This is a genomic window from Pantoea sp. UBA4549, assembly GCF_002387285.1.
Lineage (GTDB): Bacteria > Pseudomonadota > Gammaproteobacteria > Enterobacterales > Enterobacteriaceae > Pantoea > Pantoea borealis.
The window spans coordinates 88,280-266,301 of sequence record NZ_DGLH01000013.1; the positions used below are offsets into that span (position 1 = coordinate 88,280).

The 178,022-nt window shown below is 56.9% G+C and carries 151 protein-coding genes, 1 riboswitch and 1 other annotated feature; of the genes, 93 read left to right on the forward strand and 58 right to left on the reverse strand.

Annotation, left to right across the window (positions count from 1 at the left end):
* Positions 1-201: 201 nt before the first annotated feature.
* A complete protein-coding gene (gene robA / locus B3041_RS12895) occupies positions 202-1,083 on the reverse strand; it encodes an MDR efflux pump AcrAB transcriptional activator RobA (RefSeq protein WP_065650187.1) in 882 nt (293 codons plus the stop codon).
* A 194-nt stretch (positions 1,084-1,277) separates the two neighbouring features.
* On the opposite strand from robA, the gene creA reads away from it, so the two are divergent.
* Complete coding sequence (creA, locus tag B3041_RS12900) at positions 1,278-1,751, forward strand: protein CreA (RefSeq protein ID WP_065650186.1); 474 nt, start codon at positions 1,278-1,280, stop codon at positions 1,749-1,751.
* A 46-nt stretch (positions 1,752-1,797) separates the two neighbouring features.
* Here the strand turns inward: creA and arcA are convergent, their stop codons facing one another.
* Positions 1,798-2,514: a two-component system response regulator ArcA gene (gene arcA, locus B3041_RS12905; protein WP_039382461.1), complete on the reverse strand. Its 717-nt coding sequence runs from the start codon at positions 2,512-2,514 to the stop codon at positions 1,798-1,800.
* 610 nt (positions 2,515-3,124) lie between these two features.
* Between arcA and B3041_RS12910 the strand changes: the two genes are divergently transcribed.
* From B3041_RS12910 to thrC, 5 genes are all read left to right on the forward strand, one after another.
* Entirely contained in the window at positions 3,125-3,829 is a 705-nt protein-coding gene (locus B3041_RS12910) for a tRNA/rRNA methyltransferase (protein ID WP_292975388.1), read from the forward strand.
* A gap of 185 nt (positions 3,830-4,014) precedes the next feature.
* Positions 4,015-4,086, forward strand: coding sequence for a thr operon leader peptide (gene thrL, locus B3041_RS16920; protein ID WP_071669149.1), 72 nt, complete (start codon positions 4,015-4,017; stop codon positions 4,084-4,086).
* Positions 4,022-4,144: a sequence feature (Thr leader region), on the forward strand. (Overlaps the previous gene by 65 nt.)
* Positions 4,145-4,170: 26 nt before the next feature.
* Positions 4,171-6,633: a bifunctional aspartate kinase/homoserine dehydrogenase I gene (gene thrA / locus B3041_RS12915; RefSeq protein ID WP_292975391.1), complete on the forward strand. Its 2,463-nt coding sequence runs from the start codon at positions 4,171-4,173 to the stop codon at positions 6,631-6,633.
* A 2-nt stretch (positions 6,634-6,635) separates the two neighbouring features.
* Complete coding sequence (gene thrB, locus B3041_RS12920) at positions 6,636-7,565, forward strand: homoserine kinase (RefSeq protein WP_292975394.1); 930 nt, start codon at positions 6,636-6,638, stop codon at positions 7,563-7,565.
* A 3-nt stretch (positions 7,566-7,568) separates the two neighbouring features.
* Positions 7,569-8,852 (forward strand): threonine synthase, encoded by a 1,284-nt coding sequence (thrC, locus tag B3041_RS12925; protein ID WP_065650182.1) that lies wholly within the window; start codon positions 7,569-7,571, stop codon positions 8,850-8,852.
* A 319-nt stretch (positions 8,853-9,171) separates the two neighbouring features.
* On the opposite strand, the gene yaaA is transcribed toward thrC, so the two are convergent.
* Positions 9,172-9,948 carry a peroxide stress protein YaaA gene (gene yaaA / locus B3041_RS12930; RefSeq protein WP_292975397.1) on the reverse strand — a complete coding sequence of 259 codons (777 nt, stop codon included), beginning with the start codon at positions 9,946-9,948 and terminating at the stop codon, positions 9,172-9,174.
* Positions 9,949-10,162: 214 nt separating this feature from the next.
* On the opposite strand from yaaA, the gene tal reads away from it, so the two are divergent.
* The 6 genes from tal (at position 10,163) to nhaA (ending at position 17,971) form a co-directional block, all read left to right on the forward strand.
* Positions 10,163-11,116: a transaldolase gene (gene tal, locus B3041_RS12935; protein WP_065650179.1), complete on the forward strand. Its 954-nt coding sequence runs from the start codon at positions 10,163-10,165 to the stop codon at positions 11,114-11,116.
* Between the two features lie 123 nt (positions 11,117-11,239).
* A complete protein-coding gene (gene mog / locus B3041_RS12940; protein ID WP_065650178.1) occupies positions 11,240-11,827 on the forward strand; it encodes a molybdopterin adenylyltransferase in 588 nt (195 codons plus the stop codon).
* Positions 11,828-11,932: 105 nt separating this feature from the next.
* The gene (locus B3041_RS12945) at positions 11,933-13,234 is read left to right on the forward strand and encodes an MFS transporter (protein WP_292975401.1); all 1,302 of its coding nucleotides are present in this window, start codon (positions 11,933-11,935) and stop codon (positions 13,232-13,234) included.
* Between the two features lie 252 nt (positions 13,235-13,486).
* Positions 13,487-15,397, forward strand: a complete 1,911-nt coding sequence (gene dnaK, locus B3041_RS12950) for a molecular chaperone DnaK (protein WP_065650176.1) — start codon at positions 13,487-13,489, stop codon at positions 15,395-15,397.
* 102 nt (positions 15,398-15,499) lie between these two features.
* Positions 15,500-16,642 (forward strand): molecular chaperone DnaJ, encoded by a 1,143-nt coding sequence (gene dnaJ / locus B3041_RS12955; RefSeq protein ID WP_065650175.1) that lies wholly within the window; start codon positions 15,500-15,502, stop codon positions 16,640-16,642.
* 150 nt (positions 16,643-16,792) lie between these two features.
* Positions 16,793-17,971, forward strand: coding sequence for a Na+/H+ antiporter NhaA (gene nhaA / locus B3041_RS12960; RefSeq protein WP_065650174.1), 1,179 nt, complete (start codon positions 16,793-16,795; stop codon positions 17,969-17,971).
* A gap of 106 nt (positions 17,972-18,077) precedes the next feature.
* Here nhaA and rpsT read toward each other — a convergent pair whose 3' ends face one another.
* On the reverse strand, positions 18,078-18,341 hold the full coding sequence (gene rpsT, locus B3041_RS12965; RefSeq protein WP_039382484.1) for a 30S ribosomal protein S20: 264 nt from the start codon (positions 18,339-18,341) through the stop codon (positions 18,078-18,080).
* A gap of 320 nt (positions 18,342-18,661) precedes the next feature.
* Between rpsT and ribF the strand changes: the two genes are divergently transcribed.
* From ribF to folA, 10 genes are all read left to right on the forward strand, one after another.
* Entirely contained in the window at positions 18,662-19,600 is a 939-nt protein-coding gene (gene ribF / locus B3041_RS12970; RefSeq protein ID WP_292975407.1) for a bifunctional riboflavin kinase/FAD synthetase, read from the forward strand.
* Positions 19,601-19,627: 27 nt separating this feature from the next.
* Complete coding sequence (gene ileS / locus B3041_RS12975) at positions 19,628-22,447, forward strand: isoleucine--tRNA ligase (RefSeq protein ID WP_292975410.1); 2,820 nt, start codon at positions 19,628-19,630, stop codon at positions 22,445-22,447.
* Positions 22,447-22,944: a signal peptidase II gene (lspA, locus tag B3041_RS12980; protein WP_065650171.1), complete on the forward strand. Its 498-nt coding sequence runs from the start codon at positions 22,447-22,449 to the stop codon at positions 22,942-22,944. Before ileS ends, lspA begins: the two co-directional genes overlap by 1 nt.
* Positions 22,945-23,013: 69 nt before the next feature.
* Positions 23,014-23,484: an FKBP-type peptidyl-prolyl cis-trans isomerase gene (fkpB, locus tag B3041_RS12985; protein WP_065650170.1), complete on the forward strand. Its 471-nt coding sequence runs from the start codon at positions 23,014-23,016 to the stop codon at positions 23,482-23,484.
* Complete coding sequence (ispH, locus tag B3041_RS12990; RefSeq protein WP_292975415.1) at positions 23,465-24,418, forward strand: 4-hydroxy-3-methylbut-2-enyl diphosphate reductase; 954 nt, start codon at positions 23,465-23,467, stop codon at positions 24,416-24,418. The genes fkpB and ispH overlap by 20 nt, the downstream gene beginning before the upstream one ends.
* Positions 24,419-24,640: 222 nt before the next feature.
* Entirely contained in the window at positions 24,641-25,450 is an 810-nt protein-coding gene (gene dapB / locus B3041_RS12995) for a 4-hydroxy-tetrahydrodipicolinate reductase (protein WP_065650168.1), read from the forward strand.
* A 472-nt stretch (positions 25,451-25,922) separates the two neighbouring features.
* A complete protein-coding gene (carA, locus tag B3041_RS13000; RefSeq protein WP_292975418.1) occupies positions 25,923-27,071 on the forward strand; it encodes a glutamine-hydrolyzing carbamoyl-phosphate synthase small subunit in 1,149 nt (382 codons plus the stop codon).
* A 13-nt stretch (positions 27,072-27,084) separates the two neighbouring features.
* Entirely contained in the window at positions 27,085-30,312 is a 3,228-nt protein-coding gene (carB, locus tag B3041_RS13005) for a carbamoyl-phosphate synthase large subunit (protein ID WP_065650166.1), read from the forward strand.
* Between the two features lie 226 nt (positions 30,313-30,538).
* Positions 30,539-31,681, forward strand: coding sequence for a porin (locus tag B3041_RS13010; protein WP_292975422.1), 1,143 nt, complete (start codon positions 30,539-30,541; stop codon positions 31,679-31,681).
* Positions 31,682-31,950: 269 nt separating this feature from the next.
* Positions 31,951-32,433, forward strand: a complete 483-nt coding sequence (gene folA / locus B3041_RS13015; protein ID WP_065650164.1) for a type 3 dihydrofolate reductase — start codon at positions 31,951-31,953, stop codon at positions 32,431-32,433.
* Positions 32,434-32,521: 88 nt separating this feature from the next.
* Here the strand turns inward: folA and apaH are convergent, their stop codons facing one another.
* From apaH to lptD, 6 genes are read right to left on the reverse strand one after another with little or no spacing between them, the layout of a single operon-like run.
* Positions 32,522-33,391: a bis(5'-nucleosyl)-tetraphosphatase (symmetrical) ApaH gene (apaH, locus tag B3041_RS13020; protein ID WP_065650163.1), complete on the reverse strand. Its 870-nt coding sequence runs from the start codon at positions 33,389-33,391 to the stop codon at positions 32,522-32,524.
* A gap of 48 nt (positions 33,392-33,439) precedes the next feature.
* The gene (gene apaG, locus B3041_RS13025; RefSeq protein WP_065650162.1) at positions 33,440-33,817 is read right to left on the reverse strand and encodes a Co2+/Mg2+ efflux protein ApaG; all 378 of its coding nucleotides are present in this window, start codon (positions 33,815-33,817) and stop codon (positions 33,440-33,442) included.
* A 4-nt stretch (positions 33,818-33,821) separates the two neighbouring features.
* Entirely contained in the window at positions 33,822-34,646 is an 825-nt protein-coding gene (gene rsmA, locus B3041_RS13030; RefSeq protein WP_039382519.1) for a 16S rRNA (adenine(1518)-N(6)/adenine(1519)-N(6))-dimethyltransferase RsmA, read from the reverse strand.
* A complete protein-coding gene (gene pdxA, locus B3041_RS13035; protein ID WP_292975430.1) occupies positions 34,639-35,634 on the reverse strand; it encodes a 4-hydroxythreonine-4-phosphate dehydrogenase PdxA in 996 nt (331 codons plus the stop codon). Before pdxA ends, rsmA begins: the two co-directional genes overlap by 8 nt.
* A complete protein-coding gene (gene surA / locus B3041_RS13040) occupies positions 35,624-36,913 on the reverse strand; it encodes a peptidylprolyl isomerase SurA (protein ID WP_292975433.1) in 1,290 nt (429 codons plus the stop codon). Before surA ends, pdxA begins: the two co-directional genes overlap by 11 nt.
* Before the next feature lie 54 nt (positions 36,914-36,967).
* Positions 36,968-39,352 carry an LPS assembly protein LptD gene (lptD, locus tag B3041_RS13045; RefSeq protein ID WP_292975436.1) on the reverse strand — a complete coding sequence of 795 codons (2,385 nt, stop codon included), beginning with the start codon at positions 39,350-39,352 and terminating at the stop codon, positions 36,968-36,970.
* A gap of 182 nt (positions 39,353-39,534) precedes the next feature.
* Here lptD and djlA point away from each other — a divergent pair, with 182 nt between their 5' ends.
* Positions 39,535-40,344 carry a co-chaperone DjlA gene (djlA, locus tag B3041_RS13050; RefSeq protein WP_065650159.1) on the forward strand — a complete coding sequence of 270 codons (810 nt, stop codon included), beginning with the start codon at positions 39,535-39,537 and terminating at the stop codon, positions 40,342-40,344.
* Positions 40,345-40,392: 48 nt separating this feature from the next.
* Here djlA and rluA read toward each other — a convergent pair whose 3' ends face one another.
* From rluA to polB, 3 genes are all read right to left on the reverse strand, one after another.
* On the reverse strand, positions 40,393-41,052 hold the full coding sequence (gene rluA, locus B3041_RS13055; protein ID WP_065650158.1) for a bifunctional tRNA pseudouridine(32) synthase/23S rRNA pseudouridine(746) synthase RluA: 660 nt from the start codon (positions 41,050-41,052) through the stop codon (positions 40,393-40,395).
* Between the two features lie 15 nt (positions 41,053-41,067).
* Complete coding sequence (gene rapA / locus B3041_RS13060; protein ID WP_292975441.1) at positions 41,068-43,974, reverse strand: RNA polymerase-associated protein RapA; 2,907 nt, start codon at positions 43,972-43,974, stop codon at positions 41,068-41,070.
* A gap of 149 nt (positions 43,975-44,123) precedes the next feature.
* The gene (polB, locus tag B3041_RS13065; RefSeq protein ID WP_292975444.1) at positions 44,124-46,484 is read right to left on the reverse strand and encodes a DNA polymerase II; all 2,361 of its coding nucleotides are present in this window, start codon (positions 46,482-46,484) and stop codon (positions 44,124-44,126) included.
* A gap of 143 nt (positions 46,485-46,627) precedes the next feature.
* Here polB and B3041_RS13070 point away from each other — a divergent pair, with 143 nt between their 5' ends.
* The gene (locus B3041_RS13070; RefSeq protein ID WP_065650155.1) at positions 46,628-47,389 is read left to right on the forward strand and encodes a DedA family protein; all 762 of its coding nucleotides are present in this window, start codon (positions 46,628-46,630) and stop codon (positions 47,387-47,389) included.
* Here the strand turns inward: B3041_RS13070 and thiQ are convergent.
* The 4 genes from thiQ to sgrR form a co-directional block, all read right to left on the reverse strand.
* Positions 47,386-48,087 carry a thiamine ABC transporter ATP-binding protein ThiQ gene (thiQ, locus tag B3041_RS13075; RefSeq protein WP_065650154.1) on the reverse strand — a complete coding sequence of 234 codons (702 nt, stop codon included), beginning with the start codon at positions 48,085-48,087 and terminating at the stop codon, positions 47,386-47,388. The two genes, B3041_RS13070 and thiQ, sit on opposite strands and share 4 nt — an antisense overlap.
* Positions 48,071-49,681, reverse strand: a complete 1,611-nt coding sequence (gene thiP, locus B3041_RS13080; protein ID WP_075050764.1) for a thiamine/thiamine pyrophosphate ABC transporter permease ThiP — start codon at positions 49,679-49,681, stop codon at positions 48,071-48,073. The genes thiQ and thiP overlap by 17 nt, the downstream gene beginning before the upstream one ends.
* On the reverse strand, positions 49,657-50,643 hold the full coding sequence (thiB, locus tag B3041_RS13085) for a thiamine ABC transporter substrate binding subunit (protein ID WP_065650153.1): 987 nt from the start codon (positions 50,641-50,643) through the stop codon (positions 49,657-49,659). The genes thiP and thiB overlap by 25 nt, the downstream gene beginning before the upstream one ends.
* Before the next feature lie 46 nt (positions 50,644-50,689).
* Positions 50,690-50,785, reverse strand: a riboswitch (TPP riboswitch).
* A 35-nt stretch (positions 50,786-50,820) separates the two neighbouring features.
* Positions 50,821-52,482, reverse strand: coding sequence for an HTH-type transcriptional regulator SgrR (sgrR, locus tag B3041_RS13090; RefSeq protein ID WP_065650152.1), 1,662 nt, complete (start codon positions 52,480-52,482; stop codon positions 50,821-50,823).
* Positions 52,483-52,736: 254 nt separating this feature from the next.
* Between sgrR and B3041_RS13095 the strand changes: the two genes are divergently transcribed.
* Positions 52,737-53,939 (forward strand): MFS transporter, encoded by a 1,203-nt coding sequence (locus B3041_RS13095; RefSeq protein ID WP_065650151.1) that lies wholly within the window; start codon positions 52,737-52,739, stop codon positions 53,937-53,939.
* Between the two features lie 39 nt (positions 53,940-53,978).
* On the opposite strand, the gene leuD is transcribed toward B3041_RS13095, so the two are convergent.
* The 5 genes from leuD to leuL form a co-directional block, all read right to left on the reverse strand.
* The gene (gene leuD, locus B3041_RS13100) at positions 53,979-54,584 is read right to left on the reverse strand and encodes a 3-isopropylmalate dehydratase small subunit (RefSeq protein WP_065650150.1); all 606 of its coding nucleotides are present in this window, start codon (positions 54,582-54,584) and stop codon (positions 53,979-53,981) included.
* A 3-nt stretch (positions 54,585-54,587) separates the two neighbouring features.
* Positions 54,588-55,994, reverse strand: coding sequence for a 3-isopropylmalate dehydratase large subunit (gene leuC, locus B3041_RS13105; protein WP_065650149.1), 1,407 nt, complete (start codon positions 55,992-55,994; stop codon positions 54,588-54,590).
* A gap of 2 nt (positions 55,995-55,996) precedes the next feature.
* Entirely contained in the window at positions 55,997-57,088 is a 1,092-nt protein-coding gene (leuB, locus tag B3041_RS13110; protein ID WP_065650148.1) for a 3-isopropylmalate dehydrogenase, read from the reverse strand.
* Between the two features lie 2 nt (positions 57,089-57,090).
* Positions 57,091-58,653, reverse strand: coding sequence for a 2-isopropylmalate synthase (leuA, locus tag B3041_RS13115; protein ID WP_292975451.1), 1,563 nt, complete (start codon positions 58,651-58,653; stop codon positions 57,091-57,093).
* Between the two features lie 92 nt (positions 58,654-58,745).
* Positions 58,746-58,829 carry a leu operon leader peptide gene (gene leuL, locus B3041_RS16925; protein ID WP_108569992.1) on the reverse strand — a complete coding sequence of 28 codons (84 nt, stop codon included), beginning with the start codon at positions 58,827-58,829 and terminating at the stop codon, positions 58,746-58,748.
* Between the two features lie 732 nt (positions 58,830-59,561).
* Here leuL and ilvI point away from each other — a divergent pair.
* The 22 genes from ilvI (at position 59,562) to mutT (ending at position 85,337) form a co-directional block, all read left to right on the forward strand.
* Positions 59,562-61,286, forward strand: coding sequence for an acetolactate synthase 3 large subunit (gene ilvI, locus B3041_RS13120; protein WP_065650146.1), 1,725 nt, complete (start codon positions 59,562-59,564; stop codon positions 61,284-61,286).
* Between the two features lie 2 nt (positions 61,287-61,288).
* The gene (ilvN, locus tag B3041_RS13125) at positions 61,289-61,780 is read left to right on the forward strand and encodes an acetolactate synthase small subunit (protein WP_065650145.1); all 492 of its coding nucleotides are present in this window, start codon (positions 61,289-61,291) and stop codon (positions 61,778-61,780) included.
* 197 nt (positions 61,781-61,977) lie between these two features.
* Positions 61,978-62,988, forward strand: coding sequence for a catabolite repressor/activator (gene cra / locus B3041_RS13130; protein ID WP_065650144.1), 1,011 nt, complete (start codon positions 61,978-61,980; stop codon positions 62,986-62,988).
* A 487-nt stretch (positions 62,989-63,475) separates the two neighbouring features.
* Positions 63,476-63,934 carry a division/cell wall cluster transcriptional repressor MraZ gene (gene mraZ, locus B3041_RS13135; RefSeq protein ID WP_065650143.1) on the forward strand — a complete coding sequence of 153 codons (459 nt, stop codon included), beginning with the start codon at positions 63,476-63,478 and terminating at the stop codon, positions 63,932-63,934.
* 2 nt (positions 63,935-63,936) lie between these two features.
* Positions 63,937-64,878: a 16S rRNA (cytosine(1402)-N(4))-methyltransferase RsmH gene (gene rsmH, locus B3041_RS13140; protein ID WP_065650142.1), complete on the forward strand. Its 942-nt coding sequence runs from the start codon at positions 63,937-63,939 to the stop codon at positions 64,876-64,878.
* A complete protein-coding gene (ftsL, locus tag B3041_RS13145; RefSeq protein ID WP_039382567.1) occupies positions 64,875-65,195 on the forward strand; it encodes a cell division protein FtsL in 321 nt (106 codons plus the stop codon). Before rsmH ends, ftsL begins: the two co-directional genes overlap by 4 nt.
* 16 nt (positions 65,196-65,211) lie before the next feature.
* Positions 65,212-66,978 (forward strand): peptidoglycan glycosyltransferase FtsI, encoded by a 1,767-nt coding sequence (locus B3041_RS13150; RefSeq protein WP_065650141.1) that lies wholly within the window; start codon positions 65,212-65,214, stop codon positions 66,976-66,978.
* Positions 66,965-68,452 carry a UDP-N-acetylmuramoyl-L-alanyl-D-glutamate--2,6-diaminopimelate ligase gene (gene murE, locus B3041_RS13155; RefSeq protein ID WP_292975462.1) on the forward strand — a complete coding sequence of 496 codons (1,488 nt, stop codon included), beginning with the start codon at positions 66,965-66,967 and terminating at the stop codon, positions 68,450-68,452. The genes B3041_RS13150 and murE overlap by 14 nt, the downstream gene beginning before the upstream one ends.
* Positions 68,449-69,810 carry a UDP-N-acetylmuramoyl-tripeptide--D-alanyl-D-alanine ligase gene (gene murF / locus B3041_RS13160; protein ID WP_292975465.1) on the forward strand — a complete coding sequence of 454 codons (1,362 nt, stop codon included), beginning with the start codon at positions 68,449-68,451 and terminating at the stop codon, positions 69,808-69,810. Before murE ends, murF begins: the two co-directional genes overlap by 4 nt.
* Entirely contained in the window at positions 69,804-70,886 is a 1,083-nt protein-coding gene (gene mraY, locus B3041_RS13165; RefSeq protein WP_039382574.1) for a phospho-N-acetylmuramoyl-pentapeptide-transferase, read from the forward strand. The genes murF and mraY overlap by 7 nt, the downstream gene beginning before the upstream one ends.
* Before the next feature lie 2 nt (positions 70,887-70,888).
* The gene (gene murD, locus B3041_RS13170; protein ID WP_065650138.1) at positions 70,889-72,205 is read left to right on the forward strand and encodes a UDP-N-acetylmuramoyl-L-alanine--D-glutamate ligase; all 1,317 of its coding nucleotides are present in this window, start codon (positions 70,889-70,891) and stop codon (positions 72,203-72,205) included.
* Entirely contained in the window at positions 72,205-73,419 is a 1,215-nt protein-coding gene (ftsW, locus tag B3041_RS13175) for a cell division protein FtsW (RefSeq protein WP_065650137.1), read from the forward strand. Before murD ends, ftsW begins: the two co-directional genes overlap by 1 nt.
* Positions 73,416-74,474, forward strand: coding sequence for an undecaprenyldiphospho-muramoylpentapeptide beta-N-acetylglucosaminyltransferase (murG, locus tag B3041_RS13180; protein WP_065650136.1), 1,059 nt, complete (start codon positions 73,416-73,418; stop codon positions 74,472-74,474). Before ftsW ends, murG begins: the two co-directional genes overlap by 4 nt.
* A gap of 70 nt (positions 74,475-74,544) precedes the next feature.
* Positions 74,545-76,020 (forward strand): UDP-N-acetylmuramate--L-alanine ligase, encoded by a 1,476-nt coding sequence (gene murC / locus B3041_RS13185; protein ID WP_065650135.1) that lies wholly within the window; start codon positions 74,545-74,547, stop codon positions 76,018-76,020.
* Positions 76,013-76,933: a D-alanine--D-alanine ligase gene (locus B3041_RS13190; RefSeq protein WP_065650134.1), complete on the forward strand. Its 921-nt coding sequence runs from the start codon at positions 76,013-76,015 to the stop codon at positions 76,931-76,933. Before murC ends, B3041_RS13190 begins: the two co-directional genes overlap by 8 nt.
* 1 nt (position 76,934) lies before the next feature.
* Positions 76,935-77,771, forward strand: a complete 837-nt coding sequence (ftsQ, locus tag B3041_RS13195) for a cell division protein FtsQ (protein ID WP_065650133.1) — start codon at positions 76,935-76,937, stop codon at positions 77,769-77,771.
* The gene (gene ftsA / locus B3041_RS13200) at positions 77,771-79,027 is read left to right on the forward strand and encodes a cell division protein FtsA (RefSeq protein WP_039382588.1); all 1,257 of its coding nucleotides are present in this window, start codon (positions 77,771-77,773) and stop codon (positions 79,025-79,027) included. Before ftsQ ends, ftsA begins: the two co-directional genes overlap by 1 nt.
* Positions 79,028-79,099: 72 nt before the next feature.
* On the forward strand, positions 79,100-80,254 hold the full coding sequence (gene ftsZ, locus B3041_RS13205) for a cell division protein FtsZ (RefSeq protein ID WP_039382590.1): 1,155 nt from the start codon (positions 79,100-79,102) through the stop codon (positions 80,252-80,254).
* Positions 80,255-80,354: 100 nt separating this feature from the next.
* Positions 80,355-81,272, forward strand: coding sequence for a UDP-3-O-acyl-N-acetylglucosamine deacetylase (gene lpxC / locus B3041_RS13210; protein WP_039382593.1), 918 nt, complete (start codon positions 80,355-80,357; stop codon positions 81,270-81,272).
* A 267-nt stretch (positions 81,273-81,539) separates the two neighbouring features.
* Positions 81,540-82,040, forward strand: coding sequence for a secA translation cis-regulator SecM (secM, locus tag B3041_RS13215; protein ID WP_292975481.1), 501 nt, complete (start codon positions 81,540-81,542; stop codon positions 82,038-82,040).
* Between the two features lie 71 nt (positions 82,041-82,111).
* On the forward strand, positions 82,112-84,817 hold the full coding sequence (gene secA / locus B3041_RS13220) for a preprotein translocase subunit SecA (protein ID WP_065650130.1): 2,706 nt from the start codon (positions 82,112-82,114) through the stop codon (positions 84,815-84,817).
* A 124-nt stretch (positions 84,818-84,941) separates the two neighbouring features.
* The gene (gene mutT, locus B3041_RS13225; RefSeq protein ID WP_065650129.1) at positions 84,942-85,337 is read left to right on the forward strand and encodes an 8-oxo-dGTP diphosphatase MutT; all 396 of its coding nucleotides are present in this window, start codon (positions 84,942-84,944) and stop codon (positions 85,335-85,337) included.
* 26 nt (positions 85,338-85,363) lie between these two features.
* On the opposite strand, the gene yacG is transcribed toward mutT, so the two are convergent.
* Genes yacG through coaE form a run of 3 tightly spaced genes read right to left on the reverse strand, consistent with a single transcriptional unit; the run spans position 85,364 to position 86,926 of the window.
* A complete protein-coding gene (yacG, locus tag B3041_RS13230) occupies positions 85,364-85,561 on the reverse strand; it encodes a DNA gyrase inhibitor YacG (protein ID WP_039382601.1) in 198 nt (65 codons plus the stop codon).
* 8 nt (positions 85,562-85,569) lie between these two features.
* On the reverse strand, positions 85,570-86,313 hold the full coding sequence (gene zapD, locus B3041_RS13235) for a cell division protein ZapD (RefSeq protein WP_292975488.1): 744 nt from the start codon (positions 86,311-86,313) through the stop codon (positions 85,570-85,572).
* Between the two features lie 4 nt (positions 86,314-86,317).
* Entirely contained in the window at positions 86,318-86,926 is a 609-nt protein-coding gene (gene coaE / locus B3041_RS13240; RefSeq protein ID WP_039382604.1) for a dephospho-CoA kinase, read from the reverse strand.
* Between the two features lie 218 nt (positions 86,927-87,144).
* Between coaE and B3041_RS13245 the strand changes: the two genes are divergently transcribed.
* Positions 87,145-88,185, forward strand: coding sequence for a GMP reductase (locus B3041_RS13245; RefSeq protein WP_065650127.1), 1,041 nt, complete (start codon positions 87,145-87,147; stop codon positions 88,183-88,185).
* Positions 88,186-88,214: 29 nt separating this feature from the next.
* Here the strand turns inward: B3041_RS13245 and hofC are convergent, their stop codons facing one another.
* Genes hofC through ppdD form a run of 3 tightly spaced genes read right to left on the reverse strand, consistent with a single transcriptional unit; the run spans position 88,215 to position 91,237 of the window.
* A complete protein-coding gene (hofC, locus tag B3041_RS13250; protein WP_292975491.1) occupies positions 88,215-89,414 on the reverse strand; it encodes a protein transport protein HofC in 1,200 nt (399 codons plus the stop codon).
* Positions 89,407-90,795, reverse strand: a complete 1,389-nt coding sequence (gene gspE, locus B3041_RS13255; protein WP_065650125.1) for a type II secretion system protein GspE — start codon at positions 90,793-90,795, stop codon at positions 89,407-89,409. Before gspE ends, hofC begins: the two co-directional genes overlap by 8 nt.
* Positions 90,788-91,237: a prepilin peptidase-dependent pilin gene (gene ppdD, locus B3041_RS13260; RefSeq protein WP_292975494.1), complete on the reverse strand. Its 450-nt coding sequence runs from the start codon at positions 91,235-91,237 to the stop codon at positions 90,788-90,790. Before ppdD ends, gspE begins: the two co-directional genes overlap by 8 nt.
* Before the next feature lie 305 nt (positions 91,238-91,542).
* Between ppdD and ampD the strand changes: the two genes are divergently transcribed.
* Both ampD and ampE read left to right on the forward strand, forming a co-directional pair.
* Positions 91,543-92,094 (forward strand): 1,6-anhydro-N-acetylmuramyl-L-alanine amidase AmpD, encoded by a 552-nt coding sequence (gene ampD, locus B3041_RS13265; protein WP_065650123.1) that lies wholly within the window; start codon positions 91,543-91,545, stop codon positions 92,092-92,094.
* 16 nt (positions 92,095-92,110) lie between these two features.
* Positions 92,111-92,956: a beta-lactamase regulator AmpE gene (ampE, locus tag B3041_RS13270; RefSeq protein WP_065650122.1), complete on the forward strand. Its 846-nt coding sequence runs from the start codon at positions 92,111-92,113 to the stop codon at positions 92,954-92,956.
* On the opposite strand, the gene B3041_RS13275 is transcribed toward ampE, so the two are convergent.
* The 3 genes from B3041_RS13275 to aroP all read right to left on the reverse strand — a co-directional run bounded on the left by B3041_RS13275 (position 92,938) and on the right by aroP (position 96,810).
* Complete coding sequence (locus B3041_RS13275; RefSeq protein WP_292975499.1) at positions 92,938-93,891, reverse strand: family 43 glycosylhydrolase; 954 nt, start codon at positions 93,889-93,891, stop codon at positions 92,938-92,940. The two genes, ampE and B3041_RS13275, sit on opposite strands and share 19 nt — an antisense overlap.
* Complete coding sequence (locus tag B3041_RS13280) at positions 93,888-95,294, reverse strand: glycoside-pentoside-hexuronide (GPH):cation symporter (protein ID WP_065650120.1); 1,407 nt, start codon at positions 95,292-95,294, stop codon at positions 93,888-93,890. The genes B3041_RS13275 and B3041_RS13280 overlap by 4 nt, the downstream gene beginning before the upstream one ends.
* Before the next feature lie 160 nt (positions 95,295-95,454).
* Positions 95,455-96,810: an aromatic amino acid transporter AroP gene (gene aroP / locus B3041_RS13285; protein ID WP_292975503.1), complete on the reverse strand. Its 1,356-nt coding sequence runs from the start codon at positions 96,808-96,810 to the stop codon at positions 95,455-95,457.
* A 523-nt stretch (positions 96,811-97,333) separates the two neighbouring features.
* Between aroP and pdhR the strand changes: the two genes are divergently transcribed.
* The 6 genes from pdhR to yacL all read left to right on the forward strand — a co-directional run bounded on the left by pdhR (position 97,334) and on the right by yacL (position 107,873).
* Positions 97,334-98,098, forward strand: a complete 765-nt coding sequence (pdhR, locus tag B3041_RS13290; RefSeq protein WP_039382625.1) for a pyruvate dehydrogenase complex transcriptional repressor PdhR — start codon at positions 97,334-97,336, stop codon at positions 98,096-98,098.
* A 126-nt stretch (positions 98,099-98,224) separates the two neighbouring features.
* Positions 98,225-100,900 (forward strand): pyruvate dehydrogenase (acetyl-transferring), homodimeric type, encoded by a 2,676-nt coding sequence (gene aceE / locus B3041_RS13295; RefSeq protein ID WP_065650118.1) that lies wholly within the window; start codon positions 98,225-98,227, stop codon positions 100,898-100,900.
* A gap of 13 nt (positions 100,901-100,913) precedes the next feature.
* Positions 100,914-102,812, forward strand: a complete 1,899-nt coding sequence (aceF, locus tag B3041_RS13300; protein WP_292975506.1) for a pyruvate dehydrogenase complex dihydrolipoyllysine-residue acetyltransferase — start codon at positions 100,914-100,916, stop codon at positions 102,810-102,812.
* A gap of 174 nt (positions 102,813-102,986) precedes the next feature.
* Positions 102,987-104,411: a dihydrolipoyl dehydrogenase gene (gene lpdA / locus B3041_RS13305; RefSeq protein WP_039385712.1), complete on the forward strand. Its 1,425-nt coding sequence runs from the start codon at positions 102,987-102,989 to the stop codon at positions 104,409-104,411.
* 335 nt (positions 104,412-104,746) lie between these two features.
* Positions 104,747-107,344: a bifunctional aconitate hydratase 2/2-methylisocitrate dehydratase gene (gene acnB / locus B3041_RS13310; RefSeq protein ID WP_075050755.1), complete on the forward strand. Its 2,598-nt coding sequence runs from the start codon at positions 104,747-104,749 to the stop codon at positions 107,342-107,344.
* A gap of 166 nt (positions 107,345-107,510) precedes the next feature.
* The gene (yacL, locus tag B3041_RS13315) at positions 107,511-107,873 is read left to right on the forward strand and encodes a protein YacL (RefSeq protein WP_065650115.1); all 363 of its coding nucleotides are present in this window, start codon (positions 107,511-107,513) and stop codon (positions 107,871-107,873) included.
* A gap of 25 nt (positions 107,874-107,898) precedes the next feature.
* On the opposite strand, the gene B3041_RS13320 is transcribed toward yacL, so the two are convergent.
* Positions 107,899-108,246, reverse strand: coding sequence for a YacC family pilotin-like protein (locus tag B3041_RS13320; protein WP_039382635.1), 348 nt, complete (start codon positions 108,244-108,246; stop codon positions 107,899-107,901).
* 166 nt (positions 108,247-108,412) lie between these two features.
* Here B3041_RS13320 and cueO point away from each other — a divergent pair, with 166 nt between their 5' ends.
* Positions 108,413-110,011 (forward strand): multicopper oxidase CueO, encoded by a 1,599-nt coding sequence (cueO, locus tag B3041_RS13325; protein WP_292975518.1) that lies wholly within the window; start codon positions 108,413-108,415, stop codon positions 110,009-110,011.
* Between the two features lie 43 nt (positions 110,012-110,054).
* On the opposite strand, the gene B3041_RS13330 is transcribed toward cueO, so the two are convergent.
* Entirely contained in the window at positions 110,055-111,344 is a 1,290-nt protein-coding gene (locus B3041_RS13330; protein ID WP_292975521.1) for a cystathionine gamma-synthase family protein, read from the reverse strand.
* Between the two features lie 167 nt (positions 111,345-111,511).
* Here B3041_RS13330 and hpt point away from each other — a divergent pair, with 167 nt between their 5' ends.
* The 3 genes from hpt (at position 111,512) to B3041_RS13345 (ending at position 113,977) form a co-directional block, all read left to right on the forward strand.
* A complete protein-coding gene (gene hpt / locus B3041_RS13335) occupies positions 111,512-112,048 on the forward strand; it encodes a hypoxanthine phosphoribosyltransferase (RefSeq protein ID WP_039382640.1) in 537 nt (178 codons plus the stop codon).
* Between the two features lie 235 nt (positions 112,049-112,283).
* Positions 112,284-113,210 carry an ABC transporter ATP-binding protein gene (locus B3041_RS13340; RefSeq protein WP_065650112.1) on the forward strand — a complete coding sequence of 309 codons (927 nt, stop codon included), beginning with the start codon at positions 112,284-112,286 and terminating at the stop codon, positions 113,208-113,210.
* Positions 113,207-113,977, forward strand: coding sequence for an ABC transporter permease (locus B3041_RS13345; RefSeq protein WP_065650111.1), 771 nt, complete (start codon positions 113,207-113,209; stop codon positions 113,975-113,977). Before B3041_RS13340 ends, B3041_RS13345 begins: the two co-directional genes overlap by 4 nt.
* An 86-nt stretch (positions 113,978-114,063) precedes the next feature.
* Here the strand turns inward: B3041_RS13345 and panD are convergent, their stop codons facing one another.
* The 9 genes from panD to thpR all read right to left on the reverse strand — a co-directional run bounded on the left by panD (position 114,064) and on the right by thpR (position 121,135).
* Positions 114,064-114,444 carry an aspartate 1-decarboxylase gene (panD, locus tag B3041_RS13350; RefSeq protein WP_039382649.1) on the reverse strand — a complete coding sequence of 127 codons (381 nt, stop codon included), beginning with the start codon at positions 114,442-114,444 and terminating at the stop codon, positions 114,064-114,066.
* A 36-nt stretch (positions 114,445-114,480) separates the two neighbouring features.
* Positions 114,481-115,335 (reverse strand): pantoate--beta-alanine ligase, encoded by an 855-nt coding sequence (gene panC / locus B3041_RS13355; protein ID WP_065650110.1) that lies wholly within the window; start codon positions 115,333-115,335, stop codon positions 114,481-114,483.
* Positions 115,336-115,350: 15 nt separating this feature from the next.
* On the reverse strand, positions 115,351-116,145 hold the full coding sequence (gene panB, locus B3041_RS13360) for a 3-methyl-2-oxobutanoate hydroxymethyltransferase (RefSeq protein WP_292975529.1): 795 nt from the start codon (positions 116,143-116,145) through the stop codon (positions 115,351-115,353).
* An 81-nt stretch (positions 116,146-116,226) separates the two neighbouring features.
* Complete coding sequence (gene folK / locus B3041_RS13365) at positions 116,227-116,712, reverse strand: 2-amino-4-hydroxy-6-hydroxymethyldihydropteridine diphosphokinase (protein ID WP_292975532.1); 486 nt, start codon at positions 116,710-116,712, stop codon at positions 116,227-116,229.
* Positions 116,709-118,130, reverse strand: coding sequence for a polynucleotide adenylyltransferase PcnB (gene pcnB, locus B3041_RS13370; protein WP_206099918.1), 1,422 nt, complete (start codon positions 118,128-118,130; stop codon positions 116,709-116,711). The genes folK and pcnB overlap by 4 nt, the downstream gene beginning before the upstream one ends.
* A 40-nt stretch (positions 118,131-118,170) precedes the next feature.
* A complete protein-coding gene (gluQRS, locus tag B3041_RS13375) occupies positions 118,171-119,109 on the reverse strand; it encodes a tRNA glutamyl-Q(34) synthetase GluQRS (RefSeq protein WP_292975535.1) in 939 nt (312 codons plus the stop codon).
* 70 nt (positions 119,110-119,179) lie between these two features.
* Positions 119,180-119,635, reverse strand: coding sequence for an RNA polymerase-binding protein DksA (gene dksA / locus B3041_RS13380; RefSeq protein ID WP_039382663.1), 456 nt, complete (start codon positions 119,633-119,635; stop codon positions 119,180-119,182).
* 240 nt (positions 119,636-119,875) lie between these two features.
* On the reverse strand, positions 119,876-120,595 hold the full coding sequence (gene sfsA, locus B3041_RS13385; RefSeq protein WP_065650107.1) for a DNA/RNA nuclease SfsA: 720 nt from the start codon (positions 120,593-120,595) through the stop codon (positions 119,876-119,878).
* 9 nt (positions 120,596-120,604) lie between these two features.
* Positions 120,605-121,135, reverse strand: a complete 531-nt coding sequence (gene thpR / locus B3041_RS13390) for an RNA 2',3'-cyclic phosphodiesterase (protein WP_292975541.1) — start codon at positions 121,133-121,135, stop codon at positions 120,605-120,607.
* Positions 121,136-121,171: 36 nt separating this feature from the next.
* On the opposite strand from thpR, the gene hrpB reads away from it, so the two are divergent.
* The 6 genes from hrpB (at position 121,172) to fhuB (ending at position 132,402) form a co-directional block, all read left to right on the forward strand.
* Positions 121,172-123,649: an ATP-dependent helicase HrpB gene (hrpB, locus tag B3041_RS13395; protein WP_292975544.1), complete on the forward strand. Its 2,478-nt coding sequence runs from the start codon at positions 121,172-121,174 to the stop codon at positions 123,647-123,649.
* Between the two features lie 97 nt (positions 123,650-123,746).
* Entirely contained in the window at positions 123,747-126,296 is a 2,550-nt protein-coding gene (gene mrcB / locus B3041_RS13400; RefSeq protein ID WP_292975547.1) for a bifunctional glycosyl transferase/transpeptidase, read from the forward strand.
* Positions 126,297-126,504: 208 nt separating this feature from the next.
* Positions 126,505-128,700, forward strand: a complete 2,196-nt coding sequence (fhuA, locus tag B3041_RS13405) for a ferrichrome porin FhuA (protein WP_065650103.1) — start codon at positions 126,505-126,507, stop codon at positions 128,698-128,700.
* A gap of 43 nt (positions 128,701-128,743) precedes the next feature.
* Positions 128,744-129,538 (forward strand): Fe3+-hydroxamate ABC transporter ATP-binding protein FhuC, encoded by a 795-nt coding sequence (gene fhuC, locus B3041_RS13410; protein WP_065650102.1) that lies wholly within the window; start codon positions 128,744-128,746, stop codon positions 129,536-129,538.
* 9 nt (positions 129,539-129,547) lie between these two features.
* Positions 129,548-130,426: a Fe(3+)-hydroxamate ABC transporter substrate-binding protein FhuD gene (fhuD, locus tag B3041_RS13415; RefSeq protein WP_292975552.1), complete on the forward strand. Its 879-nt coding sequence runs from the start codon at positions 129,548-129,550 to the stop codon at positions 130,424-130,426.
* A complete protein-coding gene (gene fhuB / locus B3041_RS13420; protein WP_292975555.1) occupies positions 130,426-132,402 on the forward strand; it encodes a Fe(3+)-hydroxamate ABC transporter permease FhuB in 1,977 nt (658 codons plus the stop codon). Before fhuD ends, fhuB begins: the two co-directional genes overlap by 1 nt.
* A gap of 77 nt (positions 132,403-132,479) precedes the next feature.
* Here the strand turns inward: fhuB and hemL are convergent, their stop codons facing one another.
* Positions 132,480-133,760 (reverse strand): glutamate-1-semialdehyde 2,1-aminomutase, encoded by a 1,281-nt coding sequence (gene hemL, locus B3041_RS13425; RefSeq protein ID WP_065650099.1) that lies wholly within the window; start codon positions 133,758-133,760, stop codon positions 132,480-132,482.
* A 231-nt stretch (positions 133,761-133,991) separates the two neighbouring features.
* Here hemL and erpA point away from each other — a divergent pair, with 231 nt between their 5' ends.
* A complete protein-coding gene (gene erpA, locus B3041_RS13430; RefSeq protein ID WP_039382693.1) occupies positions 133,992-134,339 on the forward strand; it encodes an iron-sulfur cluster insertion protein ErpA in 348 nt (115 codons plus the stop codon).
* 32 nt (positions 134,340-134,371) lie between these two features.
* Here the strand turns inward: erpA and B3041_RS13435 are convergent, their stop codons facing one another.
* The 3 genes from B3041_RS13435 to mtnN form a co-directional block, all read right to left on the reverse strand.
* A complete protein-coding gene (locus B3041_RS13435; RefSeq protein ID WP_065650098.1) occupies positions 134,372-134,623 on the reverse strand; it encodes a hypothetical protein in 252 nt (83 codons plus the stop codon).
* Between the two features lie 118 nt (positions 134,624-134,741).
* Positions 134,742-135,536 (reverse strand): vitamin B12 ABC transporter substrate-binding protein BtuF, encoded by a 795-nt coding sequence (btuF, locus tag B3041_RS13440; RefSeq protein WP_292975560.1) that lies wholly within the window; start codon positions 135,534-135,536, stop codon positions 134,742-134,744.
* Entirely contained in the window at positions 135,529-136,227 is a 699-nt protein-coding gene (gene mtnN / locus B3041_RS13445) for a 5'-methylthioadenosine/S-adenosylhomocysteine nucleosidase (protein WP_065650096.1), read from the reverse strand. Before mtnN ends, btuF begins: the two co-directional genes overlap by 8 nt.
* A gap of 96 nt (positions 136,228-136,323) precedes the next feature.
* Here mtnN and dgt point away from each other — a divergent pair, with 96 nt between their 5' ends.
* The 3 genes from dgt to B3041_RS13460 all read left to right on the forward strand — a co-directional run bounded on the left by dgt (position 136,324) and on the right by B3041_RS13460 (position 140,707).
* Entirely contained in the window at positions 136,324-137,817 is a 1,494-nt protein-coding gene (dgt, locus tag B3041_RS13450) for a dGTPase (protein ID WP_292975565.1), read from the forward strand.
* A 135-nt stretch (positions 137,818-137,952) separates the two neighbouring features.
* On the forward strand, positions 137,953-139,389 hold the full coding sequence (gene degP / locus B3041_RS13455) for a serine endoprotease DegP (RefSeq protein ID WP_065650094.1): 1,437 nt from the start codon (positions 137,953-137,955) through the stop codon (positions 139,387-139,389).
* Between the two features lie 160 nt (positions 139,390-139,549).
* A complete protein-coding gene (locus B3041_RS13460) occupies positions 139,550-140,707 on the forward strand; it encodes a CdaR family transcriptional regulator (RefSeq protein ID WP_065650093.1) in 1,158 nt (385 codons plus the stop codon).
* Between the two features lie 42 nt (positions 140,708-140,749).
* Here the strand turns inward: B3041_RS13460 and B3041_RS13465 are convergent, their stop codons facing one another.
* From B3041_RS13465 to map, 4 genes are all read right to left on the reverse strand, one after another.
* On the reverse strand, positions 140,750-141,142 hold the full coding sequence (locus B3041_RS13465) for a DUF3461 family protein (protein ID WP_065650092.1): 393 nt from the start codon (positions 141,140-141,142) through the stop codon (positions 140,750-140,752).
* Between the two features lie 279 nt (positions 141,143-141,421).
* Positions 141,422-142,246 (reverse strand): 2,3,4,5-tetrahydropyridine-2,6-dicarboxylate N-succinyltransferase, encoded by an 825-nt coding sequence (dapD, locus tag B3041_RS13470; protein WP_065650091.1) that lies wholly within the window; start codon positions 142,244-142,246, stop codon positions 141,422-141,424.
* Between the two features lie 74 nt (positions 142,247-142,320).
* Positions 142,321-144,978 (reverse strand): bifunctional uridylyltransferase/uridylyl-removing protein GlnD, encoded by a 2,658-nt coding sequence (glnD, locus tag B3041_RS13475; RefSeq protein WP_292975578.1) that lies wholly within the window; start codon positions 144,976-144,978, stop codon positions 142,321-142,323.
* 65 nt (positions 144,979-145,043) lie between these two features.
* Positions 145,044-145,835: a type I methionyl aminopeptidase gene (gene map / locus B3041_RS13480; protein ID WP_292975581.1), complete on the reverse strand. Its 792-nt coding sequence runs from the start codon at positions 145,833-145,835 to the stop codon at positions 145,044-145,046.
* 320 nt (positions 145,836-146,155) lie between these two features.
* Here map and rpsB point away from each other — a divergent pair, with 320 nt between their 5' ends.
* The 21 genes from rpsB to B3041_RS13585 all read left to right on the forward strand — a co-directional run bounded on the left by rpsB (position 146,156) and on the right by B3041_RS13585 (position 170,320).
* Positions 146,156-146,881 (forward strand): 30S ribosomal protein S2, encoded by a 726-nt coding sequence (rpsB, locus tag B3041_RS13485; RefSeq protein ID WP_039382724.1) that lies wholly within the window; start codon positions 146,156-146,158, stop codon positions 146,879-146,881.
* Positions 146,882-147,065: 184 nt separating this feature from the next.
* Entirely contained in the window at positions 147,066-147,917 is an 852-nt protein-coding gene (tsf, locus tag B3041_RS13490) for a translation elongation factor Ts (RefSeq protein WP_065650088.1), read from the forward strand.
* A gap of 153 nt (positions 147,918-148,070) precedes the next feature.
* Entirely contained in the window at positions 148,071-148,796 is a 726-nt protein-coding gene (gene pyrH / locus B3041_RS13495) for a UMP kinase (RefSeq protein WP_039382729.1), read from the forward strand.
* Between the two features lie 189 nt (positions 148,797-148,985).
* Positions 148,986-149,543: a ribosome recycling factor gene (gene frr, locus B3041_RS13500; protein ID WP_065650507.1), complete on the forward strand. Its 558-nt coding sequence runs from the start codon at positions 148,986-148,988 to the stop codon at positions 149,541-149,543.
* Between the two features lie 165 nt (positions 149,544-149,708).
* Entirely contained in the window at positions 149,709-150,911 is a 1,203-nt protein-coding gene (ispC, locus tag B3041_RS13505) for a 1-deoxy-D-xylulose-5-phosphate reductoisomerase (protein ID WP_206099917.1), read from the forward strand.
* Positions 150,912-151,072: 161 nt separating this feature from the next.
* On the forward strand, positions 151,073-151,825 hold the full coding sequence (gene ispU, locus B3041_RS13510) for a (2E,6E)-farnesyl-diphosphate-specific ditrans,polycis-undecaprenyl-diphosphate synthase (protein ID WP_065650086.1): 753 nt from the start codon (positions 151,073-151,075) through the stop codon (positions 151,823-151,825).
* Between the two features lie 18 nt (positions 151,826-151,843).
* Positions 151,844-152,701, forward strand: a complete 858-nt coding sequence (gene cdsA / locus B3041_RS13515; RefSeq protein WP_292975590.1) for a phosphatidate cytidylyltransferase — start codon at positions 151,844-151,846, stop codon at positions 152,699-152,701.
* An 11-nt stretch (positions 152,702-152,712) separates the two neighbouring features.
* A complete protein-coding gene (gene rseP, locus B3041_RS13520; protein WP_292975593.1) occupies positions 152,713-154,062 on the forward strand; it encodes a sigma E protease regulator RseP in 1,350 nt (449 codons plus the stop codon).
* Between the two features lie 51 nt (positions 154,063-154,113).
* On the forward strand, positions 154,114-156,525 hold the full coding sequence (bamA, locus tag B3041_RS13525) for an outer membrane protein assembly factor BamA (protein ID WP_065650083.1): 2,412 nt from the start codon (positions 154,114-154,116) through the stop codon (positions 156,523-156,525).
* Positions 156,526-156,635: 110 nt separating this feature from the next.
* The gene (skp, locus tag B3041_RS13530) at positions 156,636-157,133 is read left to right on the forward strand and encodes a molecular chaperone Skp (protein WP_065650082.1); all 498 of its coding nucleotides are present in this window, start codon (positions 156,636-156,638) and stop codon (positions 157,131-157,133) included.
* Positions 157,134-157,136: 3 nt separating this feature from the next.
* A complete protein-coding gene (gene lpxD / locus B3041_RS13535) occupies positions 157,137-158,162 on the forward strand; it encodes a UDP-3-O-(3-hydroxymyristoyl)glucosamine N-acyltransferase (RefSeq protein WP_039382740.1) in 1,026 nt (341 codons plus the stop codon).
* Positions 158,163-158,351: 189 nt separating this feature from the next.
* Positions 158,352-158,807: a 3-hydroxyacyl-ACP dehydratase FabZ gene (gene fabZ, locus B3041_RS13540; protein ID WP_007893924.1), complete on the forward strand. Its 456-nt coding sequence runs from the start codon at positions 158,352-158,354 to the stop codon at positions 158,805-158,807.
* Between the two features lie 3 nt (positions 158,808-158,810).
* Entirely contained in the window at positions 158,811-159,599 is a 789-nt protein-coding gene (gene lpxA / locus B3041_RS13545) for an acyl-ACP--UDP-N-acetylglucosamine O-acyltransferase (RefSeq protein WP_039382744.1), read from the forward strand.
* A gap of 3 nt (positions 159,600-159,602) precedes the next feature.
* Positions 159,603-160,751 carry a lipid-A-disaccharide synthase gene (gene lpxB, locus B3041_RS13550; protein WP_292975622.1) on the forward strand — a complete coding sequence of 383 codons (1,149 nt, stop codon included), beginning with the start codon at positions 159,603-159,605 and terminating at the stop codon, positions 160,749-160,751.
* Positions 160,744-161,373, forward strand: a complete 630-nt coding sequence (rnhB, locus tag B3041_RS13555) for a ribonuclease HII (protein ID WP_065650080.1) — start codon at positions 160,744-160,746, stop codon at positions 161,371-161,373. The genes lpxB and rnhB overlap by 8 nt, the downstream gene beginning before the upstream one ends.
* Before the next feature lie 29 nt (positions 161,374-161,402).
* On the forward strand, positions 161,403-164,885 hold the full coding sequence (gene dnaE / locus B3041_RS13560) for a DNA polymerase III subunit alpha (RefSeq protein ID WP_065650079.1): 3,483 nt from the start codon (positions 161,403-161,405) through the stop codon (positions 164,883-164,885).
* A gap of 12 nt (positions 164,886-164,897) precedes the next feature.
* Complete coding sequence (accA, locus tag B3041_RS13565) at positions 164,898-165,857, forward strand: acetyl-CoA carboxylase carboxyl transferase subunit alpha (protein WP_065650078.1); 960 nt, start codon at positions 164,898-164,900, stop codon at positions 165,855-165,857.
* Positions 165,858-166,027: 170 nt separating this feature from the next.
* Entirely contained in the window at positions 166,028-168,178 is a 2,151-nt protein-coding gene (locus B3041_RS13570) for a lysine decarboxylase LdcC (protein ID WP_292975627.1), read from the forward strand.
* Positions 168,179-168,254: 76 nt separating this feature from the next.
* Positions 168,255-168,644, forward strand: coding sequence for a VOC family protein (locus B3041_RS13575; protein WP_065650076.1), 390 nt, complete (start codon positions 168,255-168,257; stop codon positions 168,642-168,644).
* 54 nt (positions 168,645-168,698) lie between these two features.
* Entirely contained in the window at positions 168,699-170,015 is a 1,317-nt protein-coding gene (gene tilS / locus B3041_RS13580) for a tRNA lysidine(34) synthetase TilS (RefSeq protein WP_292975630.1), read from the forward strand.
* Entirely contained in the window at positions 170,012-170,320 is a 309-nt protein-coding gene (locus B3041_RS13585; protein WP_292975633.1) for a c-type cytochrome, read from the forward strand. The genes tilS and B3041_RS13585 overlap by 4 nt, the downstream gene beginning before the upstream one ends.
* 35 nt (positions 170,321-170,355) lie before the next feature.
* Here B3041_RS13585 and rof read toward each other — a convergent pair whose 3' ends face one another.
* Both rof and B3041_RS13595 read right to left on the reverse strand, forming a co-directional pair.
* Positions 170,356-170,619, reverse strand: a complete 264-nt coding sequence (rof, locus tag B3041_RS13590; RefSeq protein WP_039382769.1) for a Rho-binding antiterminator — start codon at positions 170,617-170,619, stop codon at positions 170,356-170,358.
* Complete coding sequence (locus tag B3041_RS13595) at positions 170,606-170,806, reverse strand: YaeP family protein (RefSeq protein WP_065650073.1); 201 nt, start codon at positions 170,804-170,806, stop codon at positions 170,606-170,608. The genes rof and B3041_RS13595 overlap by 14 nt, the downstream gene beginning before the upstream one ends.
* A gap of 216 nt (positions 170,807-171,022) precedes the next feature.
* Between B3041_RS13595 and arfB the strand changes: the two genes are divergently transcribed.
* The gene (arfB, locus tag B3041_RS13600) at positions 171,023-171,433 is read left to right on the forward strand and encodes an alternative ribosome rescue aminoacyl-tRNA hydrolase ArfB (RefSeq protein ID WP_039382771.1); all 411 of its coding nucleotides are present in this window, start codon (positions 171,023-171,025) and stop codon (positions 171,431-171,433) included.
* Between the two features lie 29 nt (positions 171,434-171,462).
* On the opposite strand, the gene proS is transcribed toward arfB, so the two are convergent.
* The 6 genes from proS to metN form a co-directional block, all read right to left on the reverse strand.
* Positions 171,463-173,181, reverse strand: coding sequence for a proline--tRNA ligase (gene proS / locus B3041_RS13605; protein ID WP_292975639.1), 1,719 nt, complete (start codon positions 173,179-173,181; stop codon positions 171,463-171,465).
* 89 nt (positions 173,182-173,270) lie between these two features.
* Positions 173,271-173,975: a tRNA (N6-threonylcarbamoyladenosine(37)-N6)-methyltransferase TrmO gene (gene tsaA / locus B3041_RS13610; protein WP_292975642.1), complete on the reverse strand. Its 705-nt coding sequence runs from the start codon at positions 173,973-173,975 to the stop codon at positions 173,271-173,273.
* Positions 173,972-174,373, reverse strand: a complete 402-nt coding sequence (gene rcsF / locus B3041_RS13615) for an Rcs stress response system protein RcsF (protein WP_065650070.1) — start codon at positions 174,371-174,373, stop codon at positions 173,972-173,974. The genes tsaA and rcsF overlap by 4 nt, the downstream gene beginning before the upstream one ends.
* Positions 174,374-174,500: 127 nt before the next feature.
* The gene (locus tag B3041_RS13620) at positions 174,501-175,316 is read right to left on the reverse strand and encodes a MetQ/NlpA family lipoprotein (protein ID WP_292975645.1); all 816 of its coding nucleotides are present in this window, start codon (positions 175,314-175,316) and stop codon (positions 174,501-174,503) included.
* A gap of 37 nt (positions 175,317-175,353) precedes the next feature.
* Positions 175,354-176,007, reverse strand: a complete 654-nt coding sequence (locus tag B3041_RS13625) for a methionine ABC transporter permease MetI (protein WP_292975647.1) — start codon at positions 176,005-176,007, stop codon at positions 175,354-175,356.
* Positions 176,000-177,031 (reverse strand): methionine ABC transporter ATP-binding protein MetN, encoded by a 1,032-nt coding sequence (gene metN / locus B3041_RS13630; protein ID WP_292975649.1) that lies wholly within the window; start codon positions 177,029-177,031, stop codon positions 176,000-176,002. Before metN ends, B3041_RS13625 begins: the two co-directional genes overlap by 8 nt.
* Before the next feature lie 187 nt (positions 177,032-177,218).
* On the opposite strand from metN, the gene gmhB reads away from it, so the two are divergent.
* Positions 177,219-177,779, forward strand: coding sequence for a D-glycero-beta-D-manno-heptose 1,7-bisphosphate 7-phosphatase (gmhB, locus tag B3041_RS13635; protein ID WP_292975652.1), 561 nt, complete (start codon positions 177,219-177,221; stop codon positions 177,777-177,779).
* Positions 177,780-178,022: the final 243 nt, after the last annotated feature.

Here is a 178,022-nt window from a genome sequence, read left to right on the forward strand (position 1 = left end):
CCCCCACATTCCCCGTAGGGGTGCCATTAATGGCGCCCGGGTTGATGCGCATGCGGAACGTGATGATGTTTTTACCGCGGCCAGGGCGCATTAATGCGCCCCCCACATTCCCCGTAGGGGCGCCATTAATGGCGCCCGGGTTGATGCGCGTACGGAACGTGATGACGCCATTAATGCGCCCCCTGCAGGCTTCTTGGGCGATTAATTAACGGGCTGCGGGCGGATCGGGATCAGGTATTCGCAGCGGATATCGGCCGGCGGTTCGCTGCGCTTTTTGCCGCCGTGGGTATAGAAGCGCTCAATATCCTGGCCCTGACGGCGGATTAATCCCAGCATCGGCATGCAGGTGCCGTAGAGCATCAGGATAAACTCCTGCAGTGCGACGCGCGGCCCTTCATAGCTGAACTGCACGTAGTCTCCTGCTTCCAGCGTCACGCGCTGGTTAGACTGCATGTCCAGCGCCTGCTGATCGACCGGAACCGCAGTGGTATAAAGGATCTCCTGCTCATCATCTTTCTCATGGCTGGCGCGTACCTGATGCAGGCCGTAAAGCACCGGCGGCACGGTATCGGTTTCCAGCAGGAACTGCTTCCAGAAGTGCACGCGCATCTCATCGCGATAGCGGGAGATCTGCTCCAGCGCGCAGGTGTAACTCTGCGTCTGCCCCACCAGAATCGTCTCCGGCAGCGTGACAAACTGTGCTTCTGGCACGGGCTGGTTATCCAGACGAATGGGCGGGCGGATACCGTAAGAGTTCCACTCAGATGAGCGACGATACCAGGCAGGCGTCTGATTAAACTGTTTCTTAAACGCGCGCGTAAAGGTCTGCTGTGAATCGAAGCGATACTGCAGAGCGATATCAAGGATAGGGCGGCTGGTCAGGCGCAGCGCCACCGCGGCTTTGGAGAGACGGCGCGCACGGATGTATGCCCCGATGGCATGTCCGGTAACCTCTTTAAACATCCGTTGCAGGTGCCATTTGGAGTAACCCGCTTTCAGCGCAACGTTATCAAGTGAAAGCGGCTGATCCAGATGGCTCTCCAGCCAGACAAGCAAATCGCGAATGATACCGGCTTGGTCCATAAAACATCCTCATAACTCTCTGGTGGCGCAACGATGAAGTCGTCGAATAATAGCACTAAATGCACAAACGCGCGGCGCTTGTGTGTTGATCAAGTGTGCTATATCAATGCGGGTGATAACCCGTTCAGGTTTGGTTCTTTTATCTGGTGACGGTACATTATCGCCACATCTCTTTCCTTTGCAATGGTAACCCAATGACAATAAATCGCGCTCTTATAGTCACGCTGGCAACTTTTATGTTCACCCCCGTCGCGCTGGCGGAGGAGATCGGCTCTGTTGACACCGTATTCAAAATTTTCGGCCCCGATCATAAAATCGTGGTCGAAGCGTTCGACGATCCGGACGTGAAAAATGTCACCTGCTATATCAGCCGGGCAAAAACCGGCGGCATCAAAGGGGGACTGGGGCTGGCTGAAGATACATCGGATGCGGCTATCTCCTGCCAGCAGGTAGGGCCTGTAGAGCTTAGCGAGAAAATCGCACAAGGCAAGGCGCAGGGAGAAGTGGTGTTTCGCAAGCGGACATCGCTGGTGTTCAAAAAGCTGCAGGTGGTGCGCTTTTTTGATCAGAAACGCAACGCGCTGGTCTATCTGAGCTATTCCGATAAGGTCGTGGATGGATCACCGAAAAACGCGCTGAGCGCGGTGCCCATTATGCCGTGGCATTAAAGCCGTTAAAAAAAACGCCCGGACGGGCGTTTTTTTACTGTTTAACTTAATCCTGCAGTTCACCGCAGAAGCGATAGCCTTCGCCATGGATGGTGGCGATGATTTCCGGCGTATCGGGTGTTGACTCGAAATGTTTACGAATACGGCGAATCGTGACATCCACGGTACGGTCATGCGGCTTAAGCTCGCGACCGGTCATCTTCTTAAGCAGGTCGGCACGCGTCTGGATTTTGCCCGGATTTTCGCAAAAATGCAGCATTGCGCGGAATTCACTGCGCGGTAGCTTGTATTGCTCGCCGTTTGGGCTGATCAGCGAGCGGCTGTTAATATCCAGTTCCCAGCCGTTGAAGCGATAGCTCTCAACCTGACGACGCTCTTCACCCGGCATGGCCAGGTTCATGGTGCGCGACAGCAGATTGCGCGCGCGAATGGTCAGCTCACGCGGATTAAAAGGTTTAGTGATGTAGTCATCAGCGCCAATTTCCAGGCCGAGGATCTTATCCACTTCATTATCGCGACCGGTCAGAAACATCAGCGCGACGTTTGCCTGTTCACGCAGCTCGCGCGCCAGCAGCAATCCATTTTTCCCTGGGAGGTTGATATCCATAATCACCAGGTTTACGTCATTGTCTGTTAAAACCTGATGCATTTCAGCACCATCAGTGGCTTCATAGACCACGTAACCTTCCGCCTCAAAAATGCTTTTTAGCGTGTTACGCGTGACCAGTTCGTCTTCAACGATAAGAATGTGCGGGGTCTGCATGTTTTGCTACCTAAAATTTGCCAACAAATCGAAAACAGGGCGTACAACCGTTGCCGCGACAAAATAAAAATGTGTCATAGGCGTCTGCGCAACCGGAGTACGAAATAATCTTCGGAATATACCATCCATCAGGTCAACGTCAGTGTCAGCTCAGCCGGTCAGAATGAATATCTGTGCGCCCCGTTGGGATCGGAATAGCGTTTATCCTAACCGCATTAACAGCAACCTAACAGCACCAGCAACAACCGATAAGCATAAAAACAACGCTTCGTTGACTTATATCAAAAGCAAGTGTAGCACGTTAACACTTTTATGAAAAACTTCTCCTGTATTGCCAGCTTAGCTCACAAAAAGCAGCATTTTCGCTACATTTAACCCGCGGTTTTAAACGCGTGCAAATTGCATAAATAGCTGGCGTAGTGCAATGAATTAACAGGGTTTATGTTTTATAACGCCATAATATTTGCCTGAGAGTGACAAATGTCTTCAGCACAATTTATTCCGGCAGTTTAACATTATTAACATTCCGCTTTATCACTGCATAACAATTGGTATTTTTATCACTGCATGCCACCATAGCGCACAGTGTTAATTTGCTACCGGAAAAATTATGTCTTTTCCCCTGATTTTGGTTTCACCCGCCCGCCCGGAAAATATTGGTGCCGCTGCCCGCGCAATGAAAACCATGGGCTTTACTGAGCTGCGCATTGTCGCCAGCGACGCATGGCAGGATCCGGCGGCGCGACGTGTTGCGCACGGCGCCGGTGAAATCCTCGACAGTATCCGGACTTACGCCACGCTGAGTGAAGCGCTGGCCGATGTCGATTTTTCTGTTGCCACCACTGCACGCAGCCGGGCGAAGTTTCGCTACTACGCTACGCCTGCACAGGTTGAGACTATATTGCAGGAAAAGCGGCAGTGGCTGCCGCGCATTGCGCTGGTATTTGGACGTGAAGATAGCGGACTGACAAACGAGGAGCTGGATCAGGTCGACCTGCTGACCGGTATCCCGATGGCGGCGGATTATCCCTCCCTGAATCTGGGGCAGGCGGTCATGGTCTACTGCTATCAGCTCGCTTCACTTAATCAGGTCACCGTCACCCCGGCAGAAACGGCGAATGCGCTGCAGCTGCAGGCGCTGCGTCAGCGGTTTCAGCAGCTGCTTACCACGCTGGAGGTGAGCGATGACACTAAAATGGTGGACTGGATCGAGCAGCGCATCGGTCTGCTGGAGCAGCGCGACAGCGCAATGCTGCACCGGCTGCTGCACGATGTGGAAAAAAAGCTGGCAGAGAATTACTCGGAAAAACCCTGAGTTGGTAGCTGCTGATCGGGCATCTCGCGTTTGTCGTAAACGATCTTAACAGCATTTGCCCGATTCAGCGCAGCACTGCCCGGCTGCAGGTTCACCCGCAAAAGACAAATTCGTTGACTTAACGTGTGCTTTGCTTTACTTCTGGAAGGCAGACGGACAAGACAAAGACAGACAGAAAAATCTTAATGCGTAACGACAGCCTGAACACCACAACAATTATTACCACCACCATTACCACAGGTAACGGTGCGGGCTGACGCATACAGGAAAAAATAAAAAAGAAGCCCGCACCTCAACAGTGCGGGCTTTTTTTTCGGCAAAAATTCAGGAGAGCTTTAACCATGCGAGTGCTGAAATTCGGCGGAACCTCAGTAGCCAACGCAGAGCGTTTTCTGCGCGTGGCGGACATTCTGGAAAGCAATGCGCAGCAGGGACAGGTTGCCACCGTGCTCTCTGCACCCGCAAAAATTACTAATCACCTGGTAGCGATGATTGAAAAAACCATCAGCGGCCAGGATCCCCTGCCGAATATCAGTGACGCTGAGCGCATTTTTGCCGATCTCCTGCAGGGACTCGCGGCGGCCCAGCCGGGGTTTGACGTTGATCGCATGAGCACTTTTGTTGCGCTGGAGTTTGCTCAGCTGAAGCAGGTGCTGCACGGTATCAGCCTGCTGGGGCAGTGCCCGGATGCGGTCAATGCGGCTATTATCTGTCGCGGCGAAAAGCTGTCGATTGCCATTATGGAAGCGCTGCTGCAGGCGCGTGGTTATCCGGTAACCGTTATCGATCCGGTTGAGAAGCTGCTGGCCGTGGGGCACTACCTGGAATCCACCGTGGATATTCCTGAATCCACCCGCCGTATCACCGCCAGCCAGATCCCGGCCGATCATATGATCCTGATGGCGGGCTTCACCGCCGGTAATGAAAAGGGTGAGCTGGTGGTGCTGGGGCGTAACGGTTCCGACTATTCGGCTGCCGTGCTGGCCGCCTGTCTGCGCGCTGACTGCTGCGAAATCTGGACCGACGTTGACGGGGTCTACACCTGCGATCCGCGCCAGGTACCCGATGCGCGCCTGCTGAAGTCGATGTCTTATCAGGAAGCGATGGAGCTCTCCTACTTTGGTGCCAAAGTACTGCATCCGCGCACCATTGCACCGATCGCACAGTTTCAGATCCCCTGCTTAATTAAAAATACCGCCAATCCGCAGGCGCCCGGCACGCTGATTGGCGGCGAAGGCGGTGATGATGAGAATCCGGTTAAAGGCATTACTCATCTTAACAATATGGCGATGTTTAACGTCTCCGGTCCCGGAATGAAAGGCATGGTGGGCATGGCCGCGCGCGTATTTGCCGCGATGTCACGTACCGGCATCTCCGTGGTGCTGATCACACAATCCTCCTCTGAATACAGCATCAGCTTCTGCGTGCCGCAGAGTGAACAGGCGCGCGCGCGGCGCGTACTGGAAGAAGAATTCCATCTTGAGCTGAAAGAGGGTCTGCTCGATCCGCTGGATGTGCTGGAGCAGCTGGCGGTGATTTCAGTAGTAGGCGACGGCATGCGTACGCTGCGCGGCATTTCCGCCAAATTCTTTTCAGCGCTGGCGCGCGCCAATATCAATATCGTGGCGATCGCCCAGGGCTCTTCCGAACGCTCAATTTCTGTTGTGGTAAGTAATGACGATGTGACTACCGGCGTACGCGTTGTGCATCAGATGCTGTTTGCCACCGATCAGGTGATTGAAGTGTTTGTGATCGGCGTGGGCGGCGTGGGCGGTGCGCTGCTCGATCAGCTGCATCGCCAGCAGGCGTGGCTGAAAGGCAAACATATCGATCTGCGTGTCTGCGGGATCGCGAATTCACGCGCGCTGCTGACCGATGTCCACGGTATCGATCTGAGTGACTGGAAAGGCGCGCTGAGTGAAGCGCGTGAGCCGTTTAACCTCGGACGTCTGATCCGGCTGGTAAAAGAGTATCACCTGCTCAATCCGGTGATCGTCGACTGTACCTCCAGCCAGGCGGTGGCCGACCAGTATGCAGACTTCCTTGCAGAAGGTTTCCATGTGGTGACGCCTAACAAAAAGGCGAACACCTCCTCGTGGAATTACTACCAGCAGATGCGGGCTGCCGCCGCCAAATCGCGCCGCAAGTTTCTTTATGACACTAACGTCGGCGCCGGTCTGCCGGTGATTGAAAACCTGCAGAACCTGCTGAACGCGGGTGATGAGCTGATTAAATTTTCCGGCATTCTCTCCGGCTCGCTCTCTTTTATCTTCGGCAAGCTGGATGAGGGAATGTCGCTGTCGCAGGCGACTACGCTGGCGCGCGAGATGGGCTTTACCGAACCCGATCCGCGTGACGATCTGTCGGGAATGGATGTGGCGCGCAAGCTGCTGATCCTGGCGCGTGAGGCGGGCCATCAGCTGGAGCTGAGCGATATCAATATCGAACCGCTTCTGCCTGCGAGCCTGACTGAACTGGCAGATGCGGATCAGTTTATGGCGCGTCTGCCGGAGCTGGATAACGCCTTTGCAGCACGCGTCGCTCAGGCGCGTGACGAAGGCAAAGTGCTGCGTTTTGTCGGAGCGATTGCAGAAGATGGGCGCTGCAGCGTTAAGATTGAGGCGGTAGACGGTAACGATCCGCTGTGCAAAGTGAAAAACGGTGAAAATGCGCTGGCGTTCTATAGCCGCTACTATCAGCCAATTCCGCTGGTGCTGCGCGGGTATGGTGCAGGGAATGATGTTACCGCAGCGGGCGTATTTGCCGATCTGCTGCGTACGCTGTCGTGGAAGTTAGGAGTTTAATAATGGTAAAAATTTATGCACCGGCCTCCATTGGCAACGTCAGCGTTGGCTTTGACGTGCTGGGGGCTGCGGTGTCGCCGGTGGATGGATCGCTGCTGGGCGATTGTGTGGCCGTCGAAGCGGCCGATCGTTTCAGCCTTGTGAATCGTGGTCGTTTTGTCAGCAAACTGCCTGACGATCCTGAAGAAAATATTGTTTATCAGTGCTGGGAGCGTTTCTGTCAGGCAATCGGCAAAGAGGTGCCGGTGGCGATGACGCTGGAAAAAAATATGCCGATCGGCTCCGGTCTCGGCTCCAGCGCCTGCTCGGTGGTAGCGGGCTTGATGGCGATGAACGAATTCTGCGGCAAGCCGCTCAGCGATACCGCGCTGCTGGCGCTGATGGGCGAGCTGGAAGGGCGTATTTCCGGCAGCGTTCACTATGACAATGTGGCTCCCTGCTTCCTGGGCGGCGTACAATTGATGATTGAAGAGCAGGGGATTATCAGCCAGCAGGTGCCCTGTTTTGATGAGTGGCTGTGGGTTATGGCGTATCCCGGCATCAAGGTTTCGACCGCGGAAGCGCGGGCGATTCTGCCGGCGCAATATCGTAAGCAGGATGTGATTAAGCATGGCCGCCTGCTGGCGGGCTTTATCCATGCCTGTCATACCCGGCAGCCGCAGCTGGCGGCTAAGCTGATGCAGGATGTGGTGGCTGAACCGTACCGCACTAAACTGCTGCCAGGGTTCGCCGCAGCACGGCAGGCGGCAGCCGACATCGGCGCGCTGGCCTGCGGTATCTCGGGCTCCGGCCCGACGCTTTTCGCTGTTTGCAATGAGAGGGCAACGGCGCAGCGGATGGCAGACTGGCTGAACCAGCACTATCTGCAGAATGAAGAAGGCTTCGTCCATATCTGCCGTCTTGATACGGCTGGCGCACGTAAACTGGGATAACGTATGAAACTCTATAATCTTAAGGATCACAACGAGCAGGTCAGCTTCTCACAGGCAGTGAAACAGGGGCTGGGCTCGCAGCAGGGGCTGTTCTTTCCACTGGAGCTGCCGGAATTTGAACTGACTGACATCGATGCGATGCTGGAGATGGACTTTGTCAGCCGCAGCAGCAAAATCCTGTCTGCTTATATCGGAGATGAAGTCACCCCGCATCAGCTGGCTGAGCGGGTCAAAACGGCCTTTACGTTTCCGGCTCCGGTGGCGAAGGTCAGCGAAGATATCGCCTGTCTGGAGCTGTTCCACGGCCCGACGCTGGCGTTTAAAGATTTCGGCGGCCGCTTTATGGCGCAGATGCTCTCCTACGTTTCTGGCGCAGATGAGCAGATCACCATCCTGACCGCCACCTCGGGTGATACCGGGGCCGCCGTGGCACACGCCTTCTACGGTATGGAAAACGTGCGCGTGGTGATCCTCTATCCGCAGGGCAAAATCAGCGCCCTGCAGGAAAAACTGTTCTGCACGCTGGGTGGCAATATTGAAACTATCGCGATTGATGGCGATTTCGATACCTGTCAGTCGCTGGTTAAGCAGGCGTTTGATGATGAGGAGCTGAAAAAAGCGATTGGCCTTAACTCCGCTAACTCCATTAACATCAGTCGTCTGCTGGCGCAGATCTGCTACTACTTTGAGGCGGTCGCACAGCTGCCGCAGGAGCAGCGCAATCAGCTGGTGGTCTCGGTACCCAGCGGTAACTTTGGCGATCTTACCGCCGGCCTGCTGGCAAAATCGCTTGGTCTGCCCATCAAACGGTTTATCGCCGCAACCAACGCCAATGACACCGTACCGCGCTTTCTCGGCAACGGGGCCTGGCAGCCGAATGCCACCGTGGCTACCCTGTCAAACGCCATGGATGTCAGCCAGCCCAATAACTGGCCGCGCGTGGAAGAGCTGTTCCGCCGTAAAACCTGGCGTCTGACCGATCTCGCTTACGGTGCGGTTTCTGATGAGACGACGCAGGCCACGATGCGCGAGCTGGCCGATCTGGGTTATCTCTCCGAACCGCACGCGGCCATCGCTTATCGTCTGCTGCGCGATCAGCTGCAGGAAGGTGAGTATGGATTGTTCCTCGGCACGGCGCATCCGGCAAAATTCCGCGAGAGCGTAGAGGAGATTCTGGGACAGACGCTTACGCTGCCGCAGGCGCTGGCCGATCGTGCCGATTTGCCGCTGCTGTCTCACCAGATGCCGGCAGAGTTTGCCGCACTGCGCAAATTCCTGCTGCGGTAACGGATCGGAGCGTATTCATGGCAGCCAGGGGCGCATAAATGCGCCCCCTACGGATATCCCATCCCCCTGTAGGGGCGCCATTCATGGCGCCCGGGTTGATACGCGTATAAAACGTGATGACGCCATTCATGACGCCCGGGTTGATACGCGTATAAAACGTGATGACGCCATTCATGACGCCCGGGTTGATGCGCGTGCGAAACGTGATGACGTCATTAATGACGCCCGGATTGATGCGCGTACGAAACGTGATGACGCCATTCATGACGCCCGAACTGATGTGCACACGAAACGTGATGACGTCCCGGCATAAAACGATTTATGCCTGCTGCTGGCGCTTAAACACCAGCTCATTCCCCTGGCTGGCTGGCGCATCAAAACGGTATCCCTCCACGTCAAACTGCTTCAGCTGTTCTGCCTCTGTCAGACGATGCTCAATCACAAAACGGCTCATCAGCCCGCGCGCTTTTTTGGCGTAAAAACTGATGACTTTATAGTGACCATCTTTTTCATCCAGAAACACCGGCTTCACCACATCGGCATCAAGTTTCGCCGGCTTTACTGCCCGGAAATATTCGTCTGAAGCAAGATTGATCAACACCCGATCGCCCTGCGCCTGTAGCGCACGATTCAGCGTTTCCGTAAGCGTATCGCCCCAGAAGCTGTAGAGATCGCGGCCAGCCGGATTGGCCAGGCGGGTACCCATCTCCAGCCGGTAGGGTTGCATCAGATCCAGCGGCCGCAGCAGGCCATACAGGCCGGAGAGCATACGCAGATGCTGCTGGGCAAAATCAAAATCCGCTTCACTAAAACGTTCCGCCTGCAGGCCGGTATACACGTCACCTTTAAATGCCAGAATAGCCGGACGCGCATTTTCCGGCGTAAAGTGCGGCTGCCACTGGTTAAAGCGATCGGCGTTCAGGTGCGCCAGCTTGTCGCTGATACGCATCAGCGAAGCGATATCAGCCGGCGAAAGGGCGCGCGCAACGTCAATCAGCTGCTGCGATTTTTCCAGCAGCTCAGGCCGGGTAAAGCGGGGGGTGGCAAGCGGGCTCTCATAATCCAGCGTTTTCGCGGGTGAAATCACCATCAGCATACCGGGTCTCCTTGTGCGCCTGCTTAAATATCAGGACATTAACGGAAAATTTATTGCGCGGAGTGTATCAAAAAAGCGGCATCAATCGGCAAATCGCTCCTATTTGTTAGCGCTATCGTAAAGGGCACGCCACGATGTTGCGCCGCTGATTGCGCGTGATATTATCGATTCAGCCTTTTATACCCTGACAGTCAACTAAAGAGAAAAGAGAACCATGACGGATAAACTTACTTCCCTGCGTCAGCTGACTACCGTGGTCGCCGACACCGGTGATATTGCAGCGATGAAGCTCTATCAGCCGCAGGATGCCACCACGAACCCTTCCCTGATCCTCAACGCTGCCCAGATCCCTGAATACCGCAAGCTGATTGATGAAGCGATCGGCTGGGCGCGTGAGCAGAGCAGCAACAAGGAAGAGCAGCTGGCGCTGGTCTCTGACAAACTGGCTGTCAATATCGGGCTGGAGATCCTCAAACTGATCCCGGGCCGTATTTCAACAGAAGTGGATGCACGTCTCTCCTACGATACAGAAGCGAGCATCGCGAAGGCGCGCAGCCTGATTAAACTCTACAACGACGCGGGCATCAGCAACGATCGCATTCTGATCAAGCTCGCTTCAACCTGGCAGGGCATCCGCGCGGCGGAGCAGCTGGAAAAAGAAGGGATCAACTGTAACCTTACGCTGCTGTTCTCCTTCGCGCAGGCACGCGCCTGTGCGGAAGCAGGCGTCTTCCTGATCTCTCCTTTCGTGGGCCGTATTCTCGACTGGTACAAGCAGAACACCGATAAAAAAGAGTATGCGCCGCATGAAGATCCAGGCGTGGTCTCCGTGTCTGAAATCTACAGCTATTACAAACAGCATGGCTATGAAACCGTGGTGATGGGAGCCAGCTTCCGTAACGTGGGCGAAATCATCGAACTGGCGGGCTGCGACCGTCTGACTATCTCTCCGGGCCTGCTGAAAGAGCTGGCTGAGAGCGAAGGCAGCGTTGAGCGCAAGCTGAGCTACAGCGGTGAGATCAGCGAACGTCCGGCGAAAATGACCGAAGCGGAGTTCCTGTGGCAGCATAATCAGGATCCTATGGCGGTCACTAAGCTGGCGGAAGGTATCCGCAACTTTGCCGTTGATCAGGGCAAACTTGAAAAGATGCTTACTGAACTGCTGTAAGCCTGACGCCGTGGCGGTACCTTGCCGCCACGGTATTACGCATTTCTCTGCTCTGCGCTTTGTATTATCCTTTCTGCATCTCTCTTTTTTTGCCGCCACGCGGCTAACCACAGCGATACTCTTATGGACACTTTACGCATTGGATTAATTTCCGTTTCCGATCGCGCAGCAAACGGCATTTATCAGGATCAGGGCATTCCGGCCCTGGAGAGCTGGCTCAGCGGTGCACTGGCAACGCCCTTCGAGCTGGAGACACGCCTGGTACCGGATGAACAACCGATGATTGAGCAGGCGATCTGCGAGCTGGTGGATGAACGCTTCTGCCATCTGGTGCTGACCACCGGCGGTACCGGGCCGGCACGACGTGACGTAACGCCGGATGCGACGCTGGCGGTAGCGGATCGCGAAATGCCCGGCTTTGGTGAGCAGATGCGTCAAATCAGCCTGCAGTTTGTTCCCACCGCCATTTTGTCACGGCAGGTGGGGGTGATCCGCAAACAGTCGCTGATCCTGAATCTGCCCGGTCAGCCGAAATCGATCAAAGAGACGCTGGAAGGGGTAAAAGCGGAGGATGGCAGCGTCAGGGTGCCCGGAATTTTTGCTGCGGTGCCTTACTGCTTACAGCTGCTGGAAGGACCGTATATCGAGACGCATGCGGCAGTGGTAGCAGCATTTCGCCCGAAAAGCGCACGGCGTGAGACAAACCTCTGAAAATAAGGCTTTTCAGGCATAAAATTCAGCCTTGCTGGCGTGGTGCGGGTTTGCCGGTATAGTAACGTCTGCCCTACCTTTTCCGGCTCTGGATACCGCACCGTTATGGACTCGCTCACCTCGCATCGACTTAACCGGCAGGACTATAAAACCCTGTCGCTGGCTGCCCTTGGCGGGGCGCTGGAATTCTACGACTTCATTATTTTTATCTTCTTTGCTGCCGTTATTGGCGAACTCTTTTTTCCGCCGGATATGCCTGACTGGCTGCGTCAGGTGCAGACGTTCGGCATTTTTGCTGCCGGCTATCTGGCGCGCCCTTTGGGCGGCATTGTCATGGCGCACTTTGGTGACAAAGTTGGCCGGAAAAAGATGTTCAGCCTGAGCATTCTGCTGATGGCGCTGCCGACGCTGGCGATGGGCGCACTGCCCACCTATGCGAGCATCGGTATTGCTGCGCCGCTGCTGATGCTGCTATTGCGGATGCTGCAGGGCGCGGCTATCGGCGGTGAAGTCCCGGGTGCCTGGGTATTTGTTGCCGAGCACGTGCCGGAAAAGCGTACCGGCTTTGCCTGCGGCACGCTGACCGCAGGGCTCACCGCCGGTATTCTGCTGGGTTCGCTGGTGGCAACGCTGCTTAACACGACTTTTTCTCCGGCGGAAATGCGTGATTATGGCTGGCGACTGCCGTTCTTTCTCGGCGGTATGTTTGGCCTGCTGGCGATGTACCTGCGTCGCTGGCTGCATGAAACGCCGGTGTTTCAGCAGATGCAGCAGCGTAAAACCTTGTCTGAACGGCTGCCGCTGCAGGCTATTTTGCTGCACCATAAGCGCAGTATCGCGATCTCAATGTTGCTGACCTGGCTGCTCTCCGCCTGCATTGTTGTAGTGATTTTAATGGCGCCTGCACTGATGCAGAAGCAGGGCGTACCGGCTGCGCTGAGCCTGCAGGCTAACAGCCTCGCCACGGTGATGCTGCTGATCGGGTGCGTGCTGGCAGGCTGGATCGTGGATCGCGCGGGTGCGGCGCGTACACTAATAGCGGGATCGCTGCTGCTGGCTTTCTGCAGCTGGCACTTTTTCCAAAACACCGGCAGCGCGCCGCAGATGCTGTTCTTCTGGTATGGCGTAGCGGGGCTGAGCGTCGGCGTAGTAGGCGTGGTGCCGTTTGTGATGGTGCGGGCTTTCCCGGCAGCGGTGCGTTTTACCGGGATCTCGTTCTCATACAACGTTGCTTACGCGATTTTTGGCGGCCTGACGCCCATCAGCGTGACGCTGATGATGCAGCTGACCCCCATGGCACCGGCCTGGTACGTGCTGGCGCTGGCCGCTATCGGTACAGGCGTTGGCTGCTGGCTCTGGCGTGATGCGCGTCAGACCACGGTGCACTCCTCCCGCTCATTATCCTGATCGTGCCACGGCGGGGCAGTGCTGCTCCGCCGCTGGTGTTGTACATTTTCCCGCCATTTGCCCCGTTGGGGTAAAAGAATCGAAATATTTTTTGCTTTTAACCCTTGATGCGCATCGAAGCGGCCCCATTTACTTGTCATCGGGCGTTGTGAAGCAGCAAAAAGCCTGCAGACGCAGTTGAAAGTGGCGGTAACGACCACATCTCTGCATCACAACCCAATTTGACAAAGAATTTACGTGGGAGACGTTTAGATGGGTAAGATTATTGGTATTGACCTGGGTACAACCAACTCTTGTGTGGCGATCATGGACGGCGGCAAAGCACGCGTCCTGGAAAACGCTGAAGGCGATCGCACCACGCCGTCAATTATTGCGTATACCGCAGATGGCGAAACGCTGGTAGGTCAGCCGGCTAAACGTCAGGCAGTGACCAACCCGCAGAATACCCTGTTTGCTATTAAGCGCTTAATTGGCCGCCGCTTCCAGGACGAAGAAGTACAGCGTGATATCAAAATCATGCCGTACAAGATCACAGGTTCTGACAACGGTGATGCCTGGCTGGACGTGAAAGGCCAGAAAATGGCACCGCCGCAGATCTCTGCTGAAGTGCTGAAAAAAATGAAGAAAACCGCGGAAGATTTCCTCGGTGAAGCGGTGACTGAAGCGGTCATTACCGTACCGGCTTACTTCAACGATGCACAGCGTCAGGCGACCAAAGATGCAGGCCGTATTGCAGGTCTGGATGTTAAGCGCATCATCAACGAACCAACCGCAGCAGCGCTGGCGTACGGTCTGGACAAAGGCCAGGGCAACCGCACTATCGCGGTTTATGACCTGGGCGGCGGTACCTTCGATATCTCTATCATCGAGATCGACGACGTTGATGGCGAAAAAACCTTTGAAGTTCTGGCAACCAACGGTGATACCCACCTGGGTGGTGAAGACTTCGACAGTCGCCTGATTAACTATCTGGTAGCCGAATTCAAAAAAGACCAGGGTATCGATCTGCACAACGATCCGCTGGCTATGCAGCGTCTGAAAGAAGCGGCTGAGAAAGCAAAAATCGAGCTCTCTTCTGCGCAGCAGACCGATGTTAACCTGCCATACATCACGGCAGATGCAACCGGTCCTAAGCACCTGAACATCAAAGTGACGCGTGCGAAACTGGAATCTCTGGTAGAAGACCTGGTCACCCGCTCCATTGAGCCGCTGAAAGTGGCACTGCAGGATGCTGGCCTGTCAGTTTCTGACATCAACGATGTCATCCTGGTGGGTGGTCAGACGCGTATGCCAATGGTGCAGGCGAAAGTAACCGAGTTCTTCGGCAAAGAGCCACGTAAAGACGTGAACCCGGATGAAGCCGTAGCGGTCGGTGCTGCCGTGCAGGGTGGCGTACTGGCAGGTGATGTAAAAGACGTTCTGCTGCTGGACGTAACGCCGCTGTCGCTGGGTATTGAAACCATGGGCGGCGTCATGACCGCGCTGATCAGCAAGAACACCACTATTCCGACCAAGCACAGCCAGGTGTTCTCTACTGCTGAAGACAACCAGTCTGCCGTGACCATTCACGTGCTGCAGGGTGAGCGTAAACGTTCCGGTGATAACAAATCGCTGGGTCAGTTTAATCTCGACGGGATCCAGCCTGCGCCACGCGGTATGCCGCAGATCGAAGTTACCTTTGACATCGATGCCGACGGTATTCTGCATGTGTCAGCGAAAGATAAAAACAGCGGTAAAGAGCAGAAGATCACCATTAAAGCCTCTTCTGGTCTGAACGAAGACGAAATCGAAAAAATGGTGCGTGACGCGGAAGCGAACGCTGAATCTGACCGCAAGTTTGAAGAGCTGGTACAGACGCGCAACCAGGGCGACCAGATTGCGCACAGCACCCGTAAGCAGCTGGATGAAGCAGGCGACAAACTCTCTGCAGAAGACAAAGCACCTATTGAAGCTGCACTGACTGAGCTGAATACCGCGCTGAAAGGCGAAGACAAAGCGGCTATTGAAGCGAAAATGCAGGCGCTGATGGAAGTCTCCGGCAAGCTGATGGAGATGGCACAGCAGCAGGGCCAGGCAGACGCAGCGGACGCTGGTGACGCGTCAGCACAGAAACAAGATGACGTGGTCGACGCTGAGTTCGAAGAAGTTAAAGATAAAAAATAATTGCCCCTGACCGGGCGCGACGGCTGGCCTGACAGCCGTTGAAACCAGCACGGGCGTAGGAGTTTCTCCACGCCCGTGCAACTATGTTAAGGGCAGAACAAAATGGCTAAGAGTGATTTTTACGAGATCTTAGGCGTCTCAAAATCGGCTGATGAGCGTGAAATCAAAAAGGCTTATAAGCGCCTGGCGATGAAATATCACCCGGACCGCAATCCGGGCGACAAAGAAGCCGAAGCAAAATTTAAAGAAGTGAAGGAAGCGTACGAAATTCTGACGGATGCACAGAAGCGTGCGGCCTACGACCAGTATGGTCACGCAGCCTTTGAACAGGGCGGCGGTGGCGGCGGCTTTGGTGGTGGCGGCTTCGGCGGCGGTGGCGCAGACTTCAGCGATATCTTTGGCGACGTATTTGGCGATATCTTTGGCGGCGGTCGCCGTCAGCGTGCATCACGCGGTGCCGATTTACGCTACAACATGGAGCTGACGCTGGAAGAAGCGGTACGCGGCGTGACCAAAGAGATCCGCATCCCGGTACTGGAAGAGTGCGATGTCTGTCATGGCAGCGGTGCCAAAGCAGGCACGCAGCCGCAAACCTGTCCGACCTGCCACGGCGCGGGTCAGGTGCAGATGCGTCAGGGCTTCTTTACTGTGCAGCAGGCGTGTCCGACCTGTCACGGCCGCGGCTCGGTCATCAAAGATCCGTGCAACGCCTGTCATGGTCATGGACGCGTTGAGCGTCAGAAAACGCTGTCGGTGAAAATCCCGGCGGGCGTGGACACCGGCGACCGCATTCGTCTGAGTGGCGAAGGGGAAGCGGGCGAGCATGGCGCACCAGCGGGCGATCTCTACGTTCAGGTCTCGGTGAAGAAGCACCCTATCTTTGAGCGTGAAGAGAATAACCTCTATTGCGAAGTGCCGATCAACTTTGCGATGGCGGCACTGGGCGGGGAGATTGAAGTGCCCACGCTGGATGGCCGTGTGAAGCTGAAGGTGCCTGCTGAGACCCAGACCGGCAAGCTGTTCCGCATGCGCGGCAAAGGCGTAAAATCAGTGCGCGGCGGCGCCGTTGGTGACCTGCTGTGCCGGGTGGTGGTGGAAACGCCGGTCAGCCTGAATGATAAACAGAAAGCGCTGCTGCGCGAGCTGGAAGAGAGCTTTGGTGGCCCGAGCGGTGAAAAGAACAGCCCGCGTTCAAAAAGCTTCTTTGACGGCGTGAAGAAGTTCTTTGATGACCTGACGCGCTGATTCAGCGTCAGGGCAACACACGAAAAGCGGAGAGGTGACTCTCCGCTTTTTTATTAATTTTAAACTGGCGTAAAGACGCGGCAAGCGGCTTTTATCACAGGGTTAACGCGGTTACACTCCTTAACAAATTGTTTTTGCTCAGGAGGAGTTGTGAATAAGCCCCGTTCGATTAAAACGTTGCTGAAAAGCTTTATAGAAAGTGATGCCAGCAACGGCATGGTATTAATTCTCGCTGCGGTCGCGGCCATGATTCTGGCAAACAGTGCAGAGACGGCCGCTGGCTATCAGAGCTTTCTCGCTGAGCCGGTGCAGATCCGCTTTGGCGCACTCGATATCAGCAAGAACCTGCTGCTGTGGATCAACGATGCGCTGATGGCGCTGTTCTTTCTGCTGATCGGTCTGGAAGTGAAACGCGAATTAATCAGCGGCGAGCTGGCCAGTCGCGATCGCGCGATTTTTCCGGTCATTGCTGCCCTCGGCGGTATGGTTGCGCCGGCGCTGATTTTCCTGTTTTTCAATCATGACAATGAGATTGCGCGCAACGGCTGGGCGATTCCTACCGCGACCGATATCGCATTTGCTCTGGGCGTGCTGGCACTGCTTGGCAGTCGTGTTCCTCTGGCGCTGAAGGTGTTCCTGATGGCGCTGGCCATCATCGACGATCTCGGCGCGATTGTGATTATCGCACTCTTCTACACCAGCGATCTCTCTGTGCTGTCACTGAGCGTGGCGGCAGCGGCGATTGTGGTGCTGGCCATACTTAACCGCTGTGGCGTGCGGAATATCGCCGTCTATATGCTGGTCGGGATGGTGCTGTGGACGGCTGTACTGAAATCAGGCGTGCACGCCACGCTGGCAGGCGTGGTAGTCGGCTTCTTTGTACCGCTGGAAGAGAAAGAGGGGCATTCACCGGCAGAGCATCTGGCGCACGGTCTGATGCCGTGGGTGAACTGGCTGATTCTGCCGCTGTTCGCGTTTGCTAACGCCGGGATTTCACTGAGTGGTATCACCTTTGGTGATGTGTTCTCACCAGAGCCGCTGGGGATTATCCTCGGGTTACTGATTGGTAAACCGCTGGGTATTACGCTGTTCTGCTGGCTGGCCGTAAAACTGCGTCTGGCGGCGCTGCCGGGCGGGACAACGATACGCGATATCATGGCCATAGGCGTGCTGTGCGGTATCGGCTTTACCATGTCTATCTTTATCAGTTCGCTGGCCTTTGACGCCGCGCATGAAGAGCTGGTGACCTTCTCGAAACTGGGTATTCTCAGCGGCTCGCTGCTGTCAGCGGTGATTGGCTATACGCTATTGCGCGTTAAGCTGCGTTAACCGGAGAGGAGGCGTCAGCCTCCTTTTTACGCTGCCGGCAAACGACAGGCATAAAAAAACCGGCTATAAGCCGGTTCTTTCTACAAAGCGATAAACAGACAGGCGATTAAGCCAGTTTGTTGATCTGAGCCACCAGGTTTGCTTTATGGCGTGCAGCTTTGTTTTTGTGGATCAGACCTTTAGCAGCCTGACGGTCCACGATTGGTTGCATTTCGTTGAATGCGTTCTGCGCAGCAGCTTTGTCGCCGGTTGCGATAGCCGCGTATACTTTCTTGATGAAAGTACGCATCATAGAACGGTTGCTCGCGTTATGCTTGCGACGTTTCTCAGATGTTACGGCGCGTTTCTTAGCTGATTTGATATTAGCCAAGGTCCAACTCCCAAATGTGTTCTATATGGACAAATCAAAGGCCGAGGACTATGCCTTTTGCGCCTTCTTTTGTCAATGGATTTGTGCAAATAAGCGTCGTTTTAACCACGACACCCGCTTACGTAATTGATGGCGCAAGATTCTACCAGCAACCCCGCGCTGAATACAGTATTTCGCAACAAATTTCTTCAGTACGTGCGGTGATTTGTCGCTAAACAGCGGGCCAGAGGGCGCTTCAGCGCAGGAAAGGCGTGTATACGGGTTAACCTTAGCGCTATTCAAGGGTATAATCCGCCGATTTCCACCGGTTTGAGTCAGCCATGAAGTTAATCCGCGGTATTTATAATCTGAAACAGCAGCATCGCGGCTGCGTTCTGACCATTGGTAATTTCGATGGCGTGCATCGCGGTCATCAGGCACTGATGGCGCAGCTGATTGCCGAAGGACGTAAGCGCAATCTGCCGGTGGTGGTGATGCTGTTTGAACCGCAGCCGCTGGAGCTGTTTGCCGGCGAAAAAGCCCCTGCTCGTCTGACGCGGCTGCGTGAAAAACTGAGCTGGCTGCAGCAGGCCGGCGTTGATGCCGTGCTCTGTATCCGGTTTGATCGTCAGTTTGCAGCCTATCCGGCCCAGCGCTTTATCAGCGAGCTGCTGGTGGAAAAACTCGACGTGCGTTTTCTGGCGGTGGGCGATGATTTCCGCTTCGGCGCTGGTCGCGAAGGGGATTTCCTGTTATTACAGAAAGCGGGTGCGGAGTATGGCTTTGAGGTCATCAGCACTCAGACCTTCTGCGACAGCGGCAAGCGCATCAGCAGTACCGCTGTCCGTCAGGCGCTGGCGCAGGATGACTTTGCGCAGGCGCAGCAGCTGCTTGGCCATCCCTTCAGCATTTCAGGTCGCGTGGTGCACGGTGATGCACTGGGCCGTACCATAGGTTTCCCGACCGCTAATTTGCCGTTGCGCCGCGCGGTGACGCCGGTTAAAGGCGTGTTTGCCGTGGAAGTGCTGGGGCTGGGCGCACAGCCGGTGCCGGGCGTCGCCAACATCGGTACCCGCCCGACGGTAAAAGGTTTACGTCAGCAGCTTGAAGTTCATCTGCTTGACACACATATGGATCTCTATGGCCGCCATATTGAGGTGGTGCTGAAACAGAAGATCCGCGACGAACAGCGCTTTGCCTCGCTGGATGCGCTGAAAGAACAAATTGCAAAAGATGTGGTGACAGCCCGCCAATTCTTTGGGCTACAAACACCGGTTTAATGACCGACAGACGGAATCGAGAATCTGATGAGTGACTATAAATCTACCCTGAATTTGCCGGAAACGGGGTTCCCGATGCGTGGCGATCTGGCCAAACGCGAACCGGGCATGCTGCAGCGCTGGTATGATGACAATCTCTACGGCATCATCCGCGCCGCCAAAAAAGGGAAAAAAACCTTTATCCTGCATGATGGCCCTCCGTATGCAAACGGCAATATTCATATTGGTCACTCTGTTAACAAGATTCTGAAAGACATTATTGTTAAGTCGAAAGGCATGGCGGGATACGATTCGCCCTATGTCCCGGGCTGGGACTGCCACGGCTTACCCATTGAGCATAAAGTTGAGCAGATGATTGGCAAGCCGGGCGAGAAAGTCAGCGCGGCAGAGTTTCGGGCCGCCTGCCGCAGCTATGCTGCCGAGCAGGTAGAAGGGCAGAAAAAAGATTTTATTCGCCTTGGCGTGCTGGGTGACTGGGATCGTCCCTATCTGACCATGAACTTCCAGACCGAAGCCAATATCATCCGTGCGCTGGGTAAAATCATCGGTAACGGCCATCTGCATAAAGGCGCGAAGCCGGTGCACTGGTGCATGGATTGCCGTTCAGCGCTGGCGGAGGCGGAAGTTGAGTATTACGACAAAACCTCTCCCTCTATCGACGTGATGTTTAACGCGCTGGATGCCGATGCGGTACGATCCGCCTTTGGCGTCAGCACCTCTGAGGGGCCAGTTTCATTGGTGATCTGGACCACCACGCCGTGGACCATGCCTGCTAACCGCGCAATTTCACTGCACCCGGAATTTGAATACCAGCTGGTGCAGATTGACGGTCGCAGCCTGATCCTCGCTAAAGACCTGGTGGAGAGCGTGATGAAGCGCGCCGGCATCAGCGAGTGGCAGGTGCTGGGCGAATGCCAGGGCGCAGCGCTGGAGCTGCAGCTGTTTCAGCATCCGTTCCTGACCCAGGTTCAGTCAAAAGTGGTGCTGGGCGAGCACGTTACGCTGGAAGCGGGTACCGGTGCGGTGCATACCGCGCCAGGGCACGGTCCGGACGACTACGTCATTGGTCAGAAATATGGTATTGAGACCGCTAACCCGGTAGCACCCGATGGCACCTATCTGCCGGGCACATACCCGTCGCTGGATGGCGTCAATGTCTTTAAAGCTAACGACATGATCGTTGAACTGCTGAAAGAGAAGGGTGCGCTGCTGCACGTGGAGAAACTGCTGCACAGCTATCCGCACTGCTGGCGCCACAAAACGCCGATTATCTTCCGGGCAACACCGCAGTGGTTTATCAGCATGGATCAGCAGGGGCTGCGCGCGCAGTCGCTGAAAGAGATCAAAGGCGTGCAGTGGATCCCGGACTGGGGCCAGGCGCGTATCGAAGCCATGGTCGCTAACCGTCCTGACTGGTGCATCTCGCGCCAGCGCACCTGGGGCGTTCCTATGGCGCTGTTCGTGCACAAAGAGAGCGAGCAGCTGCACCCGGACACGCTGGAGCTGATGGAGAAAGTGGCACAGCGCGTGGAGCAGGATGGCATTCAGGCGTGGTGGGATCTCGATCCGCGCGAGCTGATGGGCGATGATGCCGATCTTTACGTGAAAGTGCCGGATACGCTGGATGTGTGGTTTGACTCCGGATCAACCAGCTTCTCGGTGGTCGATGCACGCCCGGAGTTTGAGGGACACGCGCCGGATATGTATCTGGAAGGCTCCGATCAGCATCGCGGCTGGTTTATGTCCTCCCTGATGATCTCCACAGCGATGAAAGGCAAAGCGCCTTATCGCCAGGTGCTGACTCACGGGTTTACCGTGGATGGTCAGGGCCGCAAGATGTCAAAATCGATCGGCAACACCGTGGCGCCGCAGGATGTAATGGATAAGCTCGGCGCAGACATTCTGCGTCTGTGGGTCGCCTCTACCGACTACTCCGGCGAAATGGCGGTATCGGATGAGATCCTGAAGCGCGCAGCCGACAGCTATCGCCGTATCCGCAACACCGCACGCTTCCTGCTGGCCAATCTGGCAGGCTTCAATCCGGCCACTGATTGCGTCACGCCGGAAGAGATGGTCGTGGTCGATCGCTGGGCGGTAGGACGCGCGCTGGCGGCGCAGCAGGATATCGTTGCTTCCTATGAGAACTACGATTTTCATGAAGTGGTGCAGCGCCTGATGCACTTCTGCTCTATTGAGATGGGCTCGTTCTATCTTGATGTGATTAAAGATCGTCAGTACACGGCGAAAGGCGACAGCCTGGCGCGTCGCAGCTGTCAGACCGCGCTGTGGCACATCGTGGAAGCGCTGGTGCGCTGGATGGCGCCTGTCATGTCCTTCACCGCCGATGAGATCTGGGGTCACCTGCCGGGCAAACGCGCGCAGTATGTCTTCACCGAAGAGTGGTATGACAATCTGTTCGGCCTTGCGGCAGATGAGCCGATGAACGATGCATTCTGGGCCGATCTGCTGAAAGTACGTGGTGAAGTCAATAAAGCGATTGAGCAGGCGCGCAGCGACAAGCGCATCGGTGGTGCGCTGGAGGCGACGGTTACGCTCTATGCGGAACCTGAGCTGGGTGCGAAGCTGCAGGCTCTGGGCGACGAGCTGCGTTTTGTGCTGCTGACGTCGGGTGCCACGGTAGCTGGCTATGCAGCGGCGAGTGACGACGCGCAGCAGAGCGATCTGCTGAAAGGGCTGAAAATTGCCCTGCATAAAGCAGCAGGCGAGAAGTGCCCGCGCTGCTGGCACTATACTACCGACATAGGCCAGAATCCGGAGCACGCCGACGTGTGCGGCCGCTGTTATTCCAACGTAGCCGGCGACGGTGAAGTACGGAAATTTGCCTGATGACTAAACTCAGTTCAACCGGACTGCGCTGGATCTGGCTGGTGCTGGTGGTGATCGGCATCGATATGGCCAGCAAGCTGTGGGTCATGAACAACATGATGCTGCATGAAACGCAGCCGCTGATGCCGTTTCTGAATCTGTTCTACGCGCATAACTATGGCGCCGCGTTCAGCTTCCTGGCGGATAAAGGTGGCTGGCAGCGCTGGTTCTTTGCCGGCATTGCCGTGGCGATTGTTGTGGCGCTGCTGGTGATGATGTACCGCAACCGCGCCAGTAACAGGCTCAGCAATATCGCGTATGCGCTGATTGTTGGCGGTGCGCTCGGTAATCTGTTCGATCGCGCCTGGCACGGTTTTGTCGTCGACTTTATCGACTTTTATGTCGGTAACTGGCACTTCGCCACCTTCAATATCGCTGACTGCGGCATCTGCATCGGCGCGGCGCTGGTCGTGCTGGAAGGGTTTTTCAGCCCCAATGGCAAAAAAGCAACATCCTGACGTCTGCTGCCTGCACGCCGGTAACGGGTGCAGGCGCGGGCATGGTGAAAGAGAGAGTAAGGGTAACCGATGACAGAGACAGTTCAGCCCGATAGCGCGCTGCTGGTGCATTTCACGCTAAAGCTGGAGGATGGCTCCACCGCCGAATCCACCCGTGCTAACGGCAAGCCTGCGCTGTTCCGTCTGGGTGACGGCAGCCTGTCGGCGGCGCTGGAGCGCGAGCTGCTGGGGTGCAAAGCGGGCGATCAGCTCGCCTTCACGCTGGCACCGGAAGATGCGTTTGGCGCCAGCAGCCCGGATCTGATCCAGTATTTCTCGCGCCGCGATTTTATCGACGCGGGCGAGCCGGAAATCGGCGCAATCATGCTGTTCAGCGGCATGGGCGGCAGCGAGATGCCTGGCGTGATCCGCGAGATTTCCGGTGACTCAATTACCGTAGATTTCAATCATCCGCTGGCGGGGCAGCCTGTCCGGTTTGATATTGAAGTCCTTGAGATCGACCCGGCGCTGGAGGATAACAATGCAAATCCTGTTAGCTAACCCGCGCGGCTTCTGCGCCGGTGTGGATCGCGCTATCAGCATCGTTGAGCGGGCGCTGGAGATGTATGGCGCGCCAATCTATGTGCGTCATGAAGTTGTGCATAACCGGTATGTGGTGAGCAGCCTGCGCGAGCGTGGCGCGATCTTTATCGAAGAGATTGGTGAAGTGCCGGATGGTGCCATTCTGATCTTCTCAGCACACGGGGTTTCGCAGGCGGTGCGCGCCGAAGCAAAAGCGCGCGATCTGACGATGCTGTTTGATGCCACCTGTCCGCTGGTGACGAAAGTCCATATGGAAGTGGCGCGTGCCAGCCGCAAAGGGGTTGAAGCGATCCTGATCGGTCACGCCGGTCATCCGGAAGTCGAAGGCACCATGGGGCAATACAGCAATCCCAATGGCGGCATGTATCTGGTGGAGTCTCCGGAAGATGTGTTTAAGCTGACCGTCAAAGATGAGAGCAACCTCTGCTTCATGACGCAGACGACGCTGTCAGTTGATGACACGTCAGATGTCATTGACGCCTTACGTCAGCGCTTCCCGGCCATTATCGGACCGCGTAAAGATGACATCTGCTATGCCACCACCAACCGGCAGGAAGCGGTACGCGTGCTGGCACAGGACGCTGAAGTGGTGCTGGTGGTCGGTTCAAAAAACTCCTCTAACTCTAACCGGCTGGCTGAACTGGCACAGCGTGCGGGTAAGCTGGCAAAGCTTATCGACTCAGCGGACGATATTCAGGAGGAGTGGGTAACCGGCGTAGAGTGTATTGGCGTCACGGCAGGTGCTTCTGCGCCCGATATTCTGGTACAGCAGGTGATCCAGCGCCTGCGCGAACTCGGTGGTGAAGCAGCCATTGAGCTGATCGGCCGCGAAGAAAATATCGTATTCGAAGTGCCGAAAGAGCTGCGCGTTGACGTGCGTAACGTGCAATAAGCGCTTCGCATTTTATACCGTCTCAGGCCGACATTGTTCGGCCTTTTCTTTATGTACGGCGGCATGCCTCGTCACAACCAGCCGCCGGGATTGCTTTTACTGATAATGTTTTATCGCTGTCCTGAAATTCTTATATCCCTTTTTTATTGTGGCGTGACGGTTAGCTGATGGTTAACCTGTTTACGCTTTGCATGCATAGTTTTGTATCAGGAATGAATAAATATGAGTGATATCCGCTTAGCTATTGTTGGTGCGCCGGGCCGCATGGGACGAAATCTGATTCAGGCCGCGCATCAGGCGGAAGGCGTGGCGGTGGGGGCCGCGCTGGCGCGTAGCGGCTCTTCACTACTGGGGACAGATGCGGGTGAACTGGCGGGCATAGGTAAAACCGGCGTCATCATTACCGATGATTTACTGAGCGTGGTAAACGAGTTCGATGTGCTGATCGACTTTACCCGTCCGGAAGGCACGCTGGAGTATCTGGCCTTTTGCCGCGAGCATCATAAAGCGATGGTGATTGGCACAACCGGTTTTGACGATGCCGGAAAAGCCGCAATCCGTGCAGCGGCAGAGGAGATCGGTATTGTGTTCGCTGCAAACTTCAGCGTTGGCGTCAACCTGATGCTCAATCTGCTGCAGCAGGCGGCCAGAGTGATGGGGGAATATGCGGATATTGAAATCGTTGAAGCCCATCACCGCCACAAGGTTGATGCGCCTTCAGGAACGGCACTGGCAATGGGAGAAGCCATTGCGGACGCGATGGACTGGACGCTGGCGGAGCATGCGGTCTACGCGCGTGAGGGTCACACCGGCGAACGTAAAGCGCAGACTATTGGCTTTGCCACGGTGCGCGCCGGCGACATCATAGGTGAGCATACTGCTCTGTTTGCTGATGCTGGCGAACGCATAGAGATTAGCCATAAAGCATCCAGCCGGATGACCTTTGCAAAAGGCGCGATAAAAGCTGCTTTATGGGTCAGAAGCGGTAAAAATGGGCTTTATGACATGCGTGATGTGCTGAATTTAGTGTGAATTAAGTGTTGTGAGCCATCGTGATGTGGTTTTTCAGTCGCTAGTGCATTGATTGACAGGGCAATATAATTATTGCCCTTTATTTTATGTAAAAAACAGCTCTTCATAGGTTTTCTTCTGCAATGCTTCTTTTTTTAGATGTTATCCGGGGTTTTTCTGCGCTGCTAAAGTTAAATTTGACCATTTGGTCAAAAATATTATGTGCATCAGGCCGGCTGGCTTTTATTTATGTCAGGCAACCGATTAATCAACCTGTTAAGGTGCTGTTTTTACCCTCTTTGCGCTTTGTTTCTGTTATAGCCTCCGAAAAACATAAAAAAACCGCCTTTCCGGCTAGACATCAGCAGGGGGGATCATTAGAATGCGCGCAATTTGCCAAAAATCGAGCAGTCAGGCGGTTTTTACATTGATTCAGGCCAGTATTATGAATTAATATGCATATATTATGACTGTTTATTCCCTGGAGGATGTTTTGATTAAGTCAGCGCTCTTGGTTCTGGAAGACGGAACCCAATTCCACGGTCGGGCCATCGGGGCTACGGGTTCGGCAGTGGGTGAGGTCGTTTTCAACACGTCAATGACCGGTTATCAAGAAATCCTTACTGATCCCTCCTATTCCCGCCAGATTGTTACTCTTACTTATCCCCATATCGGCAACGTTGGCGTCAATATCGCAGATGATGAATCGAATCAGATCCATGCTCAGGGCCTGGTCATTCGCGACCTGCCACTGATTACCAGCAACTTCCGCAGTGAAGAGAGCCTCTCTGCCTGGCTGCAGCGTAATAACATTGTTGGCATTGCCGATATCGATACGCGCAAGCTAACGCGTCTGCTGCGTGAAAAAGGTGCGCTGAACGGCTGCATCATTGCGGGTGACGCGCCGGATGCAGCGCTGGCGCTGCAAAAAGCGCAGGCGTTCCCGGGGCTGAAGGGCATGGATCTGGCGAAAGAAGTGGCCACCACTGAAACATACACCTGGCAGCAGGGGAGCTGGACGCTGAAGGACGGCCTGCCTGAGCAGCAGTCCGCTGACGCACTGCCATATCACGTGGTCGCCTATGACTACGGCGCCAAGCGCAATATCCTGCGCATGCTGGTAGATCGCGGCTGCCGCCTGACGGTGGTACCGGCGCAGACGCCAGCAGAAGAGGTGCTGGCACTCAATCCGGACGGCATCTTCCTCTCCAATGGCCCGGGCGATCCGGAGCCGTGTGACTACGCTATCCGCGCGATTCAGGCATTTCTGGAGACAGAGATCCCGGTATTTGGTATCTGCCTGGGTCACCAGCTGCTGGCGCTGGCCAGCGGCGCAAAAACCGTCAAAATGAAGCTGGGCCATCACGGCGGCAACCATCCGGTGAAAGATCTCGATAACAATACCGTGATGATTACCGCGCAGAACCACGGCTTTGCCGTCGATGAGAGCCAGATACCGGCAAATCTGCGCGTGACGCATGTGTCGCTGTTTGACCAGACCGTGCAGGGGATCCATCGTACCGATAAACCCGCTTTCAGCTTCCAGGGACATCCGGAAGCGAGTCCTGGCCCGCACGATGCGGCGCCGCTGTTCGATCACTTTATCGAACTGATTGAAGCCTACCGTTCAAACGCGAAGTAATCAGGAGCCTCCGATGCCAAAACGTACTGACATAAAATCTATCCTGATCCTTGGCGCTGGCCCGATCGTTATCGGTCAGGCGTGTGAATTTGACTACTCGGGCGCGCAGGCGTGTAAAGCACTGCGTGAAGAGGGTTATCGCGTCATTCTGGTTAACTCCAATCCGGCGACCATCATGACCGATCCGGAAATGGCCGACGCGACCTATATTGAGCCAATCCACTGGGAAGTGGTGCGCAAAATCATTGAAAAAGAGCGTCCGGATGCAGTACTGCCAACCATGGGCGGGCAGACCGCACTGAACTGTGCGCTGGAGCTGGAGCGCCAGGGCGTGCTGGAAGAGTTTGGCGTGACCATGATCGGTGCCACGGCTGACGCTATCGATAAAGCAGAAGATCGCCGTCGCTTTGATGTGGCAATGAAAAGCATCGGTCTTGATACCGCCCGTTCGGGTATTGCTCACACCATGGAAGAGGCGCTGAAGGTTGCGGAAGAGGTTGGCTTTCCGTGCATTATTCGTCCCTCCTTTACCATGGGCGGCACCGGCGGCGGTATTGCTTACAATCGCGAAGAGTTTGAAGAGATCTGTGAGCGTGGCCTCGACCTCTCTCCGACCAACGAGCTGCTGATTGATGAATCGCTGATTGGCTGGAAAGAGTATGAGATGGAGGTGGTGCGCGATAAAAACGATAACTGCATCATCGTCTGCTCAATTGAAAACTTCGATGCCATGGGCATTCACACCGGCGACTCTATCACCGTGGCGCCGGCGCAGACGCTGACGGATAAAGAGTACCAGATCATGCGTAACGCCTCGCTGGCGGTACTGCGTGAGATTGGCGTTGAAACCGGGGGATCTAACGTACAGTTCTCGGTGAACCCGAAAGATGGCCGCCTGATCGTTATCGAAATGAACCCGCGCGTATCGCGCTCCTCCGCGCTGGCGTCCAAAGCCACCGGCTTCCCGATTGCTAAAGTCGCGGCTAAGCTGGCGGTTGGCTTTACGCTTGATGAGCTGATGAACGACATCACCGGCGGTCGCACGCCGGCGTCGTTTGAACCCTCTATCGACTATGTCGTGACCAAGATCCCGCGCTTTAACTTTGAGAAGTTTGCCGGCGCTAACGATCGCCTTACCACGCAGATGAAATCAGTGGGTGAAGTGATGGCGATTGGCCGCACTTTCCAGGAGTCGATGCAGAAAGCGCTGCGCGGCCTTGAAGTTGGTGCTAACGGCTTCGATCCGAAAGTGGATCTGGATGACGCCGACGCGCTGACCCGGATCCGCCGCGAGCTGAAAGATGCCGGCTCAGATCGCATCTGGTATGTCGCTGACGCGTTTCGTGCCGGTATGTCGGTGGATGGCGTCTTTAATCTTACCAATATCGATCGCTGGTTCCTGGTGCAGATTGAAGAGCTGGTGCGGCTGGAAGAGCAGGTTGCACGTGAAGGGGTTAACGCACTCGATGCCGGTTTCCTGCGTGCTCTGAAGCGTAAAGGCTTTGCTGATGCGCGCCTGGCAGCGCTGGCAGGCGTGGCGGAAAGCGAAATCCGCAAGCTGCGTCAGCAGTACAATCTGCACCCGGTTTATAAGCGCGTAGATACCTGTGCCGCTGAGTTCTCGACCGATACCGCCTACATGTACTCCACCTATGAGGAGGAGTGTGAAGCGAACCCGAATCAGGATCGTGACAAAATCATGGTGCTGGGCGGCGGGCCAAACCGTATTGGTCAGGGTATTGAGTTTGACTACTGCTGCGTCCATGCGTCGCTGGCGCTGCGTGAAGATGGTTATGAAACCATCATGGTTAACTGCAACCCGGAAACGGTCTCAACCGATTATGACACTTCCGACCGACTCTACTTTGAGCCGGTCACGCTGGAAGATGTGCTGGAGATTGTACGTATCGAGCAGCCAAAAGGCGTTATCGTGCAGTACGGTGGCCAGACGCCACTGAAACTGGCTCGTGCGCTGGAAGCGGCGGGGGTACCGGTTATTGGTACCAGCCCGGACGCCATTGACCGTGCTGAAGACCGTGAACGTTTCCAGCAGGCGGTCGATCGTCTGAAACTGAAACAGCCGGCTAACGCCACGGTTGCCACGCTGGAGCAGGCGGTAGAGAAAGCCGCCGGTATCGGTTATCCGCTGGTGGTGCGTCCTTCCTATGTACTGGGCGGCCGCGCAATGGAAATTGTCTATGACGAAGTGGATCTTAAGCGCTATTTCCAGACTGCAGTCTCCGTCTCTAACGATGCGCCGGTGCTGCTGGATCGCTTCCTGGATGATGCGGTGGAAGTGGATGTGGATGCTATCTGCGACGGCGAGCGGGTGCTGATTGGCGGCATCATGGAACATATTGAGCAGGCGGGCGTGCACTCCGGTGACTCTGCCTGTTCTCTGCCCGCCTATACGCTGAGCAGTGAAATCCAGAACGTGATGCGTCAGCAGGTTGAGAAGCTGGCGTTTGAACTTAACGTACGCGGTCTGATGAACGTGCAGTTTGCGGTCAAAGATAACGAGGTTTACCTGATTGAGGTGAATCCGCGTGCGGCACGTACCGTTCCATTTGTCTCCAAGGCTACCGGCGTACCGCTGGCCAAAGTGGCGGCGCGCGTCATGGCGGGCAAAACCCTGCTGGAGCAGGGCGTGACGGAAGAGGTCATTCCGCCTTACTACTCGGTGAAAGAGGTGGTGCTGCCGTTCAATAAATTCCCGGGCGTCGATCCGATTCTGGGACCGGAAATGCGCTCCACCGGTGAGGTGATGGGCGTCGGCCGTACCTTTGCTGAAGCCTTCGGTAAAGCGATGCTGGGCGCGCAGAGCAACATGAAGAAAAGCGGTCGTGCGCTGCTCTCGGTGCGTGAAGGCGATAAAAAGCGCATCGTCGATCTGGCGGCGAAGCTGCAGAAGTTTGGCTTTGAGCTGGACGCTACCCACGGTACGGCGGTGGTGCTGGGTGAAGCCGGTATCAATCCACGCCTGGTCAATAAGGTGCATGAGGGACGCCCGCACATTCAGGATCGCCTGAAGAACGGCGAATACACCTACATCGTTAACACCACGGCGGGACGTCAGGCGATTGAGGACTCCAAGCTGATTCGCCGCAGCGCGCTGCAGTATAAAGTGCACTATGACACCACGCTGAACGGTGGCTTTGCGACCGCGATGGCTCTGAATGCCGATCCCACAGAGAAAGTCATTTCAGTGCAGGAGATGCATGCGCAGCTGAAGGGCAAATAAGCGCAGCACCCGTAAGAAACAGCGGCCCCGGACGGGGCCGTTTTTTTTTGCCTGAAACAGAGCGGTCGTAGCAAACCTGCTGATTTGGCTTAACTTTTAGCTATTGGTGCTGCTGACTGCCTTTTTAAGATTTTTCGCACAAATTTATAACCCGCCATCCGGTAAGGGCACCGTACTATCTGGCGCGCTCAACCATAGAGCCTTTACCTTCACCGGAAAATATAAAATGAAAATGCGTGCTTTAACTCTTAGCGCAGTGGCTGCGTTGCTGATGGCTGCGCCTCTCGCCAGCCAGGCAGAAATTACTCTGCTGAAGCAGGATCCTCAGGCAGACAGCGCACTCGGGCGCCTTGGCTTTAAAGTGGGCGGCAGCATTCGCCCGCAGTTTATGCATCAGAATGGCGTAAATGACACATCCTACAAGCGTAACGGCTACGACGGCGGCTCGCGCTTCCGCTTTGGCGCAGACTACGCGATCGCAGAGGATCTGAGCTGGGTAGGCTACTATGAGCTGGGCGTTAATTTCCCGGCCTGGTGGGGCTGGGATCACCACTATGCCAGCGGCGCACGCGATACCTCACGCCGTCAGCTCTATACCGGTTTTAAAAGTGCCAGCCTCGGCGAACTCTATTTTGGTCAGCAGAACAGCGTCTATTACGATGTGGTTGGCGCAAAAACCGATATCTGGGATTACGATATGCTGGCCCAGGGCTCCGGCGTCGGTATCAACGGCGATTACGACGGCAGCTATCGCTCACGCAAAATGCTGAAGTACAAAACCCGTGCCGGCGCCGCCGATCTGTACGCCTCTTATCTGTTTGAGGATACCGAATATCTGCCGGGCAACGGCCTGCGCTACAAGCGCAACGGCGGTGGGTCGCTGGGCGTGAACTATCACATCAGCGATGAGCTGGCGTGGGGCACCGCGTGGAATTATACCCGTGCCACCGTGCGTAATCCGGGCACCGGCGACAGCGAGCGCTACGATCAGCATATCTGGGGCACCTCGGTCAGCTGGACGCCAGACAGCTGGACGCTGGCGGCAGGCGCCGGCTGGTATCAGAACTTTGCACCAACCCGCCTGAAAAGCGCAACACGCTACTTTGCGGATGACGCCTGGGGCATCGAGTATTTTGCCGGTTATAAATTTGCTGTAGGCGAGTATGCGGTGAAAACCCTTCAGCCTTATGTGATGGGCGATCGTCTGGAGTTCGTCAACGGACGTCACTATAAGCGTATCGATAATGGCGTGGGCGTCAGTGCGCAGCTCGACTACGGCTTCCGCGTTGATTATGAGTATGTCATTACCTCCGATACCAGCAAGTCGCTGGGCAACGTGAACCTGGTACGTCTGCGTTACGACTTCTGATGACTGCAGCGGCTCCCTGCGGAGCCGCTCAGTGCGTTTTTCTTTACACTCTCTCTGAAAACCTGCCGGTAACACCCCTGAGTTGTGCCAGTGGCGCAGGCGATCGTGGCGGCTCTCTCCGTTAATCGCAGTAAAGTCGGTGTAAAGCTCTGCCTGACAGCCTGAATCTGGCGGCAAAAGAGCTTTACGCAAATAGCACGGCTGGCCTATCGACGAAACTTTCGCCTTTACGTATCATTGCGCCAATTTTTTCCAGCAGGTTTTTAATCATGATTAGTCTGATCGCAGCACTGGCTGCGGATCGCATTATTGGTATGGAAAACGCCATGCCGTGGCATTTACCCGCCGATCTCGCCTGGTTCAAACGCAACACGCTGAACAAACCCGTGATTATGGGACGTCTGACCTTTGAGTCGATTGGCCGTCCGCTGCCGGGCCGGCTCAATATTGTGGTCAGCAGCAAGCCCGGTACCCACGAAGGCGTGACCTGGGTGACTTCACCGGAAGCGGCGATTCAGGCTGCCGGTGACGCAGAAGAGATCATGGTGATTGGCGGCGGCCGTATTTATGAGCAGATGCTGCCCCGCGCCGATCGTCTTTATCTGACGCATATTGATGCCGAAGTGGAAGGGGATACACAGTTCCCTGATTATGAGCCGGATGAGTGGCAGTCGGCTTTCAGCGAGTTTCATGATGCAGATGCGCAGAATTCGCACAGTTACTGCTTTGAGATTCTGGACCGCCGCCGCTGATCGTTGTCAGGTGCGCATCAATGTGCACCCGCCCTGATTTATCCTTTATGAAGATCAGAAAAAGCCCCGCTGACATCGCGGGGCTTTTTTATGGCGTGTTGCTCAGCGGAGGAGTCGCGGCGGCACCTTCAGCGGCCAGTGCGGCTTCACGCCGGGAGCGCTGCACATAGTATTGCTGTGTTTCCCAGTGCAGCAGCGTCAGCGTGCCTCCCCAGCAGCAGCCGGTATCCAGCCCAATAACGTGTTCAGGTGTGCCTTTGCCCTCAAGCGAGGCCCAGTGGCCGAAAATCTGCGTGTAGTCGCTGCCCATTTTACCCGCCACGTTGAACCAGGGCCGCAGCGGCGGTGGAGCAGAGTCGGGGGCCTCTTTGCAGATCATATCCAGCTGGCCATTAGGAAAGCAGAAACGCATGCGCGTCAGTGCATTCGTACTGAATCGCAGACGCGCCAGGCCGCTCAGTTCCGGTGTCCAGTTGTTGGGCATATCGCCATACATCGCATCCAGAAACAGCGGATAGCTGTCGCTGGAGAGCACCGCTTCTACTTCGCGCGCGCACGCTTTTGCCGTCTCAAGATCCCACTGCGGGGTGATGCCGGCATGCGCCATGACGAGCTTTTTCTCTTCATCAACCTGGAGCAGCGGCTGGCGCCGCAGCCAGTTGATCAGCGCATCAGCATCGTCCGCCTCCAGCAGCGGCGTCAGGCGGTCTTTCGGTTTATTACGGCTGATGCCGGCAAAAACCGCCAGCAGGTGCAGGTCATGATTGCCCAGCACTATGCGTACGCTGTCACCCAGTGATTTTACGTAGCGCAGCACCTCCAGTGAACCGGGGCCGCGCGCCACGAGATCGCCGGTCAGCCAGAGTTCATCCTGCTGTGGATCAAAGTTTACCTGCGTCAGCAGCGCGCGCAGCTCATCATAACAGCCGTGGATATCGCCAATCAGATATGTACTCATGATATCAGTCCGGTAAAACACGCCGCCCGGACGAGCCGGGCGGGGGGATCAGTGAATGTGGGTTTGTACGGCGAGGCGAAACACCGGAATATCGACATTAAAGGCGGTGCCCTCTTCATCGATCATGACATAGTGACCCTGCATGGTGCCCATCGGCGTTTCCAGAATCGCGCCGCTGGTATACTGGTATTCGCCACCCGGCTCGATAAAAGGCTGCTCACCTACCACACCGTCGCCCTGAACTTCCGTTTCACGGCCGTTGCCGTTGGTGATCAGCCAGTAGCGGCTGCGCAGCTGAACGCGCGTGCGCCCGGGATTGCGAATAGTGATGGTATAGGCAAACACGTAGCGATCCTCTTCCGGTGAGGATTGCGATTCCACATACTGACTCAGTACCTGAACACAGACGCGCGCCATATCACTCATGCACTTAGTTCTCCGCTGTTTTTGCCTGATGGTTGCCCAGCCAGTTTGCCAGCTGACAATACTGCGCAACGCTGACGTTTTCTGCACGCAGCGAAGTATCAATATTTAACTCTTCCAGCGCACCTGCAGCAACCAGATGACCCAGACTGTTACGCAATGTTTTGCGACGCTGACCAAAAGCCTCAGTGGTAATGCGGCTCAGGATCTTTACATCGCTGACCGGGTAAGGCGGCTGTGCATAAGGCACCAGCCGTACCACGGCAGAGTCTACTTTAGGTGGCGGCGTAAACGACTGCGGCGGCACTTCAAGAACCGGGATCACCTGACAGTAGTACTGCGCCATCACGCTGAGACGACCATATGCTTTACTGCCCGGGCCGGCAACCAGACGGTTAACCACCTCTTTCTGCAGCATGAAGTGCATATCTTTGATCGAACCAGTATAGCTGAAAAGATGAAACATCAGCGGCGTGGAGATGTTGTAGGGCAGGTTGCCAAACACGCGCAGCGGCTGCCCCTTTTCCTGCGCCAGCGCAGCAAAATCAAAGGTCATCGCATCCTGCTGATAAATGGTCAGCTTGGGACCGAGGAACGGATGGGTCTGCAGCCGTGCCGCCAGATCGCGATCCAGCTCAACCACGGTCAGCGCGTCCAGGCGTTCGCCTACCGGCTCGGTCAGGGCACCGAGACCGGGACCGATCTCGACCAGCGCCTCCTGCTTTTGCGGATGAATAGCAGAGACGATGCTATCGATAATGTACTGATCGTTCAGGAAGTTCTGCCCGAAACGTTTACGGGCGTAATGCCCCTGATGGACGCGATTATTCATTACTGCTCTTGATCATAGTGATGGCGAGATTAAGCGCCGTGATAAAGCTGCCCGGCTCTGCCTGCCCAAGCCCGGCCAGTTCCAGCGCGGTGCCGTGATCGACAGAGGTTCGGATAAAAGGCAGGCCCAGGGTGATATTCACCGCGCGGCCAAAGCCCTGATATTTGAGGACCGGCAGTCCCTGGTCATGATACATCGCCAGTACCGCATCGGCATGTTGCAGATATTTAGGCTGAAACAGCGTATCGGCCGGCAGGGGCCCCGTCAGACGGATGCCCTGCTGGCGCAGCGAGTCCAGCGCTGGCGTAATAGTATCAATCTCTTCACGCCCCATATGTCCGCTTTCGCCAGCGTGCGGATTGAGTCCGCAGACAAATATATGAGGCTGCTGCAGGCCAAATTTCTGCTGTAAATCCTGATGCAGAATGGTGATGACTTCATGCAGGCTCTCACGCGTGATGGCGGCAGAGACATCTTTCAGCGGCAGGTGGGTGGTTGCCAGCGCCACCCGCAGCGACTCGGTTGCCAGCATCATAACCACGCGGTCGCCACCGGCACGATCGGCAAAAAATTCGGTATGGCCGGTAAACGGAATGCCGGCATCGTTGATCACGCCCTTATGTACGGGGCCGGTGATCAGCGCTGCAAACTCGCCCTGCAGCGCACCGTCACAGGCGCGTGCCAGCGTCTCAAGGACGTAGGCACTATTAGCTACGCAGAGCTGGCCCGGCACCACAGGCTGTGCGGTGTCGATCTGCAGCAGCGTCAGGGTTCCTGCCTGCTGCGGCTGCGGTGCGCGGTCAGGGTGCCACGGCAGCAGGGTAAGCGGCAGACCGAGCTGCGCAGCGCGCTGCCGCAGCACCTCGCCGTCAGCACAGACGACCAGTTCGACCGGCCAGTTACGCTGCGCCAGCAGCACCGTGAGATCGGGACCAATCCCGGCGGGTTCGCCGGGCGTGATCGCAACGCGATAGCTATCAGTTGCCATCAAGGATCTTCACGTAGGCGCTGGCGCGCTGCTCCTGCATCCAGGTCTGCGCTTCTTCCGCAAATTTGCGGTTGAACAGCAGACGATAGGCGCGCTCTTTCTGCGCCGCATCGGTTTTATCCACCTGGCGCGTATCCAGCAGCTGGATCAGATGCCAGCCGAATGAAGAGTGAACCGGCGCGCTGACCTGACCTTTCTGCAGCTTCAGCAGTGCGTCGCGGAAAGCGGGATCGTAAATGTCGGGGGAAGCCCAGCCAAGATCGCCGCCCTGGTTAGCCGAGCCCGGATCGTCAGAGAACTGTTTAGCGGCAGCGGCAAAGGTGGTTTTTCCGCTTTTAATGTCAGCGGCAAGCTGCGTAATTTTTTCACGCGCCTGATCGTCGCTCAGGATGGGCGAAGGCTTCAGCAGAATATGACGGGCATGTACCTCAGTGACCGAGATATTTTTGCTCTCGCCGCGCAGATCGTTAACTTTAAGGATATGGAAACCCACACCTGAACGAATCGGACCGACCACATCGCCTTTTTTCGCGCTGCTCAGCGCCTGCGAGAACAGCGTAGGCAGCTCTTCGATTTTACCCCAGCCCATGTTGCCGCCTTTCAGCGCCTGCGGATCGGCTGAGTAGGTCACCGCCAGCTTACCGAAATCGGTACCGCCTTTGATTTCTCCCACCAGCTGGCGTGCCAGCGCTTCCTGATCGTCAACCTGCTGCTGCGTAGGGTTTTCCGGCAGCGGCAGCAGGATCTGACTGATGTTCAGCTCGGTGCCCTGTGAGTTCTGTGAACCCATCTGCGTTGCCAGCGTATCGACTTCCTGCGGCAGAATGGTGACGCGACGGCGCACTTCATTGTTGCGCACTTCAGAGATCAGCATCTCTTTACGGATCTGCGCACGGTAGTCGCTGTAGTTCATGCCATCGTAGGCGAGGCGACTGCGCAGCTGATCAACGCTCATACGGTTCTGCGCAGCGATGTTCTGGATCGCCTGATCCAGCTGCTGATCGCTGATCTGCAGGCCCGCTTTTTCACCCATCTGCAGGATAATGTTATCCATGACCTGACGCTCAAGGATCTGATGACGCAACGTACGGTCCTCAGGCAACTGCTGACCCGCCTGCTGCGCCTGGGATTTTACCGTGCGCATCATATTATCGACGTCACTTTCCAGCACCACGCCGTTGTTCACGACGGCGGCGACTTTATCGACTACCTGTGGGGCTGCGAAAGCGGTGCCGGCCGACATCGCCGCACCCAGAATCAGCATTCTCCAGTTCTTCATACTTTATCCATTATTGTTTCCGCACTGCGGGATCGCCTGTCAAACATCACAACATCAGAATGCGCGCTGATAGGGAATAATCCCCTGACGCAGCATTTCATTAGTGCCTAAGCCGTAGTTGGAACTCAGGCCACGCAGCTCAATGTTGAATGAGATTTGGTTGTCATATTTACTGTCGTTGTTTTCCCAGCCGTTAATCTTGCGCTCGTAACCCAGACGAATAGCGTAGCAGCAGGAGCTGTACTGCACGCCTACCAGCTGCTCTGCCGGACGACTGTTGCGGGTATCATAGTAGTATCCCCCCACCAGCGACCAGGCATCGGCAATCGGTACGCTGCCGGTTGCACCGACCTGCGAAATGCCATTTTTATAAATCGGATTGTTAATCAGGCTGGCGTTGTTACGCGCCTGCGCGACATATTCCGGGCTGCTGTAACGGTAGCTCAGCTGCAGCATGCGGTCGGCGTCACGGCGATACTCCAGTACCGTGTTACCCTGCGAAACGTTATCGAGACGGGTGTCATACTGCAGTCCGCCACGCACGTTCCAGCGATCGCTGATTTTCCAGTATGTGTCGCCAGCCCATACCAGGCTGCCGGTATCATCTTCTTTACTCGTCTGGTTTACGCCGGTACGCGACGGAGTAAACGAGTAGATTTGACCTACAGAAACGTTAAAACGTTCAACCAGATCGTTGTCATAAATGCGTGTTGTTACGCCGCTTGCCACTTCGTTCGAGGAGGCGATGCGATCGAGACCGCTATAAGTGCGATCGCGGAACAGGCCGGTATAGTCGGTCTGCAGCAGCGTAGAGTCGTAAGGATAGATGTTGCTCTGATCGCGATACGGAATATAGAGATACTGAACGCGCGGCTCCAGCGTCTGGGTATAGCCCTGCGACCAGTCCATATCCCGGTCAAATACCAGACGGCCATCCACTTTAAACTGCGGCAGCGTGCGGTTAACGGAATCTTTCAGCCGGCCACTGTTATTGTTGGTGGCATCGGGATTGAAGCGCGTGTTATAGCTTTCGATATTGTCCTGCTGATAGTGCGTTGCCAGCAGTTTTGCTTCGGTATCAAGGCTGGCCCAGCCGTTGGAAAGCGGCAGATTCAGCGTAGGCTCAATATGCAGACGCGTCGCTTCCGGCATCCGGTTGCTGACGTTGGTGAACTTCACCGCCTGTGCATAGACGCGGCCATCGAATGGACCGATATCATTCTGGTAAGCGTTAACGTCCAGCTGCGGTGCCGCCCGGTAGACGTTGGCAGAACTGGTGTTGCCGAAGACCTGGAAATCTTTGGTCGACAGCGTCGCATCCCAGTTGGTATCCGCGTAGCCGATGCTGAATTTCTGCGTCGCATAGTTATTGGTCGAGCTGTAATATTTCGAGTCGATATCGTTGAAATAGTAGGGATCGCTGACCTTGGTATAGTCTGCCGCAAAGCGCCAGTGCTGATCGTAAACGCCTGAGTGGCGCCAGAAGAAGAGCCAGCGCTTAGAGTCCTGATCGTCTTCAATAGAAGAGCGCGCCGCGCGATCTTTCTCATACTGCTTATCGGACGGCAGGTAATCCAGCTCCATCAGACCGGCACCGAACACCGTGAGGTAGCGGAATTCCGTTTGCAGCTGCGTACCGCGCTTGCTCATATAGTGCGGCGTCAGTGTGGCATCCGCCTGCGGTGCAATATTCCAGTAGTACGGCAGCATAAACTCGAAGCCGTTATTACTGCCATATTTCGCATTGGGGATCAGGAAACCGGAGCGACGACGATCGCCAATCGGCAGCTGCAGATAAGGGCTGTAAAACACCGGCACATTGCCGAGTTTAAAGCGCGCATTCCAGATCTCTGCCACTTCTTCCTGACGATCCTGAATCACTTCTGAACCCGCCACGCTCCAGCTGTTAGAGCCTGGCAGACAGGAAGTGAAGGTGCCATTTTCGAGAATGGTATACCGGTTATTGCCACGCAGCTTCATCTGATCGGCATCGCCGCGTCCCTGGCGACCCACCATCTGATAGTTACCGTTCCAGACATTGGTGTCTTTGGTATTCAGATTGGACCAGGCTTTCGGACCTTTCAGGATGACCTGGTTATCGTCATAGTGCACATTACCCAGCGCATCCACGGTACGTACCGGCGCGGTCTGGCCTTCCTGCTGACGCTGATGCAGCTGCATTTCGTCAGCGCGCAGACGGCTGTTACCCTGCTGCACATCGACATTGCCGGTAAACACCGCATCGTCCGGATAATTGCCTTTTGCCGAGTCGGAATTAATGGTTACCGGCAGGGAGTTAGCGTCACCATTGATAACCGGGCGGTTGTAGCTTGGCACGCCCAGCATACACTGCGACATCAAATCGTCGGCCAGCGCGTGCTGACTATAAAGTGCGGCACCAATCATGGTCGCCAGCAGGGTAGGTATACGTTTTTTCATACGCGGTTTCGATAATTCCATGGACACTGGCATCATGCCGACAATCCGGACAGAGACTAACTTACCGCCCGGCGTAGTGCCAGCGTTAATCCTTTTCTGTCTGCGTTGCCGTTAGGCGCGGAGATAAATGACAGGTATGATAATGCAATTTTCAGCCGCAAGCATGGCGAATTGAGGAGTTTATGCGCTACTGGGGAAAAGTTATTGGTCTTGCGCTTGGCGTGATGTCGGGCGCGGGGTTCTGGGGCATTGTCCTGGGTCTGATCATTGGTCATCTGATTGATAAAGTGCGCAGCGTAAGAGGGCAGGGATACTTTGCCAATAATCAGTCGCGGCAGACGCTGTTTTTCAGCACGACGTTTCAGGTCATGGGTCATCTGACCAAATCAAAAGGGCGCGTCACAGAAGCGGATATTCAGATTGCGTCACTGTTTATGGATCGCATGCAGCTGCACGGAGATGCCCGCACCGCCGCTCAGCGCGCGTTTCGCGAGGGCAAGCAGAGCGACTATCCGCTGCGCAACAAGCTGCGTGAACTGCGCAGCGCCTGTTTTGGCCGCTTTGATCTGATTCGGATGTTTCTGGAAATTCAGATTCAGGCGGCGTTTGCGGATGGTTCGCTGCATCCGAACGAGCGGCAGGTTCTGTATGTGATCGCCGAAGAGCTGGGGATCTCACGCCAGCAGTTCGATCAGTTCCTGCGCATGATGGAAGGCGGGCAGCAGTTTGGCGGCGCGGGCACCTCAGGCGGCGGCTGGCAGCAGGCGCAGCGGGGACCCACGCTGGAAGACGCCTGCAGCGTACTGGGCGTGAAAAGCAGTGATGATAACGCCACGATTAAACGCGCCTATCGCAAGCTGATGAGTGAACATCATCCCGATAAGCTGGTGGCAAAAGGCCTGCCGCCGGAAATGATGGAGATGGCGAAACAGAAAGCGCAGGAGATTCAGGCCGCATATGACCTGATCCGCAAAGAGAAAGGGTTTAAATAACCCGGCCATCCCGCCCTTTTTACCTGAAAGAGGGCAGGGTGACGCGAGTCAGAACTCCGCTGGCTGACGAAATGTCATGCTGTTGCCAAATGCCGGATGGGTAATGGTCAGCGACTCCGCATGCAGCTGCAGACGGGCAGCCATCGCCAGCGCCGCTTCATGCGCATAGAAACGATCGCCAAGGATTGGATGTCCCAGTGCCAGCAGATGCACGCGCAGCTGGTGTGAGCGTCCGGTAATGGGCCTCAGCAGCACGCGAGCACTGTTATCGGCTGCATATTCCAGCACCTCATACTCCGTCTGGGCTGGTTTCCCCAGCTCATGACTCACCATCTGCTTTGGCCGGTTGGGCCAGTCGCAAATCAGCGGCAGATCGATCAGGCCCTTTTCCGCTGCCGGGTGTCCCCAGACGCGTGCCACATAGTGCTTTGACGGCTCGCGCTCGCGAAACTGGCGTTTCAGCTCGCGCTCAGCCGCCTTGTTCAGCGCCACCACAATCACGCCGCTGGTCGCCATATCAAGACGATGGACTGACTCCGCGGCAGGATAATCACGCTGGATGCGCGTCATCACGCTATCCTTGTGCTCCTCCAGCCGGCCCGGCACCGACAGCAATCCGCTCGGTTTGTTGACCACCATAATGTGCGCGTCCTGATACAGAATATGCAGCCAGGGTTCGAGCGGCGGATTGTAGGGTTCCATCAGCATGTCAGCCTCGCCCGCTTACTGGTGCGTTACGACGATCAGACGCAGCGCATCCAGTCGCCAGCCCGCATCGCTCAGGCTTGCCAGCACCTGCGCACGATTGCTCTCCAGCGCCTCAACCTCATCGTCACGGATGTTGGGATTGACGGCGCGCAGTGCTTCAAGACGCGACAGCTCAGCGCTCAGCTTTTCATCCGCTTCCGCTTTCGCCGCGGCAATCAGCGCCTGCGCTTCCGGCACCACAGCCTGCTCTGCCTGCGTCAGAATGGCGTGCACATCCTGCTGGACGGCGTTGACCAGTTTACTGCCGGTGTGGCGATTAACGGCGTTAAGCTGGCGGTTGAAGCTTTCAAACTCCACTTTACCTGCCAGATTATTACCCGCGCGGTCCATCAGCATGCGCACCGGCGTCGGCGGCAGGAAGCGGGTAAGCTGCAGCTGTTTTGGCGCCTGCGCCTCGACCACATAGATCATCTCAACCAGCAGCGTTCCGACCGGAAGCGCCTTGTTTTTCAGCAGCGACAGGGCGCAGCTGCCGGTATCGCCGGAGAGGATCAGATCCAGTCCGTTGCGGATCAGCGGATGTTCCCAGGTAATGAACTGCGTATCTTCGCGTGACAGGGCCTGATTACGGTTAAACGTAATCGTACAGCCATCTTCCGGCAGGCCAGGAAAATCAGGTACCAGCATGTGATCGGAAGGGGTCAGAACGATCAGGTTGTCGCTGCGATCTTCCTGGTTGATACCGACGATATCAAACAGGTTGAGCGCAAAGTTTACCAGCTCAGTATCATTATCCTGAGCGGCAATGGTATCCGCCAGCGCCAGCGCCGCTTCGCCGCCGTTGGAGTTCAGCTCCAGCAGACGGTCGCGGCCCTGCTCTAGCTGCGCTTTCAGGGTGTCGTGCTGCTTACGGCTTTTCAGGATGAACTCATCCAGACCCTGCGGGTTTTCCGGTGCCGCCAGGAACTCAATCAGCGGGTTATATTCAGCGTCATAAATAGCGCGTCCGGTAGGGCAGGTGTGCTCAAAGGCATCCAGTCCTTCGTGATACCAGCGCAGCAGAACCGCCTGTGCAGTTTTCTCCAGCCACGGCACCATGATCTGGATATCGTGCAGCTGACCAATTCGATCGAGACGCCCGATACGCTGCTCCAGCAGATCGGGATTGAACGGCAGATCGAACATCACCAGCCGGCTGGCAAACTGGAAGTTACGGCCTTCAGATCCGATTTCCGAACAGATCAGGACCTGCGCTCCCTCTTCCTGTGAGGCGAAGAACGCGGCCGCGCGATCGCGTTCGATAATCGAGAGCCCCTCATGGAATACCGCCGCGCGAATACCTTCACGCTCGCGCAGCACCTGTTCCAGCTGCAGCGCAGTGGCCGCTTTGGCACAAATCACCAGCACTTTCTCTTTGCGGTTGCTGGTGAGATAGCCCATCAGCCACTCAACGCGTGGATCAAAGTTCCACCACGTGCCGCTGTCGCCTTCAAATTCCTGATAGATCTGCTCCGGGTAAAGCATGTCCCGGGCGCGCTCTTCCGGCGACTTGCGGGCCGCCATAATGCCGGAGACTTTGATTGCTGTCTGATACTGTGCCGGCAGCGGCAGCCGGATCTGCTGCAGCTCGCGCTTGGGAAAGCCCTTCACGCCGTTACGGGTGTTACGGAACAGGACGCGGCTGGTGCCGTGGCGATCCATCAGCATCGACACCAGCTCTTTACGCGCATCCTCTTTGCCATCGCGATCGCTGTTAGCAACCTGCAGCAGCGGTTCAATATCCTGTTCGCCAATCAGCTCATTGATCAGGTTCATCTCTTCTTTGCTGATCGGCTGATCCGCCAGCAGGGAGCTGACGGCGTCGGCCACCGGGCGATAGTGCTGCTGCTCGGCGACAAACTGGCTGAAATCATGAAAGCGGTCAGGATCGAGCAGGCGCAGACGGGCAAAGTGGCTCTCCAGCCCCAGCTGTTCCGGCGTGGCGGTAAGCAGCAGTACGCCCGGCGTGTTTTCCGCCAGCTGTTCAATCACCTGATACTCGCGGCTCGGGGCCGCTTCACTCCACGCCAGGTGGTGCGCTTCATCCACGACCAGCAGATCCCACTCCGCCTCTGCCAGCAGTGCCAGACGCTGTTTATTGCGGCGCACAAAGTCGAGTGAGCAGATAATCAGCTGTTCCGTTTCAAACGGATTGTCGCTGTCGTGCTGCGCTTCGGTATAACGATCGTCATCAAACAGCGCAAAGCGCAGGTTAAAGCGACGCAGCATCTCCACCAGCCACTGATGCTGCAGCGTTTCCGGCACCACGATCAGCACGCGATCGGCGCGCCCTGCCAGCAGCTGCTGCTGGATGATCATGCCCGCTTCAATGGTTTTACCCAGGCCGACTTCGTCTGCCAGCAGCACGCGCGGCGCGTGACGGCGACCCACGTCGTGCGCGATATGCAGCTGGTGCGGAATAAGGTTGGTGCGCATGCCGCGCAGGCCACTGACGGCAAGACGATACTGCTCGCTCTGATATTTGCGCGCGCGGAAGCGCAGGGCAAAGCGATCCATGCGATCGAGCTGACCGGCAAACAGGCGATCCTGCGGCTTGCTGAAGACCAGCTTGCTGTCCAGCATCACTTCACGCAGCACCACATTGCTCTCTTCGGTGTCAGAGCGCGTACCGATATACGTCACCAGCTCATTTTCGTGCCGCACTTCATCAACCAGCATCTGCCAGCCTTCATGGCTGGTGACGGTATCACCCGGATTGAAAATCACGCGGGTGACCGGAGAATCATGACGGGCATAGAGGCGGTTTTCGCCGGTTGCGGGAAACATCAGCGTGACCATGCGCGTATCCAGCGCCACGACCGTGCCCAGTCCCAGTTCACTTTCCGTATCACTTATCCAGCGTTGACCCAGTGTAAATACCATATATTTTTTGCTCGATTCTCTGAATGACTTGAAGGCGTTCGCCCGCTCTCAGGCAATAACAAAGCGCCAGACAGATGTCTGGTCAGATTGTTCATACTGAAATACAGGAAGGGCGCTATGGTACTGGATGGCAGGGCATTCGTCACCTGTCAAAAAAGCCCCAGCTGCCCGGTGATCAGTGTAGCAAAGTCGTCGCCGACGAAGGGCAGAATGCCATCCGCTATCGGCTGCAGCTGTTTGCTGACGTAGTGATCGTAGTCGAGTGGCGTGGTACGCACCTCCAGCGGCTCCGGCCCGGCGGTCGCCATCACATAGCGAATGGAACCGCCTTTCTGGTACTGCAGCGGACGCTGCAGCCTGCGGTTATATTCATCTGCAAGACGCGCCGCGCGCACGTGCGGCGGCACATTGCGCTCATACTCATGCAGCGGCCGCCGCAGGCGTTTTTTATACACCAGCTGATCGTCAAGCTGGCCGGCCATCAGCTGCGCGACCGTTTCACGGATATAGGCCTGCCAGGGCTCTCCGCGAAAAATGCGGCCATAGAGCTGCTGCTGAAACTGCTGCGCCAGCGGCGTCCAGTCAGTACGCACGGACTCCAGCCCTTTAAACACCAGACGCTGCTGCGCGCCGCTGCCGGTCAGCCCGGCATAGCGCTTTTTGCTGCCCTGTTCGGCGTTGCGAATGGTGGGCATCAGAAAACGGCTGAAGTGCGTCTCATACTCCAGTTCCAGCGCGCTCTTCAGGCCGAGCGTCTGCTGCAGATGCTGCTGCCACCAGCGGTTAATCAGCGTGACCAGCCGCTCGCCGGTGGCCGCCGCCTGCTCCTCGCTATATTTGCCCTGCAGCCAGACAAACGTGGAGTCGGTGTCACCGTAGATCACCGTAAACCCTTCGGCCTCAATCAGCGCCCGCGTCTGCTGCATGATGGCGTGACCGCGCAGCGTGATTGAGGAGGCGAGGCGTGAATCAAAAAAGCGACAGGCGCTGGTACCCAGTACGCCATAAAAGGCGTTCATGATGATTTTCAGCGCCTGTGAGAGCGGCGCATTGCCGTCTCGCTTTGCAGCTTCACGCCCCTGCCAGATCTGCGCCACAATCTCAGGCAGACAGTGAATATGACGCGAGAAACGTGCTTCGCGAAAGCCGGGAACAGAATCAGCGTCAGACGGGTGCGCCAGGCCCTCAACCAGCCCGACGGGGTCGATCAGGAAAGTCCGGATGATCGACGGATAGAGACTCTTGTAATCCAGTACCAGCACCGAGTCGTAGAGGCCGGGGCGGGAGTCCATTACGTAGCCGCCCGGACTCGCTTCTGGTGCTACATCGCCCTGGTTGGGCGCCACGTATCCCGTGCGATGCATGCGCGGAATATAGAGATGACTGAACGCCGCAACCGAACCGCCGTGGCGATCCAGTGCCAGACCGTTAACGCTGGCACGCTCCAGTAAAAAGGGCATGATGGCGGTATGGTGAAAAATACGCGTAACCAGCTCGCAATCTTTCAGGTTATAGGTGGCGAGCGCGGGTTTATCATGAGCAAAGCGCCAGTTGATCTCCTCCATGCGCTGCCAGGGATTATTGATCGCTTTACCTTCCCCCAGCAGTTCACGCGCAACAGATTCCAGGCTGAAAGAGGGAAAATCCCAGTAGGCAGATTTCAGCGCTTCAATGCCGTCGATCACGACGCGACCGGCGAGCTGGGCGGTAAATATGCCAGGTTTAAAGCCGTGCTCACGCCACTCCAGCGGCTGCTGCTGACGGCCGAGACGCAGCGGAATGCCGTAGCGATCGGCATGCTTTTGCAGCACGCGCAGGTCGAACTGCACCACGTTCCAGCCAATAACCACATCGGGGTCGTGCCGCACGAACCAGGCGTTAAGCTGCTCCAGCAGCTGCTGGCGGCTCTCAACGTAGATCAGTTCAAAGCTGAGCGCGCTGGCGTCGCCGTTGGGCGGACCCAGCATATACACCTGACGCTGACCGCATCCCTCCAGCCCGATACAGTAAAGCTCGCCACGTTCGGTGGTTTCAATATCCAGCGACACCCAGCGAAGGGGCGGACGGTAGTCAGGATGCGGCTTCAGGCGGGCGTTGATCAGGGTATCACCGCGCGGCTCGCCGCTGAACCAGACCGGAGCGGTAATAAAGCGCTCCATCAGATAGCGCTCGGGCGGCCGGATATCGGCTTCATAAACGCTGATGCCGTTTTCCCGCAGGCGTTTCTCCAGCTGCTGCAGCTGACGATGGCTGCGGCAATAGAGGCCAAACACCGGACGGCGCTGAAAATCTTTCAGCGTCAGCGACTGCAGACGGGCATGAGTTTCATCGCGGATCAGCGCTTCGGTCTGACGACGAAACGCTTCGGGAATAAACGCCACTGACTCCTGCGCGGGCAGCACCAGCCGCTGCGGCCCGGCATCGGTTGCCAGCCACAGCGTGATCTCGCTGCCTGAAGGGGTATCCCGCCAGTGGCGGGTCAGCAGATAGCCTGCGCGCGGTTCTGTCACGGTGACTCCGGAGAAGAAATTATGTGCAGTATATCATGGATGTTTATACAGTGTCGGCAACTCTCTGCAGCGCAGCGGGAAAAGCTTGACGCCCTGACCCGGGCTCAGGACAATCCAGCCTTCATATTCCGCAGAGGATAGCTATGGAAGCCTGGATTCAACATCTGTTTACGCAATCGCTGGAGTACGCGCTGTTCGCCGTCGCTCTGGTGACCTTCCTTGAATCACTGGCGTTTGTAGGTCTGCTGCTGCCAGGTACAGTGCTGATGGCCAGCCTGGGGGCGCTGGTGGGCAGCGGTCAGATTGGCCTCTATCCGGCGTGGGCAGCGGGGCTGGTTGGCTGCCTGCTGGGCGACTGGATCTCCTACGGCATTGGCTGGAAGTTTCAGGGGCCGCTGCACCGCTGGAAGTATCTGAAAAAGTATCAAAACCTGCTGGATAAGACCGAGCATGCGCTGCATCAGCACAGCATGTTTACCGTGCTGGTGGGCCGTTTTGTCGGTCCGACACGCCCGCTGATCCCGCTGGCGGCAGGGATGCTTGAGCTGCCGGTGCGGAAGTTTCTGCCGCCCAATATCATTGGCTGTATTTTATGGCCGCCCGCCTATCTGCTGCCGGGGATCCTGGCCGGTGTGGCGATTGATGTGCCGCAGGCGCAGGGTGACAGCTTTAAATGGCTGCTGCTGCTGGTCACCATTCTGCTCTGGCTGGGCGGCTGGCTGCTCTGGCGCTGGTGGCGCAGCGATAAAACGCGCGACTGGGCCACACGTTACCTGCCGAAAGCGCGCCTGCGCTGGCTGGCGCCGCTGATGGCCGTAGCGGGCAGCGCCGCGTTTATCGCGCTGCTGTTTCATCCCATGATGCCTGTTTTCCTGCAGCTGCTCTGGAAAGTCTTCTTCGCTTAAGCTGGCGTAATGCCCAGGCGCGCGGCGGCGCTGCTCTCACCCCGAAGCAGCGCTGCCGTCTCACCATCCCACTCGATCCGGCCATCCACAATCACCAGACTGCGTGCGGCAATCTGCTGCGCATCCTCCAGACTGTGCGACACCATCAGCAGCGTGATATTGCGTGCGTCACACACCGTGCGCACCAGCTGCAGCATTTCGCGGCGCAGCGCCGGGTCGAGCGCGGAAAAAGGCTCATCCAGCAGCAGTACCGGCTGGTTGCGCAGCAGGCAGCGAGCCAGCGCTACCCGCTGCCGCTGGCCGCCGGAAAGCTCGCCCGGCAGACGCGACAGCAAATCGTGCAGTCCGGTCTGATGGGCAATCTCCTGTAACTGCTGCTGCTGGTCACGCGTCAGCTTCAGGCCCGGATGCAGCCCCAGGGCCATATTCTGCTGCACCGACAGGTGCGGAAACAGGTTGTTCTCCTGAAACAGCATCGATACCGGACGCGACGCCGGTACGCTGCGGGTGTGATCGCAGCCGTTGATCAGCAGCGTGCCGTGGCTGACCGGCAGAAAGCCGCCGATCAGGCTCAGCAGCGTGCTTTTACCGGCGCCGCTCGGGCCAAGTATCGCCAGCCGTTCACCCGCCCGGGCGCTGAAGCTGAAACGCATCGGCAGATGCTGATAAAGGTAAGTAAGATCAGTGAGTGTCAGCATGGCGTCCCGGCAGTTTTTCCATCAGAGTAAAAAGTAACAGGCAGAGCAGCAGCAGCAGCAGGGCGGTCGTTGCACCGTCGGCACCGCGATAGGCGCCGATCTGCTGATAAAGATACCAGGGCAGGGTGCGGAAATCGGCGTTGCCAAACAGCGCCACTACGCCAAAGTCGCCAATCGAGAGCACGCAGGCAAAGGCGAGCGCCTGCGCCAGCGGGCGCTTCAGCAGCCGCAGCTCAATCAGCTTCAGGCGATTGAGGCCGGAGAGACCGAGCGAGGCGCAGAGCGGCGCGTAGCGTGCGGCGATATCGCGCATCGGGTTTTCCAGCACTTTCATGGCGTAGGGAATGGCGATCAGCGCATTGGTAAAGATCACCAGCCCGTCGGCCCGCGCCGGCAGCCCGGAGGTGGCGGTAAACAGCAGGAAGAAGCCGCTGGCCAGCACGATGCCCGGCATCGCCAGGATCAGCATGCCGCTCAGCTCCAGCGCCTGTGCGCTCACCCGATGCTGGCGCTGGCGCAGCTCGCGGCTGCTCCACAGCAGCATCATCGTCATGATCACACAGAGTGCGCCCGCGCCCAGCGCGATACGCAGTGAGGTCAGGGTGGCCTGCCAGAGCGCCGGCTGCTGCAGCGCACCGGCTACACCGCCGCGCACGCCATCAGCGACCACCGCCGCCAGCGGGGGCAGCAGCAGCAGCAGCGCAAGCGTAATCAGCAGCGTGTCGCTGATACGCGCGCGCCAGCTATCCTGCGGATCGCGCCAGCCCTGCAGCTTCTGGCTGCCGGCCGGGATCGCTTTACTGAAGCGCTGACTGAGCAGCACCAGCAGCAGACAGCAGTTAAGCTGCAGCAGCGCCAGCAGCGCGGCACGGCCGGGATCGTAATCAAAACTCAGCGCCTGGTAGATCGCCAGCTCCAGCGTGGTCGCCTGCGGCCCGCCACCCAGCGCCAGCACCGTGGCGAAGCTGGCAAAGCAGAGCATAAAGATCAGCGCCGCCGTCGGCAGGATCTGCCGGCGCAGCCAGGGCCACTCCAGCAGCCGGAACAGGTTCCAGCCGCGCAGCCCAAGCTGCGCCGCCAGCTGACGCTGTTCCGCCGGAATGCTCTCCAGCGCCTGCAGCAGCATGCGCGTCGCCAGCGGCAGGTTAAAAAAGACGTGCGCCAGCAGGATGCCCTGCAGGCCATAGGGAGAGAAGTGATAGGGTACGCCCAGCAGCATGCAGAGCTGCGCCAGCCAGCCGGTACGGCCGTAGACGCTCAGCAGGCCAAATACCGCCACCAGCACCGGCAGCACCAGCGTCATCGCGCATAACCGCAGCAGCAGCGTACGACCCGGGAAGCGGCGGCGATAGAGCGCGCGCGCCAGCAGCACAGCCGGCAGCACCGAGCAGAGTGCCGAGAGCAGCGCCTGCTCAAAAGAGAACGCCAGCACGTGGTGCAGATAGCTGTCGCTGAGCAGGGCGCGCATGTCCGGCAGCGGGGCCGCCGTCAGCAGCGCCCCCAGGGCAAGCAGCGCCACGGCACACAGCAGCAGCGCGCTCAGCGCGCCGGGGATCAGCCAGCCTGGCATTAGCGGCTGACAGCCCGCTGCCAGGCGCTGATCCACGCGGCGCGCTGGTCAGCCACTTCTGCCGGTGAAAACTGCAGCGCTTTTTGTGGCACCTTCAGCGCCTGATAGCCCGCCGGTAAATCACTTTTGATCACCGGGTACATCCAGTTGCCGGTGGGGATCGTCTGCTGGAACGCGGGGCTGACGATAAACTGCATAAAACGCTGCGCCAGCGCCGGCTGTTTGCTGCCCGCCAGCTGCGCAGCGACTTCCACCTGCAGATAATGCCCCTCGCTGAAGGTGGCAGCGGCGTAATTCTCTTTCTTCTCTTCAATAATGTGGTAGGCGGGTGAAGTGGTATAGCTCAGTACCAGATCGCCTTCGCCCTTGAGAAACAGGCCGTACGCTTCGCTCCATCCTTTGGTGACGGTAACGGTTTTGGCCGCCAGTTTCTGCCACGCCGCGTCGCTGCGATCGCCAAACACTTTTTGCATCCAGAGCAGCAGGCCCAGGCCCGGCGTGCTGGTGCGGGGATCCTCATAAATAACCCGCCACTTCTGCGGGCTTTCAACCAGCTCCTGCAGACTCGCGGGCGGATTCTTCAGGCGGTTTTTGTCATACACGAAGGCGAAGTAGCCGTAATCGAAGGGGATAAAGGTGTCGTTCTGCCAGCGCTCAGGCAGCTGCAGCGCCGCGGTATCGACCTGGCTTTTGGCAAACAGGCCGGTTTTTTCCGCCGCCTGCAGCAGATTGTTATCGAGTCCCAGCACAACGTCGGCTTTGCTGTTTTTTCCTTCCATGCGCAGACGGTTGAGCAGCGAGACGCCATCCTCCAGCGCCACGTAGCGCAGCTCGCAGCCGCACTCCGCTTCAAACGCTTTCTTTACCGCCGGGCCTGGCCCCCATTCAGCAGCGAATGAATCATAGGTATAGACAGTGAGCAGGGGTCTGGCAGCAAATACCGGCGCAGACAGCAGTAGCAGGACAGGCAGAACGTTCTTTAACACTTTGCGCTCCTTGAGGAGAGGATAGGGGTGAGTCGCAAAGGATCTGAGGCTGGCACATCTCAAATCCCTACGCCGGTATTAACCGGATCAGGTTCGACGGGTTTCTCTCAGCCTGACGACGCAGGCACCCCGTTGAGAACGGCTTAGTGTAGACATTTCCGCGGCGGCGTGAAAGCGTCATAATGCCGGCGGCGCAAACCAGGCAGATTTGAAATCGAACCAGCCCAGCGTGTTCAGCCGTACGCCGCGCATGCTGCGCTGACCTTCCAGCAGCAGCCAGTGGTGAAACAGCGGATGCAGCCAGTCCTGATCCACCAGCTGGCGCGCCCATTCAGCCAGCGGCAGACGTTTCTCACGCCAGCGCGCTGCATCCTCATGCCACGCCAGCGGAATACAGTGCTGCATCAGCGGCAGCTCATAGAGCTGCGCAAACAGCGCATACTCCAGCGGCAGAGTAAAGTTAACGCTGCCGAGCCAGATATCGCTTTCACCGGCGCCGGCAAACCACGCTTCATAGCTCACCACCCGGGTGACCAGCTCCACCCCCTGCTGCGCGAGCAGAGGACGCAACGCGCTGGCGATGCCTTCATGCTCAACGTGGTCGCTGTACCAGCTTAACGTCAGCCGGGTCAGACCGTCCGGTTTATCCGCTGCCCGCCGATCGCGGCGATGGTGCCAGCGCGGCAGCAGACCCCAGGCGGGAAACCAGTAGCGCTGATAGCCGGGATCGGCATGATGCAGCAGGGTAACGGGATTAAGCAGATCGCTGACCCAGCGGCGGAACGGCGCATGGCGTCCCCAGGCGGATCGCTGGTCAAACAGCAGAAAGTAACAGCCTTCCTCCAGACGGCTCTCTTCCGCGATCTCATCCGCCTCGCTGCCCTGCAGCTTTACGCCAGCGTAGACCAGCTCGTCACTGACTTCCGGCAGTACCCAGATTGAGACCTCATCAATCAGCGCCCGGTAACCAAAGTAGTCATCAAATGCGGCAATTTTCAGCTGCGTCTGCTGATTGCGCAGCACGCTGTAGGGGCCGCAGCCGGCAGGCTGACGGGCAAAGTCGGGCATTGCCGGCCATTCGCGCGGCAGGATCATGGCGCTGACGCTGCCCAGCAGCCATGGCAGCCAGCTGTCAGGCTGGGTCAGAGAGATATCCAGCGTCCAGGGTGCCGGGGAGTGCAGCTGCGCAATATGTGCAAACAGCGGCAGGGCAGCGCTGCGCTGCAGCGAATCAAGGATATCCGCCATCTCCAGCTCGCGCCCGTGATGAAAGCGGATGGCCGGGCGCAGATAAAAGCGCCACTGCCGTGCGGAAAGCTGCTGCCAGTGGTGAGCAATATCCGGTTCAATTTCCCCGTTTTCCTCATTTATGCGCGTCAGGCCGCTGAAGATCTGCCGGGCCAGGTGCGTTTCCGAGCGGCGCAGCGGTGAGGCGGGCAGCAGGTTTTGCAGCGGACGGTAGTAGAGCACGCGCAGGATATGTTTGCCCTGACGCACGCTGCGCCCAAGGTGGGCAGCAATCATCTGCCGCACCTGCGCTTTGTCACCCACCAGCTGAACCAGCTGGTCAATACTGTCCTGATCCAGCAGCGCCTCAGCCCGCTGCTGCTGCAGCGCCAGCCCGGTACAGCAGAAGCGCAGCTGCGAGCGCTTTCCGCGTCCCGCCTCAGCCTGCCAGGTCAGCCAGCCCTCATGCTGCATCGCCTGAAGCAAATTGCGCATATGGCGCCGTGAGCAGTGCAGGCTGCTGGCCAGAGCGTCAAGCGTCGTCGCCTGATCCTGACCTTCACACTGCTGCCAGAGCCGAATAAAGTGCTGCTGCAGACGAGCTGAGGACATAAAAGGGGAACTCCATGACGATTTCGCTCAGTGTTTGTTTCTCTATAATAGGGGCATACTGACAGCCAATGGAAGAGCGGGAGGCGCCCGGTTCGGGTGGCGCTCAACCAGCGGTGTCGCCTGTGCGGCACATTTTTCTGAGTAGGGTGCAATTACACCGCCAGCAGATTTTCTCTGCTGGCTTTTTTCATGGCGGTGTGAAATCGTCTACGCTCTTTCGCTACTCTTTTCTGTTTTTTCAAAGGGACTACTGCATGAAGTCGCTGTTAACGCGGCAGCGCCGCCCCGATCCGGTCTATCTCGCTTTTATGGCTGTCACCTTTATGGCAGGCGTAGCGGGTGCGCTGCAGGCACCAACCCTCAGCCTGTTTCTGACCCGCGAGGTGCAGGTGCGGCCCTTCTGGGTCGGGCTCTTTTTCACCATCAATGCCCTGGGCGGCATTGTGATCAGTATGCTGGTAGCAAAGCGCTCTGACACGCGCGGCGACCGGCGGCATCTGATCCTCTTTTGCTGCCTGATGGCCATTCTGAACGCGCTGCTGTTTGCGTTTAACCGCCACTACGCCACGCTGATAAGCCTTGGCGTGCTGCTCTCTGCGCTGGCCAGCGTCGCGATGCCGCAGATATTTGCACTGGCGCGGGAGTACGCGGACGCATCCGCGCGCGAAGTGGTGATGTTCAGTTCGGTGATGCGGGCACAGCTGTCGCTGGCGTGGGTCATTGGTCCGCCGCTCTCTTTTGCGCTGGCGCTTAATTTCGGCTTCGTGACGCTGTTCGCCGTGGTGGCAGGGATGTTTTTATTGAGTATGCTGCTGATCTGGCGCGGCCTGCCGTCGGTGCCGCGCGTGGTGGCGACGCCGGAGCAGCTGCTGCTGCAGGTCAGCCCGTGGAAAGATACGCAGGTGATGCTGCTGTTTATCGCCTCAGTAATCATGTGGGCGTGCAACACCATGTACTTTATTGATATGCCGCTCTATATGAGCAACACGCTGGGGCTGCCGGAAAAGCTGGCGGGCCTCCTGATGGGAACGGCCGCCGGGCTGGAGATCCCGATTATGCTGCTGGCAGGCTTTTACGCGAAGCGCGTCGGCAAGCGCGCGCTGATGCTGCTGGCGGGTGTGGCAGCGGTTCTCTTTTATCTTGGGCTGGTGCTGTTTACGTCAAAAGCCGCGCTGATGCTGCTGCAGCTCTTCAATGCCGCGTTTATCGGTATTATCGCCGGCATTGGCATGCTCTGGTTTCAGGATCTGATGCCCGGGCGGGCGGGCGCGGCAACGACGCTGTTCACCACCTCCATCTCCACCGGACTGATCGTGGCCGGGCTGCTGCAGGGGATCCTGAGCGAGCGTTTCGGGCATGAATCGGTTTATCAGGTGGCGCTGGGTATGTCCGTGCTGGCGCTGCTGCTGGTTGCGCGGGTGCGCGATGTGAAGCCGGCGACGGAGGCCGGCGCGTAAAGCGTGCCGCAACCTGACGTTGGTTGCGGCGTTGAATAACTAGCGCAGGAAGGCGGGCTGCTGCTGCTCGTAGCGCGCTATCGATTCTTCATGCTGCAGCGTCAGGCCGATGCTGTCCAGGCCGTTAATCATGCAGTGGCGGCGGAAGCTGTCGATCTCAAACGTATAGACTTTGTCGCCCGCGGTGACCGTCTGCGCTTCCAGATCCACCGTGAAGCGCATGCCCGGACTGGCGTTAACCAGCTGGAACAGCGCCTCCACTTCCTCTTCGCTCAGCCGTACCGGCAGCAGCTGATTGTTAAAGCTGTTGCCATAAAAGATATCGGCAAAGCTCGGCGCAATCACGACATGGAAACCGAAGTCGGTCAGCGCCCAGGGGGCGTGCTCACGGGAGGAACCGCAGCCAAAGTTCTCGCGCGCCAGCAGAATGCTGGCACCGGCAAACTCAGGCTTGTTAAGCACAAAGCTGGCGGTAGGCTGCGTGCCGGCGTCATCGTCAAAACGCCAGTCGTGAAACAGGTGGGCACCAAAACCGGTGCGGGTGACCTTCTGCAGAAACTGCTTCGGGATAATGGCATCGGTATCCACGTTGGCCGCATCCAGTGGTGCGACAATACCGGTGTGCTGCGTAAATTTAGTCGCCATCGCTTAAGCTCCCTGAGTCAGTTCACGAATATCGGCAAAACGGCCGGAGACCGCCGCGGCGGCAGCCATCGCCGGGCTGACCAGGTGCGTACGACCGCCGCGCCCCTGACGCCCTTCAAAGTTGCGGTTGCTGGTCGAGGCGCAGCGCTCACCCGGATTCAGGCGATCGTTGTTCATGGCGAGACACATAGAGCAGCCCGGCAGACGCCACTCAAAACCCGCCTCAAGAAAGATTTTATCCAGACCTTCCGCTTCCGCCTGCGCTTTAACCGGGCCGGAACCTGGCACCACCATCGCGACCACGCCGGGTGCCACTTTGCGCCCTTTAGCAATCGCCGCGGCGGCGCGCAGATCTTCAATGCGTGAGTTAGTGCAGGAGCCGATAAAGACTTTATCGATAGCCACATCGGTCAGCTTCACGCCCGGCTGCAGGTTCATGTAAGCCAGCGCTTTTTCAGCAGAGGCGCGCTCAACCGGATCGGCAAACGAGGCCGGATCGGGTATCGCCTGATCCACCGCCATCACCTGACCCGGGTTGGTGCCCCAGGTCACCTGCGGAGCAATGTCGGCAGCGTTCAGCGTCACCACGCTGTCGAATACGGCGTCTGGATCGGACTTCAGCGTGCGCCAGTAGGCTACCGCCTGCTCCCAGTCGTTGCCTTTTGGCGCAAACTGCTTATCTTTCAGGTAGGCAAACGTGGTGTCATCCGGTGCCACCAGGCCCGCTTTTGCGCCCATCTCAATCGCCATGTTGCACAGCGTCATACGGCCTTCCATGCTCAGCGCTTCAATCGCCGGGCCGCAGAACTCCACCACGTAGCCGGTGCCGCCCGCGCTGCCGGTTTTACCGATGATCGCCAGCACGATATCTTTCGCGGTAATGCCCGGCGCAGCGGCGCCCGACACATTGATTTTCATGGTTTTGGCACGACCCTGCTTCAGCGTCTGGGTGGCAAACACATGCTCGACTTCAGAGGTGCCGATACCAAACGCCAGTGAACCAAAGGCGCCATGCGTGGCAGTATGTGAATCACCGCAGACAATGGTCATGCCCGGCAGGGTCATGCCCTGTTCCGGCCCGATGACGTGCACAATGCCCTGGAAGGGATGGTTCAGATCGTAGAGCTGGATGCCGAACTCGTCGCAGTTCTTCATCAGCTCCTGCATCTGAATACGCGCCATTTCACCCGATGCGTTGATATCTTTGGTCTGGGTTGAAACGTTGTGATCCATCGTGGCAAACGTTTTTTCCGGCTGACGCACTTTACGTCCGTGCGCGCGCAGGCCATCGAACGCCTGCGGTGAAGTCACTTCGTGGATCAGGTGACGGTCGATATAGAGCAGCGGCGTTTCATCGGGTGCTTCGTGAACGACATGTGCGTCAAATAACTTCTGGTATAAGCTTTTCATTTTTATTTTTCTCCGGCAATAAAGCCCGCGATGAGGCTACCCATTTCATCCGTACTGACTGCAGGACCGTCGCCCGCCAGATCGCGGGTGCGGTGGCCCGCCTCCAGCGCCTGGCTTACCGCCTGTTCAACAGCATCAGCGGCGTCGGCGGCGTTCAGGCTAAAGCGCAGCAGCATCGACAGCGACAGGATTTGGGCAATCGGGTTAGCGATATTTTGTCCGGCGATATCCGGCGCAGAGCCGCCAGCAGGTTCAAACAGACCAAAACCTTCTTCGTTCAGGCTGGCTGACGGCAGCATGCCCATTGATCCGGTAATCATGGCGCACTCATCAGAGAGAATGTCGCCAAACAGGTTTGAGCAGAGCAGGACATCAAACTGCGACGGATCTTTGATCAGCTGCATGGTGGCGTTATCGATATACATATGCGCCAGCTGTACGTCAGGGTACGCTTTTGCCACTTCATTCACGATCTCACGCCACATCACTGAACTTTGCAGCACGTTAGCTTTGTCGATTGAGGTGACATGACAACGACGCTTACGCGCGGCTTCAAACGCATTACGTGCAATGCGCTCAATCTCAAAGCGATGGTAAACCTCGGTATCAAACGCCCGCTCGTGCGCGCCACTGCCTTCGCGTCCTTTTGGCTGGCCAAAATAGATGCCGCCGGTGAGCTCACGTACGCAGAGAATATCAAATCCGCGCGCCGCGATATCACTGCGCAGCGGGCAGAATGCTTCAAGACCTTTGTAGAGCGCGGCCGGGCGCAGATTGCTGAACAGTCTGAAATGCTTGCGCAGCGGCAACAGCGCGCCACGTTCAGGCTGGCCAGCCGGCGGCAGATGCTCCCACTTCGGGCCGCCAACAGAGCCAAACAGAATGGCGTCTGCCTGCTCAGCTCCGGCTACGGTCGCGGGCGGCAGAGGTTCACCGTGACGATCGATGGCGATACCGCCAACATCATATTCGCTGGTGGTGATACGCATGCCGAAGCGGGTACGCACCGCGTCGAGCACTTTCATCGCCTGCGCCATCACTTCCGGGCCGATTCCGTCGCCTGGCATGACCGCAATATGATATGAATGAGTCATAGTTACACCGTTTCCTTCTGTTCTTTAAATTTACGCTGCAGTTCTTTTTCGACCTGTTTTGCCCGCCAGATATTGTTGAGTGCGTTAATCATCGCTTTGGCAGAGGATTCAACAATATCGGTTGCCAGGCCTACGCCGTGGAACTTGCGTCCGTTGTAATTCACCACGATATCCACCTGGCCCAGGGCATTTTCACCGTGACCTTTCGCCGTCAGCTTGTAGTTGACCAGCTCAGCGTCAAAGCCGGTAATGCGGTTGATTGCCTGATAGACTGCGTCAACCGGGCCGTTACCGGTGGCCGCATCCGCTTTGGTCTCCTCACCGCAGCCGAGCTGGACTGAAGCGGTGGCCGTGACACTGGAGCCGGTCTGGACGTTGAATTCGTTGAGCTGGAAAAACTCCGGTTCTTCATGCTGTTTATTGATAAAGGCCAGCGCTTCCAGATCGTAATCAAATACCTGACCTTTCTTGTCGGCCAGCTTCAGGAAGGCGTCATACAGCGCGTCGAGGTTGTAGTCCGCTTCTTTGTAGCCCATCTCTTCCATACGATGTTTTACCGCCGCGCGTCCGGAACGAGAGGTAAGGTTCAGCTGAATTTTGTGCAGACCGATCGATTCAGGCGTCAGAATCTCGTAGTTTTCACGGTTTTTCAGCACGCCATCCTGATGAATGCCGGAAGAGTGCGCAAACGCATTTGAGCCGACCACCGCTTTGTTCGCCGGAATCGGCATGTTGCAGATCTGGCTGATAATCTGGCTGGTGCGGTAAATTTCCTGATGGTTGATAGCGGTGTGAACATTCATGATCTGCTGGCGGGTTTTGATCGCCATGATCACCTCTTCCAGCGCACAGTTACCGGCGCGCTCGCCCAGACCATTCAGCGTACCCTCAACCTGACGCGCGCCCGCCAGTACCGCAGCAATAGCGTTGCCGGTGGCCATGCCTAAATCATCATGGGTGTGCACCGACAGAATCGCTTTGTCGATGTTAGGCACGCGGTTAACCAGCTGTCCGATAATATTGGCGTACTCACCGGGCAGGGTATAGCCAACGGTATCGGGAATATTGATGGTGGTAGCACCGGCGCTGATGGCGGCTTCAACCATGCGGCAGAGATCGTCAATCGGCGTGCGCCCGCCATCTTCACAGGAGAACTCCACGTCATCGGTATAATTGCGTGCGCGTTTTACCATGTGCACCGCACGCTCAATCACTTCCGGCAGAGTACTGCGCAGCTTGGTCGCGATATGCATCGGTGAGGTGGCAATAAAAGTATGAATACGGAACGCGTCGGCAACGCGCAGTGATTCGTAAGCGGCATCGATATCTTTTTCGACACAGCGCGCCAGCCCGCAGACGCGGCTGTTTTTGATCGTACGTGCAATAGTCTGTACCGATTCAAAATCACCGGGAGAAGAGACCGGGAAACCCACTTCCATTACGTCCACGCCCATTCTTTCCAGCGCCAGGGCGATCTGCAATTTTTCTTTAACACTCAGGCTGGCCTGTAATGCCTGCTCACCGTCGCGCAGAGTGGTATCGAAAATAATAACTTGCTGGCTCATGGTTATCTTCCTTTTGCATTAACTTCGCCGGAGCAACGAGCATAAAAAAACCCGCGCAGTGGCGCGGGTTTTTAACTTTCAGCGGGTTGGAATCAGTTGTTGATTTCGCCCACGAGTCTACCGCGCAAACTGGATGCGTTTAGTAGTAGACCGAGTAGGCGGAAAGAACGAAACATGAATCAGACCCCATAAAATGTGTGCTGTACATATTGGTACTGGATTAGCGATGTGATGTCAACCCTGCATCAGGGGCTATTTTACTTACGCTAAAAGCGCGATCTGCTGTAAATATTGGCATGGATGGAGGATCGCGAAGAAATATCGTCTTGCATCTTATAGCGCTACATAATGCGCGCTATCATAAAGCGATTATCTCGATTAACTACCTGATTTTGCTATTTTATTTTAATTTTATCTATAGTTAAAAATATAAGCCTTAGCCTGCAAGGCAGAATAATATAATGCTGGCAGTGATTTTTAACGTTAATCACGCGGGAAAGATCCGTGTTAAAAACATTGTGGGCTGACGCAGCGGACGATAACAAAAATATATTTCTTACAACTCGCTGAAAATAATCTTCAGACCAGCATATTCCTCTGAATTTATGCCTGCCGATCAGTTTATTCATCGTACCCTGACCCGGCACATCAGAGGCTTACTTGTCCGGGAACGCGCGTCGCAGGGCCTGGCGGTTTGCAGCCCGCAGGCTCTGCGGTTATGGTAATCGTCCTACTCTTAAAAGAATTCATTCAGGTAGATTCCCGATATCTGGAAGGCGGAAATGAATTCCTTCTTCTGAGCATAAACATAAGATTTTGATCTTAATTGGCGATAAGGGAACAGATGCGACACCGTGCGCTGGACAGCGCTGCCCGTCGCGGCTGTTTCTGACGCCTGGAGGCAGAAAATGGAGATGTTGTCAGGAGCCGAAATGGTCGTCCGTTCGTTGATCGATCAGGGCGTAAAGCAGGTATTCGGTTATCCGGGCGGAGCAGTGCTTGATATCTATGATGCGCTGCAGACGGTCGGTGGAATTGACCATGTACTGGTGCGTCACGAACAGGGCGCAGTGCACATGGCAGATGGTCTGGCACGGGCAACCGGCGAAGTTGGCGTCGTGCTGGTCACGTCTGGCCCGGGGGCGACGAACGCTATCACCGGTATCGCGACCGCCTATATGGATTCGATTCCATTGGTGATCCTGTCAGGTCAGGTGCCCTCATCGCTGATTGGCTATGATGCGTTTCAGGAGTGCGATATGGTCGGTATCTCCCGGCCGGTGGTCAAACACAGCTTCCTGGTAAAAAGCACAGAAGAGATCCCTACGGTGCTTAAGAAGGCCTTCTGGCTGGCGGCCAGCGGGCGTCCCGGCCCGGTAGTCATCGATCTGCCTAAAGATATCCTGAATCCGGCGAATAAACTGCCGTATGCCTGGCCGGAAAGCGTCAGCATGCGCTCGTATAATCCGACGCTGCAGGGCCATAAAGGTCAGATCAAGCGCGCACTGCAGACGCTGCTGGGTGCGCATAAGCCGGTCATTTATGCCGGCGGCGGTGCTATTACGTCGGGATGCGAAGCGGAACTGCGCCAGCTGGCTGAGCAGCTTAATATTCCGGTAACCACTTCACTGATGGGACTGGGCGCGTTTCCCGGCACGCACCGTCAGTGTGTCGGCATGCTTGGCATGCACGGCACGTATGAAGCCAACATGACCATGCACAACGCCGATTTGATCTTTGGCATCGGCGTCCGCTTTGACGATCGCACCACCAACAATCTGGCAAAATATTGCCCGAATGCGACCATCATGCACATTGATGTGGATCCGACGTCGATCTCCAAAACGGTCAGCGCAGATATCCCGATCGTTGGCGATGCGAAACAGACGCTGGTACAGATGCTGGAGCTGCTGGCGCAGAGTGAAACACAGCAGCAGCACGACAGTCTGCGCGACTGGTGGCAGAACATTGAAACCTGGCGCAGCCGCAAGTGTCTGGAATTCGATCGCAGCAGCGATAAGATCAAACCGCAGGCGGTAATAGAGACGGTTGCCCGCCTGACAGGCGGCGAGGCTTATGTGACTTCTGATGTCGGACAGCATCAGATGTTTGCTGCCCTCTATTACCCGTTTGACAAACCGCGTCGCTGGATCAACTCCGGTGGCCTTGGCACCATGGGCTTTGGACTGCCGGCTGCGCTGGGCGTGAAGATGGCACTGCCGGAAGAGACGGTGATTTGTGTTACCGGGGATGGCAGTATTCAGATGAACATCCAGGAGCTGTCGACCGCGCTGCAATACGATCTGCCCGTGCTGGTACTTAACCTGAATAACCGTGTCCTCGGTATGGTGAAACAGTGGCAGGATATGATCTATTCCGGCCGCCATTCTCAATCCTATATGGAGTCGCTGCCTGATTTTGTCCGTCTGGCTGAGGCGTATGGTCACGTCGGTATTGCCATTCAGCATCCTGCCGAGCTGGAAGAGAAGCTGCAGCTGGCGCTGGATACGCTGGCAAAAGGGCGGCTGGTATTTGTGGATGTCACGGTTGATGGCAGCGAGCATGTCTATCCGATGCAGATTCGGGGCGGCTCAATGGATGAAATGTGGTTGAGCAAGACGGAGAGGACTTAATTATGCGTCGTATTCTATCGGTGCTGCTGGAGAATGAATCGGGCGCCTTATCCCGCGTGGTCGGACTCTTCTCCCAGCGCGGTTATAACATTGAGAGCCTGACCGTTGCGCCTACCGACGATCCGACTCTGTCGCGCATGACTATTCAGACCGTAGGCGATGAAAAAGTGATTGAGCAGATTGAGAAGCAGCTGCATAAGCTGGTGGATGTGCTGCGCGTCACTGAACTGGGGCAGGGCGCTTACGTTGAGCGTGAGATCATGCTGGTAAAAATTCAGGCCAGCGGATATGGCCGTGAAGAAGTGAAGCGCAGCGCAGAGATTTTTCGCGGACAAATTGTTGATGTCACACCAACGCTTTACACGGTTCAGCTGGCAGGCACCAGCGATAAGCTCGATGCGTTTCTCAGCAGCGTGCGGGAAGTGGCAGAGATTGTTGAGGTGGCGCGTTCGGGGATCGTTGGCGTGTCACGCGGCGAGCGCATCATGCGTTAATCCCGCTCCGTTATCACCGTAGTTTACTCTAACCCGGCGTAATGCCGGGTTTTTTTATTTTATGCGCCGGCTTCGTTTGCTGATGAAAAGCGGTTGCTCAGGCCGGTTTTCTGCGGTTAGATGTAACAAAGATTTTATCCACAGCTACGTTGCGGATATCTCCGCCAGCTCTGGCTTATCGACATGAAGGTGTTATCGTGAAACTGGATGAAATTGCGCGTCTGGCCGGCGTCTCGCGTACTACTGCCAGCTATGTGATCAATGGCAAAGCGCGGCAGTATCGTGTCAGCGACAAAACGGTTGAGAAAGTAATGGCGGTGGTGCGTGAGTATAACTATCACCCCAATGCGGTCGCCGCAGGCCTGCGCGCAGGGCGCACGCGCTCTATCGGACTGGTGATCCCCGATCTCGAAAATACCAGCTACACGCGTATTGCCAACTATCTGGAGCGTCAGGCACGCCAGCGCGGCTATCAGCTGCTTATCGCCTGTTCAGAAGATCAGCCTGATAACGAAATGCGCTGTATCGAGCATCTGCTGCAGCGTCAGGTCGATGCAATCATCGTTTCTACCTCGCTGCCGCCGGAGCATCCGTTTTACCAGCGCTGGATAAACGACCCGCTGCCGATTGTGGCGCTGGACCGGGCGCTGGATCGTGAACACTTTACCAGCGTTGTGGGGGCCGATCAGGATGATGCACGCGCGCTGGCTGCTGAATTGCGTCAGCTCCCGGTGAAAAACGTGCTGTTTATGGGCGCGCTGCCGGAGCTTTCCGTGAGTTTTCTGCGCGAAATGGGCTTTCGCGAAGCCTGGCAGGATGATGAGCGTTCAGTCAGTTATCTCTATTGCAACAGTTTTGATCGCGCGGCGGCTGCCGCACTGTTTGAACACTATCTGGATGAAAATCCGATGCCCGATGCGCTGTTTACCACCTCGTTTGGTCTGCTGCAGGGCGTAATGGATGTCACGCTGAAACGAGAAGGGCGACTGCCGAAAGATCTGGCGATCGCCACGTTTGGCGATCATGAATTACTCGATTTTCTTGATTGTCCGGTACTGGCGGTGGGACAGCGGCACCGCGATGTGGCAGAGCGGGTTCTGGAGCTGGTGCTGGCTTCACTTGATGAACCACGTAAACCTAAACCCGGGTTAACACGCATTCGCCGTAACTTATTTCATCGCGGGCAATTAAGCCGTCTGACAAAATGAGTCAGCGGGCATGATAATGCCCGCCATTTTATTCAGTATCTGGCGGGCAATTAATTATCCGACGTAAAAAAGCGTAAATAACAGCCATTAATTATCACAAAACAGAGATCAATTTAATCTTGCTGGGTAAAAGTTAGTCATTTTTGATCCCCATCAACAGGCGCTTGCGCTGGGCTTCCTTTCAGAAATCCCCTAAAATGCCGCCGCTGTCGCATAACCCTGCTCTGGCGTACTTAAGCCAAATCTGAATCAAATTTAATCATATTTGAAGTGAGCAGATATTTTTATACTGTTATTCATCGGTTTAATTTTGCTTTGCCATTCCGCGCGCTTTTTTATTTCGCTTTCCGCTTATTTTTCCGGGATGTAAAGAGTGATATTCACCTGCCGTTGCGGCTTGACAATGTTTTCATCGGCTCCGTAAACTCGTTTCGTGGTAAAAAGTGGGATAAAGTGGTGAAAACGGTAGCTGAGGAGTCAGGCTGGCATGTTCCGCGGGGCAACGTTAGTCAATCTCGACAGTAAAGGGCGGTTAGCGGTTCCGGTGCGCTATCGCGAATTACTGATCGCAGAGTCTCAGGGTCAGATGGTCTCTACTATCGACCTGCACCAGCCCTGCCTGCTGCTTTATACCCTGCCCGAATGGGAAATCATTGAGAAAAAACTGGCTCGCTTATCGAGCATGAATCCGGCAGAACGACGCGTACAGCGTCTGCTGCTTGGACATGCCAGCGAATGCCAGATGGATAGTGCAGGCCGGTTGCTGCTGGCAAATACCTTGAGGCAGCACGCAGGACTGAAAAAAGAAGTGATGCTGGTTGGGCAGTTCAACAAGTTTGAATTGTGGGATGAACAGACCTGGTATCAACAAGTCAGGGATGATATTGACGCAGAACATTCAGCTCAGGAACCTTTATCTGAGCGGTTGCAGGACTTATCGCTATAGCTATGCAGGAAAATTTTAAACATACCACGGTGCTGCTGGATGAGGCGGTAAACGGCCTTAATATCAGGGAAGACGGCATTTACATTGACGGCACCTTTGGCCGCGGTGGCCACTCACGCCTGATCCTTTCGCAGCTTGGCGAGAATGGGCAGCTGCTGGCCATCGATCGCGATCCGCAGGCAATTGCGGCGGCCGCTGAGATCAACGATCCGCGCTTTTCCATTGTGCACGGCCCTTTTTCAGCGCTGGCAGATTATGTCGACGCGCGCGGGCTAACCGGGAAAATCAGTGGCGTCCTGCTTGATCTGGGCGTCTCTTCGCCGCAGCTGGACGACGCCGAACGCGGCTTCTCGTTTATGCGCGACGGTCCGCTGGATATGCGCATGGATCCCACGCGAGGTCACTCTGCTGCTGAGTGGCTGCTGCACGCAGAAGAAGCTGATATCGCCTTTGTGCTGAAAACATACGGTGAAGAGCGTTTCGCAAAGCGTATTGCACGTGCCATCACAGAGCGTAATCGGGAACAACCGATGACGCGCACCAAAGAGCTGGCTGACGTCATTGCCGCAGCAACCCCGGTCAAAGACAAATTTAAGCACCCGGCTACGCGCAGCTTTCAGGCTATTCGTATCTGGATTAACAGCGAGCTGGAAGAGATTGATACCGCTCTTAAAGGCGCGCTTTCTGTTCTGGCCCCGGGCGGCCGTTTATCCATCATCAGCTTCCATTCTCTTGAAGATCGCCTGGTGAAACGTTTTATGCGCGATCAAAGCCGCGGTCCGCAGGTTCCGGCGGGTATTCCGATGACGGAAAGCCAGCTGAAAGCGCTGGGCGGACGCGAGCTGAAAACGCTGGGCAAACTGATCCCGGGTGAAGCAGAAGTGCGGGAAAACCCGCGTGCGCGCAGCTCGGTGCTGCGTATTGCTGAAAGGACCGCGCCATGATTGGCAATGAGCGGCACAGTCTGCCCGGCGTGATCGGCGGAGACCTGCTGCGCTTTGGCAAGATCCCGGTGTTGTTACTGATTGCCGTACTGGTCTCTTCTGTACTGGTCGTGACCACAACACATAAAACGCGCCTGTTAACGGCGCAGCGCGAACAGCTGGTGCTGGAGCGTGATGCGCTGGATATCGAATGGCGTAACCTGATTCTGGAAGAGAACGCGCTTGGCGATCACAGCCGGGTAGAGCGGATCGCAACCGATAAGCTGCAGCTGCGGCACGTTGATCCTTCTCAGGAAAATATTGTGGTGCAGAAATAAGGAATCGCAGACCTCAATGAGCGGCGCAGGCAAAACGCTGAAGTTAAAAAAACAGGAAGATAAGGCCAGCTTTGTAAGCTGGCGTTTTGCTTTGCTGTGCGGCTGTATTTTACTGGCGCTGGGTGGGCTGCTGTCGCGCGTCGCCTGGCTGCAGGTAATCAAGCCCGATCGGCTGGTTAAAGAGGGCGATCTGCGCTCGCTGCGCGTGCAGGAAGTACCGACAGCGCGTGGCATGATCAGCGACCGCGCCGGACGTCCGCTGGCCGTCAGCGTGCCGGTCAATGCTATCTGGGCCGATCCCAAAGAGCTGATTGGTCACGGCGGCGTTACTCTGGACAGCCGCTGGAAAGCGCTCTCAGATGCGCTGTCGATCCCGCTGGATCAGCTGGCCGCACGCATCAACGCTAATCCCAAAGGGCGCTTCATCTATCTGGCGCGTCAGGTTAACCCGGCCATTGGCGACTATGTGAAAAAACTGAAGCTGCCGGGTATTTATCTGCGTCAGGAGTCGCGCCGCTACTATCCGGCCGGTCAGGTCACTGCGCATCTGATTGGTTTCACCAACATTGACGGGCAGGGCATCGAAGGGATTGAGAAAAGCTTCGATAAATGGCTGACGGGCGCGCCAGGCGAGCGGACGGTGCGTAAAGATCGCTTCGGGCGCGTGATTGAAGATATCTCGTCGGTCGACAGCCGTGCTGCACACAATCTGACGCTGAGTATTGATGAGCGGCTGCAGGCGCTGGTGTATCGCGAACTCAACAATGCGGTCGCCTTTAACAAAGCGGAGTCGGGCACGGCGGTGCTGGTTGATGTCAGCACCGGTGAAGTGCTGGCAATGGCAAACAGCCCTGCTTACAACCCAAATAACCTCAGCAATACGCCAAAAGATGTCATGCGTAACCGCGCCATCACCGATATTTTTGAGCCCGGTTCAACGGTGAAACCCATGGTGGTGATGACCGCGCTGCAGCGTGGGGTGGTGAAAGAGAACAGCGTACTGAATACCGTGCCGTACCGCGTAAACGGTCATGAGATCAAAGACGTGGCACGCTATAACGAACTGACCCTGACCGGGGTCTTGCAGAAGTCGAGTAACGTCGGAGTTTCACGTCTGGCGTTAGCGATGCCCTCCTCAGCGCTGGTAGAGACTTACGCGCGCTTTGGACTGGGAAAACCGACCAATTTGGGGCTGGTCGGGGAAAGCAGTGGCTTATACCCTCAAAAACAACGGTGGTCTGACATAGAGAGGGCCACCTTCTCTTTCGGCTACGGGCTAATGGTAACGCCGTTACAGTTAGCGCGAGTCTACGCAACGATTGGCAGCTATGGCATCAATCGTCCCCTCTCCATTACCAAAGTGGATCCGCCGGTTGCGGGTGAGCGCGTCTTTCCGGAGAACCTGGTCAGAACGGTGATGCATATGATGGAGAGCGTGGCGCTGCCTGGCGGTGGTGGTGTAAAAGCCGCTATCAAAGGATATCGCATTGCGATTAAAACCGGCACCGCGAAAAAAGTGGGTCCCGATGGCCGCTACGTCAATAAATATATCGCCTACACCGCCGGTGTGGCGCCCGCCAGCCAGCCGCGTTTTGCGCTGGTCGTGGTGATTAACGATCCGCAGGCCGGTAAATATTATGGCGGTGCAGTCTCTGCGCCGGTGTTTGGCGCCATTATGGGCGGCGTATTACGCACCATGAATATTGAGCCGGATGCACTGCCTGTCGTGGACAAAAACGAATTAGTGAAGAACAGAAATGAGGCATCAAGTGACAGATCGTAACCTGCGCGACTTACTGGCCCCCTGGGTGGCTGGCGCGCCGGCGCGTCCCCTTCGTGACATGACGCTGGACAGCCGCGCGGCGGCGGCCGGCGATCTGTTTATCGCCGTAGCGGGCCATCATGCAGATGGCCGGCGCTTTATCCCGCAGGCCATTGCGCAGGGCGTTGCTGCTGTGATTGCCGAAGCGGAAGGCGAAGCCAGCGACGGCGATATCCGTGAAATACACGGCGTGCCGGTGATCTATCTGGCGCAGCTGCCGCAGCGCCTCTCGGCGCTGGCGGGGCGTTTTTATCAGCAGCCGGGCAACAAGCTGAAGCTGGCAGGCGTGACCGGAACAAACGGCAAGACCACGACCACCCAGCTGATCGCGCAGTGGGCTAACCTGCTGGGCGAGACGGGCGCAGTTATGGGCACCGTGGGTAATGGTCTGTATGGCCAGCTGCTGCCAGCAGAGAACACCACCGGATCGGCGGTTGAGGTTCAGCATATTCTGCACGACTTAGTCGGGCAGGGCGCTACCCTGGCGGCGATGGAAGTCTCGTCGCACGGCCTGGTACAGCACCGCGTAGCGGCATTACCGTTTGCTGCTGCGGTGTTTACTAACCTGAGCCGCGATCATCTCGACTACCATGGCGACATGCAAAGCTATGAGTCAGCCAAGTGGCTGCTCTTTTCTGAACATCAGATTGGTGACGCAATCATCAATGCTGATGATGATACCGGCTACCGCTGGCTGCAGCAATTGCCCGATGCGGTCGCCGTGACCATGGAAAATAACCTGCCAGCCAGCTGGCACGGGCGCTGGCTCAACGCCACTGAGGTTACGTACCACGACAATGGTGCACGCGTGCGCTTCAGCTCCAGCTGGGGTGAAGGCACGTTCAACAGCCGCCTGATGGGCGCCTTTAACGTCAGCAATCTGCTGCTGGCGCTGGCTACGCTGCTGACCATGGACTATCCGCTGGAAACCTTAGTGGCAACCGCTGCAGAACTGCAGCCGGTATGCGGCCGCATGGAAGTATTCAGCGCACCGGGCAAAGCCACCGTTGTGGTGGATTATGCGCATACTCCGGATGCGCTGGAGAAAGCGCTGGAAGCGGCGCGTCTGCACTGTAAGGGCCAGCTCTGGTGCGTCTTCGGCTGCGGCGGCGATCGCGACAAAGGCAAGCGTCCGCTGATGGGGGCGATTGCTGAACAGTTTGCTGACGTTGTGGTGATCACCGATGACAACCCGCGCAGCGAAGAACCCGCCGCGATTGTGGACGATATTCTGACCGGGCTGCTTGATCCTGGCCGCGCGCGCGTGGTGCCAGGCCGGGCACAGGCGGTGACCAGTGCCGTGATGCAGGCGAAAGCTGACGATATCGTGCTCGTCGCCGGTAAGGGACATGAAGATTATCAGATTATTGGCAATCGTCGTCTCGACTACTCGGACCGCGATACGGTCGCCCGACTGCTGGGAGTAATGGCATGATCCCGATTACGCTGCAAACGCTGGCTGACATCAGCGGCGGCACGCTGCACGGCAGCGATGCAACCCTGCATGAAGTCACCACTGACACCCGTAAAGTCACGTCAGGCTGCCTGTTTGTGGCGCTGGTGGGTGAGCGTTTTGATGCGCACGATTTTGCTGAACAGGCGATGAACAGCGGTGCGCAGGCGCTGCTGGTCAGCCGGCCGTTACCGGTTGCGCTGCCACAGGTAGTGGTGGCTGACACGCGCATTGCGTTCGGCCAGCTTGGTGCCTGGGTACGCCAGCAGTCAACTGCGCGCGTTGTTGCGCTGACCGGCTCCTCGGGTAAAACCTCAGTGAAAGAGATGACGGCGGCGATTTTACGCCAGTGCGGTGAAACGCTCTACACTGCCGGTAACCTGAACAACGACTACGGCGTGCCGATGACGCTGCTGCGCCTGACGCCGGCACATCAGTACGCAGTCATTGAACTGGGCGCTAACCACCAGGGTGAAATAGCCTATACCACCGCGCTGGTGCAGCCGGAGACCGCTCTGGTCAATAACCTGGCGGCGGCTCACCTCGAAGGCTTTGGTTCACTGGCAGGCGTGGCGAAAGCGAAAGGCGAAATTTTTGCCGGTTTGCCGCTGCACGGCACGGCCATTGTGAACGCGGACAGTCACGATCTCCCTAACTGGCAGCCCTATTTTGCCGGCAGAACGCTGTGGCACTTTTCGCCACAACCGCTGACGGACGCGGAGTTTCGCGCCAGCGATATCGTACTGCGACCTGACGTGACCTGCTTTACGCTGCACACGCCGCGCGGAGAGATCGCTATCGAACTGCCGCTGCCGGGCCGCCACAATATCGCTAACGCGCTGGCCGCTGCGGCGCTGGCCCTGTCGGTAGATGCGCCACTGACGGCTATTCAGGCTGGCCTGAAAACGCTGCAGCCGGTGCCGGGACGTCTGTTCCCGGTTCGTCTCTCGGCAACACAGCTGCTGCTGGATGACAGCTATAACGCGAACGTGGGATCGATGACGGCCGCTGCGCAGGTGCTGGGTGAGATGCCAGGCTTCCGCGTTATGGTGGTGGGGGACATGGGCGAGCTGGGTGACGAAGCGGAAGCGTGCCACCGTCAGGTGGGTGCCGCAGCACTCGCTGCTGGCGTGGACGCCGTGCTCAGCACGGGGCAGCTCAGCCATTTTATCAGCGACAGCAGCGGCAAAGGACAGCATTTTGCCAGCAAAGCCGCACTGATCGCGCATCTGCAGGCGCTGCTCGCGCAGCATCCTGAGATCACTATTTTAGTTAAAGGTTCACGTAGTGCCGCCATGGAGCAGGTAGTACAGGGACTGAAGGAGAAAGGAACATGCTAGTCTGGCTGGCCGAACATCTGGTCGCATTTTATTCCGGTTTTAACGTCTTTTCCTATCTGACGTTTCGCGCCATTGTCAGCCTGCTGACCGCTCTGTTTATCTCATTATGGATGGGACCGCGCCTGATCGCCTGGCTGCAGAAGCTGCAGATTGGCCAGGTGGTACGTAATGATGGCCCGGAGTCGCATTTCAGCAAACGCGGCACGCCGACCATGGGCGGCATTATGATCCTGACGTCAATCACGATCTCCGTACTGATGTGGGCCTATCCCTCTAATCCCTACGTCTGGTGTGTACTGGTGGTCCTGCTGGGCTTTGGCGCCATTGGCTTTGTTGACGACTACCGTAAAGTGGTGCGCAAAGATACCAAAGGACTCATCGCGCGCTGGAAATATTTCTGGATGTCGGTGATCTCACTGGGTGTGGCATTTGCGCTGTTTGTGGCCGGCAAAGATACGCCTGCTACCCAGCTGGTGGTGCCCTTCTTTAAAGATGTGATGCCGCAGCTGGGACTGTTTTATGTGGTGCTGGCCTACTTCGTTATTGTGGGCACCGGTAACGCCGTGAACCTTACCGATGGTCTCGATGGCCTGGCGATTATGCCAACGGTGTTTGTCGCCGCTGGCTTTGCGCTGGTCGCCTGGGCAACCGGCAACGTGAAGTTTGCTGAGTATCTGCACATTCCCTATCTGCGCCATGCCGGCGAACTGGTGATTGTCTGTACTGCGATCGTCGGGGCCGGGCTCGGTTTCCTGTGGTTTAACACCTATCCGGCGCAGGTTTTCATGGGTGACGTAGGGTCACTGGCACTGGGCGGCGCGCTCGGCACGCTGGCGGTGCTGCTGCGTCAGGAGTTTCTGCTGGTGATCATGGGTGGCGTGTTTGTGGTTGAAACGCTGTCGGTGATCCTGCAGGTTGGCTCCTTTAAACTGCGCGGCCAGCGTATTTTCCGCATGGCGCCTATTCATCACCACTATGAACTCAAGGGCTGGCCGGAGCCGCGCGTTATCGTGCGCTTCTGGATTATTTCGCTGATGCTGGTGCTGATTGGCCTGGCTACGCTGAAGGTGCGTTAATCATGGCTGACTATCGGGGCAGAAACGTTGTCATTATCGGGCTGGGTATTACCGGCCTCTCCTGTGTCGATTTCTTCCTGGGGCAGGGCGTGACGCCGCGCGTTATGGATACCCGCGTCTCACCACCCGGCCAGGATAAGCTGCCGGCGCAGGTGGCGTGTCATACCGGCAGTATCAACAGCGACTGGCTGATGGCCGCCGATCTGATCGTGGCCAGCCCCGGCATTGCGCTGGCGCATCCGGCCCTGAGCGAAGCAGCGGACGCCGGAATTGAGATTGTGGGAGATATTGAGCTTTTCTGCCGTGAAGCGCAGGCGCCGGTGGTAGCCATCACCGGCTCCAACGGTAAAAGCACGGTCACGACGCTGGTGGGCGAAATGGCCCGTGCAGCGGGCTGGGCTGTGGGCGTCGGGGGCAACATTGGCCTGCCGGCGCTGACGCTGCTGAAATCGCCCGCGCAGCTCTATGTTCTTGAACTCTCCAGCTTTCAGTTGGAAACAACACACAGTCTGAAAGCGGCGGCGGCTACGATCCTCAACGTGACCGAAGATCATATGGATCGCTATCCGCTGGGTATGCAGCAGTATCGCGCCGCCAAGTTACGTATTTATGAAAACGCAGCGATTTGTGTCGTCAATGCCGATGATGGCCTGACCATGCCGGTCCGCGGTGCCGATCGGCGCTGTATCAGCTTTGGCGTCGACCTGGGCGATTATCATCTGACCCGGCAGCAGGGCAGCACATGGCTGCGCGCTCGCGGCGAAAAGATCCTGAACACCGCTGAGATGAAGCTGGTGGGGCAGCACAATTACACCAATGCGCTGGCTGCGCTGGCGCTGGCGGATGCAGTGGCTATCCCGCGCGCGTCGAGCCTGAAAGCGCTGACGACCTATAGCGGTCTGCCGCACCGCTTCCAGTTAGTGCATGAAGCGCGCGGAGTGCGCTGGATCAACGACTCCAAAGCCACCAACGTTGGCAGTACCGAAGCGGCGCTGCAGGGGCTGCAGGTAGCGGGTACGCTCTGGCTGCTGCTCGGCGGCGATGGTAAAGGCGCGGATTTCTCTCCGCTTGCGCGTTATCTGCAGGGCGACAATGTCCGTTTGTTCTGCTTTGGCCGCGATGGCGATGCGCTGGCCGCACTGCGACCAGACGTGGCGACACGAACCGAAACGCTGCAGCAGGCGGTCGCACAGATTGCCGCGGCGGCTCAGGCTGGTGACATGGTGCTGCTTTCGCCCGCCTGTGCCAGCCTCGATCAGTTTCGTAATTTTGAGCAGCGCGGCGATCTCTTCGCGCAGCTGGCGAAGGAGTCAGGCTGATGCGTATACCCGGAACTGCCCTTGCCAGTTTCCTGTCCGTGCGTCTGCGCGACTGGGTCATGGGCGCGCGCGACGGCGACGATGCGCCGGTGGTGCTTTACGATCGCACGCTTTTATGGCTGACGTTTGGTCTGGCCATTATCGGGTTTGTCATGGTGACGTCTGCCTCCATGCCGGTAGGACAGCGTCTGAACGACGATCCCTTCTATTTTGCCAAGCGCGATGCGTTTTATATCCTGCTGGCACTCGGTATGGCGCTGGTTACCCTGCGTATTCCGATGGATTTCTGGCAGCGCTACAGCAACGCCATGCTGGTAGCGTCGGTGCTGATGCTGCTGATTGTACTGGTCGTGGGCAGCTCGGTTAACGGTGCATCGCGCTGGATTGCGCTGGGGCCGCTGCGTATTCAGCCTGCGGAACTCTCAAAGCTCTCGCTGTTCTGCTATCTCGCCAGTTATCTGGTGCGTAAAGTGGAAGAGGTGCGTAATAACTTCTGGGGTTTCTGTAAGCCGATGGGCGTGATGGTGATCCTCGCCGTACTGCTGCTGGCCCAGCCGGATCTGGGGACCGTGGTGGTGCTGTTTGTGACCACGCTGGCGATGCTGTTCCTCGCGGGCGCCAAACTGTGGCAATTCCTTGCGATTATCGGCTCCGGGATCTTTGCCGTGGTGCTGCTGATTATCGCCGAACCCTATCGTATGCGCCGCGTCACCTCGTTCTGGAATCCCTGGGAAGATCCGTTTGGCAGCGGCTATCAGCTGACGCAGTCGCTGATGGCGTTTGGCCGCGGTGAATTCTGGGGGCAGGGGCTGGGTAATTCCGTGCAAAAGCTGGAGTATCTGCCGGAGGCGCACACCGATTTTATCTTCTCGATAATCGGCGAAGAGCTCGGTTATGTCGGTGTGGTTTTAGCCCTGTTAATGGTATTCTTCGTCGCTTTTCGCGCGATGTCGATCGGCCGTCGCGCCCTTGAACTTGACCAGCGCTTTTCCGGCTTTCTCGCCTGTTCAATTGGCGTCTGGTTTAGCTTCCAGGCGCTGGTTAATGTCGGTGCGGCAGCCGGTATGCTGCCGACAAAAGGCCTGACGCTGCCGCTGATCAGTTACGGGGGCTCGAGTCTGATTATTATGTCGACCGCCATCGTATTTTTACTGCGTATCGATTATGAAACGCGCCTGGCGAAAGCGCAGGCGTTTACCCGAGGTGCCCGATGAGTAGCAAACGGCTGATGGTCATGGCTGGCGGAACCGGCGGACACGTGTTTCCCGGCCTGGCCGTGGCACATCATCTGATGGAGCAGGGCTGGCAGGTACGCTGGCTGGGAACGGCTGACCGGATGGAAGCGGATCTGGTGCCGAAACACGGCATTGAGATCGACTTCATTCGCATCAGCGGACTGCGTGGCAAAGGCATCAAAGCGCTGCTGCTGGCCCCGGTGCGTATTATCAACGCCTGGCGTCAGGCCCGCCGCATCATGAAACAGTGGCAGCCCGACGTGGTGCTGGGCATGGGTGGCTATGTCTCCGGGCCGGGTGGTCTGGCGGCATGGAGCTGCGGTATCCCGGTGGTGCTTCACGAGCAGAACGGTATCGCGGGACTCACCAACAAATGGCTGGCAAAAATTGCCACTAAAGTGATGCAGGCGTTTCCCGGTGCGTTTCCGGCGGCGGATATCGTCGGTAACCCGGTGCGTACCGATGTGCTGGCGCTGCCGTCGCCGGCTGAACGCCTGCGCGATCGCAGCGGCCCGCTGCGGGTGCTGGTTGTTGGCGGCAGTCAGGGCGCACGGATCCTGAATCAGACGCTGCCCCAGGTTGCTGCCGAACTGGGCGATGCCATTACCCTCTGGCATCAGACTGGCAGAGGCGGCCAGGCGATAGTGCAGCAGGCGTATCAGGCTGCGGGTCAGCCACAGCATAAGGTTACCGAGTTTATCGACGATATGGCCGCTGCCTACGCCTGGGCGGACGTGGTGGTATGTCGTTCAGGTGCGCTGACGGTCAGCGAAATTGCGGCGGCAGGTCTGCCGGCTATTTTCGTGCCGTTTCAGCATAAAGATCGCCAGCAATACTGGAATGCGCTGCCGCTGGAAAACGCGGGCGCGGCCAAAATTTTTGAGCAGCCGCAGTTCACTGCGGAAGGGGTAGCGGAGACGCTGCGCCAGTGGGACCGCGCGACGCTGCTGACCATGGCTGAACAGGCCCGTCAGGTTGCGATCCCGGATGCCACCGAACGCGTTGCCCGTGAAGTGGCGCGCGCTGCAAAGTAAATTTTCGGGCCTGATGAATAGGCCTGCATCCGTATGCGGGTGCGAACAGGAAAACAGGTAACAGAGAGCGATGAATACACAACAACTGGCAAAACTGCGTTCAATTGTGCCCGAGATGCGACGCGTCCGGCACATCCACTTTGTTGGCATCGGCGGTGCCGGCATGGGCGGTATTGCCGAAGTGTTGGCGAATGAAGGGTATCACATCAGCGGATCCGATCTGGCGCCCAATCCGGTTACCCAGCATCTCGCTTCGCTGGGGGCGACTATCTATTTTAACCATCGTCCGGAGAACGTCACCGACGCGAGCGTGGTCGTGGTTTCAACCGCGGTGGCGCAGGATAATCCGGAGCTGGTGGCTGCCCGCGAGCAGCGTATTCCGGTGATCCGTCGCGCAGAGATGCTGGCAGAGCTGATGCGTTTCCGCCACGGCATCGCCATTGCCGGTACGCACGGTAAAACCACGACTACCGCGATGGTCACCAGTATCTATGCGGAAGGCGGGCTGGATCCGACCTTTGTTAACGGCGGCCTGGTGAAAGCGGCAGGCACGCATGCGCGGCTGGGGACCAGCCGTTACCTGATTGCTGAGGCGGACGAGAGCGACGCCTCTTTCCTGCATCTGCAGCCGATGGTGGCGATTGTGACCAACATCGAAGCGGATCATATGGATACTTATCAGGGCGATTTTGAGAACCTGAAACAGACCTTTATCAATTTCCTGCACAACCTGCCGTTTTATGGCCGCGCGGTGCTTTGCGTGGATGATGTCGTGATCCGCGACCTGATCCCGCGCGTGGGTCGCCAGATTACTACGTACGGCTTCAGCGATGATGCGGATGTGCGGGTAGAGAACTATGAGCAGCGCGGTGCGCAGGGACATTTTACTCTGCGCCGTCACGATAAGCCGCTGCTGCAGGTCACCCTGAATGCGCCTGGCCGCCATAATGCTCTTAACGCCGCGGCGGCCGTAGCGGTCGCCAGCGAAGAGGGTATTGAGGATGAGGCCATTCTTGCGGCGCTGGAGAGCTTCCAGGGCACCGGACGCCGGTTTGACGTGCTGGGTGAGTTTGATACGGCTGCCGTAAACGGCAAGCCGGGCAGCGCAATGCTGGTTGACGATTACGGTCATCACCCTACCGAAGTGGATGTCACCATTAAGGCCGCGCGCGCTGGCTGGCCGGATAAAAAGCTGATGATGGTTTTCCAGCCGCACCGCTATACCCGCACCCGCGATCTGTTTGACGATTTTGCCAATGTGCTCTCCCAGGTGGATGTGCTGCTGATGCTGGAGGTTTATCCGGCCGGAGAGGCACCGATTCCGGGCGCCGACAGCCGCTCTCTGTGCCGGGCGATCCGCAGTCGCGGCAAAGTCGACCCGATTCTGGTGGCTGAGCATGACGCACTGCCGGATGCGCTGGCCCCCCTGCTGTCAGGTGATGATTTAGTGATTGTGCAGGGCGCGGGGAATATCGGCAAAATTGCACGCCGGCTGGCTGATAATCAGCTGCAGACTGTACCGGGTCAGGAGGCGCGTCATGGCTGATAAAGTCGCCGTATTGATGGGCGGCACCTCGGCAGAGCGCGAGGTGTCACTAAAGTCAGGCAGCGCGGTGCTGGCTGGCCTGCAGGAAATGGGTATTGATGCGCACGGTGTGGATACCCGTGATGTATCGGTACTGACGCTGAAACAGCAGGGGTTTACCAAAGCCTTTATCGCGCTGCACGGGCGCGGTGGTGAAGATGGCACGCTGCAGGGCGTGCTGGACTTTATGCAGCTGCCCTATACGGGCAGTGGCGTGATGGCTTCTGCTGTCACCATGGATAAACTGCGAACCAAGCTGCTCTGGCAGGGCAGGGGACTGCCGTCAGGCAAATTTGTCTGGCTGACCCGTGAACAGTATCAGCAGGGGATCGATGCGCAGACCGTGAACGCTATCGGGGCGCTGGGTTTACCGCTGTTTGTTAAGCCGAGCTGTGAAGGCTCCAGCGTAGGTATCAGCCGGGTTGACGACGCTGACAGCCTGCCAGCGGCGCTGGATGAAGCATTTCGCCATGACAATGATGTGCTGATTGAAGCTTTTTTAAGCGGTGATGAATATACCGTGGCAATTGTCGGGGAAGAAATCCTGCCATCCATTAAAATTAAAACAGCCAGCGCTTTCTATGACTATGAAGCAAAATACATTTCTGACGATACTCAGTACTTCTGTCCCAGTGGTCTGAGTGCGGAAAAAGAAGCGGAACTGCAAAAGCTGGTGCTGGCTGCCTGGCAGTCGCTGGGCTGCAGCGGCTGGGGGCGTGTGGATGTCATGACCGACAGCAAAGGCGATTTTCAGCTGCTTGAGGTAAATACGTCGCCGGGCATGACCAGCCATAGTCTGGTCCCGATGGCAGCGCGGCAGGCGGGTTACAGTTTCCCGCAGCTGGTGACGCGCATTCTGGCGCTGGCTGACTGATATGTCTCAGGCAGCGCTACGCGTACGCAATCGCGAACCTCAGGAGCGAGCCCGCACCGGGCGCAGCAACGGCGCACGGCTGTTTGGCATTGTGTTTCTGCTGCTGGTGCTGGGCACCATGATAGCCGGTGGTCTGGTGGTGCTGAAGTGGATGAATGACGCTTCACGTCTGCCGCTATCGAGGCTGGTGGTAACGGGGCAAACCCATTACACCACGCATGACGATATTCGCCAGGCGATTCTGTCACTGGGTGCCCCCGGGACCTTTATGTCGCAGAATGTGGATATCATTCAGCAGCAGATTGAACGATTACCCTGGATTAAACAGGTCAGCGTGCGTAAGCAGTGGCCTGATGAGCTGAAGATAAATCTGGTGGAGTATGTTCCGGTTGCACGCTGGAACGACTCGCACATGGTAGATGCCGATGGCGTCTCCTTCAGCGTTCCGGCCAGCCATGTCGGCAAAGAAAATCTGCCGATGCTCTATGGACCGGAAGGCAGTGAAAAAGAGGTGCTGGCGGGCTATCACTCCCTGCGGGATGTGCTCCAGGCCAGCAAGTTTACCCTGAAGGTCGCGTCGATGACGGCGCGTCGCTCATGGCAGCTGGTCACCGGGGACGATATCCGAATCGAACTGGGGCGGAGCGATACCATGAAGCGTCTGAACCGTTTTATTGAGCTCTATCCGGAGCTGCAGCTGCAGGGCCAGAATGAAAGCAAGCGTGTTGATTATGTTGATCTACGCTATGACTCTGGCGCCGCAGTAGGCTGGGTTCCGGCACCGATTGAGCCACAGGACAGTAATCAGCAACAGAACCAGGCACAGGCTAAACCATAATGATCAAGGCAACGGACAGAAAACTGGTAGTAGGACTTGAAATTGGCACCGCGAAGGTTGCCGCCCTGGTTGGAGAAATTCTGCCCGATGGTATGGTCAATATTATCGGGGTGGGCAGCTGCCCGTCGCGCGGTATGGACAAAGGCGGCGTAAACGATCTGGAGTCGGTGGTGAAGTGCGTACAGCGCGCTATCGATCAGGCGGAACTGATGGCAGATTGCCAGATTTCGTCAGTCTACCTGGCTTTATCGGGCAAACACATCAGCTGTCAGAACGAAATCGGGATGGTTCCGATTTCCGAAGAGGAAGTGACTCAGGATGATGTGGAAAACGTTGTCCATACGGCTAAATCGGTGCGTGTACGCGATGAGCATCGCATTCTGCATGTTATTCCGCAGGAATACGCCATTGATTACCAGGAGGGCATCAAGAACCCGGTGGGCTTATCCGGTGTCCGTATGCAGGCCAAAGTACATTTAATCACCTGTCACAACGATATGGCGAAAAATATCGTGAAAGCAGTTGAACGATGCGGGCTTAAAGTTGACCAATTGATTTTTGCCGGACTGGCTTCCAGCTTTTCTGTCCTGACCGAAGATGAACGTGAGCTGGGCGTCTGTGTTGTCGACATCGGTGGCGGTACAATGGATATCGCGGTATACACCGGCGGCGCACTGCGTCACACCAAAGTTATCCCCTATGCCGGGAACGTTGTGACCAGCGACATCGCCTACGCGTTTGGTACACCGCCTACTGACGCCGAGGCGATCAAAGTCCGCCACGGCTGCGCGCTGGGATCGATTGTCGGCAAAGATGAGAATGTAGAAGTGCCAAGCGTAGGTGGACGCCCGCCGCGCAGCCTGCAGCGTCAGACGCTGGCTGAAGTCATTGAGCCGCGCTACACCGAACTGCTGAATCTGGTAAACGACGAGATTCTGCAACTGCAGGAACAGCTGCGCCAGCAGGGTGTGAAGCATCATCTTGCTGCCGGTATTGTATTAACCGGCGGCGCGGCGCAAATTGAAGGTCTGGCAGCCTGCGCACAGCGTGTATTTCATACGCAGGTGCGTATTGGCCAGCCGCTGAACATTACCGGCCTGACCGATTACGCTCAGGAGTCATATTACTCTACGGCGGTCGGCCTGCTGCACTATGGTAAAGAGTCACACCTGAACGGTGATGCAGAAACAGAAAAACGTGCTTCGGTTGGCAACTGGTTTAAACGAATCAACAGCTGGCTGAAGAAAGAGTTTTAATTTTGATAAAAGGAGATCATGCTGGCAATGTTTATGATCTCCAGGCGAACAGGCACATAACGGAGAGAAATCATGTTTGAACCTATGGAATTAACCAATGACGCGGTGATTAAAGTCATCGGCGTCGGCGGTGGCGGTGGCAACGCCGTAGAGCACATGGTGCGCGAGCGTATCGAAGGTGTGGAATTCTTTGCTGTAAACACGGACGCTCAGGCGTTACGTAAGACAGCGGTCGGCCAGACGATCCAGATCGGGACCAATATCACCAAAGGTCTTGGCGCAGGGGCTAACCCGGAAGTCGGTCGTACCTCAGCGGAAGAAGATCGCGAAGCACTGCGTTCTGCGCTGGATGGGGCAGACATGGTGTTTATCGCAGCCGGTATGGGAGGCGGTACCGGTACCGGTGCGGCACCTGTTGTCGCTGAAGTGGCGAAAGATCTCGGTATTCTGACCGTTGCCGTCGTGACCAAGCCGTTCAATTTTGAAGGCAAAAAACGTATGGCGTTTGCTGAGCAGGGTATTGCTGAGCTGTCCAAACACGTTGACTCCCTGATCACCATCCCGAATGACAAATTGCTTAAAGTACTGGGTCGCGGTATCTCACTGCTGGACGCTTTTGGCGCGGCAAACGATGTACTGAAAGGTGCGGTACAGGGTATTGCAGAACTGATTACCCGTCCGGGCCTGATGAACGTCGACTTTGCAGACGTGCGTACCGTGATGTCAGAAATGGGTTACGCCATGATGGGTTCTGGCGTGGCGTGCGGTGAAGATCGTGCTGAAGAAGCCGCTGAAATGGCGATTTCCAGTCCGCTGCTGGAAGATATCGATCTCTCTGGCGCGCGTGGTGTGCTGGTTAACATCACCGCCGGCTTCGATCTGCGTCTGGATGAGTTTGAAACCGTGGGTAACACCATCCGCGCCTTCGCTTCTGACAATGCGACCGTGGTTATCGGTACGTCACTGGATCCAGAGATGAACGACGAGCTGCGTGTCACCGTGGTGGCCACCGGCATCGGTATGGATAAGCGTCCGGAAATCACCCTGGTGACCAATAAACCTGCTTCACAGCCGGTTATGGACCACCGCTATCAGCAGCACGGCATGGCGCCGCTGCCGCAGGAGCAGAAGCCAGCAGCTAAAGTTGTGAATGAGCAGCCGGCCGCTTCCGGTAAAGAGCCTGACTATCTTGATATTCCAGCATTCCTGCGTAAACAGGCAGATTAAGAATAAGCTGATAATTGGGATTTCCCGCTCTTTGTGCTAAAGTCTTCGCCCGCTGGTAATTTATACTGGCGGTCGGATGGTAATATTGCGAGATAATGCGATGATCAAACAAAGGACATTAAAACGTATTGTTCAGGCGACTGGTGTCGGTTTACATACCGGCAAGAAAGTCACGCTGACTTTACGCCCTGCGTCGGCTAACACCGGGGTCATCTATCGTCGCACTGACTTGAATCCACCGGTTGATTTTCCGGCTGATGCAAAATACGTGCGCGACACCATGCTGAGTACCTGCCTGGTGAACGATGAAGGCGTACGTATTTCAACAGTTGAACACCTGAACGCCGCGCTGGCGGGTCTGGGTATCGATAACATTATTGTGGAAGTCGATGCGCCGGAAATTCCAATTATGGATGGCAGCGCCGCACCTTTTGTCTATCTGCTGATGGACGCGGGCGTGGAAGAACTTAACAGCGCGAAAAAATTTGTGCGCGTTAAGCAGGCGGTACGGGTAGAAGATGGTGATAAGTGGGCTGAGATCAAACCTTATAACGGTTTCTCGCTCGATTTCACTATCGATTTCAAACATCCGGCTATCGATTCAAGCTCGCAGCGTTACCAGCTCAACTTCTCGGCTGAGGCGTTTGTCCGCCAGATCAGCCGTGCGCGCACCTTTGGCTTTATGCGTGAAATCGAATATCTGCAGTCTAAAGGCCTGTGCCTGGGCGGTAGTTTAGATTGTGCGATAGGTCTTGATGATTTCCGCGTGCTGAACGAAGATGGCCTGCGCTTTGAAGATGAGTTTGTCCGGCACAAAATGCTGGATGCTATCGGCGACCTGTTTATGTGTGGTCACAACGTGATTGGCGCCTTTTCGGCGTTTAAATCAGGTCACGCATTGAACAACAAGCTGCTGCAGGCTGTTCTGGCGAAACAGGAAGCCTGGGAATGGGCCACCTTCGAAGATGAAGCTGAGCTGCCGCTGGCATTTAAAGCACCTAATTTAGTACTGGCTTAACAGCCTGTAATAAAAACGGCGGATACCCTGACACTCTCTCCGGTCAGCGGTATCCGCCGTTTTTTTTCGCCTGTCTGATGGCGTGGAAGCCCGCCCGCAAAATGCTGTCCTGTCTGATGAAATGCTGAACGAAAAGCGTGAAATCCGCTGTAAGCCGCCTGATCTCTGCTGTGGAAGCCGTACATAAGTGCTATTATCTGGCGCTCATATAAGCGGGCTGACAGCATGTCAGCCGCACGGATGTGTTATTAACGTTGCGGACGGATTGTGATCGGAATTTTTTCACGCTGGCGACAATTAGGCAGGCGCTATTTCTGGCCACATCTCCTGCTGGGGATGGTGGCGGCCAGTCTTGGCCTGCCTGCCTGCGCGCAAAATGCCGAGCCTTCCGCTAACGATTCTCCTGTCAGCAGTCTGTTTACCGGCAATGTGGTTCATTTTGATCACCTGATCCGGCTGCAGGAGAGCGCCCGCCGGACTGGCGCTAATGTCGATTACTGGCATCAGCACGCTATCCGCACGGTGATCCGCCATCTCTCATTCAGCCTGTCTCCGGTTACTGAAGCCGAAGCTGAGATTGCGCTGCCGCTGGCTGTACAGAAGCTGGCACTGATTGATTCGCTGCAGGCGCTGCTGACATCGCCTGTACAGCCTCAGCCCGCGCATCTGACTCTGCTGGACGCCTGTTATCATCCTCCGATGGCGCATGCCGCTGCCGACTGGCAGGCTACCAGCAATGGTATCCGCGCCGGACCTTTCGTTGCCTGATTACACTCCTTTTCCCCCTTTTTAAGAGTTAACCGGCCGCGATATACCGGCTGATAAGAGAATAATTAAACATGTTAATCAAACTGTTAACGAAAGTATTTGGCAGCAGTAACGATCGTACACTGCGCCGCATGCGCAAAGCGGTAGATGTCATCAATAAGATGGAACCTGAGTTCGTCAAACTGTCAGACGATGAGCTGAAGGCCAAAACCAATGAATTCCGCGCCCGTCTGGAGAAGGGTGAAGCGCTGGAGAGCCTGATCCCGGAAGCGTTCGCCACCGTACGCGAAGCGAGTAAGCGCGTCTTTGGTATGCGCCACTTTGACGTGCAGCTGATTGGCGGCATGGTGCTGAATGAGCGTTGCATCGCGGAGATGCGTACCGGTGAAGGTAAAACGCTGACCGCTACGCTGCCCGCCTACCTGAACGCGCTGAGCGGTAAAGGCGTGCATGTTGTGACCGTCAATGACTACCTGGCACAACGTGATGCGGAGAACAACCGCGCGCTGTTTGAATTCCTGGGCCTGAGCATCGGTATCAACCTGCCTGGCATGCCTGCGGTTGCCAAACGTGAAGCTTACGCGGCTGATATCACGTACGGCACCAATAACGAATATGGCTTTGACTACCTGCGCGACAACATGGCATTCAGTCCGGAAGAGCGCGTACAGCGTAAACTGCACTATGCGCTGGTGGATGAAGTTGACTCCATTCTGATTGATGAAGCGCGTACGCCGCTGATCATCTCTGGTCCGGCAGAAGACAGCTCCGATCTTTACATCAAAGTAAATAAAATCATCCCGCACCTGGTCCGTCAGGAAAAAGAAGATTCTGATAACTTCCAGGGCGAAGGCGACTTCTGGGTTGATGAAAAAGCGCGTCAGGCGCACATGACCGAACGCGGTCTGGTCAAGGTTGAAGAGCTGCTGGTCAGCCAGGGCATTATGGAGGAGGGTGAGTCACTCTACTCGCCAACCAACATTATGCTGATGCATCACGTTACCGCCGCGCTGCGGGCGCACGCGCTGTTCACCCGGGACGTTGACTATATCGTTAAAGAGGGTGAGGTCATCATTGTTGATGAGCACACCGGACGTACCATGCAGGGGCGCCGCTGGTCTGATGGTTTGCATCAGGCTATTGAAGCTAAAGAAGGCGCAGATATCCAGAATGAGAACCAGACGCTGGCGTCCATCACCTTCCAGAACTACTTCCGCCTCTATGAGAAGCTGGCCGGTATGACCGGGACGGCGGACACGGAAGCATTTGAATTCAGCTCCATCTACAAACTCGACACTATCGTGGTGCCAACCAACCGTCCGATGGTGCGTAAAGACATGGCCGATCTGGTCTACATGACCGAGAAAGAGAAGATCGATGCCATTATCGAAGATATTCGCACCTGTACGGCAAAAGGCCAGCCGGTGCTGGTGGGGACCATTTCGATTGAAAAATCAGAAGTGGTCTCTAACGAACTGACGCGTGCCGGGATTAAGCACAGCGTGCTGAACGCCAAGTTCCACGCCAGCGAAGCCGATATCGTGTCACAGGCAGGCCAGCCGGGAGCGGTGACTATCGCGACCAACATGGCGGGTCGCGGTACCGACATCGTGCTGGGCGGCAGCTGGCAGGCTGAAGTGGCTGCGCTGGAAGCGCCGTCTGAAGAGCAGGTGCAGGCGATTAAAGAGGCGTGGAAACTGCGTCACGATGCCGTACTGGCCTCAGGCGGTCTGCATATTATCGGTACTGAGCGTCATGAATCGCGTCGTATCGATAACCAGCTGCGCGGCCGTGCCGGTCGTCAGGGCGATGCCGGCTCCTCTCGCTTCTACCTCTCTATGGAAGATGCGCTGATGCGTATCTTCGCCTCCGATCGCGTTTCAAACATGATGCGCAAACTCGGCATGAAGCCGGGCGAAGCGATTGAACATCCGTGGGTGACCAAAGCGATTGCTAACGCGCAGCGCAAGGTTGAGAGCCGCAACTTCGATATCCGCAAGCAGCTGCTGGAGTATGATGACGTTGCAAACGACCAGCGTCGTGCTATCTACAGTCAGCGTAATGAACTGCTGGATGTCTCTGACGTCTCTGACACCATCAACAGCATTCGTGAGGATGTGTTCAAGGCGACAATCGACACCTATATTCCGCCGCAGTCGCTGGAAGAAATGTGGGATGTACCGGGGCTGGAAGAGCGCCTGCGTAACGATTTCGATCTCGATCTGCCGGTTGCTGAGTGGCTGGACAAAGAACCGGATCTGCATGAAGAGACGCTGCGTGAACGTATCATGACCCGCGCACGTGAAAGCTATGCGGCGAAAGAAGAGGTTGTGGGCACCGAAATGATGCGCAACTTTGAAAAAGGCGTGATGCTGCAAACGCTGGATTCGCTGTGGAAAGAGCATCTGGCGGCGATGGACTATCTGCGCCAGGGTATCCACCTGCGCGGCTATGCCCAGAAAGATCCCAAGCAGGAATACAAGCGTGAATCCTTTGCCATGTTTGCGGCGATGCTGGAGTCATTGAAATATGAAGTGATCAGCACGCTGAGCAAAGTTCAGGTACGGATGCCGGAAGAGGTTGAAGCGATGGAGCAGCAGCGTCGCGAAGAAGCTGAACGCCTGGCACAGCAGCAGCAGCTGAGCCATGTGGATGATGAAACCGCCGCCGCCGAGGCGCTTGCAGCGCAGGGCGGTGAGCGTAAAACAGGGCGTAACGATCCCTGCCCGTGTGGTTCGGGCAAAAAGTATAAGCAGTGTCACGGCCGTCTGGCCTGACCCTGAAAAGGAGCCTGCGGGCTCCTTTTTTTGGCGCTGTGACGCTGTTCAGGCCGGGTTATTAACATCCGCGCTGCGCTGTTTTACACTCTGCGCTCTTTACTAATAAAGCGGGATCAACTCTATGAAGCACCTGCAGGTTGCAGTCGGCATTATCCGTAATGCCAGCCGCCAGATCTTCCTTGCGCAGCGCGCAGCCAGCTCTTATATGGCAAACAAATGGGAATTCCCCGGCGGAAAGATTGAACAGAATGAAAGCGCGGAACAGGCGCTGAAGCGTGAGCTGATGGAGGAAACCGGTATTGAGGTGACCCATGCAACCGCAATCGGTCAGGCTGATCACGCGTATGATGATCTGCGCGTCACGCTGCATTTTTTTCTGGTGGAAGCGTGGCAGGGTGAGCCGTGGGGACGCGAGGGACAGCCACAGCGCTGGGTGGCGCAGCGCGATCTTATTGCAGAGGAGTTTCCGGCTGCAAACCATGCGCTGATTGCCCGTCTGGTGGCCGACGAACTCTGAAACAGGGGCATCATGCCCCTGCTGCTTTACTGCTGCTCTTCACTCCACTCATCGCTGTCGGTCTGGTCGCCACTGCTGGGAATACGTTTTTCCTCTGCGGCCCATTCACCAAGATCAATCAGCTGACAGCGTTTGCTGCAGAACGGACGCCACGGGCTCAGCTCATCCCACATCACATCTCTGCCGCAGTTCGGGCAGGGTACGGTAATCATCTCTTCCGGCATAATATCCTCTAACAGCAGGCCAGTTCAAAATTCAGGCGGGCAGCCACCACGCCCTGTTCGCTATCCAGCGGCAAAAAACGAATAGCGTAGCGGCTTTTATGACCTGAAATCTGCGGATAGAGCGCATCTTCCAGCGTCAGCCGCAGCCGTAGCAGGTCTGCACCTTCAGCATTGTCCTGATAAAAGCCATTCAGGCTGGTCTGATGACGAAATACGCCAGACTGACGGATAAGATCGAGGATCATCGTCAGGCTGTTGCGCAGCGGCTCAAGCGAGGCCAGCCAGCCAGCTACCTGCGTATCACGCAGCGCCTGCTCCTGGTGCAGCCAGATGTGCAATCCGGGCAAATCGAAACTGCAGCAGCCGCCGGGGATACTGAGACGCTGACGCACCAGCGATATCAGCCGATCGTCACGCAGATGCTGGCCCATGCGCGGTGCGTTCAGCAGTTCAGCAGAGAGCTGTTTAAGGCGGTTGCTGAGCTGGCTTACCGTCTGCTCATCCACGCCGGGAACATCCAGCCAGGCGCGCAGTTTCTGCTGCTGACGCTCCAGCTCCTTGAGCAACTCAGTCCGCATATCGCCGCGCTCAAAAATATCCAGCAGGTCAGCAAGAATGCGAAATACGCCCAGTGCGGCAACGGAATGGTTTACCGGTACCGTTTCATGCAGCTGATTGAGTAAAAACTCGACGCGCAGCCAGGTGCGCATCTTCTCATTCAGCGGATGCTCAAACAGAACAACTGTACTCATTATCTCAATCCCGTCCGGTTGCAGCCAGGCGCAAATAACGCTGGTGAAGTTCAGCAACCCGCGGCAGCACCTGTTCAGGTGTGCCGCTATTATCAATAATATCATCGGCGCAGGCGAGGCGCTGTTCGCGGCTCACCTGCGCGGCAAGAATACGTTGTGCCTGGCTCAGCGACACGCCGTCGCGCTGACGCGTACGCTGCAGCTGAACAGCCTCATCAACATCGACCACCAGCACGCGATCGGCCTGTCGTTGCAGATTGTTTTCAATCAGCAGGGGGACCACCCACAGCACATAAGAGGATGACGCCTGTGCCCTGAGCTGCTGGGTGCGGGCATTAATCAGCGGGTGCAGCAGCTGATTAAGCCAGTTTTTTTCCTGCGGCTGCTGAAAAATAATCTCCCGCAGCCGCGCGCGATAAAGCGTGCCTTCTGCCGTCAGAATGGATTCGCCATGGCGTTTTACAATCGCCTGTAATGCTGGTGTACCCGGCTCTACTACCTCGCGGGCGATCACATCAGCATCAATGATCTCTACGCCCAGAGCGGCAAAAGCGTTAGCGACAGTGCTTTTACCACTACCAATGCCTCCGGTTAGCGCAACGGTAAACAGCATATTTTTCTCCCGGTATTCAGCGCATCAGAGGGCGGCAGTCTCTCAAAAATGAGAAAAGGATCACATTCTTAGCGATCGGTCAGATTTACAGGATTGTAGCGTAAGTAAAGTGAAATTCGCACCCTTGCCACCGCCGTTATGGCGCGTATGATAACGACACTGGAGCCGTGAGCGCTACCCGAACTGCGGTTCGTTTTCACTAACCAGGACCCTCTGCTATGCGTATTGAAGAAGATATCAAACTGGGCTTCAAAGATGTGTTAATCCGCCCGAAACGCTCGACGCTCAAAAGCCGTTCTGATGTTGAACTGGCACGCACTTTCACCTTTAAACACTCTGCTCTGGAGTGGCATGGGGTACCGGTTATCGCAGCAAACATGGATACCGTTGGCACGTTCACCATGGCAGAAGCGCTGGCCGGCTTTGAAGTACTTACTGCGGTTCATAAACACTATAGTATTGATGCATGGCAGGCGTTTATCCAGCGCGTGCCCGCGTCCGTGCTGAATTACGTCATGGTTTCAACCGGGACCTCAGAAGCGGATTTCACTAAACTGAATGCGATTCTCGCCCTGTCGCCGCAGCTGAAGTTTATCTGCATCGACGTGGCGAACGGTTATTCAGAGCACTTTGTGGCATTTCTGCAGCGCGCGCGTGAACGCTTTCCGGATAAAACCATCTGTGCCGGTAACGTCGTGACGGGAGAGATGGTAGAAGAGCTGATTCTGTCAGGTGCGGATATTGTTAAAGTGGGTATCGGCCCGGGATCGGTCTGCACGACCCGCGTGAAAACCGGCGTAGGTTATCCGCAGCTGTCAGCGGTGATTGAGTGCGCCGATGCCGCGCACGGTCTGGGCGGACAGATTGTCAGTGACGGCGGCTGTTCCGTGCCGGGTGATATTGCCAAAGCGTTTGGCGGCGGGGCTGACTTTGTCATGCTGGGCGGTATGCTGGCGGCGCATGATGAGTGTGAAGGCACGATTGTGGAGGAGCAGGGCGAGCAGTTTATGCTGTTTTACGGCATGAGTTCTGAATCGGCGATGAAGCGCCACGTGGGTGGCGTAGCGCAATACCGGGCAGCAGAAGGCAAAACCGTACGCCTGCCGCTGCGCGGACCGGTGGCAGAGACCATCAAAGACATTCTGGGAGGCCTGCGTTCAGCCTGTACCTACGTTGGCGCTGAACGTCTGAAAGAGCTGACCAAGCGTACAACGTTTATTCGTGTGGCAGAGCAGGAGAACCGCGTGTACACACGATAAACCCTCCGTGCGGGCGCAGCAGGCGCCCGCTAGCGTATGACCTCTCCCAGACTAAACACCGGCAGATACATGGCGATCACCAGCGTGCCAACGATCGCCCCGATCACCAGCATCATCGCCGGTTCAAGCGCAGCAGCCAGCGCCTCTGCCCGGTTTGAGGTTTCCGTTTCATGCCACTCTGCCAGCCGGGCCAGCATGATATCAAGCGCGCCAGCCTCTTCACCGGCGCCTGTCAGCTGGGCACAGAGCGGTGTAAACAGCGTATGCTGCTGCAGCGCCTGGTGCAGCGGCGCACCGGCAGCGATATGCGCCTGTAGCGCTACAATCGCTTCGCGCCACACCCGCGCCGTCAGCGTCATTTCTACTGTCTGCAGACTGTGCAGCAGCGTAAGTCCTGCCTGCTGCGTCAGCTGTAAAATGGCATAAATCTGGCTGAGCTGCGCACCACGCCAGAGCGGGGCGATCAGCGGCAGGCGCAGGATAAAATGCTGTAAGCGTCGCTGCCAGCGATCGGAGCGCCGTGCAATCTGCCGTGCTGCAATCGCACAGCCGGCAGCAACCAGTAACAACGGCAGTGCGGTCTGCTGCATGCCCTCTGACAGCGCCACAACGCCTGCGGTAAAGGCGGGCAGTGGTGCATCAAAGCTGGCATAGACGGCAATAAACTCCGGCAGTACAAATAACAGCATGCCGGCACTGACCGCCAGCGCCACCAGCAGAATAAAGATCGGATAGCGCAGGGCTTTGCCGACTTTCTGGCGCAGCTGACGCTGCTTTGCCTGCTGCTGCGCCAGCCGCAGACAGCAGCTGTCGAGCTGTCCGGTGGCCTCGCCTACCTGCATCAGTGCGGAAAACAGGGGCGGGAAAAGGTCAGGCCACGTACGCAGAGCGTGCGAAAACGCCTCTCCGGCCAGCACCTGCTGCTGCAGGCCTGTAAGCACCACGCGCCATCCGGCATGCGGGTGCCCCTGCGCCAGCAGCATCAGACTTTCAGCCAGGGGTAATCCCGCTTTTAGCAGCGTAGCCAGCTGATGCATCAGCTCAATTTTTTGCTGCCATTTCCAGTCGCGTCTGCGCCAGCAGCGGCCGCGTTGCCAGCTAACAATCAGCATGCCGCGATCGGCGAGCTGATGCAGCAGGGCAGCCCGATCGCGCAGCAGCGACTCCCCTGTCTGCAGCTCGCCCATGGTGTCCAGCGCCTGCCAGCTGAAGTGATAACGTTTAGCCATTGTCCAGACCTACCACGCGCTGCATCTCTTCAAATGATGTGTCTCCCCGGCTTACCGCTTCCAGACCCGCGCTCAGCAGCGTTTTCATTCCCTGTTCGCCGGCGAGCATCAGGACATGCTCCAGCGGCATCTCTGAAGAGATGGCATTCTGCAGCCTGCTGTTAACCGGCAAAATTTCAAACAGCGCGAGGCGACCATAGTAGCCGGAGAAACAGTGGTCGCAGCCTGGGGCGCGCCAGGTCTGCAGAGTGCCGGGCCAGAGTGCGGGCGGGAGATGAGCGACAGCCTGTGCTGGCTGGCGGCAGTGCAGGCATAGCCGGCGGACCAGGCGCTGTGCTATCACCAGCTGCAGCGCCGGTCCCAGCAGATAGCCGGGGATATCCATCTGTCTGAGGCGCGTCAGCGTTTCAGCGGTAGAGTTAGTATGCAGCGTGGAGAGAACCAGATGCCCGGTCTGGGCGGCTTTAACCGCAATGCTGGCCGTTTCACTGTCGCGGATTTCTCCGACCATGATCACATCCGGATCCTGGCGCAGCAGGGCACGCAGTACGCGATTAAAGTCGAGGCCGCTGCGGGGACGCACCTGAGTCTGGTTGATGCCGGTCAGCGGGATCTCTATCGGGTCTTCCACGCTGCAGATATTTTTTTCCGGCACGTTCAGTGCGCTGAGGCTGCTGTAGAGCGTGAAGGTTTTGCCGCTGCCGGTCGGGCCGGTCACCAGGATCAACCCCTGCGGCTTAGCCAGCGCCTGTTTCAGCAGGCGCAGCTGAGCCAGCGGCATACCAAGCTTATCCAGCGCAATCGCACTGCCTTCACTCTGCAGTAAACGCACAACGGCTTTTTCACCGTGACTGACCGGCAGCGTGGCGAGGCGAAAGGCCGCGCCGCTGCCGTTTATCTCGTGGGTAAACTGCCCATCCTGTGGCAGACGGCGCTCCGCAATATCCAGCCCGGCGAGCACTTTCAGCCGCGCCAGTACGGCAGCAGGCTGCACCTCTGGTAAGCGCGGCAGGTTATGTAACACACCGTCAATGCGCAGCCGGATACGTAATCCCTGCGGCTGAGGCTCAATATGCACATCGGAGGCGCGTCGCTGTATGGCCTGATGCAGAATCTGGTTTACCGCTTCGGTTGCTGAAGCGGCGCTGCGCTGCTCAGGCAGCCGGGCATCTGATACCGGCTGGTGCAACGTCTGTTCCATGCGGGCAGCAGGCCAGCACTCGATCTCTACCTGACACTGGCAGGCGAACTGCAGCGCCTCCAGCAGCTGCGGGTGGGGAGAGTCGGTAACGGCCACACGCAGTCGGGTGTCATCGTGCTGCAGCAGCCGCGCCTGGTAGCGGGCGCACAGCGCCAGCAGTGCCGGATCGTGCTCAGCCATTAGTCCCGTCCTTGTCCGCAAAGCGTAACTGATTCAGGCAGTTATCACGCAGGGCGCTGCTGGTGCTGGTACAGCTGCGCTGCCAGTGCAGCATGCCTTCAGCCACATCCCAGACCGGCTGCATCTCCACGCTCAGCCCGTTCAGGCTCTCCTGCCCGGTAAGCGCAATGACACCATTGGTAACGGCGAGCGAGGCGACATAGCGCGAGCCTTTCGCAGCCGGAATGCCGTGTTCACCCGCCTGACACTGCGCCGGGCTACCGCGCTCAATAGCGCAAAGTTCAACCGCCGTTTTATACGGCAACATGGTTTGCAGCATGTCAGTCAGTGCTGCACGCTGCAGGTAATTCTGGTAAGCAGGCAGGCCAATCGCGCTGAGGATAGCGACGATGCCGATGACGATCATCAGTTCAATCAGGGTAAAACCGCGTTGTTTTTCCATAGCAGGGCTCCGTTTTCACTGAGGCGCTACGATAAGCAGCACAAACGGATGACGAAAGCGTATTGCCTGATAACCGGAGAGTGGTGCGCAGCCATTTTTATCTGTTGCAGCAAGCGGCAGCTCTGTTGCCGGGCGGGCTCACACACCCGGGCAGCAGAGGGCCATCTGATGCGCTATCACGCTGGCTTATTTTGCAGGAGCAACGGCAAAGGGCGGGGGAGGATAAGGCGCGCTATCGCACGAAGACGCTAACCCCTGCTCTGAATCGTGATATTCTCGGCCTGATTTTGCTAAGGATTACAGAGATGAAACTGGAACAGGGCTGGATCAGCAGCGCCCGTAAGGTGCCCTCGCCACATTTTAATGCACGTCCCGACCATGAGGTACCGTCGCTGCTGGTGATCCATAATATCAGTTTGCCGCCGGGGGAGTTTGGCGGACCGTGGATCGATCGTCTGTTTACCGGCTCGCTGCCTGCCGATGCACATCCCTATTTTGCTGATATCGCGCAGCTGCGCGTGGCAGCACACTGTCTGATCCGGCGCGACGGTGAGCTGGTACAGTATGTCTCACTGAATGAGCGTGCCTGGCATGCGGGCGTGTCTGTGTTCAGCGGGCGGGAGAACTGCAACGACTTTTCTATTGGCATCGAGCTGGAAGGCACCGACACGCTGCCCTACACCGACGCCCAGTACGCCATGCTGCAGCAGGTGACCGCGCTGCTGCAGCAGCACTATCCACTGAGCGCCGATCGCATTACCGGACATAGCGATATCGCACCCGGGCGTAAAACCGATCCGGGCCCGGCGTTTGACTGGTCGCGCTATAAACAGGGTATTACTCAGGAGAATGCCTGACACCGCAGGAGCCATTATGACGTTGTTTAGTTTGTTACTTGTTCTGGGATGGGAACGCCTGTTTAAAATGGGCGAACACTGGCAGCTGGATCACCGGCTGACGCCGCTGTTTCGTGGCCGGCAGCACTTCTCGCTGCTGCGCACGCTTCTTATGACCGCAGTGGCGATGCTGCTGGTATGGCTGGTGGTCTGGAGCCTGCACGGCCTGCTGTTCGGGCTGCTGCAGCTGCTGTTCTGGATTGTGACCGGGCTGCTCTGTATCGGCGCCGGTTCTGCGCGACAGCACTACCATAACTACCTGCAGGCTGCCAGCCGTGATGATGAGGCCGCGCATCAGGCGATGGCCGCAGAGCTGACGCTGATCCACGGCGTGCCGGCAAACTGCAGCGAGCGCGAGTTCCTGCGCGAGCTGCAGAACGCACTTATCTGGATCAACTTCCGTTTCTATCTTGCTCCGCTGTTCTGGTTTGTGGTCGGGGGACCGGTGCTGCTGGTGGGGTACGCTTTTCTGCGCGCCTGGCAGAGCTGGCTGGCACGACACGCATCAGACCAGGCGCGCGCTGCCTCAGGCGTTGATGCGCTGCTGCACGTGCTGGACTGGATCCCGGTGCGGCTGGCGGGCGTGGCTTATGCGCTGCTGGGGCACGGCGAGCGCGCGCTGCCCGCGTGGTTTGCCTCTCTGAGCGATCTCCGTCGTTCTCAGTATCAGGTGCTGACCAGCCTGGCGCAATTCTCGCTGGCGCGCGATCCGCACACGGATAAGGTCGCCACCCCTCGCGTGGCGGTGGCGCTGGCAAAACGCACCTCGCTGGTGCTGGTGGTGGTGGTCGCGCTCCTGACTATCTACGGCACGCTGGTGTGATCCGCCGACGGCACGCCGAAATCGGGCGTGCCATCCTCGCGCCAGCTGAAATATTTCAGGCGCGTATGGCGATTGGGATCCCACAGCGGATCGCCCTCGATTTCCGTGTAGTTGCGGGCGTGATAAACCAGCACGTCGCGTCCCGCTTCATCCGTCGTAAAACTGTTGTGTCCCGGACCATACTGCTGATTCTCCCAGCTGGTGGTAAACACCGGCCGTGCTGACTTCTGCCAGGCGATGCGATCGCGCGGATCGGCCTGCACATCGATACTCAGCATACCCAGACAGTAGTTTTCATCGGTCGCGCTGGCGGAGTAGGTCACAAACAGCCGGTTACCGTGACGGATCGCCGCCGGTCCTTCATTAACGCTGAATCCGGCACACTCCCACTCATATTCAGGCCGGCTCAGCATCACCGGCGTACCTTTCAGCGTCCAGGGATTCAGCAGCTCAGCCAGATAAAGATTGGAATTACCGGGAATCGCGGGATCTTTTTGTGCCCAGAGGTACCAGTTTTTACCCTGATGGACAAAGTGCGTGGCATCCAGCGCAAAGCTATCGAATTGCGTTTCAATCCGGCGACAGGGCTGCCAGTAGCCGGTCAGCGGATCGGCGTCATCGCAGACCAGCGCATACATACGATGCTGAAACAGCCCCTCTTTAATCTCACGGCTCGGCGCCGCCGCAAAGTAGATGACCCACTGACCATTAATGTGGTGCAGCTCAGGTGCCCAGATCAGCTCACTGTATTCACCCTGGTCCGGCTTGCGCCAGACGGTAACGGCGGGCGCCTCACGCAGTCCTGCGAGCGTGGTGGCGTGACGCAGCTCCAGCCGATCATATTCCGGTACTGAGGCGATAAAGTAGTAGCCAGCGCCGTGCCGCAGAATAAAGGGGTCGGCGCGCTGTGTAATAAAAGGGTTAGGCCAGGTCATTTGACTTCTCCGGGTTGAGTGGTTGCGGCCGGGGATGGGGCAGACAAATCGCGAAAGTTAGCGCGGCGCAGCGCCAGGTCATCCTGAATAGTACGCATCAGCTTGCGATCCACTTTCATCAGGCGCACCACGCCGGCAGTGATCAGATAGCCGATACCGGGTATCACGGTGAAGAGCAGCATAATGCCGTTGACGGCGGTGGCGGACTGCTGTTTTGCGCCGGCGTCATAGCCGTAAACCGACAGCAGAAAGCCGACCATGGCACCGGCAACCGCCAGCCCGACCTTGAGAAAAAAGAGGTTGCCGGAAAAGCTCATGCCGGTAATACGCTTGCCGGTTTTCCACTCGCCATAGTCATCCACATCGGCCATGAGCGACCAGTGCAGCGGCGAGGGGATCTGATGCAGAATATTCAGCAGGAAATACGCCACCACTACCGTGATGGTGGCGTGTGGATCGATCCAGTAAAATCCACAGGAAAAGAGCGCCAGCGCGATATTGGTCCAGAAAAAGACTTTCAGCTTACACCAGCGATCGGTGAGATATTTAGCCAGCGTGCTGCCAGCCATCATGCCAATTACGCCCAGGCTGATAAATAGCGTGGCAAAATGCGTCGACTGGCCCATTACCCAGGTCACGTAATACATGGTGGCCGCCATGCGGATAAAGCCGGGACAGACGTTGCAGAAGGTCAGCAGCAGAATGCGTACCCACTGATCGTTTTTCCATATATCGCGCAGATCTTTCTTCAGATCGTCATGTGTCGGCACCGCAGGCCGGATACGTTCACGGACATTAGCAAAACAGAACAGAAACATCGCCAGGCCAATCAGCGCCAGCACGCTCATCGCCAGCTGATAACCGCGCGCTTTGTTGTCACCGCCAAACCACTCTGCCATAGGCAGCAGTGAGAGTGAGAGGATCAGCGTGGCAACCCCCACCATCACGAAACGATAAGACTGACAGGACACGCGTTCGCCCGGATCGCTGGTGATGACACCGCCCAGCGAACAGTAGGGAATATTGATAGCCGTATAGGTCAGCGACATCAGGAAATAGGTCACAAAGGCCCAGATAACTTTGTTTTCATAGCTCCAGTCTGGCGTAGTAAACATCAGTACGCTGAACAGCACATACGGCACCGAGACCCAGAGCAGCCAGGGACGGAAGCGGCCCCAGCGGCTCTGAGTCCGGTCCGCTAACGCGCCCATAATGGGGTCTGTCACCGCATCCAGTACGCGTACTGAAAGCAGCAGCACGCCGACCAGCGCCGGTGCCAGGCCAAAAACATCGGTGTAGAAGTAGTTGAGAAACAGCATGATTGCGCCACCAATCATGTTACAGCCGGCATCGCCCATGCCATATCCCAGTTTTTCTCTGAATGAGAGTGCAGCACTTTTCATCGTCGTCTCCTGCGACAAGTGGAGCGAAAAGTATCAGCGGAAATGGCAGGCAGGGATGATCAACAATGAGTCGCGTAGATGGACAAAACGGGTGCAGGGGAAAAAGTGTGAAGGCGATCGGCAGAGGTGCCCGGTCAGATAAACCGGGCACGCGGGACTATCAGGCTTTCTGCGTTCTGTTTTTAACGGCGTAACCCACCGCCAGAATAACCAGCCAGACCGGAATCAGCCAGACTGAAATCGCCATTCCGGGTGTCATCGCCATGATCACCAGCACGGCGGCCATAAACAGCAGACAGAGCCAGTTACCGGCCGGATAGAGCACCGCCCGGAAGCGCGTGGTAACACCCTGCTGATCTTTCTTACGGCGGAATTTCATATGCGCCAGGCTAATCATTGCCCAGTTGATGACCAGAGCCGACACCACCAGTGACATCAGAATACCAAAGGCTTCTCCCGGCATCAGATAGTTGATCAACACGCACAGTGCGGTAGCAACCGCCGAAACCATAATAGTGGCAACCGGTACGCCGCGGCGATCAACCTTCAGCAGCGCTTTTGGCGCATTACCCTGCTGGGCCAGGCCAAACAGCATACGGCTGTTACAGTAAACACAGCTGTTGTAGACCGAGAGCGCCGCAGTCAGGATCACGACGTTCAGGGCGTTAGCGACCAGCGCATCACCCAGCTCATGGAAAATCAGGACAAACGGACTGGTATCTGCCGTGACGCGGGTCCAGGGCAGCAGCGACAGCAGTACCGCCAGTGAGCCAATATAGAAAATCAGAATGCGCCACAGCACCTGATTAGTGGCTTTAGGAATGCTCTCTTCCGGGTTATCCGCTTCTGCAGCGGTAATACCCACCAGTTCAAGGCCACCAAAGGAGAACATGATAATCGCCATCATCATCACCAGACCGGTCATGCCGTGCGGCAGAAAGCCACCCTGATCCCACAGGTTACTGACAGATGCCTGCGGACCGGCGTTGCCGCTGAACAGCAGCCAGCCGCCAAACAGGATCATGCTGATAACGGCCACGACTTTAATGATCGCGAACCAGAACTCCATCTCACCAAACACTTTGACGTTGGTCAGGTTAATGGCATTGATGACGACAAAGAAAATAGCGGCGCTGGCCCAGGCCGGAAACTCCGGATACCAGAACTGAATATATTTACCGACGGCGCTGAGTTCTGCCATCGCAACCAGCACATAGAGCACCCAGTAGTTCCAGCCTGAGGCGAAGCCGGCAAAATTGCCCCAGTATTTATAGGCAAAATGGCTAAAGCTGCCGGCAACCGGCTCTTCAACCACCATTTCACCCAGCTGGCGCATAATTAAAAAGGCGATAAATCCGGCAATGGCATACCCCAGGATCACTGCCGGGCCGGCAGATTTAATAACCGATGCGCTTCCCAGAAACAGGCCGGTGCCGACGGCACCGCCCAGCGCGATCAGCTGGATATGGCGATTCTTCAGGCCGCGGTGCAGCGCTTCGCCATGCTGTTGTTCCATACAAACCTCTTTGTATTGTTATTGTGCGCCTGCAGTGCCCGCACTTAAGGCTGTGATACTGCGTGTAATATTTTCTTTACGAATTCAGACTGGCTCTCTGTAGCGAGACGCTATTCAGGCGACCAGAATAGTGATAAGCGCGCGACTTTGCACCTGCTTTTGCTTTTTGTGCTAAGGAGTGATGGAAAAAGCAGCGATTTACTCTGTGGTTTCCCTTGCGCTATTTCTGTCATGAATAATGCTTAAACACGAATAGCTTTCGCTTATGGCGTATGAGAGCAGCAACCGCTTTTGCAGTGTAAGGTTTGGTAAAAGTGAAATCTGTTAACAACTTCGCGCAGTTGTTTCTTTTTCCTGTTACTACGGCGGCTTAAGGCGTGCTGCCTGGGTTCAGGCCTGCAACGGGCTGGAAGTAAGAGAGTGGCCATATAGACACAAGGTGAATACTTTGTTACTTTACGGGCACCATTTTTCAATTGGTATTACCAATTTACTCCAGACGTTTGGCTTATAAGAAGGGAAGATGGCTTATAGTAAAATTCGCCAGCCCAAGCTCTCCGATGCGATAGAGCAGCAGCTGGAATCCCTGATTATGGAAGGGACTCTTCAGCCGGGTGAGAAACTGCTCCCCGAGCGCGAACTGGCCAAACAGTTTGATGTCTCACGTCCATCGCTGCGCGAAGCGATTCAGAGTCTGGAAGCCAAAGGTTTACTGCTGCGTCGCCAGGGTGGCGGCACATTTGTGCAGCAGAATCTCTGGCAGAGCTTAAGCGACCCCCTGGTCGGGCTACTGGCCCAGCATCCGGAATCTCAGTTTGATCTGCTGGAAACCCGTCATGCGCTGGAAGGTGTGGCGGCCTACTACGCAGCACTGCGCGGCACCGATGAAGATCTGCAGCGTATTCGCGACTGCCATCTTCAGATTCAGCAGGCGCAGGAGAGCGGCGATCTCGACGCTGAGGCGGATGCCGTCATGAAGTATCAGATTGCGGTCACGGAAGCGGCGCATAATGTGGTGCTGCTGCACCTGCTGCGCTCCATGAGCCCGATGCTGGAACAAAACGTACGTCAGAATTTCGAATTGCTTTACGCTCGCCGCGAAATGCTGGCGAAAGTGAGCGAGCATCGCGCCAGTATTTTTGCGGCGATTGTGGCACGCGAGCCGGAACAGGCCCGTGAAGCCTCGCATCGTCATCTGGCGTTCATAGAGGAAATCTTGCTGGACAGAAGTCGGGAGCAGAGCCGTCGTGAACGCTCCCTGCGTCGTTTACAGCAACGCAAGGAATAACGTACGGCAACGAACGTGCGACATAAACGACGGGCCTGTCTTCTTGTGCTGTGAACCTGAAACACAACACAAGCAGACAGGCTCCTGATAATTCAACGTATTAGACACAGATAAGGAATACCCCCCATGTCAGAACGTTTACAGAATGACGTGGATCCGATCGAAACTCGTGACTGGCTACAGGCGATCGAATCGGTCATCCGTGAAGAAGGTGTTGAGCGTGCGCAGTATCTGATTGATCAGGTTCTGAGCGCAGCCCGCAAAGGTGGTGTGAAAGTAGCTGGCGGCGGCGGTGCTGCTGCAGCGATCAGTAACTATATCAACACCATTGCGACAGAAGATGAGCCGGACTATCCGGGTAACACCTCTCTCGAACGTCGTATCCGTTCCGCAATTCGCTGGAACGCCATTGTTTCAGTTCTGCGTGCGTCGAAAAAAGATCTGGAGCTGGGGGGACACCTCTCTTCTTTCCAGAGCTCTGCCACGATCTATGAAGTGTGCTTTAACCACTTCTTCCGTGCACGCAGCGAAAAAGATGGCGGCGATCTGGTCTACTTCCAGGGTCATATTTCTCCAGGCATCTACTCGCGTGCGTTCCTTGAAGGGCGCCTGACTGAAGAGCAGATGAACAACTTCCGTCAGGAAGTGCACGGCAACGGCCTGTCATCTTATCCGCATCCGAAGCTGATGCCGGACTTCTGGCAGTTCCCGACCGTTTCAATGGGCCTGGGCCCGCTGAACGCTATCTATCAGGCGAAGTTCCTGAAATACCTTGAGCATCGCGGCCTGAAAGATACGTCTGGTCAGACGGTATACGCCTTCCTCGGTGATGGTGAGATGGATGAGCCGGAATCTAAAGGTGCCATTACTATCGCGACCCGCGAGAAGCTGGATAACCTGGTGTTCATCATCAACTGCAACCTGCAGCGTCTGGATGGCCCGGTCACCGGTAACGGTAAGATCATCAACGAGCTGGAAGGCATCTTTGCCGGTGCTGGCTGGAACGTGATCAAAGTGATCTGGGGCGGACGCTGGGATGAGCTGCTGAAGAAAGATACCAGCGGCAAACTGATTCAGCTGATGAATGAAACCGTTGACGGTGACTACCAGACCTTTAAATCACGCGACGGTGCCTATGTGCGTGAGCACTTCTTCGGCAAATATCCGGAGACTGCTGAGCTGGTAAAAGAGTGGTCTGACGACGAAATTTTCGCGCTGAACCGTGGCGGCCACGATCCGAAGAAAATCTACGCTGCTCTGAAAAAAGCGCAGGAGACCAAAGGCCAGCCAACGCTGATTCTGGCTCATACCATTAAAGGTTACGGTATGGGTGATACGGCGGAAGGCAAGAACATTGCCCATCAGGTCAAGAAGATGAACATGGATGGCGTACGCTACATCCGCGATCGCTTCAATGTGCCAGTGGCTGATGAAAAAATCGAAGAGCTGCCTTACGTCACCTTCGAGAAAGGCTCAGAAGAGTACAACTACCTGCACGGCCAGCGTGAGAAGCTGGGTGGCTATCTGCCGACCCGTCAGGCAGAGTTCACTGAGAAGCTGGAAATGCCGACGCTGGAAGAGTTCAAACCTCTGCTGGAAGAGCAGAGCAAAGAGATCTCTACCACGATCGCTTTCGTGCGCGCGCTGAACGTGATGCTGAAGAACAAGTCGATCAAAGATCGTCTGGTGCCGATCCTCGCGGATGAAGCCCGTACTTTTGGTATGGAAGGCCTGTTCCGTCAGATCGGTATCTACAGCCCGAACGGCCAGCAGTATACGCCGCAGGACCGTGAGCAGGTTGCTTACTATAAAGAAGATGAGAAAGGCCAGATTCTGCAGGAAGGGATCAACGAGCTGGGCGCAGGTTCATCCTGGCTGGCGGCGGCGACCTCTTACAGCACCAACAACCTGCCGATGATCCCGTTCTACATCTACTACTCGATGTTTGGCTTCCAGCGCATTGGCGATCTGATGTGGCTGGCGGGCGATCAGCAGGCGCGTGGCTTCCTGGTCGGGGGGACTTCAGGCCGTACGACGCTGAACGGCGAAGGCCTGCAGCATGAAGATGGCCACAGCCATATTCAGTCGCTGACCATCCCTAACTGCATCTCCTACGATCCGTCATACGCGTATGAAGTGGCCGTGATCATGCAGGATGGTCTGGTGCGTATGTATGGTGAAGCGCAGGAAAACATCTACTACTACATCACCACGCTGAACGAAAACTACCACATGCCGGCGATGCCGCAGGGTGCGGAAGAGGGTATCCGCAAGGGTATCTACAAGCTGGAAGAAGTAGAAGGCAAGAAAGGTAAAGTGCAGCTGCTGGGCTCAGGTTCTATCCTGCGTCACGTGCGCGAAGCGGCACAGATTCTGGCGAAAGAGTACGGTATCGGCTCTGATGTCTATAGCGTAACCTCGTTCACCGAGCTGGCGCGAGACGGTCAGGATTGCGAGCGCTGGAACATGCTGCATCCGACAGAAACGCCACGCGTGCCTTACATCGCTCAGGTGATGAATGATGCACCGGCCGTTGCGTCAACTGACTACATGAAGCTGTTCGCAGAACAGGTTCGCAGCTATGTGCCGGCCAGCGACTACCGCGTGCTGGGTACCGATGGCTTTGGTCGTTCTGACAGCCGTGAAAATCTGCGTCATCACTTCGAAGTGGATGCATCATATGTGGTTGTGGCTGCGCTGGGTGAGCTGGCTAAACGCGGCGAAATCGAGAAGCAGGTGGTAGCGGACGCTATCGCTAAATTCGATATCGACGCTGATAAAGTTAACCCGCGTCTGGCTTAAGAGGTAAAGAGTAATGGCTATCGAAATTAACGTACCGGATATCGGGTCGGACGAAGTTGAAGTCACCGAAATTCTGGTGAAGGTGGGCGACAGCGTTGACGCTGAGCAGTCGCTGATCTCTGTGGAAGGCGATAAAGCTTCAATGGAAGTGCCTTCACCGCAGGCGGGCGTGGTTAAAGAGATCAAAATCGCCGTCGGTGACAAAGTGAATACCGGCTCGCTGATTATGGTGTTTGACGCTGAAGGTGCGGCAGAAGCTGCACCGGCTGCCGAAGAGAAAAAAGCAGAAGCCGCGCCGGCTCCTGCTGCTGCAACGGCAACCGCCAGCAAAGAGGTTAACGTACCGGATATCGGTGGTGATGAAGTCGAAGTCACAGAAATCCTGGTTAAAGTGGGCGACAAGGTTGAAGCAGAGCAGTCGCTGATCACCGTTGAAGGTGACAAAGCCTCAATGGAAGTGCCTGCGCCGTTTGCGGGTGTAGTGAAAGAGATCAAAATCGCTACCGGCGATAAAGTGAACACCGGTTCACTGATTATGATCTTTGACGCAGAAGGCGATGCGCCGGCGGCCGACGCGAAACCACAGATGAAAGAAGAGGCGACCTCTGCCCCGGCTGCAGCGGCAGGCGCGAAAGAGGTAAACGTACCGGATATCGGCGGTGACGAAGTTGAAGTGACCGAGGTACTGGTGAAAGCGGGTGACAAAGTCACCGCTGAACAGTCGCTGATTGTGGTTGAAGGCGATAAAGCCTCTATGGAAGTACCGGCACCGTTTGCCGGTACGGTGAAAGAGCTGAAAGTAGCCACTGGCGACAAAGTCAGTACCGGCTCACTGATCATGATCTTTGAAGTGGAAGGCGGCGCGCCATCGCCGGCACCGGCAGCCAAACCGGAAGCGGCCTCCGCGCCGGCGAAAGCAGAGGCTAAACCGGCTGCAGCACCTGCGCCAGCCAAAGCAGAAGCGAAAAATGACTTCGCTGAGAATGACGCTTACGTGCACGCTACGCCGGTGATCCGTCGTCTGGCGCGCGAGTTTGGCGTGAATCTGGCGAAGGTGAAAGGCACCGGCCGTAAGGGTCGCATCCTGAAAGAGGATGTGCAGACTTACGTGAAAGAGGCGGTGAAACGCGCTGAGGCTGCGCCAGCAGCTGCTGCAGGCGGCGGTCTGCCAGGCATGCTGCCGTGGCCGAAAGTGGACTTCAGCAAGTTTGGTGAAGTGGAAGAAGTGGAGCTGGGCCGTATCCAGAAAATCTCTGGTGCTAACCTGAGCCGTAACTGGGTCATGATCCCGCACGTTACGCACTTTGATAAAACCGATATCACCGATCTGGAAGCGTTCCGCAAGCAGCAGAACGCCGAAGCCGAGAAGCGCAAGCTGGATGTGAAGTTCACCCCGGTGGTGTTCATCATGAAAGCGGTCGCGGCGGCGCTGGAGCAGATGCCACGTTTCAACAGCTCGCTGTCTGAAGATGGTCAAAAACTGACGCTGAAGAAATACATCAACATCGGCGTGGCGGTAGATACGCCAAATGGTCTGGTGGTTCCGGTGTTCAAGGATGTGAATAAGAAAGGCATCACTGAACTCTCGCGTGAGCTGATGGCAACCTCGAAGAAAGCGCGTGATGGCAAGCTGACCGCCAGCGATATGCAGGGCGGCTGTTTCACCATCTCCAGCCTTGGCGGCCTGGGCACGACGCACTTCGCGCCTATCGTCAATGCGCCGGAAGTGGCGATCCTTGGCGTCTCCAAGTCGGCCATGGAGCCGGTATGGAACGGTAAAGAGTTCGCACCGCGTCTGATGATGCCGATCTCGCTCTCGTTTGACCACCGCGTGATCGACGGTGCTGATGGTGCGCGTTTCATCACCATCATCAACAATATGCTGTCTGATATTCGCCGTCTGGTGATGTGAAGTTAATCAAGGCCGGCAAATGCCGGCCTTGTTGTAAGCATTCAGTTGTTACCGCGGTTGGCAGTTTATTAACAATTCTGTAAACTCTCGCGGTGAAATGTCCCGGTGGCGACAGGGTAGCATGAGCCTGGGAAAGGGTCGCTCTGACCGCCGGCAATCTAACAAGAGGTCATGATGAGTACAGAGATTAAAACTCAAGTCGTGGTACTTGGGGCAGGTCCTGCAGGTTACTCTGCAGCCTTCCGTTGCGCTGACTTAGGTCTGGAGACCGTTCTGGTTGAGCGCTACAACACCCTCGGCGGTGTTTGTCTGAACGTAGGCTGTATCCCGTCAAAAGCGCTGCTGCACGTCGCGAAAGTGATTGAAGAAGCGAAAGCGCTGGAAGAGCACGGCATCGTGTTTGGTCAGCCACAGACAGACATTAACAAGATCCGCACCTGGAAAGAGAAGGTGATCAACCAGCTGACCGGTGGCCTGGCTGGTATGGCCAAAGGCCGTAAGGTCAAAGTTGTTAACGGTCTGGGTAAATTCACCGGCGCTAACACCCTGGTGGTTGAAGGTGAGGGTGGCGCAACCACCATTAACTTCGATAACGCGATCATCGCCGCAGGCTCACGTCCTATCGAGCTGCCGTTTATCCCGCATCACGATCCGCGCGTCTGGGACTCTACGTCAGCGCTGGAGCTGCGCGAAGTGCCGAAGCGTCTGCTGGTCATGGGCGGCGGCATCATCGGTCTGGAGATGGCGACCGTTTACCACGCGCTGGGTTCAGAGATTGACGTGGTTGAGATGTTTGACCAGGTGATCCCGGCAGCGGATAAAGATGTGGTTAAAGTCTTTACCAAGCGTATCAGCAAGAAATTCAATCTGATGCTGGAAACCAAAGTCACCGCGGTTGATGCGAAAGATGACGGTATCTACGTATCGATGGAAGGCAAAAAAGCGCCTGCCGAGGCGCAGCGCTATGACGCGGTACTGGTTGCCATTGGCCGTGTACCAAACGGTAAAGGCCTCGACGCCGGTAAAGCGGGCGTGGAAGTGGATGAGCGCGGCTTTATCCGTGTGGATAAGCAGATGCGCACCAACGTGCCGCACATCTACGCTATCGGCGATATCGTGGGTCAGCCTATGCTGGCGCACAAAGGCGTGCATGAAGGCCACGTTGCCGCTGAGGTCATCTCTGGTCTGAAGCACTACTTCGATCCGAAAGTGATCCCATCAATCGCCTATACCGAGCCGGAAGTTGCGTGGGTAGGTCTGACCGAGAAAGAAGCCAAAGAGAAGGGCATCAGCTACGAAGTCTCTACCTTCCCGTGGGCGGCCTCCGGCCGTGCTATCGCTTCCGACTGCGCTGACGGTATGACCAAGCTGATTTTTGACAAAGAGACGCATCGCGTTATCGGTGGTGCTGTAGTCGGCACCAACGGCGGCGAGCTGCTGGGTGAAATCGGTCTGGCGATCGAGATGGGTTGTGATGCCGAAGATATCGCGCTGACCATCCATGCACACCCGACGCTGCATGAGTCAGTCGGCCTTGCGGCTGAAATCTTTGAAGGCAGCATCACCGATCTGCCAAACGCGAAAGCGAAGAAGAAGTAAGTTTCGCTTCTGCTATCAACGGCTCCTGCGGGGGCCGTTTTTTTTTGCTGTTGCCGCCGCAAGCATAACTAAAGGTTAGCCAGATCATTCTCCGCCACGCTGAAAGTTATGATCTGGAAACCGCCTGCCGCATATCTGCCGCTTTTTTTTCCGTCTGCAGGGGATTACCCGGACAGTTATGCCGGAAATTGGCTGGATGTTGCTTTTTTGTAAACAGATTAACAATCAGGCGAAATCCTGCTATGCTGGCCGACGCAGAACCGGGCACCTCACCCTACTGTTTAACAGCATCAAGGTGTACCGGAAAGCTATACAATGAGAGCGAGGAGAACGTCGTGCTAGAAGAATACCGTAAGCACGTTGCCGAGCGTGCTGCCCAGGGAATCGTACCTAAGCCGTTAGATGCTTCCCAGATGGCCGCGCTGGTTGAACTGCTGAAAAGCCCGCCTGCGGGTGAAGAAGAATTTCTGGTTGACCTGCTGGTTAACCGCGTCCCGCCAGGCGTTGATGAAGCCGCCTATGTTAAAGCCGGTTTCCTGGCTGCTGTCGCAACGGGCGAAGCCCACTCTCCTCTGGTTACGCGCGAGAAAGCTGTTGAACTGCTGGGCACCATGCAGGGTGGCTATAACATCCACGCGCTGATTGAAGCGCTCGACGATGAGGCGCTGGCACCGATTGCCGCTGAAGCGCTGTCCCATACGCTGCTGATGTTCGACAACTTCTACGATGTGGAAGAGAAAGCCAAAGCGGGTAATGCCCACGCGAAAAAAATTCTGCAATCCTGGGCTGATGCCGAGTGGTTCCTGAAGCGTCCTAAACTGGCTGAAAAAATCACCACCACCGTGTTTAAAGTGACCGGCGAAACCAACACCGACGACCTCTCTCCGGCGCCGGATGCGTGGTCACGCCCGGATATTCCACTGCATGCGCTGGCAATGCTGAAAAACCCGCGTGATGGCATTGAGCCAGATGAAGCGGGCAATATCGGCCCGATCAAACAGATTCAGGCGCTGCAGCAAAAAGGTTTCCCGCTGACTTATGTCGGCGACGTTGTCGGAACCGGCTCCTCGCGTAAATCCGCCACCAACTCGGTGCTGTGGTTTATGGGTGAAGATATTCCGTACGTGCCGAATAAAAAGGGCGGCGGTCTCTGCCTCGGCGGTAAAATTGCCCCGATTTTCTTCAACACCATGGAAGATGCCGGCGCGCTGCCGATCGAACTGGATGTTGAACGCCTCAACATGGGCGATGTGATTGACGTTTACCCGTATAAAGGCGAAGTACGCAATCACGAAACCGGTGAACTGCTGGCGACCTTTGAACTGAAGACTGACGTGCTGCTGGATGAAGTCCGCGCCGGCGGCCGTATTCCGCTGATTATCGGTCGTGGTCTGACGACAAAAGCACGCGAGTCACTTGGCCTGCCGGCAAGCGACGTCTTTGTGCAGGCGAAAGATATCGCCTCCAGCACGCGCGGCTATTCGCTGGCGCAGAAGATGGTGGGCCGCGCCTGTGGCGTCGAAGGTATTCGTCCGGGCGCTTACTGCGAGCCGAAGATGACCTCTGTAGGCTCACAGGATACCACCGGTCCGATGACGCGCGACGAGCTGAAAGATCTGGCGTGCCTGGGCTTCTCCGCCGATCTGGTGATGCAATCTTTCTGCCACACGGCGGCTTATCCAAAGCCGGTCGATGTGACCACGCACCATACGCTGCCGGACTTCATCATGAACCGCGGTGGCGTCTCACTGCGTCCGGGAGATGGTATCATCCACAGCTGGCTGAACCGTATGCTGCTGCCGGATACCGTCGGCACCGGCGGTGATTCACACACCCGCTTCCCGATTGGCATCTCCTTCCCGGCAGGGTCCGGTCTGGTGGCGTTTGCTGCTGCGACCGGCGTCATGCCGCTGGATATGCCGGAATCCGTACTGGTGCGCTTTAAGGGCGCCATGCAGCCGGGCATCACGCTGCGCGATCTGGTGCACGCTATCCCGCTGTACGCAATTAAGCAGGGTCTGCTGACGGTAGAGAAGAAGGGCAAGAAAAACATCTTCTCCGGCCGTATTCTGGAAATTGAAGGTCTGCCGGATCTGAAAGTTGAGCAGGCGTTTGAGCTGTCTGATGCCTCTGCTGAACGTTCTGCTGCCGGTTGTACGATCAAGCTGGATAAAGCGCCGATTATCGAGTACCTGAACTCCAACATCGTTCTGCTGAAGTGGATGATCTCGGAAGGCTACGGCGATCGCCGTACGCTGGAGCGTCGCGTTGAGGGCATGCAGAAATGGCTGGCCGATCCGCAACTGCTGGAAGGCGATGCAGACGCGGAATACGCTGCGGTGATCGAGATCGATCTGGCGGATATCAAAGAGCCGATTCTGTGCGCACCAAACGATCCGGATGATGCACGCTGGCTCTCTGACGTGCAGGGCGAGAAGATTGACGAAGTGTTTATCGGCTCCTGCATGACCAATATCGGTCACTTCCGTGCGGCCGGTAAGCTGCTGGACGCGCATAAGGGCCAGCTGCCGACGCGTCTGTGGGTGGCTCCGCCAACCAAGATGGATGCGGCTCAGCTGACGGAAGAGGGCTACTACAGCGTCTTTGGCAAAAGCGGTGCGCGTATTGAGATCCCGGGCTGTTCGCTCTGCATGGGTAACCAGGCACGCGTGCAGGACGGCGCGACGGTGGTTTCCACGTCGACCCGTAACTTCCCGAACCGTCTGGGTAACGGCGCCAACGTCTTCCTGGCATCAGCCGAGCTGGCTGCCGTCGCTTCGCTGCTTGGCAAACTGCCAACGCCGGACGAGTATCAGCAGTTTATGGTACAGGTGGATAAAACGGCCGATGACACCTATCGCTACCTCAACTTTGACCAGCTGGGTCAATATACTGAGAAAGCGGACAGCGTGATTTTCCAGACCGCCGTATAACGCGACGGACAGACCAGGGGATGATGCAAATCATCCCCTTTTTTTATGCCTTTTTTCCCTGCTGCACTCCCGGCATAATGCGAGCGCGATCCCACTTTATTACGTGCGCTGCGTTCAGAATGCAATCAATGTGCTGCCCGGCGCGCGACTGGTATGAGGTAACACGATGGAGTATGAATTTTTACGCGATCTCACCGGCCAGGTCAGAGTGCGCATGTCGATGGATCACGAAGCGGTAGGCCACTGGTTTAATGAGGAAGTCAGGGATAACCCCGGCCTGCTGGATGAGGTGGAAGCTGCCGCGCGCGCGGTAAAAGGCACCCATCAGCAGTGGCAGCGCATCGGACATGAGTACACGCTGTGGCTGGACGAGGAAGAGGTGATGATCCGCGCTAATCAGCTGGCGCTGGAGGATGAGGGACTGGAAGAGGGCATGGCCTACTACGATGAAGAGAGTCTCTCGTTCTGCGGCGTGGAGGACTTTCTGGCGGTCATCGCCGCTTACCGGCAGTTTATAGCGGGCAGATAACCCGCACAGCCCGCATGACGCCGCGTTACTTGACGTAGGCCAGCAGGCTCAGTGAATCACGCGCCAGCGATTTGCACTTTTTATCATTGTTGATTGCAATGCCACTCAGATCTTTGTAGCTCTCTTCACCCAGCGCTTTCATGTTATAGCTGCTGTAGTTGCTTAAATCCCAGCGGTTCTGCTGGGCAAAAAATACCAGCGCTTTGCGGATTTGTGCATCAGGCAGTGCCTGATAGCCGCAGTCGTTCTTCAGATAGACAAAGACCGCCGTCAGGTCAGCCAGATCTTCCGCTTCAGACTCGCTCAGTGCAAAACTGCTGGTGGAGAAGCCAAAGAGTCCCGCCAGCAGCAGGATCTTAATGCTTTTTGTCATAATGGTTCTCAGCAAAGGACAATCCATTGACGTTAGCACAGTTACCGTCCGGATTCCGCTTCTTTTACCCCCGCAGATGGCGGGTTAACATTTTGCTGCCCGGCGCTTGACCCTCCTGCAGGGGCAGGGTTTAGGCTGGGGGTCTCATTATCACAAGGATATGCGTATGCAACGTCGCACTTTTCTCAAACTGACCGCGGCGCTCAGCGCGTCAGGCGCCCTGCCGTTATGGAGTCGTTCACTGATGGCGGCTACCCGGCCGCTGCTGCCGATCCCTGCGCTGCTGGAGCCTGATGCGCGTGGTCACTACAGCCTTACCGCCATGACGGGCAGCACGCAGTGGCAGGGTAAAGCGGTGCCGACCTGGGGCTATAACGGCAGCCTGCTCGGACCGGTTCTGCGCCTGCAGCGGGAGAAGCGCGTCACGGTCAATATTCATAACCGGCTGCCGGAGGCGACTACCGTGCACTGGCACGGCCTGGCGATCCCGGGCGACGTGGATGGTGGCCCGCAGGCGATTATCGCGCCCGGTGCCACGCGTCAGGTGAGCTTTACCCCCGATCAGCCAGCGGCGACCTGCTGGTTTCATCCGCATCTGCACGGCAAGACCGGTCATCAGGTGGCGCAGGGATTAGCCGGACTGGTGCTGCTGGAGGATGACGCGTCCGGCAAGCTGCGTCTGCCGATGCAGTGGGGAGCGGATGACGTACCGCTGATTTTCCAGGATAAACAGCTTAACAGCGCCGGCACGCATATCGATTATCAGCTGGATGTGATGCGCGCGGCGGTGGGCTGGTTTGGCGATATGATGCTGACCAACGGCGTACAGTATCCGCAGCACGCCGTACCGCGCGGCTGGCTGCGCCTGCGGCTGCTTAACGGCTGTAACGCCCGCTCGCTGGAGATCGCCGCCAGCGATAAACGGCCAGTCTATGTGGTGGGCAGCGATGGCGGACTGCTTGCTGAACCGGTACAGGTGACATCGCTGTCCCTGCTGCCGGGCGAGCGCTTTGAGGTGCTGATCGATACCTCTGACGGCCAGCCTTTTGATATCGTCACGCTGCCGGTGACGCAGATGGGGATGACGCTACCGCCGTTTGATCGGCCACTGCCGCTGGTGCAGATCCTGCCGCTGCGCATTATGGCGAGCGGGACGCTGCCGGACACGCTGGTGGATCTGCCGCCGCTGCCTGCCAGTGACGGCGTACAGAACCGCTGGCTGCAGCTGATGATGGATCCGCAGCTGGATAAGCAGGGTATGCAGGCGCTGATGGATCGTTATGGCCATCAGGCGATGGGGGGCGCGGCAGACCACGGCGCGGCAGAAACGCATAACGGACACGATGCCATGCCGATGGAGCATAGTGAACATGGCGCGATGCCGATGGATCACGGTGCGCACGGCGCTGCCGCGTATGATTTCCATAACGGCAATAAGATCAACGGCGAGGCGTTTAACATGCAGAAGCCGATGTTTGCCGTGCCGCTGGGCAAAACCGAGAAGTGGACGATTTCAGGCGAGGGCGATGCGATGCTGCATCCGTTCCATATTCACGGCGCCCAGTTCCGCATCCTGTCAGAAAATGGCAAGCCGCCTGCCGCGCATCGCGCCGGCTGGAAAGATATGGTTAACGTTAACGGCTGGCGGAGCGAAGTCGTGGTGCGTTTCGACTATGCTGCCAGTGCAGAGCATGCCTACATGGCGCACTGTCATCTGCTGGAGCACGAAGATACCGGCATGATGCTGGGGTTCACGGTGGCATAACGGCTTCAGATGAACGCAGGCGCAGGATATATGCCGATTGCCGTCAGCTGTCCGCCGCCGCCAGCGCCTGGCGGATATCCGCAATCAGGTCATCCGGATGCTCAATCCCTATCGACAGACGCACCGTGGCGTCGCTGATGCCAATGCGCTGGCGTACGGCCTGCGGGACGCCGGAATGGGTGGTGCTGGCCGGATGGCTGGCCAGCGACTCGGTGCCCCCCAGGCTCACTGCCAGCTTAAACAGCGTCAGCGCATTGAGAAAGCGGAAAGCCGCAGGCTCGCCGCCCTGAATATCAAAAGAGAAGGTCGAACCGGCACCGCTGCACTGGCGCCGGTACGTTTCACCTGCCGCACTCTGCGTATCGAGATAGGGCAGCCAGAACAGCGCCGCCACCCGGGGCCTGTCGCGCAGGAAGGCGGCGACCCGTTCCGCGTTTGCAGCGGCTTTCTCCATACGCAGCGCCAGCGTCTCCAGCGAACGGCCAATCATCCAGCTGGAGTGCGGGTCGAGCTGCGTGCCGATCGCGCTGCGCAGTGCGCGCACGCGGCTCATCAGTGCCCGGCTGCCCAGCGCGGCACCGGCGATAAGGTCGGAATGGCCGCCCACATATTTTGTCAGCGAATAGAGCGAGATATCAGCGCCGTGCTGCAGCGGATGCTGAAACAGTGGCCCCAGCAGCGTGTTATCGCAGGCGATCACCGGACGTGAACCCTGCTGCTGCGCAATCACATCAGCCACCTGCGCAATAAGCCGGATATCCACCAGGCTGTTGGTAGGGTTGGCTGGCGTTTCGATCAGGATCAGGGCAACCCGGCCGCGCTGGCACGCCAGCTTCGCCGCTTCATAAACCCTCTCTTCATCCGTACCCTCGCTGAACCCCACGGCTTTAATTTCCATATCGTGCAGCGTCTTGCTCAGCAGCGTTTCTGTGCCACCATACAGCGGCTGCGAATGCAGGATCACCTCGCCCGGCCGCGCAAACGCAAGCAGCGTAGTGGCAATGGCTGACATACCGGAAGAGAAGAGCACCGCACTCTCAGCGCCTTCATAAATCGCCAGGCGATCTTCAACGATTTCGCTATTGGGATGATTAAAGCGTGAATAGACCAGCCCGCCGCTCTGGCCATCAGGCGGCTGACGGCGGCCCGCTGCATAATCAAAAAAATCTTTGCCCTCTTCGGCGCTGTTAAAGACAAAGGTTGAGGTAAGAAACACCGGCGGTTTTACCGCGCCCTCTGACAGCCGCGGATCGTAGCCATAATTAAGCATCTGCGTTTCCGGATGCAGCGCGCGCCGATCGGAAGGTGTTTTGTTGCTGGGAGAGTTCGTCATAGCAGCTCCGGCTGGATCAGGATAAAGCGCGTAAACCCTGCTATAGAGTTAATGCCATCGCGGGAAATTTTGCTACGTAATCGTTTGCGTTTTGTGTGCGCCGTTAGCCATCAGGCGCATTGTGATAGACTGCGGAGCTTTCTGAAAACCTTAACCAGGCGAACGCAATGAAACACACCGTTGATGTGATGATCTCCCGGGAGGAGATTGCAACCCGTATTGCCGAGCTGGGCAAACAGATCAGTGAAGCCTACCGCGACAGCGGCAGCGAGATGGTGCTGGTTGGTCTGCTGCGCGGCTCCTTTATGTTTATGGCCGATCTGTGCCGGGAAATTGACGTCCCGCATGAGGTCGACTTTATGACCGCCTCCAGCTACGGCAGCGGCATGTCGTCGTCACGTGATGTCAAAATTCTGAAAGACCTCGATGAAGATATTCGCGGTAAAGATGTGCTGATCGTGGAAGATATCATCGACTCCGGCAACACGCTGAGTAAAGTGCGTGAGATCCTGCGCCTGCGTGAGCCAAAATCACTGGCCATCTGCACGCTGCTGGACAAACCCGAGCGTCGTGAAGTTGAGGTGCCGGTTGAATATGTCGGCTTTACCATTCCCGATGAGTTTGTCGTGGGCTTTGGCATTGACTACGCGCAGCGCTATCGTCATCTGCCTTACATCGGCAAAGTCACCATGCTGGACGCATAACCGCACAATCTACCTGGGTCATTTCGGCCGTTCCGGGATAGAATCAGCCGCCCGTAAGTGACTGACTTGCGGGCCTGATGCACTTTTCTGCACGATATAGCGCGTCATGCGCTCCCCGCAGGCGCACCGCGTCTGATTTCAACACAAATTCTGCTGAATTCACCGCACGTCTGGCGCGGGCGCACTATCATTTTCATCAGGCTTTGATGTCACAACAACAGGATATGGACTCGCAATGACTTATGCACTGGAACTTTCCGGGCTGACCAAGACCTATCCCGGCGGCGTACAGGCGCTGAAAGGTCTCGATCTGAACGTAGAGGCAGGCGACTTTTACGCTCTGCTGGGGCCAAACGGGGCCGGTAAATCAACCACCATTGGTATTATCAGCTCGCTGGTTAATAAATCCGGCGGCAGCGTTCGGGTATTTGGTTACGACCTGCAAAAAGATGTGGTCAATGCCAAGCGTCAGCTCGGGCTGGTGCCACAGGAGTTCAACTTTAACCCGTTTGAAACCGTGATGCAGATCGTCGTAAATCAGGCGGGCTATTACGGCGTGGAGCGGGCAGACGCGAACAAGCGTGCAGAAAAGTATCTCAACCAGCTCGATCTGTGGGGCAAACGCAATGAGCGTGCCCGCATGCTTTCAGGCGGCATGAAGCGCCGCCTGATGATCGCGCGTGCGCTGATGCATGAGCCCAAGCTGCTGATTCTGGATGAACCAACGGCCGGCGTGGATATTGAACTGCGCCGCTCAATGTGGGTGTTTCTGAAAGAGCTGAATGCGAAAGGCACCACGATTATCCTCACCACGCACTATCTGGAAGAGGCGGAGATGCTGTGTCGTAATATCGGCATCATTCAGAGCGGCGAGCTGGTGGAGAATACCTCCATGAAAGGCCTGCTCTCCAAACTCAAATCGGAAACCTTTATTCTCGATCTCGCTCCGCGCAGCGCGCTGCCGCATCTGGAGGGCTTCCAGTATCGTCTGGTTGATACCTCGACGCTGGAGGTGGAAGTGATGCGTGAGCAGGGGCTTAACAGCGTATTCAGTCAGCTGAGCGCGCAGGGCGTGCAGGTACTGAGCATGCGCAACAAGGCGAACCGGCTGGAAGAGCTGTTTGTGGGACTGACACAGGGTAAAGCAGGAGGCAGAGCATGACGCATCTTTATTGGGTGGCGTTAAAGAGTATCTGGAGCAAAGAGATTAACCGGTTTGCCCGCATCTGGATCCAGACGCTGGTGCCGCCGGTGATCACCATGACGCTCTACTTTATTATTTTCGGTAACCTGATTGGTTCACGCATTGGTGACATGCACGGCTTCAGCTATATGCAGTTTATCGTGCCGGGCCTGATTATGATGTCGGTGATCACCAACGCCTATGCTAACGTCGCCTCCTCCTTTTTCAGCGCCAAATTTCAGCGCAATATTGAGGAGTTGCTGGTAGCACCGGTGCCGACCCATATCATCATTGCCGGCTATGTCGGCGGCGGCGTGGCGCGTGGCGTCTGCGTAGGGATCCTGGTAACGGCGGTGTCGCTGTTTTTTGTGCCGTTCCACGTTTTCTCCTGGCCGATGGTCGCCATCACCCTGCTGCTGACCGCGGTGCTGTTTTCGCTGGCGGGTCTGCTGAATGCGGTGTTTGCCCGTACTTTTGATGATATCAGCCTGATCCCGACCTTTGTGCTGACGCCGCTGACTTACCTGGGTGGCGTCTTCTATTCACTGGCGCTGCTGCCGCCATTCTGGCAGGCAGTATCGAAGCTGAATCCGGTGGTGTATATGATCAGCGGCTTCCGGTACGGCTTCCTCGGCATCAACGATGTGCCGCTGGTGTTTACGCTGTCGGTACTGATGGCGTTTATCGTCGTGTTCTATGTGCTGGTGTATACGCTGATCCAGCGCGGTCGCGGCTTACGCACCTGAATGTCATTCAGCAAGCGGATAATAAACAGGGGCGCCGGAAGGGCGCCCCTGGTGTTTCTGGCCGCTCAGCGCAATCGGGCTGAACGCTACGCGACCTGAACCGGCAGCGCCCGGGCAAGACGTTTCATCTCATTATCGCCCTCAAAATAGGCCACCTTTGGCTGCCAGCTGCGCGCCACCTCATCCTCTACCTGCACGTAAGAACAGATAATCATGATGTCTCCGGCACAGGCGCAGCGCGCGGCGGCACCGTTTACGGAGATAATTTTTGATCCCCGCTCGGCGGCGATGGCGTAGGTGGAGAAACGCTGGCCGTTGGTCACGTTGTAAATATCGATCGCTTCATATTGCAGAATGCCGGCGGCATCGAGAAAATCCTGATCGATCGCGCAGGAGCCTTCATAGTGCAGATCGGCCTGCGTCACTTTAACGCGGTGCAGTTTGCCCTGCAGAACAGTACGAATCATCACGGTATACCCTTAAGCTGCTATTTAAACGACGGCTTACGCCATCAGATCCACTTGCTGGTTATCAATTAGACGCGCATTGCCGAGCCAGGCGGCCATCAGGATCACCGCGCGCTGGCTCTCCACCGTCAGCGGCTGCAGCGTGTCGGCATCGCAGATTGCCACTCCGTCAGGACGAAACCCCTTTTCCTGCAGCGCCGTATTTGCCTGCTCAATAATCTCATCAATGTGGCGTTCGCCGTTGCTGAGACGCTCCGCCATACTGCGCATCACCTGGCTCAGACCCGGTGCCAGCCTGCGTTCATCGGCAGTAAGGTAGCCATTGCGCGAACTCAGTGCCAGCCCATCTTTAGCCCGCACCGTGGGCACGCCGACAATGTCGATATCAAAGCCCATATCTGCGACCAGTCTGCGTATGATCGCCAGCTGCTGAAAATCCTTTTCGCCAAAACAGGCGACATCAGGCTGCACGAGGTTAAAGAGTTTGCTGACAACCGTGGCGACCCCGCGGAAGTGGCCCGGCCGGCTGGCGCCCTCCAGCAGCGTGGAGAGCACCGGCACCTCAACAAACGTCTGGTTCTCTGTACCCTGCGGATAGATCGCCTGCGGGGCCGGCGCAAACACCACATCCACACCGTGACGGTTAAGCTTTTCGCAATCGTCCTGCAGCGTGCGCGGATAGCGTGCAAGGTCATCCGCGCGGTCAAACTGCATCGGGTTAACAAACACCGAGACCACAACTACGTCAGCCCGCTGGCGGGCTTCATCGACCAGCGTCAGATGGCCATCATGCAGATTGCCCATCGTGGGCACCAGGGCGATACGTTTGCCCGCCTGGCGCCAGCGACGGATCTCCCGGCGCAGCATCGGCAGCGTTTCAATGATCAACACGATAAATCTCCGGATTCAGAAGAAGCTGTGTTCGGCGGCAGGATAGGTGCCTGCCTCAACGTCGGCAATATACTGGCGAATTGCCGCGCGAATGTCGCCGGTTTCGGCGAGGAAATTTTTGGCAAATTTTGGAATGTGGCCGCCGGTGATACCGAAGGCGTCATGCATCACCAGAATCTGACCATCGGTGACGTTGCCTGCACCGATGCCGATCACCGGGATGGTCAGCGCCTGGGTGATGCGCGCCGCCAGCGCAACCGGAACGCACTCCAGCACCATCAGCTGCGCGCCAGCCGCTTCCAGCGCCAGAGCGTCTGACAGCAGACGTTCAGCGCCCGCCTCATCCCGGCCCTGCACTTTATAACCGCCAAAGATATTGACCGACTGCGGCGTCAGGCCAAGATGGCCGCAGACCGGCACGGCGCGCTCGGTTAACAGGCGTACGCTCTCTGCCAGCCAGGCTCCGCCTTCCAGCTTGACCATATTGGCACCGGCGCGCATCAGCTGTGCGGCACTGGTAAAAGTCTGCTCCGGGGTGGCATAGCTCATAAACGGCAGGTCAGCCATGACCAGCGCCTGCGGTGCACCCCGACGTACGGTGGCGGTATGATAGGCGATATCGGCGACCGTCACCGGCAGCGTGGAATCATGCCCCTGTACCGTCATACCCAGCGAATCGCCAATCAGCATCACCTGAATGCCTTCATCGGCAAACAGGCGGGCAAAGCTGAAATCATAAGCAGTCAGGGTGGCAAAGCGGCGCCCGCTGGCTTTCAGCTGGCGCAGATAAGAGATAGTGGTTGGTTTCATCGCAATCTCCGGCGTTTCTGATGCGCGCAGTGTACTGGATTGATTGCAGGGCGGATATGACCGGCAGGAAATTATCGCGGTTCAGACGGACCAGAGCGTGATTTCACTGCAGTCCAGCGTGGCGAGCACGCCGCTCAGTGGCCGGCCATCGGGCAGGCGCAGACCAGGCGCAACCTCCAGCAGCGGCAGCAGCATAAATGCACGGTTGTGCATATCATAGTGCGGTACGGTTAAACGCGGGGTATGAATAACCTGATTGCCAAACAGCATGATATCGATATCCAGCGTACGCGGCCCCCAGCGCTCGGCTTTGCGTACGCGGCCATGCTCCAGCTCAATATGCTGAGTGTGATCCAGCAGCGTTTCGGGCAGCAGCTGGGTGTCAAGCGCGACCACCGCGTTCAGGTAGTCGGGCTGGTCGGCCGGGCCATAGGGTGGCGTGCGATAGAACGATGAGGTCGCCACGCGGGTCGTGTCCGGCAGCGTATCCAGCGCGGCGAGCGCTGCATCAATCTGATGCAGCGGATCGGCAAGGTTACTGCCCAGGGCAAGGTAGACGCGAGTCATGATGCGCTGCTGCTGTTATCCTGCTCACGACGCGGACCGGCAGAGCGACGGCGCGGACGGCGCGGTTTACGACGCGGCTGCGGATCGTCGCCCAGCGTGTTCAGCATGGTTTTCTGCTGGACCGGAACGGCCGCCTGGAATTCACCCCACCACTGAGTAAGACGCTGCAGCTCCGGGTTCTTTTCCACATCGGCACGCAGCGCCAGCAGATCGTAAGCGGCGCGGAACTTCGGATGCTCCATCAGTTTCCACGCGCGTTTACCGTGGCGACGCGACATACGCAGCTGCAGCTGCCAGATATCGCGGACCAGGGTGGTAATGCGTTTCGGGATCGCCAGTGCGCGACACGCTTCATCCAGCGTATCGTTCATGGACAGCGCAAAAGCGTCGTAGTAGGTCAGGCCGCTCTCCTGAGCGATACGCTCAGCGGATTCCAGCTGCGGGTACCAGAACATAGCGGCAAACAGAAACGCCGGATTGACACGCAAATCGTTGTGCAGGCGGGTATCGGTGTTTTTCAGCACCTGCGCCACCATGCGCTCCATCATGCTGTCGCCCTGTTCGGTAAAATGACGCGCCAGCGTCGGGAACAGCGGCTGGAAGAGCTGATATTCACACAGCATCTGCCAGGTGCGATAGCCGTAGCCAGCCTGCAGCAGCTTCAGCGCTTCTTCAAACAGGCGGGCAGGGGGCACGTCATTCAGCAGCGTTGCCAGACGCGGGATCGGCTCGGCGGTTGCCGGTGCAATCTGCATATTAAGTTTGGCGGCAAAGCGCACCACGCGCAGCATGCGTACCGGATCTTCGCGGTAGCGCGTTTCCGGATCGCCAATCAGGCGTACCACACCCTCCTGCAGATCCTGCAGGCCACCCACATAATCACGGACCGTGAAATCCGCCACGCTGTAGTAGAGGCTGTTGATGGTGAGATCGCGGCGCTGTGCATCGTCTTCGATGCTGCCGAAAATATTGTCGCGCAGCAGCATGCCGTTCTGGCCGCGCTGCGAGCTGTTGCGATCGTCGTCGCTCTCTTCCTGATGATGGCCGCGGAAGGTCGCTACCTCGATCACTTCCGGCCCAAACATCACGTGCGCCAGACGGAAGCGGCGGCCAACCAGACGGCAGTTACGGAACAATTTGCGCATCTGCTCTGGCGTGGCGTTGGTCGTCACGTCGAAATCTTTCGGCTTTTTACCCAGCAGCAGGTCGCGTACGCCGCCGCCGACCAGGTAAGCTTCAAAGCCCGCTTTATTCAGGCGATAGAGCACCTTAAGGGCGTTTTCGCTGATATCTTTGCGTGAGATGTTATGGTTTTCCCGGGGAATGATGGTCATCTGGTTTTCAGCTTCCACCTCTTCAGGCACCTCCTCGTCACGCTTGAGGACTCTCCGGCAAAAATTAGCGACTCGGGTAAAAATGGGACACCTCGACAGTGACAAAAAATGGGTGGTAATAAAATCAGCGGCTAATCATAGCCTGTTGCGAACCATTTAGGAATGGCGTTGTCATTTCATCCGGCTTCAGTGCGTTATGTAACGGGATCTGCGCCGGTGACCAGTGCGTAACGGCCTGGCTCAGCAGCGACGCCAGCGGGCTATCCTGCCAGCCTTCCGCTACCGGCTGCCCGAGAAAACGCAGCGCCTGCACCAGCAGCGGACGCGGATCGCCTGCGGGCAGGGCAGGGGCATGGTTCTGCTTGGAGAGTTTATTGCCGTCCGCGGTGATTGCCAGCGGCAGATGCAGGTATGCCGGCGGCGACCAGCCTAACTGCTGGTAGAGTGCAATCTGGCGCACCGTGGGGGCGATTAAATCAGCGCCGCGCACAATTTCAGTAACGCCCTGATCATGATCGTCGACCACCACCGCCAGGTTATAGGCGAACAGCCCGTCCCGGCGATGGATAATAAAATCCTCTTCTGCCAGCTGACGATCCGCCAGCAGTTCCCCGCGCAGCCGGTCGGTAAAATGCCAGACCGGCGCATGCTGGCGCAGGCGCAGTGCCGCGTTATCCGGCGGCAGCTGGCGGTCGCGACAGTGACCATCATAATATCCCCCCAGCTGCTGAATACGCCGGCGGCTGCAGGTGCAGAAATAACTCTGGCGGTGTGTCCTTAGCCAGGCCAGCGCCGCCCGATACGCCTCATGCCGCTGCGACTGCCACATCACATCGCCATCCCACTCCAGCCCGTAATGTTCCAGCTGCTGCAGAATGCGCGTGGCTGCACCCGGGACTTCACGCGGCGGATCGATATCTTCAATACGGACCAGCCAGCGGCCCTGCTGCGCGCGCGCGCTGAGGTAACTGCCCAGAGCAGCAATCAGGGAACCAAAATGAAGATCGCCGGAGGGCGAAGGGGCGAAGCGACCGGTACAGGAGGACATAGCAGAGGGGGTCATCAGAAGATACACCGCACGGCGGGGAAGCGTTGCTTTTCCCTGCTGTGCGGTGAGAACAGGCGGATGGACATCAGCCAGCCATCTGCTTCTCGCGGATCTCAGCCAGCGTTTTGCAGTCAATGCAAAGATCGGCAGTCGGACGCGCTTCCAGACGGCGAATACCGATTTCAACACCGCAGGATTCGCAGTAGCCGAAGTCGTCATCTTCCACTTTTTTCAGCGTCTTTTCGATCTTCTTAATCAGCTTACGCTCGCGATCGCGGTTACGCAGTTCCAGGCTGAACTCCTCTTCCTGCGCGGCACGGTCAACCGGATCGGGGAAATTAGCAGCTTCGTCCTGCATGTGTGACACAGTACGGTCTACTTCATCCCTGAGTTGGTTGCGCCAGGCTTCCAGGATCTTGCGGAAGTGACCTAGCTGGGCGTCGTTCATGTACTCTTCGCCCGGTTTCTCCTGATACGGCTCCACACCTGCGATGGCGAGGATACTCAGGGACGATGTTTTACGGTTTTGCCCTTCTTGCATGTTGTTTCTCCTGGATAACACGCACTACCCGTTGCGATTCAGACTGCCCGGCAGGATTGCCGTACGGCTGGCCTGTCTGCTCTGGGTTTATCGATTCCCATCAGGGAAAAAAACAGGCCGCTATAAATAGCAGAAGCAATCAAGGTTGGCAATTATTCCTGAACACACCTTGACAAGCCTGTGAGTAAAAGCGTATTTAGCGCGCCTCCGGCTCCATCCTGACACAGTTTATCGCCACTATTATGACAGCTCAGCGCAGGCTGCCAGCGGCAGCGGTCGTGAGAGCCGCATCTGTTCAGGAGAAAGCGTGGCCTGATACGCGAACACTTCTACGCCACGGCGCTGTGCCTGTACCAGTAGTTCTGCGTAGTGCGCGTCGATATGGCGCGCCGGGGAAACGTCCTCAATCCCCGTGTGCAGAACAGCAAACAACAAAACGGCCCGATGACCTTCTGCTGCGATTGCACTGAGTTCGCGCAGATGCTTCTGTCCACGGGCCGTCACCGCATCCGGAAAATAGCCTTTACCATTCTGTAAAAGGGTGACGGATTTGACTTCAATATAGCAGTTTGATCTGCCCTCTGCCTGAAGAAGGAAGTCAATTCGGCTTTTTTCCGTGCCATATTTCACTTCGCTGCGGCAGTGGGTGTAACCGGATAATTCCGGAATACGTTGCTGCTGCAGCGCCTCCTGCACCAGCTGATTAGCGCGTAGCGTATTGACGCAGATCCAGTGGCCCATCTGCGTCTCTGTCAGCTCCCAGCTATGCGGGTATTTGCGCGTCGTGCTGGCTGATGTGGAGTACCACACCGTGTCGCCCGGCGTGGCGCAGCCGGTCATGGCACCGGTGTTAGCGCAGTGGATGGTCAGCAGGGTGCCGTCAGGCGTCACGATGTCAGCCAGAAAGCGCTTGTAGCGTGCTACCAGGCGAGCCGGCCTGAGCGGCGGGGTAAACTGCATTGCGGATCCTCAGACTGAAGTCAGCGGCCAGCGCGCCAGGGTTTTATAGCGCGTACGGCCGCGGGAAAAGAGCGATGAACAGAGGGCGAATCGGGTCGCCTCTGTCTGCCAGTGAAAGCCGCGCGGCGGCAGTGCAATACGCTGCGTGGCGTGACGCAGCAGGGTGACATGCGGATGAAAAGGCTGTGCGCTCTGCACGCAGCCGTGTCGTGCGGCCTGAGCGCGCAGCAGTGCCGCCAGCTGCAGCAGGCCACGCGGCGCGCGCTGACAGCCAAGCCATACCACGCCAGGGCGCGGCCAGTGTCCGGCATCATCCAGGTCAAGCGTAAAAGCGGGCTGGCTGATACGTGCGGCGAGCTGTTGCAGCCGGTTCTGCGTCTCGCCATTCACTTCACCTAAAAACGCCAGCGTCAGGTGCAGGTTGGCTGCTTCAACCGGCGTACCGGCATCAGCGGCAAAATTATCCGCCCGCCACTGCACCAGCTGCTGCTGAAGCGGAGCAGGCAGTTCAAGAGCAAAAAAGAGGCGTTGCGTGGTCATAAGCGTGCTCCGGTAATCTGCGCCGGGTGGTGTACAATGCGCGCCATATTAGCACAGGCAGAGCAGGAGAAGAGCGTGAGTGAATTACCGGTCAGCGAGGTATTGCCTGCACTGCTGACAGCCCTGGAGAGTTCGCCGCAGGTGCTGCTGGCAGCCCCCACCGGCGCAGGGAAATCGACCTGGCTGCCGCTGCAGCTGCTGCAACAGGCATCGCTTTCGGGGCGCATTATTATGCTGGAGCCGCGTCGTCTGGCAGCGCGTAATGTGGCACAGCGGCTGGCGGAGCAGCTCGGCGAGCAGCCGGGTGAAACCGTGGGTTTCCGGCTGCGCGGTGAGAGCTGCGTCGGCGCGCATACCCGGCTTGAGGTGGTCACTGAGGGGATCCTGACGCGTATGCTGCAGCGCGATCCCATGCTGGAGGGCGTAGCGCTGGTGATCCTCGATGAGTTTCACGAGCGCAGTCTGCAGGCCGATCTGGCGCTGGCGCTGCTGCTGGATGTGCAGCAGGGACTGCGCGATGACCTGAAGCTGCTGCTGATGTCTGCCACGCTGGATAATCAGCGTCTGCAGGCACTGCTGCCCGCTGCGCCTGCCATTGTTTCGGCCGGGCGCAGTTATCCGGTAGCGCGCCGCTATGCCAGCCTTAATCCACAGACGCGTTTTGACGAAGCCGTGGCGCGCGAGGTTGCACAGCTGCTGCGCGAGGAGCATGGCTCGCTGCTGCTGTTTCTGCCGGGCGTGGCAGAAATTGAGCGTGTCAGGCGGGAGCTGAGCGCTCGGGTAGGAGACGACATCGATCTGGCGCCGCTCTACGGCGCGCTGCCGCTGGAGGCGCAGCGGCGCGCCATTCTGCCTGCCGCGACAGGCCGCCGTAAGGTGGTGCTCGCCACGAATATCGCGGAGACCAGCCTGACCATTGAGGGTATCCGTCTGGTGGTCGATAGCGCGCTGGAGCGCGTCGCGCAGTTTGATGCCCGCAGCGGCGTCACCCGGCTGCAAACGCAGCGTATCAGTCAGGCGTCGATGACACAGCGCGCCGGCCGCGCCGGACGGCTTGAGCCGGGTATCTGCCTGCATCTGCTGCCGCAGGAGCAGGCGCTGCGCGCGCCGGCGCAGAGCGATGCAGAAATGCTCAGCAGCGATCTGGCCGGCCTGCGGCTGGAGCTGCTGCAGTGGGGCTGTAGCGCGGTCACGCAGCTGCAGTGGCTTGACCTGCCGCCGGCACGCAACCTGCAGGCAGCCGATGCGCTGCTGTACCAGCTGGGTGCACTTGACGGCGCCGGACGGCTTAACGCCACCGGCCGGAAAATGGCCCGGCTCGGCAGCGATCCGCGCCTTGCAGCCATCCTCTGTGCCGCAGGTGAAGAGAGCGATGCCATTGCCAGCGCGGCGCTGCTGGTGGCTATTCTCGAAGATCCGCCGCGCGGCGGCAGTGCCGATTTACGCGACGCGCTGAACCACCCCCAGCCGCAGTGGCAGCGACGGGCGCGGCAGTGGCAGCAGCGTTTGCATGCCACTGACGGACGGGCTGATGCCGACCGCATACCGGCACTGCTGGCGGCAGGTTTTGCCGATCGCATTGCGCAGCGGCGCGGCGAGAGCGCCCGCTATCAGCTGGCAAACGGTCTGGGCGCCATGCTGGATGAGGATCACGGCCTCAGTCGTTATCCCGCGCTGATTGCGCCCGCACTGCTGCAGGGAGCCGGTGCGGCGGAGGCACGGATGCTGCTGGCGCTGCCGGTGGATCTGGCGGCGTTGCGTGTCGCGCTGCCGCAGCTCGTTACCCGCCGGGTTGACGTGGAGTGGGATGAGGAGAGGGGCACGCTGCGCGCCTGGAAGCGCGAACTGCTGGGCGCGCTGGTGCTCAGCGCGCAGCCGCAGGCGCGACCAGAGCCGGACATTCTGCATCCCGCCATGCTGCGCTGGATACGCGAAAAGGGCCTGTCTGTACTGGGCTGGACACCGGAAGCGGAGCAGCTGCGCCTGCGCCTGCAGTGCGCGAAACAGTGGCTGCCGGAAGAGCAGTGGCCACCGCTGGACGATATGGCATTGCTTGATACACTGGAAAGCTGGTTACTGCCTGAGATGACGGGCGTGCGCGATTTGAAAGGGCTGCAGGGCATCAGCCTCAGCCGGGCATTATTACATTTGCTGACATGGTCGCAACGTCAGCGGCTGGATAGTGCGTTGCCAACTCACTACACTGTGCCGACCGGAAGCCGCCTGCCGATCCGCTATCATGCAGAGAACCCGCCCGCGCTGGCCGTTCGCCTGCAGGAGATGTTTGGCGAGGCGCAGAATCCGGCTATCGCCGACGGCCGCGTACCGCTGGTGCTGGAGCTACTGTCACCGGCGCATCGTCCGCTGCAGATCACCCGCGATCTGGCGGCGTTCTGGCGCGGGGCGTATCCCGTGGTGCAGAAAGAGATGAAAGGGCGCTATCCCAAACACCCATGGCCGGACGATCCGGCCAGCGCCCTGCCAACAAGGCGCACCAAAAAGTTTTCCCCGTAATCCTGTGGATCGAATTCAGAGGGTTCTGCCATGCGCCGCGGGAGAAAGCAGTTAGAGTAACGGCCGCAGCCACCGCTATGCCTGGAGAGAAAAGAGTATGTCTGGGAACGATCGCGAACCTATTGGGCGCAAAGGAAAAGCGCCAAAGCCGCCGCGCACGACCGCGCGGCGCGGGACCCGCAAAGAGCCTGATGGTCACATCGGGCAAACTGATATTGATGATGATTATGAGGAGAGCGCTCCGGTGCCACCGAAAAGTAAAGGAAGAGGGAAAGGTCCGCAGCGCGGCAAACGCCGCTGGTTAGGCTGGCTGATCAAGCTCTTCCTGATCGTTGTTGTCGTGATGGCGGCCTGGGGTGTCTATCTCGACTCCGAGATCCGCAGCCGTATTGATGGCAAAGTCTGGCAGCTGCCTGCCGCCGTCTACGGACGCATGGTCAGCCTTGAGCCTGGCATGGCCTATGACAAGAAAGAGATGATTGCGCTGCTGGAAGGCACGCAGTATCGCGAAGTGTCGCGCATTACGCGTCCGGGCGAGTTCAGCGTCAAAGGTAACACCATCGATCTGCTGCGCCGGCCGTTTGATTTTCCGGACAGTAAAGAGGGACAGATTAACGCGCGTCTGACCTTCAGTAATGATGAGCTGTCCGGCATTAAAAATCTCGATACCGGACGCGACTTCGGCTTCTTCCGTCTCGATCCGCGCCTGATCACCATGCTGCAGTCGCCTAACGGCGAACAGCGTCTGTTTGTGCCGCGTGCCGGCTTCCCGGATCTGCTGGTTGATACGCTGATCGCGACTGAAGATCGTCACTTCTATGAGCATGACGGGATCAGCCCTTACTCAATTGGCCGTGCGTTTCTCGCCAACATCACCGCCGGAAAAGCGGTGCAGGGCGGCAGTACGCTGACGCAGCAGCTGGTAAAAAACCTGTTCCTGACCAATGAGCGTTCACTATGGCGTAAAGCGCGCGAAGCCTATATGGCGGTGATCATGGATGCGCGTTACAGCAAAGATCGCATCCTTGAGCTTTATCTCAATGAGGTCTATCTCGGCCAGGCCGGTAACGATCAGATCCGCGGCTTCCCGCTGGCCAGCCTCTACTATTTCGGGCGTCCGGTTGATGAGCTCAGCCTCGATCAGCAGGCGATGCTGGTAGGGATGGTAAAAGGTGCCTCGCTCTACAACCCGTGGCGTAATCCAAAGCTGGCACTGGAGCGACGTAATCTGGTGCTGCGTCTGTTACAGCAGCAGCAGGTGATCGATCAGGAGCTGTATGACATGCTCTCGGCGCGTCCGCTGGGCGTCCAGCCGAAAGGTGGCGTGATCACCCCGCAACCCGCCTTTATGCAGATGGTGCGTAATGAACTGCAGGCGAAGCTGGGCGATAAGGTAAAAGATCTCTCGGGCGTGAAAATTTTCACTACGCTCGATCCGGTTTCACAGGACGCGGCGGAAAAGGCGGTAGAAGAGGGCATTCCGACGCTGAAAAAACAGCGCGGGCTGAAAGATCTGGAAACCGCCATGGTAGTGGTAGACCGTTTCAGCGGTGAAGTGCGTGCCATGGTGGGCGGTTCCGATCCGCAGTTTGCCGGCTATAACCGTGCGCTGCAGGCGCGCCGCTCTATTGGCTCGCTGGCCAAACCGGCTACCTATCTTACCGCACTGAGTCAGCCTAACAGCTACCGGCTGAACAGCTGGATCGCGGATGAACCGATTGCGCTGAAGCAGCCTAACGGCAGCGTCTGGAAGCCGATGAACGACGATCGTCGTTTCAGCGGCAAAGTGATGCTGGTGGATGCGCTGACTAACTCCATGAACGTACCCACCGTTAATCTCGGTATGACGCTGGGACTGGATGCGGTAGTGGATACCTGGAATAAACTGGGGGTATCGAAAGATCAGCTGCACCCGGTGCCGGCGATGCTGCTGGGGGCGCTGAACCTGACGCCGGTGGAAGTGGCGCAGGCGTTCCAGTCAATCGCCAGCGGCGGCAACCGCGCTGATCTGTCAGCGGTGCGTTCGGTGATTGCCGAAGATGGCTCGGTGCTGTTCCAGAGCTTCCCGCAGGCACAGCGCGTGGAGCCTGCTCAGGCGGCCTATCTGACACTTTATACCATGCAGCAGGTGGCGGAACGCGGTACCGCGCATGCGCTGGGCGCGCGCTATCCTAAAGCACATCTGGCGGGCAAAACCGGCACCACCAACGATCTGATCGACAGCTGGTTTGCCGGTGTTGATGGCAAAGAAGTGGCGATTACCTGGGTCGGACGTGATAACAACCAGACGTCGAAACTTTATGGCTCCAGCGGCGCAATGCAGATCTACCGTCGCTATCTCGATAATCAGGCACCGATGCCGCTGGTGCTGACGCCGCCGGAAGATATCACGCAGATGAACGTTGATTCGGCAGGTAATTTTGTATGCGGATCCGGCAGCAGCACCTGGCGTTCACTGCCTGTCTGGACGCTGGATCCGGCCGCGCTCTGCCAGCAGCAGATGGAGCAGCAGCAGGTGTTCCAGCAGCAGCAGCAACAGCAGCCTGAGCAGCAACAGCAACAGCAACAGCAGCCTCAGCAGCAGAATGAACAGAAGGATTCTGACGGCGTGGCGGGCTGGATCAAAGATATGTTCGGCAGTAAATAAGTCATCCCTTCATACAGGGCGCTCCGGCGCCCTTTTTTTGTCTCTGATTTTTATCCGCGATCAAAAATTGCTGCAATCGGGCAGCGATCGGGCCGTTAGCGCAGATTACATCTTGCAGATCGCGCGCAGCTTCGCCTAGAATCTTTGCGTCTGATAATCATTATCGTTTTCATTCGCCCGCATTGTTCATCTGTTGAGAGACTCCTTCATGAGTGCGCGAACTACTTTTTTCCGGCCGGTGCTGACGCCTCGTCGCCCGCTGGCTTTATTCATTGCGTTAACACTGGGTACGCTGAGCGCGCAGGCGCTGGCAGAAGAGACTGTTGTTGTCACCGCTGGCGATACCGGCGCGGTGGCGCAGGAGAGCGCCTGGGGCCCGGCCCCGACCATTGCGGCGAAGCAGAGCGCCACCGGCACCAAAACCGATACGCCGATTGAGAAAAACCCGCAGTCGGTTTCGGTTGTGACGCAGGAAGAGATGGCGATGCATGCCGTCACCAGCGTTAAAGGGGCATTCAACTATACCCCTGGCGTACTGACCGGTAACCGCGGCAGTTCTGACGTGATTGACGCACTCTCGATTCGCGGCTTCAGCGAAACCAATACCAATCAGTATCTGGATGGCCTGAAACTGCAGGGCGACAACTACTCAGAATTCGCCCTCGATCCCTACTTCCTGGAGCGTGCGGAGCTGCTGCGCGGCCCGGTATCGGTGCTCTATGGAAAAAGTAATCCGGGCGGCGTGGTGGCGCTGGTCAGCAAGCGTCCTACGCAGGAGACGCTGCGTGAAGTGCAGTTTCAGATGGGCAATGACAATCTGTTCTCAACCGGCTTCGATTTTGGCGGTGCGCTCGATGACGCAGGCGTCTACAGCTATCGTCTGACCGGTCTCGCACGCAGCGCGGATGCGCAGCAGGCACGTAATAAAGAGAAGCGCTACACCATTGCGCCTTCGTTCAGCTGGCGTCCGGACGAAAATACGCGTTTTGACCTGCTGACTTACTTCCAGAATGAACCGGAAACCGGCTATTACGGCTGGCTGCCGCGCGAAGGCACGGTGGTGGGCATCACCCGCCCGGACGGCAGCAGTTACAAGCTGCCGACCGATTTTGATGAAGGCGAAGACAGCAACAAGATTTCGCGCAACACCAAAATGGTCGGGTACAGCGTTGAGCATAGCTTCAGCGATACCTGGACGGTACGGCAGAACCTGCGCTATGCCGAACTGCGTACGGATTACCGCAGCATTTATGGCTTTGGTTATAACCCTGATAATCAACGTATTACCCGTAATGCGGCATTCTCGAAAGAGAAACTCAACCAGTTCGCGGTTGATACGCAGGCTCAGGCTAACTTTGCTACCGGTGATTTAGCTCATACCTTACTGCTGGGCGTTGATTTCCAGCGCACCCGTAACGATATTGATGGTCAGTTTGGTGTCGCCAGTGGCCTTAGCCCATTCAATCCGCAATATGGTGATGACAGCTATACGCCTTATACCAATCCTTATCAGCATTTAAATCAGCAGCGCCAGACCGGCCTGTATGCGCAGGATCAAATGGAATGGAACCGCTGGGTGTTAACGCTCGGTGGCCGCTACGATTACGCGATGAACTCCGTTACCGACCGGGTGGAAAATTCCGTAGACCGCCAGAATGATCAGGCATTTACCTGGCGTGGTGGGCTTAACTACGTATTCGATAACGGTATCGCACCTTACTTCAGCTACAGCGAAGCGTTTATTCCGAATGCCGGTGCGACAGGGGACGGTCAGGCATTCGATCCTTCACGCGCTAAGCAGTATGAGGCAGGCGTAAAATACGTGCCGAAAGATCGTCCGATTGTTATGACGGCCGCTGTGTATCAGCTTACCAAAACCAAAAACCTGACGGCCGATCCCAACAATCCGCAATTTAGCGTGCAGAGCGGCGAAATTCGCTCACGCGGCGTGGAGCTGGAAGCGAAAGCCGCGGTGAACGCCAGCATCAACCTGACGGCGGCTTACTCTTACACCGATGCGGAATACACCGAAGATAACTTGCTGAAAGGCCGCACGCCGGTGCAAGTGCCGAAGCACATGGCATCGCTGTGGGGCGACTACACCTTCCATGACACGGCGCTATCGGGCGTAACTATCGGTGCCGGTGTGCGTTACGTCGGTGAAAGCAAAGGGTTGTATGCCAGCGGTAGCAACGCGAACCAGAACTTCGATGTCGCCGCTTACACCACGGTAGACGCCGCGCTGAAGTACGATCTGGGTCGCTTCGGCCTGCCGGGTTCGACTGTGGGCGTCAACGTCAACAACCTGTTTAATCGTGACTACGTGGCCAGCTGCTACCGCGACTACGCCTGCTACTGGGGCGCTGAGCGCCGTATCGTCGGCACCGCCACCTTCCGTTTCTGAAACTGATATCCGGGCGCGCTGCGCCCGTTAGCCAGGGAGTACCATGCTGCATCCGGACTACGCCGAAACCACTTTTGCGCTGGAGAATGCCAGCTTTCACGTGCCGGGGCGTACGCTGCTGCATCCGCTGTCGCTGACGTTTACGCCGGGGAAAGTCACCGCACTGATTGGCCACAACGGCTCGGGAAAATCAACGCTGCTGAAAATGCTGGGGCGCCATCATGCCGCGACGGCAGGGCAGGTGCTGCTGAACGATGAACCGGTGGCGCACTGGAACAGCAAAGCGTTTGCGCGTCAGGTTGCTTATCTGCCCCAGCAGCTGCCCGCAGCCGAAGGCATGACGGTGCGTGAACTCACCGCAATGGGGCGCTACCCGTGGCACGGTGCGCTGGGACGTTACGGTGCAGAAGATCGCAACCGGGTGGAAGAGGCGATTGCGCTGGTGGGGCTGAAACCCTTTGCTGGCCGCCTGGTGGATAGCCTTTCCGGCGGCGAGCGTCAGCGCGCCTGGCTGGCGATGCTGGTGGCGCAGAACAGCCGCTGTCTGCTGCTGGATGAGCCGACGTCGGCGCTGGACATTGCGCATCAGGTTGAGGTGCTGGCACTGATCCAGCGGCTGAGCCGCGAACGCGGACTCACCGTGATTGCCGTCCTGCACGATATCAACATGGCGGCGCGCTACTGCGACCGGCTGGTAGCGCTGCGTCAGGGCGAGGTTATCGCCGAAGGCGAGCCGGAGGCAATCATGCAGGCTGACGTGCTGGGCACTATCTATGGCATTCCGATGGGCATACTGCCGCACCCGCAGGGCGGCGCACCCGTCAGTTTTGTTTGCTGAGGAGCAGGGATGATCTCACTGACCCGTCGTCGTCTGCTGACGGCGCTGGCGCTCTCACCGTTAATGCAGTGCGCGCCGCTGCGTGCTGCCGTGCCGGATCGTTCACGCATTCTGGCGCTGGAGTGGCTCTCTGCTGAACTGCTGATGGCGCTGGGTGTGGCGCCGCTCGGCGTGGCTGACGTGCATAACTACAACATCTGGGTTGGCGAGCCGCCGCTGCCCGCCAGCACGATTGATATCGGGCTGCGTGGTGAACCTAATCTGGAGCTGATGACGCAGCTGGAGCCCTCGCTGATTCTGTACTATAGCGGCTTTGGTCCGACAGCAGAAACGCTGCAGCACATCGCCCCGACGCTGGGTTTTTCGCTTCACAGCGGTGACGGTAAACCGTTCAGCGCCGCACAACGCTCGCTGCGGCAGCTGGGTGCGCGCATTGGCCGCGAAGCGCAGGCGGAGCAGCATCTGCAGGAGACAGAACAGCAGCTGGCGGCAGCAAGGACGCGCCTGCAGCGATGGGCCGGACGCCCGATCCTGCTGATGTCGCTGCTCGACAGCCGGCACGCCATTGTCTTCGGACAAAACAGCCTGTTTCTTGATGTGATGCAGCGGCTCGGCCTTACCAGCGCCTGGCAGGGAGAAACCAGCTACTGGGGCAGCGCGGTGATTGGCCTGGAGCGGCTGGCAGAGGTGGGCAACGTTGAAGTGCTCTGCTTTGACCACGATAATCAACGCGATATGCAGCAGGTGACCCGCACTGCGCTGTGGCAGGCGCTGCCGTTTGTACGCGCAGGCCGCTTCCGGCGCGTACCGGCCGTATGGTATTACGGCACCACGCTGGCCGCCCTGCGTTTTGTACGCGTGCTGGAAAGCGCGCTGGAGTCCCGCTAATGCGTATCTCTCTGTTTCCCGCGGCGCTGCTGAGCACGCTGTTTGCTGTCGCACTGCTGCTGACGGGTATCAACCTGCAGCACACGCTGCCGCTGTCGCAGTGGTCGCAGGCGCTTTTCACGCCCGATACCGATGCAATTCATCAGATGGTATTTCACTACAGTCTGCTGCCGCGTCTGGCACTGGCGCTGCTGCTCGGTGCCGGACTGGGGCTGGCGGGCCTGCTGTTTCAGCAGGTGCTGCGTAATCCGCTGGCAGAGCCTGCCACGCTGGGCATCTCCTCCGGCGCCCAGCTGGGCATTACCGTTGCCACGCTGTGGCAGCTGCCGGGTGGTGAGCTTACGCAGCAGTTTGCCGCGACAGGCGGGGCGCTGCTGGTCGGCGTGCTGGTGTTTGGCGTGGCGTGGGGCAGACGGCTTTCACCGGTGACGCTGATCCTTGCCGGGCTGGTTCTAAGCCTGTACGCCGGCGCGGTTAATCAGGTCTTTGCCATTTTTAATCACGATCAGCTGCAGAATATGTTCCTCTGGAGTACCGGGGCGCTTAATCAGCTGGACGGGCACAACGTGGCGCTGCTCTGGCCCCGGCTGCTGCTGGCGTTTGTGCTGACGCTGGCGCTGCTGCGTCCGCTGACGCTGATGGGACTGGATGACAGCGTGGCAAAAAATCTTGGCCTGTCGCTTTCCGTCGCGCGCGTTGCCGCGCTTGCGCTGGCAATTCTGCTCAGCGCGCAGCTGGTGAACATTGCCGGCATTATCGGTTTTATCGGCCTGTTTGCGCCGCTGCTGGCAAAAATGCTGGGCGCGCGGCGGCTGCTCAGCCGCATTCTGCTGGCTCCGCTGATTGGCGCCCTGCTGCTGTGGCTGGCCGATCAGTCGGTGCAGTGGCTCACGGTGTACTGGCGTGAGATTTCGACCGGGACGGCGACGGCGCTGACCGGCGTGCTGCTGCTGCTGTGGCTGCTGCCGCGACTGCGTGCCGGGTCTCAGCCGCCGGAAATGAACAGCGGCGATCGGGTGCCGGCCGAGCGTCAGCGTGTCCTGCACTGGGTGCTGACGGGGCTGGCCGTGCTGCTGCTGCTGACGATTGCGGGGATCAGTTTTGGTCGTAACGCCACAGGCTGGGCATGGGTCAGCGGTGACATGCTGCAGCAGCTGCTGCCGTGGCGCGCGCCGCGCGTGCTGGCGGCGCTGGCGGTGGGGTTAATGCTGGGCGTGGCGGGCACGCTGATCCAGCGTCTGACCGGCAACCCGATGGCCAGCCCGGAAGTGCTGGGTATCAGCTCCGGGGCGGCATGCGGCGTCGTGCTGATGCTGTTTTTTGTGCCAGGCGATGCGCTGGCGTGGCTGCTGCCGGCAGGGATAGCCGGAGGCGCATTAACGCTCGGCGTGATTATGCTGGTTGCCAGCCGGGGGGGCTTTTCACCGCAGCGTATGCTGCTCGCAGGGATGGCGCTGAACAGCGCGTTTGCGACGCTGCTGATGCTGCTGATGGCGAGTGGCGATCCGCGCATGGCGGGGCTGCTGAGCTGGGTCTCGGGCTCCACCTATAACATTACGCTGCCGCAGGCGCTGCAGAGTGCGGCTATCGCTCTGGTGCTGGTTGCGCTGGCGCCCCTGGCAAGCCGCTGGCTGACGCTGCTGCCGCTCGGCAGCGCAACCGCCCGTTCAGCGGGGATGTCGCTGACTGCCTCAAGGCTGCTGCTGCTGCTGCTGGCGGCCGCACTGACCGCTGCCGCAACGCTGACGGTGGGACCGCTGAGCTTTATCGGGCTGATGGCGCCGCATATTGTGCGGATGCTCGGCTTCCGGCGCGCGCTGCCGCAGATGATGATGGCTGGCGTGATCGGCGCCGGGCTGATGCTGGTCGCTGACTGGTGCGGCAGAATGCTGGCGTTTCCGGATCAGATCCCGGCAGGGCTGATGGCAACCTTCTTTGGCGCCCCCTATTTTATCTGGCTGCTGCGCCGGGCGTGATATAAAAAAGGTGCGCCGCGGCGCACCTTTTTGTTATGGCCTGTCAGGGCAGAGCTGGGCGCTCTTCAGAGCAACCATTACAGCTGCGCAAAGCAGCGCCGTGCCGCAGCAACGGTGCGCTCAATATCTTCCGGCGTATGCGCCAGCGACATAAAGCCCGCCTCATAAGCGGATGGGGCCAGGTAGATCCCCTCATCCAGCATCAGATGGAAGAAACGCTTAAAACGCTCTGTGTCACAGCGGGTGACATCTGCGTAGCAGGTTACGCTGGCAGCATCGGTAAAGAACAGACCAAACATGCCGCCCACGTGGTTAACCACCAGCGGAATATTTTCTGCCTGTGCGGCAGCCAGCAGGCCTTCAGCCAGCTGGGTGGTGCGTTCGGTCAGCGTGGCGTGCGTGCCTGGCTGGGCGATCTGTGTCAGGCAGGCGAAGCCGGCTGCCATCGCAATCGGGTTACCTGACAGCGTGCCCGCCTGGTAGACCGGGCCGGTGGGTGCCAGCGCGTCCATCACGTCACGGCGGCCACCAAATGCGCCGACCGGCATGCCGCCGCCGATGATTTTACCGAGACAGGTCAGGTCAGGCGTCACGTTGTAGTAGGCCTGGGCGCCGCCCAGCGCCACGCGGAAACCGGTCATTACCTCATCGATAATCAGCAGGGCGCCAAATTCATCGCACAGCGCGCGCAGGCCCGGCAGGAAATCAGGCTGTGGCGGAATACAGTTCATGTTGCCGGCGACCGGTTCCACAATAATACAGGCGATATCGTCCGGATACTGTTCAAACGCCGCGCGCACGGAGGCGAGATCGTTATAGGTGCAGGTCAGGGTATGGCGGGCAAAATCAGCCGGCACGCCAGGAGAGTTCGGCTGACCCAGCGTCAGCGCACCGGAACCCGCTTTAACCAGCAGGCAGTCGGCATGGCCGTGGTAGCAGCCTTCAAATTTAATAATTTTGTCGCGATGGGTGAAGCCGCGTGCCAGACGGATGGCGCTCATGGTCGCTTCCGTACCGGAGTTCACCATACGCACCATATCCATGCTCGGTACCAGCTCGCACACCAGCTCCGCCATTTTTACTTCCATTTCCGTCGGCGCACCAAAGCTCAGGCCACGCGCAGCAGCCTCAATGACCGCATTGCGAATGGTCGCGTTGTTGTGACCCAGTACCATCGGGCCCCACGAACCGACATAGTCGATATAGGCTTTACCATCTGCGTCATATAAAAAGGCACCGTCGGCGCGTTCAATAAACAGCGGTACGCCGCCAACACCGGTAAACGCGCGCACCGGGGAGTTCACGCCGCCGGGAATAAGACGTTGCGCTTCGGTGTACAGATTTTCTGACTTACTCATGGTTCGGCTCCAGCTGTTTGGAAAAAATCTTCCCGCCATTCTACGGGAAGATGCCGCGACGGTGAACCGTCACGCGGCGCGCAGCCGGGGCCTCGCGCACTCAGGGTTTAAACTGTAGTTCATTTCAGGGGCACACAGTGTCAAGGGCGCTACTTGATTGCACCGGGCGGCTGGCAGATAATAGCGTGATTAAGGTTGTTTTCTGACCTGGACGTTTACCCGGAGTAAAACATGAGTGATGACGTAGCAGCGCTGCCCTTGCAGTTTACCGATGCAGCAGCCAACAAAGTAAAAAATCTGATTGCGGATGAAGAGAATCCGGCGCTGAAACTGCGCGTCTATATCACCGGCGGCGGTTGCAGTGGCTTCCAGTACGGTTTTACCTTTGATGACCAGATGAACGATGGTGATATGACCATCGAAAAGCAGGGCGTATCGCTGGTAGTGGATCCGATGAGCCTGCAGTACCTGGTGGGCGGATCGGTGGACTACACCGAAGGTCTGGAAGGTTCGCGCTTTATTGTTACCAACCCCAATGCTAAAACCACCTGCGGCTGTGGCTCCTCTTTCAGCATCTGATGCCGATCTGGCTGCCGTTCCGGCAGCCAGTCCTACCACTCAATAGTGACTAATTGTGTTGTGTCGTGCCGGCGCGCATCGCCGGTGAGCGTCTGCCGGGAAATACGCGGCTGAGCGCCGCTGCCGCCGCCGCAGTCAGCGGCGGGCAGCCCGGGTGCACCGGCGGATGAGACAGTGCAGCGTGACACGATAGTCAGCGACACCGCAATCGAGCCGGTGGTGCCTGCCGCCGTGGCGGACGCAGCGCCCGCCAGCATGATGGCCAGCAGCACAGCTCGGGTCATGATTAATTCCTGGTGTAGTCAAAAGCGCGTTGCGCTAAAAGGGCACAGAGCTTACGTGGCTGCCGTGCCTGCTTTCTTAATTGTCGACAAATACCGGCTGAACTTTATGCGTTTACGCTTATTTTTTTACCGGATGCAGAACAGAGCAGAGCTGCTGCGCCGCCAGCAGCAGGCGCGGACCGGGACGGCTCAGCCAGTCAGGGTTGATGGCAATCACCGGGACGCTGAGCTGCGGCTGCCAGAACCGGAGGACGCTGGCGGCCTGAGCGGTATCACCGCCGATAACAATCGCCTGCGGCTGCCGTGTCAGCACCTGTTCCCGGCTGACCTGCGGCCAGCTTACCCTGCTGTCGGCAAAAATATTCTGCCCGCCGCACAGCGTAACGATCTCATTTTGCAGCGTATTTCGTGAAGCGGTAAACAAAGGCTGTTGCCCGAACTGCAGAAACAGCGCCACCGGGTCAGCGTGCCGGTAGCGCTGGCGCAATGCCGCCGCCTGTGCCCGCAGCGCCTGCGCCGCTGAAACAGCCTGTTCCGGCTGCGGGCTCCAGCGCGCCAGCGACTGCACGACATCAATCATCTCATCCAGGCTTTGTGGATCAATCCATATCACATTGACGCCAGCATGCTGCAGCTGCTCAATCTGACGGGCCGGATTACCGCCACGCCACGCCAGTACCACGTCCGGTTTCAGTTGCAGCACCTTCTCAATCCCGATGCCCTGCCAGTTCGCCACCTGTGGCAGCGTCCGGGCAGCGGATGGATAGTCGGACCAGGCGCTGACCGCCACCGGTGTGATACCGGCGGCAAAGGCCATTTCTGTAAGATGCGGAGCGAGGGTAATAACGCGCGGAGCAGCAAAAACCAGGCCGCTGCAGAGCAGCAGCAGCCCGGTGAACAACCACTTAGCCATGCGTCAGCCGGGCCAGCAGGCGTTCTGTCATCAGGGAGGATTGTCGGGCTGCCACGCTGAGAAACTCATCAAAACTCAGGTGGGATGTTTTATCGGCCACGTCAGAGATCGCGCGTACCACCACAAACGGTACGTTAAACTGATGACAGACATGGCCAATGGCGGTGGCTTCCATCTCCACGGCGATCGCCTGCGGGAACAGCGAGCGGATGCGGGCTAAAGGTTCTGCACCGTTGATAAACGCGTCACCGCTGACCACCAGCCCGCGCACGGCGTTCAGCTGAAGCTCGCTGATCGTCTGCTCTGCGGCCGTAACCAGCTGGCTGTCCGCTACAAACGCTTCCGGGCAGCCTGCCATCTGGCCCGGCACATAGCCAAAAGCCGTGACGTCGGCATCGTGGTAGCGAACTTCATCGGATACCACGATATCCCCGACCTGCAGCGTCGGCGCAAGGCCGCCCGCGGAGCCGGTATTGATCACCAGATCGGGTTTGCAGAGCTGCAGCAGCAGGGTTGTGCCCAGCGCGGCAGCCGTTTTCCCGATTCCTGATTTCAGCAGGGCAACCTCAACACCATTCAGGGTACCGGTATAGATCTCACAGCCGGCCAGCTTCAGCGTCTGACGGTTTTCAATTTTGTCACGCAGCAGGGTAACTTCCTGCTCCATCGCGCCAATAATGCCTGCTTTCATAAAGAATCTCGCTGTGTTTATAGATGTTTAAGAGGAAACTGAGGCATAGTCTATCATGGCTTCAAAGCGATGAATTCACCAAAAAGAGGGCCCGCTATGGTGGCGATTAATTTCAGGAAGAAGATCGGTTTCACGCGCCCTTATACCAGCCGTAAAGCGCCGGAAGGCGAATACGCGATTACCCGCCATTTTGAGAGCGATCGCGGCCGGATTATTAACTCCGCCGCTATCCGCCGGCTGCAGCAGAAAACCCAGGTATTTCCGCTGGAGCGTAACGCAGCGGTGCGCTCGCGGCTGACCCATTCGCTGGAAGTCCAGCAGACCGGGCGTTACATCACCAAAGAGATCCTGCATACCCTGAAAACGCAGGGCGGCGGGCTGGAGCTGTATGGCCTGGACGGTTTTGAAGGCGCTGCGGAGACGCTGGTCGAGATGGCCTGTCTGCTGCATGACGTCGGCAACCCGCCGTTTGGTCATTTTGGCGAAGCGGCGATTAATGACTGGTTTGAAGATAATCTGCCGGCAGAACTGGTCGATCCGCTGGTTGCCGGCGTGGCCAGCGACGAGCAGCAGGCTGACTTTAGCGAACTGAATGCAATGATTCGTCAGGATCTGTGCAATTTTGAGGGGAATGCGCAGGCGATTCGGCTGGTCCATACGCTGCTGCAGCTTAACCTCAGCTATGCACAGGTCGCCTGCATTCTGAAATATACCGCGCCTGCCTGGTGGCAGGGGGAGAAGCCGGCTGAATTCAGCGTATTGATGAAAAAACCCGGCTTTTATCTCTCTGAACGGGAATATATTGCAGAGCTGCGCGCCGCCACCGATCTGGCAGAACATCATCGCTACCCGCTGACCTGGATAATGGAGGCGGCTGATGATATTTCATACTGTATTGCCGATCTGGATGACGCCGTTGAAAAAGCAATATTTACCGTGGATACGCTCTATCACGCGCTGGTCAAAGCCTGGGGGCCGCTTATTCCCGGTGATGCATTTAGCCGCACCATTGGTGAAGCCTGGAAAGAGGCGAATCAGAAAAAACGGCGCAGCATCAGCGACCAGTTTTTTATGTCACTGCGAGTCAATGTGCAGAATCTGCTGGTGGGTCACGCCGTGCGGCGCTTTGTTGATAACCTGCCGGCAATTTTTACCGGCAATTTCAATCACGCCCTGCTGGAAGATGACGGTGATGAAGGGCGCCTGCTGAAGCTGTTTAAAACCGTGGCGCGCCAGCAGGTATTCAATCATCCTGAGGTAGAGCAGCTGGAGCTGCAGGGCTACCGGGTAATTAAAGGTCTGCTGGAAATCTATCAATCGCTGATGCAGCTCGATTATGAGCAATTTACTACGTTAATGAATGACGATTATCTGGCGGGTCATCCTATTGAAACGCGCCTGTTTCATAAACTTTCCGGCAAACACCGAAAAGCATATCAGCAGCAGATGCGTGCGCGCATTGTAGAACATAAATATCAGCGGCTGTTGTGGGAGCGCTATTATCGCTTTCGTCTTATTCAGGATTATATCAGCGGCATGACAGATAATTACGCATGGGATGAATATCGCCGGATGATGGCAGTAGAATAGGGCCAGTTTTGTAAAGATGACGCATAAATATTTACCTTTAGGCAAAACTTTATCGTCTTTTTTGCGTATAAAATTTATCTCCGTTATGACGGCCACAGCAATGGTCAGGCTGCAACTTTCAGAGAGAAAAAACGAATGAAAAAAAACAGATTGATGCTGAGTGCGCTGGCACTGAGTCTGAGTATGGCGTGCGCGCCTGCTGCAGTGTTTGCCGCTGAGACGGCTTCCTCCTCCAGTCAGCAGCTGCCAAGCCTGGCACCCATGCTGGAAAAAGTGATGCCTTCCGTGGTGAGCATCAACGTTGAGGGCAGTACGGCGGTAAACACCCCGCGTATGCCGCAGCAGTTCCAGCAGTTCTTTGGCGATAATTCACCGTTCTGTCAGGATGGATCCCCGTTTCAGGGATCGCCGCTCTGCCAGGGCGGCGGTGCAGATGAGGGCGCACCCGGCAATGCACCAAAACAGCCATTCCGCGCGCTGGGTTCCGGCGTCATTATTAACGCTGAAAAAGGCTACGTGGTTACCAATAACCACGTAGTGGATAACGCCACAAAAATTCAGGTTCAGCTCAGCGATGGTCGCCGCTATGAAGCTAAAATAATCGGTAAAGATCCGCAGTCTGATATTGCCCTGATCCAGCTGCAGGATGCTAAAAACCTGACCGCCATTAAAATGGCCGATTCCGATACGCTGCGGGTAGGCGACTACACCGTTGCCATTGGCAATCCCTATGGGCTGGGTGAAACCGTGACCTCCGGCATTGTCTCTGCGCTGGGACGCAGCGGCCTGAATGTGGAAAATTATGAAAACTTCATTCAGACCGACGCCGCCATTAACCGCGGTAACTCGGGCGGCGCGCTGGTTAATCTGAACGGCGAGCTGATTGGTATTAACACGGCTATTCTGGCACCGGATGGCGGTAACATCGGTATCGGCTTTGCTATTCCCAGCTCGATGGTCAAAAACCTGACGGCGCAGATGGTGGAGTTTGGTCAGGTAAAACGCGGTGAGCTGGGGATCCTTGGTACCGAGCTGAACTCAGAACTGGCGAAAGCGATGAAGGTTGATGCCCAGCGCGGCGCCTTTGTCAGCCAGGTACTGCCAGGTTCTGCGGCGGCAAAAGCAGGCGTAAAAGCCGGCGACGTAGTGGTTTCACTGAATGGCAAGCCGCTGAGCAGCTTTGCTGCCCTGCGTGCCGAAGTGGGCTCGCTGCCGACGGGCACCAAACTGCAGCTGGGTCTGCTGCGCGAGGGTAAATCTCAGAGCGTGACAGTTGAGCTGCAGCAGAGTACCAAAGACAAAGTACAGTCGGCGACTATTTACACCGGTATTGAAGGCGCCGATCTCAGTAATGTGGAGAGCAATGGCCATAAAGGCGTGCGCGTTGACAGCGTGAAAGCAGGCAGCGCGGCCGCGCGTATCGGCCTGAAGAAAGGTGACATCATCCTCGGGGTTAACCAGCAGGCGATCAGCAACCTGGGCGAACTGCGTAAAATCCTCGACACGAAACCGCCTGTACTGGCGCTCAACATTCTGCGCGGCGACGCGTCGCTTTATCTGCTGATGCAGTAATTCCCGGTGCATAAACAGGGCGGGCTGCGGCTCGCCTTTTTTCTTTTGTGCGCCCGGTAACATTTCCCGCAATCTCTCCGCCACTATGTGCAATTGCACAATGTCAGCAGCCATCAGGATGCGTATTCTGTCGGTTTGCCTCTTGCTCAGGAAGTGATCCATGGCAACTTCTCATCTTGATGCGCGTCTGGCGCAGGATATCGTTGCGCGCACCATGAAAATTATCGACAGCAATGTCAATGTGATGGACGCGCGCGGGCGCATCATCGGCAGCGGCGACCGTGAACGTATCGGCGAGCTGCATGAGGGCGCGCTGCTGGTACTGTCGCAGGGCAGGGTAGTGGATATCGATGAAGCGGTAGCCAAGCATCTGCACGGTGTGCGGCCTGGCATCAACCTGCCGTTGCGTATTGAAGGCAGTATTGTGGGCGTTATCGGGCTGACCGGAGAACCTGCTGCCCTGCGGCACTATGGTGAACTGGTCTGCATGACGGCAGAGATGATGCTGGAGCAGGCGCGGCTGCTGCATTTGCTGGCGCAGGATAGCCGCCTGCGTGAAGAGCTGGTGCTCAACCTGATCCGCAGTGACACGCTCTCGCCAACCCTGAACGAATGGGCGCAGCGGCTGGGCATCGATCTTAACCAGCCACGCGTGGTGGCGGTGGTGGAAGTGGATAGCGGCCAGCTCGGTGTGGACAGCGCAATGTCAGAGCTGCAGCAGCTGCAAACGCTGCTTACCACACCGGATCGCGATAACCTGATCGCCATTGTATCACTGACGGAGATGGTGGTACTGAAACCCGCGCTGAACGCTCACGGCCGTTACGATCACGACGATCACCGCCGGCGCGTTGACCAGCTGCTGCAGCGCATGAGAGAAAGCGGCCAGGTGCGCATGCGGATTGCGCTGGGCAATTATTTTCCAGGTCCGGGCGGCATTGCGCGCTCGTGGCGTACAGCCCGCACCACTATGTCAGTGGGTAAGCAGCGTATGCCGGAGCAGCGCAGTTTTTTTTATCAGGATCTGGTGCTGCCGGTACTGCTCGACAGCCTGCGTGGCGGCTGGCAGGCCGGTGAACTGGCACGCCCGCTGGAAAAACTCAGAAGCATCGATACCAACGGTTTATTGCGGCGAACGCTGCTTGCCTGGTTCAGCCATAACGTACAGCCTGGCGCCACGGCACGCGCGCTGTTTATTCATCGCAATACGCTGGAGTATCGCCTGAACCGGATTTCAGAGCTGACCGGGCTGGATCTCGGTAATTTTGACGATCGGCTGCTGCTGTATGTGGCGCTGCAGCTGGATGAACAGGCATAAAAAAGGCCAGCTGCGCTGGCCTGAAAGCGGTCAGTAAACCGATCAGCGACTGTTGCGGGTCAGCTGATCGAGATCGGATTCAATTTCAGCGATCTTATTTGAGACCACGCTCTCCAGATGGCGCAGATCGTCGAGGATCTTGCGCTTCAGATCCACTTCAACCCGATCGCGCTGGCAAATCTGATCCAGCTCATCGATAACATACCGCAGGTTAGGGCTGATCTCCTGAATTTCACGGAAACCCTGACCGTTATGCTCGGCCACCACGGTTTTGCGCTGGCGCGGATATTTGAATTTCACGCTCTTGGCGAAAAACTCACCTTTATCTTTGCGGAAATAGATTTTCAGGATGTCATTGTTCGCTTCCTGACGCAGACTGTAACGATCGATGTCTTCAGGATTGCTGATACCTAAGCTTTTCAGGTTGTCATACATGGCGTTTAAATTCCCTCTGAGAGTGAGTGAGCGCGCAGACATGTCATCAATCGTTCCAGGCTGGATCCGGAACGCTTACGGCATACTTATAAACTTTAGACGAAAAACCGGGTCAGACAGTGCGCGTACGGCATTAACTGGCGCGGATTATGAACTGTTTGAAAAGTAAACGCACCAGTTAATTTGCGGCGCAAAACAGGTTATATCAGGCAGGCTGTAAAGAAAAAATGACGGCACTGTTTCCGGTACCGTCATCAGAAGAAGAATAACGCCGGGAGGTTAATCGATGGTACGCAGCAGTTCGTTGATACCCGTTTTGCTCAGCGTTTTAGCATCCACTTTTTTCACGATTACCGCGCAGTAGAGGCTGTAGCTGCCATCTTTCGACGGCAGGTTGCCAGAGACCACCACTGAACCGGCCGGAACGCGACCATAGTGCACTTCACCGGTTTCACGGTCGTAAATTTTAGTGCTCTGCCCGATGTAAACGCCCATCGAGATCACTGAGCCCTCTTCGACAATCACACCCTCAACGATTTCAGAGCGTGCGCCGATAAAGCAGTTATCTTCAATGATGGTCGGGTTAGCCTGCAGTGGCTCCAGCACACCGCCGATACCCACGCCGCCGGAAAGATGCACGTTTTTGCCAATCTGAGCACACGAGCCCACGGTGGCCCAGGTATCAACCATGGTGCCTTCATCAACAAAAGCCCCAATGTTGACGTAAGAGGGCATCAGCACGGTGTTACGCGCAATATAAGCGCCCTGGCGCACGGCCGCAGGCGGCACTACACGGAAACCTGCCGCTTTGAAACGCGCGTCATCCCAGCCGGCAAATTTCATCGGGACTTTGTCATAGAAGCGGGTTTCAGCCCCTTCCATAACCTGATTGTCATTGATGCGAAACGACAGCAGCACCGCTTTTTTCAGCCACTGATGCGTTACCCATTCGCCATCGATTTTTTCAGAGACGCGCAGCTCGCCGCTATCCAGCAGGTCAATCACCTGATTGATCGCATCACGGGTGGCACTGTCGACGCTGGCGGGCGTGATGTCAGCACGGCGCTCAAAGGCGGATTCAATAACGCTCTGTAACTGTTGCATAGCTATTTCCTGAGTCTGTCATACGGATGCCCGGACGTGTCCGGACAGGATTCAATTTATCTGTGCAGTGTGATTCAGGACACTTTATCGTTTGGATTAAGGGCCTCTGTCAACCGTTGTTGTAACACATCACGCATTTCTGCATTCAGCGCACGCCGTTCGCTGTTGGCAAGGATAAAGAGATCCTCGACCCGTTCGCCAATGGTGCTGATGCGCGCGCCGTGCAGCGATACGCCAAGATCGGCAAACACTTCGCCCACCCGGGCCAGCAGACCCGGCTGATCGAGCGCGATCAGCTCCAGATAACTGCGCCGGTCAGTGTGGGTCGGCAAAAATTTCACCTCGGTATCCACGCTGAAATGTTTCAGGCGGGCAGACTGGCGTCGGGTGCGCGGCGGCACCCACTCCTGCTGCGTAATCGCCTGCTGCAATGCCTGAATAATCAGCGGGTGGCGATCGGGTGACAGCGGGCTGCCATCCGGCTCAAGAACGATAAAGGTGTCCATTGCCATGCCGTCGCGGCTGGTGAAAATCTGCGCATCGTGCACGCTCAGATTACGGCGATCGAGTTCACCCGCTACGGCAGCAAACAGATAGGGGCGATCCGGGCTCCAGATAAAAATTTCCGTGCCGCCGCGCGTCGCCTGCGGGCTGACCAGCACCAGCGGCTGGCTGAGGTCATGGTCAATCAGATGACGGGCATGCCACGCCAGCTGATTAGGCGTATGGCGCAGAAAATAGTCGGCGCGGCAGCGGCTCCAGATATGGTGCAGCCGCTCTTCATTAAGGTTCTCCATGCGCAGCAGCGCCAGCGCCTGCAGACGATGGTGGCGCACCCGCTCGCGCAGATCCGGGCTATTTTCCATGCCGCGTCGCAGCTGCTTCTCGGTAGCAAAAAACAGCTCGCGCAGCAGGCTCTGCTTCCAGCTGTTCCACAAACTCTCATTAGTGGCGCAGATATCGGAGACGGTGAGGCAGACGAGATAGCGCAGGCGGTTCTCATTCTGCATTACCTCGGCGAACTGCTGGATCACCGTCGGGTCCTGAATATCGCGGCGCTGAGCCGTGACTGACATTAGCAGATGATGACGTACCAGCCAGGCCACTAACTGGGTTTCACGGGAGTTGAGGTTGTGCAGCTCAGCAAACTCCAGCGCATCCTGCGCGCCCAGGATTGAGTGATCGCCGTTGCGGCCTTTGGCAATATCATGGAGCAGCGCTGCCATCAGCAGCAGCTCCGGCTGCGGCAGGCGGGGCCAGAGTTCCACACACAGCGGATGCTTTGGCCGGGTGCTCTCATCGGCAAAACTTTCCAGCTTCTGCAGCACGCGAATCGTGTGCTCATCCACCGTATAGGCGTGAAACAGGTCAAACTGCATCTGCCCGACCACGTTGCCCCATAGCGGCGTATAGGCGGAGAGTACGCTATGACGATGCATTGGCAGCAGCGCGCGTTTAACCGCGCCGGGATGGCGCAGAATCGCCATAAAGGTGCGTCGCGCCTCAGCAATCTGGCACAGCGGCTGCTGCAGATGGCGGCGCGCATGGCGCAGCTGGCGCAGGGTGGTGGAGTAGATCCCGCTAATCGAGGCGTTGCGTACCATGACATAAAACATGCGCAGAATGGCCTGCGGCTCGCGCTGAAACAGATCCGGATCGCGCAGGTCGATCAGATCGCCGCGTAGCTGAAAATCATCATCCAGCGCGCGCGGCTTTTCGGTCGCTGGCAGCGCAAGAATCGCTTCATCAAACAGCTGCAGCAGCATCTGGTTCAGCTCGCTGATGCGGCGCGTTACGCGGTAGAAATCTTTCATCATGCGCTCAACCGGCTCATTGCCTTCGCCGGAGTAGCTGAGGCGATGCGCTACGGTCAGCTGCCGATCAAAAAGCAGGCGGTTGTCGTAGCGCGGCAGCGTCAGATGCAGCGCGAAACGGATACGCCAGAGAAATTCCTGACACTCGTTGATTTCATTGCGTTCCGCTTCGGTCAGAAAGCCAAAGCCCATCATCTCATCCATCGTGGTGGCACCAAAATGGCGACGCGCCACCCACTGCAGCGTATGAATATCGCGCAGGCCGCCCGGACTGCTTTTGATATCGGGTTCGAGATTGTAACTGGTGCCGTGGTAGCGCTGATGACGCTCCTGCTGCTCTTCAATTTTGGCAGCGAAAAAACGTGACGAGGGCCAGAAGCCTTCGCTGAAAATATTTTTCTGCAGTTCAAGAAACAGCGCGACGTCGCCGGTCAGCATACGCGACTCAATCAGGTTGGTCGCCACGGTGAGATCGGATAACCCCTCAAGCAGGCACTCCTCAAGCGTGCGCACGCTGTGTCCCACTTCAAGCCGCAGGTCCCACATCAGCGTGATCAGTTCAGAGGTGCGCTGTGCGGCTGCTTCATTGAGCGGCTGACGACTGAGGATCAGAATGTCGATGTCTGACAGCGGATGCAGCTCGCCACGGCCATAGCCGCCTACCGCCACCAGCGCCATATCGCTTAGCGTATCAAAACCAAAAAAACGCCACAGTCGTCGCAGCAGGCGATCGATAAATAGCGTGCGCGTATCGATCAGCGACTCCACATCGCTGCCGGCATCAAAAGCGAGGCTCAGCGCGTGCTGAAACTGTTCCAGCGCGGCTTTCAGCTGCTCACGCGTCAGGGCGTCGTCGGCCCAGCCGGCAGGTGAATCGGTGAGAATTTTGTGTACTGCCTCGGTCACGTTACCGCTCATCAACATGCCCCTTCGCGCATTAAAAAGCCGGCATTAAGCCGGCTCGGTGTGTAGCAGAGAGAGGATTATACGTTTTCCAGCCGCGCCGGAATGATGTCATCCTCACGCAGCGTCAGAATCTCACAGCCAGTTTCCGTCACCACAATAGTATGCTCATACTGCGCGGACAAGCTGCGATCTTTGGTTTTCACCGTCCAGCCATCCTTCATAGTGCGGATGCGGTAATCGCCTGCGTTGACCATCGGCTCCACGGTAAACGTCATGCCGGCCTGCAGTACCACGCCGCTGTCGTCGGCGTCATAGTGCAGCACCTGCGGCTCTTCATGAAAGCCTTTGCCGATCCCGTGACCGCAATATTCACGCACCACAGAGAAATCCTGCGCCTCAACGTATTGCTGAATCGCACGTCCCAGCTCACGCAGGCGGATGCCCGGCTTCACGAGACGCAGAGCGATATAGAGGCTCTCCTGCGTCACGCGGCAGAGGCGCTCGCCGAGGATAGTGGGCTTGCCGACGATAAACATCTTTGAGGTGTCGCCGTGATACTCATCTTTGATGACGGTGACATCGACGTTCACGATATCGCCGTCTTTCAGAACGCGGTCGTCGCTGGGAATACCGTGGCACACCACTTCGTTTACCGAGATGCAGACCGATTTAGGGAAGCCGTGATAGCCCAGACAGGCAGAAACCGCCTGCTGCTTCTGCGTAATGTGCTCGTGGCAGAGGCGATCAAGCTCACCGGTGGTCACACCCGGCACAACGTGAGGGGCGATCATTTCCAGCACTTCCGCAGCCAGACGGCCCGCCACGCGCATTTTTTCGATTTCGTCAGGAGTTTTAATTGAGATAGCCATGAATTTTTCCGCAATCGCCGAAATTTTCGACAATAATGAGTTCTGTGGCAGTCATGTTAGCAGGCAGCAAATGGGCTGCCAAATCGGGATTGCCGCACACGTTTTGCGCTAACAACCGCTGGCGTATTTATACCTGTTATGGTATAAAGCGCGCCGACGATTCTCTGCTGCCTTACGAATGCGAGACGGCAGGAAGCGCATAAATCTCATTATGTGTACTAAAACACACATGTATCGACACATACGCCGGGGTGCCTTGAAAGAGGTCGGTTGTATGGGATACATGGAGGCCCAACCCCAAACATACTTTAGAGGTAATCATGGCAACTGTTTCCATGCGCGACATGCTCAAGGCTGGTGTTCACTTCGGTCACCAGACCCGTTACTGGAACCCAAAAATGAAGCCATTCATTTTTGGTGCACGTAACAAGGTTCACATCATCAACCTTGAGAAAACTGTACCAATGTTCAACGACGCTCTGGCTGAGCTGCAGAAGATCTCTTCTCGCAAAGGTAAAATCCTGATCGTTGGTACCAAGCGCGCTGCTGCTGAAGCGGTAAAAGAGTCAGCTCTGAGCTGCGACCAGTTCTTCGTTAACCACCGCTGGTTAGGTGGTATGCTGACTAACTGGAAAACCGTTCGTCAGTCAATCAAACGTCTGAAAGATCTGGAAACTCAGTCTCAGGACGGCACGTTCGACAAACTGACCAAGAAAGAAGCACTGATGCGTGCTCGTGAGCTGGCCAAGCTGGAAAACAGCCTGGGTGGTATCAAAGACATGGGCGGTCTGCCAGATGCGCTGTTTGTTGTTGATGCTGACCACGAACACATCGCAATCAAAGAAGCAAACAACCTGGGTATCCCGGTATTTGCTATCGTTGATACCAACTCTGATCCAGATGGCGTTGATTTCGTTATCCCTGGTAACGACGATGCGATCCGTGCTGTAAGCCTGTACCTGACTGCTGTTGCCACTACCGTGCGCGAAGGCCGTTCACAGGATCTGGCTGAGCAGGCTGAAGACGCGTCTTTAGAAAACGCTTAATAAGGATTGCTCTTTCTGAGAGCCCTTAGACATCAGATGTTATCTGTATAAGGGGCCGCACAGGCCCCTTTTATTTATCTCCGTCTGTCGCGCTCCCTGTTACGGGCTGGCGGGGCAGAGTAAATTTTCCGCAACAGGTTTCTGCGCGTGCCCACGCACCCGGAAACGAACCGAGGATTCTGGAATGGCTGAAATTACCGCTGCATTGGTAAAAGAACTGCGTGAGCGTACTGGCGCAGGCATGATGGACTGCAAAAAAGCGCTGACTGAAGCGAACGGCGACATCGAGCTGGCAATTGAAAACATGCGTAAGTCTGGCGCAATCAAAGCTGCGAAAAAAGCGGGTAACGTTGCAGCTGATGGCGTGATCAAAACCAAAATCGTTGAAGGCTACGGCGTGATTCTGGAAGTTAACTGCCAGACTGACTTCGTTGCTAAAGATGGCGGTTTCCAGGCGTTTGCTGACAAAGTTCTGGATGCGGCAACTGCCGGCAAAATCACCGACGTTGAAGCGCTGAAAGCACAGTTCGAAGAAGAGCGTGTTGCACTGGTTGCTAAAATTGGTGAGAACATCAATATCCGTCGTGTAGCAGTACTGGAAGGTGCTCAGCTGAACAGCTATCAGCACGGCGCGCGTATCGGCGTTCTGGTTTCTACCACTGCTGCTGATGAAGAGCTGAGCAAGCAGATCGCAATGCACGTTGCGGCGAGCAAGCCAGAATTCGTTAAGCCAGAAGATGTTTCTGCTGACGTGGTTGAGAAAGAGTACCAGGTACAGCTGGATATCGCGATGCAGTCTGGTAAGCCAAAAGAGATCGCAGAGAAGATGGTTGAAGGCCGCATGAAGAAATTCACCGGCGAAGTCTCTCTGACTGGTCAGGCTTTCGTTATTGACCCAAGCAAAACTGTTGGTCAGGCGCTGAAAGAGAAAGGCGCAGACGTCATCAACTTCATCCGCTTTGAAGTGGGCGAAGGCATTGAGAAAGTTGAAACCGACTTTGCAGCTGAAGTGGCTGCGATGTCCAAACAGTCTTAATGAATGACCGGAACCGCCGCGAGGCGGTTCTTTTTTGTCTGCGTTTTGACGCAGTGATTTTCAGTCTCATCCCAATAGCTTTTTTGACGCGCTAAGCGGATGATTCACCAGATTTAACTTCTCATTCATCTTATCCTCCAGGAAGAATTGACCATGGCGACCAACGCAAAACCTGTATACCAACGTATCTTACTGAAACTGAGCGGCGAGGCCCTGCAGGGTGCCGAAGGTTTTGGTATCGACGCGAGCGTGCTTGACCGCATGGCGCAAGAGGTGAAGGAGCTGGTTGAGCTGGGCATCCAGGTAGGTGTGGTGATTGGTGGTGGCAACCTGTTCCGCGGCGCAGGTCTGGCTCAGGCGGGCATGAACCGCGTAGTCGGCGACCACATGGGCATGCTGGCGACCGTCATGAACGGCCTGGCGATGCGTGATGCGCTGCACCGCGCCTATGTGAACGCACGCCTGATGTCTGCCATCCCGCTTAACGGCGTCTGTGATAACTACAGCTGGGCCGAAGCGATCAGCCTGCTGCGTAATAACCGCGTGGTGATCTTCTCTGCGGGTACCGGCAACCCGTTCTTTACCACCGATTCTGCGGCCTGCCTGCGCGGCATTGAAATTGAAGCGGACGTCGTATTGAAGGCGACGAAAGTAGACGGCGTCTACTCAGCCGATCCGGTTAAAAACCCGGACGCGACGCTGTACGATCAGCTCAGCTACGCTGAAGTGCTGGAAAAAGAGCTTAAAGTTATGGATCTGGCCGCCTTTACGCTGGCGCGCGACCACGCGCTGCCGATTCGCGTCTTCAATATGAACAAGCCTGGTGCACTGCGTCGCGTGGTGATGGGTGAAAAAGAAGGCACCCTGATTACGCATTAATATCCGATGCAAGGTAAAATAAGGTATATTCTGATAGCGCAGTGCCTGACGCTGCGCCACTACCTGACATAATCGCTGTTGCAGGCGGCTTATGCGTCAGCAGCAGGTAGCAGGATGATCGATGTTTATCGATACCAGTTCCGACGCGTGCGGAAATGGCCAGGTCAAACCGAATCCAAGGGTTTTAACGTGATTAACGATATTAAAAAAGATGCCGACACACGCATGGATAAGTGCGTGGAAGCATTCAAAAGCACCATCAGCAAAGTGCGTACCGGCCGTGCTTCACCTTCACTGCTCGACGGCATTGTGGTGGAATATTATGGTACACCTACGCCACTGCGTCAGCTCGCCAGCGTGACGGTAGAAGATTCCCGTACGCTGAAAATCAACGTGTTTGACCGCTCTCTGGGCCCGGCCGTTGAAAAAGCGATCATGACGTCTGATCTCGGCCTGAATCCAAGTTCAGCCGGTACCGATATCCGTGTTCCGCTGCCAGCGCTGACAGAAGAGCGTCGTAAAGATCTGATCAAAATCGTACGTGGCGAAGCAGAGCAGGGACGTGTTTCCGTGCGTAATGTTCGCCGTGACGCCAACGATAAGATTAAAGCGCTGCTGAAAGATAAAGAGATCAGCGAAGATGACGAACGTCGTTCACAGGATGAAATCCAGAAAATGACCGACCTTCACATCAAGCACGTTGATGCTGCGCTGGCTGAAAAAGAGAAGGAGCTGATGGACTTCTGAGTCTGTCAGCCCGGTCTGTATCTGCTGGAGGCAGGTGATTGCCTGCCTGTAACAGATATAAAACGCCGTTCAGAGCCGTATTCGTACCGAATGCACTCTGGCGGCGTTTTACATTGTGCCTGGCGCCGTTGCGGGCACCCATGATGACTTCACAGGGATAGCATGATGAAGCGATTAACCCTTCTGGGATCCACCGGCTCAATTGGCACCAGTACACTGGCGGTTGTGGCCGCGAATCCTGAACTTTATCAGGTCACTGCGCTGGTAGCAGGGCAGAATGCCGCGCTGATGGCTGAGCAGTGTCACCAGTTCCGGCCGCGCTATGCAGCGATGTCTGATGAGACTGCCGCTGCCGACCTGCGTGAGCGACTGAAAGCACTCAACGTTGATACCGAAGTGCTCTCCGGCGTTCAGGCAGCCTGCGAGCTGGCGGCGCTGGATGATGTTGATCAGGTGATGGCGGCGATTGTCGGCGCATCGGGCCTGCAGCCGACGCTGGCAGCAATTCATGCCGGGAAAACCGTACTGCTGGCCAACAAAGAGTCACTTGTCACATGCGGCCGCTTGTTTATGGAGGCGGTGCGTCAGCATCAGGCGCAGCTGCTGCCGGTTGATAGCGAGCATAATGCCATTTTTCAGAGTTTGCCCGCTTCCATACAGCATCAGTTGGGGTACGCTGATCTGCGGGAGAACGGGATCGACTCGATTCTCCTTACGGGATCGGGTGGTCCTTTTCGTGACACGCCACTGGCAGATCTGGCTACAATGTCGCCGGATCAGGCCTGTGCGCATCCGAACTGGTCGATGGGGCGCAAAATCTCCGTTGATTCGGCCACTATGATGAATAAAGGTCTTGAATACATTGAAGCCCGCTGGTTGTTCAACGCCACTGACGCGCAAATGGAGGTCATCCTGCACCCGCAGTCGGTGATCCACTCTATGGTGCGTTATTGTGACGGCAGCGTGCTGGCGCAGCTGGGCTCGCCTGATATGCGCACACCGATTGCTCACAGCATGGCATGGCCTGCACGCATCGCCGCTGGCGTTACGCCGCTTGATTTCACCCGAATGAAAGCACTGACGTTTGCTGAACCCGATTACGTGCGCTATCCCTGCCTGAAGCTGGCAATTGATGCGTGTACTGCAGGGCAGGCGGCCACGACGACGCTGAATGCAGCAAATGAAATCGCGGTAGCAGCGTTTCTGCAGCATCAGATTCGCTTTACCGATATTGCCGCCCTCAACAGCGAAGTACTGGGGACGCTCAGTTGTCCGGAGCCCGCCAGTATTGATGATGTGCTGGAAATCGATCGGCTGGCGCGGCAGCGTGCAACGGCATTGCTGTCACGCGTCTCTCTGGCTGGCTGATAGCCCCGCTATTTGTTCGCTCTGGCTGAAAATGGTATAGTCGCTCGCGTTTTACGGCACGACATTGTTTCGATGTCATCCGGCTTACGAGCCGGCCTTTGCCGCAGGCGCAATGTATTCAGAAAACACAGCATTTCTGATGAAAGGAATTATTACGCGTTATGTCGTCCAACAATCACAATACAATCGATGACGGGTCGTACTGCACACCACGTCACGTGGCCATCATTATGGATGGTAATGGTCGCTGGGCAAAAAATCAGGGCAAACTGCGTATTTCAGGCCACAAAGCCGGGGTAAAATCGGTTCGCCGTGCCGTCAGCTTTGCGGTCAGCCACAAGCTGGAAGCGTTAACGCTCTATGCGTTCAGCAGTGAAAACTGGAGCCGACCGCCGCAGGAAGTGACGGCGTTGATGGAATTATTTATCTGGGCTCTCGACAGTGAAGTAAAGAGCCTGCATAAACATAATGTGCGTCTGCGCATTATTGGTGATATCAGTCGTTTTTCTGGTCGTATTCAGGAACGCATTCGCCGCGCCGAGGAACTGACTCAACAAAATAATGGACTGACCCTCAACATTGCTGCCAACTATGGTGGCCGTTGGGATATTATCCAGGGTGCCAGGAAACTGGCCGAACAGGTTCAGGAAGGGCTACTGCGTCCTGACCAGATAACCGAAGAAAGCCTTGCTCCCTACCTCTGTATGCAGGAGCTGGCGCCGGTGGATTTAGTGATAAGGACCGGGGGAGAGCATCGAATCAGCAACTTCCTGCTGTGGCAGATAGCCTATGCTGAGTTCTGGTTTACCGATGTTCTTTGGCCTGATTTTGATGAACATGTTTTTGAAGGTGCACTGAATGCATTCTCTCTGCGGGAGCGACGCTATGGCGGCGCTGCACCAGGCGGCGCCTGAGCTACCTGGGGGTAACCTTTGCTGAAGTCTCGTCTGATCACCGCGTTTATTTTGATTCCGCTGGTGATCGCTGCGCTATTCTGGTTACCGCTGTCTGGTTTCGCGATTACCACGATTGCTATCTGCATGCTTGCCGCCTGGGAGTGGGGGCAGCTGGCTGGCATGGCTACCCGTCAGCAGCGCGTCTGGCTGGCACTGCTCTGTGGCCTGCTGCTGGCAGCGATGCTGTTTACCTTACCGTCCTATTCACACGATGCGCACCAGCCTCAGCTGGAAAGCTCGCTCTGGGCTGCACTTGGCTGGTGGATCGTTGCGCTATTCCTGGTGCTGTTCTATCCCGCCTCTGCCGCGCTATGGCGTGGCTCGCGCCCGCTACGTCTGCTATTTGGTGTGCTGACCATTGTGCCGTTTTTCTGGGGCATGATCGCCCTGCGCCAGTATCACTACGACACCGATCACTTTGCCGGCGCCTGGTGGCTCCTGTTCGTTATGCTGCTGGTCTGGGGCGCGGACTCGGGTGCCTATATGTTTGGTCGTCTGTTCGGCAAAAACAAGCTGGCACCTAAAGTCTCACCGGGTAAAACCTGGGAAGGTTTCTTTGGCGGACTGCTCTCCTCGGCTATCATCGCCTGGCTGTTTGCGCTGCTGGCTCCGCTGACGGTGGTGCCGGGTACGCTGATTGCCTGTGCCGTTGTTGCCACGCTTGCCTCCGTACTGGGCGATCTCACAGAAAGCATGTTCAAGCGTGAAGCGGGCATCAAAGACAGTGGAAATCTTATCCCCGGCCACGGCGGTATCCTCGATCGTATCGATAGCCTGACAGCAGCCGTGCCGGTGTTTGCCTGCCTGCTGCTGCTGGTGTTTCATACCCTCTAGGAGCAGCAACTATGTTAAGCATTCTCTGGAGTTTTGCTGCTTTTATCGTCGCACTGGGCGTGCTGATCACCGTGCATGAGTTTGGCCACTTCTGGGTGGCGCGGCGCTGTGGCATCTATGTTGAGCGCTTTTCTATCGGTTTCGGTAAAGCCCTCTGGCGACGTACTGACCGGCAGGGGACAGAGTATGTGATTGCGCTGATCCCGCTTGGCGGCTACGTCAAAATGCTGGATGAGCGTGTAGAGAGCGTTCCCGCTGAGCGCCGTCACGAAGCGTTTAACAACAAAACTGTGCTGCAGCGTGCAGCTGTCATCGCCGCAGGTCCGGTTGCCAATTTCCTCTTCGCTATTTTCGCTTACTGGCTGGTCTTTATGCACGGCGTGCCCGGCGTACGGCCGGTGGTTGGCGAAATTGTGAGCGGCTCCGTTGCGGCGGAAGCGCAAATTCAGTCTGGCATGGAACTTAACGCAGTTGACGGTATCGAAACGCCTGACTGGGATGCTGTGCGCATGGCCCTGATTGGGAAAATCGGCGATGAGAGTACCACGCTGACAGTGTCTCAGTTTGGCGAAAGCGTCACGCAGCAGAAGCGGGTTGATCTGCGCGACTGGCAGTTTGAGCCAGATAAGCAGGATCCGGTGGTGGCGCTCGGCATTCGCCCACGCGGGCCGCAGATTGAAACCACGCTGGCAGAAATACAGGCTAATTCACCCGCCAGCGCTGCCGGTTTGCAAGCGGGCGACAGGATCGTTAAAGTCGATGGTCAGCCGTTAACGCAGTGGCAGGCTTTTGCCAGCCTGGTGCGGGATAATCCGGATAAACCGCTGCAGCTTGAGGTTGAGCGAAAGGGTGAACAGCAGCGTCTGACGCTGACGCCAGCCGCGAAGCCGGGCAAGCCTGAGGAGGGGTTCGCAGGCGTTATTCCGCGCGTGCAGCCGCTGTCTGACGCGTATAAAACGGTGAAACAGTATGGACCGGTGGCCGCTATCGGTGAGGCAGGGGTCAAAACCTGGCAGCTGATGAAGCTTACGGTGTCAATGCTGGGTAAGTTGATTACAGGTGATGTAAAGCTGAATAACCTGAGCGGCCCGATTTCGATTGCGCAGGGTGCGGGTTTATCAGCGGAGTACGGGGTGATTTACTATCTGATGTTCCTGGCGCTGATTAGCGTCAATCTGGGCATCATCAACCTGTTTCCATTACCGGTTTTAGATGGTGGGCATCTGCTTTTTCTGGCGATCGAAAAGATCAAAGGGGGACCGGTGTCTGAGCGAGTTCAGGACTTCAGTTATCGCATCGGCTCAATTTTGCTGGTGCTGTTAATGGGACTTGCACTTTTCAATGATTTCTCTCGCCTGTAACGTCCGGGACGGAAACAGGTGCGGGATGTGTTAGGAAAACGCATAACAACGATGGCGATGAAAAAGTTGCTCATAGCGTCGCTGCTGTTTAGCAGCGCCACCGTTTACGGTGCAGACGATTTCGTGGTGAACGACATTCATTTCGAAGGTCTCCAGCGAGTCGCCGTCGGCGCGGCTCTGCTTAGCATGCCGGTACGCGTCGGTGATACGGTGAATGATGATGATATCAGAAACACTATTCGCTCACTGTTTGCCACCGGCAATTTTGAAGATGTGCAGGTTTTACGTGACGGAACGACCCTGATTGTTCAGGTGAAAGAGCGTCCGACTATTGCCAGCATCACCTTCTCCGGTAACAAGGCGGTGAAAGAGGATCAGCTGAAGCAGAACCTCGAAGCGTCAGGCATTCGCGTAGGTGAAGCGCTGGATCGTACCACGCTCTCTTCAATCGAGAAGGGACTGGAAGATTTTTACTACAGCGTGGGTAAATATACCGCCAGCGTAAAAGCGATTGCGACACCGCTGCCGCGTAACCGTGTCGATCTGAAATTTGTTTTCCAGGAAGGGGTCTCTGCCAAAATTCAGCAGATCAACATCGTGGGCAACAAAGCGTTCAGCTCTGATGAACTGATCTCCCGCTTCCAGCTGCGTGATGAAGTGCCGTGGTGGAACGTGGTCGGCGATCGCAAGTATCAGAAGCAGAAACTGGCCGGCGACCTTGAGACGCTGCGCAGCTTCTATCTGGATCGCGGTTATGCGCGCTTTAACATCGACTCTACACAGGTCAGCCTGACGCCGGATAAAAAAGGCATCTACATCACCGTCAACATCAACGAAGGCGACCAGTATAAAATTGCTGGCGTGATCGTGAACGGCAGCATGGCGGGCCACTCAGCAGAAATTGAACATCTGACCAAAATCCCGAACGGTGAGCTTTACAACGGCACCAAAGTGACGCAGATGGAAGATGATATCAAAAAGCTGCTGGGTCGCTATGGCTATGCCTATCCGCGCGTCATGACGCAGCCGGAAATCAACGACGCTGACAAAACCGTTAAGCTACATATCAACGTTGATGCCGGTAATCGTTATTACGTGCGTAAAGTCCGTTTTGAAGGCAATGACACTTCAAAAGATGCCGTACTGCGCCGTGAAATGCGTCAGATGGAAGGCGCATGGCTGGGCAGCGATCTGGTTGACCAGGGTAAAGAGCGTCTGAACCGCACCGGTTATTTCGAAACCGTCGATGTGGATACGCAGCGCGTATCGGGCGTACCGGATCAGGTTGATGTGGTCTACAAAGTTAAAGAGCGCAACACCGGTACCTTTAACTTTGGTGTGGGCTACGGTACTGAAAGCGGCGTCAGCTTCCAGGTGGGTGTTACCCAGGACAACTGGCTCGGCACCGGTAACACCGTTGGCATCAGCGGTACCAAAAACGATTATCAGACCTATGCTGAGTTCTCACTGACCGATCCGTACTTCACGGTTGACGGCGTGAGTCTGGGCGGTCGCCTGTTCTACAACGACTTTAAAGCGGACGATGCCGATCTGTCAGACTACACCAACAAGAGTTACGGTGTTGATGGCACGCTGGGCTTCCCGGTTAACGAGAACAACACGCTGCGCGTCGGCTTAGGCTACGTGCATAACGATCTGTCGAATATGCGCCCACAGGTAGCAATGTGGCGTTACCTCGATTCGGTCGGGCGTCCTCAGGGACTCAATAATAAAGGCGATTTCTCTGCGGATGATTTTACCTTTAACTATGGCTGGACCTACAATACGCTGGATCGCGGCTTCTTCCCGACGCGCGGTAACCGCACCAACCTGAACGGTAAGGTGACGATTCCAGGTTCAGACAACGCGTTCTATAAAGCCACGCTGGATACCCAGCAGTATGTGCCGCTGAACCGTGATGGCACCTGGGTAGTACTGGGTCGCGGCCGCGTGGGCTATGGTGACGGCATCGGGGATAAAGAGATGCCGTTCTATGAGAACTTCTATGCCGGCGGCTCCAGCACGGTACGTGGTTTCCGTTCCAATACCATTGGTCCGAAAGCTGCTTATCTTAACGATCGCTCCTCCTCATGTAATCTGACCGATCCAAACGGGATCTGTAAGTCAGATGATGCGGTGGGGGGTAACGCGATGGCGATTGCCAGCCTTGAGCTGATCACGCCGACGCCGTTCCTGAGTGAGAAGTACGCTAACTCTGTGCGCACCTCACTGTTTGTGGACGCCGGTACCGTCTGGGATACCAACTGGCAGAACACGGCGGCAACACGTGCTGCAGATATTCCGGACTACAGCGATCCTAACAACATTCGCGTCTCTGCAGGCCTGGCGCTGCAGTGGATGTCACCACTGGGCCCGCTGGTCTTCTCCTATGCCCAGCCGGTGAAGAAAGTCGAGGGAGACAAAGCAGAGCAGTTCCAGTTTAACATCGGTAAAACCTGGTAATGCTCTGAGCAGGGAAGCGGAAGCGAAGTACGGCATGGCTTAGCGCAGTAAGCGCTAAGCAAGCCAAACACTGTGTCGCAGACACAAACGTTGATGGTAAGGAGTTTATAGTGAAAAAGTTGTTGTGTGCCGCAGGTCTGGGTCTTGCTTTAGCGGTTTCCGCTGGCGTTCAGGCTGCTGACAAAATTGCAGTGGTAAACGTGTCCAGCATTTTCCAGCAGTTACCGCAACGTGCGACCGTTGCTAAACAGCTTGAGAATGAGTTCAAAGGCCGCGCAACTGAGCTGCAGGGCCAGGAGCGCGATCTGCAGACCAAAATGCAGAGACTGCAGCGTGATGCTTCTACCATGAAGGCGAGCGAGCGTAGCCGCATGGAAAAAGACATCATGTCACAGCGCGAAGCGTTCTCCAGCAAAGCCCAGTCTTTCGAGCAGGATAACCGTCGTCGCCAGATGGAAGAGCGTAACAAATTGCTGAGCCGCATTCAGGATGCCGTGAAGAAAGTGGCGGACAGCGATGGTTACGATGTCGTGATTGATGCTAACGCCGTAGCGTATGCCGCTAATGCGAAAGACATTACTGCTGACGTGCTGAAACAGGTTAAATAATTGATGTCATCAATTCGACTGGCTGATTTAGCCCAGCAGTTGGATGCAGAATTGCACGGAGATGGCGATATCGTCATCTCCGGCATTGCTTCTATGCAATCCGCCACCCCTGGTCAAATCACTTTTCTTGCCAACAGCCGCTACCGCGAGCAGCTCGCCAGCGTTCAGGCGTCAGCCGTGGTGCTGACGGAAGCGGATCTGGAATGGTGCAATACTGCCGCCCTGGTAGTGAAAAACCCTTATCTTACCTATGCCCGCATGGCACAACTGCTGGACACCACGCCGCAGCCCGCGCAGAATATCGCGCCCAGCGCGGTGATCGATCCTTCCGCCTCGCTGGGACAGAATGTTTCGGTAGGCGCGAACGCGGTTATTGAGTCTGGCGTTGAGCTGGGTGATAACGTCGTGATTGGCGCTGGCTGCTTTGTCGGGAAAAAGAGCCGGATTGGCAGCGGCACGCGTCTCTGGGCCAACGTGACGATTTATCATGAGATTCAGATCGGTCAGGATTGTCTGATTCAGTCAGGCACTGTCATTGGCGCGGATGGTTTCGGGTATGCTAACGATCGTGGTAACTGGGTAAAAATCCCTCAGCTTGGTACGGTTATCATCGGTGACCGGACAGAGATTGGTGCCTGCACTACCATCGATCGCGGTGCGCTGGATAACACTCTGATCGGCAATGGTGTTATCATAGACAACCAGTGTCAGATTGCCCACAACGTTGTAATTGGCGACAATACAGCCGTTGCGGGTGGTGTGATCATGGCCGGTAGCCTGAAGATTGGACGTTACTGTATGATTGGCGGCGCCAGCGTCATTAACGGCCATATGGAGATCTGCGACAAAGTAACCGTAACCGGTATGGGCATGGTAATGCGTCCCATCACAGAACCGGGCGTTTACTCCTCAGGGATCCCACTGCAACCGAACAAAGCCTGGCGTAAAACGGCAGCGCTGGTGATGAATATCGATGACATAAGCAAACGCCTGAAAGCCATCGAACGCAAAGTTGATAAAAACAGCTAAGCACATCCGCGCGACCCGCTTTCATAACAATGCAGCCTGCCTGCTTTTGCCCTTCAGTTTTGCAGAGGGCGGCAGGTAGCGCAGGGAAGCGTACGCCACCGAACTGATTTGCGGCCTGCGAAAGATCATTTTGATCGGTGCAGGCCGTGTTATTGTTGCCATCAGATTTTTTAGGACAGGAAGAGTATTTTGACTACTGAAACGCATACTCTGAAAATCGAAGAGATTTTAGAACTGCTGCCGCACCGCTATCCGTTTTTGCTGGTGGATCGCGTGCTGGATTTTGAAGAGCACAAATATCTGCGTGCGGTAAAGAACGTTTCTGTTAATGAACCGTTTTTCCAGGGGCATTTCCCTGGTAAACCGATTTTCCCAGGCGTTCTGATTTTAGAAGCGATGGCGCAGGCAACCGGTATTCTGGCGTTTAAAAGCGTCGGCAAGCTGGAACCTGGCGAGCTCTACTATTTCGCCGGTATCGATGAAGCCCGCTTCAAGCGTCCGGTAGTACCAGGCGACCAGATGATCATGGAAGTCACCTTCGAAAAAACCCGTCGTGGTCTGACACGTTTTAAAGGCGTTGCTACAGTGGATGGTAAAATTGTCTGTGAAGCGACCATGATGTGTGCCCGTAGCCGGGAGGCATAATTAGTGATTGATTCAACCGCCACCATCCATCCGACCGCCATCGTTGAAGAGGGTGCTGTACTGGGTGCAAATGTTCATATCGGCCCATTCTGTATCGTGGGTGCTGATGTGGAAATTGGCGCTGGTACGGTGCTGAAATCACATGTTGTGGTTAATGGCCATACGCGTATCGGCGAAGAGAACCAGATCTATCAGTTTGTCTCTATTGGAGAGGTAAACCAGGATCTGAAATATGCGGGTGAGCCTACCCGCACCGAAATTGGCGATCGCAACCGGATCCGCGAGAGCGTGACCATTCATCGCGGCACCACGCAGGGTGGCGGACTGACTAAAGTTGGCAGCGACAACCTGCTGATGGTGAATGCGCACATTGCACACGACTGCGTAATTGGCAGCCGCTGTATTCTGGCGAACAACGTGACGCTGGGCGGCCATGTTACCGTTGATGATTTTGCGATCATCGGCGGCGTGACGGCTGTGCATCAGTGGTGCACTATCGGCGCTCACGTTATGGTTGGCGGTTGTTCCGGCGTGGCGCAGGATATACCGCCATACATTATTGCGCAGGGCAACCACGCCACGCCGTTTGGCGTCAATATTGAAGGTCTCAAGCGTCGGGGCTTCAGCAAAGAGGCGCTGCATGCCATTCGCAACGCTTACAAGCTGCTCTATCGCAGCGGTAAAACGCTGGATGAGGTAAAGCCTGAAATTGAGGCGCTGGCGCAGCAGCACAGCGAAGTCCAGCCGTTCTTTGATTTCTTCGCCCGTTCAACCCGTGGATTGATTCGTTAATTCATGTCAGTGCGTCCCTTAACGATTGCCCTGGTCGCCGGAGAAACCTCCGGCGATATTCTTGGTGCCGGTCTGATCCGCGCGCTCAAAGCGCGTCATCCTGATGCACGCTTTGTTGGCGTGGCGGGCCCGCTGATGCAGGCAGAAGGCTGCGAAGCCTGGTATGAGATGGAAGAGCTGGCGGTCATGGGCATTGTCGAAGTGCTGGGCCGTCTGCGGCGCCTGCTGACCATCCGCAAAGACCTGACGCAGCGCTTCACCGCGCTTCGTCCTGACGTGTTTGTGGGCATTGATGCGCCGGACTTTAACATCACGCTGGAAGGCAACCTGAAGCGTGCCGGTATTCGTACCGTGCACTACGTCAGCCCTTCCGTCTGGGCATGGCGTCAGAAACGTGTCTTTAAGATTGGCCGCAACACCGATATGGTGCTGGCGTTTCTGCCATTCGAGAAAGCATTCTACGATCGCTTTAACGTGCCGTGCCGTTTTATCGGCCATACCATGGCCGATGCGATGCCGCTTCAGCCTGACAAGCAGGCGGCACGTCGCGAGCTGGGTATTGCAGACGACGCGATCTGCCTGGGTTTACTGCCCGGCAGCCGTGGAGCAGAAGTTGAGATGCTGAGCGCTGATTTTCTGCGTGCGGCGCAGCTGCTGCGTCAGCGCTACCCGGCGCTGGAAATTGTGGTTCCGCTGGTTAACGCAAAGCGGCGGGCACAGTTTGAACAGATTAAAGCAGAGGTTGCGCCTGAGCTGCCCATACACCTGCTGGATGGCAAAGGGCGTCAGGCGATGATCGCCAGCGATGCGGCTATTCTGGCGTCCGGCACGGCGGCGCTGGAGTGTATGCTGGCAAAGTGCCCGATGGTCGTGGGGTATCGTATGAAACCCTTCACGTTCTGGCTGGCAAAGCGCCTGGTTAAAACACCTTATGTCTCGCTGCCTAATCTGCTGGCGGGTCGTGAGCTGGTTAAAGAGCTGCTGCAGGATGAGTGCCAGCCGCAGACGCTGGCCGCCGCGCTGGAGCCGCTGCTGCATGCCGGTGCCGAGCGCAATGCGCTGCTGGAAACCTTTACTCAGCTGCATCAGCAGATCCGCTGGAACGCCGATGAGCAGGCGGCGGATGCGGTACTGGAGATCGCCCATGGCTGAATTTATCTATCCTGATGCGCAGCGTATTGCGGGCGTGGACGAAGTAGGACGCGGTCCGCTGGTCGGTGCCGTGGTAACGGCGGCGGTGATCCTCGATCCTGCGAACCCGATTGCCGGCCTGGCCGATTCAAAAAAGCTGTCGGAAAAACGCCGTCTGGCGCTGTATGATGAAATTACCGAAAAGGCGCTGGCGTGGAGCCTTGGCCGCGCTGAGCCAGAAGAGATCGACCAGCTTAATATTCTGCATGCCACCCTGCTGGCGATGCAGCGCGCAGTAGCAGGACTGCACCTGACGCCCGATTTTGTGCTGATTGATGGCAACCGCTGTCCGGCACTGGCGATGCCCGCGCAGGCGGTGATCAAAGGTGACAGTCTGGTGCAGGAAATCAGCGCCGCATCGATCATTGCCAAAGTGACGCGCGATCGCGAAATGGCTGAGCTCGATCACCTCTTTCCGCAATATGGCTTTGCGCAGCACAAAGGTTATCCTACCGCGCTGCATATGGCGAAACTCAAACAGTTTGGTGCCACGCCGCATCATCGTCGCAGTTTTGCGCCGGTGCGCAACGCGTTGCTGGATGCTGAACTGCAGGCCTCAGTACAACCTGCGCCGCTTTATTAAGCCTGACGCTGTTTTAACCGGAAACCGATATGGCTGAACCTCGTTTTATACATCTGCGCGTGCACAGCGACTACTCCATGGTCGATGGCCTGGCGAAAACCGGCCCGCTGGTGAAAAAAGCCGCGGCGCTGGGTATGCCGGCCATTGCGATCACGGACTACACCAACCTTTGCGGGCTGGTACGCTTTTATGGCAGCGCCCACGGTGCCGGCGTTAAACCGATTATCGGCGCTGATTTTCAGGTCGCCAGCGAGCTGATGGGCGATGAGCTTACGCAGCTTACGCTGCTGGCGGCGAATAACACCGGCTATCAGAATCTGACGCTGCTGATTTCGCGCGCCTATCAGCGCGGCTACGGCATTGCCGGTCCTATCCTCGATCGCGACTGGCTGATTGAGCTGGGCGAAGGGCTGATTGTACTGTCAGGCGGACGACGCGGCGATGTCGGGCGCAGCCTGCTGCGCGGCAACAACGCGCTGGTGGCGCAGTGTCTGAGCTTTTACCAGCAGCACTTTCCCGACCGTTACTATCTTGAACTGCTCCGCACCGGACGTGCCGATGAGGAGAGCTATCTGCATGCGGCCGTTGAGCTGGCGATAGCGGAAGGGATACCGGTGGTCGCAACCAATGAAGTCTGCTTCATCAATGAAGAGGACTTCGATGCGCATGAAATCCGCGTAGCGATCCACGACGGCTATACGCTGGACGATCCGAAACGCCCGCGCCACTACAGTCCTCAGCAATATATGCGCAGTGAAGAGGAGATGTGCGAGCTGTTTTCGGACATCCCGGAGGCGCTGGAAAACAGCGTAGAGATTGCTAAGCGCTGTAACGTTACCGTCCGCCTCGGCGAATATTTTCTGCCGCAGTTCCCGACCGGTGAGATGACCACCGAAGAGTTTCTGGTGGTGAAATCACGCGAAGGACTTGAAGAGCGCCTCGCGTTTCTTTTTCCGGATGCGGCGCTGCGTGCGCAGAAGCGTCCGGCGTATGATGAGCGTCTGGAGATTGAGCTTAACGTTATCAACCAGATGGGCTTCCCGGGCTACTTCCTGATCGTGATGGAGTTTATCCAGTGGTCAAAGGATAACGGGATCCCGGTCGGGCCGGGGCGCGGTTCCGGTGCCGGCTCGCTGGTGGCCTACGCGCTGAAGATCACCGATCTCGATCCGCTGGAATTTGACCTGCTGTTTGAACGCTTCCTGAATCCGGAACGTGTCTCTATGCCTGACTTTGACGTCGACTTCTGCATGGAGAAGCGCGATCAGGTGATCGATCACGTCGCCGAGATGTATGGCCGGGAAGCGGTTTCGCAGATCATCACCTTCGGGACCATGGCGGCGAAAGCGGTGATCCGGGATGTGGGGCGCGTGCTGGGCCATCCCTATGGCTTTGTCGATCGCATCTCCAAGCTGGTGCCGCCCGATCCGGGCATGACGCTGGAAAAAGCGTTTCAGGCTGAGCCGCAGCTGCCTGAGATCTATGATGCTGATGAAGAGGTCAGGGCGCTGATCGACATGGCGCGCAAGCTGGAAGGTGTCACACGAAACGCCGGTAAGCACGCCGGCGGCGTGGTTATTGCGCCGACTAAAATCACCGATTTTGCCCCGCTTTACTGCGACGAAAACGGGCAGTTCCCTGTCACCCAGTTTGATAAAAATGATGTGGAGTATGCCGGGCTGGTGAAGTTTGACTTCCTCGGCCTGCGTACGCTGACCATCATCGACTGGGCGCTGAAGATGATCAACCCGCGCCGTGAAAAGCAGGGGCTGCCGCCGATCGACATTGCGGCGATTCCGCTGGATGACAAAAAAAGCTTCGATATGCTGCAGCGCTCAGAGACGACGGCGGTATTCCAGCTTGAATCGCGCGGCATGAAAGATCTGATCAAGCGCCTGAAGCCTGACTGCTTTGAAGATATGATCGCCCTGGTGGCGCTGTTTCGTCCCGGCCCGCTGCAGTCCGGCATGGTGGATAACTTCATTGACCGTAAGCATGGCCGTGAAGAGCTCTCCTATCCCGACATCCAGTGGCAGCATGAGAGTCTGAAGCCGGTACTGGAGCCTACTTACGGCATCATTCTCTACCAGGAACAGGTGATGCAGATCGCCCAGGTGCTGGCGGGGTATACGCTCGGCGGCGCCGACATGCTGCGTCGTGCGATGGGTAAAAAGAAACCAGAAGAGATGGCGAAGCAGCGCTCAGTGTTTAAAGATGGCGCTGAGAGCATGGGCATCAACGGCGAACTGTCGATGAAAATCTTCGACCTGGTAGAGAAGTTCGCCGGCTACGGCTTCAACAAATCACACTCCGCAGCCTATGCGCTGGTCTCCTACCAGACGCTGTGGCTGAAAGCGCACTATCCGGCTGAGTTTATGGCTGCGGTGATGACCGCCGATATGGATAACACCGAGAAAGTGGTCGGGCTGGTGGATGAGTGCTGGCGCATGGGGCTGAAAGTATTGCCGCCTGATATCAATGCCGGCCTCTATCCGTTCCACGTCAACGACGAAGGTGAAATTGTCTACGGCATTGGCGCGATTAAAGGCGTCGGTGAAGGCCCGATCGAAGCGATTCTGGAAGCGCGTAATCAGGGCGGCTATTTTAAAGAGCTGTTCGATCTCTGCGCCCGTACCGATACGCGCAAAATCAATCGCCGGGTGATGGAAAAGCTCATCATGTCCGGCGCGTTTGACCGGCTCGGGCCCCATCGCGCGGCGCTGATGAGCGCCCTGGGCGATGCCCTGAAAGCCGCTGACCAGCATGCGAAAGCAGAAGCGATTGGGCAGGCGGATATGTTTGGCGTGCTGGCGGAAGAGCCGGAGCAGGTTGAGAAATCGTATGCGTCAATTACGCCGTGGCCAGAGCAGGTGCAGCTGGATGGCGAACGTGAAACGCTGGGGCTCTATCTCACCGGGCACCCGATTAATCAGTATCTGAAAGAGATCGAGCGCTACGTCGGCGGGATGCGGCTGAAAGATATGCATCCGACTGAACGTGGCAAGGTGACCATCGCTGCGGGGCTGGTGATTGCCGCCCGTGTCATGGTGACCAAGCGCGGCAACCGAATTGGTATCTGTACTCTGGACGATCGTTCCGGTCGTCTGGAGGTCATGCTATTTACCGATGCGTTAGATAAGTACCAGCAGCTGCTGGAGAAAGACCGTATCCTGATCGTCAGCGGACAGGTCAGCTTTGATGACTTCAGCGGCGGGCTTAAAATGACCGCTAGGGAAGTGATGGATATTGATGAAGCGCGGGAAAAATATGCGCGCGGACTTGCTATCTCGCTGACGGACAGGCAAATTGATGACCAGCTTTTAAACCGTCTCCGCCAGTCTCTGGAACCTCATCGTTCCGGGACCATTCCGGTACATCTCTATTATCAGAGAGCAGATGCGCGGGCGAAGCTGCGCTTTGGTGCAGCGTGGCGTATTTCGCCCAGCGATCGTTTACTCAACGATTTGCGGTCGTTAGTAGGATCGGAGCAGGTGGAACTGGAGTTTGACTAAAACAGGAACATTATGAGTCTTAATTACCTGGATTTTGAACAGCCGATCGCTGAACTCGAAGCGAAGATCGATTCGCTGAAATCGATTGGCCGTTCAGATGAGAAACATGATATTAATCTGGATGAAGAGATTCAGCGCCTTCGCGAGAAAAGCGTTGAACTGACCCGTAAAATCTTCTCCGATTTGGGTGCATGGCAGGTCGCGCAGCTGGCGCGTCATCCGCTGCGTCCTTATACGCTGGACTACGTGCGCAACGCGTTTGACGACTTTGACGAGCTGGCAGGCGATCGCGCCTATGCAGACGACAAAGCGATTGTCGGCGGTATCGCGCGTCTGGATGGTCGTCCGGTGATGATCATTGGTCATCAGAAAGGGCGTGAAACCAAAGAGAAAATTCGCCGTAATTTCGGTATGCCTGCACCAGAAGGCTATCGTAAAGCGCTGCGTCTGATGGAGATGGCAGAGCGTTTTAAGATGCCACTTATCACCTTTATCGACACGCCGGGTGCTTATCCGGGCGTGGGCGCTGAAGAGCGCGGTCAGTCTGAAGCGATTGCCCGTAACCTGCGTGAGATGTCTGGTCTGAAAATTCCGGTGATCTGCACCGTGATTGGTGAGGGCGGCTCCGGTGGCGCACTCGCGATTGGCGTGGGTGACAAAGTGAACATGCTGCAGTACAGCACCTACTCGGTGATCTCACCGGAAGGCTGTGCGTCAATTCTGTGGAAAAGCGCAGACAAAGCGCCGCTGGCGGCAGAGGCGATGGGCATCACTGCTGAGCGTCTGCAAGAGCTGAAGCTGATTGATTCCATCGTTCCTGAACCGCTGGGTGGCGCACATCGTCGTCCGGTCGATATGGCCGCTTCTCTGAAGCAGCAGCTGCTGGCCGATCTGGCCGATCTCGACGGGCTGAGCACGGAAGAGCTGCTCGATCGCCGCTACCAGCGCCTGATGAACTACGGTTACGCGTAAGGTAAGCACTGCAGCAAAAAAGCGGACTCCGGTCCGCTTTTTTTATACCTGAATTTTCCTGCTGGCGGCGTACCGCTTGCGGTCACGCTGTCTGCCCATCGATTCCGGAACATTCTCCGGTCACTTTTCGCTATCCTTACTCTGTGCCACAAGACCACAGGAGGTGAGCATTGAACATTATTGCGATCATGGGACCGCACGGCGCGTTCTATAAAGATGAACCGATCCGCGAACTGGATGCCGCGCTGAAACTGCAGGGCTTCCACACCGTCTATCCCAGCAATGCCAGCGACCTGCTGAAGCTGATTGAGCACAACCCGCGCGTGTGCGGCGTCGTATTTGACTGGGACGAATACAGCATGGCGCTCTGCAGCGACATCAACCAGCTCAATGAATCACTGCCGCTCTACGCCTTTATCAACACCCATTCGCAGATGGATGTCAGCGTTAATGAAATGCGGATGGCGCTGCAGTTTTTTGAATATGCGCTGAGCACCGCGGATGACATCGCACTGCATATCCGTCAGTACACCGATGAGTACATCGATAAAATTTTACCCCCGCTGACCAAAGCGCTGTTTACGTATGTCAAAGAGGGCAAGTACACCTTCTGCACGCCAGGCCATATGGGCGGCACCGCTTTCCAGAAAAGCCCGGTCGGCAGTCTGTTTTATGACTTTTTCGGTGCCAACACGCTCAAAGCCGACGTCTCTATCTCTGTTACTGAACTGGGTTCGCTGCTCGACCATACCGGGCCGCACCTCGACGCCGAAGAGTATATCGCCCGCACCTTTGGGGCAGAGCAGAGCTATATGGTGACTAACGGCACCTCAACCTCAAATAAAATCGTCGGTATGTATGCCGCCCCGGCAGGCAGTACGGTGCTCATAGACCGCAACTGTCACAAATCGCTGACCCATCTGCTGATGATGAGCGATATCGTGCCTGTCTGGCTCAAGCCGACCCGCAATGCGCTGGGTATTCTGGGCGGCATTCCGCAGCGTGAATTTACCCAGGACAGTATTCAGAATAAAGTGGATAACACGCCGCGCGCCAGCTGGCCGGTCCATGCGGTGATCACCAATTCAACGTATGACGGACTGCTCTATAACACCGAATATATCAAGCAGACGCTGGACGTGCCTTCGATCCACTTTGATTCTGCCTGGGTGCCCTATACCAACTTCCACCCCATCTACAGCGGAAAAAGCGGGATGAGCGGGGAACGTATCCCGGGCAAAGTGATCTATGAAACCCAATCCACCCATAAGCTGCTGGCCGCGTTTTCACAGGCCTCGCTGATTCATATCAAAGGCGACTACGACCACGATACGTTCAACGAAGCTTATATGATGCACACCACGACCTCGCCGAGCTACGGCATTGTGTCATCCATCGAAACCGCTGCGGCGATGCTGCGCGGTAATCCGGGCAAGCGGTTAATCAACCGTTCGGTTGAGCGCGCGCTGCACTTCCGGCGCGAGATCCAGCGGCTGCGTGAAGAGTCAGACGGCTGGTTCTTTGATATCTGGCAGCCAGAGCAGGTGGATGAGGCAGAATGCTGGCCGATTCAGCCGGGGGAAGAGGCGTGGCACGGCTTTCAGCAGGCCGATCGCGATCATATGTATCTCGATCCCATTAAAGTCACGATCCTGACACCGGGTATGAGCGAACTGGGCGCGATGGCGGAAGAGGGGATCCCGGCGGCGCTGGTGGCGAAATTTCTCGATCAGCGCGGTGTGGTGGTAGAGAAAACCGGGCCTTACAATCTTCTGTTTCTGTTCAGTATCGGGATCGACAAAACCCGCGCCATGAGCCTGCTGCGCGGCCTGACCGAATTTAAGCGCGCCTACGATCTCAATCTGCGCGTGAAAAATATGCTGCCCGATCTCTATGCGGAAGATCCCGATTTCTATCGCAATATGCGGATCCAGACGCTGGCGCAGGGGATCCATCAGCTGATCCTGCAGCACGATCTGCCGCGGCTGATGCTGAAGGCCTTTGATGTGCTGCCTGAAATGAAGATGACGCCGCATCAGGCATTCCAGCATCAGGTGAAAGGCGAGGTTGAAACCGTGGATATCCGCGAGCTGGTGGGGCGCATCTCCGCCAACATGATCCTGCCCTATCCGCCGGGCGTGCCGCTGGTGATGCCGGGAGAGATGATTACCGGGCAGAGCCGGGCCGTGCTCGACTTTCTGCTGATGCTCTGCACCATCGGGCGGCACTACCCGGGTTTTGAAACGGATATTCACGGTGCCACGCTGACAGAGGATGGGCGTTATCTGGTGCGGGTGCTGCGTGACGTATCGCAGCCATAACTTCGGATAAATGCCTCTGTTCACACTGGCGTCCGGCACGTAGGCTTGGCGGCTCAGAAATTTTTCCGGAGCCGCTATGCTGCAGATCAAACAGATTCATCACATTGCGATTATTGCCACTGACTACCCGCGCAGCAAAGCGTTCTACTGCGATGTGCTGGGCTTTTCCCTGCTGGGTGAATACTACCGCGCTGAACGCGATTCGTGGAAAGGCGATCTCGGCCTGCACGGTGTTTATACCATCGAGCTATTCTCATTCCCCTCACCGCCGCCGCGCGTGACCGCACCTGAAGCCTGCGGCCTGCGCCACCTGGCATTTTGCGTAGAGGATGTCGCGCAGTCCGTTGCGGCACTGGCAGAGAAAGGCGTGACCTGCGAACCCGTGCGTATCGATGCGCTGACCGGTAAAGCCTGCACCTTTTTTACTGACCCGGATGGTTTGCCGCTGGAGCTCTACCAGGCGTAAAATAGCCGCCGCAGGATGCCGCAATCAGGCGGCATCATCAGATGGAACGGCACTATGTCTTTTTCCCACCTTGCTGCGCTGCTGAATCCGGCTGGCCGCTATGTGGTGGCATTCAGCGGCGGGCTGGATTCCACCGTACTGCTGCATCAGCTGGTCTGCTGGCAGCAGCAGCATCCGCAGCTGAGCGTGCGGGCGCTGCACGTGCATCACGGACTGAGTCCGCACGCCGACCGGTGGGCCGCACACTGCCAGCAGCAGTGTCAGCGCTGGGATATAAGCTGTGATGTGTTACCGGTGACGGTCGATGCCCGGGCGGGCGGCGTGGAAGCGTCAGCGCGCAGAGAGCGCTATCGGGCGCTGTTCGCCCGGCTGCTGCCAGGTGAACAGCTGCTTACCGCGCAGCATCTGGACGATCAGTGCGAAACGCTGCTGCTGGCGCTCAAGCGCGGCAGCGGCCCGGCCGGCCTGGCGGCGATGCCACCGCGGCGTACCGCGGGAGAGCATGAACATCTGCGTCCGCTGCTCAGCCTCAGCCGTGAGCAGCTGGAGCAGTGGGCGACTGCGCACCAGCTCAGCTGGATCGAGGATGAGAGTAATCACGACAGCCGCTACGACCGTAACTTTTTGCGTCAGCAGATTCTGCCACTGCTGCATCAGCGCTGGCCGCACTTCAGCGCTGCCAGCGCCCGCAGCGCCGCGCTCTGTGCAGAGCAGGAGCAGCTGCTGGATGAGCTGCTGCAGCAGGAGCTGAGCCAGCTGATCACCCCACAGGGTGCACTGCATTTTCCGCCGCTGCAGACCATGAGCGACGCGCGGCGTAATGCGCTGCTGCGGCGCTGGATCGCCGGGCAGGGCGGGGCGATGCCATCGCGTGCGGCGCTGCAGCGTATGTATACCGAGGTTATTGCGAGCCGGGCTGATGCACAGCCGGCGCTGCAGCTGGGACAATTTACGCTGCGCCGTTATCGCGACGCGCTTTACTGGTTACCGCCACAGCCGTCGCTGCGCGATCAGATGTGCTGCTGGCCGCAGCTGACCCGACCGCTGTTGCTGCCTGCCGGACTGGGTCAGCTGCGGGCTGACTTCTCACGCGCGGAGCTGCGCCTGCCCGCGGCGGATGAAACGGTCCACGTTCGCTTTCAGGCGCGTGGCTACTATCATCTGCTGGGACGGGCGGGCGGGCGCGAAATGAAAAAACTGTGGCAGGAGCTGGCGATCCCGCCCTGGCAGCGGGAACGTATTCCATTGATCTACTATGACCATACGCTGATTAGTGCGCCGGGTCTGTTTGTTACCCATGAAGGCGCTGCCTGCAGCGATCGGGGCTGGCAGGCGATCTGGCATCAGCCTGACGGGGAGACGGTATCATGAGGCACTGGCTGACGGCTGTGCTATGTTTTGTCGCGCTGCCGCTCTGGGCTAAAGGGGATGCGGCCGCGGGTGCGGAGAAAGTGGCCCGCTGTATGGCGTGTCACGGCGCAGAGGGTAAAAGCGCGGTGCCGCTCTATCCTCATCTGGCCGGGCAGCAGGCGCCCTATCTGGCGCATGCGCTGCGCGCTTATCAAAAAGGTGAGCGCAGCGGCGGTCAGGCAGAAGTGATGAAAGCGTTTGTGGCGGGACTGAGCGATAACGATATTGAGGATATAGCGGCTTACTACAGCGGCCTTAAGCCGTAAGAAGCGCGGGCGGAGAGGGGCCGCCCGCCACGAGACTACTCGTCTTCGCTGACTACCACGGTACCGAGTTCAGGATGGCTGAAGCTGGCAATGTGATCGAGGCGCAGCTCGCGGGTTTCACCAGAGAGGTCAACCGCAAGATACTCAACGTTTTTGCGCGAGACCATATCCCGCGCTTTCGCCTTCAGCTGGTCGCCATTTTTCAGCTGCAGTGACAGCATCCAGTGTCGGGTACAGGCGAGTTCCAGGTTGTCGTAGTCATCGCAGTTGATGGGTTTATAAGCTTCATTTGTCAACATAGTCGCTCACCAATAAGTTTGCAGCAGCATAGGCTGCCTGATCCCTGACAGAAGAGTTTAGCGCGGAATTAGCGGCAATATCATTGAGTGCCTTCAGCGCGCACATCAGCGCATCGGGCACATATCCCAGCTCACCGCTGCCGATTTCAGCATATTTCTGGCGAACTAACTCACAATACGTTTGCACATGCACCTCCTCAGCAGAGCATAAATACCCTGGTTGCCTGGCGACTATAACACAGGGGTTTCCAGGAAATCAGCCGGGGTAAGCGGGGAAACACATAAAGAAAAGCGGCAGAACAGCGGCCGGCACGGCCTGCCGGACTCTGGCTGGCGCACAAAAGGTTAAGTTGATGAACAGGAAAATTCAGTACAGAACGTCACCTGCACCGGCAGGTGGCAGATGATTATGCTGTCACGAACGGTTGAGATCCCGGAGAGTGAAATAGAGCTGACGGCTATCCGCGCCCAGGGGGCGGGGGGACAACACGTAAATAAAACCTCGACGGCCATTCACCTGCGGTTTGATGTCCGTGCCTCATCGCTGCCGGAGTTTTATAAAACCCGGCTGCTTGCTGCCAGTCATCATCTGATCACGGCAGAAGGCGTGGTCATTATTAAAGCGCAGGAGTATCGCAGTCAGGAGATGAATCGTGAGGCCGCGCTGCAGCGTCTGATCAATCTGATCCGCGAGTTAACCACAGTGGAAAAAGCGCGCCGCGCGACGCGGCCCACGCGCGCGTCAAAAGAGCGGCGGCTGGAGGGGAAATCACGGCGCAGCAGCGTAAAAGCGATGCGCGGCAAAGTGCGATAAAAAACGCCTCCCGCAGGAGGCGTTTGCCCTTACTTATTCAGTGCGCTTGCCAGGAAGCTGACGATCTCATGCTGTTTGATCATCTGCTTCTCGCTTGCGGAGCGGGACTTGTACTCAACCTCTTCATTATCCAGATTGCGATCGCCAATCACGATGGTGTGCGGCACGCCAATCAGCTCCATATCAGCAAACATAACGCCTGGACGCTCTTTACGATCGTCGAGGATAACGTCAATGCCCCGGGCGCGCAGTTCGCTGTAAAGCGATTCTGCCAGCTGCTGGACCCGGAAAGATTTATGCATATTCATTGGCAGAATAGCGACTTCAAACGGCGCCAGGGCAGCAGGCCAGATAATGCCGCGCTCATCGTGGTTCTGCTCAATCGCCGCAGCCACCACGCGGGTAATACCGATACCGTAGCAACCCATGGTCATGATCTGGTTGCGACCATCTTCACCCTGAACGGCTGCTTTCATTGCATCAGAATATTTGGTGCCAAGCTGGAAAATGTGACCCACCTCGATACCCCGTTTGATCTGCAGCACGCCTTTACCATCCGGACTCGGATCGCCCTCAACCACATTGCGAATATCCTCAACCCGCGCTTCCGGCAGATCGCGGCCCCAGTTGATGCCGGCAAAGTGCTGGCCATCAATGTTAGCACCGGCTGAGAAGTCGCTCATTTTGGCTACGGTACGGTCCGCAATCACCGGAATAGTCAGGCCGACCGGTCCGATAGAGCCAAAGCCTGCGCCTGTTACGGCACGGATCGCGTCTTCATTGCCCATTTCCAGCGGCGAAGCAACGATATCAAGGTGTTCAGCTTTGATCTCATTCAGCTCATGATCGCCACGCACCAGCAGGGCGACCAGCTGATGACCGCTCTCTTCACTCGCTTTCACAATCAGCGTCTTAACGGTTTTCTCAACCGGGATCTGATGCTGCTCAACCAGTTCAGCGATGGTTTTAGCATGCGGCGTGGCAAACTGCGTCATCGGCTGTGTCGCCGCCGGACGCTCGCCAGCCGGCGCCAGCGCTTCAGCTTTTTCAATATTCGCAGCGTAGTCTGACTCGCTGGAGAAGATGACATCATCTTCGCCGCTCTGCGCCAGTACCTGGAATTCATGTGAGCCGCTGCCGCCGATAGATCCGGTATCCGCCTGCACTGCGCGGAAGTCGAGACCCATGCGGGTAAAGCTCTGACTGTAGGCGCGGTACATCGCATCGTAGGTTTCCTGCAGTGACGCCTGCGAGGTATGGAAGGAGTATGCGTCTTTCATGATGAATTCACGCGAACGCATCACGCCAAACCGCGGGCGCACTTCATCGCGGAACTTGGTCTGAATCTGATACAGATTCAGCGGCAGCTGCTTATAAGAACTTAGCTCGTTGCGGATCAGATCGGTAATCACCTCTTCGTGCGTCGGACCCAGCACAAACGGACGTTCGTGACGATCTTTAATGCGCAGCAGCTCCGGGCCATACTGCTCCCAGCGACCGCTCTCTTCCCACAGGTCGGCCGGCTGAACGACCGGCATAGAGATTTCTACTGCGCCGGCGTTGTTCATCTCTTCACGCACGATGTTTTCAACTTTTCGCAGCACGCGAACCCCGGTCGGCAGCCAGGTATAGAGTCCGGAAGCCAGTTTACGGATCATCCCGGCACGCAGCATCAGCTGATGGCTGATCACTTCTGCATCGGAAGGCGTCTCCTTAAGGGTGGAGAGCAGATATTGAGTAGTACGCATTAATTATGATTCCAGTTATATGGAAGAAGAAGAGCAGATCGTTGCTGGTCGTTAGTGTACCAGCGAGAAAGAGCGCTCAAAAGCCTGTTTTAGCGTGGATCCACGGCAATGACCTCAGTACCCGCTTCATCAATGCGCCAGCGCACGTTGAAATCGAGTAGCCAGGCGGCATATTCACGATCCAGCGATTCACCTTTGCGATAGGCGGGACGCGGATCCTGAGCCAGAACGTCTGTGATAAAACGCTGCAGCTGAGGCATATGCGCCTGCTGCTGAATCTGCTGCTGTGCCACTGCTGAAAAACGCACCGGCATGGTTGCTTCAGGTGCAGCCTGGGCATAACCGGCGCGCGCGTCGGGCAGCGCCTCGGCAAACGGCAGGTAGGGCTTGATATCAATGACCGGTGTGCCATCTACCAGATCAAGGCTGCCGAGCTGCAGAATAACCTGCGACTTCTCACAGCGAATTCCTTTCAGCTCAACCAGTGACATACCCACCGGGTTAGGGCGAAATGTTGATCGCGTTGCAAACACGCCCATACGCGCGTTACCGCCGAGGCGTGGCGGACGGACAGTGGGGCGCCAGCCACCCGCCATCGTCTGATGAAACATAAACAGGATCCAGATATGGCTGAACGCTTCCAGACCGCGTACGGCTTCCGGCTGGTTATACGGGGCCTGCAGATGCAGTTCGCCGCCGCCATCCTGAACCAGACCTGGCTGGCGCGGCACGGCAAACTTCTCTTTCCACGGAGAGCGGATCACGCCAATCTGCGTAACGGCAAACTCACTCATTGACCGGAAACTTTCAGCGCTGAGCCCTGGCAGATCGCCTGGCGGTAGCAGCCTGGTGTACTGGTCACAATTTCACACTTGTGCAGCAGCACGGCGTTGGCTTTCATGCCTGCCGCTTTAATCTGCAGACGTTTGCGTGCGGTATTGATGTTGGGGGGCGAATCCTGCGTGCTGCTCTGGCAATCTTCGCCAGACACTTCACCCAGATCGCGGAAAGGATTGCTGACCAGATCGGTTGCGTCGGTATAGATTTTCACCGGGGCCGGGCGTGGGGCCGGCTTGCGCTGCGGCTGAGCGGATGACTGCTGCGGACGGACCGGAGCACTGCTTATCGGGTGATATTCACGAACGCACCCGGTCAGCATCAACGCCAACAGGCAGAGCGGTAAAAAACGCATGGCAACATCCTCCTGTAATAAAAGTGGCGTTATTGAAACAAGGACGCCCGCAAATAACAAGTCAGCAGCCACATGCAGAAATAGAAAGGGCGGCCAGCGCCGCCCTCAGGGGAATAAATACGCTGGCTTACCAGCCTTTAACCGCACCGCCGTTAAAGATTTTGTTTGCGGACCCAGCGACTTCGTCTGACTGGTACGCTTCAACAAACTTTTTCACGTTCTCCGCGTCTTTGTTATCTTCACGGCTTACCAGCAGGTTAACGTATGGAGAATCTTTATCTTCAACAAAGATGCCATCTTTCGCCGGGGTCAGACCAATCTGGCTGGCATACGTTGTGTTGATAACCGCCAGCGCAATCTGCTGATCGTCAAGTGAGCGCGGCAGCTGTGGCGCTTCCAGCTCAACAATTTTCAGGTTCTTCGGGTTTTCAACAATATCCAGTGAGGTTGGCAGCAGACCCACACCCTCTTTCAGCTTAATCAGGCCCGCTTTCTGCAGCAGCAGCAGAGAACGGCCCAGGTTGGTCGGATCGTTAGGGATGGCGATCTGCGCACCATCCTGCAGTTCGGTCAGCGATTTGATCTTTTTAGAGTAGCCGGCAATCGGGTAAACAAAGGTGTTGCCAACCGGTACCAGTTTATAGCCACGATCTTTAATCTGCTGATCCAGATAGGGCTTATGCTGGAAAGCGTTAACGTCAATGTCCCCTTTGCTCAGGGCTTCATTGGGTAAAACGTAATCATTGAACGTTACCAGCTCGACATCGAGATTATATTTATCTTTAGCCACTTTAACGGCAGTCTCAGCAACCTGCTGTTCAGCACCGACAATCACGCCCACCTTGATATGGTTGGGATCCTTCGCCTGCTGATCGCATCCGGGCAGAGCAATAGCACCAATCAGAGCACCTGCTGCGGCAATCTTTTTAAATGTGAAAGACATATCCTTTCCTTAATAGAGAAGTATTGATGTTATTGGCTTATTTATGCGACACCGCGCGAACAATGCGATCGCCGCAGAACTGAATGAGATATACCAGCACGACCAGCAGCACCAGTACAGTATTCATTACGGTAGCGTTATACCCGATATAACCATACTGATAGCCAATCTGACCCAGACCACCCGCACCCACGGCACCACCCATAGCAGAATAGCCAACCAGCGTAATGAGCGTGATGGTGGCTGCGTTAACCAGGCCCGGCATCGCTTCCGGCAGCAATACCTTACGAACAATCTGCAGCGGCGTGGCGCCCATTGCGCGGGACGCTTCGATCAGGCCAGTCGGCAGCTCCAGCAGGGTGTTTTCAACCATACGGGCAATAAACGGCGCGGCGCCAACGGTCAGCGGGACAATGGCTGCCTGCAGTCCGATAGAGGTGCCGACAATCGCGCGGGTAAACGGTATCATCCATACCAGTAATATAATGAACGGGATTGACCGGAAGATATTGACGATAGCAGAGAGTATGCGGTAAAGCGCCCTGTTGGCCAGAATCTGGCCAGGACGCGTAACATACAGCAGTACACCGACCGGCAAGCCAATAACAAAACCGAAGAAGCCAGAGACAAAGGTCATCATCAGCGTTTCCCAGACGCCGCGCGTCAGTAACCACAGCATCGCTTCAGACATAACCTAATACCTCTACTTTCACATGATGTTCTTTCAGCCAGCTTATTGCGGCCTGCGTATCTGTTTCACTGCCATCCATTTCTGCCAGCATGATGCCGAACTTGACTCCGCCTGCGTAATCCATCTGCGCGCTGATAATGTTGTTATTTACATTAAAGCGACGCGCAGCTTCCGACAGCAGCGGTGCATCAACAGATTTACCGGTGAATTCCAGGCGCAGCAGCGGCACAGTTTGCGTGGCAGGCTGCGCACGCATGCGCGCCTGATAATCTTCCGGAATATCCAGATGCAGCGTCGACTGAATAAATTGTTGTGCCAGCGGCGTTTTCGGATGAGAAAAGACTTCGCTGACGCTGTCTTTTTCAATCAGTTCACCATTACTGATCACGGCAACCTGATCGCAGATGCGCTTAACCACATCCATCTCATGGGTGATAAGCAGAATAGTAATGCCGAGACGGCGGTTAATGTCTTTCAGCAGCTCCAGTATCGAACGGGTGGTAGCCGGATCGAGCGCGCTGGTGGCTTCGTCGCACAGCAGCACTTTGGGGTTACTGGCCAGCGCACGCGCAATAGCCACACGCTGCTTTTGCCCGCCAGAGAGGTTAGCCGGCCAGCTGTCATGCTTATCATTCAGACCAACCAGTTCCAGCAGCTCGCTGACGCGTGCTTTAATCTGCTCGCGTGACAGGTTACCCAGTTCCAGCGGCAGCGCCACATTGCCTGCCACCGTACGTGAGTTCATCAGATTGAAGTGCTGAAAAATCATGCCGATCTGACGGCGTGCCAGCGTCAGCTGACCGGAGGAGAGTGCAGTGAGGTCCTGACCATCAACCAGCACGCGACCGGAAGTAGGGCGCTCAAGCAGATTAACGCAGCGAATCAGCGTACTCTTGCCTGCGCCTGATGAACCAATGACGCCATAAATCTGTCCCGCCGGCACATGCAGGCTGACGCCGGAAAGCGCCTGTATTGTGCGTGAACCCTGCTGGAACACTTTGGTGATATTTTCGAGTTTAATCATTAGTTAATTATTATCGTCTGACGTTGTCCGTGGTGTATCAATATTCGAGCAGCAAAGCTGGACGAAAGCTGAATGGATGGTAAGGCATCCAGACGTCTAAATCAATCGACGTAATGCAATCTGCCATTCTCTCGCTATGCCCAATCATGCAATACTTAGCACTATTAATTGCAGCAGGAGTATTTACGTGGCGAACCCAGTTCCGGCTATTTTTCTCGATCGTGATGGCACCTTGAATGTTGATCACGGTTATGTTCATGAGATCGACAATTTTCAGTTTATAGAAGGCACCATTGAAGCGCTGCAGGCGCTGAAAAAGATGGGCTATGCGCTGGTGCTGGTGACCAACCAGTCGGGTATTGCCCGCGGGATGTATACGGAAGATACCTTTATGCAGCTGACCGAATGGATGGACTGGTCGCTGGCCGATCGCGATATCGATCTGGATGGTATCTACTATTGTCCTCATCTGCCGGATGCCGCCGTGCCTGCTTATCGTCAGAACTGTGACTGTCGCAAACCTCAGCCCGGCATGCTGCTCTCTGCACAGCAGGAACTGAACATCGATATGGCCGCTTCTTATATGGTAGGTGACAAGCTGGAAGATATGCTGGCAGGGCAGGCCGCTGGCGTGGGCACCCGCGTGCTGGTGCGCAGCGGCCAGGCGGTGACAGCTGAAGGTGAGGCAGCAGCAGATTGGGTATTAAATAGCCTGGCAGAGCTGCCGGCGCGCATTAAACAGGCATAAATAACCGGTTTTGCACAAACATTAGCCGGGTGATAAAAAAGTTGAAATTAGTGCTTGTCACCCGGCGAGAACTCCCTATAATGCGCCACCACTGAGACGGCAAAGCGGCAACGCAGACGGATTCAGCAGGACGTGAAGTGATTCACCCCGCCGGAGAAAAACGCTGAAAAAAGTGGTTGACTCCGAAGGAGGAAAGCGTAATATACGCCACCTCGCGACAGGCGCTTAAGGCGCTGGACGCAC

Coding starts and splice junctions, on each gene's coding strand:
- leuA (WP_292975451.1), bottom strand. CDS start 58,653: ATGAGCCAGCAAGTTATTATTTTCGATACCACTCTGCGCGACGGTGAG.
- dnaE (WP_065650079.1), top strand. CDS start 161,403: ATGGCTGAACCTCGTTTTATACATCTGCGCGTGCACAGCGACTACTCC.
- lpxC (WP_039382593.1), top strand. CDS start 80,355: ATGATCAAACAAAGGACATTAAAACGTATTGTTCAGGCGACTGGTGTC.
- rpsB (WP_039382724.1), top strand. CDS start 146,156: ATGGCAACTGTTTCCATGCGCGACATGCTCAAGGCTGGTGTTCACTTC.
- ispU (WP_065650086.1), top strand. CDS start 151,073: ATGTCGTCCAACAATCACAATACAATCGATGACGGGTCGTACTGCACA.
- cueO (WP_292975518.1), top strand. CDS start 108,413: ATGCAACGTCGCACTTTTCTCAAACTGACCGCGGCGCTCAGCGCGTCA.
- B3041_RS13010 (WP_292975422.1), top strand. CDS start 30,539: ATGAAAATGCGTGCTTTAACTCTTAGCGCAGTGGCTGCGTTGCTGATG.
- B3041_RS13575 (WP_065650076.1), top strand. CDS start 168,255: ATGCTGCAGATCAAACAGATTCATCACATTGCGATTATTGCCACTGAC.
- robA (WP_065650187.1), bottom strand. CDS start 1,083: ATGGACCAAGCCGGTATCATTCGCGATTTGCTTGTCTGGCTGGAGAGC.
- ftsQ (WP_065650133.1), top strand. CDS start 76,935: ATGTCTCAGGCAGCGCTACGCGTACGCAATCGCGAACCTCAGGAGCGA.
- B3041_RS12910 (WP_292975388.1), top strand. CDS start 3,125: ATGTCTTTTCCCCTGATTTTGGTTTCACCCGCCCGCCCGGAAAATATT.
- ftsW (WP_065650137.1), top strand. CDS start 72,205: ATGCGTATACCCGGAACTGCCCTTGCCAGTTTCCTGTCCGTGCGTCTG.
- B3041_RS13345 (WP_065650111.1), top strand. CDS start 113,207: ATGACGCATCTTTATTGGGTGGCGTTAAAGAGTATCTGGAGCAAAGAG.
- yaaA (WP_292975397.1), bottom strand. CDS start 9,948: ATGCTGATGGTGATTTCACCCGCGAAAACGCTGGATTATGAGAGCCCG.
- aroP (WP_292975503.1), bottom strand. CDS start 96,810: ATGGAACAACAGCATGGCGAAGCGCTGCACCGCGGCCTGAAGAATCGC.
- ribF (WP_292975407.1), top strand. CDS start 18,662: ATGAAGTTAATCCGCGGTATTTATAATCTGAAACAGCAGCATCGCGGC.
- rcsF (WP_065650070.1), bottom strand. CDS start 174,373: ATGCGTTTTTTACCGCTCTGCCTGTTGGCGTTGATGCTGACCGGGTGC.
- B3041_RS13320 (WP_039382635.1), bottom strand. CDS start 108,246: ATGACAAAAAGCATTAAGATCCTGCTGCTGGCGGGACTCTTTGGCTTC.
- B3041_RS13330 (WP_292975521.1), bottom strand. CDS start 111,344: ATGACGAACTCTCCCAGCAACAAAACACCTTCCGATCGGCGCGCGCTG.
- mraZ (WP_065650143.1), top strand. CDS start 63,476: ATGTTCCGCGGGGCAACGTTAGTCAATCTCGACAGTAAAGGGCGGTTA.
- panB (WP_292975529.1), bottom strand. CDS start 116,145: ATGAAACCAACCACTATCTCTTATCTGCGCCAGCTGAAAGCCAGCGGG.
- aceF (WP_292975506.1), top strand. CDS start 100,914: ATGGCTATCGAAATTAACGTACCGGATATCGGGTCGGACGAAGTTGAA.
- hpt (WP_039382640.1), top strand. CDS start 111,512: ATGAAACACACCGTTGATGTGATGATCTCCCGGGAGGAGATTGCAACC.
- ftsZ (WP_039382590.1), top strand. CDS start 79,100: ATGTTTGAACCTATGGAATTAACCAATGACGCGGTGATTAAAGTCATC.
- thrA (WP_292975391.1), top strand. CDS start 4,171: ATGCGAGTGCTGAAATTCGGCGGAACCTCAGTAGCCAACGCAGAGCGT.
- dapB (WP_065650168.1), top strand. CDS start 24,641: ATGAGTGATATCCGCTTAGCTATTGTTGGTGCGCCGGGCCGCATGGGA.
- zapD (WP_292975488.1), bottom strand. CDS start 86,313: ATGAGTACAGTTGTTCTGTTTGAGCATCCGCTGAATGAGAAGATGCGC.
- fkpB (WP_065650170.1), top strand. CDS start 23,014: ATGACAGAGACAGTTCAGCCCGATAGCGCGCTGCTGGTGCATTTCACG.
- B3041_RS13275 (WP_292975499.1), bottom strand. CDS start 93,891: ATGACCTGGCCTAACCCTTTTATTACACAGCGCGCCGACCCCTTTATT.
- yacL (WP_065650115.1), top strand. CDS start 107,511: ATGGAGTATGAATTTTTACGCGATCTCACCGGCCAGGTCAGAGTGCGC.
- B3041_RS13245 (WP_065650127.1), top strand. CDS start 87,145: ATGCGTATTGAAGAAGATATCAAACTGGGCTTCAAAGATGTGTTAATC.
- ilvI (WP_065650146.1), top strand. CDS start 59,562: ATGGAGATGTTGTCAGGAGCCGAAATGGTCGTCCGTTCGTTGATCGAT.
- yacG (WP_039382601.1), bottom strand. CDS start 85,561: ATGCCGGAAGAGATGATTACCGTACCCTGCCCGAACTGCGGCAGAGAT.
- murD (WP_065650138.1), top strand. CDS start 70,889: ATGGCTGACTATCGGGGCAGAAACGTTGTCATTATCGGGCTGGGTATT.
- pdxA (WP_292975430.1), bottom strand. CDS start 35,634: ATGGCAACTGATAGCTATCGCGTTGCGATCACGCCCGGCGAACCCGCC.
- folK (WP_292975532.1), bottom strand. CDS start 116,712: ATGACTCGCGTCTACCTTGCCCTGGGCAGTAACCTTGCCGATCCGCTG.
- B3041_RS13095 (WP_065650151.1), top strand. CDS start 52,737: ATGAAGTCGCTGTTAACGCGGCAGCGCCGCCCCGATCCGGTCTATCTC.
- B3041_RS12945 (WP_292975401.1), top strand. CDS start 11,933: ATGGACTCGCTCACCTCGCATCGACTTAACCGGCAGGACTATAAAACC.
- mutT (WP_065650129.1), top strand. CDS start 84,942: ATGAAGCACCTGCAGGTTGCAGTCGGCATTATCCGTAATGCCAGCCGC.
- aceE (WP_065650118.1), top strand. CDS start 98,225: ATGTCAGAACGTTTACAGAATGACGTGGATCCGATCGAAACTCGTGAC.
- carB (WP_065650166.1), top strand. CDS start 27,085: ATGCCAAAACGTACTGACATAAAATCTATCCTGATCCTTGGCGCTGGC.
- degP (WP_065650094.1), top strand. CDS start 137,953: ATGAAAAAAAACAGATTGATGCTGAGTGCGCTGGCACTGAGTCTGAGT.
- leuB (WP_065650148.1), bottom strand. CDS start 57,088: ATGACTCATTCATATCATATTGCGGTCATGCCAGGCGACGGAATCGGC.
- thrC (WP_065650182.1), top strand. CDS start 7,569: ATGAAACTCTATAATCTTAAGGATCACAACGAGCAGGTCAGCTTCTCA.
- ispH (WP_292975415.1), top strand. CDS start 23,465: ATGCAAATCCTGTTAGCTAACCCGCGCGGCTTCTGCGCCGGTGTGGAT.
- lspA (WP_065650171.1), top strand. CDS start 22,447: ATGACTAAACTCAGTTCAACCGGACTGCGCTGGATCTGGCTGGTGCTG.
- dnaK (WP_065650176.1), top strand. CDS start 13,487: ATGGGTAAGATTATTGGTATTGACCTGGGTACAACCAACTCTTGTGTG.
- rapA (WP_292975441.1), bottom strand. CDS start 43,974: ATGGTATTTACACTGGGTCAACGCTGGATAAGTGATACGGAAAGTGAA.
- ftsL (WP_039382567.1), top strand. CDS start 64,875: ATGATTGGCAATGAGCGGCACAGTCTGCCCGGCGTGATCGGCGGAGAC.
- B3041_RS13150 (WP_065650141.1), top strand. CDS start 65,212: ATGAGCGGCGCAGGCAAAACGCTGAAGTTAAAAAAACAGGAAGATAAG.
- coaE (WP_039382604.1), bottom strand. CDS start 86,926: ATGCTGTTTACCGTTGCGCTAACCGGAGGCATTGGTAGTGGTAAAAGC.
- B3041_RS13585 (WP_292975633.1), top strand. CDS start 170,012: ATGAGGCACTGGCTGACGGCTGTGCTATGTTTTGTCGCGCTGCCGCTC.
- tsaA (WP_292975642.1), bottom strand. CDS start 173,975: ATGAGTGAGTTTGCCGTTACGCAGATTGGCGTGATCCGCTCTCCGTGG.
- gluQRS (WP_292975535.1), bottom strand. CDS start 119,109: ATGACCCCCTCTGCTATGTCCTCCTGTACCGGTCGCTTCGCCCCTTCG.
- tal (WP_065650179.1), top strand. CDS start 10,163: ATGACGGATAAACTTACTTCCCTGCGTCAGCTGACTACCGTGGTCGCC.
- B3041_RS13460 (WP_065650093.1), top strand. CDS start 139,550: ATGGCAACTTCTCATCTTGATGCGCGTCTGGCGCAGGATATCGTTGCG.
- rnhB (WP_065650080.1), top strand. CDS start 160,744: ATGGCTGAATTTATCTATCCTGATGCGCAGCGTATTGCGGGCGTGGAC.
- tsf (WP_065650088.1), top strand. CDS start 147,066: ATGGCTGAAATTACCGCTGCATTGGTAAAAGAACTGCGTGAGCGTACT.
- lptD (WP_292975436.1), bottom strand. CDS start 39,352: ATGAAAAAACGTATACCTACCCTGCTGGCGACCATGATTGGTGCCGCA.
- ileS (WP_292975410.1), top strand. CDS start 19,628: ATGAGTGACTATAAATCTACCCTGAATTTGCCGGAAACGGGGTTCCCG.
- fhuB (WP_292975555.1), top strand. CDS start 130,426: ATGCGTATCTCTCTGTTTCCCGCGGCGCTGCTGAGCACGCTGTTTGCT.
- fhuC (WP_065650102.1), top strand. CDS start 128,744: ATGCTGCATCCGGACTACGCCGAAACCACTTTTGCGCTGGAGAATGCC.
- rsmH (WP_065650142.1), top strand. CDS start 63,937: ATGCAGGAAAATTTTAAACATACCACGGTGCTGCTGGATGAGGCGGTA.
- erpA (WP_039382693.1), top strand. CDS start 133,992: ATGAGTGATGACGTAGCAGCGCTGCCCTTGCAGTTTACCGATGCAGCA.
- lpxB (WP_292975622.1), top strand. CDS start 159,603: ATGTCAGTGCGTCCCTTAACGATTGCCCTGGTCGCCGGAGAAACCTCC.
- hofC (WP_292975491.1), bottom strand. CDS start 89,414: ATGGCTAAACGTTATCACTTCAGCTGGCAGGCGCTGGACACCATGGGC.
- B3041_RS13340 (WP_065650112.1), top strand. CDS start 112,284: ATGACTTATGCACTGGAACTTTCCGGGCTGACCAAGACCTATCCCGGC.
- ppdD (WP_292975494.1), bottom strand. CDS start 91,237: ATGGAAAAACAACGCGGTTTTACCCTGATTGAACTGATGATCGTCATC.
- dapD (WP_065650091.1), bottom strand. CDS start 142,246: ATGCAACAGTTACAGAGCGTTATTGAATCCGCCTTTGAGCGCCGTGCT.
- fhuD (WP_292975552.1), top strand. CDS start 129,548: ATGATCTCACTGACCCGTCGTCGTCTGCTGACGGCGCTGGCGCTCTCA.
- ispC (WP_206099917.1), top strand. CDS start 149,709: ATGAAGCGATTAACCCTTCTGGGATCCACCGGCTCAATTGGCACCAGT.
- glnD (WP_292975578.1), bottom strand. CDS start 144,978: ATGAGCGGTAACGTGACCGAGGCAGTACACAAAATTCTCACCGATTCA.
- dksA (WP_039382663.1), bottom strand. CDS start 119,635: ATGCAAGAAGGGCAAAACCGTAAAACATCGTCCCTGAGTATCCTCGCC.
- map (WP_292975581.1), bottom strand. CDS start 145,835: ATGGCTATCTCAATTAAAACTCCTGACGAAATCGAAAAAATGCGCGTG.
- B3041_RS13620 (WP_292975645.1), bottom strand. CDS start 175,316: ATGTCTTTCACATTTAAAAAGATTGCCGCAGCAGGTGCTCTGATTGGT.
- proS (WP_292975639.1), bottom strand. CDS start 173,181: ATGCGTACTACTCAATATCTGCTCTCCACCCTTAAGGAGACGCCTTCC.
- hrpB (WP_292975544.1), top strand. CDS start 121,172: ATGCGCGCCATATTAGCACAGGCAGAGCAGGAGAAGAGCGTGAGTGAA.
- leuD (WP_065650150.1), bottom strand. CDS start 54,584: ATGGCGACTAAATTTACGCAGCACACCGGTATTGTCGCACCACTGGAT.
- B3041_RS13625 (WP_292975647.1), bottom strand. CDS start 176,007: ATGTCTGAAGCGATGCTGTGGTTACTGACGCGCGGCGTCTGGGAAACG.
- btuF (WP_292975560.1), bottom strand. CDS start 135,536: ATGGCTAAGTGGTTGTTCACCGGGCTGCTGCTGCTCTGCAGCGGCCTG.
- murF (WP_292975465.1), top strand. CDS start 68,449: ATGATCCCGATTACGCTGCAAACGCTGGCTGACATCAGCGGCGGCACG.
- ampD (WP_065650123.1), top strand. CDS start 91,543: ATGAAACTGGAACAGGGCTGGATCAGCAGCGCCCGTAAGGTGCCCTCG.
- rluA (WP_065650158.1), bottom strand. CDS start 41,052: ATGCTGATGGAACCCTACAATCCGCCGCTCGAACCCTGGCTGCATATT.
- dnaJ (WP_065650175.1), top strand. CDS start 15,500: ATGGCTAAGAGTGATTTTTACGAGATCTTAGGCGTCTCAAAATCGGCT.
- tilS (WP_292975630.1), top strand. CDS start 168,699: ATGTCTTTTTCCCACCTTGCTGCGCTGCTGAATCCGGCTGGCCGCTAT.
- folA (WP_065650164.1), top strand. CDS start 31,951: ATGATTAGTCTGATCGCAGCACTGGCTGCGGATCGCATTATTGGTATG.
- pyrH (WP_039382729.1), top strand. CDS start 148,071: ATGGCGACCAACGCAAAACCTGTATACCAACGTATCTTACTGAAACTG.
- sfsA (WP_065650107.1), bottom strand. CDS start 120,595: ATGCAGTTTACCCCGCCGCTCAGGCCGGCTCGCCTGGTAGCACGCTAC.
- bamA (WP_065650083.1), top strand. CDS start 154,114: ATGGCGATGAAAAAGTTGCTCATAGCGTCGCTGCTGTTTAGCAGCGCC.
- B3041_RS13435 (WP_065650098.1), bottom strand. CDS start 134,623: ATGACCCGAGCTGTGCTGCTGGCCATCATGCTGGCGGGCGCTGCGTCC.
- dgt (WP_292975565.1), top strand. CDS start 136,324: ATGGTGGCGATTAATTTCAGGAAGAAGATCGGTTTCACGCGCCCTTAT.
- pdhR (WP_039382625.1), top strand. CDS start 97,334: ATGGCTTATAGTAAAATTCGCCAGCCCAAGCTCTCCGATGCGATAGAG.
- thpR (WP_292975541.1), bottom strand. CDS start 121,135: ATGACCACGCAACGCCTCTTTTTTGCTCTTGAACTGCCTGCTCCGCTT.
- apaH (WP_065650163.1), bottom strand. CDS start 33,391: ATGAGTACATATCTGATTGGCGATATCCACGGCTGTTATGATGAGCTG.
- gspE (WP_065650125.1), bottom strand. CDS start 90,795: ATGGCTGAGCACGATCCGGCACTGCTGGCGCTGTGCGCCCGCTACCAG.
- ilvN (WP_065650145.1), top strand. CDS start 61,289: ATGCGTCGTATTCTATCGGTGCTGCTGGAGAATGAATCGGGCGCCTTA.
- panD (WP_039382649.1), bottom strand. CDS start 114,444: ATGATTCGTACTGTTCTGCAGGGCAAACTGCACCGCGTTAAAGTGACG.
- surA (WP_292975433.1), bottom strand. CDS start 36,913: ATGAAGAACTGGAGAATGCTGATTCTGGGTGCGGCGATGTCGGCCGGC.
- leuC (WP_065650149.1), bottom strand. CDS start 55,994: ATGAAAAGCTTATACCAGAAGTTATTTGACGCACATGTCGTTCACGAA.
- sgrR (WP_065650152.1), bottom strand. CDS start 52,482: ATGTCCTCAGCTCGTCTGCAGCAGCACTTTATTCGGCTCTGGCAGCAG.
- B3041_RS13465 (WP_065650092.1), bottom strand. CDS start 141,142: ATGTATGACAACCTGAAAAGCTTAGGTATCAGCAATCCTGAAGACATC.
- arfB (WP_039382771.1), top strand. CDS start 171,023: ATGATTATGCTGTCACGAACGGTTGAGATCCCGGAGAGTGAAATAGAG.
- creA (WP_065650186.1), top strand. CDS start 1,278: ATGACAATAAATCGCGCTCTTATAGTCACGCTGGCAACTTTTATGTTC.
- mraY (WP_039382574.1), top strand. CDS start 69,804: ATGCTAGTCTGGCTGGCCGAACATCTGGTCGCATTTTATTCCGGTTTT.
- rsmA (WP_039382519.1), bottom strand. CDS start 34,646: ATGAATAATCGCGTCCATCAGGGGCATTACGCCCGTAAACGTTTCGGG.
- mrcB (WP_292975547.1), top strand. CDS start 123,747: ATGTCTGGGAACGATCGCGAACCTATTGGGCGCAAAGGAAAAGCGCCA.
- murG (WP_065650136.1), top strand. CDS start 73,416: ATGAGTAGCAAACGGCTGATGGTCATGGCTGGCGGAACCGGCGGACAC.
- rseP (WP_292975593.1), top strand. CDS start 152,713: ATGTTAAGCATTCTCTGGAGTTTTGCTGCTTTTATCGTCGCACTGGGC.
- B3041_RS13070 (WP_065650155.1), top strand. CDS start 46,628: ATGGAAGCCTGGATTCAACATCTGTTTACGCAATCGCTGGAGTACGCG.
- thrB (WP_292975394.1), top strand. CDS start 6,636: ATGGTAAAAATTTATGCACCGGCCTCCATTGGCAACGTCAGCGTTGGC.
- accA (WP_065650078.1), top strand. CDS start 164,898: ATGAGTCTTAATTACCTGGATTTTGAACAGCCGATCGCTGAACTCGAA.
- hemL (WP_065650099.1), bottom strand. CDS start 133,760: ATGAGTAAGTCAGAAAATCTGTACACCGAAGCGCAACGTCTTATTCCC.
- metN (WP_292975649.1), bottom strand. CDS start 177,031: ATGATTAAACTCGAAAATATCACCAAAGTGTTCCAGCAGGGTTCACGC.
- fhuA (WP_065650103.1), top strand. CDS start 126,505: ATGAGTGCGCGAACTACTTTTTTCCGGCCGGTGCTGACGCCTCGTCGC.
- djlA (WP_065650159.1), top strand. CDS start 39,535: ATGCGCTACTGGGGAAAAGTTATTGGTCTTGCGCTTGGCGTGATGTCG.
- ftsA (WP_039382588.1), top strand. CDS start 77,771: ATGATCAAGGCAACGGACAGAAAACTGGTAGTAGGACTTGAAATTGGC.
- lpdA (WP_039385712.1), top strand. CDS start 102,987: ATGAGTACAGAGATTAAAACTCAAGTCGTGGTACTTGGGGCAGGTCCT.
- apaG (WP_065650162.1), bottom strand. CDS start 33,817: ATGAGTGATATGGCGCGCGTCTGTGTTCAGGTACTGAGTCAGTATGTG.
- rof (WP_039382769.1), bottom strand. CDS start 170,619: ATGTTGACAAATGAAGCTTATAAACCCATCAACTGCGATGACTACGAC.
- secA (WP_065650130.1), top strand. CDS start 82,112: ATGTTAATCAAACTGTTAACGAAAGTATTTGGCAGCAGTAACGATCGT.
- murC (WP_065650135.1), top strand. CDS start 74,545: ATGAATACACAACAACTGGCAAAACTGCGTTCAATTGTGCCCGAGATG.
- mog (WP_065650178.1), top strand. CDS start 11,240: ATGGACACTTTACGCATTGGATTAATTTCCGTTTCCGATCGCGCAGCA.
- leuL (WP_108569992.1), bottom strand. CDS start 58,829: ATGTTTCGTTCTTTCCGCCTACTCGGTCTACTACTAAACGCATCCAGT.
- thiQ (WP_065650154.1), bottom strand. CDS start 48,087: ATGCTGACACTCACTGATCTTACTTACCTTTATCAGCATCTGCCGATG.
- arcA (WP_039382461.1), bottom strand. CDS start 2,514: ATGCAGACCCCGCACATTCTTATCGTTGAAGACGAACTGGTCACGCGT.
- lpxD (WP_039382740.1), top strand. CDS start 157,137: ATGTCATCAATTCGACTGGCTGATTTAGCCCAGCAGTTGGATGCAGAA.
- B3041_RS13280 (WP_065650120.1), bottom strand. CDS start 95,294: ATGAAAAGTGCTGCACTCTCATTCAGAGAAAAACTGGGATATGGCATG.
- ampE (WP_065650122.1), top strand. CDS start 92,111: ATGACGTTGTTTAGTTTGTTACTTGTTCTGGGATGGGAACGCCTGTTT.
- mtnN (WP_065650096.1), bottom strand. CDS start 136,227: ATGAAAGCAGGCATTATTGGCGCGATGGAGCAGGAAGTTACCCTGCTG.
- B3041_RS13190 (WP_065650134.1), top strand. CDS start 76,013: ATGGCTGATAAAGTCGCCGTATTGATGGGCGGCACCTCGGCAGAGCGC.